Source organism: Enterobacter sp. PL_is511 (assembly GCF_055816065.1).
Window position 1 is genome coordinate 1 of sequence record NZ_JBVPGP010000023.1, and the last position, 227000, is coordinate 227000.

Below are 227000 nucleotides of genomic sequence, written 5' to 3' on the forward strand. Positions count from 1 at the left end.
CTAGTACGAGAGGACCGGAGTGGACGCATCACTGGTGTTCGGGTTGTCATGCCAATGGCACTGCCCGGTAGCTAAATGCGGAAAAGATAAGTGCTGAAAGCATCTAAGCACGAAACTTGCCCCGAGATGAGTTCTCCCTGAGACTTTAAGTCTCCTGAAGGAACGTTGAAGACGACGACGTTGATAGGTCGGGTGTGTAAGCGCAGCGATGCGTTGAGCTAACCGATACTAATGAACCGTGAGGCTTAACCTTACAACGCCGAAGATGTTTTGGCGAAGAGACAGACACGATTTTCAGCCTTGATACAGATTAACAGAATTTGCCTGGCGGCTTTAGCGCGGTGGTCCCACCTGACCCCATGCCGAACTCAGAAGTGAAACGCCGTAGCGCCGATGGTAGTGTGGGGTCTCCCCATGTGAGAGTAGGGAACTGCCAGGCTTCAAATTTAGCGTGCTGATATGGCTCAGTTGGTAGAGCGCACCCTTGGTAAGGGTGAGGTCCCCAGTTCGACTCTGGGTATCAGCACCACTTTATACTTAGGTTAAAGTTCGGCAAGAAGTAAAAGAATTTGTCTGGCGGCTTTAGCGCGGTGGTCCCACCTGACCCCATGCCGAACTCAGAAGTGAAACGCCGTAGCGCCGATGGTAGTGTGGGGTCTCCCCATGTGAGAGTAGGGAACTGCCAGACATCAAATAAGTGAGAAGGCCATCCGAAAGGATGGCCTTTTTGCGTTCATGCGCCGAAAAAAACGGTAGGCCGGGTAAGGCGAAGCCGCCACCCGGCAGAGCTAACGACTAATGAATCACCTGCGACAGGAATGCTCGCGTACGTTCTGACTTCGGATGGGCAAAGAACTCGTCCGGCGGCGCCTGCTCAACAATCTCCCCACGGTCCATAAAGATCACCCGGTCGGCCACGGTTCGCGCAAACCCCATCTCATGCGTGACGCACAGCATGGTCATGCCGGATTGCGCCAGCCCAATCATGGTATCCAGAACCTCCTTCACCATTTCCGGATCGAGGGCAGATGTCGGCTCGTCAAACAGCATAATTTTCGGTTTCATACACAGAGAACGGGCGATAGCCACACGCTGCTGTTGGCCACCCGATATCTGGCCAGGGAACTTATTCGCATGCTCTGCGATACGTACGCGCTCCAGGTAGTGCATGGCTAATGCCTCCGCTTCCTTTTTCGGCATCTTTCGTACCCAAATCGGTGCAAGCGTACAGTTCTGCAGAACGGTCAGGTGCGGAAACAGATTAAAGTGCTGAAAGACCATTCCCACTTCCTGACGAACGCGTTCAATATTGCGGATATCTTCATTCAGCTCGATACCGTCAACCACGATACGTCCTTGCTGATGCTCTTCAAGATGGTTAATGCAGCGAATGGTTGTGGATTTCCCGGATCCGGAAGGGCCGCACAGGACAATGCGCTCTCCCTGCTTGACCTTAAGATTAATGTCCTTCAGGACATGAAACTGTCCGTACCATTTATTCACGTTTTCCAGCGTAATCATCGCGTCGGCGGGTGTCATAGTTATTTGGCTCATAATTTCCTCAGTGCGGTGTACGCCCGGTGTTAAAGCGCTTTTCCAGATGCTGGCTGTAGCGCGACATGCTAAAACAAAAGATCCAGTAGATCAGAGCTGCAAAGACATATCCCTCGGTGGACATACCCAGCCAGACAGGGTCAACGGTTGCCTGCTGCACGCTGCTAAAGAGATCGAACAATCCAATGATGATCACCAGGCTGGTATCCTTGAAGAGGGCAATGATCGTGTTGACCAGCCCTGGAATGACCAGCTTGAGTGCTTGTGGAAGAATGACCAGTCCCTGCGTCTTCCAGTAACCGAGAGCCAGTGATTCCGCCGCTTCGTACTGGCCTTTAGGCAGCGCCTGCAGACCTCCGCGCACAACTTCAGCGACATAGGCGGACTGGAAGAGAATCACCCCCACCAGGGCACGGATCAGCTTGTCGATGGTGGTCCCTTCTGCCATAAACAGCGGCAGCATGACCGACGACATAAACAGAACGGTGATAAGCGGTACGCCGCGCCAGAACTCAATGAAGATAACGGAGAGCACGCGTACGATCGGCATTTTTGAACGCCGCCCCAGAGCAAGTAAAATCCCCCACGGTAGAGCACCGGCTATCCCCACTGAAGCGATAATCAACGTCAGCGTCAGACCGCCCCACTGGCGTGTTTCTACGCGTTCCAGCCCCAGAAAACCGCCATACAACAGTACCCAGACAATAATCGGATAAACCACTGCCCAGACGGCAATATAGCGTCCGCGATGAGGCAGCTTTTTCCAGAACATGGCTGCGACAGAGAGCAGGCCGATAACCAGCGCCAGATTAATCCGCCAGCGCTGTTCATGCGGATACAACCCATACATGAACTGACCGAATCGCTCGTGGATAAACACCCAGCAGGCACCGGCTTTTGTGCAGTCTGCTCGGGTTGAACCGACCCAGTTGGCCTGTAAAAACGCCCAGTTCAGCAGGGGAGGAATCAACTCCCACATGAGCCACAGGCAGAAAATCGTCAGCAGGCTGTTACTCCAGCTGGAGAACAGATTCTTACGCGCCCAGAGAATGAAGCGTCCACCTGTCGAGTTGGCAGGGCGCGAGGAGTGCGACAGTATCGCTTTTGTCATCATAGATCCTTAGCGCTCGACCAGTGCTATACGACGGTTATAAAGGTTCATCAGCAGTGAAATCACCAGGCTGATGATCAGATAGACAGACATCGTGATGGCGATGGTTTCAATGGCTTGTCCGGTCTGGTTAAGCACGGTTCCGGCGAAGAGTGACACCATATCCGGGTAACCAATGGCAGCGGCCAGCGACGAGTTTTTAACAATATTGAGATACTGACTGGTCAGGGGCGGGATGATGACCCGTAAAGCCTGCGGAATGATGACCTGGCGAAGCGTCACGGTATGGGGTAATCCCAGTGAGCGTGCCGCCTCGTGCTGTCCGTAAGGTACGGCCTGGATCCCGGCACGGATAATCTCTGCGATAAACGCGGACGTATAAATCGACAGCGCCAATGTCAGCGCTGCCAGCTCGGGAATTAATACCATCCCGCCCTGAAAGTTAAAGCCACGCAGATGGGGAATGTCCCAGTGCAGCGCGGCCCCAAACAGCCAGTGTGCGATCAGCGGCAGGCTAACGATCAGGACCACAGCCGTTGGCCAGGTTCTACGAAGCTGACCGGTTTTGATCTGGTGCTTGCGATTAAAACGAAATACGCCAACAGAAAGAGCAAGCGCCATCACAATCGCGCCAATGAAAGCGTACAGCCCTTCACCCGTCTGAGGAGAAGGAATGGACAACCCACGGTTACTCAGGAAAAACAGCTCAAACGCGTCGACGGCCTGACGAGGGCCGGGAAGGTTGCGCAGTACGGCGAAATACCAGAAGAAGATCTGCAGGAGCGGGGGGATATTGCGGAACGTCTCGATATAAACAGTCGACAGTTTCCGCAGCAGCCAGTTTTCAGAAAGACGTGCCAGACCAATAAAGAAGCCCAGTATCGACGCGAAGACGATACAAAGCGCCGATACCAACAGCGTATTCAGTAAACCGACCACGAACACGCGTCCATACGTGTCACCTTCCTGGTAATCAATAAGGTGCTGAACAATGCCAAACCCCGCGCTGCGATCTAAAAACGCGAAACCGGAGGTAATGCCACGATTATTCAGGTTGGTAATGGTGTTATGGATGAGATACACGGCGATGAGAACAACCGCAACAATAGCAATAATCTGGAATAGCCAGGCGCGGACCGCGGGATGAGAAAAGGATAGCGATCCTTTTACGGCTGAGCGGCGATGGGACATAAAGAAACCTCAGTAACCATGACTCTGGAGAGGGCACTGCCTGAGCAGTGCCCGTTACAGCTATGACTTAACGTACCGGTGGCGCGTACTGAATACCGCCGTTGTTCCAGAGATTGTTCTGGCCGCGTTTGATCTTCAGCGGGCTTTCCGATCCCACGTTGCGCTCAAAGATCTCAGAGTAGTTGCCCACCTGTTTGATGATGTTGTAGGCCCACTTGTTATCCAGCTTCAGATCCTTGCCGAAATCACCTTCTGTACCGAGCAGGTGTGCCATATCCGGGTTGGATGGCTTAGCGGCTTTCTCATCAACGTTTTTCGAGTTGATGCCCATCTCTTCTGCGTTCAGCATGGCGAACAGCGTCCAGCGAACAATGGAGAACCAGTCTTCATCGCCACGACGTACGACCGGTCCGAGAGGTTCTTTGGAGATCACTTCAGGCAGAACAATCCATTCTGCCGGGTTGCTCAGCTTAATACGTAAGGCATACAGCTGTGACTGGTCAGAGGCCAGCGTGTCGCAACGGCCGGACTCCAGCGCTTTGGCCGACTCATCCGAGCGGTCGAATGTCACTGGGGTGTATTTCATGTTGTTTGCTTTGAAATAATCCGCGACGTTCAGCTCGGTATCGGTGCCCGCCTGAATACAAACGGTGGCACCATCCAGCTCTTTGGCGCTTTTCAGGCCTGCTTTATTGTGGGTCAGGAAGCCGATGCCGTCATAATAGGTCACGCCCGTAAATGACATCCCCATGCCTGCATCACGGGAGGACGTCCAGGTGGTATTACGGGAGAGCATGTCGACCTCGCCGGACTGCAGCGCCGTAAAGCGTTCTTTCGCCGTCAGCGGGGTGTATTTTACTTTGCTGTCATCACCAAAAACGGCGGCAGCAACGCCACGGCAGACGTCCACATCGATACCGGTAAATTTGCCGTTCGCATCGGCATAAGAGAAGCCAGGCAAACCGTCACTGATACCGCATTGAACAAAACCTTTCTTTTTAACGGCATCCAGTGTCGTTCCCGCATGGGCTTGACCGGCTACGGCAAACAACATGCCTGCAGCGGCCAGGCTGGCTATCATCGTCTTTTTCATAATGCATCCTGTGTGGCGAAATTTATCGTTATAGAGGCGTTTTTAAACGCTTAACCTGTCTGTGGCTTTGGCCAACGTTTATAAAGCAAACGTAATGCCAGTTTTGCGTTCGACAAAATAAGAGACGAGTGAACGCTTAATGGTGAGTGTAGACAGGCTTAAATAAAACGAGCGCCCTGAAATGGTGCGAAATTACAACCTGTGCCACAAATCGGAGCAAAAGTTATGCGTCGGGTCAGGAAAAAAGGGAGATAGTTTCCAGAGTGAATATTGGCAGGGTATTCAATAATATTAATGTGTGAAAATCATCACGATAGAATAAGTAATTTGAATGAGTATGCGAAAAAGATGTGACTGACTTCAGGCTTAGATTAATTACGTGAATAAATACGGGGCTATTTTTTTACTTATTTGAAAATACTGCACTCATTAAAAGCAAAAGCGCGGCCAGAGCCGCGCTTTCTTAACAGATGTTACTTCGTCAGGGCAACAATACCCAGCGTCAAACCCGCTACTGCGGCAGCACCGCCAGCGATAGCACCCGCAGTTTCCCAGTTATCCTGGGTGGTGCCTTTCATACAGGTATTGGTATGAACCAGTCGGCCCTGGTCATCGTAAACCGGTACACATGGAGAGTCGTGCGCGCAACCAGCCAGCAGCGCAGCGAGAAGTGCAACGGAAATGAATCTTTTCATGATGTTACCTCAGTATTATTTCTCATCCGCTATAAAGCCAGGAGGGCTATTAACGAACTGGAGGTTATTTTACCACCGGGGTAAGTCCTCGTTACACGAGGAATAATCTCAAATTATGTAGTTTGTAAAAATCGTGGAGAAAAATCGGTTTCAGGAGGAATTAATGGAGACATTATGGAGCTGCAAGAGACTGTTTTTACTTAATGCAAATCATCATGTTTTTAACACTGCCTTTATGTAAAGCGTAATTCATTGTTTATGTTAAAAATAAAAAAAGCACCAAAGGTGCCTTTTCGGGGGAATATTACTCTTTATGGTGAGTAAACCGTCGCCGAACAACCACAAAGAAGACGGGCACGAAGAAAATCGCCAGAAGCGTTGCGGAAAGCATTCCCCCCATAACGCCCGTACCGACGGCGTTTTGTGCACCGCTCCCGGCACCGGAGCTGATCACCAGCGGCATGACGCCAAGGATAAAGGCCAGAGACGTCATCAGGATCGGTCGAAGGCGCATCCTGGAAGCTTCCAGCGTGGCTTCAATAATGCCTTTGCCTTCTTTCTCCATCAGGTCTTTAGCAAATTCGACGATCAGGATGGCATTTTTCGCCGATAAACCAATCGTCGTCAGCAGGCCGACCTGGAAATAGACGTCATTGTTTAACCCGCGCAGCGATGCTGCGAGAAGCGCCCCAATGACCCCCAGCGGTACAACCAGCATAACGGAGAACGGAATGGACCAGCTTTCATACAGCGCTGCCAGACACAGGAACACCACGATCAGCGAAATGGCGTACAGTGCAGGCGCCTGGTTACCCGAGAGCCGCTCCTGATAGGACATTCCGGTCCAGTCATAGCCGATGCCGGAAGGCAGTTTTGCCGCGAGACTTTCCATCATAACCATGGCCTCACCGGTACTTTTACCCGGGGCTGATTCACCGAGGATCTCCATAGAGGGCATCCCGTTATAGCGCTCCAGGCGAGGTGAACCATAGACCCAATGAGCATTGCTAAAGGCAGAGAACGGGACCATTTCTCCATTCGCGCTGCGCACGTAGAGGTTGTTAATATCGCCTGGCAACATACGGAATTTGGCGTCGGCCTGTACGTAGACCTTTTTCACGCGCCCATGATCGATAAAGTCGTTCACATAGGTGCCACCTAATGCTGTCGAAATCGTCTGGTTGACGTCAGAAAGGCTGACGCCCAGCGCCTGGGCTTTCTCCTGATCGACATCCAGTTTGAACTGAGGCGTATCTTCAAGACCGTTAGGGCGCACGCGAACCAGCAGATCAGGGTGCTCTTTCACCATGCTGAGCAGTTGGTTACGCGCCTGCGTCAGTTGGGTATGCCCCAGGTTAGCCTGATCGATCAATTCAAAGTCGAAGCCCGTGGCGGTACCCAGCTCAATAATTGCAGGCAGGTTAAACGGGAAAACAAGGCCATCTTTAATCTGACTGAAGGCTTTCGTCGCGCGGCCCACAATGGCTTCGACACCATTTTCCGACCCAGGGCGCTCCTCCCAGGGCTTCAGGCTGACGAATGCAATACCGGAGTTCTGACCCTGGCCGCTAAAGCTAAAGCCGTTTACGGTAAAGACGGATTCAACGTTCGCCTTCTCTTTGTTCAGGTAGTAGTCCTGAACCTGGTCGAGGACCTGCTGAGTACGCGTCTGGGTTGCACCTGCCGGGAGTTGAACCATCGTCATAAACACCCCCTGATCCTCTTCGGGCAGGAAGGAGGTGGGTAGGCGCAGGAAGAGTACCGCCATCCCACCGACAATAATGACGTACACCACCAGATAGCGCCCTGTCTTACGCAAAATACCGCTCACGCTGTTGCTGTAGTGCTCCACGCTTTTATCAAAGAGCGCGTTAAACCAGCCGAAGAAGCCCCCTTTTTTCTCATGATGGTCGCCGGATACGGGCTTAAGCAACGTTGCGCAGAGTGCGGGCGTCAGGATGAGCGCAACCAGTACGGACAACGCCATAGCGGAAACGATAGTCAGCGAGAACTGGCGATAGATCGCCCCCGTCGAGCCACCAAAAAAGGCCATCGGAATAAAGACCGCCGAGAGCACCATGGCGATCCCGACCAGTGCGCCCTGGATCTGCTCCATCGACTTCTGCGTAGCCTCTTTCGGCGGCAGCTTATCCTCGACCATGACACGTTCGACGTTCTCAACGACCACGATAGCGTCATCGACCAGCAGACCTATAGCCAGCACCATGCCGAACATCGTCAGGGTATTGATGGAGAAACCAAACGCCGCCAGAACCGCAAAGGTACCCAGCAGAACGACCGGCACCGCGATAGTCGGGATGAGCGTCGCCCGCAGGTTTTGCAGGAACAGGTACATGACCAGGAAGACGAGAACGATCGCTTCAAACAGGGTCTTCACCACTTCGTGAATGGAGATTTTCACAAAAGGCGTGGTGTCATAGGGATAAACAACTTTCAGCCCCTGTGGGAAGAACTGCTGCAGCTGTGCCAGCTTGCTTTTGATGGCTGCCGCAGTGTCCAGCGCATTTGCCCCGGTTGCCAGCTTAATCCCCAGACCGGTTGCCGCCTGCCCGTTGATTTTAGTGACCATGTTGTAGTTTTCGCCGCCCAGCTCAATACGAGCCACGTCCTTCAGATGAACCATCGAGCCGTCCTGGTTCACCTTGAGCGTCACGCGGCCAAACTCTTCCGGTGATTTCAGGCGGGTTTGCGCGATGATCGAGGCATTCAGCTGTTGCCCGGGAATGGACGGCGTTCCGCCCAGCTGGCCTGCCGCTATCTGATCGTTCTGGGTTTTCAGCTGGTTGATAATATCCAGCGGCGTCAGCTGGTATTTATTCATCGCGTTGCTGTCGAGCCAGATGCGCATCGCATACTGAGCGCCAAACAGCTGAACGTCACCGACACCAGACGTGCGGCTGATGGCATCTTTGACGTTTGAGGCGACATAGTCAGAGATGTCATTCTGCGTAAGGTTTTTGTTGTCTGAAACAAAACCGGCGACCAGCAGGAAGCTGCTGCTGGATTTCTCCACGCCAATCCCTTGCTGCTGAACCTCTTGCGGCAGCAGCGGCATGGCGAGCTGTAGCTTGTTCTGCACCTGCACCTGAGCGATGTCCGGGTCGGTGCCTGACTCGAAGGTCAGGGTGATGGTGACGTTACCCGCTGAATCGCTGGTGGAGGACATATACATCAGGTTATCGATACCATTCATGTTCTGTTCGATAACCTGGGTCACGGTATCCTGCACCGTTTGAGCGTCCGCTCCCGGGTAGGTCGCGGAAATCGCCACGGCGGGAGGGGCGATGGTCGGATACTGTGCGACCGGAAGTTTGAGAATGGCCAGCCCGCCTGCAATCATCAGGATGATGGCAAGTACCCAGGCGAAAACCGGTCTCTGAATAAAGAAGTTAGCCATGTCGTCGTCCCTTAACCGGCTGGAGTCGTGGTGGTATCCGGCGTGGCGACGACGGTTACCCCCGGTCTGACTTTCTGTAGCCCGCTGACAATCACGCGGTCACCGTTTTTCAGCCCTTCCGTCACCAGCCAGCGATCGCCAATTGCCTGCGGGGCGACGACGGTACGCGGCTCAACCTGGTTTTTATCGTTCACCACCAGGACGGTTGCATCACCTCGCGGTGTGCGGGTCACGCCTTGCTGGGGAACCAGAATCGCGTCCGGCTGGGTACCTTCATCGATGCGGGCGCGAACAAACATGCCGGGTAACAGCAGATGCTGAGGGTTCGGGAAAATGGCGCGCAGGGTAATCGAGCCGGTACTTTCATCGACCGTGACGTCAGAGAACTGCAAGGTGCCTTTCAGCGGGTAGGGCTGCCCGTTCTCCATCAGTAGCTCAACGCTGCTGGCGGTATCGCCTTTTTGCAGGCTAGTCTGTTTCAGGCGCATAAAATCATTACTGGACTGGGTGACATCGACATAAATCGGATCGAGCTGCTGGACCGTTGCCAGCGCTGCGGCCTGTCCGTTCGTCACAAGTGCCCCTTCGGTCACGCTGGATTTCCCGATACGACCATCAACAGGAGAGGTCACTTTGGTGTAGGCAAGGTTGATACGTGCGCTTTCAACGCCGGCTTTCGCGGCAACCACGCTGGCATCTGCCTGCTGAGCCGTCGCCACGGCCTGGTCATACTCCTGCTTACTGACATATTGGGTGCCTACCAGCGGGAGATAGCGTTTTACCGTCAGGTGCGCAATATTGGCCGCCGCCTGAGCCTTCGCCAGTTCGCCTTTCGCGCTGTCATAGGCTGCCTGATAGGTCGCAGGATCAATCTGGTAAAGTGACTCACCCGCTTTTACATCGCTACCTTCCGCGAAGTTGCGGCGAAGGATAATGCCGCTAACCTGAGGACGAACCTCCGCAACGCGAAATGCATCTGTTCTGCCCGGGAGTTCAGTGGTGACAGCCAGAGGTGCGCTTTTCACAATGTGCACGCTGACCTGAGGCGCCTGCAGGTGTTGTTGTTGATTTTCCTGACCATCGCATCCAGTGAGCAGTACCGCGCAGACAATGAAACCGGATAAGGGCAAGCGTCTGAAATGATTCGTCATTACTGTTCCTTTAAATACCCATTAACCGATATATGCCGCGAACCGGTAGCTGGGGCAGAGGGATAAAAAATAAAATGTAGCTGCGTATAATAATGAGGGTATTTAATGTTTTTTAATTTATAAGTGCGAATGACCATGCTTCTGGAGAAAATCAGAATCAGACCTGGTCCATTCCGGGATATACTTCAGGCATGTTAATCAGGTAAATGGGGTTTATGTTGTTTGGTTATTCATCCCGTCAATTTAATTGACTCGATGTATTTGTATTAATTATAAATTAAGAGAGGTGACTTTTTTTGTGCAAAATTAAAACGGATTTTAGTGAATACTTACATTTGCATGAACGCAATATTACCTTTAAACCTTGTGAGTAACGAGTAGTTGCCTATGGCGCGTAAAAAGAAAGAAGAGGCTCAACAAACCCGGCAGCAGCTGATTGAGGCGGCTATAGGACAGTTTGCGACGCGTGGCGTAGCCAGTACGACGCTGACGGATATCGCTGATGCTGCAAAGGTGACGCGCGGCGCGATCTACTGGCACTTCACCAGCAAATCAGAAATATTTAATGCCATCTGGGAACAGCAATTACCGCTTCGCGACATTATTCGTGACAGGCTTTCCCTTTCCGATAGCGACGACCCATTGTTAAAACTTCGTGAGCAATTTATTACTGCGCTGCAGTATATTGCCCGTGAACCCCGGCAATGTGCGCTTTTACAAATTCTGTATCATAAGTGTGAATTTAGCAGTGATATGATTTCAGAGCGTGAAATCAGAAACCGCATTGGATTCAATGATGACACGCTACGCGCCACGCTGGAGACCTGTATTTCGCAGAATATCATTTCGCCAAAGGTGAATGTTGATCTCACCTTGATTGTATTCCACGGTTTTTTTAGCGGAATAATTAAAAACTGGTTAATGAATAACGACAGTTTTAATCTTTATCAGCAGGCTCCCGCTCTGGTTGATAGCATACTGGCGACACTCCCTGTCATCCGCGTGTCGCCTGATGAGGATGCTTACAGCTCAGCGCCAGGTAACATTTCCCCTCGGGCACAAAGTGCTTCTATGGTCTGCGCGCTGGTGGGTTTACCTAACAGATAACCCTGAAGGGTGTTACAGCCCAGCTCGGTTAAAAAGGCTTGCTGTGCTTCGGTTTCCACACCTTCTGCCACGACTTTCAGGTTAAGCGTTTTGGCAAGGGCGACAATCGCTGAGACAATAGTGGCATCCTCGCTTTCGCCGCTGAGCTCTTTCACAAACGCCCTGTCGATTTTCAATTCACAGGCCGGTAACCGCTTGAGATACAGCAGGCTCGAATATCCGGTGCCAAAATCATCAATGGAGGCCTTCACGCCCGCATCCGTTAGCTCTGTCAGCACTCGAACGCTCTCATCCGGGTTGCTCATCGCGGTGGTTTCCGTCACTTCGAGGATCAACATTTCCGGTGGAACTTGGTGAAGAGTCAGGCAGTCAAGAACCGTTTTCACCAGCGAAGGTTGTTCAAACTGCAGTGTCGACAGGTTTACCGCCATTGACCAGCTTTGATGACCCTGAAGATGCCATTCCCGCAGCTGGCGACAGGCTTCATTAATCACCCAGTTGCCAATGGGGATGATCAGCCCCGTTTTTTCCGCCAGCGGCAGAAAAAGCTCCGGCGTCAGTAACCCCTGCTTAGGATGCTGCCAGCGCAATAACGCCTCGAATCCGAGGACAGGACCCGCGGGGGCGTGAAATTTTGGCTGATACAGCAGGCACAGCTCATTGCGATCGATCGCCATCCACAGATCGTTCATTAACTGGAGATGGGTCTGCGCCAGGGTGTTCATAGAGGGCTGGAAAAAGTGGTAACCGTTACGGCCCATATGCTTCGTGTGATACATCGCCGCGTCGGCGTTAAACATCAGTTCACGCTCAGTTTTGCCGTCGTGAGGGTACAGTGCGATACCAATGCTGAGAGTCACCACCAGTTCATAGGGGCCGAGATTGAACGGGCTATCGATCGCGCGGACCAGCGAATTTGCCAGCGATGCCGCGTCGTCCGGACCTTCTCCCTCTGTCAGCAGAACAAACTCATCACCGCCGATACGTGCAAGGGTGAACTGGCCTTTCAGGAGAAGCAGCAGACGCTGTGTAACGGCGACCAGCAGCCTGTCACCGACATCATGGCCGTAGGCGTCATTGATGGCTTTAAAGCCGTCGAGATCCATGAACATCAGGGCAAAGTGATTCCCTTCACGATCGGCTTTGCTGATGGCCTGATCGAGTCTGTCTTCCAGAAGGATACGATTGGGCAGACGCGTCAGGGTATCGTGCAGCGCCAGTTGAGCGAGTTCCCGGTTAGCTTCTGCCAGCGACGAGGCCAGAAGGGCGGTACGTGCCTGAAGGCGGGCATCCAGCATCGACACCAGCAGGGTGATCCCAAGAATAGAGAGGGCGACAACGCTGACCAGCACCGCCAGCCAGCTCCCGTTAATCCCCTCATGATGAACCATTGTGGACATGGGAAACTGCGCCGCTTTCATCCCGGCATAGTGCATACCGGCAATGGCAATCCCCATCGTGATGGCGGCCCCCATACGCATCAGCACGACCTGTGCGGCTTCGCGACGCAGGCGGAAGGTCAGCCATAGTGCCGCGAGAGAAGCGGCAAGCGCAATCGCGACCGAGATGGCCACCCAGACCTTGTCCCAGATAATCCCCGGCATCACTTCCAGCGCCGCCATGCCGGTGTAATGCATAGCAACAATACCGCTCCCCATCACCAGCGCGCCGGGCAGCAGTCGGCGCAGGCGTAATTGCTCGCAGCTCACGAGCCATAGCGCAAACAGTGATGAACCCACGGCGATGACCATGGATAACACCGTCAGGGTGGCGTTGTAGCTCATGCTCATGGAGAGGTCCATCGCCAGCATGCCGATAAAGTGCATGGCCCACACGCCAATACCCATTGCAATGCCGCCGCCAGCCAGCCAGACGCGGGCAGCGACGCCCTCACTCCCGGCGACGCGTGCAGCCATGTTCAGCGCGGTATACGCCGCAAGGATGGCAACAACAAAGGAGAGGACGACAAGGATATGGTTGTATTGGCTGACCAGCATGGACGGTTCTACTCGAGTGTGGGGTTACGCTAGAGCGGTTGAGAAGGGCGAGACATTATCACCGTCAGGTAATGGCTCAAAGGGATTTAAATCCCCGTTTTTAGTGGGTAATAATGGTGTGATTTGCGCAATCGGGCGGTTAGTCGAGCTCGGAGCAGTTCACGAGTTTCAGCGGATTGACGGAGTTCATATTGCGACACTTATCGGTTTCGGTACTCATCAGTTCAATCCACTGCATCAGGAGTGCATCGAAAATGAGAACGGAGATTGCAAAGACAATCAGCCACCAGTATTTACGAATCATTGTGTCATTCCGCGAGAAGAGCGCCTGTAGGATGGGGAAAAATATACACGAAAAACCGTGGTTTAAAAGCGGGAGAAGCGAAGGTTTACACTGCGTTGACGGAGAGGTACAGGTAATAAAAAAGGCGCTTCCCCATGCCGAAGAGCGCCTTTTTAAACAAGCATTTAACTGATTAGTATCAGTTCATGCCGTATTTTTTCAGTTTCTTACGCAGAGTACCACGGTTGATACCCATCATCAGCGCAGCGCGGGTTTGGTTACCGCGGGTGTATTGCATCACCATGTCCAACAGTGGCTGTTCAACTTCAGCCAGTACCAGCTCATACAGGTCATTAACATCCTGACCGTTCAGTTGAGCAAAATAGTTCTTCAGTGCCTGTTTAACCGAGTCACGCAGGGGCTTTTGAGTTACCTGGTCCTGAGAGTTAACGGTAGAAACGGTCAGTACGTCAGAATTTACGCGTTGTTCGAACATAGTTCTGTCAGCTCTTTATTTCATTACGCAAGATTTTCGAAGTATGCCTCCAACGCCTCCAGCTGTACGCTGGCATCCTCTATGGCGTTGAATGTGCGCCGAAACTGGTCATCTGGAGCGTGCTCCTGGAGATACCAGGAGACGTGTTTACGCGCAATTCGGTACCCTTTTGCCTGACCGTAGTGGTCATGCAGTTCCCGAACATGCGAACAAAGCAAGCGCTTAACCTCTGCCAGAGGCAGCGGGGCAAGCAGCTCCCCAGTGTCCAGATAATGCTGGATTTCCCGGAAGATCCAGGGTCTTCCCTGAGCGGCACGTCCTATCATCAGAGCATCAGCTCCCGTATAGTCGAGTACAGCTCTGGCTTTAAGCGGGTCAGTTATGTCGCCATTCGCGATAATCGGAATGGAAACTTTCTGCTTAACTGCCCGAATGCTGTCGTATTCAGCTTCACCGTTGAACAAACAGGCGCGAGTGCGTCCATGAATGGTCAGGGCCTGAATGCCACAGTCTTCGGCCAGTTGGGCAATCTCTACACAGTTACGGTGTTCCGGCGACCAACCCGTGCGAATCTTCAACGTAACAGGAACGTCCACTGCGCTGACAACCGCCGTCAGGATAGCTTTCACCTGGTCGGGGTATTGCAGAAGGGCTGAACCTGCAAGCTTGCGATTCACCTTTTTGGCCGGGCACCCCATATTGATATCAATAATCTGGGCACCACTTTCCACGTTAATCCGCGCGGCATCTGCCATCTCTTCAGGCACGCTTCCGGCAATTTGCACGGTGCGAATACCTGGTTCATCAACGTGCACCATCCGAAGGCGGGATTTATCGCTTTCCCAAACCTGCGGGTTAGACGACATCATCTCGGATACGGTTAAACCGGCTCCCATCTCATAGCACAGCGTCCTGAACGGCCGGTCTGTAATACCTGCCATAGGGGCTGCGATCAGGCGATTTCTAAGCTGGTGGTGTCCGATGCGCATGAGTTAAGAAATGACCATACTGTGACTGCAAGGCGGCGTATATTACGCATTTTTTGCACGAGATGAAAGGCCAAACTTTGAACAATCCACTGTTGTAGATCAAGGAATCGCCGCTCAATCTTTCCGTTCAAAATTATTCATTATTTAAATCATTATGTTATACGATAATGGTTATTTTATAGGCGCTTACAATTTCCCGTAACTTCTCATCATTTCTGAATAAATGCTTCGATGAAGCGGGATAATCTGCTGTTTTTAGCAGCAGATTTCCCCACTTCTTTGCGATCTGCGTCGCATTTTAGAACATGATCGTCATGCGAAAAATGCGTCTTATTCGACCACAACGCGCCCATGCAGCGACTGTACCGGACGGTTATTATCGTGATGCATGGTATGAGTAAATTTCTCAAGCTGTTCTGCTGAGAGGGTTAACGGCTGTTTGAGCACGATCCAGGTGACCCCTTCAGAACACGGTGGCGTGGTCAAGGAGCCGCTAAAGCGCCAGTAAGTTTTCACCTTTGGCAGCAGTTTGTTCAGGTTGAGCTCCTTCTCAATCGATACATTCTGTTCAGCCTGCTGAGGCATCACACTCCACAGCTTTTCCAGCTCGGGATTCGCAGCACCGTTATCAAACATGACGGCCACCACGGCCAGCTCACCCGCGCTGTTTTTATGTACCAGATGCATCTCCATCGCGTACTTCTTGCCATGCACGGTGTTTTCGCTCGGTGCATGGAAGTGGAACTGCTGTAGCGTCCAGGTTTGCTTGTCCAGGGTTATCGTGTTGCGGGTATCTGCTTTTTCGCTGGCCTGAATGGTATGGCCATTGTTTGTCAGCCCGACAGGGCCATCAATGTAGTGCGTTTTAAGCGGAGGGAGATGGGCGTTAGCGGTCGAATCAATATTAATCGGAGACTGGTTCATCCCGCTTTGACAGGTCTTGTATGCCTCGTCCAGCTCGCCCCAGTGTTCCGGTGAACCTTCCCCTTCGTAGCTCCAGTGTGACGCAAATGCTGAAGCCGAAACCATGCTCAGCGCCAGCAGCGCTGCCTTGCCTGTAATGTGTTTCATCATATTCTTCCGGTGAATTTTTATAATACAAATCAACATGATTTGTGTGGTTATTTTACCGAAGAATGGCAGAGGGAGAGAGAATAATCAGAGGGTGAAAGGCGTGGTCAGATGACCACGCCAAATGCTTATTTTTTACGGCCGGTGATGCGGCACCACTCTTCTTTCTCAACCACCGGGTCGAGGGTGAAAAGATCGGCGTAGGCTTCACACACGCTGTCGGCCTGGCTCGCCAGAATACCGGAAAGCCCCAGCAGACCGCCCTCAACGGGCAGCACGCTGATTAACGGGGCCAGCTCACGCAGTGGGCCTGCCAGAATGTTTGCGACCACCACATCGGCTTTCATGGCGTCTGGCTGTGCATCCGGCAGATACAGCTCCAGACGATCGGACACGCCGTTACGCTCGGCGTTGTCGCGGCTGGCCTGAATCGCCTGCGGATCGATATCGATCCCGATGGCTTTAGCTGCGCCCAGTTTCAGGGCGGCAATCGCGAGGATCCCGGATCCACAGCCAAAGTCGATCACCGTCTTCCCGTCCAGATCGAGACCATCCAGCCACTGCAGGCACAGGGATGTGGTTGGGTGAGTGCCGGTACCAAATGCAAGGCCCGGGTCGAGCATCACGTTGACCGCATTCTCGTCCGGGACGTCGCGCCAGCTTGGGCAGATCCACAGACGCTTGCCGAACTGCATCGGGTGGAAGTTATCCATCCACTCGCGTTCCCAGTCTTTATCCTCCAGCTGTTCGATTTTGTGCACAAAACCCGCGCCCAGCAGAGGATGGTTTTCCAGAATCGCGACAACCTCTTTCATATCGGTTTCGGCATCAAACAGGCCAATAACGTCGGTATCGCCCCACAGGCGGGTTTCGCCCGGCAGTGGCTCAAAGACCGGCGTGTCATGCGTGTCCTGGAAGGTGATAGAGACCGAACCGGCCTCCATCAGCGCATCGCTCAGTTCCTCGGCGTTAGCGCCGGTTGTGTTCAGTTTTAGTTGGATCCACGGCATGGCAAAACTCTTTATTTATCAGTAGAAATCATAGCGGGTTGTGGGACAGGCTGACCGAAACGGTTCCCCACCACAAACGCCAGTAAACTTAGCAGTAACGAAGGCACAATCGGATGGAAGCCCAGGTACTGAATCTTAAACGTTGCGAGGACGGCATACAGCACACCGCCGACGATCATGCCGCTCAGCGCGCCCGCCGCGTTTGCCCGCTCCCAGTAGAGCCCTAACACCAGCGGCCACAGGAATACCGCTTCCAGCCCACCAAATGCCAGCAGGTTCAGCCAGATGATCATCTCCGGCGGACGCCATGCGGCGAGCATCATCAGAATACCGAGCACCAGCGTGGTCCAGGTTGAGATGCGTTTCAGCTTCTGCTCATTATGCATTTTAGCCGGACGCGCGCTAAGCCACAGATCTTTGATAATGGTGGCGGAAGCCTGAAGCAGGTGCGCGTTAACGTTGGACATGATGGCCGCCATCGGTGCAGCAAGGAATAAACCTGCGGCCCACGGCGGCAGAACCTGCACCATCAGCGTTGGGATCACCTGATCCGGCACGGTCAGGTGAGGTAATACAGCTCGACCCAGCGCGCCCGCCAGATGCATGCCCAACATCAGAAGGGCGACAACGACGGTACCAATCACAATCCCGCGGTGAACGGCTTTGCTGTCTTTATAGGAGATACAGCGCACGGCGGTGTGCGGCAGACCGATAACCCCAAAGCAAACCAGCACCCAGAAGGAGGTCATAAACGCGGGCGTCAGGATATCGTCAGCACCATGAGGGCTGACCAGCTTAGGATCGATCTGTTCCAGCGTTTGCACTGCATTGTGTAACCCGCCGGCCGCGTAGATGACGCCGACCAGCAGCACAAGAGTACCTATCAGCATCACCATGCCCTGCATGGTGTCGTTCAGCACGCTGGCGCGGAAACCGCCAAACGCGGTGTACAGCGCAATCGTGATCCCGAAGATGAGCAGCCCGGTCTCGTACTTAATACCCGCTGCCGTTTCCAGCAGGCGCGCGCCGCCAATAAACTGAACGGCAATGGCGCCGACGAAGGCGACAATCAGGCTGATACTGGCAATCCAGACCACCGCGCGGCTCTGATAACGCGCCTGCAGCATGTCGTTCAGCGTAATGGCGTTATAGCGGCGAGCGAGTATGGCAAATTTTTTGCCCAGAATACCCAGTGACAGCCAAATCGTGGGCACCTGAATCATGGCCAGCAATACCCAGCCCAGGCCGTATTTGTATGCGGCTCCCGGCCCGCCGATAAACGAACTGGCGCTCACATAGGTGGCGGTCAGCGTCATCGCCAGCACAAACCCGCCCATGGAACGGCTGCCGAGGAAATATTCGCTCAGGAACGATCCGGTACTGCGTTTGCGCATGGCATAGAAAGATAGGCCAAATACCACGATCAAATAGACAACCAGTACGGTGATGATTTCAGTTTGCATCACTGTCCTCCAGCGGGAAATCGCGGAAGATAAAGCGCACCATCAGCCAGCTGAGCAAAATGAAAACCAACGGCACCAGCAGACACGCCATTTCAAACCAGTGCGGCAGGCCGGTTATGCCGGACGCTGAATTCGGTAAGTAAGCAGTTACTAACCATGCGGCGAGATAGAGAAGGGTCAGCCACAGCGCCCAGCGCGCTTCTTTATGGGCCTGAACAAAACGTTTGTCCATTTTTTGTCCCTTGTGGATGAAGAAAGCGGGGATTGTACATGATGAGGCTTTCCAGGCCCCAGAAATAAAAAAGGCCGGATAATCCGGCCTTTTCGTGTGCGCGCAGTCTTACTTCTCGTTAAGACCGAGTTTCTTCTCGAGATAGTGGATGTTGGTTCCACCATTCTGGAAGTGCTCGTCGCTCATAATGCGCATCTGCAGATCAACGTTGGTTTTGATACCGTCGATGATCAGCTCCTGCAGGGCGTTCTTCATGCGGGCAATCGCCACGTCACGGTTTTCGCCGTAGCAGATGAGTTTACCGATCATTGAGTCATAGTATGGCGGTACGGTGTAACCTGCGTAGATATGAGATTCCCAACGCACGCCAAAGCCGCCCGGCGCGTGGAAACGCGTGATTTTACCCGGGCTTGGCAGGAAGGTGTTCGGGTCTTCGGCGTTGATACGACACTCGATCGCATGGCCTTTCACCACAACTTCTTCCTGCTTGATGGACAGCGGCTGACCGGCTGCGATACGCAGCTGTTCTTTGATCAGGTCAACGCCGGTGATCATTTCGGTAACCGGGTGTTCAACCTGAATACGGGTGTTCATTTCGATGAAATAGAACTCGCCGTTTTCGAACAGGAACTCAAAGGTACCCGCCCCGCGATAGCCGATATCGACACACGCTTTGGCGCAACGCTCGCCGATGTAGCGACGCAGTTCCGGGGTAATACCCGGTGCTGGCGCTTCTTCGACCACTTTCTGGTGACGACGCTGCATGGAGCAGTCACGTTCTGCCAGATAGATCGCGTTACCCTGACCGTCAGCCAGCACCTGAATTTCGATGTGGCGTGGGTTTTCCAGGTATTTTTCCATGTATACCATGTCATTGCTGAAAGCGGCTTTCGCTTCAGCTTTGGTCATGGAGATGGACTGCGCCAGGTCAGCATCGCTGCGCACAACGCGCATACCGCGACCGCCGCCGCCGCCGGACGCCTTGATGATAACCGGGTAGCCAATGCGTTTAGCATGAGCACGGTTAGCATCCATGTCGTCGGTCAGAGGGCCGTCAGAGCCTGGTACGGTTGGCACACCGGCTTTTTTCATCGCGGTGATTGCAGACACTTTGTCGCCCATCAGGCGGATGGTGTCGGCTTTCGGGCCGATGAAGATGAAGCCAGAGCGTTCAACCTGCTCAGCAAAGTTGGCGTTCTCAGAGAGGAAGCCGTAACCCGGATGAATTGCCACCGCGCCGGTGATTTCAGCGGCGCTGATGATAGCCGGGATGTTCAGATAGCTTTTTACGGACGGAGCCGGGCCAATACAGACCGTCTCATCCGCCAGCAATACGTGTTTTAAATCGCGATCCGCGCTTGAGTGCACAGCGACGGTCTTGATGCCCAGTTCTTTACAGGCACGAAGAATACGCAGTGCGATCTCGCCGCGGTTGGCGATAACAATTTTATCCAGCATGTACGCCTCGTTACTCGATGACGACCAGCGGCTCGTCAAATTCAACCGGCTGACCACTTTCGACCAGAATCGCTTTCACAGTACCTGATTTGTCTGCTTCGATCTGGTTCATCATTTTCATCGCTTCAACGATGCACAGGGTATCGCCTACGTTGACTTTCTGACCCACTTCGATGAACGCCTTCGCGTCCGGGCTCGGGGTGCGGTAGAAAGTACCAACCATTGGGGAACGTACGATGTGACCACTGATTTCTGCTGCAGCGGCAGGTGCGGCTTCAGTTGCTGCTGGCGCAACGGCTGCGGAGAGCGCAGGCTGCTGCACTGGCGCAGCATAAGCCTGCTGCATTACCGGGAAGCTAGCGGCTGGGGCTGCACGGCTGATGCGTACAGACTCTTCGCCTTCAGAAATTTCCAGTTCGGAGATGCCTGATTCTTCAACCAGCTCGATCAGTTTTTTAATCTTACGAATATCCATGAGTGGGTTCCGTACTCTTGTTTAGTGTGATTGTGACAAGCGTTTTACCGCTGTCTGTAAAGCGTATGAATAGCCGTCTGCGCCCAGTCCACAGATAACGCCAGCAGCGATATCTGACAGATACGAATGGTGGCGGAACGGCTCTCGGGCGTGCACGTTACTCAGGTGGATCTCGATAAACGGGATACTCACCGCGAGCAGTGCGTCGCGGATAGCAACACTGGTGTGCGTAAACGCGGCCGGATTGATCAGGATATAGTCCACATTGTCTTTAGCCTGATGAATACGGTCGATGATTGCGTACTCCGCATTCGACTGAAAATGATCCAAATCCACATTCAGTGACGCTGCTTCCGTTCCCAGACGGTTAACAATTTCACTCAATGTCAGCGTGCCGTACTTCTCTGGCTCACGGGTTCCGAGCATGTTCAGGTTCGGTCCGTTCAAAACTAAGATATGGAACTTATCAGTCATTATGCCGCTATCTCCTGCGATTTTCGGGTAAAAAACAAAATATACCTTCGAAACGCAAATGTCACCTTTTCAGAGGCTTAAAACCGCTGTCAGGCGAACCAAGGTCGCACATTATAACGATTTCGTAGCATTTAGCAGCTAAATACTGGTCTTATCAGGGAAGATTATCAACCGCTATCCGAAAAAGATTTGCGGTTGACGGGGAATATGCGGGAAAACGCACAGTTTCGCGAACTATCGCAACCACTGGCGGAACTTCTTGTAACGCCATGCTAAAAGCGCCACGGCGGCCAGTGCGTACAGGACCGGCTGCGGGGAGAGGATCTTCACCGACCACAGGTAATGAATGGGGGCGAGGATCGCGACAAGATAGACGAAGTTGTGCAGCAGCTGCCAGCGCCTGCCCAGTTTTCGCTGCGCATATTGCGTGGAGGTCAGCGCTAACGCCAGTAAAATCACCCAGCTCACAATACCCAGCGTCAGATAAGGGCGTGTCACCAGTTCGCGGCCAAGCAGTGCCAGATTGTTAATTCCCAGTTCCAGCAGGGCATAGCTGGTGAGGTGCAGCGTCGCCCAGGCAAAACACCATAGCCCTAACAGCCGACGGGTGCGTATCAATAGTGGCTGTTTAGCGTAGCGCGCCAGCGGCGAAACGAGCAAGGTGGCCAGCAAAAATTTCAGAGCCATCCGACCGGTAAAATGCTGGATATCCTTGGCCGGGTCTGCGCTAAAGAGCCCCTGGCTGGCGGCCCAGAACAGCCATATAAAAGGAAGTAACCCGGCCAGGTGCAGCAGCACTTTCAGCCAGGTAATCTGTTTTGCCGTTAAACGCACTCAGAAGTTCTCCCGTAAATTGAGGCCACGGTACAGCGAGGCCACTTCATCCGCATAGCCGTTAAACAGCAGCGTGGGCTGACGCTTCACGTCCAGCGCACCGCCGGAACCGATAAACCGCTCGGTTGCCTGCGACCAGCGCGGGTGATCCACATGCGGGTTCACGTTGGCGAAGAAACCGTATTCGTTCGGAGCCGCCAGATTCCAGGTGGTGGGCGGACGCTCGCGGGTGAGCTTAATGCTGACGATGGACTTAATTCCTTTGAAACCGTATTTCCACGGTACGGTTAAACGGATGGGGGCACCGTTCTGCGGCGGAAGCGCCTTGCCGTACACGCCGACGGTCAGCAGGGTAAGCGGGTGCATCGCCTCATCGAGACGTAGCCCTTCCACATACGGATACTCAAGCCCGCCGCCGATAAACCGGTCTTTTTGTCCTGGCATCTCGTCCGGCGCATAGCGCGTCTGGAAAGCGACATATTTTGCGTTGCTGGTGGGCTCAACCATCGCCAGCAGTTTATGCAGCGGGAAGCCGACCCACGGCACCACCATCGACCAGGCCTCCACGCAGCGCATGCGGTAGATACGCTCTTCGAGCGGGAAACGGGTGGTCAGATCGTGATGATCCAGCGTCAGAGGTTTCGCCACTTCGCCATCAATCTTCAGCGTCCACGGATCGGTTTTGAGGCTACCGGCGTTGGCGGCAGGATCGGCCTTGTCGAGACCAAATTCGTAGAAGTTGTTGTAGCCGGTGACTTTATCTTCTGGCGTCAGCGTCAGTTTATTTTGCCATTGGGCGGGTTTCGTAAAGGTGAGCGGGGCGCCGGAAGGGGCCTTCGGCCGATCGTTGCCTTTAAACCAGTCGAGCAGGTCGGCGTGTGCCGCCGGAGAGAGCGTCAGGGCTGTGGCGCTGATGCCAAGCATTTTCAGGATCTGGCGGCGCTGTAACATAAAGACAGACTCGGACGTTACGTCGGCTTCCGTCAGTTTTCGGTTTTTCATGGCATCCTCCGTCATGCGTTTTCCTAAGCATGACGGAGGAGAGGGATTCGCGCGAATATGTCACGAAAATTTGAAGATTAGGCGATTTTCACCAGCGCACGACCTTGGAACTGGTTGTCCATGATCTTACTGGCATAGTCCGGTGCCTGGCTGAGCGTAATCTCCGTTGCGCTCCGGGTGTAGAAGGATTCCGGCAGATCGCGTACCAGACGTTCCCATGCCTGCGTACGGCGAGCCGCTGGGGTCATCACGGAATCCACACCCTGCAGGCGGACGTTACGCAAAATAAATGGCATCACGGTGGTGGGCAGGGCAAATCCGCCCGCCAGTCCGCAGGCTGCCACGCAGCCGCCGTAGTTCATCTGCGCCAGGACTTTTGCCAGCACTTTATCACCGACGGTATCCACCGCGCCTGCCCAGACCTGTTTTTCCAGTGGACGGGTTTCGGCGAATTCGTCACGGCTGAGAATGCGGCTGGCCCCGAGCTGGCGCAGGTAATCGTGGGTGCTTTCGCGGCCCGACACCGCCGCGACCTGATAGCCCAGCTTGTGCAGCAGCGTGACAGCCGTGCTGCCCACGCCGCCGCTGGCACCGGTGACGACAATTTCACCCGACTCAGGGCGGATGCCCGCCTCTTCCAGCGCCATCACACACAGCATGGCGGTAAAGCCTGCCGTACCGACGATCATCGCCTTGCGGCCATCCATGCCTTTCGGCATTGGCACCAGCCAGTCGCCCTTCACGCGCGCCTGCGTTGCCAGCCCGCCCCAGTGATTTTCACCTACGCCCCAGCCGGTGAGCAGCACCTGCTGGCCCGGGTGGAAGCGCGGATCCTCGCTGGTATGAACCCGGCCCGCGAAATCAATCCCCGGCACCATAGGGAAATTTCGGATGATTTTACCCTTACCGGTAATCGCCAGCGCATCTTTATAATTTAAACTGGACCAGTCAATGTCGACGGTTACTTCGCCTTCCGGCAGGCGACTCTCTTCAACCGCCTGCACTGAGGCAAGCGTTTTGCCGTCCTGCTGTTCTAAGATCAAAGCCTGCATACGGGGTCCTCTCGACTCAGATGATTGGAAAATAATTTCTGAAGACTATACTCGCTCAGGGAAACGCAATGCCGATTTAACGCAATAAATTGCCAGATACACCCGATTTGATAGTATGCCGCATTTGGAATGCAAGTTAGCGCTTACTCGCTACCCCATCAACCCACGGAGTAATCTCAAGGATGCGATTAACGACGAAGTTCTCGGCTTTTATCACCTTGCTGACGGGGCTTACCATTTTTGTCACGCTTATGGGCTGCTCCCTGAGCTTTTACACCGCCATTCAGGACAAGCTGGTTAACCGGGTACAGTCTGTTGCATCGGTGATTGATGCGCGTCTGCTGACGACGCCGCTACCGGCGCTCTCCCGTGAGCTCGATGAGTTGATGGTACCTGTTGATATCGTTCAGATCGACATTCTGCAGGGAAAGCATCGTGTTTTAAGCCACGAACGGCCGGGAAGCTATCGCCCCGCGGGCGTGGTGAGCCAGTATCGGGAAGTGACGGTGCATTCCCTGAAAAATCCGGGGATGACCATACACATGGTCTACCTCGATCCGATGGCGAGCTATTTTCGTTCAATGATGACCACCGCACCGCTCACCGTCGCCGTTGCGTTTATCGTCCTGCTGATCTTTCTCGCGGTCCGCTGGCTGCGCCGACAGCTCTCCGGCCAGGAGCTGCTGGAGATGCGCTCCGTGCGGATCCTTAACGGTGAACGCGGTCCGCAGGTGCGTGGCTCGGTCCATGAGTGGCCGTCACGCGCCAGCAGCGCGCTGGATACGCTGCTCTCGGAAATCCAGTTTGCCAGCGACCAGCGCAGCCGAATGGATACGCTGATTCGCTCTTATGCCGCCCAGGATAATAAAACTGGCCTTAACAACCGTCTTTTCTTTGATAATCAACTCGCGACGCTGCTCGACGATTCAGAAAAAGTGGGGACACACGGGGTGGTGATGATGATTCGCCTGCCCGATTTCGATCTCCTGCGCGATACCTGGGGACAGCGGGCTGCGGAAGAAAATCTCTTTACGCTGATCAACCTGCTCTCCACCTTTATTATGCGCTACCCGGGCGCGCTGCTGGCCCGCTATCACCGCAGCGACTTTGCCGTATTGTTGCCGCACCGCACGCTGAAGGAATCAGAAAGCATCGCCAGCCAGCTGCTGAAAGCGGTGGATGCGCTGCCGCAGAGCAAAATGCTCGACAGGGACGATATGGTCCACATGGGGATCTGCGCCTGGCGTGGCGGACAATCCACAGAACAGGTGATGGAACATGCGGAAGCGGCCACCCGCAACGCCGTGTTGCAGGGGGCGAACGGATGGGCGGTTTATGACGACTCGCTGCCGGAAAAAGGGCGTGGCAACGTGCGCTGGCGTACTTTGATTGAGCAAATGCTTAGCCGCGGTGGACCACGTATTTATCAAAAACCCGCGGTCATGAAAAACGGCAACGTTCATCACCGCGAGCTGATGTGTCGTATTTTTGACGGTACGGAAGAGGTTATCTCGGCGGAATATCTGCCGATGGTCCTGCAATTTGGCCTGTCCGAAGAGTATGACCGCCAGCAAATTACCCGATTGATTCCGTTTTTATCTTTTTGGCCTGAAGAAAGTCTGGCATTACAGGTTACCGTTGAGTCATTAATACGCCCACGTTTTCAGCGCTGGCTGCGTGATACATTAATGCAATGCGAAAAATCGCAACGCAAACACATTATTTTTGAACTTGCTGAGGCCGACGTAGGTCAACACATCAGCCGGTTACGTCCGGTGGTTCGTTTGATCAATGCGCTCGGTGCGCGTGTAGCGGTGACGCAGGCAGGCTTAACGCTGGTCAGTACCAACTGGATCAAGGAGCTGGATGTAGAATTATTAAAGCTACATCCGGGGCTGGTAAGGAATATTGAGAAGCGTACGGAAAACCAGCTGCTGGTACAGAGTCTGGTAGAAGCATGCAAGGGAACGCGAACACAAGTATTTGCCACGGGCGTGCGCTCCAGAGGTGAATGGCAGATGTTAACAGAGCGCGGTGTGATGGGTGGTCAGGGGGATTTTTTTGCTGCCTCTCAACCGCTTGACACCAACGTGAAAAAATATTTGCAAAGATACTCTGTTTGACCTGCCGTTTACGCTGTTTTCACGTAGAATATCGCGCCTGTAGCTTTGAGTATGTCGAGCAAAAAGCCAGTGAACGACCTTTAACGGGTTACAAACGTCAGTGGGGAACGCTACTGTTTATTCAGCCCTGAGGGAGTCAGGGGATGATTTTGTAACATCAGGAAACGTACTGCACAAATTTTCACCGTTGCAGATGATTTTTGCGCCTTGTCGCTGCTGCGTGTGGTTGGTAAAGTAAGCGGATTTTGTTTTCCGCCCCAGCTTTCAGGATTATCCCTTAGTATGTTGAAAAAATTTCGTGGCATGTTTTCCAATGACCTGTCCATTGACCTGGGTACCGCGAATACCCTTATTTATGTAAAAGGACAAGGCATCGTATTGAATGAGCCTTCTGTTGTGGCCATTCGTCAGGATCGTGCAGGCTCGCCGAAAAGCGTGGCCGCAGTGGGTCATGACGCGAAGCAGATGCTGGGTCGTACCCCTGGCAACATCGCCGCCATTCGCCCAATGAAAGACGGCGTTATCGCCGACTTCTTCGTGACTGAAAAAATGCTTCAGCACTTCATCAAGCAGGTTCACAGCAACAGCTTCATGCGCCCAAGCCCGCGTGTTCTGGTGTGTGTGCCGGTTGGTGCAACCCAGGTAGAGCGTCGCGCAATTCGTGAATCTGCCCAGGGCGCAGGTGCGCGTGAAGTGTTCCTGATTGAAGAGCCAATGGCGGCGGCCATCGGTGCTGGTCTGCCTGTGTCTGAAGCGACCGGTTCCATGGTGGTGGATATCGGTGGTGGTACCACTGAAGTGGCCGTTATCTCTCTGAACGGCGTGGTGTACTCCTCTTCCGTACGTATCGGTGGTGACCGCTTCGACGAAGCCATCATTAATTATGTACGCCGTAACTACGGCTCTCTGATCGGTGAAGCCACCGCAGAGCGTATCAAACACGAAATCGGCTCTGCGTATCCGGGCGATGAAGTGCGTGAGATCGAAGTGCGTGGCCGTAACCTGGCTGAAGGTGTGCCACGCGGTTTCACCCTGAACTCCAACGAAATTCTGGAAGCACTGCAGGAACCACTGACGGGTATCGTGAGCGCGGTAATGGTCGCGCTGGAACAGTGCCCACCAGAGCTGGCGTCCGATATCTCCGAGCGCGGTATGGTTCTGACCGGTGGTGGTGCGCTGCTGCGTAACCTCGACCGCCTGTTAATGGAAGAGACAGGTATTCCTGTCGTAGTTGCAGAAGATCCACTGACTTGCGTCGCCCGTGGTGGTGGCAAGGCGCTGGAAATGATCGACATGCACGGCGGCGATTTGTTCAGCGAAGAGTAGTCGAGTTTGAGAGGGTAGCAATTTGCTACCCTTTCTCTCTGACGCGAGAATACGCATAGCCTATGAAGCCAATTTTTAGCCGTGGCCCATCGCTACAGTTTCGCCTCATTCTGGCGGTTCTGGTTGCGCTTGGGGTCATTATTGCCGATAGCCGCCTCGGTACGTTCAGCCAGATCCGAACGTACATGGATACCGCCGTCAGTCCTTTCTACTTTATATCCAATGGTCCCCGTGAATTGCTCGACTCCGTTTCTCAAACGCTGTCTTCACGTGACCAACTCGAACTCGAAAACCGGGCATTACGTCAGGAACTGTTGCTGAAAAACAGTGAACTGCTGATGCTGGGGCAATACAAGCAGGAAAATGCGCGTCTGCGTGAACTGCTCGGCTCGCCGCTGCGTCAGGATGAGCAGAAAATGGTCACGCAGGTGATCTCCACCGTGAACGACCCCTACAGCGATCAGGTTGTGATCGACAAAGGGAGCGTGAACGGGGTGTATGAAGGTCAGCCTGTTATCAGTGATAAAGGCGTCGTGGGCCAGGTGGTTGCCGTGGCCAAACTGACCAGCCGCGTGCTGCTGATTTGCGATGCCACGCATGCGCTGCCGATCCAGGTCCTGCGTAACGACATCCGCGTGATTGCGGCCGGTAATGGCTGTACGGACGACCTGCAGCTGGAACACCTGCCAGCTAACACGGATATCCGCGTGGGTGACGTCCTGGTGACCTCCGGTCTGGGCGGACGCTTCCCTGAGGGCTATCCGGTTGCGGTGGTCTCTTCGGTGAAGCTGGATACGCAGCGTGCCTATACCGTGATTCAGGCGCGTCCAACCGCCGGTTTGCAGCGTCTGCGCTATCTGCTGCTGCTGTGGGGCGCCGATCGTAACGGTGCTAACCCGATGACGCCTGAAGAGGTGCATCGCGTGGCAAATGAGCGCCTGATGCAGATGATGCCGCAGGTTCTCCCGCCTGCGGATTCCATGGGGCCACCTGCGCCAGTCCCGGCGCCGGCAACCGGGTTAACGCAGCCGCTGCCGGATGCGCCGCCACCGCCTAAACTCTCTTCGGGAGGGCAGTAGTGGCAAGCTATCGTAGCCAGGGACGCTGGGTCATCTGGCTCTCGTTTCTCATTGCACTGTTGCTGCAAGTGATGCCCTGGCCGGATGACATTCTCGTTTTCCGGCCAAACTGGGTATTGCTCATTTTGCTCTACTGGATCCTTGCCCTGCCGCATCGCGTAAATGTCGGCACAGGTTTCGTGATGGGTGCCATACTGGATCTCATTAGCGGCTCTACGCTTGGCGTGCGCGCCTTGTCCATGAGCATTATTGCGTACCTCGTCGCACTCAAATTCCAGCTCTTCCGTAACCTTGCGCTCTGGCAACAGGCCCTGGTGGTGATGCTATTGTCGCTCGCTGCGGATATCGTTGTTTTCTGGGCAGAGTTTTTAGTGATCAACGTCTCTTTCCGACCGGAAGTGTTCTGGAGTAGTGTAGTAAACGGTGTGCTCTGGCCATGGTTATTCCTGCTGATGCGTAAGGTTCGCCAGCAGTTTGCTGTGCAATAAAAGGTTTCTATGACGTCTTTGTATCTCGCTTCCGGCTCCCCGCGCCGTCAGGAACTCCTGACGCAGCTAGGGGTCTCTTTTGAACGCATCGTGACCGGCATTGAAGAAAGACGTGCTGAGGGCGAAAGCGCCCAGCAGTACGTGTCTCGCCTGGCGCGTGAGAAAGCGCAGGCGGGCGTGGCCAGTGTGCCATGCGATCTCCCCGTGCTGGGAGCAGATACCATCGTTATTCTGAACGGTGAAGTGCTTGAGAAACCGCGCGACGCCGATCATGCGGCGCGCATGCTGCGCAAACTGTCCGGACATACGCATCAGGTGATGACGGCCGTCGCGTTGGCTGACAGCCAGCACGTGCTGGATTGCCTGGTGGTGACAGAAGTGACGTTCAGAGTGCTTACCGACGACGACATCGCCGCTTATATTGCCAGCGGTGAACCAATGGATAAGGCAGGTGCATACGGTATTCAGGGGCTGGGTGGCTGTTTTGTCAGGAAGATTCATGGCAGCTATCACGCCGTAGTCGGCTTACCGCTGGTGGAAACGTATGAGTTGCTGAGCAATTTTAACTCACTGCGTGAGGGAAGGGATAATTATGACGGCTGAATTGTTGGTAAACGTAACGCCATCGGAAACCCGTGTGGCCTATATTGATGGTGGCATTCTTCAGGAAATTCATATTGAGCGTGAAGCGCGGCGCGGAATAGTAGGCAATATCTACAAAGGTCGTGTCAGTCGTGTACTACCGGGTATGCAGGCGGCTTTTGTAGATATTGGACTGGATAAGGCGGCATTTTTACATGCCTCCGATATCATGCCGCACACCGAGTGCGTCGCGGGCGAAGAGCAAAAGCAGTTTGCCGTGCGCGACATTTCCGAACTGGTGCGTCAGGGACAGGATCTGATGGTGCAGGTGGTGAAAGATCCCCTCGGTACCAAAGGCGCCCGTCTGACCACCGACATCACCTTACCTTCCCGCTATCTGGTCTTTATGCCCGGCGCGTCGCACGTGGGCGTTTCGCAGCGTATTGAGAGCGAAACCGAGCGCGAGCGTCTGAAGAAAGTGGTGAGTGCCTACTGCGATGAGCAGGGCGGGTTTATCATCCGTACCGCCGCAGAGGGGATCAGCGAGGAAGACCTGGCGTCGGATGCGGCTTACCTGAAGCGCGTCTGGACCAAAGTGATGGAGCGTAAAAAACGCAACCAGACCCGCTACCAGCTCTACGGTGAACTGGCGCTTGCACAACGCGTTCTGCGTGACTTTGCTGATGCGCAGCTCGACCGCATTCGCGTGGACTCGCGCCTGACCTATGAAGCGCTGCTGGAATTTACCGCCGAATATATCCCCGAGATGCCTGGCCTGCTGGAGCATTATTCAGGGCGTCAGCCGATCTTCGATCTCTATGATGTCGAAAACGAGATCCAGCGTGCGCTGGAGCGTAAGGTTGAACTGAAGTCAGGCGGCTATCTGATCATCGATCAGACCGAAGCGATGACCACCGTCGATATTAACACCGGCGCGTTTGTCGGCCATCGCAATCTCGATGACACCATCTTCAACACCAACATCGAAGCCACGCAGGCGATTGCGCGCCAGCTTCGTCTGCGCAATCTGGGCGGCATTATCATCATCGACTTCATCGATATGAGTAATGAAGACCATCGTCGCCGCGTGCTGCACTCGCTTGAGCAGGCGTTGAGTAAAGATCGCGTGAAAACCAGCATCAACGGCTTCTCACAGCTGGGGCTGGTGGAAATGACGCGTAAGCGTACCCGCGAGAGCGTGGAGCATGTGCTGTGTAATGAATGCCCGACCTGCCATGGACGCGGAACGGTAAAGACGGTTGAGACCGTCTGCTACGAAATTATGCGTGAAATTGTGCGTGTGCATCATGCCTACGACTCCGACCGTTTTCTGGTCTATGCTTCCCCTGCGGTGGCTGAAGCGCTGAAAGGCGAAGAGTCACACGCGCTGGCGGAAGTGGAAATCTTTGTCGGCAAACAGGTAAAAGTACAAATTGAACCGCTCTATAACCAGGAGCAGTTTGACGTCGTAATGATGTAAACGCAGTACGCTGCGTGACGAATGCTGACAAGGAGAGATGCGTGAGGCGATTGCCGGGGATTTTATTGCTTACAGGGGCAACGCTGGTCGTGATTGTCGCGTTGCTCGTGAGCGGGCTACGCCTCGTATTGCCGCATCTGGACAGCTGGCGTCCGCAGCTGCTGGCGAAAATCGAATCCACCACCGGCGTGCCGGTGAACGTCAGTCAGGTCAGCGCTAACTGGCAAAATTTTGGCCCGACGCTCGATGTCCGGGATATCAACGCCCGCCTGAAAGATGGCGGCTACCTGAAAATCAAACGCGTGACCCTGGCGCTGGACGTCTGGCAAAGCCTGCTGCATCTGCGCTGGCAGTTTCGCGATCTCACCTTTTATCAGCTCCAGTTCCTGACCAATACGCCGCTGTCCGGTAGCGATAGCGGTCAGGGGCTTGAAGCCAACCGCTTCAGCGATCTTTTCCTCCGCCAGTTCGATCATTTCGATCTGCGCGACAGCGAAGTGAGCTTTATTACTCTTTCCGGCCAGCGCGCCGAGCTGGCGATCCCGCAGCTGACCTGGCTCAACGGTAAGGATCGGCACCGCGCCGAGGGGCAGGTCAATCTCTCAAGCCTGAACGGCCAGCACGGCGTGATGCAGGTGCGCATGGATCTGCGCGACGATGACGGCCTGTTAAATAACGGCAAAGTCTGGCTGCAGGCCGATGATGTGGACGTCAAGCCGTGGCTGGGCGACTGGCTCCAGCAAAATATGCAGCTGGAAACGGCCCGCTTCAGTCTTGAAGGCTGGCTGACCCTGACGAAAGGCGAATTTGCCAGCGGTGATATCTGGCTCAAGCAGGGGGGCGCGAGCTGGAAAGGCGAAAAACAACAGCATCAGCTTTCCGTCGATAACCTCACCGCACACGTGACGCAGGAGAAAGAGGGCTGGCAGTTTGCCATTCCGGATACGCGCATCACCATGGACGGCAAGCCGTGGCCGCGCGGTGCGCTGACGCTGGCCTGGATGCCGGAGCTGGACGTTGGTGGTACGGCCAGTAAACGCAGCGACGAGCTGCGCATCCGTGCCAGCAACCTGGATTTGGCCGCCATTGAAGGGCTGCGCTCGATGGCGGCAAAGCTCTCTCCCGATCTCGGCGAGATCTGGCTGGCAACGCAGCCGAGCGGGAAGATAGACGCTCTGGCGCTGGATATCCCGCTCCAGGCGACGGAAAAAACCCGCTTCCAGGCAACGTGGAAAGATCTTGCCTGGAAGCAGTGGAAGCTGCTGCCGGGTGCAGAGCACTTTAGCGGCAAGCTAGAAGGTAGCGTGGAAAACGGCAGGCTGACGGTTGATATGCACGACGCCAAAATGCCTTACGAGACGGTCTTCCGCGCGCCGCTGGAAATCAAACAGGGCAGCGCGGTGCTTAACTGGCTCCGTAACGACAAGGGTTTCCAGCTTGATGGCCGCCATATCGATGTGAAAGCCAAAGCGGTGCACGCGCGCGGCGATTTCCGCTATCTGCAGCCTGAAGGGGATGAGCCGTGGCTGGGTATTCTCGCCGGGATCAGCACCGATGATGGCTCTCAGGCCTGGCGCTACTTCCCGGAAAACCTGATGGGAAAAGCGCTGGTAGACTATCTCAGCGGGGCGATTCAGGGCGGTCAGGCGGACAATGCCACGCTGGTCTACGGCGGAAATCCGCATCTTTTCCCGTATAAACATAATGAAGGTCAGTTCCAGGTGCTGGTGCCGCTGCATAACGCCACCTTCGCGTTCCAGCCGGGCTGGCCCGCGCTGAAAAACCTGGATATAGAACTTAATTTCCTCAATGACGGCCTGTGGATGAAGTCCGACAGCGTGGCGCTGGGCGGCGTGACGGCCAGTAACCTGACGGCCAACATTCCGGACTACTCAAAAGAGAAGCTGCTGATTGATGCCGACATCAACGGTCCCGGCAAGGCGGTCGGACCGTACTTTGAGGAGACGCCGCTGAAAGAGTCGCTGGCCGCGACGCTTCAACAGCTGCAGCTTGATGGCGATGTGAATGCTCGCTTACATCTTGATATCCCGCTGGACGGCAAGATGACCACCGCCAAAGGCGACGTCCGTCTGAAGAACAACAGCCTGTTCATCAAACCCCTTGAGAGCACGCTGAAAAATCTCAGCGGGCAGTTCAGCTTTGAGAACGGTAACCTGAAGAGCGAGCCGCTTACGGCCAGCTGGTTTAATCAGCCCGTTAATATTGACTTCACGACGACCGAGGGTGAAAAGGCCTATCAGGTAGCCGTCAATCTGGACGGTAACTGGCAACCATCACGTATGGACGTCCTGCCGAAGCCCATTGAGGCATCAGTGGAGGGGGCGGTTGCCTGGCAGGGTAAAGTGGCAATCGACCTGCCTTATCACGCGGGTGCCCAGTATAAGGTCGACATCACGGGCGATCTGAAAAACCTTCAGAGCCAGCTGCCTGCGCCGCTGGATAAACAGGCCGGACAGCCGCTGCCGGTAAAGCTGAACGTCGATGGCAACCTGAACAGCTTCGCGCTGACCGGCAGCGCGGGTGGGACAAACCACTTCAACAGCCGCTGGCTGCTTAACCGCAAGCTCACTCTCGATAAAGCCATTTGGACAACGGATAGCCGCTCCACGCCGCCGCTGCCGGAGCAGACGGGCATTGAGCTGAATCTCCCGCCGATGGACGGTGCTGAGTGGCTGGCGCTGTTCCAGAAAGGCGTTGGGCAAAACGTTGATGAAACCGCCCAGTTCCCACAAACCATTACCGTACGCACGCCGTCGCTGATGCTGGGCGGACAGCAGTGGAACAACCTGAGCATTGTCTCGCAGCCTGGCGCTAACGGCACGAAGGTGGAGGCCCAGGGCAGAGAGATCAACGGTACGCTGACCATGCGCAATCACGCGCCGTGGCAGGCGGCGATCCGCTACCTCTACTACAACCCGGCAAGCGCTGCGAGCGGGAAAGATAACCCGGCAGAGACGTCGCCGCTGAGTCATACCTCCCGCGTCGATTTTAGCGGCTGGCCCGATCTCCAGCTGCGCTGTGCGGAGTGCTGGCTGTGGGGGCAGAAATATGGCCGTATCGACGGTGATTTCACTATTCAGGCAAACACGCTTACGCTCTCCGGCGGTCTGGTTGATACCGGATTTGGCCGCATGACGGCCACAGGGGAATGGGTGAATAACCCGGGCGAGCAGCGGACGTCCCTGAAGGGCGACATTAAAGGCAACAAACTGGATGCGGCAGCCAGTTTCTTTGGTATCAGCACGCCGCTGCGCGGCTCGTCATTTGACGTTGATTACGATCTTCACTGGCGCGACGCCCCGTGGAAGCCGGATGAGGCCTCGCTTAACGGCATTCTGAAAACCCACTTCGGCAAAGGTGAAATTGCCGACGTAAGCACGGGGCGTGCCGGACAGATTCTGCGCCTGCTGAGTTTTGACGCGCTGCTGCGCAAGCTGCGCTTCGATTTCAGTGATACCTTCAACGAAGGTTTCTACTACGATTCCATCCGCAGTACGGCGTGGATCAAGGACGGCGTTCTGCACACGGACGACACGCTGGTGGATGGCCTTGAAGCGGATATCGCCATGAAAGGCTCCGTTAACCTCGTGCGTCGCGAACTGGATATGGAAGCCGTCGTGGCACCGGAAATTTCCGCGAGCGTGGGTGTGGCGGCAGCTTTCGTGGTGAACCCGATTGTTGGTGCGGCGGTGTTTGCCGCCAGTAAAGTGCTGGGGCCACTCTGGAGCAAGGTCTCCATTCTGCGCTACCGCATTACCGGTCCGGTAGATAAACCGCAGATTAACGAGGTGCTGCGCCAGCCGCGCAAAGATGCACAGCAATGATTTGACGTGGGCAGGTAATTGCCTCACTCTCAATAAATACGATCTTTATACCGCCACGGGCGGCAACGAACGAGTAGCAATACGATGAGTCTGAACCTGGTAAGTGAACATTTGCTCGCAGCGAACGGCCTGAGCCATCAGGACCTGTTCTCCATTCTTGGTCAACTGACCGAACGCCGTCTCGACTACGGCGACCTTTATTTCCAGTCGAGCTATCACGAATCCTGGGTTTTAGAAGACAGCATCATCAAAGATGGCTCCTACAACATCGACCAGGGCGTCGGCGTCCGTGCCGTCAGCGGCGAGAAAACCGGTTTTGCCTATGCCGATCAGATTAGCCTCACCGCACTTGAGCAGAGCGCGCAGGCCGCGCGTACCATTGTGCGTGATACCGGCGATGGTCGCGTGAAAACCCTCGGAGAAGTGCAGCACTCTGCGCTCTATACCAGCATCGATCCGCTGCAGAGCATGAGCCGTGAAGAGAAGCTGGATATCCTGCGTCGCGTGGACAAAGTCGCCCGCGCGGCGGACAAACGCGTGCAGGAAGTTTCAGCCAGCCTGAGCGGTGTGTATGAACTGATTCTGGTGGCGGCAACGGACGGCACCCTGGCGGCAGATGTTCGCCCGCTGGTGCGTCTCTCCATCAGCGTGCAGGTCGATGAGGACGGCAAACGCGAGCGCGGCTCAAGCGGCGGCGGCGGTCGTTTCGGCTATGACTGGTTCCTGGGCGACGTTGACGGTGAAGCGCGCGCTGACGCGTGGGCAAAAGAAGCCGTCCGCATGGCGCTGGTGAATCTGAATGCCGTCGCGGCGCCGGCGGGCTCATTCCCGGTGGTGCTGGGTGCCGGCTGGCCGGGCGTATTGTTGCATGAGGCGGTAGGCCACGGCCTGGAAGGCGACTTTAACCGTCGCGGGACGTCCGTGTTCAGTGGACAGATCGGGCAACTTGTCTCCTCGGAGCTGTGCACCGTGGTGGATGACGGCACCATGCGCGATCGCCGTGGCTCGGTGGCTATTGACGATGAAGGTACGCCAGGCCAGTACAATGTGCTGATCGAAAACGGCGTGCTGAAAGGCTACATGCAGGACAAACTCAACGCGCGCCTGATGGGTGCTGCGCCGACGGGCAACGGACGCCGTGAATCTTACGCGCATCTGCCGATGCCGCGCATGACCAACACTTACATGCTGCCGGGCAAATCCACGCCGCAGGAGATTATCGAATCCGTTGATTACGGTATCTTTGCGCCAAACTTTGGCGGCGGCCAGGTGGACATCACCTCCGGTAAGTTTGTCTTCTCTACTTCAGAAGCGTACCTGATCGAGAAGGGCAAAGTAACCAAAGCGGTGAAAGGTGCAACGCTGATTGGCTCCGGTATTGAAGCCATGCAGCAGATCTCGATGGTTGGTAACGATCTGAAGCTGGATAATGGCGTGGGCGTCTGCGGTAAAGAGGGCCAGAGCCTGCCGGTTGGCGTGGGCCAGCCAACGCTGAAAGTGGACAACCTGACGGTGGGCGGTACAGCCTGACCTGACTCCTTCATAAAAAAGGCGCTACATCAGTAGCGCCTTTCTTTTAGCGTAAGTGACCCAGCGGTATCTCCGGATCCGGCTCGTGCGTGATGCGGTTACGCAAATCACGACGAATGATCTCGATCGACCAGAACCAGACCAGATGGCCCACGATCTCTGACACGTGTTCATACCACGGCAGCTCAAACAGCGGTGGCGTCAGCCCCATCAGCGGGAAGGAGATCATATGCACAAAGAGCTGAGCTAACGCACCCGCCAGCAAACCCTGCCAGAGTTTAATTTTCGGGAAGACTTCAGCAACGACACAATACCCGACAGCGAAGACGATTGAGAAAATAATATGCGTCACGCCGACCCAGTTAAATATATGTCCGGCAAATGTATAAACCGCTGCGTTAGGATCAACAACACCCAGCCAGTCACGTAAAAATACATAGGGAGGGTTTAAAAAATTACGTGAACAGTCAATCTGGCTTGCGGCTCTTATTAATTGCTCAGGCCCGCATGCGCCGGTAAATAGATCGGTGGGGCTGCGTGGCGGAAGCGGTACTTCGGCTCCCCATTTGACAAACGCGGAGACAATCCCTGCAATTAAACCGACGAATGCGGCGAGCCCATAGCGCCTGCGTGAAGGCGGTGTTTGTTCAAATAGATTCATTTCTTTTCCTTGTTTAATGTCATCCTGCGGAATACATTTTATTATTCATATAAGCAACAAATTAATAACAGTCTGAACAGCAGACTGTTTATAAAGTAAAGGGCGGGCGGCGGCAGTGTCAATTAGCTATTCCTGATAGTGGCGAAGGAATATTCCAGATTGCAGAGGGGGTTTATCCTGGAAATATTCATCGCTCATATACTTTCAGGGATAAATCGATTATTCCTTCCTTCTTCCCCGCATCCCCTGAAACAGCTCCGCCACGTCCACAAAATACTCGGTCAGATAGTTAATACACACCTGTACCTTGAGCGGGAGTTTGTCTTTTTCGGTATACAGGGCGTACACCGGGCGCGGATCGGACTGGTAGCGTGGGAAGAGGATCTCCAGCACGCCGCTGTTGATCTCGTTGATCACCCACATCAGCGGCACGTAGGCGATCCCGGCGCCGGCCACCAGCCAGCGCGAAATGGTCATCGGATCGTTGGTGACAAAACGCCCTTCCGGTAGCAGTCGGGTGGAGATCCCTTCCGGGGCAATCAGCTCAAATTCATTGTCGGGCCGCACGCTGTACTCCAGCCACGAGTGGTTGGTGAGGTCGGCGGGTTTTTCCGGCACACCGTACTGCGCCAGATAGCTCTTCGATGCACAGACCACCATCGGCATGCTGCCCAGCCGACGCGAGAACAGGCTGGAATCCTGCAGCGCGCCGACGCGGATCACCACGTCCAGCCCGTCGGCAATCAGATCCGGCGCCGGGATACCCGTCACCAGATTGACGGTAAGCCCGGGGTACTCTTTCAGCATATCCGCGGTCATGGCAGCGAGAACATTTTGTGCCATAGTTGAAGAACACCCGATGCGCAGCGTGCCGATGGGGGTGTTGTTGAAGGCATAAAGCTGTTCGTGAACATCCTGCACTTCAAGCAGCATGCGGCGACAGCCCTGATAGTAAATTTTACCCGCTTCCGTCAGCCCAATGCTGCGGGTGCTGCGGTTGAGCAGCTTGACCTGAAGCTCATCTTCCAGTTTGGACACCGTCTGGCTGATGGATGAGACGCTCATCTGAAGCTGGCGGGCAGCGGCGGTAAACGAGCCCAGTTCAACCACTTTGGCGAAGACCGACATGCGTTTTAAACGTTCCATTGTTCACTCTGGCTTAAAAGTGATTTAGATCACATATTATAGATAACAGCATAACAGTTACGTTAATATATTATTTATTACATAACGGCTGCGCCATTCTCGCCCGGCGTTTCTTGCTCTCCTGCGATGGCGTGCGCTAAAAAATTCTGAAGCCTGCACTCTCTCTAATCAAGGTCAACATGAGTCTGTTTCCCGTTATCGTGGTGTTCGGTCTGTCGTTCCCACCGATATTTTTCGAGCTTCTTTTATCACTGGCGATCTTCTGGCTGGTGCGCAAGGTGCTGGTCCCTACCGGGATCTACGATTTCGTCTGGCACCCTGCATTGTTCAATACCGCGCTGTATTGCTGCCTGTTCTATCTGATATCGCGCATGTTTGTCTGAGGTTGATGTGAAAACGCTAACAAGAAAAATCTCCCGCACTGCCATCACTACGGCGCTGGTTATCCTCGCCTTCATCGCTATTTTCCGCGCCTGGGTCTATTACACCGAATCACCGTGGACGCGTGATGCACGCTTCAGCGCCGATGTGGTGGCCATCGCCCCTGACGTGGCCGGTCTTATCACGGCGGTCAACGTCCACGACAACCAGCTGGTGAAGAAAGATCAGGTCCTGTTCACCATCGACCAGCCTCGTTACCAGAAAGCGCTGGAAGAGGCGGAAGCGGACGTGGCCTATTACCAGGCGCTGGCTGCGGAGAAACGCCGCGAGGCTGGCCGCCGTAACCAGCTTGGCGTTCAGGCAATGTCCCGTGAAGAGATTGACCAGTCCAACAACGTGCTGCAAACCGTGCTGCACCAGCTGGCGAAAGCGCAGGCAACGCGCGATCTGGCGAAGCTCGATCTGGAGCGTACCGTGATCCGCGCACCGTCTGATGGCTGGGTGACCAACCTTAACGTCTACGCCGGGGAATTCATTACCCGCGGCTCAACCGCCGTGGCGCTGGTGAAACAGAACTCCTTCTACGTACTCGCCTATATGGAAGAGACCAAGCTGGAAGGCGTACGTCCGGGCTACCGGGCAGAAATCACGCCGCTGGGCAGCAATCGCGTCTTTAAAGGCACCGTCGACAGCGTTGCCGCAGGGGTGACTAACTCCAGCAGCTCTAACGATGCCAAAGGGATGGCGACGGTAGATTCCAACCTCGAGTGGGTGCGTCTGGCCCAGCGCGTGCCTGTGCGCATCCACCTGGATGAACAGCAGGGCAACCTGTGGCCTGCGGGTACCACGGCGACGGTGGTGATTACCGGTGAAAAAGACCGGGATGCCAGCCAGGACTCGTTCTTCCGTAAAATTGCCCACCGCCTGCGCGAGTTTGGTTAATCGCCATGGGTATCTTTTCCATCGCCAGCCAGCACATTCGCTTCGCCGTGAAGCTGGCGTGCGCCATCGTGCTGGCGCTGTTTGTCGGCTTCCACTTCCAGCTTGAAACTCCTCGCTGGGCGGTGTTAACGGCCGCCATTGTCGCGGCGGGTCCTGCCTTCGCCGCGGGCGGGGAGCCCTATTCTGGCGCGATCCGCTATCGCGGGATGCTGCGTATTATCGGGACGTTTATCGGCTGCTTCGCGGCGCTGACCATTATTATTCTGATGATCCGCACCCCGTTGCTGATGCTGATGGTCTGCTGCATCTGGGCGGGTTTCTGCACCTGGATTTCGTCTCTGGTGAAAGTGGAAAACTCTTACGCCTGGGGGCTGGCGGGCTATACCGCGCTGATTATTGTCATCACCATTCAGTCTGAACCTCTGCTCGCCCCGCAGTTTGCGGTTGAGCGCTGCAGCGAGATTGTGATTGGCATTGTCAGTGCAATCGTCGCTGACCTGCTGTTCTCCCCGCGCTCCATCAAGCAGGAAGTCGACCTTGAGCTTGACGCGCTGTTGGTTGCCCAGTACCAACTGATGCAGCTCTGCATTAAGCACGGCGACAGCGAAGAGGTGGATAGAGCCTGGAGCGGACTGGTACGTCGTACGCAGGCGCTGGAAGGGATGCGCAGCAACCTTAATATGGAGTCCTCGCGCTGGGCTCGCGCGAATCGTCGCCTGAAAGCCCTCAACACCGTCTCTCTGACGCTGATTACCCAGGCATGTGAAACCTATTTGATTCAGAACACCCGGCCGGAAGCGGTCACCGATACGTTCCGCGAACTGTTTGCCGAGCCGGTGGAAACCGTGCAGGACGTGCACAAGCAGCTTAAGCGCATGCGCCGTGTCATAGCCTGGACAGGGGAGCGCGACACGCCGGTGACGATCTACACCTGGGTCGGTGCCGCGACGCGCTATCTGCTGCTGAAGCGCGGCGTGATCGGGAACACCAAAATCAGCGCGGCGGAAGAAGAGGTGCTGCAGGGCGAAGTGGTGATCAAGGCGGAATCCGCCGAGCGCCATCACGCCATGGTCAACTTCTGGCGTACCACGCTGGCCTGTATGCTCGGCACGCTGTTCTGGCTGTGGACGGGCTGGACGTCCGGCAGCGGCGCGATGGTGATGATTGCCGTCGTGACCGCACTGGCGATGCGTCTGCCTAACCCGCGAATGGTTGCCATTGATTTCCTCTACGGCACCATTGCCGCCCTGCCGATAGGCGCGCTCTATTTTCTGGTCATCATCCCGTCTACCCAGCAGAGCATGCTGCTGCTCTGTATTAGTCTGGCGGTAATGGCGTTCTTTATCGGCATTGAAGTACAAAAGCGGCGCCTGGGATCGCTGGGGGCGCTGGCGAGCACGATTAACATCATCGTGCTCGATAACCCGATGACCTTCCATTTCAGCCAGTTCCTCGACAGCGCGTTAGGTCAGCTGGTGGGCTGTTTCCTGGCCATGATGGTGATACTTCTGGTTCGGGATAACTCGCAGGCAAGAACGGGCCGCGTGCTGCTGAACCAGTTCGTGTCGGCTGCCGTGTCGTCGATGACAACCAATACCGCGCGCCGTAAAGAGAACCACCTGCCCGCGCTCTACCAGCAGCTGTTTTTACTGCTGAACAAGTTCCCGGGCGATATCGCGAAGTTCCGCCTGGCGTTAACCATGATCATCGCGCACCAGCGTCTGCGTAACGCGCCGGTGCCGATCAACGACGATCTGTCGGCCTGGCACCGCCAGCTGCGTCGTACCGCCGATCACGTGCTTTCCGCCAGCAGCGATGACAAACGGCGTCGTTACTTTACGCAGCTGCTTGAAGAGCTCGATATCTACCAGGAGAAGCTAAAGCACTGGGAAGCACCGCCTCAGGTGACCGAGCCGGTAGGACGGCTGGTGTTTATGCTGCATCGCTACCAGAATGCCCTCACGGATAACTGACTGAAGTAAAAAACCGACGCCAAAAGCGTCGGTTTTTTTGTGGCTATACTTATTCCAGCACGTTCTTACATTTCAGGAAGGGAGGACACATGACGACCCAGGCGCTTCAGGATCACATCCTTTTTCAGACCGGTTATCTGGTCAACGGAATCTGGAAAACGCTGGACACGACGTTCGATGTACTTAACCCCGCGACCGGGGAAGTCATCGCGAAAGTGGCCAAAGCGGGTAAAGCACAAACCGAAGACGCTATCGCAGCGGCCACCAAAGCCTTCCCGGCCTGGCGTGCCAAAACCGCAAAAGAGCGTTCGGCGATTCTCTACCGCTGGTACGAACTGATTATTGAGAATAAAAGCTGGCTCGGGCGGTTAATGACCACCGAACAGGGCAAACCCCTGAAAGAGGCTGAGGGAGAAGTCGAGTACGCCGCCAGCTTTATCCAGTGGTTTGCCGAAGAAGCCAAACGCGCGAACGGTGAAATTATTCCGCCGATCAAACCCGGCTCACGCATTCTGGCGACCCGTGAACCCATTGGTGTGGTCGCGGCGATTACGCCGTGGAACTTCCCGATGGCCATGCTCACCCGCAAATTAGGCCCGGTGCTGGCAGCAGGATGTACCGGGGTGATCAAACCGGCCAATAACACACCGCTTAGTGCCTTTGCGCTGCTTACCCTGGCAAAACAGGCCGGCGTACCCGACGGCGTGCTCAACGCCGTGGCCGGGAATACGCATGAAATCAGCGATGCGATTATGGCAAGCCGGGACGTGCGTAAAATCTCCTTTACGGGTTCAACCTCCGTCGGCAAAACGCTGGTGCGTAACGCCGCAGAAACCATGAAGAAAGTCTCGATGGAGCTGGGGGGAAATGCTCCTTATATCGTTTTTGAGGATGCGGATATCGACGCAGCGGTTAAGGGGGCGATCGCCAACAAGTTCCGCAATGCCGGGCAGGTCTGTGTCAGCGTGAACCGTTTTTATATTCAGGAAACCGTCTACGACAAATTTGTGAATAAACTTGCCGATGCGGTGAATGGGCTGAAGGTGGGCAATGGTCTTGACGAAGGGGTGGTCGTCGGGCCGCTGATTGAACCTTCTGCGGTCAACAAGGTGCGTGAGCATGTCGACGATGCCGTTGCCCGGGGCGCAATCGTACTGGCTGGGGGTAAGCCCCATCCGCTTGGTGGGAATTTCTGGATGCCAACCGTACTGGGCGACTGCCATGAAGGCATGAAGCTGGCAGAAGAAGAGACGTTTGGCCCGGTGGCAGCGTGCTTCCGTTTCACCTCGGAAGATGAAGTTATCCAGCGCGCCAACAACACGCCCTATGGGCTGGCGGCTTACTTCTATACCCAGAATCTCTCACGGGTCTTCCGCGTTTCACAGGCAATCGAGAGCGGGATGATTGGCATTAACGAGTGTGCCGTCTCCACGGAGCTCGGCCCCTTTGGGGGCGTAAAAGAGTCAGGTCTTGGACGAGAGGGCTCCGTGCTGGGGCTGGAAGAGTATCTGGAAGTTAAAACCCTGCATATTGGGGGATTATAATAGACAGGGCGGCATCTGCCGCTCGCCTGGACTGGGTGGCTGGCAATGAAAACCTATACGTTTGATTTTGACGAGATCGACAGTCAGGAAGACTTCTACCGTGAATTTATCCGGGTGTTTGATCTTGAACGGGAAAGCGTGACGAATCTGGATACGCTGTGGGACGTGGTGACCGGCAGTCTGCTGCCGCTACCGCTGGAAATTGAGTTCATCCATTTGCCCGATAAGCTTCGCAGACGTTTTGGCGCGCTGATATTGCTTTTCGATGAAGCGGAAGAAGAGCTTGAAGGGCAGCTGCGCTTTAACGCGCGGCATTGAATCAAAAAAAAAGCCCCTGACCATGAGGCCAGGGGCAAGTCGTATGATGAGATACGACGAGGGTTTATTTATACAGCTCTGCCGTTGCATGCCAGTGGTCACCCTGATTCAGTTCGGTGACGCGATAGCTGCTGGCGCCTGCTTTTTCAGCTTTGGCGGCAAGTTCGTGACGAATATCCATCGGGGAACCGGTGACTGACGTCACGGATACGCTGCCCATTGGCTGCAGATTTTGTGCCTGGTCGGCATTCACCTGCTGTACGGCTGCACTTGCGCCGAAAGAGAGAACGGATGCCAGACCGAGGGTTGCGATGATCAATTTGGTTTTCATAGTCTTTACTCCTGAATAGGGTTTTTTACTCAACGGCGAGAAGGGTTGAACCGCTATTTTTATGCCTGGTGCCGTTGAGGGGAGATTTACGTTTTCAGTTATTACTAAAACTTATTTGTACAGCTCAGCGGTGGCGTGCCAGTGGTCACCAGAACGCGCTTCGATGATGCGATAGGATGACGCACCCTGTTCTTCCGCTTTTTTGTTCAGCATCTCACGCATGTCCATTGGCGATGTACCGACCGCGCCGACAGAAACCGTACCGATGGCCTGGCGGGATTGCGCCTGGTCAGCATTGATAGAGTCGGCAGCGAAAGCACCGAATGACAGGACAGACAGGACGCTCAGCGCCGCTACAGTTGATTTGATTTTCATGATTCTTACCTCGTCGAATTTTTTAGTGGGGTCTTGTTTCGTGACCCTCATCACAAAATCAAGTATACACTAATAACGGTAAAAATTAATACCAGACTAATGGTTTCTATTGTTATTACGTGTTAACCAGACTATTTTTTATAACCAAATTGCATAATATTGGGTGTTTTTTGTTCGATTTTGGTGGTTATATCTAATTAAATCATATGGATAGTAGCTTTTGATTTTTTGTGCGATTTTTTGATTTAGCATTCACCAGATGAATGTTAATGGGTGGTAAAAAGCACTATTTGTCAAAGTGAAGGGCAGTAGAAAAGAGGGGGAAACGCAGCGTAAGCAGAACGATCCCCGTAGCGACGCTACGGGGAGAGGGGATTAGAGTTCCTGTTCGAACAGAACCAGAATCGCTTCGTGGAGATCTTTCACGGAGAAACCGCTGGCTGGTGTGGTAAAGATGGTGTCATCGCCGGCGATAGTCCCGAGGATCCCCTCCGTTTTACCCAGCGAGTCCAGCATGCGGGCAATCAGCTGTGCGGCGCCAGGGCTTGTGTGGATCACCACTACGGCGTCGTTATGATCGATATCCAGAACCAGATTTTTGAGCGGGCTGGAGGTGGTCGGCACGCCAAGTTCTGCCGGCAGGCAATAGACCATCTCCATCTTGGCGTTACGGGTACGCACCGCGCCAAATTTCGTTAACATGCGGGAGACTTTCGACTGATTGATGTTATCGAAGCCTTGTTCCTGCAGCGCCTGAACAATTTCTCCCTGAGAACTGAATTTCTCTTCTTTGAGTAGCGCCTTAAACGCCTTTACTAATTCTTCTTGCTTAGACGAGCTTCGCATAAGTCACCCGGAATATGACGATAGAAACAACATTATTATGCATGCTGATGAATTTTTATGCAAATTATCTACCCAGCGCCAGGCTGAAATAATGTTATGAAAGGGAGTGATTTTATCAGATTTCGTTATCAGAAAACATGCCTGGGTCACGCCGCGCAAATAAGCTTAAAAGTAAATTAAATGTTATCAAAATGATGTTGTTTTGGTGGCGGGGCAGGGTGTATTGTAACCACCTCTTAATGCGTTGCCATTTGTCGTCAGATAGCCTTCTGATGAGAGATAAAGTCGCGTGACCTCAAATTCTTTAGCTACGAAAATTGTAATTATTTACTTGCTGAATTATGGTCGCCGCAACGGATTTACAGATACTTAAGTTAACCATAATAAGGAGTTTAGGATGAAAGTCGCAGTCCTCGGCGCTGCTGGTGGTATCGGCCAGGCGCTTGCCCTACTACTGAAAACCCAACTGCCTTCAGGCTCAGAACTCTCCCTGTACGATATTGCTCCGGTAACCCCAGGTGTGGCGGTTGACCTGAGCCACATCCCGACCGCTGTAAAAATCAAAGGCTTCTCCGGTGAAGATGCACGTCCTGCACTGCAGGGTGCTGACGTGGTGCTGATTTCTGCAGGCGTGGCGCGTAAGCCAGGCATGGATCGTTCAGACCTGTTCAACGTCAACGCGGGCATCGTGAAAAACCTGGTGCAGCAGATTGCAGAAATCTGCCCGAAAGCATGCATCGGTATCATCACTAACCCGGTGAACACTACCGTGGCTATCGCGGCAGAAGTGCTGAAGAAAGCGGGTGTTTACGACAAAAACAAACTGTTCGGCGTGACCACGCTGGATATCATCCGTTCTAACACCTTTGTTGCTGAGCTGAAAGGCAAACAGCCAACAGAAGTGGAAGTGCCGGTCATTGGCGGTCACTCTGGCGTCACCATCCTGCCTCTGCTGTCGCAGATCCCAGGCGTGAGCTTCACCGAGCAGGAAGTGGCTGACCTGACTAAACGCATCCAGAACGCGGGCACCGAAGTGGTGGAAGCGAAGGCGGGTGGCGGTTCTGCAACCCTGTCTATGGGCCAGGCAGCTGCGCGTTTTGGCCTGTCACTGGTTCGCGCTCTGCAGGGCGAGAAAGGCGTTGTTGAATGCGCTTACGTTGAAGGCGATGGCGAACACGCTCGCTTCTTCTCTCAACCGCTGCTGCTGGGTAAAAACGGTATCGAAGAGCGTAAATCCATTGGTACGCTGAGCGCGTTTGAACAACACGCGATGGAAGGTATGCTGGATACGCTGAAGAAAGATATCACCCTGGGTGAAGAGTTCGTTAACAAGTAAAACGAACCGTCTTCTGGCAAAAAAAACGGAGCTTATCGCTCCGTTTTTTTATGCTTGTCAGTTAGTGGCCGGATATTCCTGAATCGTCACATGCAGCGTCAGTTTCTTATCGTTGCGCATGACTTCAACAGGGATGATAGAGCCCGGACGAATCTCTGCCACCTGGTCCATCGTCTCCAGCGCAGAGACCGCTGGCGTGCCGTTGACCGACACAATGACGTCATTTACCTGAATACCCGCATTAGCGGCCGGGCCACCAGGCGACACTTCATTCACCACAATCCCCTGAATCTGATCGATACCACCGCCCTGGGTATGCATCGGTGCAATTTCGCGCCCGCCGATACCGATATAGCCGCGGATCACGCGTCCGTCGCGGATCAGCTTATCCATGATCTTGGTCGCCAGCTGGAACGGAATGGCAAAGCCGATCCCTTCCGGCGTCTCGCCGTCGTTACTCTTATCGAACGAGAGGGTGTTGATGCCCATCAGTTCGCCCAGCGAGTTGACCAGCGCCCCGCCGGAGTTACCGTGGTTGATGGAGGCATCGGTTTGCAGGAAGTTCTGCCGCCCGGAGGGGTTGAGGCCAATACGACCGGTCGCGCTAATAATCCCCTGGGTGATGGTCTGACCCAGGTTGTAAGGGTTACCAATCGCCAGGACGACGTCACCAATATGCGGGGTTCGTTTACGGTTGATCGGGATGACCGGCAAACCGCCCGTGGCGTTAATTTTCAGCACGGCCAGGTCGGTCAGGCTGTCAGATCCAACGAGTAACGCCTCAAATACGCGGCCATCCTGCAGGGCGACGATGATCTGGTCGGCATCGTTAATCACGTGCTTGTTGGTAATAATGTAGCCGCGCTCGTCCATGATTACGCCGGAGCCGAGAGTACGGATCTCCAGCTGGTTGTGGGCTGAGGTGTTCAGACCACGGTTATAGACGTTAACCACGGCAGGTGCGGCACGGCGGACGGCCTGGTTATAGGTGGCTGGCGTTTCATCCGTGCTATCGAACTGGGGAGCCGACAGTTTATTGAACTGACGTATAGACGGCAGCGCCAGCAGCAGCAGGCCAGCGACAATCAAACCGATGACAATAGAACGTAAGAGCTTTAAAAGCATGATGCGCGTGTCGTTAAAAAAGGAACGATTTGCAGCATAACATGAGTTATCCGGACATCACACGCAGCGGTGATGTCCGGGTCACAAATGCTTAGCGCAACAGTATATAGATGGACTCATTGCCACGCATGACCTGCAGGGCAATAACCGCCGGTTTACTTTCCAGCAACTTGCGCAGTTCGGCAATGGACTGCACGCGATTGCGGTTTACGCTAATGATCACGTCATCCTGATGCAATCCGGCCTGTGCGGCAGGGCTGCTCTTCTCGACGGTGTCGATGCGAATGCCTTTCGTACCGTCTTTCAGCTGCCCATCGCTCAACGTAGCCCCTTGCAGGGCCGGGGCGATAAGCTCCGCACTGGCAGAGGAAGAGGTGCTCTTATCCAGCGTGACTTCAACGTCCAGCGGCTTACCGTCACGTATCAGGCCCAGCTTCACTTTGGCACCAGGTTCCGTTGTGGCAATCCGCGAACGCAGTTCTGCAAAGCTGCTCAGCGGCTTGTCGTTGAGGCTGACGATCACATCACCCGATTTCACGCCCGCTTTTGCCGAGCCGGAGTTAGGCAGCACTTCACTGACAAACGCCCCGCGCTGTACGTTGATGTTGAACGCTTTTGCAATATCCGCGCTCATCTCCATGCCTTTAATACCCAGCAGCCCGCGTTTGACTTCGCCAAACTGAATGAGCTGTTGAGAGAGGGTTTTGGCCATATTGCTGGGGATAGCAAAACCGATCCCGATGCTGCCGCCGCCCGGGGCCAGAATCGCCGTGTTAATCCCTATCAGCTCGCCGTTAAGGTTGAGCAATGCCCCGCCGGAGTTCCCACGGTTGATGGAGGCATCGGTCTGGATAAAGTTTTCCAGCCCTTCCAGATTGAGGCCGCTGCGTCCCAGCGCGGAGACGATCCCGGAAGTCGCGGTCTGCCCTAAACCAAAGGGGTTGCCCACGGCGACGGCAAAATCGCCGACGCGCAGTTTGTCGGAGTCCGCGATGGCAATCTGGGTCAGGTTGCTCGGGTTTTGCACCTGCAACAGCGCGATGTCGCTCTGGTCATCTCCACCGATCAGTTTGGCATCGAATTCGCGGCCATCGTTCAGCTGGACGCTGATTTTATCGGCCTGGCTGATGACATGATTGTTGGTCAGAATATAGCCTTTTGCCGCATCAATAATGACGCCAGAACCCAGGCCTTCAAAAGGCTGAGCCTGCTGGTCGGGAGATTCATCGCCAAAATATTTTTTCAGTTCTTCAGGGACGCGTTGGCTTTGTACTGCGGTACCCTCAACCTGAACGCTGACGACCGCAGGCAACACTTTTTCCAGCATGGGGGCGAGGCTTGGAATGGCCGCCTGGCCAGGCACCTGGGTGGGGATGGCGGCGAATACAGGGACGGACGCCGAGAGAGATAACCCGACACTTAACGCGATAGCGCTCAACAGCTGGTTTTTTTTCTTCATCGATGTTGACTCTCGTAACCTGGAATAAAGGAAAAACGGCCCCAAAAACACGTTGATGTTATTGAATTTTAAACCGCTGAACAATGAGGTGTTTAACTAAATGATAGCTGGGGTCATCAAGAAAGGACGGGCGCAATCGCTGCGCCCGTAAAATAAATTCAGGTTGTGCGATTAATCGCGTTTTACACCGCCGCGCAGCAGGCCGGACGCGCCATCGGAATAGTCGCGAGGCATCTGAACGGGCGCCTGATCGTTACCGGCTTCAGAGTCAGCCAGACGGTTGCGGAACGGGTTGGTTTCCGCGGTCATTTCCGGCAGCAGGCTGCTGGAGCTTTTGGCCATATGTTGATACAGCTGACGATAGTCGGTCGCCATGTTGTCCAGCAGCTCGGCGCTACGGGCAAAATGGCTGACCAGCTCTTCACGATACTCTTCCAGCTCGGCTTTGTTCTTTTCCAGTTCGTACTGCAGTGACTGCTGCTGACGCAATTTGCGATTACCGAAACGCATGGCCACAGCACCGATAACGATGCCGACGACTAAACCGATTAGCGCATATTCCCAGGTCATGAACTTCTCCCGTTGTCTTGTTGTTCCGTAGGGTGTTGGCTCGGCTCCTGCCTGTGCCTGATAATGCCACTATAACCGCTATTTCCGTAGAAGTGGAATCCTGACGTATCATCGCGTAGTGTAGAACGGCCTTTTTTTCATCAGTCGCGTCTGCTGGTGAGCGTTAATTGAAGGAATAACAATAAGATTATGCAAAACCTGTCCCCTGCATCGCGATATCAACTGGCCCTAAACGAGGGCACTCATCAGCCGGATGACGTTCAACGTGAGGCGGTAAACCGTCTGGAGACGATTTATCAGGAGCTCACGGCAAAACCCGCTGAAGTCGAACAGAACGGTGGCCTAAAGGCGGCGTTTGGGCGGTTGCTCGGTAAAAAAACGCCGCAGGCTCATGCGCCGGTGCGCGGTTTATATATGTGGGGCGGGGTCGGTCGCGGAAAAACCTGGCTGATGGACCTGTTCTATCTGAGCCTGCCGGGCGCACGCAAACAGCGCCTGCACTTCCATCGTTTTATGCTGCGGGTGCATGAAGAGCTGACTGCGCTGCAGGGTAAAAGCGATCCGCTGGAGATTGTGGCCGACAGGTTCAAGGCGGAAACCGACGTGCTCTGCTTCGATGAGTTTTTTGTGTCTGACATCACCGATGCCATGCTGTTAGGTGGCCTGATGAAAGCGCTATTTGCCCGCGGAATCACGCTGGTGGCCACGTCGAATATCCCGCCGGATGAGCTCTATCGTAACGGCCTGCAGCGGGCACGCTTCCTGCCTGCCATCGACGCCCTCAAGCAGCACTGCGACATCATGAACGTCGATGCCGGTGTCGATTATCGTCTGCGAACCCTGACACAGGCGCACCTGTGGCTTTCGCCGTTAAATGCAGAGACCACCCGCGAGATGGATAAGCTTTGGCTGGCGCTGGCGGGGGCAAAACGTGAGCACGCCCCGGAACTCGAGATTAACCATCGCCCGCTGCCCACCCTTGGCGTCGAAAACCAGACGCTGGCGGTCTCTTTTACGACGCTCTGCGTGGATCCCCGCAGCCAGCACGACTACATTGCGCTTTCGCGTCTGTTCCACACCGTGATGGTGCTGGATGTACCGGTGATGACGCGGCTGATGGAGAGCGAAGCACGGCGCTTCATTGCGCTGGTGGACGAGTTTTATGAGCGCCACGTCAAGCTGGTGGTCAGCGCCGAGGTACCTTTATATGAGATTTACCAGGGCGAGCGGCTGAAGTTTGAATTCCAGCGCTGCCTGTCGCGCCTGCAGGAGATGCAGAGCGAGGAATACCTGAAGCTGGAGCATATGCCGTAACAAACGTCACCCTCTCCCTGTGGGAGAGTGGCTGGGGGGGAGGGCACCAGACGTTAATAAATGCCACCCTCTCCCTGTGGGAGAGGGGCCGGGGGGGAGGGCACCAGACCGCACAATACTTAACCCCGAAAAACCCATTCCAAATCACATTTAAGGGTCGATCTTTGGCCTCAACTTCTCTATAATCTTGCGACCCCACGTTACGAGAAGGTTTTTTTCCCGAAACTTTCTATGTGTCGGCATTAGCTATTCGAAGGGGTAGGTTTGCCGGACTTTGTCGTGTGAACCTCAACTGACTAAACGTTTGGGTGTTCACCAACGTGTAACTTATTATTTGGGTAAGCTTTTAATGAAAACTTTTACAGCTAAACCAGAAACCGTACAGCGCGACTGGTATGTTGTTGACGCGACCGGTAAAACTCTGGGCCGTCTGGCTACTGAACTGGCTCGTCGCCTGCGCGGTAAGCATAAAGCGGAATACACTCCGCACGTTGATACCGGTGATTACATCATCGTTCTGAACGCTGATAAAGTTGCTGTAACCGGCAACAAGCGTACTGACAAAGTGTACTATCACCACACCGGCCACATCGGTGGTATCAAAGAAGCGACCTTTGAAGAGATGATTGCCCGCCGTCCTGAGCGTGTGATTGAAATCGCGGTTAAAGGCATGCTGCCAAAAGGCCCGCTGGGTCGTGCTATGTTCCGTAAACTGAAAGTTTACGCAGGCAACGAGCACAACCACGCGGCACAGCAACCGCAAGTTCTTGACATCTAATCGGGATTATAGGCAATGGCTGAAAATCAATACTACGGCACTGGTCGCCGCAAAAGTTCCGCAGCTCGCGTTTTCATCAAACCGGGCAGTGGTAAAATCGTAATCAACCAGCGTTCTCTGGAACAATACTTCGGTCGCGAAACTGCCCGCATGGTAGTTCGCCAGCCGCTGGAACTGGTTGACATGGTAGAAAAACTGGATCTGTACATCACCGTTAAAGGTGGTGGTATCTCCGGTCAGGCAGGTGCGATCCGTCACGGTATCACCCGCGCTCTGATGGAGTACGACGAATCCCTGCGTTCTGAACTGCGTAAAGCTGGCTTCGTTACTCGTGACGCGCGTCAGGTTGAACGTAAGAAAGTGGGTCTGCGTAAAGCACGTCGTCGTCCACAGTTCTCCAAACGTTAATCCATTCTGCTTACGCAGAACGATTGGCGAAAAACCCGCTTCGGCGGGTTTTTTTATGGATAATGCGCAGGTTATCCACAATCTCCATGCATATATCTTCTCTTTTTCCACATTTCCAGAATCCCCTCACCACAAAGCCATCAAAATCTGGTAAACTATCATCCAATTTTCTGCCCAAATATCGGTGAATACTCGATTTTTGTTCGTTTCTTGAACAATGTGTTTTCTCTGGGATGGGCGATACAACATCTGGCTGGCCCCTGTTGGGCTGGTAGCAGTAAAAATTCTGAATATACCTGGAGGTTTTCATGGCTGTCGCTGCCAACAAACGTTCGGTAATGACGCTGTTTTCTGGTCCTACTGACATTTATAGCCATCAGGTTCGTATCGTGCTGGCCGAGAAGGGTGTCAGTTTTGAGATCGAGCATGTGGAAAAGGATAACCCGCCTCAGGATCTGATCGATCTCAACCCGAGCCAAAGCGTACCGACGCTGGTGGATCGCGAGCTGACCCTGTGGGAATCCCGTATCATTATGGAATATCTGGATGAGCGTTTCCCGCATCCGCCACTGATGCCTGTTTACCCTGTCGCGCGTGGTGAAAGCCGCCTGTACATGCAGCGTATTGAAAAAGACTGGTACTCGCTGATGAACGTTATCGTCAGCGGTTCAGCTTCTGAAGCTGACGCTGCGCGTAAGCAGCTGCGTGAAGAGCTGCTGGCTATCGCCCCGGTGTTTGGTCAGAAGCCGTTCTTCCTGAGCGATGAGTTCAGCCTGGTGGATTGCTACCTGGCACCGCTGCTGTGGCGTCTGCCAACCCTGGGCGTAGAGTTCAGTGGTCCTGGCGCGAAAGAGCTGAAGGGCTATATGACTCGCGTATTTGAACGCGACTCTTTCCTGGCATCTTTAACTGAACCGGAACGTGAAATGCGTCTCGGCCGAGGCTAATGACTGTGGAAATGTCACAACTTACCCCACGCCGTCCGTATCTGCTGCGCGCCTTCTATGAATGGCTGCTGGATAACCAGCTCACGCCGCACCTGGTTGTGGATGTGACGTTGCCGGGCGTGCTGGTTCCAATGGAATACGCGCGTGACGGACAGATCGTACTGAACATTGCGCCGCGTGCGGTGGGTAACCTGGAGCTGGCAAACGATGAAGTGCGCTTCAACGCGCGTTTCGGCGGCGTGCCGCGTCAGGTTTCCGTACCTCTGGCAGCCGTGCTGGCTATCTACGCGCGTGAAAACGGTGCGGGTACCATGTTCGAGCCGGAAGCGGCGTATGATGAAGATGTTGCCAGCCTGAATGATGACAACGCATCCGATGAGCGCGAAAGCGACACGGTGATGTCACTGATTGATGGCGATAAACCCGATCATCACGACGACAATGACCCTGATGACGATCCGCCTCCGCGCGGTGGTCGTCCGGCTCTTCGCGTCGTGAAATAAAAAACAGGCCCAATCGGGCCTGTTTTTTTACACTTCCAGGTAGTTCAGTATACCGTCAGCCGCCTTGCGGCCTTCGGCAATCGCCGTCACCACCAGGTCAGAACCGCGAACGATATCGCCACCGGCGAAGATTTTCGGGTTGCTGGTCTGGAACGCGTTATCGCTGCCTTCTGGCGCAATCACGCGGCCCTGCGAATCCAGTTCGACGCTGTGCTTCGCCAGCCACTCCATGCTGTGAGGACGGAAACCGAACGCCATCACCACGGCATCGGCCGGGATCACGTGTTCAGAACCGGCGACGATTTCCGCACGACGACGGCCTTTCGCATCCGGTGCCCCCATCTCCGTGCGCGCCATCTTCACGCCGCTCACTTTACCGTTGGCATTCACTTCAATACCCAGAGGCTGGATGTTGAACTGGAACTCCACGCCCTCTTCACGCGCGTTTTTCACTTCGCGTTTAGAACCCGGCATGTTCTCTTCGTCACGACGGTAGGCGCAGATCACGTGTGCCGCATTCTGACGAATGGAGGTACGCACGCAGTCCATCGCGGTATCACCGCCGCCCAGCACCACCACGCGTTTGCCTTCCATGCTGACGAATGGCTCATCCGCCGTTTCACCATAGCCCATAATCTGCTTGGTGTTGGCAATCAGGAACGGCAGCGCGTCGTACACGCCCGGCGCGTCTTCGTTCTCCAGACCGCCGCGCATGGACTGATAGGTGCCCACGCCCAGGAACACGGCGTCGTAATCCTTCAGCAGGTCGTCGAGCTGCACGTCGCGGCCCACTTCCACGTTCAGTTTGAACTCAATGCCCATGCCGGTGAAGATTTCACGGCGACGGGTCATGACCTCTTTTTCCAGCTTGAAGGCCGGGATACCGAAGGTCAGCAGGCCGCCGATCTCCGGATGACGGTCAAAGACCACCGCCTTCACGCCGTTGCGGGTCAGCACGTCCGCACAGGCCAGGCCTGCCGGGCCCGCGCCGATGATCGCCACGCGCTTGTCGGTTTGCTTCACGCCGGTCATATCCGGACGCCAGCCCATCTCGAACGCTTTATCGTTGATATAGCGCTCGATGTTGCCGATGGTCACCGCGCCGAACTCGTCGTTCAGCGTACATGAACCTTCGCACAGACGGTCCTGAGGACACACGCGGCCGCACACTTCCGGCAGGGTGTTGGTCTGGTGAGACAGCTCGGCGGCTTCAAAAATACGTCCTTCGTTGGCCAGCTTCAGCCAGTTCGGGATGTAGTTATGTACCGGGCATTTCCATTCGCAGTAAGGGTTACCGCAGGACAGGCAGCGGTCTGCCTGCGCTTTGGCCTGGCCCTCTGAAAACGGCTCGTAGATTTCAACAAATTCAATTTTGCGGATCTTCAGCGGTTTCTTTGGCGGATCAACACGCTGCAGGTCGATAAACTGGTATACGTTCTGGCTCATCTGAATTCCTTACTGCGCCTGCACGCGCAGCTCTGCTGCGCTACGACTACGGTGACCCAACAGGGCTTTAACATCGCTGGACTTCGGCTTAACCAGCGCGAATTTCGCAGAGAACGCTGGCCAGTTCGCCAGGATCTCTTCGCCGCGCGAAGAACCGGTATGCTGCACGTGTTCGGTGATCAAACCGCGCAGATGTTCTTCGTGGATAGCCAGCGTATCAACGTCCAGCACTTCCACCAGCTCCGGGTTCACGCGTTTGCGGAACTCACCGTCTTCATCCAGGACGTAGGCAAAACCACCCGTCATGCCCGCGCCAAAGTTCACGCCGGTTTTACCCAGAACGCAAACAATCCCGCCCGTCATGTATTCACAACCGTTATCGCCAATGCCTTCCACCACGGTGATGGCACCGGAGTTACGCACCGCAAAACGCTCGCCCGCACGGCCTGCTGCGAACAGACGACCGCCGGTCGCGCCGTACAGGCAGGTGTTACCGATGATGCTGGCTTCATGGCTGCGGAAGGCTGAACCGACCGGAGGACGCACCGCCAGCAGACCGCCCGCCATGCCTTTGCCGACGTAGTCGTTGGCATCGCCGGTCAGGTAAAGCTCAACGCCGCCTGCGTTCCACACGCCGAAGCTCTGACCCGCGGTACCGCTGAAGTGCGCGGTAATCGGATCCGCCGCCAGCCCCTGGTCACCGTGCGTTTGCGCGATATAACCGGAAAGGGAGGCGCCCACGGAGCGGTCGGTGTTGCGGATATCAAACCAGAACGTTTTGCTCTGCTTGTCGTCCACGTACGGCTTCGCCTGCTGCAGCAGCTGTGCGTTCAGCACGCCGTTATCGAACGGCGGGTTGTTCTCGGTGCAGTAGACCGCTTTGCCCGGGTGCGGCTGCGCGGTTTCCAGCAGCTTAGACAGCTCCAGCTTCTGCTGCTTCGCCGTGAAGCCTTCCAGCTCTTTCAGCAGGTCGGTACGACCAATCAGATCCACCAGACGTTTAACGCCCAGCTGCGCCATCAGCTCGCGGGTTTCGCGGGCGATGAAGTCAAAGTAGTTGGTTACTTTGAACGGCAGACCGTGATAGTGATTCTTACGCAGCTTCTCGTCCTGGGTTGCCACGCCGGTTGCGCAGTTGTTCAGGTGGCAAATACGCAGGTATTTACAGCCAAGCGCAACCATTGGGCCGGTACCGAAGCCGAAGCTTTCCGCGCCGAGGATCGCCGCCTTGATGATGTCGAGGCCGGTTTTCAGACCACCGTCCACCTGCAGGCGGATCTTATGACGCAGACCGTTAGCCACCAGCGCCTGCTGGGTTTCCACCAGGCCAAGCTCCCACGGACAGCCCGCATATTTCACGGAGGAGAGCGGGCTTGCACCGGTACCGCCGTCGTAGCCGGCGATGGTGATGAGGTCCGCATAGGCTTTCGCCACGCCGGTGGCGATGGTGCCGACCCCCGGTTCGGAAACCAGCTTCACGGAGATCATCGCCTTCGGGTTGACCTGCTTCAGGTCGAAAATCAGCTGCGCTAAGTCCTCGATAGAGTAGATATCGTGGTGCGGCGGCGGGGAGATCAGCGTCACGCCCGGTACCGAGTAGCGCAGTTTGGCGATGTACGGGGTAACTTTATCACCCGGCAGCTGGCCGCCTTCGCCCGGTTTCGCACCCTGAGCGACTTTAATCTGAATCACGTCGGCGTTGACCAGGTACGCTGGCGTTACGCCAAAGCGACCGGATGCCACCTGCTTGATGCGGGACACCTTGTTGGTACCGTAACGGGCCGGATCTTCACCGCCTTCGCCGGAGTTAGAGTTGCCGCCGATGCTGTTCATGGCTTCCGCCAGCGCTTCGTGGGCTTCCGGGCTCAGCGCGCCGATGGACATCGCCGCGGTGTCGAAGCGTTTGAACAGCTCGGATGCCGGCTCAACCTCGTCAATGCTGACCGCTTCATCACCCGGGTTCAGGGCAATGAGGTCGCGCAGCGTTGCCGCCGGACGGTTGTTCACCAGCTCAGCATACTGCTGATAATCACGGTATTCGCCGCTCTGAACCGCCTGCTGCAGTGTGCGCACCACGTCCGGGTTGTAGGCGTGGTATTCGCCGCCGTGAACGTATTTCAGCAGACCGCCCTGATCCAGCGGCTTACGTGCCAGCCAGGCGCGTTTGGACAGGTTCACCAGATCCTGCTGGAAGTCAGCAAAACCGGCGCCGCCGATGCGGCTGACCACGCCCTGGAAGCAGAGGTTGGCGACCTCGTCATGCAGGCCGACCGCTTCAAACAGCTTCGAGCAGCGGTAGGAGGCAATGGTCGAGATGCCCATTTTGGACATGATCTTGTACAGACCTTTGTTGATGCCGTTACGGTAGTTCAGCATCACCGCGCGGTAATCTTTGTCGATCGCGCGGGTATCCACCAGACGGGCCAGCGTTTCGTAGGCCAGGTACGGGTAGATCGCCGTCGCGCCAAAGCCCAACAGCACGGCAAAGTGGTGCGGGTCGCGGGCGCTGGCGGTTTCAACAATGATGTTGGCGTCGCAGCGCAGGCTCTTATCGACCAGACGCGTCTGGATAGCGCCAACCGCCATCGGGGCAGGTACCGGCAGACGGTTTTTCGCGATGTTGCGGTCAGACAGCACCAGCAGAACGGTACCGTTACGCACCATCTGTTCGGCTTTGTCACACAGCGCATTCACCGTCTCTTCGAGGCTCGCTTCGTTCACGTCGAAGGTAATATCGAGCGTGTCGGCGCGGTAGTGCTCCTCTTTCATGGTGGTAAGCTGTTTGAAATCGGAGTACAGCAGGATCGGCGATTTAAAGGTCAGACGGTGTGCCTGGCCTTCGGCCTCGCAGAAGACGTTCATCTCGCGACCGATGCTGGTGGCCAGCGACATCACGTGTGCTTCACGCAGCGGATCGATCGGCGGGTTGGTGACCTGCGCGAACTGCTGGCGGAAGTAGTCATAAATGATGCGCGGCTGGCTGGAGAGTACGGCAAACGGGGTATCGTCACCCATCGAGCCGACCGCTTCCTGACCGTTCTCACCGAGCACGCGGATGACGGAGTCGAGCTCTTCCGCGCTGTAGTTAAACTGCTTCTGGTAGCTTGCGAGGGTATCGTCGTCCAGTTCGCGGCTGCCCACTTCTTCGTCCGACAGATCTTCGAACGGCACCAGACGACGCACGTTCTTCTCCATCCACTCTTTGTACGGATGGCGGCTTTTCAGATCGTTGTCGGTTTCGGCGGAGTGCAGGATGCGCCCACCGCGGGTGTCGATTACCATCAGCTCGCCCGGACCGACACGGCCTTTCTCGACCACTTCGTCAGGCTGGTAATCCCAGATCCCGACTTCAGAGGCGCAGGTGATAAGCTTGTCTTTGGTGATGACGTAGCGTGCCGGACGCAGACCGTTACGGTCCAGGTTACAGGCGGCAAAACGGCCGTCGGACATGACGATGCCCGCCGGGCCGTCCCACGGCTCCATGTGCATGGAGTTGAAGTCGAAGAACGCGCGCAACTCAGGATCCATATCCGGGTTGTTCTGCCAGGCCGGTGGCACGAGCAGACGCATGGCGCGCACGATATCCATCCCGCCCGCCAGCAGCAGTTCCAGCATGTTATCCATCGAGCTGGAGTCAGAGCCGGTTTCGTTCACGAACGGTGCGGCATCGTGCAGATCGGGGATCAGCGGCGTCTGGAACTTATAGGTACGGGCGCGGGCCCACTGGCGGTTACCGGTGATGGTGTTGATCTCGCCATTGTGCGCCAGGTAGCGGAACGGCTGAGCCAGCGGCCAGCGTGGAACGGTGTTGGTGGAGAAGCGCTGGTGGAACAGGCAAATGGCCGATTCCAGACGCAGGTCCGCCAGGTCCAGGTAGAAGCGCGGCAGGTCAGCCGGCATACACAGACCTTTATAGATGTTCACCAGGTTAGAGAGGCTACAGACGTAGAACTCTTTATCGTCCTGGAGACGTTTTTCAATACGGCGGCGGGCAATAAACAGACGGCGTTCCATATCACGCGGACGCCAGCCCGCAGGCGCGTTGACGAAAATCTGTTCAATACGAGGCAGCGAGGAGAGGGCGATTTCACCGAGTACCCCTTCGTTGGTTGGCACATTGCGCCAGCCGACAATCGACAGGGTTTCACGCTGAAGTTCTTCTTCGACGATGCGGCGTGAGGCGGCAGCCTTTTCAGGATCCTGATTCAGGAACAGCATGCCGACAGCGTAGTTTTTGGCTAAACGCCAGCCGCGCTCTTCCGCCACGATGCGGAAGAAACGATCCGGTTTTTGCAGCAGCAGGCCGCAACCGTCGCCGGTTTTACCATCGGCAAGGATGGCGCCACGGTGCTGCATACGGGCCAGTGCGTGAATAGCGGTACGCACTACCTTGTGGCTAGGTTCGCCTTCTATGTGGGCGATCAGGCCGAAACCACAGTTATCCTTCTCAAGGGATTTATCGTACAACATATCAGTGAACCTCCCCAGGCTCGTCGGGCTTCCCACTGAACTTTACCGTGGCGCACAGGCACAGAAAGAGCATGGCGACGGGGTTTGCGTTTCATACGCGGACCTCGCATTCGCCCTCTTTTTCATCCTTTCGCGCAGGTAAACAAGTTTGAGGACTTGCTTCAGAGGGAATCTCAATTACTGCATAAATATGATGAGCAGGCCGCTCATCCAGAAAGCTTCCAGCGGATTTCCAACTTATCGGGAATTGGTACACAGGTCAAATGGCAATCTTATTTATACAAAAATGTGCTAAAGAGAGTTTATATCATTGTAATTAAAGGCTATTTAACTATTTTTACATTGATTGTATGCCCTGACCGGACGCAGCGGAGTGTGATCTGACTCACTATATGTAAGCGGTATTATCAATGTAGCGTGCTGAATAGCAGTTTTATAGCAGAATAATAATCTGGCATTGTCTTCAAACCCGCATAAAGTCACTGTTTTTCAGTGGCGGCGCTATAAATGAAAAAAACAATCAGAACATAAGGAAAAGTAATCACGAATGGCGTGAATGAAATTGCAGTAATCTTGAGTATTTATTCATATAGATAAAGGCCGTCCAGGGCGATTGATCCAGGTCATCGCCGACAGAGGCTAAAAGTGGCAGGCTTGTCCCCTTTCTCCGGGACGGTCTATCAGATTATGCAGTTACAGAAATTAGTCAATATGTTTGGTGGGGATCTTTTGCAGCGGTACGGGCAAAAGGTTCACAAGCTGACGCTGCACGGCGGGTTTAGCTGCCCGAATCGTGATGGCACCATCGGGCGCGGCGGCTGCACCTTCTGTAACGTTGCGTCCTTTGCTGACGAAGCCCAGCAGCATAAATCTATCGCGGAACAGCTTGCCCATCAGGCCAGCCTGGTGAACCGCGCGAAGCAATATCTGGCCTATTTCCAGGCCTACACCAGCACGTGGGCGGAGGTGCAGGTGCTGCGCTCTATGTATCAGCAGGCCGTCAGCCAGGCTAACATTGTTGGGCTGTGCGTGGGCACGCGCCCGGACTGCGTGCCGGACGCGGTGCTGGACCTGCTCAGCGAGTACAAAGAACAAGGCTACGAGATCTGGCTGGAGCTGGGCCTGCAAACCGCGCACGACAAAACCCTGCACCGTATTAACCGTGGCCATGATTTCGCCTGCTACCAGCGCACCACGCGCCTGGCCCGCGAGCGCGGGCTGAAGGTCTGTTCGCACCTGATTGTTGGGTTACCCGGTGAAGGTCAACCGCATGGTCTTGAAACGCTGGAAAAGGTGGTTGAGACCGGCGTGGACGGCATTAAGCTGCACCCGCTGCATATCGTGAAGGGCAGCATTATGGCGAAAGCCTGGGAAGCGGGGCGGTTAAGCGGTATTGCGCTTGAGGACTATTCAGTGACGGCGGGGGAGATGATTCGCCACACGCCGCCGGAAATTGTCTACCACCGTATTTCGGCCAGCGCCCGCCGTCCAACGCTTCTGGCACCGCTATGGTGTGAGAACCGCTGGACGGGGATGGTGGAAATCGACCGCTATCTGCAGGAGAACGGTGTACAGGGTTCGGCGCTGGGCCGCCCGTGGATTCCCCGTCTACCGGCGACGGCCGCCTAACAGACTCCCCAGCATGCCGCGCACGATCTGATTGGTGACCTGTCGCGCCGCGCTTTTCGCCATGGTCTGTACCACGCCGTCGCGCTTGCCGCCACGCGGCCCGGTGCTGCCGAACAGGATGTCTTTGAGCCCCCCGAGAATACCGTCATCCACGGCGACAGACTGTCCTTTAGCGGCGGGCGCATCCTGCGATTCGGTGGTCGCCTGTACCCCTTTTTGCAGCATCTCAAAAGCGGACTCGCGATCCACCTCGTCTTCGTACTTCCCGTAAACCGGAGAGTGGTTAATCAGGCCGTTACGTTCATCGTCGGTAACCGGCCCCATGCGCGAGCAGGGGGCAATCACCATGGCGCGTTCCACCACGGACGGGCTGCCCTTCGCATCCAGGAAAGAGATCAGCGCTTCACCAGTGCCTAACGCCTGAATCGCCGCTTCAGTATCAAAGGCAGGATTGGCGCGCATGGTTTGCGCGGCGGCTTTCACCGCTTTCTGATCTTTCGGCGTAAAGGCGCGCAGGGCGTGCTGCACGCGGTTACCGAGCTGACCGAGCACGTTATCCGGGATATCCGACGGGTTTTGCGAGACAAACCAGACGCCGACGCCTTTGGAGCGGATCAGGCGAATGACCTGTTCAATTTTATCCAGCAATACCTGCGGCGCGTCGTTAAACAGCAGATGCGCTTCGTCAAAGAAGAACACCAGCTTCGGTTTTTCCAGATCTCCCGCTTCCGGTAACTGTTCGTACAGTTCGGAGAGCATCCACAGCAGGCTGGCGGCGTAGAGCTTTGGCATCTGGTAGAGTTTTTCCGAACTCAGAATGTTGATGATGCCTTTGCCGCTGCTGTCGGTGCGCATCCAGTCTTTGATATCCAGCATCGGCTCGCCAAAGAAGTGTTCGGCACCCTGTTGCTCCAGGGTCAGTAGCCCACGCTGAATGGCGCCCACCGAGGCGCTGCTGATGTTGCCATACTGGTTCTGGAAGGATTTAGCGTTATCGCCGATGTACTGGGTAATGGCGCGAAGATCTTTAAAATCAAGCAGCAGCAGCCCCTGATCGTCGGCAATGCGGAAGATAATATTCAGCACGCCGGACTGCACGTCGTTAAGGTTAAGCAGACGGGCCAGCAGCAGCGGGCCGAGATCGGAGACGGTGGCGCGCACCGGATGGCCTTTCTCACCAAAAATATCCCACACCACCACCGGATTGTTATGCGGCATCCAGTCCGTGATGCCAATATTCTTCAGCCGTTCGAGCAGTTTTTCAGAGGCCGTCCCTTCCTGAGCGACACCGGTTAAATCGCCTTTCACGTCAGCCATAAAGACCGGTACGCCAATCTCCGAAAGCGACTCCGCCAGCTTTTGCAGGGTGACGGTTTTCCCCGTCCCGGTCGCGCCGGTGATCAAACCGTGGCGGTTCGCCATCGCGGGCAGTAAATACAGCTCTTTTTCCAGCGTCCGGGCAATTAACAATGGTGTACTCATGATGCGCTTCCTCTCTTAGTCCTGGGTGGAGTATAGGCAACCTGATAGCAATTTGGTTGAGTAAATTCCTGACTTTGCGGCGCATTATCCAGCGCGGACTATGCTTTTGCATACGGTTCACAAAATAGTGGGAAACTATGTCCAGATTCTTCTTTAACGATCGCAAACAGCTGGTCAACGATGCCATTGAAGGCATACTGCTTTCTGCGCCACATGCCAATCTCGTCAAGCTTGATATCGATCCGGCCATCAGGATCGTCGCACGCGGCGACTGGGACAAAAGCCGCGTGGCGGTGATCTCGGGCGGCGGCTCAGGCCACGAACCCGCACACGCCGGGTTTGTCGGCAAAGGGATGCTGACGGCGGCAGTGTGCGGCGATCTGTTTGCCTCGCCGAGCGTGGATGCGGTGCTGAATGCCATTGTGGCGGTCACGGGCGATCGCGGCTGTTTGCTGATCGTCAAAAACTACACCGGCGACCGCCTGAACTTTGGTCTGGCGGCAGAAAAGGCCAAACGCTACGGTCTTAAGGTGGAGATGGTGATCGTGGCAGACGATATCGCGCTGCCGGACAACAAGCAGCCGCGCGGTATTGCCGGTACGGCGCTGGTGCATAAGATTGCGGGCTATGCGGCGGAGCAGGGGAAATCGTTGAGCGAGGTACGGGAGATTGCGCAACAGGCCTGCGACAACCTCTGGAGCCTGGGCGTGGCGATGCAAACCTGCAACCTGCCGGGCAGCGACGATGAAGAGGGGCGCATTAAGCAAGGCCACGTCGAGCTGGGTCTGGGCATTCACGGCGAGCCCGGCGCTTCCGTCGTAGATACCCAGAACAGCAAAGCGATTATCGACACGCTGGTGACGCCGCTACGCGCGCAGGCGGGAGAGGGGCGCTTTGCGGTATTGATTAACAATCTTGGCGGCGTATCGGCGCTGGAGATGGCGCTGCTGACCAAAGAGCTGGCGCATTCGGCGCTGAAAGAGGAGATCGCGTATCTGATAGGCCCCGCGCCGCTGGTGAGCGCACTGGATATGAAAGGCTTTTCTCTGACGCTGCTGAAGCTTAACGATTTCTTCGAAAAGGCGATTCACGCCGAGGTTGAAACGCTGGGCTGGCAGAAGCCCGTGGCGTTTGCGCCGCTGCGCACCGTGGCGCATAGCGCCATTCATGACCGTGTGGAGTATACCCCCTCTGACAATCCGCAGGTGCGTGCGTTTGTCTCCTCCGTGTCGACAACGCTGATCCAGCTGGAAAACCGCCTGAACGCGCTGGATGCCAAAGTGGGCGACGGTGATACCGGCTCCACCTTTGCGCAAGGGGCGCGGGATATTGCGCAGCGCCTGGAGCAGAACACGCTCCCGCTTAATGACGTGCCTAAGCTGCTGCTGCTGGTTGGCGAGCGGCTGGCAACGGTGATGGGCGGATCGAGCGGCGTATTGATGTCGATCTTCTTTACGGCGGCCGGGCAAAAGCTGCATGACGGACACGCCCTGCCGGATGCGCTGTTGAGCGGACTGGCGCAGATGAAGCAGTACGGCGGAGCGGATCTTGGCGATCGCACGCTGATCGATGCGCTGCAACCGGCGCTGGAGGCGTTACAGAAAGGCAATATTCAGGCGGCAGCGCAGGCCGCGCTGCAGGGCGCAGAAGCAACGTCGAAAATGGCGAAAGCCGGCGCGGGACGCTCGTCGTATGTCAATAAAGAGAACCTGGATGGGGTGATGGATCCGGGAGCGGTCGCGGTAGCGGAAGTATTTAACGTATTGGCGCAGCAGTGAAAGTAGGCCGGGTAAGGCGAAGCCGCCACCCGGCAAACTCACATCAGAAATCCGCTTTCAACACCACGCGGTAACGGGCTTTGCCGTCGCGCACGTGCTGGATCGCTTCGTTGATTTTCGACATCGGATAGAGTTCGGTGGTCGGCGCCACTTTGGTGCGTCCGGCGAATTTCATCAGTTTGCGCAACTCGTACGGCGTACCGGTTGCAGAACCGGATATGCTGCGATCCCCGCCGATCAGGGTAAACGCCGGAACCGGCAGCGGCTTCATCACCGCACCCACGGTGTGGAAGTTACCGCCGTAGGCCAACGCTTCAAAGTACGGCTGCCAGTTGAGATCGACGTTAACGGTGTTGATGATCAGGTCAAACTGACCCGCCAGCGCGTTCAGTGCTTCAGGATCGCGGCTGTTCACGACTTTATCCGCACCCATCGCCAGCACTTCTTTCTCTTTCGCCGGGTTCGAGCTGAACGCCGTGACTTCACAGCCCATCGCGTGCAGCAGCTTGATGGCGATATGCCCAAGGCCACCAATACCGATGACACCCACGCGGCTGGTGGCGGTGATATGGTGCATCAGCAGGGGTTTGAAGACGGTGATACCGCCGCACAGCAGCGGACCGGCGGATTCGATATCAATGCTGTCCGGCAGCGGGATGACCCATTGCCAGTCGGCGCGCAGCTTGTCGGCGAAACCGCCTTTGTTCAGAATGGTGGGAACGGCGCCTTCGAGGCAGTTGATCTGATTACCGCTGATACAGGCATCGCAGTGGCCACAGCTGCGTGCCGTCCAGCCAATGCCTACGCGCTGGCCCACTTTCAGCCCTTTGTCCTGCGCGGCGCTACCGAGCGCCACGACGCGGCCAATGACCTCGTGCCCGGCAATCAGTGGATAGCTTGAAAAGCCCCATTCGTTGTCGATCATCGAGAGATCCGAGTGGCAGATCCCGCAGTAATCAACCTGTACTTCGACGTCTTCTGCTTTTAGTTCGCCCGCGTCGTACTCGTACAGCTCAAGTTCTGCACCCGCCTGCGGTGCGGCGTAGCTTTTTATCTTCGACATCGTGTTTCCCCCGTTGTGGTGTGAACTGAGAGTGTAGAGCATTCAGTTTACAGCCGCTTAACAGAAGAGGGCAGGAACGAAAGTTACAGACTTTTCAGCATTCTGACTTCGCAATCAACGTGGCCGGTACAGCCCAGCGGCGCATCGATATGCTCAAAGCCCAGATGTTCATACAGGCCGATGGCCTCTTTGAGGAAGGCGGTCGTTTCAAGGTAGCAGCGGGTAAAACCCTGCTTGCGCGCGTGGTCCAGCGCCATCAGCGCCAGCTTTTTTGCCAGTCCTTGTCCGCGTGCCGTTGGCAGGAAATACATTTTCTGCAGTTCGCAGATATCCGGCTCGCTGCAGCTGAGGGGCGCCACGCCGCCGCCGCCCACGACCTGACCGTTCTGCTCGATGACCCAGTAGGCATGACCAGGCTGGCTGTAGAGCTGGAAAAGCGCGTCCAGATTCGGGTCGGCAACCGTGTAGCCTTTGTCAGCCGTCAGGCCATATTCGGCAGAAACGGTGCGAATAACGGCGGCGATAGCCGGATTATCCTGCTCAGTGATCCGACGCATCGTCGTCGCGACGGGGGTAATCACGCTCATAGCATTACTCATTACAAAAATTGACACATAACTGCTGTTAATAGCACCGCAGAAAGGGGAGTGCAAGCGAGGAGTTTTCAGGAAGGTTACCCCTTACGCCCTGAAGCGTAAGGGGTAAAAGCATTACAGGGCAGCGATAACCGCCTGCTGCTCAATCAGCTTGGTCTTCGCATCGGCGAAGGCAACCAGGCGCTCACGCTCTTTCGCGATGACCGCTTCCGGCGCGCGGGCGACAAAGCCTTCGTTCGCCAGCTTGCTTTCGATTTTGCCAATTTCCACGTCGACTTTCGCCACTTCTTTCGCCAGACGAGCCAGCTCAGCGTCTTTGTCGATCAGACCTGCCATTGGGATCAGCAGCTCGGCACCGTCGATGATTTTGGTCACGGAAACCGGACCTTTATCATCCGCAGGCAGCACGGTGATGCTTTCCAGGCGCGCCATGGTCTTGAGGAAGGTGTTGTTCTCGGTGACGCGACGAACAGCCGCTTCGCTGCAGCCGCGCAGCAGCAGTTCCAGCGGTTTGCCCGGGGCGATGTTCATTTCAGCACGAATGTTACGCACCGCAACGATCGCCTGTTTCAGCCACTCGGTATCCGCGGACGCCGCTTCATCAACCTTAGCCGCATCGAATTCCGGGAACGGCTGCAGCATGATGGTGTCAGCGTTGATGCCTGCAATCACCTTCACGCGCTGCCAGATGGTTTCGGTGATAAATGGAATGACCGGATGCGCCAGGCGCAGCAGACCTTCCAGAACGGTAATCAGCGTGTTGCGCGTGCCGCGCAGCTCCGCCTCAGTACCGCCGTTCATCACCGGCTTCGCCAGCTCCAGATACCAGTCGCAGAACTGGTTCCAGGTGAATTCATACAGGATGCCCGCCGCGATATCGAAGCGGTAGCTGTCCAGCGCCTCGCGGAACGCTTTCACCGTCTGGTTGAATTCCGCCAGGATCCAGCGGTCCGCCAGAGACAGGGTCATTTCGCCGCCGTTGAAGCCGCAATCCTGATCTTCGGTGTTCATCAGCACGAAGCGGCTGGCGTTCCACAGTTTGTTACAGAAGTTACGGTAACCTTCCAGACGCTTCATGTCCCAGTTGATGTCACGGCCGGTAGAGGCCAGTGCCGCCAGGGTGAAGCGCAGGGCGTCGGTACCGTGAGACTCGATCCCGTGCGGGAACTGCTTCTCGGTGCGCTTGCGGATTTTCTCCGCCAGCTGCGGCTGCATCATGTTACCGGTACGTTTTTCCAGCAGCTCTTCCAGAGAGATACCGTCAACCATGTCCAGCGGGTCAATCACGTTACCCTTGGACTTGGACATCTTCTGGCCTTCGTCGTCGCGGATCAGACCGGTCATGTAGACGGTATGGAACGGAACCTGCGGCTTGCCGTCTTCGTCTTTGATGAAGTGCATGGTCATCATGATCATGCGGGCAATCCAGAAGAAGATAATGTCGAAGCCGGACACCATCACGCTGGTCGGGTGGAACTGACGCAGCGCGTCGGTGTTTTCTGGCCAGCCGAGGGTGGAGAAGGTCCACAGCGCGGAGGAGAACCAGGTATCCAGCACGTCTTCGTCCTGACGCAGCGCAACGTCCGCGCTCAGGTTGTTTTCCTGACGCACTTCGTCTTCGGTGCGGCCAACGTAGACGTTGCCGTCGTTGTCGTACCACGCCGGGATACGGTGACCCCACCACAGCTGACGGGAGATACACCAGTCCTGAATGTCACGCATCCAGGAGAAGTACATGTTTTCGTACTGTTTCGGCACGAACTGAATGCTGCCGTTCTCAACCGCTTCCACAGCAGGTTTCGCCAGCACGTCGGCACGCACGTACCACTGGTCGGTCAGCATTGGCTCGATAACCACGCCGCCACGGTCGCCGTAAGGCACGGTCAGATCGTGAGGTTTAATTTCTTCCAGCAGGCCGAGTGCGTCGACGGCAGCCACGATCGCTTTACGCGCGGCAAAACGTTCCAGCTTCTGGAACTCCGCCGGGATGTCGCTGGAGTAAACGTCAGACTCTTCGCCTTTGGTGTCATACACTTCTGCGCTTTCGCGGATATCGCCGTCGAAGGTCAGGATGTTGATCATCGGCAGGGCGTGACGACGACCGACTTCATAGTCGTTAAAGTCGTGCGCAGGGGTGATTTTTACGCAGCCGGTGCCTTTTTCCATGTCGGCGTGTTCGTCGCCCACAATCGGAATACGGCGGTTTACCAGCGGCAGCACCACGAATTTGCCGATCAGATCTTTATAACGTGGATCTTCCGGGTTAACGGCCACGCCGGTATCGCCCAGCAGGGTTTCCGGACGGGTGGTCGCGACCACCAGGTAATCTTTACCGTCGGCGGTTTTTGCGCCGTCGGCCAGCGGATAGCGGATATGCCACATGGAGCCCTTGGACTCGCGGTTTTCCACTTCCAGGTCAGAAATTGCGGTGCGCAGTTTCGGATCCCAGTTGACCAGGCGTTTGCCACGGTAAATCAGGTCTTCTTTGTACAGACGGACGAAGACTTCTTTCACGGCGTTGGAGAGGCCTTCATCCATGGTGAAGCGCTCGCGCTCCCAGTCCACGGAGTTGCCGAGGCGGCGCATCTGACGGGTAATCGTGCCGCCGGATTCCGCTTTCCACTGCCAGATTTTGTCAATGAACGCGTCGCGACCGTAGTCGTGGCGGGTTTTCCCTTCTTCAGCGGCAATTTTACGCTCAACCACCATCTGGGTCGCGATACCCGCGTGGTCAGTCCCCGCCTGCCACAGGGTGTTTTTCCCCTGCATGCGCTGGTAGCGGATCATGGTGTCCATGATGGTCTGCTGGAAAGCATGACCCATATGCAAACTGCCGGTGACGTTCGGCGGCGGGATCATGATGCAGAAGGACTCTTTGCTTTCGTCGCCGTTAGGCTTGAAATAGCCCTGCTGTTCCCAGTGCTCGTAAAGCGGCTGTTCGATATCGCGTGGGTTATATGTCTTTTCCATTATTTCCAGGTTGCCGTATTCAGGTTAAAACCAGCCAGGCGGTACGCTTTATAGCGTTCGCGCGCCAGTTGTTTCAAAGATTCTTCGTAGGGGACAAAGTCTACCACTTCTGTGAAAGCGGTGGCAAAATCTGCAAAATCTATTCGCAGGCTAATCAGAATATCGCGCGCGCTGCTGTTGCGCTTTTGCGGCCAGGCAATTTCAACCGGTGCTCCACCGCGCGGGCCTTCGCCCGACAGGTTATGCGGGACAAAGCTCTCCGGCGGACGCGCCCACAGCGCCTCATCAAGGCGAATGGCCTGCTGTTCATCTTCACAGGCAATCAGAACGCGTTTACCTGCGCGCCAACGTTCTGCGGCAATTTCACACACCAGCTGTTCGACGGCGCTGAGGCCATCCTGATGGGTGTCGTTGTCCAGAAGGTAGAACGTTGCATTCTTCATATATGGGGCTTCTTGTCGTGGATTTAAAGGCAAAGCCGGGTGGCGCTACGCTTACCCGGCCTACGGTTGAGTGACGCTTTAGGCCGGGTAAGGCGAAGACGCCACCCGGCGTTTTACATCATTCGTCGCCGTTAAAACCCGCGCGATTGAGCAGGAACTGCGACAGCAGCGCCACTGGACGACCGGTTGCGCCTTTGGCTTTGCCGGAGCGCCATGCGGTGCCCGCGATATCCAGGTGCGCCCAGTTGTACTTGCGGGTGAAGCGTGCCAGGAAGCAGCCCGCGGTGATCGCTCCGCCAGGACGTCCACCGATGTTTGCCATATCCGCGAAGTTAGACTCCAGCTGCTCCTGATATTCGTCACCCAACGGCAGACGCCATGCGCGGTCACCGGCCTGTTCCGAGGCGCCGATAAGCTCGTGCGCCAGCGGATTGTGGTTCGACATCAGGCCGGTGATGTGGTGGCCCAGCGCAATCACGCAGGCACCGGTGAGGGTGGCGACGTCAATCACCGCTTCAGGCTCGAAGCGTTCCACATAGGTCAGCACGTCACACAGCACCAGACGGCCTTCGGCGTCGGTGTTCAGCACTTCAACGGTCTGGCCGGACATGGTGGTCAGCACGTCACCCGGACGATAAGCACGCCCGCCAGGCATGTTTTCGCAGCCCGCCAGTACGCCGATAACGTTAATCGGCAACTGAAGTTCAGCGACCATGCGCATCACGCCGTAAACCGCCGCCGCGCCGCACATGTCGTATTTCATCTCGTCCATGCCTTCGGCAGGCTTGATGGAGATACCGCCGGAATCGAAGGTCAGGCCTTTACCGACCAGCACGACAGGGCGCGCGTCTTCGGCCGGGTTGCCCTTGTACTCGATGACGGACATCAGGGATTCATTCTGCGATCCGTTACCGACCGCCAGGTAAGAGTGCATCCCGAGCTCTTTCATCTGCTGTTCGCCGATGACGCGGGTAATGACGTTTTTGCTGTAGGCGTCGGCCAGCTGACGCGCCTGAGAGGCCAGGTACGCCGCGTTACAGATGTTAGGCGGCATGTTGCCGAGATCTTTGGCCGCTTTAATGCCGGCTGCGATCGCCAGACCGTGCTGGATCGCGCGTTCGCCGCTGGTCAGTTCGCGACGGGTTGGCACGTTAAAGACCATTTTACGCAGCGGACGACGCGGCTCGCTTTTATTGGTCTTCAGCTGATCGAAGCTGTAGAGGCTCTCTTTTGCCGTTTCGACCGCCTGACGCACTTTCCAGTAGGTGTTACGCCCTTTGACGTGCAATTCAGTCAGGAAGCAGACGGCTTCCATTGAGCCGGTATCATTCAGCGTATTGATTGTTTTCTGAATCACCTGCTTATACTGACGTTCATCCAGCTCGCGTTCTTTGCCGCAGCCAATCAGCAGAATACGCTCTGACAGTACGTTCGGAACATGGTGCAGTAACAGCGTCTGCCCAGGTTTGCCTTCCAGTTCGCCACGGCGCAGCAGGGCGCTAATATAGCCGTCACTGATTTTATCGAGTTGCTCGGCGATCGGGGAGAGTCGGCGTGGTTCAAAGACGCCCACAACGATGCAGGCACTCCGCTGTTTCTCCGGGCTACCGCTTTTTACACTGAACTCCATGCACTACGCTCCTGAATCTTAAAGACAACGGCGGCTGCTACGGATAGAATTGAAACCTTTCGTAACTCATGTCCGCTGTTGTGGTGACTTCGTGTTAATCTTACGTTACTACGGTTTCGACACGTCAGAAAAAGTCCTGAAGCGTGAATCCGCTGGATGTTTTAATCTTAGCGATGATTTCGACGACTCAAGAGAATAAATGACGTTTAAGCCATGAAACAAGCGAAATTCCTGCAAAGAGACGGGTTTTTACGGGCGTATTTAAAGTGATAATCATAAGATATCTGGTGCGGGAGACGCTCAAAAGCCAACTGGCGATCCTCTTCATCCTGCTGCTGATTTTTTTCTGTCAGAAGCTGGTTAAGATCCTCGGTGCGGCCGTTGACGGCGAAATTCCAACAAATCTGGTGCTTTCCCTGCTTGGTTTAGGGATCCCGGAAATGGCGCAGCTCATCCTGCCGCTAAGTCTTTTCCTTGGCCTGCTCATGACGCTTGGGAAACTCTACACCGAGAGTGAAATCACGGTGATGCATGCCTGTGGCCTGAGCAAAGCGGTACTGGTGAAAGCGGCCATGATACTGGCGCTGTTCACGGGTATTGTTGCCGCGGTGAATGTGATGTGGGCGGGCCCCATGTCTTCCCGTCATCAGGACGAAGTGCTGGCCGAAGCGAAAGCCAACCCCGGCATGGCGGCGTTAGCCCAGGGGCAGTTCCAGCAGGCGACCGACGGCAACTCCGTGCTGTTTATTGAGAGCGTTGACGGCAGTAAATTCAACGACGTCTTCCTGGCGCAGTTACGTCCCAAAGGTAACGCGCGTCCTTCCGTGGTGGTTGCAGATTCCGGTCAGCTTGCTCAGCGCAAAGATGGTTCTCAGATCGTGACGCTGAATAAAGGCACCCGTTTCGAAGGCACCGCGATGCTGCGCGACTTCCGTATCACGGATTTCCAGAACTATCAGGCCATTATCGGCCATCAGGCGGTGGCGCTCGATCCAACGGATACCGAGCAAATGGACATGCGGACCCTCTGGAATACCGATACCGACAGAGCGCGCGCTGAGTTCCACTGGCGTATTACGCTCGTCTTCACCGTGTTTATGATGGCGCTGATTGTCGTTCCGCTGAGCGTGGTGAACCCTCGCCAGGGACGCGTGCTCTCTATGCTGCCAGCGATGCTGCTTTACCTGATCTATTTCCTGCTGCAAACCTCGATTCGTTCTAACGGCGCGAAGGGTAAGCTGGACCCTATGGTCTGGACATGGTTCGTCAACAGCCTGTACATCTTACTGGCGCTAGGGTTAAACCTGTGGGATACGGTGCCTGTGCGCCGCATACGTGCCCGATTCTCGCGTAAAGGAGCCATCTAATGCAGGCGTTTGGCGTTCTTGATCGCTATATCGGTAAAACCATTTTTACCACCATCATGATGACCTTGTTCATGCTGGTGTCGCTCTCCGGCATTATCAAATTTGTCGATCAGCTGAAAAAAGCCGGGCAGGGGAGCTATGACGCGATGGGCGCGGGGATGTATACCCTGCTCAGTGTGCCGAAAGATGTGCAGATCTTCTTCCCGATGGCGGCCCTGCTGGGCGCGCTGCTGGGGCTGGGAATGCTGGCGCAGCGTAGTGAGCTGGTCGTTATGCAGGCCTCAGGCTTTACCCGCATGCAGGTTGCGCTGTCGGTAATGAAAACCGCGATCCCACTGGTGCTGTTGACCATGGCGATCGGCGAGTGGGTCGCGCCGCAGGGCGAACAGATGGCGCGTAACTACCGTGCGCAGGCAATGTACGGTGGCTCTCTGCTCTCGACTCAGCAAGGTTTATGGGCGAAAGACGGTAAAAACTTCGTCTACATCGAGCGGGTAAAGGGGAATGACGAACTGGGTGGGGTGAGCATCTACGCTTTCGATGACCAGCGCCGTCTGGAGTCCGTTCGCCACGCCTCTTCGGCAAAATTTGACGCCGAACATAAGCAGTGGCGGTTGTCCCAGGTTGATGAATCTAACCTGACCGATCCGAAACAGATTACGGGTTCTCAGACGGTAACCGGGACGTGGAAGACCAACCTGACGCCCGATAAGCTCGGGGTCGTGGCGCTGGATCCAGACGCGCTCTCCATCAGCGGTTTACACAACTATGTGAAATACCTGAAGTCGAGCGGGCAGGATGCGGGACGTTATCAGCTCAACATGTGGAGCAAAATCTTCCAGCCGATGTCCGTGGCGGTGATGATGCTGATGGCGCTGTCGTTTATCTTCGGCCCGTTACGCAGCGTGCCGATGGGCGTGCGCGTCGTGACCGGTATCAGTTTCGGCTTTGTGTTCTACGTGCTCGACCAGATCTTCGGTCCGCTGACGCTGGTTTATGGCATTCCGCCGATAATTGGTGCGCTGCTGCCAAGCGCCAGTTTCCTCCTGATCAGCCTCTGGCTGTTGTTGAAACGCTCCTGATTGACCTCTCCTCGCTTCCGGTTCACCGGGAGCGAGGCTAATCTCCTGTTTCACCCCGCACTTTTTCTCACAACCTTCAACGCCTCGCCCTGAATTTGAGTATTATTGAGCGATAAAGTCGTGAAGGGATCCTCTATGAAGCAAATTCGAATGCTTGCCCAGTATTACGTCGACCTGATGATGAAGCTTGGGCTGGTGCGTTTCTCTATGCTGCTTGCGCTGGCACTGGTCGTTCTGGCCATTGTCGTGCAAATGGCCGTCACCATGGTTCTGCATGGTCAGGTCGAGAGTATCGACGTCATCCGCTCCATCTTCTTTGGCTTGCTTATTACCCCCTGGGCGGTCTATTTCCTTTCCGTGGTGGTTGAACAGCTGGAAGAGTCCCGACAGCGATTGTCTAAGCTGGTCGATAAACTGGAAGAGATGCGCGAGCGCGACCTGAAGCTCAACGTCCAGCTTAAAGACAACATTGCGCAGCTGAACCAGGAGATTTCAGATCGTGAGAAGGCGGAGGCCGAGCGCCAGGCCACGCTGGAGCAGCTGAAAATCGAAATGAAAGAGCGCGAGGTCACGCAGATCCAGCTTGAGCAGCAATCCTCTTTTCTGCGGTCATTCCTCGATGCTTCGCCGGACCTGGTGTTTTACCGTAATGAAGATAAAGAGTTTTCCGGCTGTAACCGGGCGATGGAGTTGCTCACCGGGAAAAGCGAGAAGCAGCTGATTAATCTGAAGCCACAGGACGTTTACTCCGAAGAGGCGGCGGCCAAGGTCATGGAGACGGATGAAAAGGTATTCCGCCATAACGTCTCGCTGACCTATGAACAGTGGCTGGATTACCCGGACGGACGCAAAGCCTGCTTTGAGATCCGTAAGGTGCCCTACTATGACCGCGTGGGGAAACGCCATGGCCTGATGGGCTTTGGCCGCGACATTACCGAGCGTAAGCGCTATCAGGATGCCCTTGAGCGCGCCAGCCGCGACAAGACCACCTTTATCTCCACCATCAGCCACGAGCTGCGTACGCCGCTTAACGGCATCGTCGGGCTGAGCCGTATTCTGCTGGATACCGACCTGACCGCAGAGCAGGAAAAATACCTCAAGACTATCCATGTTTCGGCGGTCACGCTGGGTAATATTTTCAACGATATTATTGACATGGATAAGATGGAGCGCCGTAAAGTTCAGCTTGATAATCAGCCTGTTGATTTCACCAGCTTCCTTGCCGATCTGGAAAACCTGTCCGGCCTGCAGGCGCAGCAGAAGGGGCTAAGTTTTGTCATGGAGCCAACCCTGCCGCTGCCGCATAAAGTGGTGACAGACGGCACGCGTTTGCGCCAGATCCTGTGGAACCTGATCAGCAACGCGGTGAAATTTACCCAGAAGGGGCAGGTTGCGGTGCGCATCCGCTTTGACGAAGGCGACATGCTGCACTTCGAGGTAGAGGACTCCGGGATGGGTATTCCGCAGGAGGAGCAGGACAAAATCTTCGCCATGTACTACCAGGTGAAGGACAGCAACGGCGGAAAACCAGCTACCGGAACGGGCATTGGCCTGGCGGTCTCTAAACGACTGGCGAAGAGCATGGGGGGCGATATCACCGTTGCCAGCCAGCCGGGTAAAGGGTCAACCTTCACGCTGACGGTCCATGCGCCGGCGGTGGCGGAAGAGGTGGAAGATACCTTTGAAAATGACGATATGCCGCTCCCTGCGCTGCACGTCCTGCTGGTGGAAGACATTGAGCTGAACGTGATCGTGGCGCGCTCCGTGCTGGAAAAACTGGGCAACAGCGTGGATGTCGCGATGACCGGCAAAGCCGCGCTGGAGATGTTTAAACCGGGTGAATACGATCTTGTTCTGCTGGATATTCAGTTACCGGATATGACCGGGCTGGATATCTCGCGCGAGCTGACGCGTCAGTACGCGGCCGACGAACTGCCGCCGCTGGTTGCCCTGACGGCGAACGTACTGAAAGATAAAAAAGAGTATCTCGATGCCGGTATGGACGATGTACTCAGCAAGCCGCTGGCGGTGCCTGCTCTGACCGCCATGATTAAGAAGTTCTGGGATACCCGTGATGAAGAGGAGAGCACCATGACGTCTGTTGATAGCGCAAAAGCCCAAACGATACTCGATACCGCGATGCTGGAGCAGTACATCGATCTGGTCGGCCCGAAACTGATTACTGATGGTCTGGCGGTGTTCGAAAAAATGATGCCGGGCTATCTGAGCGTGCTGGAATCCAACCTGACGGCGCGTGACCAGAAGGGCATCGTGGAAGAAGGACATAAAATTAAAGGTGCCGCCGGTTCGGTTGGCCTACGCCACCTGCAGCAGTTGGGTCAACAGATTCAGTCGCCTGATTTACCTGCATGGGAAGATAACGTGGGTGATTGGGTTGAAGAGATGAAGCAAGAGTGGCAAAACGATGTGGCGGTGCTTAAAGCCTGGGTTGACGCCAGAAAAAAATGACCCCGGATTAACCGGGGTGCGCGAATACTGCGCCAACACCAGGGAAATCGTGGCTGCGCCTGTTTTTAAACGTTATTTTCGAAAGGGCGCTGCCTGAAAAATTTAGGCCGCACGCAGATAAGATAGCAAATCTTAAATGGTTTGTTACATGAATCAGTGAAATGTGTGAAGCATAGCGTTTTAATCAAAATTATTAATGTGCTTCAGCAAGTTGCAGAAAAGGATTGTCATGATGAAAAAGATTGGTGTCGTGCTGAGCGGATGCGGTGTTTACGATGGTTCTGAAATACACGAAGCCGTCATTACGCTGCTAGCCCTGGCTAAGCAGGGAGCAGAGGTTATTTGTTTTGCGCCAGACAAAAATCAGGCGGATGTGATTAACCATCTGACCGGTGAGCCGATGGCGGAAACCCGTAATGTACTGATTGAAGCCGCGCGTATTGCGCGAGGTGATATCCATCCTCTTATCCAGGCAGCCCCTACAGAGCTTGATGCGCTCATTGTGCCGGGTGGGTTTGGCGCGGCCAAAAATCTCAGTACCTTTGCTGCGCAGGGCGCGGAGTGTCAGATCGATCCTCATCTGAAAGCGCTGTCGCAGGCTATGCATGCGGCAGGAAAACCGCTGGGCTTTATCTGTATCGCACCGGCGATGTTGCCTAAGATTTTTGATTTCCCGCTGCGCCTGACCATCGGGACGGATATCGATACCGCAGAGATCGTCGAGGAAATGGGGGGCGAACACGTTCCGTGCCCGGTAGATGACATTGTGGTTGATGAAGATAACAAAATTGTCACCACGCCTGCGTATATGCTGGCGAAGAATATTGCAGAAGCGGCTATGGGGATCGAAAAGCTGGTCGCCCGCGTGCTGGTGTTGGCTGAATGAGTCGTCAATCCGGTGCCGGCGCGTGGGTAAAACGTACCCTGTTGCGCATCGTTCTGGTGCTGGCGGTGTTTTGGGGCGGTGGACTCGCCCTGTTCAGCATTATGCCAGTCCCGTTCTCTGCCGTGATGGTTGAGCGCCAGCTCGGCGCGTGGCTCAGCGGCGATTTCAGCTATGTTGCCCACTCTGACTGGGTAAGCATGGACGAGATCTCGCCGTTCATGGGTCTGGCGGTCATCGCGGCGGAGGACCAGAAATTCCCGGAGCACTGGGGGTTCGACGTGGCGGCCATCGAGAAGGCGCTGGCCCATAACGAACGCCATGAAAACCGCGTGCGCGGTGCCTCAACCTTGTCGCAGCAGACGGCCAAAAATCTGTTTCTGTGGGACGGCCGCAGCTGGGTGCGAAAGGGGCTGGAAGCGGGGTTGACCCTGGGGATGGAAACGGTCTGGAGCAAAAAGCGCATTCTGACCGTCTATCTCAACGTCGCTGAATTTGGCGACGGTATTTTTGGCGTGGAAGCTGCCGCGCAGCGTTATTTCAATAAGCCAGCCAGCCGTCTGAGCATGTCAGAAGCAGCACTATTGGCCGCTGTCTTACCGAATCCCATCCGCTTTAAAGCCAGCGCCCCATCAGGGTACGTGCGAAGCCGTCAGGCGTGGATCCTACGCCAGATGAATCAGCTGGGTGGAGAGGGTTTTATGCAGCGTAACAATCTTAAGTAGGGCGGGTAAGCGCAGCGCCACCCGCCGAAGGGGCGAACGTTAGTCTTCGTCAAATCCGGCGTTAAACAGGGCAATCACCGCCGCCAGCGCTTCCTCTTCCTGAGGTCCTGTGGCTTCGACTTCAATCTGACGCCCTTTGGCGGAATCCAGCATTAGCAGGGCTATCACGCTGTTCGCTTCCGCTTCGGTACCTTCGTCATTCCGCAGCAGAACCTCTGCATCGAAACCCTGCATCAGCTCAAACAGTTTCATCGCCGGGCGTGCATGCATACCCAGCTTATTGGTGATCTCAACGGTTTGTTTTACGGTCATGTTTTACGTTTTTCCAGCGTGCGATGACGGGACTGAACGTTCTTCCCGCGCGAGCGGAAATAGTCGGCCAGCTGTTCGGCGATATAAACCGAACGATGTTTACCGCCGGTACAGCCAATCGCCACCGTCAGGTAGCTACGATTGTTTGTCTCCAGCATAGGTAACCATAGCTCAAGGTAGCTTCGCGTCTGGTAGATAAAATTGTGAACTTCTGTGTGCCGGTCGAGGAAGGCCGCGACGGGTTTGTCCAGACCGGTCATGGGACGCAGCTTCGGATCCCAGTGCGGGTTCGGCAGGAAGCGCACGTCGAAAACGTAATCCGCATCAATTGGAATACCGTGCTTAAAGCCGAAGGATTCGAACACCATCGTCAGTTCGCGCTCGCGCTTGCCCAACAGTCGGGTACGCAGCATTTCCGCCAGCTCGTGAACGGACATCTCAGAGGTGTCGACAATCAGGTCGGCACGAGAGCGCAGCGGCTCCAGCAGATCGCTCTCTTCATCGATCGCGCTCTCCAGTGAGAGGTTCTTACTGGAAAGCGGGTGCAAGCGACGGGTATCGCTGTAGCGACGGATCAGCGTATTGCGGTCTGCATCGAGGAACAGCAGCTGAGGCGAGAACGCATCAGGCAGGTTGCTCATGGCCTGCTCGAAGATCTCTGGCGATTCAGGCATGTTACGGACGTCGATGCTGACGGCGGCAGAGGTTTGCCTCTCCGCAAGCGTACGGGCCAGGTCAGGCAATAACACGACCGGCAGGTTATCGACGCAGTAAAAACCCATGTCTTCCAGCGCGCGCAGAGCAACGGATTTCCCCGACCCTGAACGGCCACTGACAATCATCAGCACCATGTTCCGTTTCTCCTCAGGACAACAGATGTGAAGGCCATCTCCTGGTTATGCATCATCCTGATTGCCTTCTGCTTCAGTGATAATTTGATAGAGCTCTTCATCACTTTGGGCCGAGCGCAGCCGACGGCAAATGGTTTTATCGGCCAGACGTTTTGCGACCAGCGACAGCGTATGCAGATGGGTTTTCGTCTGATCGGCAGGCACCAGCAGCGCGAAGAGGAGATCGACGGGCTGGTTATCGATGGCATCGAAGGCGATGGGTGTTTCAAGCTGCACAAACACACCAACGGCACGCAGGGTATCCTCTTCCAGTTTGCCGTGCGGGATCGCGATGCCGTTGCCGATACCGGTACTGCCCATTTTTTCACGGGTCAGAATCGCCTCGAATACCACCTGCGGCGGCAGGCCCAGCTGTTTTGCGGCCAGTTCACTGATGATCTCCAGCGCACGTTTTTTGCTCTGGCAGTGAACCGCACTGCGGGTACATTCCTGGTTAAGGACATTGCTCAGTTGAAGAGCGGAATCGTTGTTCATCATAATTTCACCTAAGCGCTAACTGTACAAATGGCCTGTTGTGTTTCACAACAGGCCGTCCTGCACCCGTTAACTGCCCGGACAATTAGTGTTGTTTCAGTTTATCTTTATGTTTATTGAGCTGTCGTGCAAGCTTATCAATCAAGCCGTCGATAGCAGCGTACATGTCTTGCCCTTCCGCACTGGCATGCAGTTCACCCCCGTTAACATGCAGGGTGGCATCCGAGATATGAGTCACTTTCTCCACTTTCAACACAATATAGACCTGATTGATCCTTTCGAAATACTGCTCGAGTTTTGCAAACTTCGCGTTCACAAAGTCGCGTAAAGCCTCAGTAATTTCGACGTTTTGTCCAGTGATGTTGAGCTGCATAGTGTCTTCCTTATCGGTTGTGTCAGACCAGCTGTTTACGCTGGTTGGACGGCGGAATGGATAAAGACTCTCGATACTTCGCAACAGTACGACGTGCCACCATAATACCCTGATCGGACAGCATGGTGGTTAACTTACTGTCGCTTAGTGGCTTCGCGGGATTCTCCGCGGCGATCAACTTCTTCACCAGGGCACGAATGGCCGTTGACGACGCTTCGCCGCCGCCCTCGGTATTCACATGGCTGGAGAAGAAATACTTAAGCTCAAAAATACCGCGTGGACTGTGCAGATACTTCTGCGTGGTGACACGGGAAATGGTTGATTCATGCATTTCGACGGCCTGGGCGATATCCGCCAGTACCATCGGTTTCATATACTCTTCGCCCTGCTCAAAGAACGCCTGCTGCTGTTCGACAATACAGCGGCTGACGCGTAGCAGCGTATCATTTCGGCTCTCCAGACTTTTGATCAGCCATCGCGCTTCCTGCAAATTGCTACGAATATATTGATTGTCGGAGTCGTTACGCACGCTGGTGCACATGGAGGCATACTGCTGGTTGATTTGCAGGCGAGGGATGCTGTCTGAATTCAGTTCAACGACCCAGCGGCCATTGTGTTTTCTGACCAGCACATCCGGGATGACGTACTCGGGCTCGCTGGTCTGGATCGACTGTCCCGGGCGCGGATCGAGCGACTGGATCAGATTCACCGCTTCTTTCAGCACCTCTTCCTTCAGGCGCGTGACGCGCATCAGGGAGCGGAAATCGTGGTTCGCCAGCAGATCCAGATGATCGCTGATGATTAAGCGCGCCTCGTCGAGCCACGGCGTCTCTTTGCTGAACTGAGAAAGCTGGATCAGTAGGCAGTCGCGCAGATCTTTTGCGGCCACGCCTACTGGATCGAAACGCTGGATGCGCTTCAGAACGGCTTCAACTTCCTCAAGCTCTATCTCGTCGTCGCCCATGCTTTCCAGAATATCGTCCAGCGTGACGGTCAAATAGCCAGTGTCGTCAACGGCATCGACAATTGAGGTGGCAATCGCGCGGTCGGTATCGGAGAAGGGGGTGAGTTCCACCTGCCACATCAGGTAATCCTGCAGTGACTGGGTGGTTTCGCCCTGGTAGACCGGTAGCTCATCATCCTGGTAGTCTGCACGCGTACCGGAAGGGGTTCCGGCGGTATAGATTTCATCCCAGCTGGCATCCAGCGGAAGCTCGTCCGGCATCTCTTTTTGTTCGAGTGCATCCGCGGTATCGAGCGCTTCTGTATCCTGCGATTGCTGGGTATCTACCTCGTCATGAAGATCGGTTTGTTCCAGCAGGGGGTTGCTGTCCAGCGCCTGCTGGAGCTCCTGCTGAAGTTCTAACGTGGACAGTTGCAACAGGCGAATTGCCTGCTGTAGCTGCGGCGTCATCGCCAGTTGTTGGCTGAGCCTTAATTGCAAACCTTGCTTCATGTTCAGAGCATTTTTCTCCGGTTCGGCGTTACGTTACCTCTACCCTATCAGAGTCTGAAGTCTTCCCCAAGATAGACGCGCTTAACATGATCGTCTTCGAGGATCTGCTGCGGCGTACCGTGGGCGATCAGATTGCCCTGGCTCACAATATACGCGCGTTCACACACGGCCAGCGTTTCACGGACGTTGTGGTCGGTGATCAGTACGCCAAGCCCGCTGTCACGCAGGTGTTCAATGATACGTTTAATGTCGATAACCGAGATCGGGTCAACGCCCGCAAACGGTTCATCCAGAAGGATAAACTTCGGATTTGCGGCCAGCGCACGGGCAATCTCAACACGACGGCGTTCGCCCCCGGAGAGAGCCTGACCGAGGCTGTCGCGCAGATGCTCAATGTGGAACTCTTCCATCAGCTCGTTGGCACGATCCTGACGCTGTTCGCTGGTCAGATCGTTACGAATTTGCAGGACCGCCATCAGGTTATCGTAAACGCTAAGACGACGGAAAATGGAGGCTTCCTGCGGCAGGTAGCCGATCCCGCGACGTGCGCGTGCGTGCAGCGGCAGAAGACTGATGTCTTCATCGTCAATGACAATGTTGCCAGCATCGCGCGGCACAATGCCAACGACCATGTAGAAAGTGGTGGTTTTACCCGCACCGTTAGGGCCAAGTAGCCCTACAATTTCGCCGGAGTTGACGGTCAGACTGACATCTTCTACGACACGGCGGCCTTTATAGGCCTTCGCGAGATTTTTTGCAGTTAATGTTGCCATAACGAATTAGTTACTCTTCTTCTGTGCCGGGGCCTGGCCTTTGCCTTTATCCTGCAGCTGCGACGGAACCAGTACGGTGGTGACGCGTTTGCCTTTCTCGCTGGAGGCCTGCATTTTTTGCTCTTTTACCAGATAGGTAATCTGGTCGCCGGTAATGTTGCTGTCCAGCTGTTCCAGGTACGCATTACCGGTCAGGATGACCAGGTCCTTCGCCAGCTCATAGTGCATGTGCGTAGCGTGACCTTTCACCGGCTTGCCGTTGTCCTGCATCTGGTAGAAGGTGGCCGGGTTACCGTAACCATCAATGATCTCTTTGCCCTGCTCGCCACCCGGACGGGTCACGACCACTTTGTCGGCATTAATTTTGATGGTGCCCTGAGTCATGACGACGTTACCCGTGAAGGTGACGACGTTGCCCTGCATATCGAGAGACTGGGTGTCGGACTCGATATGGATCGGTTGGTCGGTATCGCCCGTTACAGCAAGCGCGGGGAGACTGGTCGCCAGCATCGCGCTGGCGATAATTACTTTAAGGCTGAGTTTGTTTGTTTTGAATTTCATAGGAGGTTCTAACCTTTTCAATCAGCTCGGCGTTTTTGCTGCGTAAGTTCCCGCGCATTCTCAAACCGCTGGAATTAAATGTTGTGCCATACAGTGTGACCAGATCCTGCGACGTCACGTCCTGGGTTACCAGGTTGATCTGGGCATTATCCGTCGTAATTTTTCGTAGTTGCGAGTCAGCGGTCAGGGCGTTGACTTCAACGTGGCCATACAGATAAAGCATACGGTCATTTGTCAGTTTTGCCCGATCTGACTTAATTGACCACGTCGGCACTTTGTCCTTATCAAATGTGGTCATGACAGGTTGGGTAAACCACGAAATACCGTCATCTGAAAAATATTCAACATGCTGGGCAATCAGGCGATAGTTCAGCGCGCCTTCAGGGCTGTAGACCACGGTGTCGCTGTGATCGCTTTTATAGGTTGGATCGTTATTGTTGATCACTTCTGTTTGCGTATCGTCGCGATCGGCAAGGTTCACGCCAATCAATACCAGTGCGACAAGCGAAAGCAAAATGATAATCCAACGTCTGGTTTTACTCATATCGATTGCCCTTTGGCCTCATCAAGCTTGCCCTGCGCCAGCAGGAGCAGATCGCAGACTTCACGTACGGCACCGCGGCCCCCGTTGATGTGGGTAACATAGTCAGCGCGCGGGATCAGCAGCGGATGCGCATCGGCAACGGCGATGCTCAGCCCAACTTCAGCCATCACGGGCCAGTCAATCAGATCGTCCCCGACGTAGGCCACGTTTTCCGGTGCGATAGCCAGTTTACCCAGTAAATCCTTAAACGCCGCCATCTTATCGGATTGCCCCTGATACAGATGGGTAATGCCTAAGGTTTCACAGCGGTCTTCTACCAGTTTAGCTTTTCGCCCGGTGATGATAGCCACCTCAATACCTGAGGTGAGCGCACAGCGGATACCGTAGCCGTCGCGAACGTTAAACGCTTTCAGCTCTTCACCATTATTGCCCATGTAAATCAGGCCGTCGGAGAGTACCCCATCCACATCCAGGATGAGCAGACGAATGTTTTCCGCCTTTGCCATCATCTGGGTACTGACCGGACCATAACAGGTTGCAAGGGATGCACCCGCATTACTCATTGTCTTATCCTTCATTACACTACGCCTGCGCGCAGCAGATCATGCATATGTACCACACCCAGCAACTGGTCGCCATCGGCAACCATAACGGAGGTGATATGGCGGGACTGCATCAGGTTCAGCACATCCACGGCCAGCGTACCCGGACGCACGCGGATACCGCCTGGCGTCATCACGTCGGCAATGCCGAGCGTGCGGACATCGACACCCATGTCGAACACGCGACGCAGGTCGCCATCGGTGAAGATCCCCTGAATTTTCATCAGATCGTCGCACACGACCGTCATCCCCAGATTCTTGCGGGTGATTTCCAGCAGCGCATCACGCAGGGAGGCTTCTTTACTGACGTGAGGGATCTCATCCCCGGTGTGCATAATATCGTTTACCCGAAGCAGTAGCTTGCGCCCCAGCGCACCGCCCGGGTGGGAAAGCGCGAAATCTTCCGGCGTAAAACCACGGGCTTCGAGCAGCGCGACGGCAAGCGCATCACCCATGACCAGCGCGGCGGTGGTGCTGGACGTCGGCGCGAGGCCGAGCGGACAGGCCTCCTTGGGCACTTTCACGCACAGGTGAATGTCGGCCGCACGCGCCATGCTGCTTTCCGGACGGCTGGTCATGCAAATAAGCGGCACCTGCAGGCGCTTCAGTACCGGGATCAACGCCAGGATCTCATTGGACTCACCGGAGTTGGACAGCGCGATGACGATATCCTGCGGCGTGACCATACCCAGATCGCCGTGCGCGGCTTCCCCCGGGTGCACAAAGAAGGACGAGGTGCCGGTACTGGCAAACGTTGCCGCCATTTTGCGTCCAATGTGGCCGGACTTACCCATCCCCATCACCACGACTTTGCCGGCACAGTAGAATATCTTCTCACATGCCAGACTAAAATCCTGATTAATGTACTGATCTAACTGCGCCAGACCTTCACGTTCAATCTCCAGAACGTCTTTGCCTGCTTTCTGAAAGTCAAAACCCGGCTGCAATTCTATTTGCGACATAATGCGTTTCCGTTACCCAGAGAGAAGAGGCGAGAGCCAGTACAGCATCGCCATCCATACGATAAATCCACCCGTCAGCAGCGCGCCTGCGCCTTTGCCGATCTGTCGTTGCCGCCGCCAGCAGAGCAGGGCAAATATCACGCTGACCAATAACATCACGCCGTAGTCGCGTGAGAACGCCAGGGGATTAAAGGGCCCTGGCGTAATCAGGGCCGGCAGCCCCATCACAATGGCGATATTAAATATGTTGGAACCGATGATATTACCAATGGCAATGTCATCCTCACCTTTGCGTGCCCCCGCAATGGCCGTAGCCAGCTCCGGCAGGCTGGTACCGATGGCAATCACCGTCAGGCCAATGGTCAGTTCACTGATGGCGAAATAGTTCGCCAGCACCGTCGCGTTATCCACGACCATACGCGTTGCCATCGGCATGATGATCAGCGCAACGCCAAGCCACAGCAGGGCAACAGGCAGCGTGCCTTCTCGCGGAAGTTCGGCGACCTGCTCACGCGTGAGGCTATCCTGGCCCTGCTTTTCAGCCAGACGGGCGATTTTAACACTATAGAGCAGCCAAATAACGGCCAGCGCCAGCAAGAAAATGCCGTCGCTGTAGCTCAGTACACCATCGTAAAATACGCACCCTGCCAGCAGACTTACGATTAACATTAGCGGCAATTCACGGCGCAGAACATCAGAATGCACGCGAAATGGATGGAGCAGTGCCGCCAGGCCTAAAATCAAGAGTATATTGACGATGTTAGAGCCAATCGCAGTGCCGACTGCCAGGTCTAACTGACCATGCAGCGATGCCGAGACAGAGACGATGATTTCAGGAAGTGACGTTCCAACACTGACCACGGTCATCCCGATGACGACAGGCGGTACGCCCGTCAGGCGACACAGGATAGATGCAGCAAACACTAAACGGTCAGCACTGTAGACCACCAAAAGTAAACCAATTATTAACAGTGCTGTTGCTAAAAGCATCAAAAGTCCTTTCTTCAGGTATACTCGTCGGTCCATCGCGCGGAAATGGCTGGACTGCATACAGTCTGAGGCGTAACGAATTCCTAATTTTGACTTTATGCGCCGGAAAAGTAAAACAAATGCCAGCTTTCGCTAACCTCAACGGCTATTATTCTGTAAAAATGCGGAGTTGAGGGCTGATTCAGGCAGCATGCCTTAATGTGAGCAGGGTAATAAAGGAACCATAAATGAGCCAAACGATGGCGAATTTAGTCGATGTTCGCGGTGTGAGTTTTTCTCGCGCCAACAGATTGATATTTGATGATATTTCGTTGACCGTACCGCGTGGCAAGATCACTGCCATAATGGGGCCGTCCGGGATCGGTAAAACGACCCTGTTGCGCCTTATTGGTGGGCAGATCCCACCGGATAGCGGTGAAATTCTCTTTGATGGCGAAAACATCCCGGAGATGTCACGCTCGCGCCTGTATACTGTCCGCAAACGCATGAGCATGCTCTTTCAGTCTGGAGCCTTGTTCACCGACATGAATGTCTTTGATAACGTGGCCTATCCGCTGCGCGAGCATACCAGCCTGCCGCCTGAACTGCTGAAAAGCACGGTGATGATGAAGCTTGAAGCCGTCGGTTTGCGGGGCGCCGCGAAACTGATGCCTTCAGAGCTATCCGGGGGGATGGCGCGCCGCGCCGCGCTGGCGCGAGCCATTGCACTCGAACCTGATTTAATCATGTTTGACGAACCGTTCGTTGGACAGGATCCCATCACGATGGGCGTGCTGGTGAAGCTCATCTCTGAACTGAACAGTGCGCTTGGCGTTACCTGCATTGTGGTATCTCACGATGTACCGGAAGTATTGAGCATTGCCGATTACGCCTATATCGTGGCGGACAAAAAGATCGTCGCGCACGGTAGCGCCCAGGCGCTGCAGGAGAATTGCGATCCGCGCGTGCGGCAGTTCCTCGACGGTATTGCCGATGGCCCTGTGCCGTTCCGCTACCCGGCGGGCGACTATCGTGACGATTTACTGGGAATAGGGAGTTAAGCCACTCATGCTGTTAAATGCGTTGGCCGCTCTCGGACACCGTGGCATAAAAACCATCAGGACGTTCGGGCGTGCCGGATTGATGTTATTCAACGCGCTGGTCGGCAAGCCGGAATTCCGTAAGCACGCACCGCTGCTGGTGCGGCAGCTTTATAATGTCGGCGTGCTGTCGATGCTCATCATCATTGTCTCCGGTCTTTTTATCGGTATGGTGCTTGGGCTACAGGGCTATCTTGTTCTGACAACCTACAGTGCGGAAACCAGCCTCGGGATGCTGGTGGCACTCTCGCTGCTGCGAGAACTGGGGCCGGTTGTGGCGGCGTTGTTGTTCGCCGGGCGTGCGGGGTCAGCATTAACGGCAGAAATTGGCCTGATGCGTGCGACCGAGCAGCTCTCCAGCATGGAGATGATGGCGGTCGATCCGCTACGTCGCGTGATCTCGCCGCGTTTCTGGGCTGGGGTGATCTCTTTACCGTTACTGACTATTCTGTTTGTCGCCGTGGGTATCTGGGGCGGTTCGCTGGTTGGCGTGCACTGGAAAGGCATTGATGCCGGTTTCTTCTGGTCCGCGATGCAGGACGCCATTGACCTGCGAATGGATCTGGTTAACTGCCTGATTAAAAGCGTGGTATTTGCCATTACGGTCACGTGGATTGCATTGTTCAATGGTTACGATGCCATCCCGACGTCGGCGGGCATTAGCCGTGCAACTACACGTACCGTCGTACATTCGTCGCTGGCCGTACTGGGTCTGGATTTTGTGCTCACCGCACTGATGTTTGGGAATTGAGTTCATGCAAACGAGAAAAAATGAAATTTGGGTCGGTGTATTCCTGCTTCTGGCGCTGCTGGCCGCGCTGTTCATCTGCCTGAGAGCGGCGGATATTACGTCTGTGCGCACCGAGCCGACGTATCGCATCTATGCCACCTTCGATAACATCGGCGGGCTGAAGGCGCGTTCACCGGTCCGTATTGGCGGCGTGGTGATCGGACGCGTAACGGACATTACGCTCGATGAGAAAACCTATCTGCCACGCGTCGCGATGGATATCGAAGAGCGTTATAACCATATCCCGGACACCAGTTCCCTTTCTATCCGTACTTCCGGCCTGCTGGGTGAACAATATCTGGCGCTTAACGTCGGTTTTGAAGACCCTGAGCTGGGAACGACTATCCTTAAAGACGGTAGCGTCATTCAGGATACGAAATCCGCGATGGTTCTGGAGGATATGATTGGTCAGTTCCTTTACAACAGCAAAGGGGATGAGAAAAAATCCGATGCAGCCCCTGCGCAGAGCGAAGAGCATACCGACGCCGCACCGGCACCTGGTGCTGCGAATTAATTTCAGGAGAAGTCATTCATGTTTAAACGACTGTTAATGGTTGCCATGCTGGTCATCGCCCCTCTTACCGCTGCCCACGCTGCGGATCAGAGTAACCCGTACAAACTGATGGACGAAGCGGCGAAGAAGACCTTCGACCGCCTTACAAACGAACAGCCTAAAATTCGTGCTAATCCTGATTATCTGCGTGATGTCGTTGACCAGGAACTGCTGCCGTATGTGCAGATCAAATATGCGGGTGCGCTGGTGCTGGGACGTTATTACAAAGACGCGACCCCTGCGCAGCGTGAGGCCTACTTTGCCGCGTTCCGTGAATACCTGAAACAGGCTTATGGCCAGGCGCTGGCGATGTACCACGGTCAGACCTATCAGATTGCGCCTGAGCAGCCGCTGGGAGATGCGACCATCGTGCCTATCCGCGTAACGATCAACGATCCTAACGGTCGTCCGCCGGTTCGTCTGGATTTCCAGTGGCGTAAAAACAGCCAGACCGGCCACTGGCAGGCGTATGACATGATCGCCGAAGGCGTAAGCATGATCACCACCAAACAGAACGAGTGGAGTGACCTGCTGCGCACCAAGGGGATTGATGGCCTGACCGCGCAACTGCAGTCCATTGCTCGTCAGAAAATCACGCTGGACGAGAAGAAGTAATGTCACAGCAACTCAGCTGGTCGCGTGAAGGCGAGACATTAAAGCTGTCCGGTGAGCTGGATCAGGATCTGCTGAACCCCTTATGGGATAAACGCCATGAGGCTATGCAGGGCGTGACGCTTATCGACTTAACCGACATCACACGGGTCGATACGGCAGGCGTTGCGCTGCTTGCCCATCTGGTTGCGGTAGGGAAAAAGCAGGGGGCGAGCGTCACGCTTCGCGGCGCGAGCGATAATGTCGTTACCCTGGCGCAGCTCTACAATCTGCCTCAGGACGTATTGCCTCGTTAATATTTTCAGTGCGTTACTTCCGAAAGCCCTGACAGTTTCATCGTCGGGGCTTTTTGCTTGTTTAAGACGACGCCACTTTGCTCTAAGATGTTGGGCTTGTTTTCACTATCAGATGATTAAGAACCCATGGAAAATCATGAAATCCAGACAGTGCTGATGAATGCACTCTCCCTTCAGGAAGCCCACGTCACTGGCGATGGCAGTCACTTCCAGGTTATTGCTGTGGGTGAGATGTTCGACGGTATGAGCCGTGTGAAGAAACAGCAGGCTGTGTACGCGCCGCTGATGGAATATATTGCGGATAACCGCATCCACGCCCTGTCGATTAAAGCGTTCACCCCGCAAGAGTGGGCACGCGATCGCAAACTAAACGGTTTTTGAGCTGAGGGCGACAGGCCCGCAGCACGGTTGAATTTATAAGAGAGCACACAATGGATAAATTTCGTGTACAGGGGCCAACGCGTCTCCAGGGCGAAGTCACAATTTCTGGCGCGAAAAACGCCGCGCTGCCAATCCTCTTTGCTGCGCTGCTCGCGGAAGAGCCGGTAGAAATTCAGAACGTACCGAAGCTGAAAGATATCGATACCACCATGAAGCTGCTCACCCAGTTGGGCACGAAAGTCGAGCGTAACGGTTCCGTCTGGATCGACGCCAGCAAGGTGAACAACTTCTCTGCCCCTTACGATCTGGTGAAAACCATGCGTGCATCCATCTGGGCGCTTGGCCCACTGGTGGCGCGTTTTGGTCAGGGTCAGGTCTCTCTGCCGGGCGGCTGCGCTATCGGTGCGCGTCCGGTTGACCTGCACATCTTTGGTCTGGAAAAACTGGGCGCAGAGATCAAGCTGGAAGAAGGCTACGTTAAAGCGTCCGTCAATGGTCGTCTGAAAGGCGCGCACATTGTCATGGACAAAGTGAGCGTGGGCGCAACGGTGACCATTATGTCTGCGGCGACGCTGGCAGAAGGGACCACTATCATCGAAAACGCCGCGCGCGAACCGGAAATTGTGGATACCGCCAACTTCCTCGTGGCGCTGGGTGCGAAGATCACCGGTCAGGGTACCGACCGTATCACCATCGAAGGCGTTGAGCGTCTGGGCGGTGGTGTTTATCGCGTTCTGCCGGACCGTATCGAAACCGGTACCTTCCTGGTCGCTGCCGCGATCTCTGGCGGTAAGATTGTTTGTCGCAACGCGCAGCCCGATACCCTGGATGCGGTGCTGGCGAAACTGCGCGATGCGGGTGCGGATATCGAAATCGGTGAAGACTGGATCAGCCTTGATATGCACGGCCAGCGTCCAAAAGCGGTCAATGTGCGGACGGCACCGCATCCGGCGTTCCCAACGGACATGCAGGCGCAGTTCACCCTGTTGAACCTGGTCGCCGAAGGTACTGGCTTCATCACAGAAACCATTTTCGAAAACCGCTTTATGCATGTACCGGAGCTGATCCGTATGGGTGCGCATGCTGAGATCGAAAGTAATACCGTGATTTGCCATGGCGTTGAGAAACTGTCAGGTGCTCAGGTGATGGCAACCGATCTGCGTGCGTCTGCAAGCCTGGTGCTGGCGGGTTGTATCGCGGAAGGCACAACGATCGTGGATCGTATTTATCACATCGATCGTGGTTATGAGCGTATCGAAGATAAACTGCGCGCGCTGGGTGCCAATATCGAGCGTGTGAAGGGCGAGTAATCGTTCCGGCAGCCCCCTGCCAGCAATGACCGGGGGGTTGCTGTTCCTGTCAAAAACGCATTACTTCTGCGGTTCTCTTTTTGCCTTTCTTTGGCGAATCATGCGCGTTCTGTCGATAAATTCATGGGTGATGGGATCGTGGTAGCGCGAAGGCCAAATCACCCACGGATGCGTATCCAGCGCCGTCGCGATGATTAATTCTCCCTTGGGCCAGGGGCGGGTGAGGGCGTTTGCCAGAGTTGAAGAACTCAGTCCATGGCGGCGGGACTCTGCTGCCAGTGAAGTGCCTCTTTTGCGCAGTGCGGCAATAATATCAGCCGTGTGCCAGTCGATAAATTTCGTATCCATAACACCGTCCTTAAGTTCGGATTCACCTACGCCGTTTCTTCTGAAACGACGGGGTTAATATACCCATTTCAAGCTTTTGTTCTAAAAAGTTCGCGTTACTTGAAGGGATATTCAGAATAAGACATGGCTTTATTCATGCGGTCTCTAAACCGATGGATTTACAGGAATACGTAATTTACAGGATTTTTCTGGAATCCCCCCGCCATGGTCGCGGGGAGAAACAAGGAGGGTTAACGGTCGCGCTGAACGGCGATGTGGGCAAGACCTATCAATGCCTCGCGCCAAAGGCTGTCGGGAATGACCTGGAGAGCTTCGATGGCTTTGTCGGCTTCTTCTTCCGCACGCTGCCGCGTCCATTCCAGCGATCCGCAGATAGCCATGGTTTCCAGCACAGGTTCCAGAAGATGGCGGCCATTTCCCTGCTCAATCGCTTCACGGATCATTTTCGCCTGTTCGGCTGTTCCGTTACGCATGGCATGAAGCAGCGGCAGGGTCGGTTTGCCTTCGTTCAGGTCATCTCCCACGTTTTTGCCGAGCGTCTCGCCGTCCGCACTGTAGTCCAGCAAATCATCAATCAGCTGGAATGCCGTACCCAGATAGCGACCATAGTCCTGCAGGCCTTTTTCCTGTGCTTCGGTACAGCCAGCCAGAATGCCGGAACACTGGGCCGCCGCTTCAAACAGGCGCGCGGTTTTGCTGTAGATCACGCGCATGTAGTTTTCTTCGGTGATGTCCGGGTCGTTGACGTTCATCAGCTGCAGCACTTCGCCTTCAGCAATGACGTTTACGGCTTCGGACATCACTTCCAGCACTTTCAGGGAGCCCAGACTGGTCATCATCTGGAAGGCGCGGGTGTAGATAAAGTCCCCCACCAGTACGCTGGCTGCGTTCCCGAACGCGGCGTTAGCCGTGGCTTTGCCACGACGCATATCCGATTCATCCACCACATCGTCGTGCAGAAGCGTCGCCGTGTGGATAAATTCGATGAGCGCTGCGATAGTGATGTGGGCATTTCCCTGATAACCAACGGCTCTGGCAGCCAGAATGGCGATCATCGGACGAATGCGTTTACCACCGCCGCTGACAATGTAATAGCCCAACTGATTGATCAGCTGGACGTCAGAGTTGAGTTGCTCCAGGATTGCTGCATTCACACCCGCCATATCTTGCGCGGTTAACTCGTTGATTTTTTCTAAATTCATCGCAAAAGCCGGGCTTTTTATCCTGTTGATCCCATCTTCAATGGGGTAACGAAGGGTTTCGGTTTATCAATAGTAGTGCTGATTGTACTGAAAAAACGGCTCAGATAAACGTTACCGTACGTGTTGTGTTTTTTTTCTTCATGTATTGACGGTAGCACTTGTCAAAGGCTCGCGTTTTGCGTAATATTCGCGCCCTATTGTGAATATTTATAGCGCACTCTGAATCATACGAGGATGTGCGCGGAAGCGGAGTTTATATGTACGCGGTTTTCCAAAGTGGTGGTAAACAACACCGAGTAAGCGAAGGTCAGACCGTTCGCCTGGAAAAGCTGGACATCGCAACTGGCGAATCTGTTGAGTTCGCAGAAGTTCTGATGATCGCAAACGGTGAAGAAGTCAAAATCGGCGTTCCTTTCGTTGATGGCGGCGTTATCAAAGCTGAAGTTGTTGCACACGGTCGTGGCGAGAAAGTTAAAATCGTTAAGTTTCGTCGTCGTAAGCACTACCGTAAGCAGCAGGGCCACCGTCAGTGGTTCACTGATGTGAAAATTACTGGCATCAGCGCCTAAGACCTGAGGAGAGATTTAAATGGCACATAAAAAGGCTGGCGGCTCCACACGTAACGGTCGCGATTCAGAAGCTAAACGCCTGGGCGTTAAGCGTTTCGGTGGCGAATCCGTTCTGGCGGGTAGCATCATCGTTCGTCAACGTGGTACCAAATTCCACGCTGGCAACAACGTAGGTTGCGGTCGTGACCACACTCTGTTTGCTAAAGCAGACGGTAAAGTGAAATTTGAAGTTAAAGGCCCGAACAACCGTAAATACATCAGCATCGTTGCTGAGTAAGGTTTTCTCGGTCCGGTAACGGATTAAAGCCCCGCACCCTGTTGCGGGGCTTTTTACATTGGAAACCCGGTAATTTTTTCTGTAGGGAAAACGGGCATGAAGCAGCAGGCCGGCATAGGAATTCTTTTGGCGCTCACCACCGCAATGTGCTGGGGTGCGTTGCCAATTGCAATGAAGCAGGTGCTGGAAGTGATGGAGCCGCCTACGGTGGTCTTTTATCGCTTTCTGATGGCCAGCATCGGCCTCGGGGCGATTCTGGCCGTCAAAGGTAAGCTTCCACCCTTGCGGCTCTTCCGTAAACCGCGCTGGCTGGTGCTGCTGGCTATCGCGACGGGCGGTCTGTTCGGTAACTTCATCCTGTTCAGCTCTTCCCTGCAATATCTCAGCCCCACGGCGTCGCAGGTGATTGGTCAGCTTTCACCGGTGGGCATGATGGTCGCCAGCGTCTTTATCCTCAAGGAGAAGATGCGCGGTACGCAGATTATCGGGGCGAGCATGCTGCTGTGCGGTCTGGTGATGTTCTTCAACACCAGTCTGATCGAGATTTTTACCCGCCTGACGGATTACACATGGGGTGTCATTTTCGGTGTGGGGGCAGCAACGGTCTGGGTGAGCTATGGCGTCGCGCAAAAGGTGTTATTGCGTCGACTTGCCTCACAGCAGATCCTCTTTTTGCTGTACACTTTGTGTACAATAGCATTGCTGCCATTAGCGAAGCCGGGTGTGATTACTCAGCTTAGCGACTGGCAACTGGCGTGCCTCATTTTTTGTGGGCTGAACACGCTGGTCGGTTATGGCGCGCTGGCCGAAGCGATGGCGCGCTGGCAGGCAGCACAGGTGAGCGCGTTGATCACGCTTACCCCGCTGTTTACGCTGTTATTTTCAGATTTGTTATCAATGGCCTGGCCCGATGTCTTCGTCAGACCGATGCTCAACCTGTTGGGTTATCTCGGTGCGTTTGTCGTGGTTGCGGGCGCGATGTATTCCGCCATTGGTCATCGTCTTTGGGGACGTTGGCGCAAAAATGAAGCGGTTGTAGTAGTCCCCCGCTCAGGCGAATGAGTTACGGAGAGTAAAATGAAGTTTGTTGATGAAGCGACGATCCTGGTCGTGGCTGGTGATGGAGGCAACGGTTGCGTGAGCTTCCGCCGTGAAAAGTATATCCCTCGTGGCGGTCCTGATGGCGGCGACGGTGGGGATGGTGGTGACGTGTGGCTGGAGGCGGATGAGAACCTCAACACGCTGATCGACTACCGTTTCGAAAAATCCTTCCGCGCTGAACGTGGCCAGAACGGCCAGAGCCGTGACTGTACCGGGAAACGCGGTAAAGACGTCACCATTAAGGTTCCGGTCGGTACGCGTGTGATTGACCAGGGAACCGGTGAAACCATGGGTGACATGACCAAACACGGTCAGCGCCTGATGGTAGCGAAAGGCGGCTGGCACGGTCTGGGTAACAGCCGTTTCAAATCTTCCGTTAACCGTACGCCGCGTCAGAAAACGATGGGTACCCCGGGCGATAAGCGCGACCTGCAGCTGGAGCTGATGCTTCTGGCTGACGTGGGCATGCTGGGTATGCCAAACGCCGGTAAATCAACGTTCATTCGTGCCGTCTCTGCGGCGAAACCGAAAGTGGCGGACTATCCGTTTACCACGCTGGTACCAAGCCTGGGCGTTGTCCGCATGGATAACGAGAAGAGCTTTGTGGTTGCCGATATTCCGGGTCTGATTGAAGGCGCTGCGGAAGGCGCGGGTCTGGGTATTCGCTTCCTGAAACACCTTGAGCGTTGCCGCGTACTGCTGCACCTCATTGATATCGATCCTATCGATGGTTCCGATCCGGTTGAAAACGCCCGCATCATCATCGGTGAGCTGGAAAAATACAGCGAAAAACTGGCGAATAAACCACGCTGGCTGGTCTTCAACAAGATCGACCTGATGGACAAAGCCGAAGCGGAAGCAAAAGCAAAAGCCATTGCTGAAGCGATGGGTTGGGAAGATAAATACTACCTGATCTCTGCGGCAAGCCAGGTTGGCGTGAAAGATCTGTGCTGGGATGTGATGACCTTCATCATTGAGAACCCAATCGTTCAGGCGGAAGAAGCCAAACAGCCTGAAAAAGTCGAATTCATGTGGGATGACTACCACCGCCAGCAGCTCGAAGAGCTGGAAGCGGAAGAAGACGATGAAGACTGGGACGATGACTGGGATGAAGACGACGAAGAAGGCGTCGAGTTCATCTACAAGCACTAATATCTGTCCAAAGCCCCCATTATGGGGGCTTTTTTTATTCCAGCGTCGCAGGCAGCCAGCAGCTGGCGATTAAACCGCCTTCAGCGCCATTCTCAAGCGTGAGCCTGCCGTGGTGAAGCTGGACGATGCGCTGCACGATGCTCAGCCCCAGACCGCTGCCGCCGTAGCGCTGGTCAAGACGGCGGAATGGCTCGGTAATGGACTGCCGGTGCGCTTCATCAATCCCTGGGCCCTGATCGATAACGCTGATCTGCGTCCCCCCGTCGACCTCGGTTAACGTCACTGTAATCGTTGTCCCTGCCGGGCTGTAGCGTCCTGCATTTTCCAGCAGGTTGCGCAGCATCAGGCGCAGGAGCACGGCGTCTCCCTGAACCGTGAGCGCGCTTTTAGCGGGCCAAATTACCGTATGCTCTTTGGCTTCATGACCCAGGCCGAGAGGTTCAATGATATTTTCCGTCCAGCTTACGGTTTCGTAGTGGCCGCTCGCCATTGCCTGTCCGGCCCGGGCCAGCATCAGCAGCTGTTCGACGGTATGCATGAGCTGATCGATACGGCTAATCAGCGTTGCCGCCTGTGGCGCACCAGACTGCGACATCAGCTCCAGATGGAGCCGGATACCGGCAAGAGGCGTTCGAAGCTCGTGCGCGGCGTCTGCAGTGAAGAGACGCTCCTGTTGAATGGTATTGTCCAGCCGGGCGAGGAGCTGGTTCAGGGAGGTCGTCACCGCGCCGATCTCTTCCATATCGGAATACATAGGAAGCGGGGTTAAGTTATCCGCCGAACGGTTAGCCAGGCTGACACGCAGTTTATTCAGGGGCCGGGTGATCCAGGTGACCGCCCAGAAGGAGAAGAGCAGGGTAAAACCGACCATCACCAGAGAAGGGACCAGCAGCGAGGCAATCGCCTCGCGGATCTCTTTCTCGACATGGTTATTACGCGCTTTTGCTGACAGCGTTTCACTGACCAGGAAACTAATCTGCTCACGGCTTTCATGCCACAGCCAGATGACGCTTATCAGCTGGAAAAATAACAGAATGACCGCCAGCAGCACCATCAAACGCCGACGCATGCTGTTCATTTCTGGCTCTCCAGGCGATAGCCAACGCCACGGACGGTTTTGATTCTGTCCTTGCCGAGCTTACGACGCAGGTTGTGAATGTGGACTTCAAGGGTATTTGACCCCGGATCGTCCTGCCAGGAGTAGATATCCTGCTGGAGCGTTTCTCTGTGCACCGTTTGCCCGCTGCGCATGATCAGACGCGTAAGCAAGGCGAACTCTTTTGGTGTTACCTCGACCGCCTGATCCTGGCGCAGTACCTGCTGGGTTTGCAGATTCAGCGTAATATCGCCGTCGGTCAGTAAGTTATCACTATGTCCCTGATAGCGGCGAATCAACGCTCGCACCCGAGCCTGCAGCTCCGCAAGCGCAAAAGGCTTCACCAGGTAATCATCTGCGCCTGCATCAAGGCCGGTGATACGGTCTTCAATGGCATCGCGTGCCGTCAGGATCAACACCGGGTTGGCGATACCGCGGCGTCGCCACTGGCTGAGCAGCGTGGCGCCGTCTTTATCAGGCAAGCCCAAATCGAGGATCACCAGACTGTATTCGCCGCTCTGAATCAGGGCGTCCGCCTCCGCTGCGGTGCCGGCACAGTCGAGGGCATACCCTTCATTGGCCAGCCCCAGCGCCAGCCCTTCCTGCAATAACAGATCGTCTTCAACTATAAGTAGTTTCATCGCTAGTTATTCTGGTAGATGTCCTTATAAAGCCTGCTTTCGAAGCGAACAAGCGGAATACGACGATTGCGCTGGTCGGTCGGTTCGACGGCATAGCCGGAAAGATACTGCACGAATGCCATGCGTTGTCCGCTGGCGGTAGTGATGAAGCCTGCAAGGTTGTAAACCCCCTGCAGTGAGCCTGTTTTAGCGGATACTTTGCCATCCACACCGGCAGCGTGAAGCCCGGCGCGGTACTGCAGTGAACCGTCATGCCCGGCCAGCGGCAGCATTGAAATAAAGTTTAGCTCAGTGTCATGCTGTGCAATGTACTGAAGCACCTGCATCATCGTGGCCGGAGAGATCAAATTATGGCGTGATAGTCCGGAGCCATCGACGGCGATGGTATTACCCAGATCGATCCCCGCCTGCTGGCGCAGGATCTGCCGAACCGCGTCTGAACCCGCGCGCCAGGTTCCCGGCACGCCGAAACGGGCGTGACCAATCATGCGGAACACCGTGTCGGCAATCATGTTGTCCGACTTTTTCAGCATGATTCGCAATAAATCGTGCAGCGGTGGAGACTGTTTGCTGGCGATGACCGTACCGGGCTGGTTGACCTGCGTCTGACGAAGCAGCGTGCCCGAGTAGGTTATTCCCGCTTGTTTCAGTTCATCTTTCAGAATGGCGCCTGCATAGCTTGCGCCATCCTGTATCGCAAAGGCCAGCGGCAGCGGATCGGCGCGCTGGGTCAGGCAACCGGTCAGCGTGAAGCGGTTAAGATCGCCTGGCACGACGTCCAGCTCACAATATTGCGCATCCGGGGAGCCTTTCGCCAGCGTGCGGACCTGGCTAAACATCGTGACCGGGTAGTAGGACGCTATGCGGATAAACGCTAAATCATCTGGCTTTGGCGCGCTGTAAAGCGAAACCGAGAAGCAGTTACGGTCGACAATCGCGGCGGCGGGCGGGGCGCTAAAGCACTGGGTCATGTCGTTCCACGGCCAGCCTGGGGCTTTATCGTGACTGGCAAAGATGGACGTGTCGATCAGCACATTACCATCAATTTTCTGTACGCCAGATTTTTTCAGCACCGCAACCATATTGCGGATATCCTGGCGCTTAAAGGTCGGATCGCCGCCAAAACGGGCGATAAGATCGCCTTTCAGTTCGTTACCCTCGACGTTACCTTTGGTTTCAAGAGTGGTCGTAAAACGGAAGTCAGGCCCGAGCTGGAGCAGGGCGGCGAGGGCAGTGATCACCTTTTGGGTACTGGCAGGCAGCGCCATCTGTTGACTGTGAAAGTCAATCTCGGGAGCCTGTGCGCCAACCTTCTGCACCATCAGGGCAAGGTTCGCGCCTGCGGGGAGCTGATTAATGTACTCATCAACATTCGCGGCCTGGGCGGTGAACGTTATACTGGTAGTCAATCCGATGATAAATCTGGAAAATCGCATAATCTCGCGCTAACAACCCGAAAACAAACCGTCATACTACGGTGCATGGCACTGCAAAGTAAACGATGACCCATAGTGAACTTCGCGGTAAAATGCATATCAAATTGAAAAATTGCTGCTGACCTGGGGCATTGCACCCGGGTCGGTTTTCTTTTTGCTTCTTGCCCGCTTAGGGGGGCAGGAGCAGGGAACACTGCTCCCAACAGGAATGTTTAAGAGGTATAACAAATGCAAGCTATTCCGATGACCTTACGTGGTGCCGAAAAACTGCGCGAAGAGCTGGATTTCCTGAAATCCGTGCGTCGTCCTGAAATCATCGCCGCTATCGCGGATGCGCGCGAGCATGGCGACCTGAAAGAGAATGCTGAATACCACGCCGCGCGTGAGCAGCAGGGCTTCTGTGAAGGGCGTATTAAAGATATCGAAGCAAAACTGTCCAATGCACAGGTTATCGACATCACCAAAATGCCTAACAACGGGCGTGTGATCTTTGGTTCTACGGTGACCGTGCTGAACCTGGACAACGACGAAGAGCAGACCTATCGCATCGTGGGTGATGATGAAGCCGACTTCAAACAGAACCTGATTTCAGTGAACTCTCCGATTGCTCGCGGCCTGATTGGCAAAGAGCAGGACGATGTTGTCACCATCCGCACCCCTGGCGGTGAAGTAGAATACGAAATTATTAAGGTTGAATACCTGTAATTCGCTTCTCTACTAAGATGTTGATACATTGTAAAGAAAAGAAAAAGGCCGCGTAGCGGCCTTTTATCAACTCAAGGAGCATGGCATTTTGCTCGCCTGCTGACAGAAATCCCTCGTTTCACACAGAAAATGTGTTTGATTCAGGATATCCTTAACGTGGCAGCGAGATTTTACGCTCTTTAGACGGGCGGTAGAGCACCAGCGTTTTACCGATGACCTGTACATTACAGGCGCCGGTTTCGCGCACGATGGCTTCCACGATCAGGTTTTTAGTGTCTCTGTCTTCAGAGGCGATTTTCACCTTGATCAGCTCGTGGTGTTCCAGCGCTTGTTCAATCTCGGCAAGCACCCCTTCGGTCAAACCATTGTTGCCAAGCATCACTACAGGCTTGAGCGGATGTGCCAGACCTTTAAGGTGCTGTTTTTGTTTAGTACTCAGATTCATCGTATATTTTTGCTTACGTTGGGATTGAAAACGGTTCATTCTACCGCCATCTCCCTTATATCGCCAAATAGCTGCGTAGAAATTTACGTCACAGGCAAGCAACGATGAACCAGGACGGAAATGTTAAATGACAGGTAAAAAGCGTTCTGCCAGCTCCAGCCGCTGGCTCCAGGAACACTTTAGCGATAAATATGTTCAACAGGCACAGAAAAAGGGGTTGCGTTCCCGTGCCTGGTTTAAACTTGATGAAATACAGCAAAGTGACAAACTTTTTAAGCCGGGGATGACGGTTGTTGACCTCGGCGCGGCACCTGGCGGATGGTCCCAGTATGCGGTCACGCAGATCGGCGGAACGGGCCGAATCATCGCGTGCGATCTTTTACCAATGGATCCCATCGTCGGTGTCGACTTCCTTCAGGGCGACTTTCGTGATGAATTAGTGCTGAAAGCGTTACTTGATCGTGTAGGTGACAGTAAGGTCCAGGTTGTCATGTCAGATATGGCACCAAATATGTGCGGAACACCGGCGGTGGATATCCCCCGCGCCATGTATCTGGTGGAGCTAGCGTTAGAAATGTGTCGTGATGTACTAGCGCCTGGTGGTAGTTTTGTTGTGAAGGTGTTTCAGGGCGAAGGTTTCGAGGAGTATCTTAAGGAAATTCGCTCCCTGTTTGCGAAGGTCAAAGTTCGTAAGCCGGACTCTTCCCGGGCCCGTTCCCGTGAAGTGTATATTGTAGCGACCGGGCGAAAATGATAACCGGGAGATTTCAGACGAAAGTTTGAATGAAACTGGATATAGAGTATCCTGACGCTGTTTTTAACACAGTTGTAATATGAGGTTAATCCCTTGAGTGACATGGCGAAAAACCTAATACTCTGGCTGGTCATTGCCGTTGTGCTGATGTCAGTATTCCAGAGCTTTGGGCCCAGCGAGTCGAATGGCCGCAAGGTGGATTATTCTACCTTCCTGCAGGAGGTCAATCAGGACCAGGTTCGCGAAGCGCGTATCAACGGACGTGAGATCAACGTTACCAAGAAAGATAGTAACCGTTACACGACTTACATCCCGGTGAACGATCCTAAGCTGCTTGATAACCTTCTGACCAAAAACGTCAAGGTAGTTGGCGAGCCGCCAGAAGAACCAAGCCTGCTGGCTTCTATCTTCATTTCCTGGTTCCCGATGCTGCTTCTTATCGGCGTCTGGATCTTCTTTATGCGCCAGATGCAGGGCGGCGGTGGCAAAGGTGCCATGTCGTTCGGTAAGAGCAAGGCGCGTATGTTAACGGAAGATCAGATCAAGACCACTTTTGCAGACGTTGCCGGGTGTGACGAAGCGAAAGAAGAGGTCGGCGAACTGGTTGAATACCTGCGTGAACCGAGCCGTTTCCAGAAGCTGGGCGGTAAGATCCCGAAAGGCGTGCTGATGGTTGGCCCTCCGGGTACCGGTAAAACCCTGCTGGCGAAAGCCATTGCGGGCGAAGCGAAGGTGCCGTTCTTTACTATTTCAGGTTCTGACTTCGTTGAAATGTTCGTGGGTGTCGGTGCATCTCGTGTGCGTGACATGTTCGAGCAGGCCAAGAAGGCAGCACCGTGCATTATCTTCATCGATGAAATCGACGCCGTAGGCCGCCAGCGTGGCGCAGGTCTGGGCGGTGGTCATGATGAACGTGAACAGACGCTGAACCAGATGCTGGTTGAGATGGACGGCTTCGAAGGTAACGAAGGCATTATCGTTATCGCGGCGACTAACCGTCCGGACGTACTTGACCCTGCGCTGCTGCGTCCAGGCCGTTTCGACCGTCAGGTTGTTGTGGGTCTGCCGGACGTTCGCGGTCGTGAACAGATTCTGAAAGTTCACATGCGTCGCGTACCGCTGGCACCAGATATCGACGCGGCAATCATTGCGCGCGGTACCCCTGGCTTCTCCGGTGCGGACCTGGCTAACCTGGTCAACGAAGCAGCTCTGTTTGCCGCTCGCGGTAACAAGCGCGTGGTGTCCATGGTGGAGTTCGAGAAAGCGAAAGACAAAATCATGATGGGTGCGGAACGTCGCTCCATGGTGATGACGGAGGCGCAGAAAGAGTCCACGGCATACCACGAAGCGGGTCACGCGATTATCGGTCGCCTCGTGCCGGAACACGATCCGGTGCATAAAGTGACGATTATTCCGCGCGGTCGTGCGCTGGGTGTGACCTTCTTCCTGCCTGAAGGCGACGCGATCAGCGCCAGCCGTCAGAAACTGGAAAGTCAGATTTCTACCCTCTACGGTGGTCGCCTGGCAGAAGAGATTATCTACGGTGTGGAACATGTTTCTACTGGTGCGTCCAACGACATCAAAGTCGCGACCAACCTGGCGCGTAACATGGTGACGCAGTGGGGCTTCTCCGACAAACTCGGTCCGCTGCTGTATGCAGAGGAAGAGGGTGAAGTCTTCCTGGGCCGTTCTGTGGCGAAAGCGAAACATATGTCCGATGAGACGGCACGTATCATCGACCAGGAAGTAAAATCTCTGGTAGAGCGTAACTATGCACGTGCTCGCCAGATCCTGAACGACAATATGGACATCCTGCATTCGATGAAAGATGCGCTCATGAAGTATGAGACCATCGATGCACCGCAGATTGACGACCTGATGGCGCGCCGTGAAGTACGTCCGCCAGCAGGCTGGGAAGACCCAGGCGCTTCCAATAATTCTGACAACAATGGCACCCCGCGTGCGCCGCGTCCGGTTGATGAACCGCGTACGCCAAACCCGGGCAACACCATGTCAGAACAGTTGGGCGATAAGTAAGTTACTGCTGTTGACGCGTTTGTCTGTACCTCAAACCCTGGAGCTTGCTCCGGGGTTTTTCATTTCTGTTTAACCATATAGATATCAGGGATTTCGCCATGAAATTATTCGCTCAGGACTCGCATCTCGATCTTTCACATCCCCATGTGATGGGGATCCTGAATGTTACCCCTGACTCCTTCTCTGACGGCGGCACGCATAACACGCTTATCGAGGCGGTTAAGCACGCGAATTTAATGATTAATGCGGGTGCTACCATCATTGACGTTGGCGGCGAATCGACGCGTCCTGGTGCGGCGGACGTGTCTGTGGAAGAAGAGCTGGCGCGCGTCGTGCCGGTGGTTGAAGCGATTGCACAGCGGTTTGAAGTGTGGATCTCCGTTGATACCTCTAAACCCGAAGTGATTCGTGAAGTGGCGAGAGTGGGCGCTCACATTATTAATGATATTCGCTCACTCACCGAGCCTGGCGCACTTGAAGCCGCGGCAGAGACGGGGTTACCGGTATGCCTGATGCACATGCAGGGCCAACCGAAAACCATGCAGGAAGCACCGAAGTATGACGATGTCTTTGCCGACGTGAATCGCTTCTTTATTGAGCATATTGCACGCTGTGAACGTGCAGGTATCCCAAAAGAGAAATTGCTGCTCGACCCGGGGTTCGGTTTCGGTAAAAATCTCTCACACAATTATGCGTTGCTTGCGCGCCTGTCGGAATTCCATCATTTTGGCCTGCCGTTACTGGTGGGGATGTCGAGAAAGTCGATGATTGGGCAGTTGTTGAACGTGGGGCCGAGCGAACGCCTGAGCGGCAGCCTGGCCTGCGCAGTGATTGCGGCGATGCAGGGTGCGCACATTATTCGTGTCCATGACGTCAAAGAAACAGTAGAAGCCATGCGTGTGGTGGAAGCCACACTGGCAGCGAAGGAAAACAAACGCTATGAGTAATCGTAAATATTTTGGTACCGACGGTATCCGTGGGCGTGTAGGCGATGCTCCCATCACCCCTGATTTTGTCCTGAAGCTCGGCTGGGCTGCTGGCAAGGTACTGGCGCGTCATGGCTCACGTAAAATTATCATCGGTAAAGACACCCGTATTTCGGGCTATATGCTGGAGTCCGCGCTTGAAGCGGGTCTGGCGGCTGCCGGACTGTCCGCCTCCTTTACGGGCCCAATGCCAACGCCTGCAGTTGCGTATCTGACGCGCACCTTCCGTGCGGAAGCGGGGATTGTCATTTCGGCTTCTCACAACCCGTTCTATGACAACGGCATTAAATTCTTCTCCATTGACGGCACCAAGCTGCCGGATGACGTGGAAGAGGCGATTGAAGCCGAAATGGAAAAAGAGATCACCTGTGTTGATTCCGCAGAGCTGGGTAAAGCGAACCGTATCGTCGATGCGGCGGGGCGTTACATCGAATTCTGTAAAGGTACCTTCCCGAATGAGCTGAGCCTGGCTCATCTGAAAATTGTGGTGGACTGTGCGAACGGGGCGACCTACCACATCGCCCCAAATGTTTTCCGCGAACTGGGTGCGAAAGTGATCGCCATTGGTTGCGAGCCGGATGGTCTGAACATTAACGAGCAGGTGGGTGCAACTGACGTTCGTGCTCTGCAGGCGCGTGTTCTGGCGGAGAAAGCCGATCTGGGTATTGCGCTGGACGGCGACGGCGACCGCGTGATCATGGTCGACCACGAAGGTAACAAGGTCGACGGCGATCAGATCCTCTACATCATTGCACGTGAAGGTCTGCGTCAGGGCCAGCTGCGCGGCGGTGCGGTAGGTACGCTGATGAGTAACATGGGCCTGGAACTGGCGCTGAAACAGCTCGGTATTCCGTTCGTGCGCGCGAAAGTGGGTGACCGCTACGTGCTGGAAAAACTGCAGGAGAAGGGCTGGCGCATCGGTGCAGAAAACTCGGGTCACGTCATCCTGCTCGACAAAACTACCACCGGTGACGGTATCGTGGCCGCGCTGCAGGTGGTTGCCGCGATGGCGCGCAACCATATGAGCCTGCACGATCTGTGCAGCGGGATGAAAATGTTCCCACAGATCCTGGTGAACGTGCGCTTTACTGCTGGCAAAGGCGATCCGCTGGAAAATGAGAACGTCAAAGCGGTGATGGCTGATGTTGAAGCGGCTCTGGGCAGCCGTGGACGCGTGCTGCTGCGTAAGTCCGGTACCGAACCGCTGATCCGCGTGATGGTGGAAGGTGAAGACGAAGCGCAGGTCACCGAATTTGCGCACCGTATTGCGGATGCCGTAAAAGCTGCATAATCTTGCACGCTAAATGTTTAAAAAGGCGGCGTTTGCCGCCTTTGTTTTAAGCAATTCATGGCTTTTTGCTGTTTTTTTCCGCAGTTGATACAATGCGTCGAAAATGCCCTTGCGAAGGTGATTCGCTTTGGTTAGTATTCACACCCGCTTCAGTGGGAAACAAAAATCCTGCTAATTGGTCGAAGCATTGGTATGCGGCAAATCCGCAAGGAACAGGTTGATTATGTACGAAGCTCTTTTAGTTGTTTTCCTTATTGTAGCCATCGCTCTCGTAGCGCTGATTATGCTGCAGCAAGGTAAAGGCGCTGATATGGGAGCCTCCTTCGGAGCAGGCGCTTCCGGTACGCTGTTCGGTTCAAGTGGTTCTGCGAACTTCATGACCCGCACAACGGCGATTCTGGCTACGCTGTTCTTCATCATCAGTCTGGTGCTTGGCAATATCAACAGCAATAAGACCAGCAAAGGAAGCGAGTGGGAAAACCTGAGCGCGCCAGCGAAAACTGAGCAGACTCAGCCAGCTGCACCGGCTAAGCCAACCAGCGATATCCCGCACTAAGTATTCTGTACCGAGGTGGTGGAATTGGTAGACACGCTACCTTGAGGTGGTAGTGCCCTAACGGGCTTGTGGGTTCGAGTCCCATCCTCGGTACCAATATTCCAGAAGAAAGACGTCGAAAGACGTCTTTTTTTTCGTCTGTATATTGTGGTAGCGGGCAAAATGGCGGGTGGCGCTGCGCTTACCCGCCCTACAAATACCAAATAAAAAGGCGCCTGTTGGGCGCCTTTTGCATGTCTTGCTGTCGATTACTTCTTATCGCTGTGTTCCAGGTTTTCAACCTGCGGTAGGCCGTTACCGGAGCTGGCGGAGAGCAGGCCATTCTCAACATAGTTGAACAGCTTCTCACGTGTATCGGTGATGTCCAGATTACGCATGGTCAGCTGACCAATACGATCGTCTGGTGAGAACACAGATTCACCTTTCTCCATAGTCAGACGCTCTGCTTTATAGGTCAGGTTGTCAGACACGGTGTTCAGGATGGAGTAGTCGTTACCGCGACGCAGTTCCAGCGTCACTTCACCGGTGATCGCGCTTGCCACCCAACGCTGCAGCGCATCACGCAGCATCAGCGCCTGTGGATCGAACCAGCGGCCCTGATACAGCAGTTTGCCCAGCTGACGGCCATGAGAGTGATACTGCTCAATGGTGTCTTCGTTGTGAATGCCGGTCAGCAGACGCTCGTAAGCGATGTGCAGCAGCGCCATTCCCGGGGCTTCATAAATGCCACGGCTTTTCGCTTCGATGATACGGTTTTCAATCTGATCGCTCATGCCCAGACCGTGACGACCGCCAATACGGTTAGCTTCCAGCATCAACTCAACATCGTCAGAGAAGGTTTTACCGTTCAGCGCAACCGGATGGCCGCGCTCGAAACGTACGGTCACCTCTTCCGCCTGGATTTTGACGTTCTCGTCCCAGAACTTCACGCCCATGATCGGGTTAACGATCTTCACGCTGGAGTTCAGGAATTCCAGGTCTTTCGCTTCGTGCGTTGCACCCAGCATGTTGGAGTCGGTGGAATAGGCTTTCTCGACTGACATCTTATAGTCGAAACCGCAGGCGATCATAAACTCGGACATCTCATGACGACCACCCAGCTCGTCGATGAAGTCGGTGTCCAGCCATGGTTTGTAAATCTGCAGCTCGGCGTTGGTCAGCAGGCCATAACGATAGAAACGTTCGATATCGTTACCTTTATAGGTGCTACCGTCACCCCAGATGTTGACGCCGTCTTCTTTCATCGCCGCAACCAGCATGGTGCCGGTGACCGCACGGCCCAGCGGGGTGGTGTTGAAATAGGTCAGACCGCCGGTGGTGTTATGGAATGCACCACACTGAATAGCCGCGATACCTTCCGCGACAAGTTGCTTACGGCAGTCAATCAGGCGCGCGTTCTCTGCACCATACTCTTTAGCGCGACGAGGAATGGCATCATAGTCGTCCTCATCCGGCTGACCCAGGTTCGCAGTATAGGCATACGGAACCGCTCCCTTCTGGCGCATCCACAGCAGTGCAGCGCTGGTATCCAGGCCACCTGAGAAAGCGATGCCAATACGTTGTCCTACCGGAAGATGCTTGAGAATCGTCGTCATAGAATAAAACCCTGCTTGATTGACTGATTAGAGACCGCTTTCGCTCTCTTGTGCATTTTTATGCAAAATAAGTGAGTATTCATTTAATCATCTTTTGGCGAAGACCGGAAGAGAGTCATGCGTTTTTTGTAAAAATTTTGGTCTGATCGATCTGGCGGAAGTCGCCTTGACAGGTGGGGTCAACTATCAATATACTAAACGCCGATTTTACGTCCCGTCTTCGGTACCAAATCCCAGCATTATTTGCAAATTCTGTCCAAAACGCGTAGAATTTGCCACGTTTCAGGCGCGGGGTGGAGCAGCCTGGTAGCTCGTCGGGCTCATAACCCGAAGGTCGTCGGTTCAAATCCGGCCCCCGCAACCACTTTCCCATAAAGTTCTTTTTCAAATATACTGTGAAGACTTAGAGCCTTCGTAGCTGGATTTGAAAAAATTCTTTCGGAAAGTGCTCCAGGCCACAGTTGTGGCTATAGGGTTCAGTTATCTAAAGCCCCGATTTATCGGGGTTTTTTGTTATCTGACTACAGAATAACTGGGCTTTACGCCCTTTTTTTATGTCTTGGGGGTGGGCTTGTCCACATTAGAGCAAAAATTAACAGAGATGATTACTGCACCGGTCGAAGCACTGGGCTACGAACTGGTCGGCATCGAATTCGTTCGCGGCCGTACATCGACGCTGCGCATCTATATTGATAGTGAAGATGGCATCAATGTTGATGATTGTGCTGATGTCAGCCACCAGGTGAGTGCGGTTCTTGATGTTGAAGACCCGATTACCGTTGCGTACAACCTGGAAGTTTCCTCACCTGGCCTCGATCGCCCGATGTTCACGGCCGAGCACTATGTGCGCTTTACCGGTGAAGAAGTGGCTCTCGTTCTGCGTATGGCCGTACAGAACCGCCGTAAATGGCAGGGAATTATCAAAGCTGTTGATGGTGAAATGATCACGGTGACAGTCGAAGGCAAAGATGAAGTGTTCGCGCTGAGTAATATCCAGAAGGCGAACCTGGTTCCCCACTTTTAACAGTCTGGATTGAGGTGAAAAGCCCGCGATGAACAAAGAAATTTTGGCTGTTGTTGAAGCCGTCTCCAACGAGAAATCACTGCCGCGTGAGAAGATTTTTGAAGCGCTGGAAAGTGCACTGGCTACAGCAACCAAGAAAAAATACGAACAAGAGATCGATGTTCGCGTAGAAATCGATCGTAAAAGCGGTGACTTCGATACATTCCGTCGTTGGGTAATCGTTGAAGAAGTAACCCAGCCGACCAAAGAGATCACCCTGGAAGCCGCCCGTTTTGAAGACGAAAGTCTGAACGTGGGTGACTACGTTGAAGATCAGATTGAATCTGTGACCTTCGACCGTATCACCACCCAGACCGCTAAACAGGTTATCGTGCAGAAAGTGCGCGAAGCCGAGCGCGCGCTGGTTGTCGATCAGTTCCGCGATCAGGAAGGCGAAATCATCACCGGCGTGGTGAAGAAAGTGAACCGCGACAATATCTCCCTGGAGATCAAATCCGAAGGGTTGCCGGGTAACGCTGAAGCCGTGATCCTGCGTGAAGATATGCTGCCGCGTGAAAACTTCCGTCCAGGCGACCGTATTCGCGGCGTTCTGTACGCCGTTCGCCCTGAAGCGCGTGGCGCACAGCTGTTCGTGACCCGTTCTAAACCAGAAATGCTGGTAGAACTGTTCCGTATCGAAGTACCGGAAATCGGTGAAGAAGTTATCGAGATTAAAGCGGCGGCTCGCGATCCGGGCTCCCGTGCGAAAATTGCGGTGAAAACCAACGACAAGCGTATCGACCCGGTCGGTGCTTGCGTTGGTATGCGCGGTGCGCGTGTCCAGGCAGTGTCTACTGAGCTGGGCGGCGAACGTATTGATATCGTTCTGTGGGATGACAACCCGGCGCAGTTCGTGATCAACGCAATGGCTCCAGCTGATGTGGCGTCTATCGTTGTTGACGAAGACAAACACACCATGGATATCGCTGTTGAAGCGGGCAACCTGGCGCAGGCAATCGGCCGTAACGGCCAGAACGTACGCCTGGCGTCACAGCTGAGCGGCTGGGAACTCAACGTGATGACCGTTGATGACCTGCAGGCTAAGCATCAGGCTGAAGCCCATGCGGCGATCGATACCTTCACGAAATACCTGGATATTGACGAAGACTTCGCCACTGTTCTGGTTGAAGAAGGTTTCTCTACGCTGGAAGAACTGGCCTATGTGCCAATGAAAGAGCTGCTGGAAATTGACGGTCTGGATGAACCAACCGTTGAAGCCCTGCGTGAACGCGCTAAAAACGCACTGACCACCCTGGCACTGGCTCAGGAAGAAAGCCTTGGCGATAAGAAGCCGGCTGATGACCTGCTGAATCTGGAAGGTCTTGATCGTGCGATTGCGTTCAAGCTGGCTGCCCGTGGTGTTTGTACGCTGGAAGATCTCGCTGAGCAAGGCGTTGATGACCTGGCTGATATCGAAGGTTTAACCGACGAGAAAGCCGGCGAGCTCATCATGGCCGCACGTAATATTTGCTGGTTCGGCGACGAAGCGTAATAAACTGTAGCAGGAAGGAACAGCATGACTGATGTAACTGTAAAATCGCTGGCTGCTGAGATTCAGACCTCCGTGGACCGCCTGGTACAGCAATTTGCTGATGCAGGGATCCCGAAGTCCGCTGATGACTCGGTGACCGCGCAAGAAAAACAAACCTTGTTAACGCACCTGAACCGTGAACACGGCTCTACGCCTGACAAGTTAACGCTGCAGCGCAAAACGCGTAGCACGTTAAACATCCCTGGTACCGGTGGCAAAAGCAAATCGGTACAAATTGAAGTCCGCAAGACGCGCACCTTTGTAAAACGTGATCCGCAAGAGGCAGAACGCCTTGCCGCGGAAGAGCAGGCACAGCGTGAAGCGGAAGAACAAGCTCAGCGTGAGGCGGAAGCAGCCGCCAAACGTGAAGCAGAATTAAAAGCTGAACGTGAGGCCGCAGAAAAAGCGAAACGCGACGCAAGTGATAAAGTGAAGCGTGACGCTGCGGAAAAAGACAAAGTGAGCAATCAACAGACAGACGAAATGACCAAAACCGCCCAGGCTGAAAAAGCCCGCCGTGAAAATGAAGCTGCCGAGCTGAAGCGTAAAGCGGAAGAAGAAGCCCGCCGTAAGCTGGAAGAAGAAGCTCGCCGCGTCGCCGAAGAAGCGCGCCGTATGGCAGAAGAAAACGAGAAGAATGGTGTGAATACCGTTGAGCCGACTGAAGACACCAGCGACTATCACGTGACCACTTCTCAGCATGCGCGTCAGGCTGAAGATGATAACGACCGTGAAGTGGAAGGCGGTCGTGGCCGTGGCCGTAATGCAAAAGCTGCGCGTCCGGCGAAAAAAGGCAACAAGCACGCTGAATCCAAAGCTGATCGTGAAGAAGCACGCGCGGCTGTTCGCGGTGGTAAAGGCGGCAAGCGTAAAGGTTCCGCTCTGCAGCAGGGCTTCCAGAAGCCTGCTCAGGCCGTTAACCGTGACGTTGTGATCGGCGAAACCATTACCGTTGGCGAACTGGCGAACAAGATGGCGGTTAAAGGCTCTCAGGTCATCAAAGCGATGATGAAACTGGGCGCCATGGCGACCATCAACCAGGTGATCGATCAGGAAACCGCACAGCTGGTTGCTGAAGAGATGGGCCACAAAGTAATCCTGCGTCGTGAAAACGAGCTGGAAGAAGCAGTAATGAGCGACCGTGATACTGGCGCTGCGGCTGAACCGCGTGCACCGGTTGTGACCATCATGGGTCACGTTGACCACGGTAAAACCTCTCTGCTTGACTACATTCGTTCTACTAAGGTTGCCTCGGGTGAAGCGGGTGGCATTACCCAGCACATCGGTGCATACCACGTAGAAACTGACAACGGTATGATCACCTTCCTGGATACCCCAGGCCACGCCGCGTTTACCTCAATGCGTGCTCGTGGTGCTCAGGCGACGGATATCGTTGTTCTGGTTGTTGCCGCAGACGACGGCGTGATGCCACAGACCATCGAAGCTATCCAGCACGCGAAGGCTGCAGGTGTGCCAGTTGTGGTTGCAGTGAACAAGATCGATAAGCCAGAAGCGGATCCCGATCGTGTTAAAAACGAACTTTCCCAGTACGGTATCCTGCCGGAAGAGTGGGGCGGTGAAAGCCAGTTCGTACACGTGTCTGCGAAAGCGGGTACCGGTATCGACGAACTGCTGGACGCGATCCTGCTGCAGGCCGAAGTTCTGGAGCTGAAGGCCATCCGTAACGGTATGGCGAGCGGCGCGGTGATCGAATCCTTCCTGGATAAAGGTCGTGGCCCGGTTGCTACCGTTCTGGTTCGTGAAGGTACGCTGCATAAAGGCGATATCGTTCTGTGCGGTTTCGAATACGGCCGCGTTCGTGCGATGCGTAACGAACTGGGTCAGGAAGTGCTGGAAGCGGGTCCGTCCATTCCAGTGGAAATCCTGGGTCTGTCCGGTGTTCCGGCTGCCGGTGACGAAGTGACCGTTGTGCGTGACGAGAAGAAAGCGCGTGAAGTGGCACTGTATCGTCAGGGCAAATTCCGTGAAGTTAAACTGGCTCGTCAGCAGAAATCTAAACTCGAGAACATGTTTGCCAACATGACCGAGGGCGAAGTTCACGAAGTGAACATCGTTCTGAAAGCCGACGTTCAGGGTTCTGTGGAAGCGATCTCCGACTCCTTGCTGAAACTGTCTACCGACGAAGTGAAAGTGAAGATCATCGGTTCGGGCGTAGGTGGTATCACCGAAACCGACGCTACCCTGGCTGCTGCCTCTAACGCTATCCTGGTTGGCTTCAACGTTCGTGCGGATGCGTCTGCGCGTAAAGTGATTGAATCCGAAAGCCTGGATCTGCGTTACTACTCCGTCATCTATAACCTGATCGACGAAGTGAAGGCCGCGATGAGCGGTATGCTGTCTCCTGAGCTGAAACAGCAGATCATCGGTCTGGCTGAAGTACGTGACGTGTTCAAATCACCGAAATTCGGTGCGATCGCGGGCTGTATGGTGACCGAAGGTAACATCAAGCGTCACAACCCAATCCGCGTACTGCGTGACAACGTGGTTATCTACGAAGGCGAGCTGGAATCCCTGCGCCGCTTCAAAGATGACGTTAACGAAGTCCGTAACGGCATGGAATGTGGTATCGGCGTGAAGAACTACAACGACGTTCGCGTTGGCGATATGATCGAAGTGTTCGAGATCATCGAAATTCAGCGTACCATCGCGTAATCTTCGTCGGCTGAAGATTGGTTGACGTAGGCCGGGTAAGCGAAGCGCCACCCGGCAATAATTTCAAAAAGGGGCTTTAGCCCCTTTTTTGTCTGGAGAATTTATTATGGCGAAAGAATTTGGTCGCCCTCAGCGCGTAGCGCAGGAAATGCAGAAAGAGATCGCACTCATTCTGCAACGTGAAATTAAAGACCCACGTGTCGGCATGATGACCACCGTTTCCGGTGTCGAAATGTCCCGTGATTTGGCCTATGCCAAAGTGTTCGTCACCTTCCTGAACGATCAGGACGAAGCGGCAGTGAAAAACGGCATTAAAGCGCTGCAGGAAGCCTCTGGTTTCATCCGCTCCCTGCTTGGCAAAGCGATGCGCCTGCGTATCGTGCCTGAACTGACCTTCTTCTACGACAACTCGCTGGTCGAAGGTATGCGTATGTCCAACCTGGTGACCAGCGTGGTTAAACATGACGACGAGCGTCGTGTTAACCCGGCGGACGACAGCAAGGAGGACTAATGAGTCGTCCTCGTCGTCGTGGTCGCGACGTGCATGGTGTGCTGCTGCTGGATAAACCCCAGGGCGCTTCCAGCAACGACGTGCTGCAAAAAGTTAAGCGTATTTATAACGCCAACCGTGCGGGCCACACCGGCGCGCTCGATCCGCTGGCAACCGGCATGCTGCCGGTCTGCCTGGGAGAGGCGACAAAGTTTTCCCAGTATCTGCTCGACTCCGATAAGCGTTACCGCGTTATCGCTAAACTGGGCCAGCGCACGGATACCTCCGACGCGGACGGTCAGGTAGTAGAAGAGCGCCCGGTGACCTTCAGCGCGGAGCAGCTTGATGCGGCGCTGGAAAGCTTCCGTGGTGACACGATGCAGGTGCCGTCGATGTATTCGGCGCTGAAATATCAGGGCAAGAAGCTCTACGAATATGCGCGCCAGGGCATTGACGTCCCGCGTGAAGCCCGTCCGATAACCGTGTATGAGCTGCTGTTTATTCGCCACGAAGGTGATGAGCTTGAGCTGGAAGTGCACTGTTCGAAAGGGACCTATATTCGCACCATCATCGACGATCTCGGTGAAAAGCTGGGCTGCGGCGCACATGTGATTTACCTGCGTCGTCTGGCGGTGAGCAAGTACCCGGTAGAGCGGATGGTGACCCTGGAGCAACTGCGCGAGCTGGTAGAACAGGCGGAAGTGCAGGGGATCGCGCCGGCAGATTTGCTGGATCCATTGCTGATGCCGATGGACAGTCCGGCAGCGGACTTCCCGGTTGTTAATCTTCCTTTAACATCCTCCGTTTACTTTAAGAACGGCAACCCGGTTCGTACGGCGGAAGCGCCGCTGGAAGGACTGGTACGCGTGACCGAAGGCGAAGAAAGGAAATTCATCGGTATGGGCGAAATGGATGGTGAAGGGCGCGTTGCGCCGCGTCGTCTGGTCGTCGAGTATCCGATCGAAGCATGACGGTGATGACGGCTCACCTTGCGATAAGCAGGGGAGACGAGTAGAATATCGCCGCTTAACGCCTGGTAAATTGTTTAACAATCTGCGGGGCGTACATGGGGTCGCTGAATTAGAGATCGGCACCCTTACATTCTTTATACTTTGGAGTTTGAAAATGTCTCTAAGCGTTGAAGCTAAAGCTAAAATCGTTTCTGAGTTTGGTCGTGGTACTAACGACAGCGGTTCTACCGAAGTTCAGGTTGCACTGCTGACTGCACAGATTAACCACCTGCAGGGTCACTTTGCAGAGCACAAAAAAGATCACCACAGCCGTCGTGGTCTGCTGCGTATGGTTTCTCAGCGTCGTAAACTGCTCGACTACCTGAAACGTAAAGATGTTGCACGCTACACCGCGCTGATCGAGCGTCTGGGTCTGCGTCGCTAAGTCTTGCGAGTTTCAGAAAAGGGGGCCTGATGGCCCCTTTTTTCAACCAGACGGCAGCAATTCACTGGAAACTATTGTATTGTTGCTATAAATGATCTTCATTGCAGAGGTTCGCGCGGCTAATGAGAGGCTTCACCCATGGGGGTGTTGGTTGTCATTAGTCGCGAGGATGCGAAGAAGGTCGGGTTAAATCGACAGCACACCGGTGGTGTGCTGTCAAACATTTAAGAAAGGACAGAACTTTGCTGAATCCGATCGTTCGTAAATTCCAGTATGGTCAGCATACCGTCACGCTGGAAACCGGCATGATGGCTCGTCAGGCTACTGCTGCCGTTATGGTAAGCATGGATGACACTGCGGTATTCGTTACCGTTGTTGGCCAGAAAAAAGCTAAACCAGGTCAGGACTTCTTCCCGCTGACCGTTAACTACCAGGAGCGTACCTACGCTGCCGGTAAAATCCCGGGTGGTTTCTTCCGTCGTGAAGGCCGTCCAAGCGAAGGCGAAACCCTGATCGCGCGTCTGATTGACCGCCCGGTTCGTCCACTGTTCCCGGAAGGCTTCGTTAACGAAGTACAGGTTATCGCGACCGTTGTTTCCGTTAACCCGCAGGTTAACCCGGACATCGTAGCGATGATCGGTGCGTCCGCTGCCCTGTCACTGTCTGGTATTCCATTCAATGGTCCAATCGGTGCCGCGCGCGTTGGCTACATCAACGACCAGTACGTGCTGAACCCAACCCAGGAAGAGCTGAAAGAAAGTAAGCTGGACCTGGTGGTTGCGGGTACTGAAGCGGCTGTACTGATGGTTGAATCCGAAGCTGAACTGCTGAGCGAAGACCAGATGCTGGGCGCTGTGGTATTTGGCCACGACCAGCAGCAGATCGTTATCCAGAACATCAACGACCTGGTGAAAGAAGCCGGTAAGCCACGTTGGGACTGGCAGCCAGAAGCGGCAAACGACGCGCTGAACGCACGCGTTGCTGCACTGGCAGAATCTCGTCTGAGCGATGCATACCGCATCACTGACAAACAGGAGCGTTACGCTCAGGTTGACGTGATCAAGTCTGAAACTATCGCGACCCTGGTTGCGGAAGATGAAACGCTGGACGCTAATGAGCTGAGCGACATCCTGCACGCTATCGAGAAAAACGTTGTTCGTAGCCGCGTACTGGCAGGCGAGCCGCGTATCGATGGCCGCGAAAAAGACATGATCCGTGGTCTGGATGTGCGTACTGGCGTTCTGCCACGTACTCACGGTTCCGCGCTGTTCACCCGTGGCGAAACGCAGGCGCTGGTTACCGCGACCCTGGGTACTGCACGTGATGCGCAGATCATCGACGAACTGATGGGCGAGCGCACTGACAGCTTCCTGTTCCACTACAACTTCCCTCCGTACTCCGTAGGCGAAACCGGTATGGTTGGCTCGCCGAAGCGTCGTGAAATTGGTCACGGTCGTCTGGCGAAGCGCGGCGTACTGGCAGTCATGCCAGAAGCAGACAAATTCCCGTACACCGTACGTGTAGTGTCTGAAATCACCGAATCCAACGGTTCCTCTTCCATGGCTTCCGTGTGTGGTGCCTCTCTGGCGCTGATGGATGCAGGCGTGCCAATCAAAGCCGCCGTTGCGGGTATCGCAATGGGCCTGGTGAAAGAAGGCGACAACTTCGTTGTTCTGTCTGACATTCTGGGTGACGAAGACCACCTGGGCGATATGGACTTCAAAGTAGCGGGTTCCCGCGAAGGTATCTCTGCACTGCAGATGGATATCAAAATTGAAGGTATCACCAAAGAGATCATGCAGGTTGCTCTGAACCAGGCTAAAGGTGCGCGTCTGCACATCCTGGGCGTGATGGAACAGGCGATTAACGCGCCGCGTGGCGACATTTCTCAGTTCGCTCCACGTATCCACACCATCAAGATCAATCCAGACAAGATCAAAGATGTTATCGGTAAGGGCGGTTCCGTAATCCGTGCGCTGACCGAAGAGACCGGCACCACCATCGAAATCGAAGATGACGGTACTGTGAAGATCGCAGCAACCGACGGCGAGAAAGCGAAATTCGCGATCCGTCGCATCGAAGAAATTACTGCAGAAATCGAAGTGGGCCGTGTCTACGCAGGTAAAGTGACCCGTATCGTTGACTTTGGCGCGTTCGTTGCCATCGGTGGCGGTAAAGAAGGTCTGGTTCACATCTCTCAGATCGCTGACAAGCGCGTTGAGAAAGTGACTGATTACCTGCAGATGGGTCAGGAAGTACCGGTGAAAGTTCTGGAAGTTGATCGCCAGGGCCGTATCCGTCTGAGCATTAAAGAAGCAACCGAGCAGTCTCAGCCAGCTGCTGCGCCAGAAGCACAGGCAGCAGAACAGCAAGGCGAGTAAGTTGCCATTTGCCCTCCGCTTTGCGGAGGGCCTATTATCAGGCAGGACGCCTTGTTAAGCCGCCGGGGGACAGGACGTTCATCCAATAGTTGTCTTCGGGAGTGGGAAATGAAGCCTTTTTTGCGCTGGTGTTTCGTTGCGACAGCTTTAACGCTGGCAGGATGCAGCAACTCTGCCTGGCGTAAGAGCGAAGTCCTCGCAGTGCCATTGCAACCGACTTTGCAGCAGGAAGTGATCCTGGCACGCATGGAACAAATACTTGCCAGTCGGGCTTTAACCGATGAAGAACGCGCACAGCTTTTATATGAGCGCGGAGTGTTGTATGATAGTCTCGGTCTGAGGGCATTAGCGCGGAATGATTTTTCACAAGCGCTGGCTATCCGACCTGATATGCCTGAAGTATTCAATTACTTAGGCATTTATTTAACGCAGGCAGGCAATTTTGATGCTGCCTATGAAGCGTTTGATTCTGTACTTGAGCTTGATCCAACTTACAACTACGCGCACTTGAATCGCGGTATCGCATTGTATTACGGCGGTCGTGATAAGTTAGCGCAAGATGATCTGCTGGCGTTTTATCAAGACGATCCTAATGATCCTTTCCGTAGCCTGTGGCTTTACATCGTTGAGCGGAAGCTCGATGAGAAGCAGGCAAAAGAAGCACTGAAACAGCGCTTCGATAAATCGGACAAGGAACAGTGGGGATGGAACATTGTCGAGTTCTACCTGGGCAACATTAGCGAAGCAACGCTGATGGAACGCCTCAAGGCGGACGCAACGGATAACACCTCGCTCGCTGAGCATCTCAGTGAAACCAACTTCTATTTAGGTAAGTACTACCTAAGTCTGGGGGATATGGACAGCGCTACGGCACTGTTCAAATTAGCGGTTGCTAACAACGTACACAACTTCGTTGAGCACCGTTATGCATTGTTGGAATTATCGCTCTTGGGCCAGGAGCATGACGACCTGGCAGAATCGGACCAGCAATAGCTGACGACATAAACATCAGCCCGTAATCTTTTGATTGCCATCACCTTAACTGGTGAGGGCGTTGTTGTTCGTCAATACACCTACTTTGAGCCGGTTCACACTTTTCAATGAAAATTGCTAATCATTTTCACGATGAGCTAAGTAGACTGGCCGCCATTGACATTGAGGCACTCGTACTACATGGCTGAATTCGAAACCACTTTTGCAGATCTGGGCCTGAAGGCTCCTATCCTTGAAGCCCTTAACGATCTGGGTTACGAAAAACCATCTCCGATCCAGGCTGAGTGTATCCCACACCTGCTTTCTGGTCGTGACGTGCTGGGCATGGCCCAGACTGGTAGCGGTAAAACTGCAGCGTTCTCGCTGCCGCTGCTGAACAACATTGATCCGGACCTGCGTGCTCCGCAGATCCTCGTCCTGGCTCCAACCCGTGAACTGGCTGTTCAGGTTGCAGAAGCCATGACGGAATTCTCTAAACATATGCGCGGCGTAAACGTGGTTGCCCTGTACGGCGGCCAGCGTTATGACGTGCAGTTACGCGCCCTGCGCCAGGGCCCACAGATTGTTGTCGGTACGCCGGGCCGTCTGCTGGATCACCTGAAGCGCGGTACCCTGGACCTCTCTAAACTGAGCGGTCTGGTACTGGATGAAGCAGATGAAATGCTGCGTATGGGCTTCATCGAAGACGTTGAAACCATCATGGCGCAGATCCCGGACGGTCATCAGACCGCGCTGTTCTCTGCAACCATGCCGGAAGCTATCCGTCGCATTACCCGCCGCTTCATGAAAGAGCCGCAGGAAGTGCGTATTCAGTCCAGCGTAACCACTCGCCCGGACATCAGCCAGAGCTACTGGTCTGTGTACGGCATGCGTAAAAACGAAGCGCTGGTACGTTTCCTGGAAGCGGAAGATTTTGATGCGGCGATTATCTTCGTTCGTACCAAAAACGCGACCCTGGAAGTGGCTGAAGCCCTGGAGCGTAGCGGCTACAACAGCGCAGCGCTGAACGGCGATATGAACCAGGCCCTGCGTGAGCAGACTCTGGAGCGTCTGAAAGACGGTCGTCTGGATATTCTGATTGCCACCGACGTGGCAGCACGTGGTCTGGACGTTGAGCGTATCAGCCTGGTTGTTAACTACGACATCCCGATGGATTCCGAGTCTTACGTTCACCGTATCGGCCGTACCGGTCGTGCGGGTCGTGCTGGCCGTGCACTGCTGTTCGTTGAGAACCGCGAGCGTCGTCTGCTGCGTAACATCGAACGTACCATGAAGCTGACCATTCCAGAAGCGGACCTGCCAAACGCAGAGCTGCTGGGCAAACGCCGTCTGGAAAAATTCGCCGCCAAAGTACAGCAGCAGCTGGAAAGCAGCGATCTGGATCAGTACCGCGCGCTGCTGTCGCAGATTCAGCCTGTTGCTGAAGGCGAAGAGCTGGACATGGAAACCCTGGCTGCAGCACTGCTGAAAATGGCTCAGGGCGAACGTAGCCTGATCGTGCCACCAGATGCGCCGATGCGTCCTAAGCGTGAATTCCGTGACCGTGACGATCGCTTCGAACGTCGTGGCGACCGTAACGATCGTGGCCCACGCGGTGACCGTCCAGAGCGTGGTGGTGAAGACCGTCCACGTCGTGAACGCCGTGACGCGGGTGACATGGAGCTGTATCGCATTGAAGTGGGTCGTGATGATGGCGTTGAAGTTCGTCACATCGTTGGCGCGATCGCTAACGAAGGCGACATCAGCAGCCGTTACATCGGTAACATCAAGCTGTTCGCATCCCACTCTACCATCGAGCTGCCAAAAGGCATGCCGGGCGAAGTGCTGCAGCACTTTACGCGTACCCGCATCCTGAACAAGCCGATGAACATGCAGTTGCTGGGCGATGCACAGCCACGTCCTGACCGTGGCGGCGAACGTCGTGGCGGTGGTCGCAGCTTCGGCGGCGAGCGTCGTGAAGGCGGTCGCAGCGAAGGTCGCGGTGGTGAAGGTCGTCGTTTCTCCGGCGAGCGCCGCGAAAGCCGTGGCCCGCGTCGTGAAGAAGGCACCAGCCGTCGTCGTTTCGGTGACGCGTAAGCCTTACGCTTCTGACGTAAAGTAAAATATACAGCCCCGATACATGCTATCGGGGCTTTTTTTATTCCCTTTGTACTCTTGTACTGGTACAGTGCGTCACATTAAAATGCAGAACCGCATGATTGACTGGAGAAAAGGCTGTATGGCGACACTAACCACCACCCAAACGTCACCTTCGCTGCTTGGCGGCGTGGTGATCATCGGCGGAACCATTATAGGTGCCGGGATGTTCTCCCTGCCCGTGGTCATGTCCGGTGCGTGGTTCTTCTGGTCGCTGGCTGCGCTGGTCTTTACCTGGTTCTGTATGCTCCATTCCGGGCTGATGATCCTCGAAGCAAACCTGAACTACCGCATTGGCTCCAGCTTCGACACCATCACCAAAGATCTGCTGGGCAAAGGCTGGAACCTGATTAACGGGCTGTCCATCGCCTTTGTGCTCTATATCCTGACCTACGCATATATCTCGGCGAGCGGTTCGATTCTGCATCACACCTTCTCTGAGATGTCGCTGAACGTTCCGGCGCGTCTGGCCGGACTATGCTTTGCGCTGGGCGTGGCGTTTATCGTCTGGATGAGTACCAAAGCGGTAAGCCGGATGACGGCAATCGTACTGGGCGCGAAGGTCATCACCTTCTTCCTGACCTTCGGCAGCCTGCTGGGGCACGTGACGCCCACCACGCTGTTTAACGTTGCCGAAGTGAATACCTCCTACACGCCGTACCTGCTGATGACGCTACCGTTCTGTCTGGCGTCGTTCGGCTACCACGGCAACGTGCCGAGCCTGATGAAGTACTACGGCAAAGATCCGCGCACGATTGTGAAGTGTCTGGTCTACGGCACGCTGCTGGCGCTGGGGCTGTATGTGATCTGGCTGCTCGGGACGATGGGCAACATCCCGCGCCCGGAGTTTATCGGCATTGCCCAGAAGGGCGGTAACATCGACGTGCTGGTGCAGGCGCTGAGCGGCGTGCTGAACAGCCGCAGCCTGGATCTGCTGCTGGTTATCTTCTCTAACTTTGCGGTGGCGAGCTCTTTCCTCGGCGTGACGCTGGGCCTGTTTGACTACCTGGCGGATCTGTTCGGCTTTGATGATTCTGCGATGGGGCGTTTCAAAACCGCGCTGCTGACCTTCCTGCCGCCGATTGTGGGCGGCCTGCTGTGGCCGAACGGCTTCCTGTACGCCATCGGCTATGCCGGACTGGCGGCAACCATCTGGGCGGCGATTGTGCCAGCGCTGCTGGCACGTAAATCACGTAAACGCTTCGGCAGCCCGAAATTCCGCGTCTGGGGCGGCAAGCCGATGATTGCGCTGATTCTGGTGTTCGGTGCTGGCAATGCGCTGGTCCACGTGCTGTCGAGTTTTAACCTGCTGCCTGTGTATCAATAAACAGAAAGCCCGGTGGCGCTGCGCTTACCGGGCCTACAGGGATCGCGTAGGCCGGATAAGGCGAAGCCGCCATCCGGCAAAAAACTATCCCACCAGCTCCTCTTTCACCTGCATCGCCAGCTCAAACGAATGCAAACGCGCCTGGTGATCGAAAATCTGGCCGTTAACCATAATTTCATCCGCCTGCGTTTCGCGCAGCACCGCCTCCAGCCCGTGACGCACTTTCGCCTTATCGCCTACCAGCGACATGCTCAGCGCCTGCTGAACGCCATACTGCTCTGACGCTGACCACAGCTGATGCATATTCTCCACCGGCGGCGGAAGCTGGCCCGTCTCACCGCGGCGCAGCTTCACAAACGCCTGCTGCATAGAGGTGAACAGGAATTCCGCGTCGCGATTGCTGTCGGCGGCAATGATGTTGATGCACACCATCGCGTACGGCTTCTCCAGACGCTCGGACGGTTTGAAGTGCGTGCGGTAAAGATGCAGCGCCTGATGCAGCATATCCGGCGCGAAGTGCGAGGCAAACGCAAACGGCAGCCCCAGCTGTGCGGCCAGCTGTGCGCTGTAGAGGCTTGATCCCAACAGCCATACCGGGATCTTCTCACCGTAGCCCGGTACCGGGCGCACGTGCGGGTTCGGGTCACGCGCGTCGAACCAGTCCACCAGCTCTGCCACGTCGCGCGGGAAGTTATCGATATCGCCGCTCATATGGCGACGCAGGGCGCGCATCGTTGGCTGGTCGCTGCCGGGCGCACGGCCAAGCCCCAAATCGATACGGCCCGGATAGAGGGTATTCAGCGTGCCGAACTGCTCGGCGATCACCAGCGGGGCATGGTTCGGCAGCATCACGCCGCCGGAGCCCAGGTGCAGAGTGGTGGTATTTGCCGCCAGATAACCAATCAGTACCGAGGTGGCGGCGCTGGCAATGCCCACCATGTTGTGGTGCTCGGCCAGCCAGTAGCGGTGATAGCCACGCTTTTCGGCCAGCTGAGCGAGATCGAGGGAGTGCGAAAAGGCTTCTCTTGCCGAGGAGCCTTGTGGGATCGGCGCCAGATCCAGCACCGAAAACGGAATAGTTTTGTCAGTCATAACAGCTCACTTTGTCGACGGTCAATCTTTAATACTGCATTAAAAAATGATAACCGTTGTTAACAAAGTGAGCCTTTTTTAGGCCTGCAGTTCCAGCCCAGCCAGACGCTTCCAGTAGCCGTTGCAGTCGCTGTTTGCCGTCAGCAGCAGCGGAGCGGCGCCGTTTTCGTTGGCGCGGAAGGCATCCAGCATCGCAAACACGCCGGTATCCAGCGGCGACAGGCGCACCATATCCACCAGCCCGTCCATCGACGCCAGCTCGTTGCCGAGGTTATAGACATAGCCGCTCATGGTCTGAATGCCGTTGAGGACAAACACCTGCTGATTCTCCTGCGACAGCATGCTGCGCCCGTTCGGATACTTAATGCAGCAGGTTTCGCACTCGTCTTTCGGACGGTCTTCCGAGCGCGCGGTAAAGCAGCGGGCAGAATAGGCCAGCGGCAGATGCCCATAGCTCAGCACTTCCACTTCAAACTGCTTGCGAATGCCCAGCTCGTCGCACTGGTTAAGCAGGTTAGCCAGCCAGTCGCGGGAGAGCTCCACCGGCATGCACCAGCGCGTCATCCCCTGTTTGAGCAGCAGGCGCAGGGTCACGGCGTTATAGCAGTTCAGAGCATGGCCCGCGACAAACGGCAGCTTACGTTCAGCGCACATGTTCACCACGCCGAGATCGCTTGCTTCCAGCAGGAACTCGCCGTTTTCGACATAGCGCTTCAGCTCGCCCAGTTCAGAAGAGGCCTGCACCAGCGCAAGCGTGGAGAGCACCACCTGCTTGCCGCTGCCGGCCAGGCTTTTCGCCATGTCCAGCCAGTCGCCCACTTTCGTCGCCCGGCGCTTGCTGCACACCGCTTCGCCGAGGTAAATCACATCGGCGCTGCTGGTGGCGGCCTGTTGGTAAAAATCTTCCAGCGTCTCTTTTGACCAGTAGTAGAGCACCGGTCCTAATGAATATTTCATGGTTATCTCACTGCCATTTACGGTGATACGCGCCAAGCGTGGTTTGCGTGCCTTCGGACATCGATCCGAGCGTCTCCATCCAGGCCTGCTGCGGAGCATAGTTCTGCGGGTCCGCCATGCAGCGGTCGATAGCCTGACGCCACACTTTCGCCACCTGGCTCACATAGGCCGGGCTGCGCTGACGACCTTCGATTTTCACCGAGGCAATATTGGCCGCCAGCAGTTCCGGCAGCAGCTCCAGCGTGTTGAGGCTGGTCGGCTCCTCCAGCGCGTGGTAGCGCTCGCCGTCGACCAGATAGCGGCCTTTACACAGGGTGGGATAACCGGCGTTTTCACCGTCCTGATAGCGGTCGATCAGCACCTCATTAAGGCGGGATTCCAGCCCCTGAGGGGTCTGCTGCCAGCGAACAAAGCGGGCAGGGGAGCAGGCCCCGACGGTATTCGGCGATTCACCGGTTAAATAAGAGGAAAGATAGCAACGGCCTTCGGCCATGATGCACAGGCTGCCAAAGGCAAAAACTTCCAGCGGCACTGGCGTGACGCGCGCGAGTTGCTTAACCTGATGAATAGAGAGCACGCGCGGCAGCACCACGCGAGCCACGTCAAAGTGTTGATGGTAAAAACGCACAGCTTCTTCGTTGGTGGCAGATGCCTGAACAGAGACGTGGCGCTCAATATGGGGATAGCGTTCTGCCGCATACTCAAGCATGGCGAGGTCGGCCAGGATCAGCGCATCGGCACCCAGCTGTGCAGCCATATCCACCGCGCGCTGCCAGCGGGCGTAGCCGTCAGGATGAGCAAAGGTATTGATGGCGATATGCAGTTTGCGGCGGTGCTGGTGAACGAAGTTAACGGCTTCCTGAAGCTTTTTCTCCGTAAAGTTGAGGCCAGCAAAATGGCGGGCGTTGGTGTCATCTTTTAGCCCGATATAGACCGCATCGGCCCCATTTTCGATGGCCGCCTTAAGCGCCGGAAGATTTCCGGCAGGGCAGAGCAGCTCCATAATTTATCCTGATGTAGTCGATCGCAAAATTGTTAACGAGCTGGGATTTTAATTAACCCATAGGCGACAATTTTTGATTTAAGGCAGCTAATGGCGTATTGATGACACCAATAATGAGGTACGGCGGACGACGGTTTGTTGATTTACGCCGCTATGTTGCGCTTCGGATATGGCAAAATAGCAGGACTATAGATATCAGGGAGTAAAGCTCGTGCTGGATAAACTGCGTTCACGTCTCGTACAATTTGGTCCATCAATGCTGAGCGTGCCGGTAAAGCTGGCGCCGTTCGCGCTTAAACGTCAGGTGCTGGAGCAGGTCCTGAGCTGGCAGTTCCGCCAGGCGCTGCAGGATGGCGAGCTGGAATTCCTGGAAGGGCGCTGGTTGAGCATTGAGGTGCGTGATATCGGGCTGCGCTGGTTTACCTCCGTTGAGAATGACCAGCTGATCGTTCGCGAAACCGCCGAGGCGGATGTGAGCTTTAGCGCCAACGCAAGCGATCTGCTGATGATCGCCGCGCGTAAGCAGGATCCGGATACGCTCTTCTTCCAGCGCCGTCTGGTGATTGAAGGCGACACGGAGCTCGGTCTGTACGTGAAGAATTTAATGGATGCCATTGAGCTGGAGCAGATGCCGAAAGCGCTGCGCGTGATGTTAATGCAAATGGCAGATTTCGTTGAGGCCGGGCTGAAAACCCCGCCGGACGGTAAACACACTTCAGTAGGTGAGCCATGCTGATTCGAGTCGAAATTGGGATTGATGCGCCGGGGATCGATGCGTTGTTACGCCGCGCCTTTGCGAGCGATGCCGAAGCCCAACTGGTCCACGACCTTCGCGAAGACGGCCTGATTACGCTGGGGCTGGTTGCCACCGATGACGAAGGTCAGGTGGTGGGCTATGTTGCCTTCAGTCCGGTCATCGTTCAGGGCGAAGAGCTGCAGTGGGTAGGCATGGCACCGCTGGCGGTAGATGAAAGCTATCGCGGGCAGGGGCTGGCACGCCAGCTGGTCTATGAAGGGCTGGATTCGCTCAATGAGTTCGGTTATGCGGCCGTTGTCACGCTGGGCGATCCGGCGTTCTATGGCCGTTTAGGCTTTGAGCAGGCCGCGCATTACGATCTGCGCTGCCGCTGGCCGGGTACGGAATCCGCTTTCCAGGTGCACCGTCTGGCGGATGACGCGCTCAACGGCGTCAATGGCCTGGTCGAGTACCACGACCATTTCAATCGCTTTTAATCAGGCTCTCGCGTAGCGCCTCAAAGGAGCCGTCTCCGGTCACGAGGCGCTCTTTCTGGCGCTTCGTCAGCTGCTTGATGCGGTATTCCAGCCTGAGCGCCAGCGATCGGTCACCGACGGGCGCCGAAAAGGCGAGCTGTAATTCTCCTTTTCCCCGCAGCGCTTTTGCTCCTTTCCCCGTTTGATGTTGTAAAAAACGCCGCGCCACATCGGTGGTGATCCCGGTGTAGAGTGCGTTATCGGCGGTTCGGACAAGATAGAGAAACCAGCACACGGTAAACAGATTCAGTATGTTAAGGTGAACGCACCATAGCATGAGAGAGAACGAAAATGGAAACACTGGCCACCATTAACCGCTGGCTGGCGAAGCAGCATGTTGTCACCTGGTGCGTCTATGACGAGGGGGAGATGTGGTGCGCTAACGCGTTTTACTACTACGATCCGGAGCGCGTCGCGTTTTATGTCATGAGCGAAGACAAAACGCGTCATGCGCAGATGACCGGCCTGCAGGCAAAGGTCGCGGGGACGGTAAATGGCCAGCCGAAAACGGTCGCGCTGATCCGCGGCGTGCAGTTCAAAGGGGAGATCCGTCGTCTGGATGGCGAAGAGAGCGACGCGCGCCGTAAGCTCTACACGCGCCGCTTTCCCGTTGCCGCTGCGCTAAAAGCCCCGGTGTGGGAAATCCGCCTCGATGAGCTGAAATTTACCGACAACACCCTGGGCTTTGGCAAGAAGCTGCACTGGTTACGCGCCGAGCAGGCGTAGCGCTTCGCGGTTAAACGCCGGGAGATCGTCCGGGGTACGGCTGGTGATCAGCTGATCTTTGTCGTTGACCACTTCCTGATCGTAAAACTCGGCGCCCGCATTTTTCAGATCGATAACGATCGGTTTCACCGCCGTGAGCTTACGCCCGCGTACAACCTCCGCGCTGATGAGCAGCTGCGGACCGTGACAGATGGCAAAGACCGGTTTGCCGGTAGAGACAAAGTCCCGGGTAAAGGTCACGAAGCGTTCGTCCCCGCGCAGGGAATCCGGGGAATGGCCACCGGGTAACAGCAGGGCGTCGAAATCTGAGGGGCTAACGTTATCGATAGTCTCATCAATGGTTACGGTCGCCTCGCCCTTATGGCCTGTCACCGTTTTGCCCGCCTCTTTCTCAATGGTGATGACCTCATGTCCCGCCTTGCGGAACGCCTCTGCAGGCGAGGTGAATTCTGAATCTTCAAACTCGTCGGTAATCAAGACTGCGATTTTCTTGCCCATGCTTCCTCCGTTGTTTTGGCTTCAGACTGATTTTTCTCCGCTTGTGGTAAATACTTACCTGTAACAGACTTCTAAGTGTGGTCGACGACGCTGAGTTCGCAAACGGACAATTCTGTAAAGGGGATACGATGAGTCAGGTATTGATTACCGGGGCTACCGGGTTAGTGGGCGATCATCTGCTGCGGCTGCTGATTCAGGATCGCCGCGTGAACTATATCGCCGCCCCGACGCGTCGACCGCTGGCAGATTTATCTGGCGTCTTTAATCCGCACGATCCTCAGCTGACGGACGCGCTGGCGCAGGTCCAGGATCCTATTGATATCGCCTTTTGCTGTCTGGGCACCACGCGACGGGAGGCGGGCAGCAAAGAGGCATTTATCCACGCCGACTATACGCTGGTGGTGGACACCGCGCTTACAGCGAAAAAGCTGGGGGCCAAACATTTTCTGGTGGTCAGCGCGCTGGGCGCTAATGCCGGATCGCCTTTCTTCTACAACAAGGTGAAGGGCAAGATGGAGGATGCGCTGATTGCGCAGAAATGGGAGCAACTGACGATTGTGCGCCCTTCGATGCTGATCGGCCACCGGGACGAACGCCGCTTTAACGAGTCAATACTGGCCCCGCTGTTTCGCATCCTTCCCGGCAACTGGAAGGCCATCGAGGCGCGGGACGTCGCGCGGGCGATGTTAAAAGAGGGACTGGCTCCGTCGAAAGCGGGCGTAAACATTATCCCTTCGGCAAAACTGCGTGAAATCGCGCAGGGCGAGGCGTAAACTCCCCCGGCTAATAACCTAATACTCTCCGGGGAATGCTATGACTGGTCAGTCTTCATCTCAGGCGGCAACACCTGTTCAATGGTGGAAGCCCGCACTCTTCTTTCTCGTGGTCATTGTTGGCCTCTGGTACGTGAAATGGCAGCCGTACTACGGCAAAGCCTTCACCGCCGCCGAAACGCACAGCATCGGTAAATCTATTCTCGCTCAGGCTGAGTCCAGCCCGCTGCAGGCGGCGTGGGACTATGCCATGGTCTACTTCCTTGCCGTCTGGAAAGCCGCCGTTTTAGGCGTCATTCTGGGGTCGCTGATTCAGGTGCTTATCCCGCGTAACTGGCTGGTGAAAACCCTGGGCCAGCCGCGCTTTCAGGGCACGCTGCTGGGGACGATTTTCTCCCTGCCGGGCATGATGTGCTCCTGCTGTGCCGCGCCCGTGGCTGCAGGGATGCGCCGCCAGCGCGTGTCGATGGGCGGCGCGCTGGCGTTCTGGATGGGCAACCCGCTGCTCAACCCGGCGACGCTGGTGTTTATGGGCTTTGTGCTGGGCTGGCATTTCGCGTTCATCCGTCTGGTCGCCGGACTGCTGACCGTGCTGGTGGTGGCGACGCTGGTGCAAAAACTGGTGAAGGATACTGCCGAAGAACCCGCAGCCGTTGAGCTGGACGTCAGCGAGCCGCAGGGGGGCTTCTTTGCGCGCTGGGGCAGGGCGCTATGGCAACTTTTCTGGAGCACCATCCCGGTCTATATCCTGGCGGTACTGGTTCTGGGGGCGGCGCGCGTCTGGCTCTTCCCGCATGCGGATGGTGCTATCGACAACACGCTGATGTGGGTCATTGCGATGGCCGTTGCAGGCTGCCTGTTTGTGATCCCAACGGCGGCGGAGATCCCGATTGTTCAAACCATGATGCTGGCCGGCATGGGCACCGCGCCGGCGCTGGCGCTGCTGATTACGCTGCCGGCGATCAGCCTGCCGTCGCTGATTATGCTGCGTAAGTCATTCCCGGCGAAAGCGCTCTGGCTGACCGCAGGGCTGGTGGCGTTGAGCGGGATTATGGTGGGAAGTATTGCGCTTCTGTGAAAAACGCCCGGTGGCGCTACGCTTACCGGGCCTACAAAAAAATCCCCTCAAGTGAGGGGATTTTTTTTATTTAATGTAAGTAAACGCGGTGGTGACGTGCTTCACGCCGCTCACCCGGCTGGCGATATCGGCCGCCGCTTTCCCTTCACGGTCGGTCACCAGACCCAGCAGGAACACTTCACCGTTTTCCGTCGTCACTTTCACGTTGGAGGATTTCACCTGGTCCGAGCCCAGCAGCTGGGAACGCACTTTGGTGGTGATCCAGGTATCGGAAGAGGCATCACCCAGGCCAATTGGCTTGCCCTGACGCACTTCGTTAAACACCTCTGTGGTTCCTTCAACACCCATTGCGATTTGTTTCGCACGAGAGGCGAGTTCCATATTCGGCGCCTGGCCTGCCAGCAGCACTTTGCCCTGGTAAGCCGTCACGTTGATACGCGCCTCTTTCTTGATCTGTTCGTCTTTCGAGAGCGCACTGTTGACGCGCAGCTCCAGCGTACCGTCATCCACCTGTGTTCCCACAGAGCGCGGATCGGTTGCCGCTTTGGTGCCTACTGCGGCGGTACCCACAACGGCCGCAGCGATACATCCCTGAAGCAGTAATGCAGACATAAGGACTGCGAGGGTCGATAAAGCCTTCATAAGAACTCCTTAATCATCCTGGTGAGGGAAAAGCGTGTTATCGATCAAGTCACATAAGCAGTTCACCGTGAGCATATGCATTTCCTGAATACGCGCGCTCCGGTGAGACGGAATGCGGATTTCCACATCCTGCGGCCCAAGCAGACCCGCCAGCTCACCCCCGTCATAGCCGGTTAAGGCCACGATGGTCATGTCGCGGGTGACGGCGGCTTCAACGGCTTTGACAATATCCCGGCTATTGCCGCGCGTGGAGATGGCCAGCAGCACATCTCCGGCATGACCCAGAGCTCGCACCTGCTTTGCGTAAATTTCGTCATGCAGACGATCGTTAGCAATCGCCGTTAAGACCACGTTATCGGTATTAAGTGCAATGGCGGGTAAACTCGGACGTTCTGTTTCAAAACGATTGATCATGCTGGCAGCAAAATGCTGTGCGTTGGCGGCTGACGTGCCGTTGCCACAACAGAGGATTTTGTTGCCGTTTAGCAGGGATTGCACCAGCGTCATTGCGGCACGCGAGATAGCATCCGGAAGGGCTTCCGCCGCGGCAATCTGAGTCTGGATGCTTTCTGTGAAGCACACTTTAATTCTTTCGAGCACGTTATCCCTTTTAAATCCTAATTATGCGTCTTCGCCAAAAGCGTTTTTAAGCCATTCGATCTCATTTCCGGTGAAGGCTATCACATCGAACCGGCAATCCACAGTATCAAAGCTCCCATTATGGCGGGCAAGCCACAAGTGGGCAGTCTGTAATAATTTATGTTGTTTGGCGAGCGTCACGCTGGCGGCAGCACCGCCAAAACGGGAGGACTGTCGAAAGCGCACTTCTACAAACACGATGACCTGACCGTCTTTCATGATCAGATCAATTTCGCCGCCACGCCCGCGGACGTTGGCGGCAATAAAGCGCAGTCCTTTGCCTTCAAGCCAGCGACGCGCCTTTAACTCCCACGCATCGCCGGTCTCTTTGCGGCTTAACTGGCCGGGACGATCTGCCCCTGCTGGTATTTGAGCCATGATAACTTCCTGTTAATCACGCAGTCCTGAGTCGCGGTCAGATCGCCGGTGTTGCCGTTAAGCTCAAAGCCCGGCACCTGACGCATCTGGGTAAAGTGGTTCGCCAGCGCCCATGCATCGACACCCATCGCATACAGACGGGCCAGCGAATAATCGTTACGTACGGTACTCAGCGCCTGCTGCATCAGCGCCGGGTTGCTGCCTGCCAGCATCGGGATTTCGCTGTACTGCAGACCGTCCATTTCCAGACGGAAATCCGGGCCTGCGGTGCCCTGCGCGCTGCGGGAGCTGGCGTAGAGCGTTGCGCCGCTCTGGCTGCCGTTACGCATCGCAATCATCGGTTTGATAAAGGCGATCTCCTGCGGCGTGGCAACGATATAGGCCGCATCCACTTTACCGCCACCGCTGATCTGCGCGTCGGTAGGTGGGGCAGGGATCGTCAGGCCGCCAATCGTCACGCCCTGCTGCTGCGGCAGGCTCGCGGTGACAGGACTGCCGTTAAGCGCGATGCCCGCCCCGCCGTTTACGCCAGCGCGCAGTTCAGAGACGGAACCGAATTTCTGCTGCAGCACCACGCCGCCGCCCAGCTTCTGCCACTCATCGGCAAAGGCATTGGCCACGCGATCGCCCAGCGCGCTGCGCGGGATGAGCAGCAGCGGAGCCTGCTTACCCTGCTCGTGAATATGACGCGCCGCATCGCGGGCTTCATCTTCAGGAGAGAGCGCGAAGTAGCAAATATTGGCCCGGTTCTGAACCTGCTCCGGCTGGTTGAGCGCCAGCACGTTCAGCGTGGTATTGCTCTTCATCAGCTCTTCCACGTTGTTTTTCAGCAGCGGGCCGACAACAATGCTCGCCCCGTCCTGTTGAACCTGCGCCAGCACCTGATCAAGCGGCTGCGAACTGGTGTCGTAGATTTTCAACTCAGCGCCCGGATTGGCGCTGGTGGTTGCCACGACCTGCGGCTGCGCGGCAGGTTGGGCCGCGGGTTGCGCAGGCTGCTGTTGAGGTTGCTCTGCTGTTGTGACAGGTGCAGGTGCCGCTTGCGTCTCGGCCGGAGCCTGGGTCGCAGGTGCTGTAGTAGCCGGTGCCGCTGTAGCTGGCGGCGTCGTCGGAGCCGTCACCGGGTTTTGCATCGTGCCCTGCGCCGGCGCTTGCGCCGAGGTCAGGTCGCTGGTCTCTGCGGCAGATGGGCTGACAACATCATTCACGTTAGCCGCCTGGGCCGCCTGCGCGGGAACCGCGCTGCCGGTTACCGACGTCGTGCCGTTTTTCGCCGCTTCAAAGCCCTGCTGAATGGTGCGGCCAAACACCGCCGCCTGGCCGTTGAGCGGCAGCAGCAGAGCGATTTTGCTGGTAGACGCAGGCTTAAAGTTCTGCACGTTCACCAGCTGGGTTGGCAGCATTTTCGCGCCCGGGTTTTGCGGGTAGCGCGTCTGCCAATCCGTAATACCGGCTTTCAGCATCTTTGGATCGCTGCGGTTGTTAAACCACATCTGCTGCAGATCCAGCCAGCCCTGCAGGACGTTTTCATCGGCGTTGATGACCAGCGCCTGCGCCTGTTCCTGCGTCATCGACGCCAGCGCTTGCCAGGTGGCATCGATATTTTTCTGCTTATCGGCACCGCCAAGCAGTGGCTCTTGCGCGACGAGCGCGCGGAGCAAGGTCAGCGAAGGGCGTCCCTGCTCAGCGGTAATGCCCGCCTGCCAGAAGCGCGCCTGCTGATTTTTATCCAGCGCGCTCACGTCAATATCCCCGAGGATCTTCTTCGCGGCGGCGTAATCTTTCAGCGCGACTTTCAGCTCGGCAGAGAGCAGGCTCTGCTCACGACGCTGGGCGTCGTTAAGATCTTTTGGCAACTGGTTAAACAGCTCGGCTGCCCGCTGGGTTTTACCCTCTTTCAGCAGTGCACGAATGGCGAGTAATTGCCAGTTGGTCTTGGTATCATTTGAACTCTGCGACATTTGTTGCAGATAAAAGCCAGAATCAGCCTGAGCAGAACCCTGGAGATGGGCGGTGCTCTGGTCAGGTGCCTGGGTGCCACAGCCTGCAAAGATCAGGGCTGCCAGCAGAAGCGGCACGCTGCGCGTGGCTTTTTTTCGAAGAAACGTTAACGGTACCATACTGTATCCAGTGATTTTTTTTACGCAATGCTCAATATTAAATCGGCAATACGGACGAAACAATGAAACAACACGAAACGGCAGATAATTCTCAAGGCCAGCTTTATATTGTACCTACTCCTATCGGGAATTTGTCTGATATTACCCAACGTGCGCTCACCGTACTGCAAGCTGTTGATTTAATTGCTGCTGAAGATACCCGCCACACTGGCCTGCTGCTGCAACATTTCGCGATTAACGCCCGTTTGTTCGCTCTGCACGATCACAATGAGCAACAAAAAGCCGAAACGCTGGTGGCGAAGCTGAAAGAGGGGCAGAACATCGCCCTGGTCTCCGACGCCGGTACGCCGCTGATCAACGATCCGGGCTATCACCTGGTGCGTACCTGTCGCGAAGCCGGTATTCGCGTTGTGCCACTGCCGGGTCCATGCGCTGCCATTGCTGCGCTGAGCGCCGCAGGTCTGCCGTCTGACCGTTTCTGCTATGAAGGTTTCCTGCCTGCCAAATCCAAAGGCCGCCGCGACGTCTTAAAAGACCTGGAAGCGGAACCGCGCACCCTGATTTTCTACGAATCCACGCACCGCCTGCTGGAGAGCCTGGAAGATATGGTGACCGTCTGGGGAGAAGCCCGCTACGTGGTGCTGGCGCGCGAGCTGACCAAAACCTGGGAAACGATCCACGGCGCGCCGGTGGGGGAACTGCTGGCGTGGGTGAAGGAAGACGAAAACCGCCGCAAGGGCGAAATGGTGCTGATTGTCGAAGGGCACAAGGCGGAAGAAGACGCGCTTCCAGCCGATGCGCTGCGTACGCTGGCGCTGCTGCAGGCGGAACTGCCGCTGAAGAAAGCCGCTGCGCTGGCGGCAGAAATTCACGGCGTGAAGAAAAATGCGCTGTATAAGTATGCGCTGGAGCAGCAGGGGGAGTAAGTCATCTCCTGCCCGTTTTTGCCGGGTGGCGGCTACGCCTTACCCGGCCTACAACTTTATAAAATGTCGGTATAAATGTCGGTATAAATGTCGGTATAAATGTCGGAAGAGCAAATTGCTCATGTCATACGCTGACCTGCGTCGTTCGCTAAACTGTAATGACCTCGGTGTCCGTTTTACCCAACTGTTCTTTTTCGTGCTTTCCGATCCCATCATCCGTAATCACACAGTCTATTTTTTCCATCGGCAGTACCTGGTTGAACCCGCGGCGATTGAATTTGCTTGCGTCCAGCACGGCGATCACCTTATGTGCGGCAGCCGCCATCACGCTGCTGATCGAATAGCCTTCATTGAACGTTGTAATGCCGTTGGTGGCATCGATGCCGTCAGCCCCGACAAACATCAAATCCGCGCTTATCCCGGTTAGAGAGCGCTCGGCGATGGTGCCATGCATAGAGTGCGTTTTATGGCGCACGGTACCGCCACAGACCACGAGCGTAATGTCTTTGTTTTCCGAGAGGGCAAATGCGGCAGGCAGGCTGTTGGTAATGACGGTGATATTGGCCCGTTTGGTCAGCGCTTCGGCGATGAGCATGGTGGTGCTTCCGCTGTCCAGAATGATCGTCATTCCCTCTTCAATCATGGCCGCGGCAGCCTGTGCGATGCGCTTCTTCGGGTCGCTCGCCAGCTGATAACGGTCTTCCAGCACTACTTCCTGATTTTCGCTTTCCGCCAGGCTGCTGCCGGGTCTTGCTGCGCCACCGTGAAAACGCGTGACCAATCCTTTTTCTTCCAGCAGGCGCAGATCTGTTCGAATCGTCACTTCTGAAATGCCAAACATATTCGACAGATCCAGCACCATGACACTGCCCTGAGCGTTGACAAGGTCAACGATTTTATTGCGTCGCTCAAATGAGTTCATATTGAAATGCCTGATAATTAACTGCCTCTATTCTAATCGAAGGTATGCGAAAGGGGTACGGTAATATTCGAAAGGAAATGTGAGCCAGCTCAGGTTGCTGGCTCGAAGCACTACGCGAAGCGCAGCATGATTTTGCCCTGCATTGGCGCACCGTTTAGTCCCTGCACGGCCTGAGCAAAGCTATCGCTATCGCCGGTATGAGCAATAAGGGGCTTTAGCTGCAGTTTTTTCTCTGTGAGCAGGCGTGCCGCGGTTTCCCATTCTTCACCTGGCCACGGGGCCGAATAATTCATCCAGCTTCCCAGAAGCGTCAACTCCTTACGCAGTATCTTGCCAAATGTCGCCGCAGGTAAGTTTAGGTCGTTATGCAGCGTACCCACCAGAGCGACCTGGGCGCGCGGCCCGGCGATATCAATGGCGAGCGCGACGGTTTGCGGTGTGCCAGCAGTCTCCAGAACCAACTGATCAAACGGGTTGTCGCTCAAGACGTTGAGGATATCGTTTGCACCCAGATCGCGGCTATTAAACACCTGAGTTGCCCCCAGCGCTGTTGCCAGCGCGAGCTTATCGTCGTTGATATCAATCGCGCTTACGCTGTTGGCCCCCAATGCCAGCGCACACTGCATCGCCAGCAGGCCAATCGTTCCTGCGCCTACAATGATGACGTTCTTGCCCTCGCAGCCGGAAGCGAGATGAAACGCGTGTAGCCCTACGGTTATGGGTTCAATAAATGCGCCATCCTCAATTGCCATCTCTGCTGGAAGGCGGAACAGGTTTGCACGCTTCACCACAATATATTCCGCGTTGCCGCCTTCGCTACGAGATCCGACAAACTGATACTGCTTGCAGAGCGAGAAGTAGCCTTTTTCACACGCCGGACAGGAAAAGCAGGGCAGTAATGGCACGCAGGCAACTGGATCGCCTGCCTTGAGATCGTGCACTTCGGTACTACAGGCTTCGACATAACCGCTAAATTCATGTCCCAGGGTGATGGGATAATAATGTGCCCCTCCGGCAAAAATTCGCGGGATATCGGAGCCACATAGTCCTGAGCAGGCAATGCGCACCCGCACATCATCCGCAGCCTGAATGTGAGGGATTGGACGTTCTTCAACGCGCACGTTGCCCTCAGCGTGAATTACCACTGATTTCATATTCACTCCAGAAAAAGAGGGGAGCATGGCTCCCCAGATATCAAGACACCGTCTGGCTTTGAGGGGTAGCGGCGTTCTTTTCTGCCGCGTTAAATACGCGGGCACGTCGCCAGGTGAGCAGGATGCCGGTAACGTAAATTGCACCAATCACGATGAACCCCACCACGTTTTGCCAGGTGAACAGCTGGATGAGCAGCCATGTGACGGGTGAACCGCCCTGGTCCATGGAGGCCACCAGCCCGCCAGCTTTCAACGCGCCAGCATTTTGCGCAAGCTGGGTGTGCAGGCCGATGGTCTGGGTCGCAATCCACAGCGTAATGCCCATGATGATGACGCCAGAGATAAGCGTGCGGAACAGGTTGCCCTGATGCACCGCGACCGCCATTGCCACAAAGAAGCCAATGGTGGCAAGGTCACCGAACGGCAGCACCTGGTTGCCCGGCACCAGAACAGCAATCAGGATGGTAAGCGGGATGAAAATCAGGCTGGCGGAGACGACGGACGTATGGCCCAGCAGGAGTGCTGGATCGAGACCGATTAAGAACTCCTGTCCGCCAAACTTTGCCTGCAGACGTTTACGTGCATGTTTAGCAATCGGCGTCAGGCCATCCATGATTGGTTTGATGACGCGCGGCATCAGCAGCATCACTGCGGCGGTTTTCACGGCCAGTTGGAGAACAGATTTAGCGTCATAGCCAGCCAGCATGCCAATAGCCAGACCCATCACAAACCCAACCGTGACCGGTTCGCCAAACGGGCCAAAGCGTTTTTGCACATCGTCAGCGCTAAAATGAATACGCTTCAGGCCTGGGATTTTATCGATAATCGTATCGACCAGAACGGCGATCGGGCCGAGATAAGCTGACGAGCCGTGAGGGATGGCAATCCCGTCCAGACCGAAAAAGTCCCGGGTGTCTTTGGCAAACCAGTCTCCAAGCTTGTAAACAAAGGCTGCGTGCACCACAACGCCCAGGATCCCCAGCCAGTAAGAGCCGGTTGCCAGGTGCAGCATCGCACCGGTGAAGGTCATGTGCCAGATGTTCCAGATATCGACGTTAACTACCCGGGTCATCCGCGTCACCAGCATGACAACGTTAACGCCAATGGCAACAGGGATAGCAATAAGTGCAATCTGTGATGCCCAGGTCATTGGGGATGAACCCGGCCAGCCAACGTCCACCACGTGCAGGTTAATCTGGAACTGTTCAGCCATCGCTTTGGCCGCCGGGCCGATGGAGTCAAGCATAAGGCCGATAACCAGTCCGATCCCGACGAAGCCTATGCCTATGTGCAGGCCGGATTTAAAGCAATCGCCGAGCTTCATCCCTAATAGCTTAGAGAAGATGATGATGACGATTGGCAGCATTACGGTTGGCCCCAAATCGAGGATGTAACGCATGATTTCGGTAAACATGATCTTACCCCTCGAGGATGGTCAAGATTTTTTGCTGTAGGGCTTCGATGCCGACACCGGATACAAACGGCATACCGTGCACCACCGGAATGTCGCCAAAGGCTCTGTCGACTTTCGCTGTGGTGCAGATCAGGTCAGCGCCGTCCATATAGGTTTCAATTTCGGTCACCCGGCACTGGACCAGATCCAGCTCAATGTGGTGTGCTTCACACAGTTCTTTTATCTCTTCTGCTGCCATGGTTGAGGTGGCGACAGCGCCGCCGCAGGCAACAATAACTTTGCGTTTCATAGGGCACTCCTTTTTTATTATCAGTTTGTTATGAAGCCTGGGCACAGGCGACAGGTTCAAGTATCATCTCCCGGAAACGATCGGCCAGGCGCTCTGCGGGCGCAGCCAGCAGCATGTCAAGCGTGTCCGGGTTTTGTAGCTCACTGAAAAGGCGGCGAAGCAATTTCATTTGTGCCGCAGGGTTTTCCACGATTAACGCGATGATGAGTGAGACGGCGACCTCGCCATCATCATCGGCCTGCTGGAAATGCACCGGTTTGTCCGGGCGAATCAGGTAAATCGCGGGGCGTTTCGCATGTACGGCTTCGCAGTGCGGAATAGCGACCGCATGGCGTTCAAGAGCAATGCCGGTGGGGTAATCCACCTCCCTTTCAAGAAGGGCGGCAGGGTAGGTGGCGTGTACAACACCTTTAGCCAGCATCTCCTCGCCAATATGCGCCAGCGCCTGCTGGCAGGTTTCAAACTCAATTCCGGTACGGACAAAAACGTGACTCATACACTCTCCGGCATTAGACGGGTTCAGGGGTGCAGCCAAATCGATAAGCACGTAATACATCCTGTATTTTGTCGATGATGAGATTTTGCGGTGTTGCGGCGATCTCATTCATCGACAATCGCTCGAACTGGACGGGCATAAACTGGCTGACCAGCCCCAGAGGCAAGGAGATAGCGCTCAGATTAGCGATTAATTTCTCAACGCACTGACGAATGCGCGGATGCGGCCAGTAGTAGCGAATGCGATCGGACAGGCTAAAGTGAATATCCACCATTGCCTGACTCCAGGTGGGACGGTAGTACTTCTTCCAGTAATCCGGCTCGTTCAGCATGACTTCGTCGATCACGTCAAGCACATGGCTGCGTTGTTCAGGGGCGATGAGGGCCTTCTCCATTTGTGCGAGTGCAAAGATGGCTTCTCGCAGGGCAAAGGTAAGCGCCGGGCCGACTTTCAAGATCGCGAAGTGATCGCGAACCAAAGCACGATAGGCTTGGCGAGTCTGGTAGTCGGTTGAGTGCGCCTCATAGACCATGGGTGTCTGGCGGATCCAGCCGGAAAGGGCCTCTGCCGCGTGCGGCTGGTAGTGAATAATTTGCGTATGGTCGAACTCCACGCCGGGTTGCACGACTATCGCAATCACACGCGTCATAGCCTCGTCCAGACCGAGCGCAGCAAAGGCCTCACGATGCGTTTCCAGCGTCTGCGCGGCATCTTCCACACGGGTGACATGAACGTTGTTAATGCTGCTGGCTTCTCCGCCGGGAACGGGAACCTCAGTACCAATCACATAGGTCAGTGCCGCTTTTTGTTCTTCAGTGGCCGTCTCTTCTGCCGCTTTGCACAGTCGGGCCGCACGTTGTGCCACCATCCATGGCGAGAGTGGGGTAGGATCGTCGGCACAAGACATTGAGGCGTCCAGGTGTATCTTGCTAAATCCAGCCGCGACATAGGCTTTGATCAATGCAATGGATTTCTCCATCGCCGCGTCTGCGGGTTCGTTTTGCCAGCAGTTTGGCCCCAGATGATCGCCACCCAGGATCAAACGTTCATGCGGAAAGCCCACCTCTTTAGCGATCTTCAGAACAAAATCACGGAAATCAGCGGGTTTCATACCGGTGTAACCGCCGAACTGGTTCACCTGATTTGAGGTGGCTTCAATCAGAACCTTGTTGTCGGTATGCAGATCGAACCGCAAAGCGGCTTCGATAACCAGCGGGTGCGCTGAGCAAACTGAGCAAATACCGAGAGCTTCTCCCGCTTTATGGCGGGTAATAATATCTTTCACGTTTCCTCCAGGTCAGGACTTCAGGCTTTCGTATTTAGAGCTTTCCTTCACAACCACAATCGTTAATAACTTTACACACCACCTCTTTCATGGCGCGTTTGGCGGGCACCATGTAATGACGCGGGTCACTGGTTTCGGGATGTGAAGCGAGATAGGTTTTCAGGGCATTCGAGAAGGCGATTTTGAGTTCTGTGGCAACGTTGACCTTGCAGATACCGAGGCGAATTGCCTGATGGATATCGGCCGTAGATAAACCGGAAGCGCCGTGCAGCACCAGCGGGATATCGACCTGATTGCGAATCTCTGCCAGACGTTCAAAATCAAGTTTCGGCGTGGCAGTGTAGAGGCCGTGCGCGGTACCGATGGCGACGGCCAATGAGTCGATACCCGTTAATTCAACAAACTCACGTGCCTGTAGTGGGTTGGTGTAAAGCGCATCTTTGCTGTCGACCACAAGGTCATCTTCCTGCCCGGCAAGACGGCCAAGTTCAGCCTCCACGCTCACATCGTAACGGTGGCAGTAGTCTGTCACTTTCTTCACCAGCGCGACATTTTCAGCGAATGGATGATGAGATCCGTCGATCATCGCCGAGCGGATCCCGCTTTGGACTTTCTGCGCGATATCGTCGAAATCTTCGTGATGATCGAGGTGGATCGCCAGTGGCTGGTTGTACGTTTTGGCCAGATCGCTGGCGATGGCGACCACGTTACCGGTTCCTGCATAGCTGAATGTGCCGGGCGTACCCGCCACGATCAGCGGAGATCGCATCTCATAGGCCGTTTCAACGACCACCTGCAGCGTTTCGAGATTATGAATATTGAATGCCGGTACGGCGTAACCTTCGCGCTGTGCTTTTAGCAGCATCGCCTTCGACGAGATGATGAACATCTTTCCTCCGAAACCTTTCGTTTTATTTATGCGAAAGACAATATAGGGTTTCGGAATGTTATTTTGTGATTGATATCTTAAAAATGAAAGAATCGAAATGAAAGGTAAGGATGCGAAAGAAATGAAAGCAAAAAAAAAGCATGGCCGAAGCCATGCTAAGCGAGGTTCACAGCAAACTCACGTCACCGGTGCCGGGTTAAACACCGCCAGCTGATTATGCAATCCCCACTGATCCGAAAAGGTTTTCTTCCGTCCGCTGGCGACATCCAGAATGAAGTGGAACAGTTTCCAGCCCACGTCCTCAATACTCTCTTCCCCGGTGGCGATAGTGCCCGCGTTGATATCCATTAAGTCATACCAGCGGTTTGCCAGCTCGGTGCGGGTCGCCATCTTAATCACCGGCACCGCCATCAGGCCGTACGGCGTGCCGCGCCCGGTGGTAAAGACCTGTACCGTAATGCCGGATGCCACCTGCTGCGTGCCGCAGACAAAATCGCTGGCCGGCGTTGCCGCGTAAATCAGGCCGCGTTTCGTCGGGCGCTGGCCCGGAGAGAGCACTTCTGCAATGGCGCTCTGACCGGATTTGGCAATGGAGCCAAGGGCTTTTTCCACCACGTTCGCCAGGCCGCCTTTTTTGTTCCCCGGAGACGGGTTGGCGCTGCGGTCGGTTTTGCCCATATCGAGATAGCTATCGTACCAGGCCATCTCCTCAAGCAGGCGCTTGCCGACCTCTTCATTAACGGCGCGTGGCGTAAGCAGATGGATGGCGTCACGCACTTCGGTCACCTCGGAGAACATCACCGTGGCGCCGCAGCGAACAAGCAGATCGGACGCATAGCCTACCGCCGGGTTGGCCGTCACGCCGGAGAAGGCATCGCTGCCGCCGCATTGGGTGCCCACGACCAGTTCCGAGGCCGGACACGTTTCGCGCTGGCGGCGGTTGAGTTTGTCCAGATGTCGCTCTGCCACCTGCAGAATGTCATCGACCATTGAGCGGAAACCAACGTGGCGTTCGTCCTGCAGGCGCACGATACTGTCCTCGTCTACCGGGATGGCTTTGACATCCTCAGTACCCTGCAGCAGGCGTTCTGGCTGCAATTTTTCACAGCCGAGGCCGATGACCATCACCTCGCCGCCAAAGTTCGGGTTGAGGGCGATATTGTGGATGGTCCGGATAGGCACCACGGCAGCGGGCGCGTTAATCGCCACGCCGCAGCCGTAGAGGTGGTTCAGGCCCACCACGCCGTCGACGTTCGGGTATTTTGGCAGCAGATCGCGTTCGATGATTTTCACCACGTAATCCACTACGCCCGCCACGCAGTGCACGCTGGTGGTAATACCGAGCAGATTTTTGGTGCCGACGCTGCCGTCCGCATTGCGGTAGCCTTCGAAGGTATAGCCCTCCAGCGGAGGAAGCGGTTCCGGCACGCGGGTTGCCAGCGGAAGCGTGTTCAGCGGCGGCGCTTCTGGAAGTGCCACCAGCGACTCCTCAACCCAGCTACCCTGTGGTATAGCGCGAACGGCATAGCCGATGACTTCACCGTAACGTACGATTTCGCTATTAGCAGGGATATCCACCAGGGCGACTTTATGTCCCTGTGGAATATGCTCAATCAGTTCCAGCCCGTCCGGGAATCGAGTGCCCGCTTTTAAGCCATTGTCGTTGACAATAATCGCCACATTATCGATGTCGTGTACTTTGATATAAAACGCCGTCGGCGATGCCTGTCGAATTTCAATGTCGGCCATTGTTCACTATTCTCCAGCAAAGTGTCTGATAATAAATTCAGCCAATTTTCTAATGGTAGAAATAAATACGCGGCTTTCAGAAATAAAGCATGTCAGCATAGGGGATATTAAAATGTGATCTCGATCGCTCCCGAACCCGTAATCCTTGATTCTGTGCATTAGCGCCCAGTGCTTTGTGCATATGCAAAAATTTTTATCAAAATATGCCGTAATACCTGAGCATTAAAACAATGTGCGGTCGCGGATGGCGTCTTATACTGAATGACGATTTTATCACGCCAGAATACGTCAGAATAATAAATATCATGCTGGCACGGTGTCTGAATGAATAAATAAAATGACACTGGAAAAGGCTGCGGAATAAAAAGGTAAATACGATGAGTAACGATATCTTCCCGAATAAATTTAAAGCGGCCCTCGCGGCGCACCAGATTCAGATTGGCTGCTGGTCCGCGCTGGCAAACCCAATCAGCACCGAAGTGCTGGGCCTGGCCGGTTTCGACTGGCTGGTGCTGGACGGCGAACATGCGCCGAACGATATCAGCACGTTTATTCCGCAGCTGATGGCGCTGAAAGGCAGCCACAGCGCCCCGGTGGTGCGTGTACCCACCAACGAGCCGGTGATTATCAAGCGTCTGCTGGATATCGGCTTCTACAACTTTCTGATCCCGTTTGTGGAGACGGAAGAACAAGCGGCGCTGGCCGTTGCGTCAACGCGCTACCCCCCGGAAGGGATCCGCGGCGTCTCCGTTTCGCACCGCGCCAATATGTTTGGCACCGTGCCGGACTATTTCGCGCAGTCCAACAGCAACATCACCATTCTGGTTCAGATCGAGAGCCAGCAGGGCGTTGATAACGTCGACGCGATTGCCGCCACAAACGGCGTGGACGGTATCTTCGTCGGCCCAAGCGATCTGGCTGCCGCCTTTGGCCATCTGGGCAATGCCAGCCACCCTGACGTACAGCGCGCGATCCAGCACATCTTTGCCCGCGCCAAAGCACACGGCAAACCGTGCGGCATTCTGGCGCCGGTTGAGGCGGACGCCCGTCGCTATCTGGAGTGGGGAGCCACGTTTGTTGCCGTCGGCAGCGACCTCGGCGTATTCCGCTCGGCCACGCAGAAATTAGCGGACGCTTTTAAAAAATAACCATCATTGAGGATACAGATTATGACGCTGAAAGTGGGTTTTATTGGCCTGGGGATCATGGGTAAACCAATGAGTAAGAACCTCATCAAAGCGGGTTACTCGCTGGTGGTATCCGATCATAATCCACAGGCCGTGGCGGAAGTGATGGCGGCGGGCGCAGAAACGGCCACCACAGCCAAAGCGATTGCCGAGCAGTGCGACGTCATCATCACCATGCTGCCAAACTCACCGCATGTTAAAGAGGTCGCGCTGGGTGAAAACGGCATTATCGATGGCGCGAAGCCGGGCCTGGTGCTGATTGATATGAGCTCTATTGCGCCGCTCGCAAGTCGTGAAATCAGCGAGGCGTTAAAAGCGAAGGACGTCGATATGCTGGACGCGCCGGTCAGCGGCGGTGAGCCGAAAGCGATAGACGGTACGCTGTCGGTGATGGTCGGCGGTGATAAAGCCGTTTTCGATAGATATTACGACCTGATGAAAGCGATGGCGGGCTCCGTGGTGCATACCGGGGATATCGGGGCGGGTAACGTGACCAAGCTGGCAAACCAGGTGATTGTGGCGCTGAACATTGCCGCCATGTCCGAAGCGCTGACGCTGGCAACCAAAGCGGGCGTCAACCCGGACCTGGTCTATCAGGCCATTCGCGGTGGCCTGGCGGGCAGTACCGTGCTGGAGGCCAAAGCGCCGATGGTCATGGATCGTAATTTCAAACCCGGTTTCCGCATCGACCTGCATATCAAAGATCTGGCCAACGCGCTGGATACGTCTCACGGCGTGGGGGCGCAGCTGCCGCTGACCGCGGCGGTCATGGAGATGATGCAGGCGCTGCGTGCCGATGGCCTGGGCACGGCCGATCACAGCGCAATTGCATGCTACTACGAAAAACTGGCGAAGGTGGAAGTGGCGCGTTAATCACGCCTTGCCCATACCTGAGGGTGACAGCGGCGCGCAAACCCTCTATACTGCGCGCCGAAGCTGACCAGACAGTCGCCGCTTCGTCGTCGTCCCTTTCGGGGGAGACGGGCGGAGGGGAGGAAAGTCCGGGCTCCATAGGGCAGGGTGCCAGGTAACGCCTGGGGGGGAAACCCACGACCAGTGCAACAGAGAGCAAACCGCCGATGGCCCGCGCAAGCGGGATCAGGTAAGGGTGAAAGGGTGCGGTAAGAGCGCACCGCGCGGCTGGTAACAGTCCGTGGCACGGTAAACTCCACCCGGAGCAAGGCCAAATAGGGGTTCACATGGTACGGCCCGTACTGAACCCGGGTAGGCTGCTTGAGCCAGTGAGCGATTGCTGGCCTAGATGAATGACTGTCCAACGACAGAACCCGGCTTATCGGTCAGCTTCAACTTCTTAGAGAACCCCGCTTCGGCGGGGTTTTTGCTTTCAGGGGGGGGAGACTGGGTAAGCGCAGCGCCACCCGGCACCAGACAAACGACATCAATTCTCATATTTGCGACATTAAGCACATTTCACTGTTTTTATCCCTTCAGTATCGTTCCTGTGCCTGCGGACGATCGTCATCACAAAATTTCACGCTAAAAAACTCGCGATTTTCAGTATTGATAATTTGTTATGATTGTTATCTTAATGATCGCGAAACTTTTCTCGTTTGATATGCATACATTGAAATCAAATACATTTCTCCCGTGAATATGTGACGTATTCCACTCTTTTCCGCCAGCCTGAAAATTCGCGTCGGAAAAATTTGATAAATTGAAAGAATGTTTCAAACAAATAGCGGTTATTTATTGGTCTTTAATTGCCTGAAACATCGCCTTTATTGATTTTTTCCGGATGGTAAAATTTATCCGGGTTATCGCCATAAAATAAATTTATTACCGCTATTTTTGTTGATCAATATCAGCGTAGTAGCATATTTGTCTCTATTTATTTCTTTGATAAATAAGCGTTTTTATGGTTTTTCGCTGTGCGTGATAAAGGGCCTGGAAAGCAAATTGTGAGTAACAGCACATACCCCTTCAAACATTATTGAGTAGAATTCACCCCGTCATAGGGAAATAAGTGCAGAATATTATGAACACTATTATTCTACCGAAAACACAGCACCTCGTGGTATTTCAGGAAGTCATTAAAAGTGGCTCCATAGGTTCTGCAGCAAGACAGCTGGGCCTGACGCAACCCGCCGTCAGCAAAATCATCAGCGATATTGAGTCCTACTTCGGCGTGGAAGTGATGGTGCGTAAAAACACCGGCGTAAAACTCACTGCTGCGGGCCAGGTTCTGCTCTCGTACTCAGAGTCCATCACCCGCGAAATGAAAAACATGGTGAGTGAGATTAACAGCCTGAGTTTCAGCACCGTTATGGACGTCTCCTTTGGTTACCCGTCGCTGATCGGCTTCACCTTCCTGTCCGAAATGATCAAAAAATTTAAGGAAGTGTTCCCGAAAGCACGCGTCTCGATGTATGAAGCCCAGCTCTCCTCTTTCCTGCCGGCCATTCGCGACGGTCGTCTGGATTTCGCTATCGGCACGCTGAGTGATGAAATGCTGCTGCAGGATCTGCACGTCGAACCGCTGTTTGAGTCCGAGTTTGTGCTGGTCGCCAGCAAAACGCGAACGTGCACCGGCCCGACGACACTGGCATCGCTCACGCACGAGCAGTGGGTGATGCCGCAAACCGATATGGGCTACTACAAAGAACTTCTGACCACCCTGCAAGACAATCACATCAGCATCGAAAACATCGTCCAGACCGATTCCGTCGTCACCATTTATAACCTTGTGCTGAATGCCGATTATCTGACGGTTATTCCCCGCGACATGATTGCACCGTTCGGTTCTGACCAGTTTATTGTACTGCCAGTGGAAGATGAATTACCCGTGGCGCGTTATGCCGCCGTGTGGTCAAAAAATTACAGGATTAAAAAATCGGCGTCAGTATTAGTTGAGTTGGCAAAACAATATTCGTCGATGAATATCGAAAGACGACGATGAATAATTAGTACCCATTTTAAAAACACCCAGAGCGTTAACGTGTTAACGCGCTGATACCCTGACTTTGCCTGAAAAGAATGAATTATTATAACGAGGATATTATGCATATTACCTACGATCTCCCGGTAACGATTGAAGATATTCAGGACGCCAGAAAACGACTGGCAGGAAAAATATATAAAACCGGTATGCCACGTTCGAATTATCTCAGCGAACGTTGTAAGGGCGAAATATTCCTGAAATTTGAGAATATGCAGCGTACCGGCTCGTTTAAGATCCGCGGCGCGTTTAACAAGTTAAGCTCGCTGACCGACGCTGAAAAACGCAAAGGCGTTGTCGCCTGCTCCGCGGGAAACCACGCGCAGGGTGTGTCCCTCTCCTGCGCCATGCTCGGCATCGACGGCAAAGTGGTGATGCCGAAGGGGGCACCGAAATCCAAGGTTGCCGCCACCCGCGACTACTCCGCCGAAGTGGTGCTGCACGGCGAGAACTTCAACGATACCATCGCCAAAGTGAGCGAAATCGTTGAGACGGAAGGGCGTATTTTTATTCCGCCTTACGATGATCCAAAAGTGATTGCCGGGCAGGGCACCATCGGCCTGGAAATTCTCGAAGATTTATACGACGTGGATAACGTCATTGTACCTATCGGCGGCGGCGGATTAATTGCCGGGATTGCGACGGCGATTAAATCCATCAATCCGACCATTAATATTATCGGCGTACAGTCTGAAAACGTGCACGGAATGGCAGCCTCCTGGCAGGCAGGAGAAATAACCAACCATCGCGTTACCGGCACGTTAGCCGACGGCTGCGACGTCTCTCGTCCGGGGAAATTAACCTTCGAAATCGTTCGTGAACTGGTCGATGACATTGTGCTGGTGAGCGAAAACGATATTCGCAACAGCATGATTGCCCTTATTCAGCGAAATAAAGTGGTGACGGAAGGCGCTGGCGCACTGGCTTGTGCTGCGTTATTAAGCGGCAAACTTGACCACTATATTCAGGGCCGCAAAACCGTCTGCATTATTTCCGGCGGCAATATCGACCTCTCCCGTGTTTCCCAAATTACCGGCTTCGTTGACGCATAAAGGTGACCTATGAGCAACACAGAAAGCATTATCGTTGGCCAGACAAAAACGTCCTCCTGGCGTAAGTCTGATACCACCTGGACGCTTGGCCTGTTTGGTACCGCCATTGGCGCAGGCGTGCTGTTCTTCCCCATTCGCGCAGGCTTTGGCGGATTGATCCCGATCCTGCTGATGCTGGTTCTCGCATTCCCGATTGCGTTTTACTGCCACCGCGCGCTGGCGCGTTTGTGTCTGTCCGGCAGCAACGTCTCCGGCAACATCACCGAAACGGTGGAAGAGCATTTCGGTAAAACCGGCGGGGTGGTGATCACGTTCCTCTACTTCTTCGCCATTTGCCCGCTGCTGTGGATTTACGGCGTCACCATTACCAACACCTTCATGACCTTCTGGGAAAACCAGCTCCAGCTGCCAGCGCTGAACCGCGGCGTGGTGGCGCTGTTCCTGCTGCTGCTGATGGCCTTTGTTATCTGGTTTGGTAAAGACCTGATGGTGAAGGTCATGAGCTTCCTGGTGTTCCCGTTTATCGCCAGCCTGGTGCTGATTTCCCTGTCGCTGATCCCTTACTGGAACTCGGCGGTGATCGACCAGGTCAACCTGAGCGATATCGCCTTCACCGGTCATGACGGCATTCTGGTCACCGTGTGGCTGGGTATCTCCATCATGGTCTTCTCCTTCAACTTCTCGCCTATCGTCTCCTCGTTCGTGGTCTCCAAGCGCGAAGAGTACGAGCCAACGTTCGGTAAAGAGTTCACCGAGCAGAAATGTTCCAAAATCATCGGTCGCGCCAGCCTGCTGATGGTGGCTGTGGTGATGTTCTTCGCCTTTAGCTGTCTGTTTACGCTCTCTCCGCAGAACATGGCGGACGCCAAGGCGCAGAATATTCCGGTGCTCTCTTACCTGGCGAACCACTTTGCGTCAATGTCCGGAACTAAATCGACGTTCGCGACGGTACTGGAATACGGTGCCTCCATCATCGCGCTGGTTGCTATCTTCAAATCCTTCTTCGGGCACTACCTGGGCACGCTGGAAGGTCTGAATGGCCTGATCCTCAAGTTCGGCTACAAGGGCGATAAAAAGAAAGTTTCTGTTGGCAAACTGAACACCATCAGCATGGTGTTCATCATGGGCTCCACCTGGGTTGTGGCCTACGCCAACCCGAACATTCTCGACCTTATTGAAGCCATGGGCGCACCAATCATCGCCTCTCTGCTGTGCCTGCTGCCGATGTACGCCATCCGCAAAGCCCCGGCTCTGGCGAAATACAAAGGGCGTACCGAGAACATCTTCGTTACCGCGGTCGGCCTGCTGACCATTCTGAATATCGTTTACAAACTGTTCTAACCCATTGCTCAGGAAGAGCGGAGTCACATGATGATTGAGTTTCCGGTTGTACTGGTAATTAACTGCGGTTCGTCCTCTGTTAAGTTTTCGGTGCTCGACGCCAGCAGCTGCGACGCCCTGATGACGGGCATTGCAGACGGCATCAACACCGAGAAGGCCTTTATTTCCGTGAACGGGGGTGAGCCAGCCAGACTGACTCACCAGGACTACGAAGGGGCGCTGGCTGCCATCGCCCTGGAGCTGGAGAAGCGTGACCTGATGAGCAGCGTGGCCTTAATTGGCCACCGCATTGCGCACGGCGGCGACCTCTTCAGCGAGTCGACTCTGATTACGGAAGCGGTGATTGAGCAGATCCGCCAGGTCTCTCCGCTGGCGCCGCTGCATAACTACGCTAACCTGAGCGGCGTGGAAGCCGCAGAGCGCTTGTTCCCGGGCGTGCAGCAGGTCGCGGTATTTGATACCAGCTTCCACCAGACGCTGCCGCCGCAGGCGTATCTGTACGGATTGCCGTACCGCTATTTTGAAGAGCTGGGCGTGCGCCGCTACGGCTTCCACGGCACCTCTCACCGCTACGTGGCCGCGCAGGCGCATACGCTTCTCGGGCTGTCCCCCGATGACAGCGGCCTGGTGATTGCCCATCTCGGCAACGGAGCGTCCATCTGCGCGGTGCGCAACGGCGAAAGCGTGGATACTTCCATGGGGATGACCCCCCTGGAAGGGCTGGTAATGGGCACGCGCTGCGGCGACGTGGACTTCGGCGCAGTGGCGTGGATTGCCCAGCAGACCGGGCAGTCGTTCGAGGATCTGGAGCGCGTGGTCAACAAAGAGTCCGGGTTGCTTGGGATTTCCGGCATCTCCTCCGATTTACGCGCGCTGGAGAAAGCCTGGCACGCTGGCAACGAGCGGGCGCAGCTGGCTATCCAGACCTTCGTTCACCGTATAGCGCGACACATTGCCGGGCACGCTGCGTCGCTGCACCGCCTCGATGGGGTGGTCTTTACCGGCGGTATTGGCGAAAACTCGACGCTTGTCCGCGCGCTGGTGGCGGAACATCTGAACGTGTTCGGCATCATCCTCGACGACGCCAAAAATGCCCTGCCGGGCAGCGCGGGTGAGCGCGTGATCTCCACCGAGTCGTCCCGCGTGGCCTGCGCGGTGATCCCTACCAACGAAGAAAAAATGATCGCGCTGGACGCCCTCCGTCTTGGGAAGGTTACCCCGGCTGCGGCTTACGCCTGATAAAGCGAGAAACACATGAAAGTAACAATCGATACGGGCGTCGCGCCCTACAGCGACGCATGGGCCGGGTTTCGCGGTGAAGAATGGAAAAACGCCGTCAACGTCCGCGATTTTATTCAGCATAACTACACCCCTTATGAAGGCGATGAAGCTTTCCTCGCGCAGGCGACGCCAGCAACGACGGCGCTGTGGCAGAAGGTGATGGTCGGCATTCGCCAGGAGAATGCCACCCACGCCCCGGTGGATTTTGACACCAACATTGCCACCACCATTACGGCCCACGGGCCGGGCTATATCGACCAGGATCTGGAGACGATCGTCGGCCTGCAAACCGATAAGCCGCTCAAGCGCGCCCTGCATCCGTACGGCGGGATCAACATGATCCGCAGCTCGTTCGAAGCCTATGGCCGGGAGATGGATCCGCAGTTTGAATATCTCTTTACCGACCTGCGCAAAACCCACAACCAGGGCGTGTTTGACGTCTATTCGCCAGAGATGATGCGCTGCCGTAAGTCCGGCGTGCTTACCGGCTTGCCGGACGGCTACGGGCGCGGACGCATCATCGGCGACTATCGCCGCGTGGCGCTGTACGGGATCGCTTATCTGGTGCGCGAGCGTGAACTCCAGTTTACGGATCTGCAGGGCAGGCTGGAGCGCGGTGAGGATCTGGAGGCGACGATCCGCCTGCGTGAAGAGCTGGCGGAGCATAAGCGCGCGCTGCTGCAGATCCAGCAGATGGCGGCGAACTATGGCTTTGATATCGCACGCCCGGCGATGAACGCCCAGGAAGCGGTGCAGTGGCTCTATTTTGCCTACCTTGCCGCGGTGAAATCCCAGAACGGCGGGGCGATGTCGCTGGGGCGCACGGCCTCGTTCCTCGATATCTACATTGAACGTGACATGCAGGCAGGAAGGCTGAATGAAGTCCAGGCGCAGGAGCTGATCGACCACTTCATCATGAAGATCCGCATGGTGCGCTTCCTGCGCACGCCGGAGTTCGACACGCTCTTCTCCGGCGATCCGATCTGGGCGACGGAAGTGATCGGCGGCATGGGGCTGGACGGGCGCACGCTGGTGACCAAAAACAGCTTCCGCTATCTGCACACCCTGCACACCATGGGGCCAGCACCTGAGCCGAACCTGACGATCCTCTGGTCAGAACAGCTGCCGATCGCGTTCAAGAAATACGCCGCGCAGGTGTCGATCGTCACCTCTTCGCTGCAGTATGAGAACGACGATCTGATGCGTGCGGACTTCAACAGTGACGACTACGCAATTGCCTGCTGCGTCAGCCCGATGGTGATCGGCAAGCAGATGCAGTTCTTTGGCGCGCGCGCCAACCTCGCCAAAACGCTGCTGTACGCGATCAACGGCGGGGTGGACGAGAAGCTGAAGATCCAGGTCGGTCCTAAAACCGAGCCGCTGCTGGACGACGTGCTGGATTACGACACCGTGATGGCGAGCCTCGATCACTTTATGGACTGGCTGGCGGTGCAGTACATTAGCGCCCTGAATCTCATTCACTACATGCATGATAAGTACAGCTACGAAGCCTCGCTGATGGCGCTGCACGACCGGGACGTCTATCGCACCATGGCCTGCGGCATTGCCGGGCTGTCGGTAGCCGCGGATTCCCTGTCGGCCATTAAATATGCCACGGTGAAGCCGGTGCGCGACCATACCGGACTGGCAGTCGATTTCGTGATTGAAGGGGATTATCCGCAGTACGGCAACAACGACGACCGCGTGGACAGCATTGCCTGCGACCTGGTGGAGCGCTTTATGAAGAAAATTCAGGCGCTGCGGACCTACCGCAACGCGGTGCCAACTCAGTCGATCCTGACCATCACCTCCAACGTGGTTTATGGTCAGAAGACCGGGAACACGCCGGACGGACGACGCGGCGGCACGCCGTTTGCCCCAGGCGCGAACCCAATGCACGGGCGCGACAGAAAAGGGGCGGTGGCCTCGCTAACGTCGGTTGCCAAACTGCCGTTCACCTATGCGAAAGACGGGATTTCCTACACCTTCTCCATCGTGCCGCAGGCGCTTGGCAAGGACGAGCTGGTGCGCAAAACCAACCTGGTGGGGCTGCTGGACGGGTATTTCCATCACGAAGCCTCTATTGAGGGAGGGCAGCATCTGAACGTCAACGTCATGAACCGGGAAATGCTCCTCGATGCCATCGCGCACCCGGAGAATTACCCGAACCTGACAATCCGCGTTTCAGGTTATGCGGTGCGGTTTAATGCGCTGACGCGCGAGCAGCAGCAGGATGTGATTTCGCGAACCTTTACCCACTCTATCTAAACGTGAGCTCTCATGCCCCCTCAATGCAGGGGGCCTTTTTTTGTCCGCTAAACATACAAAATTGTTTATATAATTACTCACACATATTCATCCGCTCTTGAAAAACAATACCCCTGCTTTTCCCTATAACAGCATGTAAGGACAGTAAGATGATGAAAATGACCCGTATTGCGCTGGTCGCCGCCTCGCTGGCAGTGTGTAGTTTTACGGCACAGGCCGCGAACGTTGAGGCTGCTCCGTCTCCATCGCAGGATCCGCTGGTGCAGCACCTGAAGCTCAGCAATGAGCAGGTTAAGAAGATTGAAGGTCTGCATAAGCAGCTGGAACAAAATGTCAGCAAGATCCCGATGACGGGCGTGAAGGACGGCGCGCTGATCGACATGTTCCAGGCGGGCAAGTGGGACGAAAGCACGGTGAAAAGCCAGCTTGCTGCCTTTAGCAAAATTGAAGAGCAGACCCGTTATTACCGCGTGAAATATTACTTCGACGTCAGCCAGGTTTTGACGCCGGAACAGCGTAAACAAATTAGAACGGATATGGCTAACGCGCTGGCTAACTGATTTCCTACCCGCGCATGGCGCGGGTTTTTATTTCTTGATCGGCGTCACTTTTAGAAAATTAGCTTTTAATATCCCACTTCAGAAGCAAAACTTCCTCCAGAAGCAGAATATCCTTATTAATGTTGTGACATTTTTCTCCCGCTCTCCGGATATGATCTTCCCACACCAATAACACTCACCTGCAACCATCTGAATCGTAATCGCTGGCGATCGGAAACTAATAAAAACAACTGTTTACCCTACAAAATAAGCGAGTACCCAATGGATACGGCAACAAACAGCAGTGTGATTGTGAGTGATTCCCCCGCGGCAAGGCGGGCGGGAATGTGTGAAAGCGAGTGGCGAGAGGCGATTAAATTCGACAGCACCGACACGGGCTGGGTCATCATGAGTATTGGGATGGCTATCGGCGCGGGGATAGTTTTTCTCCCCGTGCAGGTCGGATTAATGGGGCTGTGGGTATTTTTGCTCTCATCAATAATCGGCTATCCGGCCATGTATTTATTCCAGCGTCTGTTTATTAATACGCTGGCGGAATCACCGAAGTGCAAAGATTACCCGAGCGTAATTAGCGGTTATTTGGGTAAGAACTGGGGCATTTTATTAGGCGCGCTCTATTTCGTGATGCTTGTGATCTGGATGTTTGTCTATTCTACGGCCATCACCAACGACAGCGCCTCGTATTTGCATACCTTCGGCGTGACCGACGGTTTGTTATCAGATAATCCGTTTTACGGTTTATGCCTGATCTGCATTCTGGTGGCCATTTCGTCGCGCGGTGAAAAGCTGCTGTTTAAAGTCTCCAGCCTGATGGTGCTTACCAAGCTGTTTGTCGTTGCGGCACTGGGGCTGTCAATGATTGGCCTCTGGCATCTGGCCAACGTGGGCATGCTGCCGCCGCTGGGGCTGTTGATTAAAAACGCCATCATTACGCTGCCCTTTACCTTAACCTCCATTCTGTTTATTCAGACCCTGAGTCCGATGGTGATCTCATACCGTTCACGGGAAAAATCGGTGAAGGTGGCGCGTCATAAGGCGCTGCGGGCGATGAATATTGCCTTTGGCATCCTGTTTGTGACGGTCTTCTTCTACGCCGTCTCCTTCACCCTGGCGATGGGGCACGATGAGGCGGTCAAAGCCTACGAGCAGAATATCTCTGCCCTGGCGATTGCGGCGCAGTTTATCAGCGGTGACGGCGCGGGCTGGGTCAAAATCGTCAGCGTGATCCTCAATATCTTCGCCGTGATGACCGCGTTCTTCGGCGTCTATCTCGGCTTTCGCGAGGCGACGCAGGGTATCGTCATGAATATCCTGCGCCGCAGAATGCCGGCTGAGAAAATCAATGAAAACGCCGTCCAGCGCGGGATTATGCTGTTCGCCATCCTGCTGGCCTGGAGCGCGATAGTCCTGAACGCGCCGGTGCTGAGCTTCACCTCCATTTGCAGCCCCATCTTCGGCATGGTGGGCTGCCTGATACCTGCATGGCTGGTCTACAAGGTGCCAGCCCTGCATAAATATAAAGGCGTATCGCTGGTGATTATCGTCATCACCGGACTGCTGCTTTGTGTTTCTCCTTTCCTCGCATTCTCCTGAGGGTAATTAAGGTCGTAACGATGTCTGAGCAAACTCATCCTTTATGGAATCAATTTATTCGCGCGGTGCAGGAAGAAGTGAAGCCTGCCCTTGGGTGTACCGAACCCGTCTCTCTGGCACTGGCCTGTGCGATGGCCGCAGACCTTCTGCCGGGGGAGGTCACACGGATTGAGGCGTGGGTCTCGCCGAACCTGATGAAAAACGGGCTGGGCGTGACGGTACCGGGTACCGGTATGGTCGGGTTACCGATTGCGGCGGCGCTGGGCGCGATTGGCGGTAACGCGCACGCCGGACTGGAGGTGTTGAAAGATGCCACCGCCGATGCACTGGTCCGCGGCAAAGCCCTGCTTGAGGCAGGGCAAGTGCAGGTAAAACTGCAGGAGCCCTGTGATGAGATCCTCTATTCCCGCGCCTGCGTTCATGCCGGGGATCACTCGGCGATGGTGACCATCGCGGGCGGGCATACCCGGGTGGTGGAAGTGGTTTGCCAGGGGGAAACGCGCTTTACGCTTGACGATCAACGGTGCCAGACGAATGACGATCCGCTGGCGGTGCTTTCAACTACTACACTGTCGCAGATCCTGGAATTTGTCGAGCAGGTGCCGTTTGAGGCGATCCGCTTTATCCTGCAGGCAGGGCGGCTGAACGATGCGCTCTCCCGCGAAGGGCTCAGCGGGAAGTGGGGGCTGCATATTGGCGCAACGCTTGATAAGCAGCGCGCGCGCGGATGGATGGCGCAGGATCTGGGGTCAGATATTGTAATTCGTACCAGCGCAGCCTCGGATGCCCGCATGGGCGGCGCGACGCTGCCGGCGATGAGCAATTCGGGCTCTGGCAATCAGGGGATCACCGCCACTATGCCGGTGGTGGTCGTGGCTGAACACCTTCAGGCTGACGACGAAAGGCTAGCGCGGGCGCTGATGCTGTCGCATCTTTCGGCGATCTATATTCATTATCAGCTTCCGCGCCTGTCCGCACTGTGTGCGGCGACAACGGCGGCGATGGGCGCTGCGGCGGGCATGGCGTGGCTGATGGGGGGCTGTTACCAGACCATCGCGATGGCGATTGGAAGCATGATCGGTGACGTCAGCGGGATGATCTGCGACGGGGCGTCAAACAGCTGCGCCATGAAGGTCTCAACCAGCGTCAGTAGCGCCTGGAAAGCGGTGATGATGGCGCTGGATGAGTCGGGCGTAACGGGCAACGAGGGGATTGTGGCGCACGATGTGGAGCAGTCAATCGCAAACCTGTGCGCGCTGGCGTGCCGCTCGATGCAGGCCACGGACCGGCAGATTATTGAGATTATGGCGAGTAAGGTGTCGTGATTTAATCCAACCCGTTACCCCTCATCCTGGCCCTCTCCCCAAAGGGGAGAGGGGGATTTTTAAACCGGCAAATCAATCAGCAGCGCGCGCAGCGGCGTATCCGCCACCAGGGTGATATTCGCTTCATCACGAATAAACGCCCCGTCGCCGCAGGTTAGCGCTTCTTTCTCTTCCGTATGCGTCACCGCATGCACCGTACCGTGAATAGACTGCAAATAGGCGCGCGGGCCATGAAGCTGGAAGCTCGCCTGTTCACCTTTCTTCAGCTCGATATGGTGCAGCCACACCTGCTGACGCAGCTGCAGGCTCCCTTTGCTGCCATCCGGCGATGCAATCAACTGCTGCTTATCGCCCGTTAAATCTAACTTCTGTACCAGCGGATTTTCCCGCTCAGGGCAGGCGTCGAGCCACAACTGCATGCGGGTCAGCGTTTTGTCTTTGCTGAGGTTATGCTCGCTGTAGCTGATGCCCGGCTGCGTGGAAATTAACAACGCTTCGCCAGCCTTTGCCTGGACATGATTGCCCTCGCTATCGCGGTATTCTGCCTCGCCTTCCAGGATCAGGTTCAGGATATCGACTTTCGGATACGTACGCGGCTGGAAGGAGGCGCCCGGGGCGAGCACTTCCTGGTTCAACACGCGCAGTGAAGCGTAACCGAGGAGTTTAGGGTCAAAGTAGTGTCCAAAGGAAAAGGTGTAGCGGGCCTGCAGCCAACCGAAATCGGCTTGTCCGCACTGTTTAGCTGTTCTTGTCGTAATCATAAACTTGACCTCTCTTTACACTAAAACAATGGTAAAGGTATGGACGCTGCATTGTTAGCCAGATATTCTGCCTGGTATGTTCAAATTTCCTGAATGAGAACGAGATGGCTAAAGAGAGAGCATTGACGCTTGAGGCGCTTCGCGTCATGGACGCGATTGATCGGCGCGGCAGTTTTGCGGCGGCGGCAGATGAACTGGGGCGCGTTCCGTCTGCGCTGAGCTACACCATGCAGAAGCTGGAAGAAGAGCTGGACGTGGTGCTGTTTGACCGCTCCGGTCATCGAACAAAATTCACCAACGTCGGGCGGATGCTGCTGGAGCGTGGCCGCGTGCTGCTGGAGGCGGCGGACAAGCTCACCACGGACGCCGAAGCGCTGGCGCGCGGCTGGGAAACCCATCTGACGTTAGTTACCGAAGCGCTGGTGCCGTCAGAAGCGCTGTTCCCGCTGGTGGACCGCCTGGCAGCGAAGGCCAATACGCAGCTGTCGATCATCACCGAGGTGCTGGCAGGGGCGTGGGAGCGTCTGGAGACGGGCAGGGCGGATATCGTCATTGCGCCGGACATGCACTTCCGCTCATCGTCAGAAATCAACTCGCGCAAGCTCTACAGCGTGATGAACGTCTACGTTGCCGCCCCCAACCACCCGATTCACCAGGAGCCGGAGCCGCTCTCTGAAGTCACGCGCGTGAAGTATCGCGGCGTGGCGGTCGCGGATACCGCGCGCGAGCGTCCGGTGCTGACGGTGCAGTTACTGGATAAGCAGCCTCGTCTGACGGTGACCTCGCTGGAAGACAAACGGCAGGCGCTGCTGGCAGGTCTGGGCGTGGCGACCATGCCGTACCCGTTTGTGGAAAAAGATATTGCAGAAGGGCGACTGCGGGTCGTGAGCCCGGAGTATACCAGCGAAGTGGATATCATTATGGCGTGGCGTCGCGACAGCATGGGCGAAGCCAAATCATGGTGCCTGCGCGAAATACCCAAACTTTTCGCCCACCACAATAAATGAACGAGTAGGCCCGGTAAGCGTCAGCGCCACCGGGCGTTATTTTACGCGCCGACCTTAGGATCGGGGCCAAAGCGGTTTTCGCCCGGCGTCCCGCTCTGGCAGTTGAAAATCAAAATCACGATCCAGCCCACAATCGGGATCAACAGCAGCAATAGCCACCACGCTGAACGATCGGTGTCGTGCAGTCGACGGAACAGCACCGCCCATGATGGCAGAAGGACCAACAGGCCATAAATGGTAGTCAGCACGCCTTCACCGCCAGCCCGCTCCCAGCCAAGAATTTTATCCACAATGCCCAGCACCATGACGAGGACGAAGTTCACCAGAACGAACATCCAGTACTCTTTGCGGCGGGCGCGGCCACCAAATCCAATGTAGTTGCGCAGTACTTTTAAATACCAGTCCATTTTCCTTGCCTCATTAGTCAGTCAATCACTTGTTTTCTAAGCGATCGAGGTAAGGATAGATGGAGATTGTGAATTAAAAAAGGGCATCTATTGATGCCCTTAATATTTATCCAAAACGGACGTCGCGCCCGTGAGGTTCATCCAGATCCTGCCACGGCCCAATGGAGATAATGCCCGTCGGGTTGATGGTCTTGTGGCTGCGGAAATAGTGGGTGCGAATATGATCGAAGTCGACCGTCTCCGCGATGCCCGGCATCTGGTAGATGTCGCGCAGGAAACCATACAGGTTCAGGTAATCGCTGATGCGGTGCTTGTCGCACTTAAAGTGGGTGACATAGACCGGATCAAAGCGAACCAGCGTGGTCCACAGGCGAATGTCCGCTTCCGTCAGGTGATCGCCCGTCAGGTAGCGATGCTTGCCCAGGAGCTGTTCCAGGCGTTCAAGCGATTCAAACACTTTTCCAACCGCTTCGTCATACGCTTCCTGGCTGGTGGCGAAACCGGCCTTATAGACACCGTTGTTGACGTTGTCGTAAATCCAGCTGTTCAGCTCATCAATTTTCTCACGCAGCTCAACCGGATAGTAATCTCCGGCGCGGGCGCCGTGGGCATCAAATGCGGTATTGAACATGCGGATGATTTCCGCAGACTCATTGCTGACAATCGTCTGGTTTTTCTTGTCCCACAGCACCGGCACGGTCACGCGACCGGTGTAATGAGGGTCGGCGCGCAGATAGAGCTGGTACAGGAAATCGTGGTGATACAGTTCGTCGCCGGTCGCCGCAGGGAAATCACTGTCAAACGTCCAGCCGTTTTCCAGCATCAACGGGTTGACGACGGAAACCGGAATGAAGGATTCAAGACCTTTAAGCTTGCGCACGATCAGCGTGCGGTGGGCCCACGGACAGGCAAGGGAAACATAAAGATGATAACGGTCTTTCTCAGCCGCGAAGCCGCCTTCACCGCTAGGGCCTGGTGCACCATCGGCGGTCAGCCAGTTACGGAAGGCCGAAACAGAGCGCTTAAAGCGACCTCCGGTGGATTTGGTGTCATACCAGACATCCTGCCAGACGCCGTCTACGAGTTGTCCCATTTTTTCTCCTCCGTCAGATAGCAAAAGCGAGGAGATGTCTCCTCGCTTTGTGTTCATTCAGTATAGCGTGCTTACCATTTCTTATTCAGAACGCGGTCGATGCTGTATGCGCCCGGGCCAGTGACGGCCAGCAGCAGGAAGCCACCCGCGATGGTCAGGTTTTTCATGAACATCAGAGAGTTCACGCCTTCCGCAAAGTTGCTGTGGAAGATGAACGCCGTCAGCACGGTGAAGCCTGCGGTAAACAGCGCGGTGGTGCGGGTCAGGAAGCCGAACAGTACCGCCAGGCCGCCGCCGAACTCAAGAAGAATGGTCAGTGGCAACAGGAACCCCGGAACGCCCATGGCTTCCATATACTGCTGGGTACCCGCATAACCGGTGATTTTTCCCCAACCTGCCACGATGAACAGAATTGGCATCAGAATACGCGCTACCAGTACACCAACATCTTCTAATTTTTTCATTTTACTCTCCAGGAAACCACATCAGCGGCTGAACGTTATTTGTCTGCAATTCCGGGTAGATACCGCGTCGTTGCTGTCGATGGAGAGGATAATAAACGGGGCGGGTGGCAATTGTTAGCAAGGAAAACTGTCAATCTTCTTCAAAGATATTGAGTAAGGGAGGGGGAGAGAATTTTGCCGGGTAAGGCGTAGCGCCACCCGGCGAGAAGGCTAGCGTAATTGCTGCTGCCGCAACGTTGCTTTCACCAGACGCCAGGCGCTCCAGGCACCAAATCCACGACGCGCCCAGCGGATCAGCATGTTCGGATGACGAACGGACCAGATAGCCATCACGCTGCTGCCGACCAGCGCCCATGAACGCAGGCTCAGGACGGTATTCCAGCCCCGGTCAAACCGTCGCGTCGCGTCAATCCAGTCGCGACGGCTGGCAGACAGGTCCAGCCGTTGCTGCTGGATCTGGCTTAACAGGTACGCTTTTCGCTTTTGACGTTCGGCTTTACCGCTCACGGCTAGTCATCCTCCAGCAGGGCGCGATCGTTCGCCAGCTCCTGACGCGTATGGCGCAGGAATGTGGACTTGCGCGCTTTACGCAGCGTCCAGATACCGCCGATCAACGCAGCGACCAGCAGCACGACGGTGGTGGCAATCATCGCGTTAAGACGATACTGCGGGTCAATGGCCCAGATGATTAACACCATCAGGCTCATCAGGCCAAACGCGGCGAAGAGCATGGTCAGCCCGAGCATCAGCAGCATCTGGAAGAGGTTCGCTTTCTCCTCTTCCAGCTCGACCACTGCCAGCCGGACGCGCGTTTCGGCAATCCCGACCAGCGTCGTTAAAATACGCTGGCCGATGCCGAGGACGTTGTTAGCAGGCCCTTGTGCGTGACGAGGATCTTCCATATCAACGACGCGTCAGCAGGACACCCAGTACCACACCCACTGCGGCACCAATCCCTACACCCGTCCATGGATTATCACGCACATATTCGTCCGCGCGGGCAGCCGCTTCACGGGTCTGTTTCGCCAGTGCATCACCGGTTTCACCCAGGCGATAACGGCTCTCCTTCAGCGCTTGCTCCGCCTTGCTGCGCAGCTTGCTGACCTCTTCTTTTGACTTGTCAGCAGAGGAGTTCAGTACCTCTTCAAGGGTATCGGCCAGGGATTTCAGTTCAGCGCGCAGATGTTCAGACGTCGTATCTTTTGACATGATTCTCTCTCCTGTTGAGATTTCCGTTAACTCAATAATCGCGAGCTTCCAGCGCTTTCAGGTCGTCCTGCGCTTCTTTCAACTTCTTCTCGCGCTTAGCAATTTTTTCCGCATCCCCTTTCTCTTTCGCTTCCTGCAGGTCGCGACGGCGCTCGGCTATCTCGTCCTTCTGTTCAGCGATTTTCTTCTGGTGGTCGGCACGAAGCTTGCTGTCTGAACAGTTCGCTTTCACTTCGCTCAGCGCTTTTTTTAGACCATCAACACGGTGCTGATTGTTATGCTTTTCGGCATAACCGATCTCACGCTGAATATCCTGTTCTTTCTCCTGACAGAGAGAGTTTGCGAAGGATGCTGTGCTTAAAGAAAAAAGGGCCAAAGCCAGAGTCATGCGGAATTTCATTATCGAAACCTTCCATTGTGTGGCGGCATAAGCCGCTATCCAAAGTTATGCGGAGTACATCGAGGGGTGCTCCGCGTACTTAAGCATAGTAAGTAAACGGGGGATTCACCAAAGTGAGTGAAAAGATTCGGAATCCTGGAAGTTATCCAAACCGATGCGACGTATCGCGAATCAATGAGAGCCAGGCAGCTGGCTGGCTGTCATCTTCCTGCTGAGCAATGATATACCCGCGCGGCAGCGTACGGTCGAGAACCACTTTCGCGGCGGCACTTTGCGCACGGGAATCAAATTTGATCAGTAAAACATCGTCCTGCGGGGTGATGCTCTTAAAGCGGATCCCGTTCGCATCCAGATGATGCCAGACAGAAAAACCGTCAGGCACGCTGGCACCCTGGTTTACCGGGCGGATGGCCAGCGTCGATTCCTGATGCGAAAGCGCGCTCCAGGCCAGCAGCAGGGCGCTGAGCACCACCAGCGTAATCATGGCAAAGGCAAAACGGCGCAGAGCGAGCGGTGAGATAGCCATCGTCAGCCTCTGGCTCCGTATTTCTTTTTCCACAGGACGACCAGGGAGCCGATCAGGCCGAAGACCAGCAGAACCACAGGCAGCAGCATCAGGCAGGACATCAGCTGGTCTTCATATTTCATAAAGACCGGCGTTTTACCCAATGCATAACCCAGCGTCGTCAGAATAAGCACCCATAGCAGACCGCTCATCCAGTTGAAGAACTGGAAGCGCGTGCTGCTCAACCCCGACAGACCGGCAATGGTGGGCAACAGAGTGCGAACAAAGGCAATAAAGCGGCCAATCAGCAGCGCGGACAGCCCGTGCTTATGGAAAAGGTGGTGTGCCCGCTGATGATAATGTGCAGGCAGGTGCGAGAGCCAGTTCTGGACGATTCGGGTATTGCCCAGCCATCTTCCCTGGATATAGCTTACCCAGCAGCCGAGACTGGCCGCGACGGTCAGTAATAAAATGGTGTGTGGAAACGCCATCGCCCCTTTGGCACACAGCACGCCGACAAGCACCAGCAAACTATCACCGGGCAGGAAGGCAGCAGGCAGCAAACCGTTCTCAAGGAACAGGATCATAAACAAGACGAAATAGAGCATGCCAATCATGGAAGGGTTGGCCAGCGTTTCAAAATCCTGCGCCCAGAGGGCATGCAGTAGTTGGGTCAAAAGTTCCATTCAGTGTTCCTGGAAATCGGTTAACGTCACGCCTGTTATCCGGGACAAACAGCACGGCGACATTGTTGTGATTTCATTATGGTCGCTCGCGGACACATTGCGGTGTGGCCAACACTGTTCCCTGTTAATTGGCTGGTTAGCAAGCACTAACTTACAAAATAAGGAATTGAATCCAATTGTAACAAAGCCCAACGTTCTGCGTCACAGAATTTGCAGGGGTGAGTTGATTTTGGCGTAAGCCCAGGAAGTGAGCGAGGGGATTTACAAAGGCTGACACTATATATGTTTTGCTTACCCACTGAAGCCAGAAGGCGCAGCGAGGCGCCTGCCAGCGGGAAGGTCATCTATTTTGCGGCACTGGGGGCCGTATCGAGATGAACAACGGGATTATCGGCGAAAAGATAGCGGTCAGCGTTAAATTCGAAGTCATCGCTGGTTTCGTTGAACAACATCTGCTTGGTGTTTTCCAGGTGCTGCCACATCGCCAGCTTAGCGGCATGCGGGTCTTTACGAATCAGCGCCTTAAGGATTTGATCGTGATCGTCACACCAGTTGTCGACGGTACGGGAATCGATATGGTCGTGCAGTTTTTTCCAGTACGGGTTGTGAACGCGCTGAGTCCACATTTTCTCAACGATTGCCGCCAGCGCCGTATTCTGGGTTGCCAGGGCGACCTGAACGTGGAACTGCAGATCCCACTCTGAATCGCGGAAACATTTTTCCTTACGGGCATTCTCCTGGATCTCCATCAACTTCATGATGTCCTGCTTGGTCACCTGCGTCGCCGCAAACTCGGCAATATTGCTTTCGATCAGCTGGCGAGCCTGGAGCAGCTCAAACGGGCCATAGCTGGCGAATTCCAGACTTTCGTCCGCGACGGGAGAGTGTTTCGGCAGATTAGAAATCACGTGAATGCCGGAGCCTTTGCGTACCTCAACGTAGCCTTCCACTTCCAGCATGATAATCGCTTCCCGCACCACGGTGCGGCTCACGCTTTTTTCATCCGCGATAAAGCGCTCGGCGGGAAGTTTATCACCGACAAGATAGACCCCTTGCTCGATGCGATCTTTCAGCTCGGCAGCAAGTTGTTGATATAAACGACGTGGTTCGGTGATTTCCATATGCGCTCCAGGCAGGGTACGGCAGATGATTTGTTATACCACTTTTGCGTGCCACTCTCCAGATTTTGCCATTAAAAAAGCCGCCCGGAGGCGGCTTCGGTGAAACGCATTTCCGCTAACTCTGCGTCGCCGGTTTCCCGAGGGACTCTTTCGCCAGCTCTTCTGCCGATTTGCTTTTCAGCACCGTCCAGATCACTACCGCACCCAGCAGGTCGAAAATAGCCAGCACGGCGAACAGCGGACTGAAGCCGATGGTATCCGCCAGCGCGCCGACCACCAGCGCAAACATCGTACTCGCGGTCCAGGCGGCCATCCCGGTCAGGCCGTTGGCGGTGGCCACTTCGTTGCGGCCGAAGACGTCAGACGAGAGCGTAATCAGCGCGCCGGACAGGGACTGGTGCGCAAAGCCACCGATGCACAGCAGGGCAATGGCGACGTACGGGCTGGTGAACAGGCCGATCATACCCGGGCCAATCATCAGCAGCGCGCCCATGGTGACGACCATCTTACGGGAAACAATCAGGTTCACCCCAAACCAGCGCTGGAACAGCGGTGGCAGGTAGCCGCCCACGATACAGCCCAGGTCAGCGAACAGCATTGGCATCCAGGCGAACATCGCGATCTCTTTCAGGTTAAAGCCGTAGACTTTAAACATGAACAGGGGGATCCACGCGTTAAAGGTGCCCCAGGCCGGTTCAGCCAGGAAACGCGGCAGGGCGATACCCCAGAACTGACGGGTGCCCAGGATCTGCCAGACGGTCATTTTTTTGCCGTTGTTGGTCTGATGCTGTGCTTCCTGACCACCAATGATGTATTCGCGTTCTTCTTCGGAGAGCTTTTTCTGATCGCGCGGGTGCTTATAGAAAACCAGCCACGCGATTGCCCAGGCGAAGCTCAGCACGCCAGAGATGATGAACGCCATCTGCCAGCTGTGCATCACGATAGCCCACACCACCAGCGGTGGCGCAATCATTGCCCCGATGGACGAGCCCACGTTGAAGTAGCCAACAGCGATAGAGCGCTCTTTTGCCGGGAACCACTCGGAGCTGGCTTTCAGGCCCGCCGGGATCATCGCAGCTTCTGCCGCACCGACCGCACCGCGCGCCAGCGCCAGTCCACCCCAGCTGCCTGCCAGCGCGGTGGCACCGCAGAACACCGCCCAGGCGATGGCGAAGAAGGCATAACCGATTTTGGTACCGAGAATGTCCAGCACATAGCCAGCAACAGGCTGCATGATGGTATACGCCGCGGAATAGGCGGCAATGATGTAGGAGTATTGCTGTGTGGAGATATGCAGCTCTTCCATCAACGTTGGCGCTGCAGCTGCCACGGTGTTACGCGTCAGGTAGCCCAGCACGGTGCCTAACGTCACCAGTGCGATCATATACCAACGTAACCCTTTAATTTTACGCATCTAAAACCTCATCGTTATGTTATGTCCGCGCCAGAGCACGGCAACCTCTCAACCGTTTCCGGGAGCAGTTGTGTAACGGGAGGGGCGTAGCGGGAGCATGTCCCGGAACGGCCCGAACCTTGCCATAAGTAAGCGTGCATAAGTCGGTATCCGTACCGTTAAATCCGATGCCTCTCACACCGGTAATGCATTCCGTCGGCTTAGCGTTTGCGACGGCGAAAAGATAACTTGTCATACAACTTTAAAAGGTGAGTGACATCACAAATGTATGATTCTTTGTAGGGACATTAATCGCTGCGCGCAAAGCCAGTAATGGCGCGGCCTGTAGAAGGGTTTACGCCATTGAGGGTAATTTATTTGTTGGTGTTTATTGATCTCACTCACGAAAAAAGCTTCGGTGGGTGGAAATTGGTGTGATAACTTTGCAGCATATGAACATACGCTTTCTGACGCTCCCGTAATGAGGAAGACGATAATGACGCCGTTTATGACCGAAGATTTTCTGTTGGATACCGAATTTGCTCGCCGCCTGTATCATGACTACGCAAAAGACCAGCCGATTTTCGACTACCACTGCCATTTACCGCCGCAGCAGGTTGCCGAAAATTACCGTTTCAAAAACCTGTATGACATCTGGCTGAAGGGTGACCACTACAAATGGCGTGCCATGCGTACCAACGGCGTCGCTGAGCGCCTGTGCACCGGCGATGCGACCGACCGCGAGAAGTTTGACGCCTGGGCGGCGACCGTTCCGCACACCATCGGCAACCCGCTTTATCACTGGACGCACCTCGAGCTGCGTCGTCCGTTTGGCATCACCGGCAAACTGCTCTCCCCAACGACCGCCGATGAAATCTGGGATCGCTGCAATGCGCTGCTGGCGCAGGATAACTTCTCCGCGCGCGGCATCATGAAGCAGATGAACGTGAAGATGGTGGGCACCACCGACGATCCAATTGACTCCCTGGAGCATCATGCCGTCGTCGCCAAGGACACTTCTTTTGATATCAAAGTGCTGCCAAGCTGGCGCCCGGACAAAGCCTTCAACATTGAGCAGGCCACGTTTAACGACTATATGGCGAAGCTGGCGGAAGTGTCCGATACCGACATCCGTCGTTTCGCCGATCTGCAAGCCGCGCTGACCAAACGTCTGGATCACTTCGCGGCGCACGGCTGTAAAGTCTCTGACCACGCGCTGGACGTCGTGCTGTTCGCGGAATCAAACGAGGCCGAGCTGGACAGCATTCTGGCGCGTCGCCTGTCCGGTGAATCGCTTAGCGAGCACGAAGTGGCGCAGTTCAAAACGGCGGTGCTGGTGTTCCTCGGCGCGGAATACGCGCGTCGCGGCTGGGTACAGCAGTACCACATCGGCGCGCTGCGCAATAATAACCAGCGCCAGTTCAAACTGATCGGCGCGGACGTGGGCTTTGACTCCATCAACGACCGTCCGCTGGCGGAAGAGCTGTCCAAACTGCTGAGCAAACAGAACGAACAAAACCTGCTGCCAAAAACCATCCTGTACTGCCTGAACCCGCGCGATAACGAAGTGCTGGGCACCATGGTCGGCAACTTCCAGGGCGAAGGGATGCCGGGCAAGATGCAGTTTGGTTCCGGCTGGTGGTTCAACGACCAGAAAGACGGCATGGAGCGTCAGATGACGCAGCTGGCGCAGCTTGGCCTGCTGAGCCGCTTTGTCGGCATGCTAACCGATAGCCGCAGCTTCCTCTCTTACACTCGCCACGAATACTTCCGCCGCATTCTGTGCCAGATGATTGGCCGCTGGGTGCACGCGGGCGAAGCGCCGGCGGATATCCAGCTGCTGGGCGACATGGTGAGAAACATCTGCTTTAACAATGCGCGTGACTACTTCGGCATTGAACTGAACTAAGGCCGTTTGAGGTTGATATGCAATACATCAAAATCCATTCGCTGGATAACGTGGCCGTCGCGCTGACGGATCTCGCTGAAGGCGACGTGGTGACCGTTGATAACCAGAGCGTCACCCTGCGTCAGGCGATTGCTCGCGGACACAAGTTTGCCGTGAAGCCTCTCGCTAAAGGGGACAACGTCATTAAGTATGGTCTTCCTATTGGGCATGCGCTGGCGGATATCGTGCCGGGTGAACATATTCACTCCCACAATACCCGCACCAATCTGAGCGATCTGGACGAGTACAGCTATCAACCTGATTTACCTGCGGCACAAGAGCAGGCGGCGGATCGTGACGTGCAGATCTACCGCCGCGCCAGCGGCGACGTGGGGATCCGCAACGAGCTGTGGATCCTCCCGACCGTCGGCTGCGTGAACGGGATTGCGCGTCAGATCCAGACGCGCTTCCTGAAAGAGACCCACGATGCCGAAGGCACCGACGGCGTGCATCTGTTCAGCCACACCTACGGCTGCTCCCAGCTGGGGGATGACCACATTAACACCCGCACCATGCTGCAAAACATGGTGCGTCACCCGAACGCGGGCGCGGTGCTGGTGATTGGCCTGGGCTGCGAGAACAACCAGGTTGATGCCTTCCGCGACACGCTGGGCGAGTTTGACCCTGAGCGCGTGCATTTTATGGTGTGTCAGCACCAGGATGACGAAGTGGAGGTGGGCGTTGAGCAGCTTCACCAGTTGTATAACGTGATGCGCCATGACAAGCGCGAGCCGGGCAAACTGAGCGAGCTGAAGTTTGGGCTGGAGTGCGGCGGGTCTGACGGCCTGTCCGGTATCACCGCCAACCCGATGCTGGGTCGCTTCTCGGACTATGTGATCGCTAACGGCGGCACGACGGTGTTGACCGAGGTGCCGGAGATGTTCGGCGCGGAACGTATTCTGATGAGCCACTGCCGCGACGAGGAGACGTTTGAAAAAACCGTCACCATGGTGAACGACTTCAAACAGTACTTCATTGCCCACAATCAGCCCATTTATGAGAACCCGTCTCCGGGTAACAAAGCGGGTGGGATCACCACGCTGGAAGAGAAATCCCTTGGCTGCACCCAGAAAGCGGGCACGAGCCAGGTGGTTGACGTTCTGCGTTACGGCGAGCGCCTGAAAACGCACGGTCTGAACCTGCTGAGCGCGCCGGGTAACGATGCGGTCGCCACCAGCGCGCTGGCGGGAGCCGGCTGCCATATGGTGCTGTTCAGCACCGGTCGCGGCACGCCGTACGGCGGTTTTGTGCCGACGGTGAAAATCGCCACCAACAGCGAGCTGGCGGCGAAGAAAAAACACTGGATTGACTTTGATGCCGGGCAGCTTATCCACGGCAAGGCGATGCCGCAGCTGCTGACGGAATTCGTGGACGCGATTGTGGAATTTGCCAACGGCAGGCAGACCTGCAACGAGAAGAATGACTTCCGCGAGCTGGCGATCTTTAAGAGCGGTGTGACGCTTTAATCGGTGCGGCGTGATGCCCTCACCCTGGCCCTCTCCCACGGGGAGAGGGTACAAACACTAAAAACGGCAACCTCAGGGTTGCCGTTTTGCTGTTAACCTCGCAGGGCGTTCTTCGCTAAACGCGCGTCTTCCGCCTGGCACACGGCGGCGGTGAACATCACGTCGGTGGAGGAGTTAATCGCCGTCTCGCAGGAGTCCTGCAATACGCCGATGATAAAGCCCACCGCAACCACCTGCATGGCGATCTCGTTCGGGATGCCGAACATATTACATGCCAGCGGGATCAGCAGCAGGGAACCGCCCGCTACGCCGGATGCGCCGCAGGCACACAGCGAAGCCACCACGCTTAGCAGCAGCGAGGTTGGCAGATCCACCGGAATACCCAGCGTATGCACCGCGGCCAGCGTAAGCACCGTAATGGTGATGGCCGCTCCCGCCATATTGACGGTCGCACCCAGCGGAATGGATACGGAGTAGGTATCGCGGTCCAGATTCAGCTTCTCACACAGGGACATGTTGACCGGAATGTTTGCCGCCGAGCTGCGGGTGAAGAAGGCGGTCACGCCGCTTTCGCGCAGGCACATCAGCACTAGCGGGTACGGGTTACGGCGGGTCTGCAGAAACACCAGCAGTGGGTTAATCACCAGTGCCACGACGGCCATACAGCCAATCAGCACCAACAGCAGCTGCGCATAGCCCCACAGCGCGCCGAAACCGGTGGTTGCCAGCGTGGATGCCACGAGGCCAAAAATACCAATCGGTGCGAAGCGGATGACCACCGTCACGATAAAGGTTACGGCGTGAGAAAGGTCGTTAACCAGATTTTTGGTCGTGTCGTTGCTGTGGCGCAGAGCGAAGCCCAGACCGACGGCCCATACCAGGATCCCGATGTAGTTCGCGTTAATCAGCGCGTGGATCGGGTTGGCGACAATGCTCATCAGCAGGCCGTGCATCACCTCAACAATACCCGCGGGCGGCGTAATGTCGGTCGCGCCGGTGGTCAGCTGCAGCGTGGACGGGAAGATAAAGCTCACCACCACGGCCGTCAGGGCCGCAGAGAAAGTCCCCAGCAGGTACATCCACAGAATCGGGCGAATATTGGTTTTTTGTCCCTGCTGGTGATTGGCGATTGAGGCCATCACCAGGGTCAAAACCAGAATCGGCGCGACCGCTTTCAGCGCGCCGACGAACAGCGTGCCGAGCAGGCCGGTGGCCTCGGCGGCAGGTTTCGAGATCAGTGCCAGTGCGATGCCGAGCACAAGGCCAACCAGTATTTGCTTAACGAGGCTGCCGCGCGAGAGGCGCGCAAACAGACCAGACGAGGATGTAGTCATAGGTGTTCCTTAAGTGAAATTGCGTTCCATCCCGGATGTGCTCTTAGTCACATTTATGTCCGGATGTAAGTAAATGTTTGCCTGGTCGAGTATAGGGAAAGTGTCTTGGGAGGGAAGCGTAAAATGCTGGATTTTACGTGGTGCGTCATGTTTTTTAACTATTGCGTTACAAATGTGTGTTCACCCTCTCCCTGTGGGAGAGGGCCGGGGTGAGGGCATCACCCCGCACCGAACGTTTTACTCCACCTGCTGCTTCTTATCGTGCTGGTGGTTAACCCAGGTATTGATAATCAGCGTCACGATCAGAATGCCAAACACCACGCCGAGCGAAATGGCGATCGGGATATGGTAGAAATCGACGATCAGCATTTTGATACCGATAAACACCAGGATCACCGACAGACCGTACTTCAGCATCGAGAAGCGCTCCGCCGCGCCTGCCAGCAGGAAGTACATCGCACGCAGGCCGAGGATGGCGAACAGGTTTGAGGTCAGGACGATGAACGGGTCGGTGGTGACCGCAAAAATGGCCGGAATGCTGTCCACGGCGAAAATCACGTCGCTTAGCTCAACCAGAATCAGCACCAGCAGCAGCGGGGTGGCAAACAGCAGGCCGTTCTTGCGCACGAAGAAGTGCTCGCTCTCAATCTTGTCGGTCATGCGCAGGTGTCCACGGATCCACTTCACCAGCGGGCGATCGCCAATCGCAGAGCCGTCCTCTTTCGCCAGCGCCATTTTGACCCCGGTGAACAGCAGGAACGCGCCGAAGACGTACAGCAGCCATTCGAACTGGGTAATCAGCCAGCTGCCAGCGAAGATCATAATGGTACGCAGAACAATGGCACCCAGTACGCCATAAACCAGCACGCGGCGCTGCAGGGCCGCAGGCACGGCGAAGTAGCTAAACAGCATCAGCCAGACGAAGACGTTATCGACCGCCAGGGCTTTTTCAATCAGATAGCCGGTGAGGAAGGCGAGAGCCTGAGGATCGGCCACCGCACGGCCTTCGGTCGAGGCCAGATACCACCAGAAGGCGGCACAGAAGAGCAGGGAGAGGGTGACCCACACCAGCGACCAGGCCGCAGCCTGTTTCATGGTCATGCCGTGCGCGCCGCGACGCCCCTGTAAAAAGAGGTCGATCGCCAGCATGATGAGCACGACAACCGCGAATCCGCCCCACAACATGGGAGTGCCGACAGAATGCATACTATTTTCCTTACACATAAAAAACAAAAACGGCCATGGTCAGAAGACGATAGCCGTTAGCTTTTTATGCATAGACCTCGCCTTCCGGCAAGGTCTCACTTACAACCACGAGGGTTGCCCGGCGACCGGATGCGGTATTGCACGCATCGTAATGACGATCCACCGACGAAGAAGTTACTCCCCTTTGCAGGTAACAAAATATGTCAGACCATCGGTTTCGTCAATGGTCTGCACCGTTTCATTACACAGCTTTACGCGATAGCTTCCGCGCTCACGCCGTCTGCCGGGAACACCACGCCGGTCTGACGGCGGATCTCCGTTTGCAGCTTCGCTGTGGTGCGGCTCACCGCAAGGCCTGGGTGATTCACTTCGTTGTCTTCCACCAGACGGGCGAAGACCTCTGCCTCATAGAGCATAGTGTTTATATGCTGAGGCTGCGTCAGCTCCTGAGCTTTGCCGCCGCGCGGCACAAAGCTCACCTTCTGGCACTCGGAGATCTTCTCGATAACCAGCGAGCCCGCTTCGCCCTGAATTTCGCTCGGCAGGACAGAGTCGCTCACCTTGGAGTGCTGCAGCGTGACGCTGAAATCACCGTAGTCCAGCACCGCTAAACCGTGCGCATCCACGCCGCTCTCCAGCAGGCTGGCGGTGGCCGTTACGCCGTGCGGCTCGCCCCACAGGGCCACGGCAGAGGCCAGACAGTAGAAGCCGATATCCATAATCGAACCGTTAGAGAAGGCCGGGTTAAAGGTATTCGGGTTCTCGCCGTCCAGATAGCGCTGGTAGCGCGACGAGTACTGGCAGTAGTTGATAAAGGCTTTACGCACTTTGCCAATTTTCGGCAGGGACTGCTGCAGCAGCAGGAAATTCGGCAGGCTGGCGGTTTTGAACGCTTCGAACAGCACCACTTGATTTTCGCGGGCAAGCGCAATGGCGGCTTCGACTTCATCGATGTTCGACGCCAGCGGCTTCTCGCAAATCACATGCTTTTTGTGGCTGAGAAACAGCTTTGTCTGCGGGAAGTGCAGGGAGTTCGGGCTGGCGATATAGACCGCGTCAATGGCGTCGCTTTGCGCCATCTCATCAAGCGAGGTGAAGAGATGCTCAACGAGGTAGTCGTTAGCAAAACTCTGCGCCTGCTCAAGGCTGCGGGAATAGACTGCGGTAAGTTTAAGTTTGCCGGTTTCGTGGGCGGCGTCGACGAACTGGCGCGTGATCCAGTTCGTACCAATGACTGCGAAACGTATCATAAACGTTTACGTACTCCGTAGCGGGGAACCTTTAGCCACTGTAGCACGTCATCATGACAATTCGCGTGCGCTATTCCGCATTACCATTTAACGATAAATGCGTAAGCCACAGGCGGGTATCAAACTCCAGCTGATGGTACTGCGGTTCCATGTGGCAGCACAGGGAATAGAACGCTTTGTCGTGCTCTTTCTCTTTCAGGTGCGCCAGTTCGTGCACCACGATCATCCGCAGAAACGCTTCCGGCGCGTTACGGAACACCGTCGCGACGCGGATTTCGGCCTTCGCCTTCAGCTTGCCGCCCTGCACGCGGGAGATGGCGGTGTGCAGGCCGAGCGCGTTTTTCAGCACGTGGATCTTATTGTCGTACATCACCTTGTTGATCGGTGGCGCGCTCTTCAGATACCGGCTTTTCAGATCCTGCGTATACTGCCAGAGGGCCTTATCGGTCGCGAAATCGTGCGTGCCGGGATAGCGTTTTTCCAGCACCGCACCGAGCTTCTGCTCGGCAATCAGGCTGCGAACCTGAGTCAGTAAATGCTCCGGATAGCCCTGGAGATAAGTAAGTTGGTTCATCAAAAGCCCAAATTAATGCGAAAACGGGTATACTCACGCACCCTTTTCAGGGATACGCCAAATTTTACCATTCAGGAGGGCCGATGAGCCACTTAGACAACGGTTTCCGTTCACTCAACCTTAAACGTTTCCCGGAAACGGACGACGTTAACCCGCTTCAGGCGTGGGAAGCGGCGGATGAATATCTGCTGCAGCAGTTGGATGAGACTGAAATCCGCGGCCCGGTTTTGATCCTGAATGACGCGTTTGGCGCGCTGGGATGCGCCCTGGCGGAGCACACACCATACAGCATCGGCGATTCCTACCTGAGCGAGCTGGCGACGCGTGAAAACCTGCGCCATAACGACATCGAAGAGTCCAGCGTGAAGTTTCTCGACAGCACCGCGGACTACCCGCAGGCGCCCGGCGTGGTGCTGATCAAAGTGCCAAAAACCATGGCGCTGCTGGAGCAGCAGCTGCGCGCGCTGCGTAAGGTCGTGACGCCGGATACGCGCATCATCGCGGGTGCCAAAGCGCGCGATATCCACACTTCGACGCTCGAGCTGTTCGAGAAAGTCCTCGGCCCGACCACCACGACGCTGGCCTGGAAAAAAGCGCGCCTGATCAACTGTACGTTCGCCGCCCCTGAGCTGGCCGACGCGCCAGAAACGCTGAGCTGGAAGCTGGAAGGGACAGACTGGACCATCCATAACCACGCGAACGTCTTCTCCCGCACCGGTCTGGATATCGGCGCGCGCTTCTTTATGGAACATCTGCCGGAAAATCTGGAAGGTGAGATTGTCGACCTGGGCTGCGGCAACGGTGTGATCGGCCTGACGCTGCTGGCGAAGAACCCGGAAGCCAGCGTGGTGTTCAGCGACGAGTCGCCGATGGCGGTGGCCTCCAGCCGTCTGAACGTGGAAACCAACATGCCGGACGCGCTGGACCGCTGCGAGTTTATGATCAACAACGCGCTGTCTGGCGTAGAGCCGTTCCGCTTCAACGCCGTGTTCTGTAACCCGCCGTTCCACCAGAAGCACGCCCTGACGGATAACGTTGCGTGGGAAATGTTTCACCACGCGCGCCGTTGCCTGAAAATCAACGGCGAGCTGTACATCGTGGCGAACCGCCACCTGGACTACTTCCACAAGCTGAAGAAGATTTTCGGCAACTGCGTCACCATTGCGATGAACAATAAGTTTGTGGTGCTGAAGTCGGTGAAGCTGGGACGTCGTCGTTAAGATTGGGTATGTGCGGCCTGATGCCCTCACCCCGACCCTCTCCCACAGGGAGAGGGAGCAAACATTAAAAACGGCAACTGGGTTGCCGTTTTGCTTTTACCCCGCTGCCCGGCAATGTTCTAGATCATCAGAGCTAATTTCGTCCCCTGCGCAATCGCGCGCCGCGCGTCCAGCTCCATCGCCACGTCGCACCCGCCAATCAGATGCACCGTTTTACCGGTTTCGCGCAGGGGATCCGCCAGATCGCGCTTTGGCTCCTGCCCGGCACATAAAATGACATGATCCACGCGCAGCAGCTGCGGTTCGCCGCCGATCGTGACGTGCAGACCCTCGTCGTCGATCTTCTCATAGCTCACCGCCGGGATCATCTTCACCCCGCGCGAGAGCAGGGTGGCGCGGTGGATCCAGCCCGTGGTTTTACCCAGCCCTTCGCCCGGCTTGCTGGCTTTACGCTGCAGCATCACGATCTGACGCGGGCTTTTTGGCAGCTGCGGCCCTTCGGGACGAAGCCCGCCGGACTGCTTCAGGCTGGTGTCGATACCCCATTCCACGCAAAACTCGGCGATATTCTGGCTGGTGGCTTCGCCCGGCTGGCTTAAATACATGGCGGTATCAAAGCCGATCCCGCCGCAGCCGATAATCGCCACCTTCTCGCCAACCGGCGTTTTGTCTCGCAATACATCCAGATAGCTCAACACCTTCGGATGATCGATACCCTCGATCGCAGGCGTGCGCGGTACGATCCCGCTCGCCAGGATCACCTCATCGAAATCAGTCAGATCCGCTGCGTGGACAAACTGGTTAAGCCGCAGCTCGACGCCCGTCAGCTCGATCATCCGGCGGTAGTAGCGCAGCGTTTCGTAGAACTCCTCTTTGCCGGGGATCTGTTTGGCGATATTAAACTGCCCGCCAATCTCCCCCAGCGCATCAAACAGCGTTACGCTGTGCCCGCGCGAGGCGGCATTCACCGCAAACGCCAGCCCCGCCGGGCCTGCGCCCACCACGGCCAGGCGTTTTTTATTGACCGCCGGAACGACCGGCATTTTGGTTTCATGGCAGGCGCGTGGGTTAACCAGGCATGAGGTGACCTTGCCGACGAAGATCTGATCCAGGCAGGCCTGGTTACAGCCGATGCAGGTGTTGATTTCATCCGCACGGCCGCTTTGCGCTTTGGACAGCAGCTCGGCATCGGCAAGGAACGGCCGCGCCATTGAGACCATGTCGGCGTCGCCGCGTGAAATCACATCGTCCGCCACCTGCGGATCGTTAATGCGGTTGGTGGTGACCAGCGGAACAGACACTTTCCCTTTCAGCCTGCGCGTCACCCAGCTGAACGCCGCGCGCGGCACCGGCGTGGCGATGGTCGGGATGCGCGCCTCGTGCCAGCCGATGCCGGTGTTGATAATGGTGGCACCTGCGGCTTCAATCGCCTGCGCCAGCTGCACGGTTTCATCGAACGTCCCGCCGCCCTCCACCAGGTCGAGCATCGACAGGCGGAAGACGATAATAAAATCAGCCCCTGCACGTTCGCGCACCGCGCGCACCACCTCCACGGCAAAGCGCATCCGGCGGGCATAGTCGCCGCCCCATTCGTCTTCACGGTGGTTGGTGCGGGCGGCGAGAAACTCGTTGATCAGGTAGCCTTCTGAGCCCATCACCTCAACGCCGTCGTAGCCCGCCTCGCGCGCAAGCGCCGCGCAGCGGGCGAAGTCGTCAATCAGCGCCAGGATCTCGTCGTGGGAGAGGGCGTGAGGTTTAAAACGGTTAATCGGCGCCTGAAGAGCCGACGGCGCGACCAGATTCGGCTGATAGCTGTAGCGTCCGGTGTGCAGAATTTGCAGGGCGATTTTGCCGCCCTCGCGGTGTACCGCGTCGGTCACAATGCGGTGGTGCGGCAGCTGTGACGCATCGTTCAGAACCGCGCCGCCCTCCATGCCCACGCCGGAAGGGGCAGGGGCCACGCCGCCGGTGACAATCAGCGCCACCCCGTGGCGGGCGCGCTCGGCATAGAAAGCCGCCAGACGCTCGGCCCCGTCCGGGTGCTCCTCCAGCCCGGTGTGCATCGACCCCATCAACACGCGGTTTTTGAGTGTGGTGAACCCCAGATCGAGAGGGGCGAATAACGACGGGTAGCGGCTCATAGTCTCTTCCAGTGTAAAATTATTGTTATGTGGTCGGATGAGTTACTAATTTAGCCAGCAGCAGCGGAAAGGTAAAAGCGGGATCGAATGATTGTGATAGATCTCAAAGAACTTCCCCTCACCCTAACCCTCTCCCCGGAGGGGAGAGGGGACTGGCCGGTGCGGCCTTAAAGAATCAGCTCGATCTGGTTTTTTCCCTCTCCCCTATGGGGAGAGGGGCAGGGTGAGGGGTATGGGTTTTTACTAACCCCGGTGCCTGCCACATCGACGTCGTCAGCCCGCTGTCCACCAGCCCAAGCTGGTCGGCGTACACCGCCTGCCATTTCTGCATCATGCCGTCGTACAGTTCGCGATGTACCGGGCTTGGCGTGAATTCGCGGCTCCATTTCACCAGTCGCTCGCCCGTCGAGGCCATATCGGCAAACAGCCCTGCGCCAACGCCTGCCGCAATGGCGCAGCCCAGCGCCGTCGCCTCCTTCACTTCCGGCACGCGCACCGGCAGGCCGGTGACGTCGCTTAAAATCTGGCTCCACAGCGCGCCTTTCGAACCGCCACCGGCAAACACCAGGCTCTCAAACGTCACGCCGGAGAAGCGCGAAATCTGCGCCAGGTTGCAGGCCGAGACGATCGCCGCGTTCTCCTCCAGTGCGCGGAACAGCGTCGCTTTATTGCATTTTTCCGGGTCGATGGAGAGGTTAATAAACGACGGCGCGGCGTGGTACCACTGCTTAAAATGCATGGCGTCGGAGAAGATCGGCATCACCCCGTGTGAACCCGCCGGCACGCGGCTGGCCATCTCTTCCAGCAGGGAGTAGGTGTCCATCCCCATCCGCTCGGCAATCAGCTTTTCCTCCGCGCAGAAGGCGTCGCGGAACCAGCGCATGGTCAGCCCGGTAAAGAAGCTGATCGACTCCGCCTGCGCCATGCCGGGGATAACGTGCGGGTTGACGCGGATGTTCATCTCGGGGTCGGTGCGCACCTGCGGCAGGTTCACCACCTGCTGCCAGAAGGTGCCGCCCAGCACCGCCGTCTGCCTGGCGCGAACCACGCCCAGCCCCAGACAGCCCAGCTGTACGTCGCCGCCGCCCATGACGACCGGCGTGCCTTCGCGCAGGCCGCTTTGCTGCGCGGCCTCTTTGGTGATAGCGCCCAGCACGGTGCCGGTCTCTTTCACCGGGGAGAGAATATCGGCGCGCAGCCCGGCCATGTCGAGCAGCGCCGGACGCCAGTCGCGGGAAAACAGATCCAGCATGCCGGTGGTGCCCGCGTTAGACGGGTCGACCGCCAGCTCGCCGGAGAGCTTCGCCGCCAGCCAGTCGCTGATCATGGTGATGGTGGCGGCTTTACGATAAATATCCGGACGATGGTGCGCCAGCCACAGCAGGCGCGGCATGGCGCTCAGCGCCAGCGTCTGCCCGGAAACGTCATACACTTCGGATTCAAAACGATAGTCGTGGATCTCTTTGAGTTCGGCCACCTCGCGGCTGGCGCGGGCGTCAACGTTGGCGCAGGCCCAGATGGCCTCGCCGTTGCGGTCGTAAAGCACTATCCCTTCGCGCATGGAGCAGCATGCGACGGACTGAATATCCGCCGCGCCCAGATTCGCGCGCGACAGCGCCTGATGAATGCACTGGCAGGCCAGCCGCCAGTTGGTCTCGAGGTCGAACTCCATCGACCCCGGCACGTTCTCCACGTTCAGGTGCTTCCACTCGGCCTGGCCGACGGCAATCTGGTTGCCCTGTAAATCGAAAATAACGGCGCGAACGCTACCGGTCCCTGCATCTAACGCTAAAAGGTAACTCATGAGCTTGCCTCGCTGTTAGCGCAGGGCGGGCTCTCATTTGGCCAGAGCCAGCACCGCGCGGGCTGTCGTCTCCTCCGTCACCAGGCCATTGATACGGCGACCCTTCAGTGCGGCATAAATCGCATCGGCTTTCTCTTCCCCTCCGGCCACGCCAACGATGGTGGGCAGCTGCGCCAGCTCATCAAGCGAGACGCCGAGTAATTCTTTATGGATCTCCAGTTCCTCGACGCACTCCCCTTCGGCATTGAGGAAATAGCCGAGAATGTCGCCGACCGCGCCTTTGCGGGCGTACATCAGCTGTTCACCTTCGCTGATGTAGCCGGAGCGCAGGATCGTGGCGTCACGGCGCTGGTTCACCGACCCAATGCCGACCACCGCCACGTCGGCGGCGGTGGCGGCGAGGATTACGTCCCGCACGCTGGTTTCACGTTTTAAGATCCCGGCGACTTCAGCGGATGACACGCGAAGCGGGGCGGGGATCATGCTGACGCTGCATGCCGCGTCCAGCTGGCCGATACCGGTCATATACGGCCCGACGCCGCCGGAGAGCGTCACCAGGCGGATCTGCTGCGAGCTGATAAAGCCGCTCAGGTGCTGCAGGCTGCTCATGGTGGTTTCACCAAACCCCACCGCCAGCAGCTGGCCGGGCTCCAGTACGCCCATCAGCGACTGCGCCGCGCCAATGCCCAGCCGCACGTTCATCGGCGGCGTATTCAGGGCGGGCATCACGCGCACCAGCTTCAGGTCAAAGCGCTGCTGTAGCTCGGTCTCCAGCGCCAGGCAGCCCTCGTAGCGGGAGTTGATCTGCACGCGGATCACCCCGGACTGACGGCCCTTCTCCAGCAGGCGGGAGATTTTTAATCGCGGCAGCCCGAGCCGCTCGCCGATATCGTTCTGGGTCAGCCCGTCGTGGTAGTAGCACCAGGCCACGCGCGCCACCAGCTCCTCTTCCGCCAGTGCCAGCCCGGCAAACCGTCCTTCTTCCGCAGTGCGTTTATCGCTCATAGTTGAACTCTTATAAAAATTTAGATCATATGTTCGTGATGGCGCGAAGGGAAAGTGTGAGCCACGCGACAAAACGGATCATTTCGATCGTTTCTGGTTTATCTGAATCTCAATCGATAAAACTGTGATCCCTGCACGGTTGTAAATATAGTTCACCGTCTACGCTTTTGAACATTATTAAATCTAAAAATCATTTGTTCAATAGCGGAGCGATGATGACCTCACTTCTCGACGCGCGGAATATCAGCAAGCAGTTTTCAGGCGTGCCGGTTCTTAAAGGCATTGATTTCACGCTGCTTGCGGGCCAGGTGCACGCCCTGATGGGCGGAAACGGCGCGGGAAAATCGACGCTGATGAAGATCATCGCCGGGGTCGAAACGCCGGACAGCGGTGAACTTTCTGTCGAGGGGCAGTCATATGCGCGGCTGACGCCCGTTCAGGCGCACAGGCTTGGCATTTATCTCGTGCCGCAGGAGCCGCTGCTGTTCCCCAACCTGACGGTGCGGGAAAACATCCTGTTCCGCCTGCCGCGCGAGCGCGATCTTGAAAAGTGCCTGGCGGAGAAACTCCAGCAGCTGCAGTGCCAGCTTAACCTCGACGCTACCGCCAGCACTCTGGAAGTGGCGGATCAGCAGATGGTGGAGATCCTGCGCGGATTAATGCGCAACGCCCGGATCCTAATCCTCGACGAACCTACGGCCTCCCTCACGCCGGGCGAAACCGAACGGCTGTTCCGCCAGATCCGCGCCCTGCAGACACTCGGCGTCGGGATTGTTTTTATCTCCCATAAGCTGCCGGAAATTCGCATGCTTTCAAGCCACGTCTCGGTGATGCGCGACGGCGCGGTGGTGCTGAGCGGCGAAACCGCGCAGTTTGACGATAGCGCCCTGATCGCCGCCATGACGCCGGTAAGCCGGGAGAAATCCCTCAGCGATACGCAAAAGCTGTGGCTGGCGCTGCCGGGCAACCGTCGCACCCAGCCGCAGGACTTTCCGGTGCTGCGGGTGGAGGATCTCACCGGGGAAGGGTTTATCGATCTGAGCCTTGAGATCTACGCCGGGGAGATCGTCGGCCTGGCAGGGCTGGTGGGATCCGGACGTACCGAGTTTGCCGAAACCCTCTACGGCCTGCGGCCGGTACGCGGGGGACGCATCTGGCTGGAGAACCAGGAGATCGCCAACGAGCCGGTGCGCTCGAGACTAAACAGAGGCCTGGTCTACCTGCCGGAAGACAGGCAGGTGTCCGGCCTGTTCCTCGACGCGCCGATCCGCTGGAACACCGTGGCGCTGAACGAGCCGTCTCTCTGGCAGCAGCGCAAGCGGGAGTCTGCGGTCGTGGAGCGCTATCACCGGGCGCTGGGGATCAAGCTCAACCATGCGGATCAAACCGTGCGCACGCTCTCCGGCGGTAACCAGCAGAAGGTGCTGCTGGCGCGCTGCCTTGAGGCCAACCCTTTGCTGCTGATCGTCGATGAACCGACGCGCGGCGTGGACGTCTCGGCGCGCGCCGACATCTACCAGCTGATCAAAAGCGTGGCGGCGCAGAACGTGGCGGTGCTGATGATCTCAAGCGATCTCGATGAGTTTCCGGGCCTCGCGGACCGCGTGCTGGTGATGCATCAGGGCGTACTCAGCGGCGAGCTGCCGCGCCATGCCGTCAGCCTCGACAGAATGATGGCGCTGGCGTTCGGAGGGCAAGCATGAAGACTTTACTGAAAAACCGCGAGCTGAGCGCGTTTCTCGCCATTCTGGGGCTGTTCGCCGTGCTGGTGGCGCTCAATCCGTCCTACCTGAGTTTGCAGACGCTGGGGATGATCTTCTCCAGCTCGCAGATCCTGATCCTGCTGGCGATCGGCGCGGCGCTGGTGATGCTGACCCGCAATATCGACGTTTCCGTCGGCTCCATCGTCGGGCTGTCCGCCATTGCCGTCGGCGTGGCGCTTAATAGCGGCTACAGCCTGCCCGTTTCCATCCTCTTCGCGCTCACGGTTGGCGCGCTGGCCGGGGCGTTCAACGGGTTTCTGGTGGTGGGGCTGCGCATCCCGGCGATTGTCGCCACCCTCGGCACGCTGGGGCTGTATCGCGGGGCAATGCTGCTCTGGACGGGCGGAAAGTGGATTGAAGGGCTGCCGCCGGGGTTGAAATCTCTCTCTGAGCCTGCGGTCATCGGCGTGTCGCCCCTTGGTATGGTGGTGTTGATTATCGTGGTCACCGGCGCGTGGACGCTGTCGCGCACCGCGTTCGGGCGTGATTTTTACGCGGTGGGGGATAACCTCGCCGCCGCGCGGCAGCTGGGCGTGGCGGTGAACCGCACCCGCATGATCGCCTTTACCCTGAACGGCATGTTGGCGGCCTGCGCCGGGATCGTCTTTGCCGCGCAGATTGGTTTTGTGCCCAACCAGACCGGCAGCGGGCTGGAGATGAAGGCCATCGCCGCCTGCGTGCTCGGGGGGATTTCGCTGCTGGGCGGCACGGGCACGCTGGTTGGCGCGCTGCTCGGCGCCTTCTTCCTGACGCAAATCGACACCGTGCTGGTGCTGTTCAGGCTCCCGGCCTGGTGGAACGACTTTATCGCCGGGCTGGTGCTGCTGGGCGTGCTGGTGCTCGACGGGCGTCTGCGCCAGGCGCTGGCGCGCCATCAGCGGGCGCTGAAGTACGGTCGCTTCCAGCCGGGTAACAGAGGGGGAAAGCACGTCACCCCGTTTCCCAAAAGCAAAAAAGAGGTGGCGTAAATGAGGCTTAACTGGGAAAGCGCGCTGCTCATTTTGCTGGTGCTGGAGATCCTGCTCTTCGGCGCCATCAACCCGCGCATGCTCGACATCAACATGCTGCTGTTCAGCACCAGCGACTTCATCTGCATCGGCATTGTGGCGCTGCCGCTGACGCTGGTGATCATCAGCGGCGGGATCGACATTTCGCTGGGCTCAACCATTGGCCTTTGCGCCATTGCGCTGGGGGTGATGATGCAGGCCGGGTGGCCGATGGCGGTCGCGATTCCGCTGACGCTGCTGCTGGGACTGCTGTGCGGGCTGGTAAACGCGGCGCTGATCCACTACACCGGCATCAGCCCGCTGGTGATTACCCTCGGCACGCTCTACCTCTACGGCGGCGGCGCGCTGCTGCTCTCCGGCATGGCGGGGGCGACGGGCTATGAGGGCATCGGCGGCTTCCCGGACAGCTTCACGGCATTGGCTAACCTCACGGTGTTTGGCCTGCCGATCCCGCTGGTGCTGTTCGCGGTGATTACCGTCTTCTTCTGGCTGATTACCCACCGCGGGCGCTTTGGGCGCCATCTGTTCCTGATTGGGCAAAATCCGCGTGCGGCACGCTATGCGGCGCTGTCGGTGAACGGCATGCCCTACGCGCTGTACGGCCTGGTGGGCGTAGCCTCCGCGATTGCCGCGCTGGTAATGGTCTCCTATTTCGGCTCCGCGCGTTCGGATCTGGGGCGCGATTTGCTGATGCCCGCGCTCACCGCTGCCGTGCTCGGCGGGGCCAATATCTACGGTGGTTCAGGTTCGGTTGTCGGTACAGCGCTGGCGGCGCTGTTGGTGGGGTACCTGCAGCAGGGTTTACAGATGGTCGGCATCCCCAACCAGGTGTCGAGCGCGCTGTCAGGGGCGCTGCTGGTTGTGGTGGTGATGGGACGTTCGCTGAGTCTGCACCGCGAATGGGTGCGTTCTCTCTTTAGAAAACTATCCGGAGCGTAAGATGAAAACAAAACTGTTCGTCCTGGCAATGGCCCTCGGCTTCGCTTCGGCGCAGGCGGCGGATCGCATTGCCTTTATCCCGAAGCTGGTGGGCGTGGGCTTCTTCACCAGCGGCGGCAACGGCGCGAAAGAGGCGGGGAAAGATCTTGGGGTGGACGTCACCTACGACGGCCCGACCGAGCCGAGCGTCTCCGGCCAGGTGCAGCTGATCAATAACTTCGTCAACCAGGGCTATAACGCCATCATCGTCTCCGCCGTGTCGCCGGACGGCCTCTGCCCGGCGCTCAAGCGCGCGATGCAGCGCGGCGTCAAGGTCCTGACCTGGGACTCCGACACCAAACCGGAGTGCCGCAGCATCTATATCAACCAGGGAACGCCGGAACAGCTGGGCGGCCTGCTGGTGGAGATGGCGGGCAAGCAGGTCACCAAACCGAATGCCAAAGTGGCGTTCTTCTACTCCAGCCCCACCGTCACCGACCAAAACCAGTGGGTGAAAGAGGCGAAGGCTAAAATCGAGAAAGATCATCCCCAGTGGCAGGTCGTCACCACCCAGTTTGGCTATAACGACGCTACCAAATCGTTGCAAACCGCCGAAGGGATCTTAAAAGCGTATCCGGATCTGGATGCGATCATCGCCCCGGATGCCAACGCGCTGCCGGCCGCGGCGCAGGCGGCGGAAAACCTGAAGCGCGAAGGGGTGGCGATTGTCGGGTTCAGTACGCCGAACGTGATGCGCCCGTACGTTGAGCGCGGCACGGTAAAAGCCTTCGGCCTGTGGGATGTCGTACAACAGGGCAAAATTGCGGTCAATGTCGCCGATCGTTTGCTGAAAAAAGGCGATCTTAACGTCGGCGACAGCGTGGACGTAAAAAATATCGGGGCGCTGAAGGTCGAGCCGAACAGCGTGCAGGGTTACCAGTATGAGGCGAAGGGCAACGGCATCGTGCTGCTGCCGGAGCGGGTGGTGTTCACCAAAGAGAACATCAGCAAATACGATTTCTGACGGGGGAGCAAATGGCTGATTTAGACGATATCAAAGACGGTAAGGATTTTGGCATCGGCACGCCGCAGGTCAACGTGCCGTTCACGCTGAAGGGCTGCGGCTCGCTGGACTGGGGCATGCAGTCCCGCCTGGCACGCATCTTCAACCCTAAGAGCAACCGTACGGTGATGCTGGCCTTTGACCACGGCTACTTTCAGGGGCCGACCACCGGCCTTGAGCGTATCGATCTCTCCATCGCGCCGCTGTTTGGTGAAACCGACGTGCTGATGTGCACCCGCGGCATCCTCAGGAGCCAGGTGCCAGCCGCCACGAACAAACCGGTGGTGCTGCGCGCCTCCGGCGGTAATTCGATTCTGGGCGAGCTGTCGAACGAGTGCGTGGCGGTGGCGATGGAGGACGCGCTGCGCCTGAACGTCTGCGCCGTGGCGGCACAGGTCTATATCGGCAGCGAGTTTGAGCACCAGTCGATCAACAACATCATCAAGCTTGTCGATGCGGGCGCGCGCTACGGCATGCCGACGCTGGCGGTGACGGGGGTCGGTAAAGAGATGGCGCGTGACGCGCGCTATTTCTCGCTCGCCAGCCGCATCGCCGCCGAAATGGGGGCGCAGTTCGTCAAAACCTACTACGTGGATGAAGGCTTTGAAAAAGTGACCGCCAGCTGCCCGGTGCCGATTGTGATCGCCGGGGGCAAAAAGCTGCCGGAGCACGAGGCGCTGGAGATGTGCTGGCGCGCGATAGATCAGGGGGCATCCGGCGTGGACATGGGGCGCAACATCTTCCAGTCCAGCGCGCCGCTCGCCATGCTGAAGGCGGTGAAAAAAGTGGTTCACGAGAACTGGAATGCCCGCGATGCGTTCCAGTTCTGGCAGGAAGAGAAACAGGGAGGAGCAAAATGAACGTGACGCTGGTTGAAATCAACATTAAGCCCGAGCGGGTGGACGAGTTTCTGGAGGTGTTTCGCGCCAACCACGAGGGCGCAATCCAGGAGCCGGGGAACCTGCGTTTTGACGTATTGCAGGACCCGAGGGTGAAAACCCGGTTCTTTATCTACGAAGCCTATAAAGACGAAGAGGCGGTGCTGGCGCATAAGCAAACCCCGCACTATCTCGCGTGCGTGGATAAGCTGGAGGAGCTGATGTCGGAGCCGCGCAAAAAACGCAGCTTTGTCGGATTATTGCCGGAGTAATGGTCTTGCCCGGTGGCGCTGCGCTTACCGGGCTTTTGGGGAAAAGGTGGAATCGTTTTGTAGGCCGGATGAGCGTAGTCCGCCCGGCTTTAGATTTTGCTTTACTGCGCTTTTTTGGCTGCGTCCTGCATCTCTTTCATTTTTTGTGCGGCCGCTTGCTGGCTTTGGCGTAGGTTTTCGCTCGCGGCAACCAGAAACTCAGGATGATTAGCCAGGTAGATAGATATCGCTTCACCCATTTTTTCCGGATGGGCGGTAAAGTAATCCTCGGCGATTTTGCCGATTTCCGTCTTCTGCTCAGCGGTAAACTCAGCGGCCTGGCTCAGCGCCGGTGCGGTCAGTGTGACGAAAACGGTCAGAACGAGGAAGGGGTGCTTTATGAAAAACATGATGGGTACTCATTTCAGATTAAGGATGTTAACCACGGGCGGCATAACCCGGCCATAGTCGTTTATGGTTTGCCAGCGTATTTCGCAGCGAGGCGCCTTCTGGCACTCGTCCATTGTTCGCTGGCTGAAAGGGGCAATGATGCCCGCGTTATCAATGGATTGGTTGTTAATACGCGTCTGGAAGAGCGTCACGTAGTAGGGGGTCGGGTTCTTCACTACGAGCTGGTTTGCTGAATATGACCAGAGGATTTCCCGATACGCGTTTTCTGGATTGCCGTTTAATCCCTCAGGGCGATAGAACACTTTGAAGCTTGAACGTACGGCCATTTGCACGTTGTCGCTGCTGGTTTTACTGGCTGGAATGGTTGAGATGCTGAGGGTGAAAAGCGTTTCACGGTCAGCAGGCAAACCCTCATCGGCACGAAAAATCCTGATGCTATTTTCGCGTCCGCCCTGTAGTGCAAAAAGCGCGGGCGTTGCAACAAGCGCCGAGGTCGCCTGTGGGGCAAAGGTTGCCCCTGGCCAGTTTCCGCCAGCATAAATTTTTGCGCTGACCAGCCAGGGAAGCGTGGATTTATTGCGCACTGAAACGGTAATGGAGTGCTGTTTTTCAGGATAGACGAAGCGTGTCCCCCCTATCACGACGCCTGCATGCGCAAAAGAGATGAACGTTAAGAGTGCTAAAACAGGGATCAGGATGCGCAGTTTCATCACGGTGTTATCAGGCATAAGTCAAAATAAAGGTTGCTGCAGCATTGGCTGTTCCAGGCGATACAGCGCCTCCGTCAGCAAGATAACGGGCATAAAAATCAAGGGTGGCAGTAAGCTGGTTATTTGACAGCGTAAACAGCTGGCTTTCATCGCCCAGCGGTATAAGCGTTTTGTCCGGATTATAAATACCGATAGCCACGCCGCTGGCATAACCCGGACCGCCTGTCAGCGAAAGCAAATCTGCGTTGCCCTGATTGGGTGTGCCTTCAAAATGGGTACTGATGTTATTCAACCCTGCGCCGCAGTTTTCAAGATTGATAGCAAAATGTTCCCATGGCGTATTATTTTTCTGGTTCGTAAATTGCCCTGTGGCGGCGTCGCTCATACGAACGATAAGATTTTCCGAATCAGGCGATATGATGCAGGTTTTGCTTTTTACGGTGCCTACAATATAAACGGTCCCGTCGTGCGCCATTGTACTCGCACTGCCCAGGTGCATCAGAATAATGCAGAAGAAAAATAACCGGAGAAACGGTTTCATTCATATTCCTTACTGATAAAGCAGGTCAAAATACATAACGGCAGTCGCATTTCCTGACGTCACGACGGGCAGCGTGGATTTATAGTGCAAATAAAACGTGAGCGTGTTATCCCCCGGCAGCAGCGGATAAAGCGAAGACTCCGTATTATTGATCGGTATTGGGGTGCGATTGGAATCCAGTAGCTCAACGCCGAGGCCCGTTGCCATCCTGCCAGGCGTTCCCTTTCCGTTATCTGAAAGTGCCAGCAATGTCGGGTTGTTCGCATCCACATTCCCGGTAAACCAAACTTTGGTGCCGGTAATGGCGCGGGTGCAACCTTTCAACGTGATATCAAACTTTGTATCCGGCGTTGTGGTGCCAACCGACGGGAAATCATCCGCGGTAAAGTCACCGAGTTCGACCGTCTGCTCAACGCTGCCAGTGTCGACGTTGCAGGACTCCCCCACGATGGTGCCGATAAACTGAACATTGAAACTGTCATTATCTGCTCTGGCTGTCTGTAAGGACAACGCCAGATTTGCCAGCAGAAACAGGAGAAAATTGCGCTTTTTCATCACCCAATCCTTATGCGAAATCAACGCGTAACAAGGCCAGAGCGGTGAACACGCCCAGTTCCGGGGAATTGCCCGTTGTGCTGATAGGATATGCTTTCAGCGTCACGTTGGCCTTGCCCGCCTCATTAGTCGTAAAAGGTGCGCTACTTGAAAAGACATTCGGTTTCAGTATGTTGTCTTGCTCACTGGTAACCACGACGGCAACATCAGGATTATCCGATGCCAGCGCTTCCGGGTAGCGAGGGTCCGATGTGCCCATAACGCGCAAGGTTAATTGTGCTGGCGAGTTCACGTCAGCATTACATTCAATGGGCACATTGAAGGTTTTGGGCTGAGCGTTGTCCGGCATCTGCCCGGCGCGCGTAAAATCACCGTGATAAAGAGAACCCAGATCCACCGTTACGGTTTGCCCGGCATTAATGACGCAGTTTTGCGGCACGGTAATAACGCCACTGTAGGTAATCTGGTAGACAATATTGGTCAGGCGATCGTTATTCGTCGTGGTGACGTACACATTGAACATCAATTTTGGCGGGATAACCACGGTGCCGATAAAAGGCCTGACAATTTGTAATTTAAAGATCAGGTCATTATCGTTGACCGGGAAAACGCCGCCGGTATCCACTTCATCGTGGCCGCCCATGTGAACGTACTCAATGGGGGGATAAAACTCACCAATGGTTGCGTCATTTATTTTCATGGCGCCAATAATATAATCCGGGTCAAGCTGGAGATATTTCCATTCACCATCCGTTTTGACGACCGGAAAAGGGCTCAAATAGGAGCGATAGGTGCGTTTTTCCCACTCACCCGGTGGACAGGTGGCGTTAACCTGCACATCCTGATTTTTTTCCAGCTCTGTGGAGCCACCTTTAATGTTCTGATTGGTGTTCAGCGTGGTGGTCAAATCATAGTTAACAATCGAGATACCACCGTTAGCATTTTTACAAATATCGGCTATTCCATAAGGTGAGAATGCCAGCCCGACCACATAAAATAAAATCATCCATAATTTCATTTATATACACTCCATTTTCAACCGCAGCAGCGGCTGTTTACTTTCAGGTAATTGATACTTCACGCTACATTGCTTGTCTGACCCTTCACCCCACTGAATTTTCAGCGTTCCCGCCGGGCTCAGGCCAGAGAGATAGACCTCTCCGTCTTCACCCACAATCGTATCGCTGCCATTGTCATCACGTGACACCATGGCACCGAAAGGAACGGGTTTGCCCCGATGGGTTAAGGTCATTAACGCACGCGTACCAGGCCGGGCTTTGAAGGTTGCACGCACAACCGCGCCACGGGTTGGGACCACATTGGTTACGGCATCATCGATATCCATATCGTCAGCCAGTGAGTTGATGTCCAGTGCCATGCGGTTGAGATGATACGAGGATGCGTAGGGAACCACGGCATAGCCTCTCCAGTCGGTATGAATACCCGGCTCGTTCTCGACCTTGACGTTACTCGCGCCCGGAGCGGCAATCAGCACGTTGGTATCACCCAGTGGCTGGCTAAGGGTGATGCCATTCCGGTGAGCTATGACGCCGCCGCTCAAACCGTAGTTCACCTGCTGGTAGTCGCCGTTTCCGCTGTAGTTATAGCCCACGTTCGCATTGCCATAGGCGCTATCGTATTCAAGGCTGCTGGAGCCTTGTGATTTTGTCCCCTGGCTTGAATACCCTTCCTGAACGCTGTAGCTCAGGTTGTTATCCTCAAGCAATGTGCCGTTGATCCCGGCATTTTGCGAGGTTTCACCCTTTTTGTCGGTGCTGATGTTGTAGGTGGCATAAGCATAGTTATGCTTCTGGCTGACATCGTTTTGTGGACGCAGCCACAGGCTCAATGGCAGCGACAAATTCAGCGCGTAAATCTCGTCGCTTTTCGACATGCCCGGTGATTTGTTGTAGTTGTAGGACAGGCTGTAGGACACATCTTTAATGGTCCCGCTAAAGCCTACCTGGAGTAGCGTATTTTTTTCATCGGTATGCCAGTAGGTCTGTTGGCTGCCCGTGACAAAGAGCGAACCTGCATGACCAAGCTGCTGAGAGATGTTGAACTGAACCTTTCCTCGCTTGGTGTAGTACAGATTGTAATAATCCATCCAGGGATTTTGCTGTTCGGTATCGTTGTCCTCGTGGTCACCTGTGTAGCCGCGCATTTGCTTATAGGCTGTTTCATCCAGTGAATAGAATCCCGATGTCGAGTACCGGTAGCCCAGCAGCTGAAAGTTAGTGCCGAGGCCGTTAAGGGATTTTGCATACAGAAAACGGATCGATTGCCCTGAATGCGTGCTGTCATCCGCCAGCGTGCTCTTCGCGTGAGTCACATCCGCAGAGATAGCGCCCAGTTCACCCATATTCAGGCCGGTGCCGAATGCCAGCGAGTGGTAATTGTTGGTTATCTGCGATCCGCTATACAGCGTGAAGCCATGTGAAAGCCCCCAGATTAGAGACCCCTGAACGAAATTAACCTCGTCCTGTTGATCGCTGCTGCTGCGGTATTCGGCCGCTGTTAATGCGTACTTTACGCGGCCTTCACGCTGGAGTACGGGAACGGTGGAATAAGGCACGGAATAGCTGTTGATGCTACCGTCAGATTCTTTTACCTCAACACTGAGGTCACCGCTTGAGGACGTGGGAAACAGGTCGCTAATCGCAAATGCACCCGGTGGAACATAGCTTTGATAAATGGTGTAGCCATTTTGCTTAATGGTTACCTGAGCATTGCTTTTTGCGATACCACGGATCGTGGGCGCGAAACCCTTCAGGCTATCGGGCAGCATATTGTCATCAGAGGCGATTTGCGCACCACGAAAAGGGAGGCTGTCAAACACGTCTGATGGGGTGTAGCTGTCACCCAGCGTCAGTCTTCCTTTCAGCGGAATGACCGCGCGTTCAACATAGGTATTAATGTGCTGCCAGTTGTCGCTGCGTGAGTCATCGCTGTTGTGATAATTCCAGCTTGAGTAATCCCTTAACCGCCACGGGCCAAGGTTTAATCCGCTGTTAAGCCCGAGGAAATAGCTTTTACTGGTTGAGTTGCTCTCCCCCCGATCGCGGCTACGAGAGCCGGTGAAGTTATAATTCAGCAGGAGGGCATTAATGCCTTCATCCCATTGTTCAGGCGGAATATATCCGCGTGCGCTATTCCTCAGGGCGGCTTGCGGGATACTGATATCCAGCCGCTGATGCTCAAAATCAAAGGTGGTTGATGAGGCGGGAATGATTGACGCAATATCAATACAGCTGTCCGTCTTTTCCGCCGTCAGGGCAGGAAACGCCTGAAGGTTAACGCCCAGGTTTTCCAGCGCTTTTGCTGATAAACAGGCGGTCAGACCGGTATCATCCGCCTGCGGTTGTGCCGTCGACGCGGTATTTCTTGCCGTAAAGGTGATATCGCGAGTCGCCACAAACGCCCCGTTAAGCCAGAGATCAACACGATAAACGCCTGGTGCCTGGCCATTGGTGGAAAACCGCGACAGGTCAGCAACGGCAGAGGGATCGCTAGACAAAAATGCCGGGTTGAAAAAATATTCTGCACTTGCATCTGATGGCGATAGCAATCCTGCTATCGCCATCGCCACTGGCGTAAGGGATGTTAAAGAAAATGTGCTAAAAATCAGTGAAGTATTACGTTTCATCTCTTTTCCCTGCAGTAAATGCTAAGTACTTCCTTCCTTGAAGACAAAATGCAGGTCTGCTATTTCATTTCAGGTTGTTAATGGGAACAAATCTGCGTAGGGGTATTTGCGCCGAAATCATTCACTGTCTGGAATTTCACACTGCCGGAACCGCCGCCGGGGATATCCACCGTCAACGTGTTTTTAGGTGCGACCATTGAATTGGGAAGACGGGTTCCCCCAACAAAGAACTGCACCAACGATACGTAATACGGTGATGGATTCGTTATGATGACTTTTCCATTTTCTGTCCGACACGTCAGCGTTTTGGGCGCATCCACGGAAAGGGATGTTAATTTCTTAGGGCGAATGAATAACTTAATCACACTCTGTGTTGCTATTTGCAGCGTATTGCCCTGAAGCTTATTTTTATCGACAGACGGAATAGCCTTGCTGTTCAGATAGAAAACAGTTTCGCGATCGGCAGGAAGGTCGGGGCCGATATACATAATACGCAGCGTGTTCTCTTTCTTGGGGTGGATAACAAACAACGGTGGCGTAAGGATAAAGTCTGGTGACTTGATACCCTCAACGTTGGCTACCCATGATTGTATTAAGAACGTATTGTCTGCCGACGAATTGATCACCGGTAATGAAACCTGTTTATCCCCCTGCGGATAAATGACGCGGGTAGCCCCTAAAGCAATTCCACCTGCAGAGGCATTCGTTGCCAGACCCATTGTCAGCAGCAACGTACCAGCCATCATCAGGCGAGACAAAGACGTAGGTGATGTGTTCATTTGCATTGTTCCCTCAATTCTCATGACGAGGCACTCGGGCCTCTGAGTGTTTTACTGGTAGACGACGTTAAACCATACCTGGGCGTCGGCCGTACCAGCCTGAACGTGCGGTTGTGTGGAGCGGTATTTCGCCATAAAACGCAGAACATTGGCGCCGTTCTGCAAGGGGGCGTACCAGGGCGGGGCTGTATCCGGAATAAGTAGATGACCGGTTGCGTCAAATATTCCCACACCAATCCCCTGCGCTGCGCCTGCGCCATAACCTGCGCGAAAAATTTGCGGGTCTTTTGCATCGGACTCGCCGCTGAACAGTACGCCCGCACGTTGACTGACGCTGGTATCGCAGTCTTCTAGCGTTATCTGAAAGGCTGTTGGTGCTGCCCAATCGCCCGTTGCGGCAAATTCGTTATTGCGTATTTGGCCCATACGCACAATCTGGTCCTGACTTTCTGCACTGACGGAACAGCCGGTGTTGACGACTTGCCCCTGAAAATGCACGCTTCCGTCGTCAATTGCCGAGGCGGGCAGTGCAACGCACAGCAGTACGCTGAAAAACAGCACTGATTGCCTGGTGACCTGTCGCATAGTGACTCCGTTTCGATGGATCGGCAAAACACCCCCGAATCAGATTCCGGGGGTGTTACTGCAGCTAACGAATCAGGAGTAAACCATCTGGAATGTTGCAGTCGAGGATACGTTACCCGGCGTGGCCGCACCGGTAGCGATGTAGTCAACGCTCAGCGGGATGGTGTTCTCGCCATTGATCAGCTTCACATTGGAGGAGGTATCACCGATATTGAGTACGTTACCATCCGGTCCGAACAGTTGCAGTGCGACGTTAGTTGCTGAGCCAGCTCCCGCTGTGTTAGCCAGTGAACCTGCCAGTGCTGCGTCTTGCTGACCGTTGAAAATCACAGCGGCGTTCTGGCTTACCGTGGTGTCACAATCTTCCAGAACGATTTTGAAATCTTCTTTCTGGTTCGCCTGCATTCCTTTTGTCGTCAATTTCACAGTACGAACCTGGCTCAGCGTTACAGTCTGATCAACGGAGTCAGCTGCGACCGAACATGCAGCATTAACAACCTGGCCAACGAAGTTAACCGTACCGCCAGAAACCGTGACGGTGTCTGCCTGTGCGTTCATCGCTACGCCACTTACCATTGCCGTTGCAATGACCATTGCTAAAACGTGCTTTTTCATACAAATCCTTTTAAATAAACATCTTTCTGTCAAATTGAAATTGAGTAAAAGCTATATGCTTTCACAGCGTGAACTTGAATAACGTTTAACAAGTTCCGTTATTTAGAATATGCATTTCGCATAATGGACGGGCTTATTGAAAAGCTCTTTTCATCATGTTTATGATGTTCCGCGGCAGGTATTCTAGGAGTCGTGAAATATTATTTCAATGTATGGTGGTATAATATGTCGTTAGTTTTTTTTAGGTATAATATTAGAATTAATTAATATTTTTAAATGATGTAAGTAGTGGTGTTTTTACCGGATTTTAACAATGGGTGGCCTGTTTGCGGTCAAATAGATAAAGGTGGCGTATGGATATCGGTTTGGTTGCAAAAAAATCATGTAAGAGAAAAGGAACTTTATAATTTTAAAAGTATAAATGTATGTCTGAAATATAATACTATTATTTCAATTTGTAATATTTATACCAGGAAAATGAAATCCCCCTCGGTTAAGAGGGGGGATTGATCAGATCTCTTCTACGCGCACTCTGAGTGCTGCCAGCGCTTTACGCGCCGCTTTCAGCACCTGCTCACACTGCTCAATCGTCAGCGTCAGCGGCGGTTCAATGCGGATGGTTTTCGAGTTGTTGAGCGTTCCGGCCACCAGCACCCGCTGGCGGAACATCTCGCTCGCGAAGCTATAGCCGGTTTCGTTATCAATAAACTCAATCGCCATCAGCATCCCTTTCCCACGCGCGTCCTGCACCAGGTCCGGATACTCCCGGCCTAGCTGACGGAAGCCGTCCAGCAGCATGTCGCCTTTCTGCTCCGCCTGCGCGGGCAGGTTTTGCTCCAGCAGCACGTTGATGGTCGCCAGCGCGGCCGCACAGGCCAGCGGGTTACCGCCAAAGGTGGTGGTATGCAGGAACGGATTGTCGAACAGCACCGAGAAGACCTCCTCGGTGGCCACCGTCGCGCCAATCGGCATCACGCCGCCGCCGAGCGCCTTCGCCAGGCACAGGATGTCCGGCTGCACGTTTTCGTGCTCGCAGGCAAACATCTTGCCGGTGCGCCCCATCCCGGTCTGGACTTCGTCTAGGATCAGCAGGGCGCCAAACTCATCGCACAGCTGACGCACGGCGGGCAGATAGCCCTGCGGAGGGAGGATCACGCCGCCTTCGCCCTGAATCGGCTCCAGGATCACCGCCGCCACGTCATCGCCGGTCTTGCGGCATTCGCTCAGCGCGGTGCGCATGGCGTTGATGTCGCCAAACGGCACGTGGCGGAAGCCCGGCAGCAGCGGCATAAACGGTTTGCGGAAGGTGGATTTGGCGGTAGCAGACAGTGCGCCCAGGGATTTCCCGTGGAACGCGCCGCTGGTGGCGATAAAGGTGAATTTCCCGCGCGGCGACTGGTACGCTTTGGCGAGTTTAATCGCCGCTTCGACCGATTCCGTGCCGCTGTTGCTAAAGAAGCTGTACTTCAGTTTGCCGGGCGTTAAGGCCGCCAGCGTTTTCGCGAGCATGGCGCGAAGCGGGTCGAGCAGTTCCTGGCTATGGAGAGGTTGTTTCGCAAGTTGATTCTGTACGGCGGAAACCACAACTGGATTACGGTGCCCCACGTTGAAAATTCCAAAACCTCCCAGGCAATCGATAAACTCCTGTCCCTGGGTGTCGACAAGCGTGTTCAGACTTCCCGCTTGCCACTCTACGGCTCCGTAATCCCCGCCGGCGGTAACAGATTTGCGATACTCCAGAAACCCTGGATTGACGTGCTCTTTAAAGTAATCGATGACCTCTCGGTTAAGTTGTTTCATCTCCTCATGATCGAGCGTTCGCTTCTCAATGAGATTCAGTGCGTGCGCGGTACAGGCAAGAGCCGAGGCGCTGGAAGGTAACCTGTTCAAAATGTGCTCCCGGGGATCGCGTATCACATGATACTGAGTTAAGTATTGCAGGGATTACGCCACTTCAGATGACTTAACGAAAATCGGGATAAACGCCAGGTTAAAATAATGTTGCACAATATTTAATCATGCCGGAGCAACCGAAACGGGATTTAGCGGTACAGGAAAGAGAGAATAAATGAGGACGGAAACGCGCAGCTGCACTAAAGAAGTGCATTCGCTGCAACTTAAGTGGGCGTTAACGGGTCATGCTTTACAGGTAATTTCTTTACGAAAGTATTTGAAATCAATGAATTAAAAAATCGCACAAAAAGTATGGTTTAAGTCAAATCTGCGATCTCCATCAAGTTTAACAACTAAAGATAAATTGTTTACCGCCGAAAAAACATTGACCCACAAAATTAACATTCAAATAACCTGCAAGGGATGCCCACGATGTCCTCTCCAACCTATGTCACCCAGAATGAATATCCTCTGGACGATGACACCACCTTAATGTCTACCACAGACGTCCACAGCTACATCACCCACGCCAACGACACCTTTGTGCAGGTGAGCGGCTACCAGCTCGATGAGCTGACGGGCCAGCCGCACAATATGGTACGCCATCCCGATATGCCAAAAGCCGCGTTTGCCGATATGTGGTACACGCTGCAGCAGGGCGAGCCGTGGAGCGGGATTGTCAAAAACCGGCGCAAAAACGGCGACCACTACTGGGTGCGTGCGAATGCGGTACCGATGGTTCGCCGCGGGCAGGTGACGGGCTATATGTCCATTCGTACCAAAGCCACAGCGGAAGAGATTGCCGCCGTGGAGCCGCTCTACCGGGCGCTGAACGACGGGCGCTGTAAAAAACGTATTCATAAAGGGCTGGTGGTCGGAAAGGGCTGGTTGGGCAAACTGCCGGCAATGCCGCTGCGCTGGCGCGTGCGCAGCGTGATGGCGGCGCTCTTTGCCGTACTCGCCGCCACGCTGGCCGCGACCTCCGCCGGGTGGATGCCGCTTGCCGCAGCCGCGCTGGTAATGCTGCTGGGGACACTGCTGTTTGAGCAACAGATTGTCCGCCCGATAGAGAATGTGGCGCGACAGGCGCTGAAGGTCGCCACCGGCGAGCGCAACAGCGTGCAGCACCTGAACCGCAGCGACGAGCTGGGGCTGACGCTGCGTGCGGTCGGGCAACTGGGCCTGATGTGCCGCTGGTTGATCAATGACGTGTCGAGCCAGGTGGTGAGCGTCCGTGACGGCAGCGACAGGCTGGCGCAGGGGAATGAAGATCTGAACGATCGTACGCGTCAGACCGTCGCGAACGTGCAGCAGACCGTCGCGACAATGAACCAGATGGCCGCGTCCGTTCAGAGTAACTCCGAAACCGCCGCCGAGGTGGACAAACTCTCCGTGGCCGCGAGCAGCGCGGCAACGAAAGGGGGCAACGCGATGCAGACCGTCGTTAAAACGATGGATGACATTGCCGACAGCACGCAGCGAATTGGCTCGATTACCTCTCTGATTAACGATATCGCTTTCCAGACCAATATTCTGGCGCTGAACGCGGCGGTTGAAGCGGCAAGGGCAGGCGAGCAGGGCAAAGGTTTTGCCGTGGTCGCGGGCGAAGTCCGCCATCTTGCCAGCCGCAGCGCCAGTGCCGCGAATGATATTCGTAAACTGATTGATGCCAGCGCCAGCAAGGTGCAGTCCGGCTCTGAGCAGGTACACGCCGCAGGCCGTACGATGGATGATATCGTTGTGCAGGTGAAAAACGTGACGCAGCTTATCGCCCAGATCAGCCACGCGACCTCCGAGCAGGCAACCGGACTTTCAGAGTTGACCCGCGCGGTGGCTGAACTCGACAGCATCACGCAGAAAAACGCCGACCTGGTCGAGGAGAGCGCCCACATTTCTGCGATGGTGAAGCATCGCGCCGGACGCCTTAAGGATGCGGTGACCGTGCTCCATTGAGTCAATAATGTTCCGGAAAAGCCGTTTATTCCGTAAGGAATAAGTGGCTTTTTATTTTCTGGTTGTGACTATTAATGTATTTTATTGTTAAGTGCATATTAAATAACTAAAGAAAGTGCCTCAGTTATTTATTCCTGCCTAAGTCAGTTCTTCAGAATCCTGTTTCAAAAATACCTCGTTTGACGGTCTGGTAACGATCGATGAAGCAATATTAATAGCCTACACCTATGCATTGTGAGGGTTATGAAATAAAAAAACGATCAAAGTCATAAAGTTAGCAAATTCGTTACCGATAACAGCGATCGTCTGAGAAATAATCACATCGATGGAGAAAATATGTTCTTACATGACGTAAAGATCGGCACGAAATTATTTCTGGCGTTTGGATTCTTTATTGTCCTGATGGCGATCAGCGCGAGCCTGTCTCTGCTGAGTCTGAACCGGGCTAATAACGGGATGCAATCCATTATTACCAGTGATTATCCGACCACGGTAAAAGCGAACCAGTTAATCGATAACTTCCAGGAATTTATTAGCACGCAACAGCTGATGTTGCTGGATGAGCAGGGTACCTACACGGGGCAATCTCAGCAGCGCCTGAAAGAGATCAGCGAGCACATCACGGTGATCCTGGGCGAGCTGAACAACGCGCTGCAGGATCAAAAGTCTCAGCAGGTGCTGGCGGATATCCGCAGCGTGCGCCAGCAGTATCTGGACTCGCGCTACCGCATTTTGCAGGCGGTGCAGAACAACAATCGTGCGGGCGCTATTCAGGAGATGATGACCACCACCCTCGCCGTGCAGCAGGCTTATAAAGCGAAGGTGAAGGAGCTGATTACTATTCAAAACAGCGAGATGCAGAGTGCAGGGGCGCAGGTAGAAGGAGATTTCAGGTCTAACCGCCTGCTGCTGATCCTGATCACGCTCTTTAGCGTCGTGGCAGGCAGCCTGATTGGCTGGTTTATCGTGCGCGCTATCACACGTCCGCTCGGCGAGGCGGTGCATTTTGCAAAAGCCATTTCAGAGGGCGATCTGACGGGAAGCATCACGCCGCACGGCAAAGACGAAACGGGTCTGCTGCTGCATGCGCTGATGGAGATGAAGACGCGACTGTTGGACATTGTGCAGCAGGTGCAAACCGGCTCGGAGAATATCTCCAGCGCAGCCGCGCAGATTGTCGCCGGGAACCAGGATTTGGCCGCGCGCACGGAAGAGCAGGCAAGTTCTGTCGAACAGACCGCTGCCTCGATGGAGCAGATCACCGCGACGGTGAAAAATACTGCCTCGCATACCGGGGAAGCGACCAACCTTTCGGCCGATGCCGCCACGGTGGTCAAAAACAACGGTGAGATGATGAAGCAGGTGACCAGCAAAATGCGCCTGATTAACGAAACATCGAACCGGATGTCCGACATTATCGACCTGATCGACGCCATTGCGTTCCAGACCAACATTCTGGCGCTGAACGCGGCGGTGGAAGCGGCGCGCGCCGGCGAGCACGGACGCGGCTTTGCGGTGGTGGCCGGTGAGGTTCGCCAGCTTGCCCAGAAGAGCGCGTCGTCTGCCAGCGAAATCCGGGAGCTGATTGAGAGCTCCACCAGCCAGACCCAGGACGGGATGAACCTTGTCGAAAAAGCGAGTGGGCTGATCAACGGGATGGTGGGTAACGTGGAGGAGATGGACGTGATTCTGCGGGAAATTCGCCAGGCCAGCCACGAGCAGACGGAAGGTATCTCGCAGATTAACAGCGCGATTGGCCTGATTGATGCCACCACCCAGCAGAACTCCGCGCTGGTGGAGGAGTCTGTAGCTGCAGCGGCATCGCTTAACGAACAGGCGATGCACCTGAAAGAGCTGGTACGCGTCTTCCGCGTGAGCGAGCACGCGCCGGCTTAATCCAGCTGGGAGATCTCCAGCGCCGCGCGGTCAATCACGCCGATAATCTGCTTAAGCTGCGCGTCGCTGAGCTCTCCCTGATTCACCTTCAGGTCTAACACCGCTTTGAAGTTATCCAGCGCCCGCTTCATCTGCGGGTTTTTGCGCAGCTGAAAACCGACGCTGCGCGCTTTGATACGCACCTGGATCTGTTCCAGCTGTTCCCGGTTTTCATCCAGCCAGCGCTGTCCTTCAGCGGTAATCGCAATGCGCTTACGCCCGCTCTCTTCTTCCGTAATGGTGATAAAGGTCTGATCCTGAAGATAATCCAGGGTTGGATAGATGACGCCCGGGCTCGGGGTATAATTCCCCTGGGTCAGGTTTTCAATCTCTTTGATCAGCTCGTAGCCGTGGCTCGCGCTGCGAGTCAGGATATCCAGAATCACCAGCCGCAGATCGCCGTGGCCGAAAAAGCGCGGTCGGCGCCCGCCGCTGTCGTGTTCGTGTCGCATAACAGGTCCTTTAATTGATATATCTAAACTATATCTAAGATATATTCAGATGCAATCTAAAAGATCTTGCATTTTTCATTATTAGTAATCATTATCATTTGAAAATTGATTTAGATATATCGTATTCACCAGAAAAGGGTCTAAAAATGGCATCTACTCGTTATCCACAGCGTGTTCGTAATGACCTGCGTTTTCGCGAGCTGACGGTGCTCCGCGTTGAGCGCGTCAGCGCGGGTTTCCAGCGCATTGTTTTAGGCGGCGAGGCGCTGGAGGGCTTTAGCTCCCGCGGTTTCGACGACCATACCAAAGTCTTTTTTCCGGCACCCGGGACGACGTTTACGCCGCCGGTGGTCACCGATGAAGGCATCGACTGGGGTGACGGCGTGCGTCCGCAGGCGCGCGACTATACGCCGCTCTACGATGAGGCAAATCATGAGCTGGTTCTCGATTTCTTCATTCATGACGGCGGCATTGCCAGCAGCTGGGCGGTCGAGGCGAAAGCGGGCGACGCTCTGACCATCGGCGGCCCGCGCGGTTCGCTGGTGGTGCCGGAGGATTACGCCTGGCAGCTGTACGTGTGCGATGAATCCGGCATGCCCGCGCTGCGTCGACGTTTAGAAAGCATTGCTAAACTGCCGGTTCGCCCGGAGGTTCATGCGGTCGTGACGGTAGGGGACGAATCTTATAAAGACTATCTGGCGCACCTGAGCGGGTTCAATATCACCTGGGTAGTGGGCCACAACGCGCAGGCGGTCGCAGACCATCTGGCGGCGCTGACCGTTCCGGGGGAAGACTACTTCATCTGGCTGACCGGGGAAGGGAAGGTGGTGAAAACGCTGAGCCGTCAGTTTGAAACCGACGCGATTGACACGCAGCTGGTGCGTGCCAGCGCATACTGGCACGCCAAATAATCAGGCGGCGGAATCCAGCTGCGCTTCGTTCACCTGATGTTCGAGCGAGGCGCGGACCTCGTGCAGCGCTTTCTCCTGCTGAGCGAAGTACGCTTCCATATTATTGAGCGACGAGACCAGCAGCCAGGACTCCTCTTTCTCCAGTTCCGCCAGCTCGTTCACTAAAATGTCGATCTGCTCGCGGACCTGCGCCATTTTTTTGCGGATACGTTCCAGATCGTTCAGCCTGTCGCTGGCCATCAATGGCTCGAAGCCCTGTTGCAGACGGGCCACCAGCGAGCGAATGGCTTTCACATCGCCGCGCTGCTTCGCCTGGTTAAGCTGCACCATCATGCTGTTGGCTTCTTCTTTCAGATCGTCCGCCACGAGGTCCGGGTGGCAGAGCTTGCTCGCCTGCCGCCAGAGACGCTTGAGTTCGTTCTGATCTTCTTCCGAAAGATGCTTACCTTTGCGCAGCCGCACTTCGGCATCATGATGCTGCTCGCGATACTTCTCGTACTCTTCGTTCGCCTCGTCGCGCGCCTGACGCGCAGGCTCCTCTTCGCGCGTTAAGCCGCTCTCCAGCTCCAGCGCTTCGGCCAGCAGGTTGGCAATCAGATTGCTTTGCTGTTCCAGATGCTTACGCGCCTCAGCGGCCTGTACGGAATCGGCCGGGAGATCGCGCCAGCGCTGGGTGAGCGTCGCCAGCACCTCTACCGCCTGCGCCATATAGTGCTGGCAGCGACGGTAATCTTCCTCGCGACGACGCGCTTCCGCCTGCTGACGACGCAGGTTTAGCTCCGCCAGGGTTTTACGCAGGGCGAGGATCTGCTGCATCAGCGGCCCAAGGCGGGAAAAATAGAGATCGTTAAACTCATCAAGCTGCTGCACGCGGGCGTTGCGGCGGTCAATCAGATCGCGCAGACGCTCTTCCAGCGCCTTCAGTTCCAGCTTGCTGGCGGCCACCTGCGGGTCGCGCCACGGGGTGACGGCGCGCTGGCCCTGCAGCCAGGCGGTAATGGCCGCCATGGCCGCGGTGTAGTTCTTCTCCTCAAGCGCCACGACGATTGCCTGTAGCTCATCGTCAAACGCTTCATTTTTCAGGCGTGTCAGCTGGCTCTGGATGATGTCGTCATCTTCCAGTTCAATGGCATTTTTAATGATTTCTAGCCGTTTGATCGGTGTGCTCATGATGCCTTTCGCTTTGGCGCTTAAGTATTTGAGTTAAGGTTAGTTGTTGTAAAAGCTACAGGAAATAATACACACGGATGATGATCGGCGCGATGGGGGATTTCTTTAGTTTTGCAGTTTGTGACGTGGGGAAGTGAGCAGGAGCCTGTAAGGTGGAGGGTGAGGATAGCTCCGTTTCCTGCTCTACCTGTGAAACCATTCTTGGCTATGGGCTTTGCAGTTCCTTCAACGCGCCTTGTGCGGCATTCTCAATCTGATTGCAGAACGCTTTACCGCCTTCGGGACAGCTATCCGTGGCGTTTCTCACGACTTTATCGAGCTCGCGATCGTTCGTGGTCGTATCGATGTGATTAATCATCCATGACTCAAAAGCGCGATCGTTTACAGATAGCTGCATGAGTTGATGGGAGGTCTTCCAGTTGTTGGCTAACAGCCCGACAATAGTCGCTGATATCCCTTCTGCGATATATCCCTCATCACACTGTCTGTAATTTTTGTAAAAAGAATGGATGCCTTGCCAGTCCTGAATGGCAGAGGCTGCGTTATCTGCCTTGTCCATTTCTTCAACAGAAGTACAGTTATTTGCATAAGCCCCGTGCGATATCACTAACATAATCAAAAACAGCTGCATCGTTTTCATATCAAGTTCATTCCCGGTGGGATATAGATATTTTCAAATTTCTGCGTCGCACTCATAGCCGAGCAGCCGCTGTTATTTGATACGGTGATGGTTGAAAGGGAGGATTTAGCCATGTGCTCTTTTATTTTTGGATAAACTGGAGTGATATGTAGTTTATTATTTAATGGTTCAAAGATTAAGCGCTCAGAAGAGCGCTTGTTATAATATGATGCTAACGTTTTGAGTCCTTATCCTTTTCTTGCTTAACCTCATTGATTACATCGAGCATATTGCTTAAGCATTCTCTTGCTGGGGAGCCCGCTTTCTCCAATGCTGGTTTAGCCTTTGCTAAATAGGTTTCAACCTCCGCATTAGTGCTGTGTATCATCATCGGTATGCTACATATCAAAGTGGTTCCAAACCGTTGCTGTAAAGGGTCTGGGTTCAACTTAAATTGATTGGTGACATTCAGCACTAATTCTGGGGCGCGGATAAGCGCCATGCTGATGGCGGTCGCCAACTGTTCAGCATGCTCGTCATCCAGATTATCACCAGTGCTTTTAATCTTCGCTGGTAATGCCTGAATAGCTGCCATGTCAGCGCTGGACACCAGCTTAATATAGGTTATCCAGTCACTCTCTGACGCTATACAGGAAGCCGTAAGAATGCAGGTAATTAGAGAAAACACGTACTTTTTCAACGAACTACCTCAAGCGTACGATCTGACGAAAGAATTATTTTAGAGCGAATGTGAGGTCCCATGATAATGCAGCCCTCTGATGCAAAACCAGGAATGGCTGGTGCCTTTTTCTCACCATGGATGCGAAACAGCGATCGCCCATAGCTCTCACCAGAGGTTTGTTTGAGGTTAATTGTCATTGGCCCCCTTGAGGATGTATGGCCTCCTATGCGATACGTTCCGCGTGGTAATGGTCCCATCCCCTTAACGTGCTGACGGTCTGGATTATTTTTGTTTGTCAGGTTTCCGGAATACCCTGTGCCAATAAGTTTACCTTTATGCCACAGTTCACCGGTACTTTGGTAGTAGGTCCATGCCATGAGCTATTCCCCTTATGCCGCGCTGCGTTCTTTCCAGCTATCGGAATGGACAATGTTACCGTCCAGATATTTCCATGTTATTTTTTCATATGTCATTTCTATGGCTTCCATATGATCATAATGTGTGAAGTCGGGATCCTTCACATCTTCCATATAAGGCACAATGCAGGTAATACGTGCATTTTCCATAAAAATATTAAAATATTCTTCTTCCTGCCCTGCGTGGTTGATTCGATAAAATTTTAGCTCAGCAGATTTAAGAACGCTCCCCGTACTAACGATCTGATAAAGGTAAGGACTTGAGACGTCTTGCGCTTTTGTAAAAACAAAGGGAGAATGTTGGCGTGTGGCTGTTATTTTTCCGGAGTAATCATCTGTAGGTATCTCTACGCCGTGTGACAGTCCGGTTATTTCAATGCTACCTTCGCGTCTATGTACATCAACGCTACCTTTTAACTGTTTCCCTTCTTCGCTGTAAAGCCAGAGATAAACTGGTATAGCCATTCTGGTTAACTCCATTTATTTAATTAATTTCTCTGACCTTACTCCTTCATGATTTTTCTGTTTGTAATATTTCGTGTCACTACAGTTACATGCATTCATTGGTTGAATGAAGTAATAAAAAATATAATTTAAAAACATATATTTTTTTATGAGTGTTATAAGCCTGATTAAACAAGAACAGAGAAGCGAATTATACGGACATATAATTCGCTTCTCTGTATCGGTTTATCTTGCGGCAGATCCACAGCCACGAGGGGGGGATGAAACATCCTCAGCTTACTTCGCTATAGATCCCCACCACACGCCCTACCGTTTTAATCTCGTCGATACCGCACTCAAACGGAACCTTGCCGCCCGCCACGTGAAGTTTTTTACCCGGCAGCAGCGTCAGGTCGCGGATGCTGGCGGTGCCTTCAATCTCAACCAGCCACAGGCCGTCGGTTAACGATGCGTCTTTTTCGATAAAGTGCAGCTTCCCCTCCGCCCGGACGGCGATGCCGCGCGTCAGCGGTTTGCTAAAGAAAGCAGCGTCGATACTCAAAATGGAATTATCTTCCAGTCTCCCATCACTGAGTGTGAATGTCGCAACCGAAACGGGATCGCCCGGGGCGGGGTTTCCTGCAAACTGCGCCCCTTGGCCGGTCATCAGCCAGCGAAGGCTCGCGCCGGTGTCCAGCGCGCACTGAACCGCAAAGTCGTAAGAGACGGTACCGCGCGCGTAGCGGTTCTGAAGCGAGCTGGCGGCGATATTAAAGTGACGGGCCAGCTGGATTTTCTGCGTGAAACCATATACCTGACAGATTCTATCGAGTAACTCTTCATTATTCACTTGAGAATCTAAGATCAAAATATATTCCTTTGGGTGTTTACTAATACTCATTTGAGTATTAATATCATTGCAAATTCGGGCAATCAGCGGCAGACGTTGGCAAACAGAGGCTAATGATTGCAGACAGTATCAAAATGGGAATCATGCAGCATGGCTTCTGAAATCGCAATCATCAAACGGTGGAAAAAACCGTGCTGTACCCGTTTTCAGCGCATTAGCGTGCGTGAATTTATGCGAGGGGAGATATGGCGATAGAAGCTGCCCGTGCAAGGGTTCCACTTAGCGTGGGAGCGCGTCTTAACGGGCTTAACCACGTCGCTGAACTGCGCGCCCGATACGGGAGCGATAGCGGAAAAGAGCTGGCGCGGTTTATGGCCGAGCTGCGCGATAAGCGCGACCCCTGTTTTGAGGAAAACAGCAGGGCGCTGGCCGCCCTCTTTTTCCTGGCGAGATTACCCGTCGCCCGTCATGAGTGCGACATCAGCGAGCTGACGACCGAAGAGAAACGGGCGCTGATTAACGCCATGAACCATTTTCGTGCTGTTGTGAGTTTATTTCCTGAACGGCTGACCATGCCGATATAACCCAACCCAAAAACTAATGGCGTAAACCCGCCGGGCATCCTTTTGCCTGAATTTAAGGAGAACGCGTGATGCGAAACAGTGAAAACCGCCCTTATCCGATCGGAAGTGAAGAACTGAAACGCCTGCTGGCAGAGGCAAAAACGGAGGAACGATGCGCGCGAGCCCTCGCGGTCTCCCTGCGCCTGGAGGCGCTGGCGAGCCATATCTACAAAACCGGTATGAGCGGAGAGGACGTTGCCGAACTGCTGTGCCACGAGGCGGCCCGCTACGAGCGTGAATCACAGGAGCTGCACTGATGGCCGATTTTATCGATCTTGCCCAGGCGCGCGAGCAGGAAGACAGAGAGCGCCACATTAATCGTGCCCGCAGACGACCCGCATCGCCTTCGCGTTTCCTCTGTGAGGACTGCGAGGCGCCGATACCGGAGGCGCGCCGAATAGCTGTGCCTGGCGTAGCCCTGTGCGTCACCTGTCAGGAGATCGCAGAGATGAAAAATAAACACGTCCGGGGAGGATGAGTTGGCGACGTCATTTGCTTATCCGTGGAATGCCCCACGGTCGGCCATTGCCAGCCCTTATCTCACCCATGCCCAACAGCAGCGCCGCGATCGCTTCTTCGCGGCGCTGAAGCAGGCAAGAATGGCTCTTTCACAGCAGCCTGACTGCGTGCGTTTTGAGGTCTGGCGCGCGTTTGACGCCCTCGAACAGCATCGTGGCAGCCCGCAGGCTAACGCCTTTTTGATCCGCTTCTGCAAAAGAATGTTACCTCGCCTGCGGCGGGTCTCTGAACGCTATGCCTGCGCAGGTTTGCATGAAGCAGTCTCCCGAACCGTGTTTGACGGCCATTTCGATACCCTGCTTCTGCAGTACCTTGCCTCGCGAATGGTCGAACTGGTTGCCCGCTATAACCGTCTGCCGGATATGTCCCGCGCGGACATCGACCTGCTGGCCGCCGATATCGCCAGCTTTATTCGCGGCGAGCTGGCGAATATTAACGATGCTGAGATGGGCGAATACCAGACGCTCTACGTCTGGTATCAGCGCGCCGGACTGATCGCCCGCCAGTTCAACGTGTCGCCTCCGCACTGGGAACGGGTGTCGAAGACATGTTTCGACAAAGATGACGTTGCCGCGGCGGTGATACGCATGTTTTCCGAGGCGTGGTGGCGCGGGCGTCTGCGTCGGGTCGCGGCGGCCTGGAGCGAGCATTTGCAGATTGCCCTCGGCAACGTCAGCAAACGGAGAACGGCGTATGCGAGCAAACGCTGCGTGACCGAGTGGCGCGAGCAGAAGCGCCGCACCCGCGAATTTCTCAAGGGCATGGAGCTGGAAGATGAAGAGGGCAACCGCATCAGCCTGATTGAAAAATTCGATAGCTCGGTGGCCAACCCGGCAATACGACGCTGTGAACTGATGACCCGTATCCGCGGATTTGAAAATATCTGTGAGGCGCTGGGCTATGTGGGCGAGTTCTATACCTTAACCGCACCCGCGCAGTATCACGCGACGCTGAAATCAGGCTACCCCAACGCGAAGTGGAGCGGGGCCAGTCCGGCGGATACGCAAAGCTACCTCACCCGGCTGTGGGCGCGCATCCGCGCAAAGCTCCACCGTGATGGGATCCGTATTTTCGGTATCCGCGTTGCGGAACCCCATCACGACGGTACGCCCCACTGGCACATGCTGATGTTTATGCTGCCGGAAGATGTCGAATGCGTTCGCCGGATTATCGGAGACTACGCGCGGCAGGAGGATGCCGCTGAGCTGCAGAGCGAAAGCGTCAGACAGGCGCGCTTTCACGCGGACGCGATCGATCCGCAGAGAGGCAGCGCCACCGGCTATGTTGCCAAATACATCTCAAAAAATATCGACGGCTATGCGCTCGATGGCGAGACCGATAGCGAAAGCGGCGGACTGCTGAAGGAGACGGCGTCCGCCGTGTCGGCCTGGGCGGGGCGCTGGCACATTCGCCAGTTTCAGTTTATTGGCGGCGCGCCGGTAACGGTCTACCGCGAGCTGCGACGTCTGGCGGATCCCGAGGCCGCGAGCGGTCTGAGCGTTGAGTTTGCTGCCGTCCATGAGGCTGCCGACGCCGGCGACTGGGCGGGATACGTTACTGCACAGGGCGGCCCGTTTGTGCGTCGCGATGATTTACAGGTGCGCACCCTGTATGAGCCGGGCGCCGGGTTTAACCAGTACGGCGAGGAAACGGTCCGCATCCGCGGCGTGTACGATTCTGCCGTTGGCGCGGGCAGCCCAATTATAACCCGACTCACGCAGTGGAAAATTGTGCCGAAGCGGGCCGCGGAACTTAAGGACGCACCTGTATCCTCTCGGAGTTCTGTCAATAACTGTACGCAGACCGATCTTTCTCAACCCCTCAGCAGGCGTGCGAGGCGGGCGTTAACCGAACGCATCAAATTCATCCGCCCTGGCGCGTCGTCGCCCATCGTCTTCGCGAGCGACCCGCAGAACGGGGTTCCGGAGAAAGTGATCGATGAGATACGGCTCGCCACCGGAATCGCCATCAGCCGCGGAGAGGCCCTGCATCTTATGGCTGGCGGCGTTAGCCGCTTTAACGACAAATGGTGCAAAGGCGCAGCTGACGGATCGCTCTTTCCGGCAGCGCGTTCTTATCAGCACAAGGCGCGGAAAATCCTTGAACGTATTGGGTATTTAACGGATCTCTTCGCTCAGAGAGCCCGCTAATCTCCATCCATATCATGTACATACCGTGAAGGGTTCTGATTTTTCGCTTCACTCTTTTTATGAATACGTGATACTGTATGTTTATACAGTATCTCGTGGTGGAGGTTGTGTGGACAGAGAGTTGAACGAGCAGGTCATGATTGAACGCGTCGAGATGATTGCGCGACTGACGACAGAAGGAACATGTCAGGAAAGAGATCGTGAGATTGCCCTGAATTTGATTGCTGAGATTGCGCGGGGAAATTTAATCAAGAACAACGCATTTACCGTTGTTTTCTCAGCATCGCCTGTTCCGGAACGAATCAAAAAAGAGGGTAACGTTCGGGTGAACATTACGCTCGATAAAGATCAGCAGATTGACCATGCCGTCGTTGAAGCCTTTCAGTGCGAATTGACCCGCAGAATACGATCCCTTTTTCCGTCATCGCGGGTGAGCGTGAAAATAGGGTCGGTGACGGGAGTCGAGCTCCAGGGGCTTGAAGGAGAGGCCGATCGCGAAATGCTGGATAATATTCTCCGGGAAGTCTGGGAAGACGAGAGCTGGCGTTAGCCCAGCGTCATAGCCCGAACGTACCCCCTCATTCAGATTTTGCGCTTTCGTCGACCCACGCTTCGCTGCTTGTGGACGGTCTGTTGTGTCCGAGATTGCCCATCCGTCAGCGATAGCGAAAAGACCGCCGGCCCGGGAAACTCTACAGTACCTCGTAACCGGATGTTGGGAGCGTCTGATGAAGATCTATGCAATGCAGGGGGACACGCTTGATGCCGTTTGCGCCCGCTATTATGGGCGCACGGCTGGCGTCGTAGAAGCCGTTCTGAAGGCCAATCCTGGCCTCGCGGAGTCAGGCGTTATTTTGCCTCACGGCACGTCGGTAGAGATGCCGGAGGTGAATAGCGCCCCCACCAAAGAATCCGTAAACCTATGGGACTGAGCCTGGAGAAAATCACCACGGTTATCGCCTACTGGCTGGCCGTGGCGCTGGCCTGGTTCGGGGCGATGTCTCCTGAAAAGGTTGCGCTGTACGTGGGGAGCCTTTGCGCCATTTTTACCGCGCTGACGAATTACTGGTTTAAGCGCAAAACCTGGCGCTACCTCCAGTCTCTGGGCCTCGATAAGAAGAGCATTCGTGAACTCAATCATTAAGCGTTGCAGCGTCGCCGGCGTGCTGGCCCTGGCGGTGCTGATGCCTGACTTTCGATTACTGAAAACCTCCCCGGAGGGGCTGGCGCTGATTGCCGATCTCGAAGGATGTCGCCTCTCGCCCTACCGGTGCAGCGCTGGCGTATGGACGTCAGGCATTGGGCACACGGCAAACGTCGTGCCGACGCGGGACATTACCGAGCGTGAGGCCGCGGTAAATCTGGTCGCTGATGTGCTCAACGTTGAGCGTCGTCTGGCGGCGTGCGCGCCGGTGGAGATGCCGCCGCGGGTCTACGACGCGCTGGTGAGTTTTTCCTTTAACGTCGGCGCAGGCGCCGCCTGTCGTTCGACTCTGGTCTCCTTTATCAAACGTAAACAGTGGTCACAGGCGTGCGGGCAGCTTACCCGCTGGGTGTACGTCAACGGCGTCAAAAATACCGGGCTGGAAAATCGCCGCGTCCGCGAGAAGGCCTGGTGCATGAAGGGGCTGCCATGAGAGTCCTCATGCTGATGCTGGCCGGACTGCTGGCCATCACGCTGTGGCTTCGTCATGACAACCAGACCCTGTCCCGTTCTCTAGCCACGGCCAACCGGGTCGCCAGCGAGCAAAAAACGGCCCTCGCCACGCTTAACCAGCAGCTGTCCCTGTCTCAGCGGATGGCCAGAGCAAATGAAAACGCCCAGGTCAGGCTCCGTGAGGAGCTTGTTACTGCGGGCGAGGAGAGGGCAAGACGGGAAGCGACTATCGGGAGATTACTCAATGAAAATGAAGCGTTACGCCGCTGGTATACCGCTCAGTTGCCTGATGCTGTCCGCAGGTTGCACACCCGCACCGCCTGTGCCTCCGCAGCCCATTGTTTACAACGCCTGCCCGAAGGTGAGCCGCTGCCCGATGCCGGGAAGCGAACCCGCCACTAACGGCGATCTCAGCGCGGATATTCGCAGGCTGGAATACGCCCTTATCGCCTGCGCGCTGCAGGTTGAAACCATAAAAGACTGTCAGGATAAACTCGATGCACAAACTCAAGAGCCTGCGTCAGGCATTAATTGACGCGATCCCCCAGCTGAATGCCAACCCGGAGCGCCTGCAGATGTCGGTCGGAAGCGGCAATATTGACGCCCGACTGGCCTCCTCTCTCTCCTTTGAAAAGCGGTATGCGCTGAACGGGAAGGTTAGCGGTTTCACGGGCGACAGCGAGGGATTTTTTGTCCCGGTGCTGGCCTGGCTGCGGGAAAACCAGCCGGACATTTTTACCCTCGATGAAGGACGCAAAAACGGATACACCTTCACGCTCGTCTTAAACGATGACGATACGATGGATATCACCATCAGCGTGCAATTGACCGAGCGCATTCTTGTCACTCAGGAGCAGGGCGCTCTGCACGCGACCTATTCCCCGGAGCCGCCGCTGCCGGAGCCCGTCACGCGTCCGAAGGCGTTGTACATCAACGGTGAGCTGGTCAGCCAGTGGGAGGACTAAGCTCCCCGCGCTGAAGGCCGCCAGCCGCCTGCTGTCTGGACCGCTTGTTGTATCATCCCGCAGAAAACCCCGTCTCGTTGCTGCCGTTCCTCCTGAACGGCATTCTCTTCTCATGAATACATTAACTTCCATGAACGGTATCGCTCGCGCGATCCGCAACCTGATTCGTATCGGTGTTGTGACCGACGTTGACCTCAACAGAGGGCTTTGTCGTGTCCAGACCGGCGGGATGAAAACCACCTGGCTGAACTGGCTAACCTGTCGTGCGGGACGTTCGCGCGTGTGGTGGGCCCCTTCCGAGGGAGAGCAGGTGCTGCTGCTGGCCATCGGCGGTGAGCTGGATACCGCCTTTGTTCTGCCCGGCATTTTCTCGGACGACCATCCGGCACCGTCCGGGTCACCTGACGCGTTCCACGTCTCGTTTCCGGACGGCGCGGTGATCGAGTACGAACCCGGGCGCGGGGCGCTGACGGTTGCAGGCATTAAAACGGCCGACATTACCGCCTCTGAATCGCTGACCGCCACAGTGCCAGAGGTGAGGGTGACATCAACGTCCCGCATCACGTTGGATACGCCTGAAGTGGTGTGTACCAACAGGTTAATTACCGCCTCGCTGGAAGTGCAGAAAGGCGGTGTGATGGCCGGAAATATTGAGCATTCCGGCGGTAAATTCACCTCCAACGGGGTGCAGGTGGACAACCACGCGCACGGCAGTGTGCAAAGCGGCGGAAGCTGGACTAAGGGGACACAATGACGGTGCGTTACAGGGGGATGAACAGGCAGACCGGGCTGAGCATTTCAGAGGCTGAACACATTCGGCAAAGCGTGCGCGACATCCTGGTCACGCCGATTGGTTCGCGGGTCATGCGGCGGGATTACGGCTCGCTGCTGGCGGCGATGATTGACAGGCCGCAGAGCCCGGCGCTGCGCCTGCAGATCATGGCCGCATGCTATTCCGCCATCCAGAAATGGGAGCCGCGGATAAGCCTGACGGCCATCACTTTCGAACGTTCGGAGAACGACGGGACGTTGTATGTCGATATCACCGGCACGCGAACGACCTCCGGACAATCCTTTTCTATCACCATTTCACTGAGTTAAACGCTATGGCTATTGTTGATCTGAGCCAGCTCGCCGCGCCTGATGTCGTGGAGGAGGTGGATTATGAAACGCTGTTGGCAGAACGAAAGGCCACCTTTGTCTCCCTCTATCCGGAAGAGGAGCGAGAGGCGATTGCACGGACGCTGACGCTGGAATCCGAGCCGATTGTGAAGCTGCTGCAGGAGAACGCCTACCGGGAAGTCATCTGGCGCCAGCGGGTTAACGAGGCTGCACGGGCGGTCATGTTGGCCTACGCGGCGGGCAGCGATCTGGACCAGATTGGGGCAAACGCTAACCTTGCGCGTCTGACTATTACCCCTGCCGACGACACCACGTTACCGCCCACTCCGGCTGTGATGGAGTCCGATACCGACTTTCGTCTGCGCATCCAGCAGGCTCCGGAAGGGCTGAGCGTGGCCGGTTCGACGGGCGCGTATCAGTTCCATGGCCGCAGTGCAGATGGACGGGTGGCGGACATTTCCGTCATTAGCCCACAGCCGGCAAACGTCACGGTCTCCGTGCTCTCCCGGGAGAATAACGGCATAGCGTCTGAGGAACTGCTCGCCATTGTTCGCAATGCGCTGAACGATGAGGATGTCAGGCCCGTCGCCGACCGGGTGACCGTCCAGTCGGCCAACATTGTCGACTACAGCATTGAAGCATCGCTTTTCCTTTTTCCCGGCCCCGAAAGTGAACCGGTACTTAATGCGGCAAGAGCCCGGTTACAGGCCTACATCACGGCTCAGCATCGGCTGGGACGCGATATCCGCAAGTCCGCCATTTACGCGGCCCTTCATGTGGAAGGGGTGCAGCGGGTGGAACTGACCGCACCCGCGGCTGACATCGTGCTTGATGAAACGCAGGCCTCATGGTGCAGCCACTACAGCGTAATCGTGGGGGGAAACGATGAGTAATACACGCCTGTTACCGGTTGGCTCATCGGCGCTTGAGGTCGCTGCGGCGCGCGCCTGCGCGGACATCGAAAATACGCCGGTTCCGCTGCGCCATCTCTGGAATGCGGATACCTGTCCGGCGAATTTGCTGCCCTGGCTGGCGTGGGCGTTTTCCGTTGACCGCTGGGATGAGAACTGGCCGGAGGCCACCAAGCGGGAGGTGATCCGCGCCGCGTGGTTTATTCATGCCCACAAGGGAACGATAGGCGCTGTACGTCGCGTGGTGGAGCCGCTTGGCTATCTGATTAACGTTACCGAGTGGTGGCAAACCAACGATCCGCCCGGCACCTTCCGCCTTGATATCGGCGTACTGGACACGGGCATCACTGAGGAAATGTATTACGAAATGGAGAGGCTCATCGCCGATGCGAAGCCTGCCAGCCGCCACCTTATTGGCCTGAATATCATCCAGGACATACCGGGTTATCTCTATACCGGCGCCCTGAGTTATGACGGCGACATCATCACGGTTTATCCCGGATAAGTGAGAGCACTATGACAGTGAAATATAAAACGGTTATCACCAAAGCCGGTGCCGAAAAACTGGCTGCCGCGACCGTCCCGAACGGTAAGAAAGTGAACTTTACGGTTATGGCGGTGGGTGACGGTGGCGGCACGTTGCCGGTGCCTGATGCCGGGCAGACGAAGCTGGTTAATGAAGTCTGGCGCCATGGGCTGAATAAAATCAGCCAGGACAACAAAAAGCTGAACTATGTGATCGCGGAGCTTCTCATTCCTCCTGAAGCGGGTGGTTTCTGGATGCGTGAGATGGGGCTTTACGATGACACCGGTACGCTGATTGCCGTCGGCAACATGGCGGAAAGCTATAAGCCGAAACTTGAGGAAGGGTCAGGCCGCGCGCAGACCGTCCGTATGGTCATCATGGTGAGCGACATAGAGTCTGTCGAGCTCTCGATAGATACGTCTACGGTAATGGCGACCCAGGAGTACGTTGATGAGAAGCTTGAGGAGCATGAGCAGTCTCGTCGCCATCCCGATGCCACGCTAACGGCTAAAGGGTTTACGCAGCTCAGTAGTGCGACTGATAGTGTGTCTGAAGCGCTGGCCGCAACGCCGAAAGCGGTCAAGGCTGCCTACGACCTCGCCAGTGGGAAGTATACGGCTCAGGATGCGACTACCGGACAAAAGGGGATTGTTCAGCTCAGTAGCGTAACTGATAGTCCATCCGAGTCTCTTGCGGCGACACCCAGGGCTGTCAAAACGGTCGGCGATGATCTCATTAAACTCAGGAATAGCCTGGGTACCGCCGCGACGAAAAACACACAGGAAGCGCCTGACGATATTACTCCTGGTCGGTTGCTGGTTAACGGCAGTGCAGTGGCTATCAGATCTGTATCTGCAAGAGCCGGTACGGGACTTTCAAATGCCGATGCTCTGCCGCCCAACTCGGTGAGTTTTTGTTATTCGAATGCAACCAATTCGCCAGGTTATGAGGCGACGATTCTTGATGTCGGCGGGCTGGGTGGTTACCGGGTCCAATACGCTGCTTCTTATAGCGATGGTGGGAAACAGCTTAAATTCCGTGCGCTTAATGGTGATAACAGTGTGTGGGGGGGATGGACAAAGGTCATCACGAATCATGGCGGAAGTGTTGCGTATTTGTCTGATGCTACTTACTACCAGACGAACCCCACTGGTTGGTACGGAGCGGGTGCTTTTGCCGATCAGTATCAAAACAACGCAGCACCTTTTTTGATGCCAAAAGGATATCAGTCACCTAACGGTAATTCTATTTATCTACCGATTATCAAAGGTTTTTCGGAAACGGCAGGCCATGGTTATGGAACAGCGATTAGTTTTGGGATTTACCGCACGGGTACTAACGCGTTTGGATCTGCAATCATAAATTTAACTGGCGATGCCAGAAACAGTGTTAATTACCAATTTGATATTAGCGGTAATTTTAATGCCCCTGGACAGGTCAGCAGTGGCGGTAATATTGTTGCAGGGCAGGGCCTATATGAATCTGGCGGCCTGGTACGAGTTTACTCATCAAACAACCCGCCCCCACAACAAGATTTAAGTCCTTATGCAAGGCAGGACTGGACGCTGCAATACTTTGTCCGTGATGTCGCAATGGGGGCGGAGGGGGGATTCACGATTGTAAGAAATGCCTGGCAGCGTGTACCTCCAGGATGTGCCATGACAGGCTATAACTTTGAAGGCGATAACCCCGGTGGCGATACGATTTTCTACCGCCCAATTCAGAAGTACATGTCTAATATCGGATGGATTACTGTAGGTCATACAGCATGATAACACTTAAAAATTTCGTTCAGTATGAACCAGAATATAAAGACTTTATGTTTAACGCTATTTTTCTTCAGTCAGAGGACGGACTAGACTGGTATTACCATATGTCCCGTTTCCAAACTGATACTCTGAAAGTCTGCTATGATAAAAATAATATTATTCGTTCTTACAGTAATCAGGTAGACCGACTCTTTCCTCTGGGCATGTCAGTTTCAGAAGTCGATCAAGCAGACGTGCCAGAAGGTTTGAATATACATGGTGAGTGGGCCTGGAATGGCATTAAAATTATTCCACGCGAGTTGACTCAGGATGAGGAAATACAGCAAGCAAAAACCAGGAAAAGTGAATTACTTGTCGAAGCTTCAGATATTATTGCCCCACTCCAGGATGCCTCCGATCTTGGCATTGTAACAGATGAGGAAGCTGCCTCGCTGTTACTCTGGAAGCGCTATCGGGTGATGCTAAACCGGTTGGATCTCAGTACTGCCCCAGCTATCGACTGGCCCGAACGCCCAGCCTGACCCCAAGCCCTCCATCCGGAGGGTTTTTCGTTTGTTGTGTAATCCTTTCCCCAACCCCAATACGTCGCATCAATCACGCACTCCACAGACAATAGCCTCACCACTAAACGAAGGAGTTAACCGGATGGGCGACTATCACCACGGCGTGGAAGTTATCGAAATCAACGATGGCACCCGCACCATTTCCACCGTCTCGACGGCAATCATCGGTATGGTCTGTACGGCCAGCGATGCTGACGACAAGACATTTCCTTTAAACGAGCCCGTGCTCATTACCAACGTGCAAAATGCGATTGCGAAAGCCGGCAAGGCGGGGACGCTGTCCGCTTCTCTGCAGGCGATCGCCGACCAGTGTAAACCGGTTGTCGTTGTTGTTCGTGTGGCTGAAGGCACTGCAGAAACCCCGGAAGAGGCGCGCAAGCAGACCGTTTCCAACATCATCGGTACCACTGATGAAAACGGTAAATATACCGGTCTGAAGGCGCTTCTGACTGCGAAAACGGTAACCGGCGTTAAGCCACGTATTCTCGGCGTTCCGGGGCTGGATTCTCAGGAAGTGGCGACCGCACTGGCCGCGATGTGCCAGAGCCTGCGCGCGTTCGGCTACGTCAGCGCATGGGGCTGTAAAACCATCTCTGACGCGATCAACTACCGCAAAAACTTCAGCCAGCGCGAGCTGATGGTTATCCATCCTGATTTTCTGGCATGGGATACCACCACGAACGCAACGACGACGGCCTGGGCAACCGCCCGCGCGCTTGGCCTGCGCGCCAAAATCGACCAGACAATCGGCTGGCATAAAACCCTGTCAAACGTTGGCGTCAACGGCGTTACGGGTGTAAGCGCCTCTGTCTCCTGGGATCTGCAGGAACAGGCTACCGATGCGAACCTGCTTAACCAGGCGGGCGTCACCACGCTGATTCGCAACGACGGCTTCAAATTCTGGGGTAACCGTACCTGCTCTGACGATCCGTTATTCGTCTTTGAAAACTACACCCGTACCGCGCAGGTGCTGGCCGATACCATGGCGGAAGCGCACGCGTGGGCGATGGATAAACCCATCACGCCAACGCTTATCCGCGACATCGTTTCCGGTATTAATGCCAAGTTCCGCGAGCTGAAAACCAACGGCTATATCGTCGACGGCTCCTGCTGGTATGACCCTGAGTCTAACGATGCATCAACCCTGAAAGCGGGGAAACTGTATATCGATTACGACTACACCCCTGTCCCGCCGCTGGAAAATCTGACCCTGCGCCAGCGCATCACCGATACCTATCTGGCAGACCTGTCAGATTCGGTTAATAGCTAAGGAGCTGCAGCATGGCGTTACCACGCAAACTTAAATACCTGAATATGTTCAACGATGGCCTGAGCTATATGGGCGTTGTTGAGTCTGTGACCCTACCGAAGCTTACCCGCAAGCTGGAGAAGTATCGCGGCGGCGGTATGCCGGGCTCGGTCTCTGTCGACCTCGGTCTGGACGATGATGCCCTGGCGCTGGAGTGGACCGTTGGCGGTCTGCCGGACGCCGCGCTGTGGGCGCAGTATGCCTCTCCGGGCGCGGACAGCGTGCCGCTGCGCTTTACCGGCTCTTATCAGCGCGATGATACCGGCGAAATCTCCGCCGTCGAAATCGTCATGCGCGGCCGTCATAAAGAGTTCGATGGCGGTGAAAACAAGCAGGGCGAGAGCGGCACCACCAAGATGTCCACCGAGTGCGCGTACTACCAGCTGACCATTGATGGCAAAGAGATCATCGAGATCGACATCATCAACATGGTGCTGAAAGTCGACGGCGTTGATCGTCTGGCAGAACACCGTAAGGCCATCGGCCTGTAACCCTTTAACCGGCCGGGATTACCGGCCGGTGAGTTAACTTTCTGAAGAGTAACGAAATGGAAAATATCAACGAGACCGCCATGCACGAAAGTGAAAACCCACATATCGTCACGCTTGATAGCCCCGTTCAGCGCGGTGAGCAAAAAATTGAACAGGTGACGGTTTCTAAGCCCAATGCGGGAACCCTGCGCGGGGTGTCGCTGGCGTCGCTGGCGCAATCCGACGTTGATGCGCTGATTAAGGTGCTGCCGCGAATGACCTCTCCGGCGCTGACCGAGCATGAGGTTGCGCGCCTGGATGCCTGCGATCTGCTCTCTTTTGCAGGTAAGGTGATCGGTTTTTTGTCACCGGCTTCGGCTCGCTGAAATTTCCCGAAAATCTGTCGGTCGACGATCTGATGGCGGATATCGCGGTGATTTTCCACTGGCCGCCGTCAGAACTGTACTCCCTGAGCGTGACCGAACTCCTCTTATGGCGCGAAAAAGCGCTGCAGCGAAGCGGAAACCACCATGAGTAATAATGTCAGTCTTCAGGAGCTGCTTAAGGCAGTCGACCGGGCAACCCGACCGCTTAACGCTCTCCAGAACGCCAGCGTCACTCTCGCAAGCGATATCCACGATTCGCAGACGGCGTTGGGGGCGCTTGATGAGCAGGCGGGGCGTATTAACGGCTTCAGGAAAGCAAATGCCCAGCTCTCCGTGACGGAGCAGTCGCTTGCACAGGCGAAACAACAGGCAGCGGCGCTGGCGGTGCAGCTTAAAAACACGCAAAACCCTACCCAGGCACAGGCTGATGCGCTGTCCGCAGCCCGAAAATCGGCGGCCGACCTTAAGCTTGAGTACAACAGCTTACGCTATTCGGTACAGCGCCAGCGCACTGAACTCGCCCAGGCGGGAGTCAACACGCGTACGCTCTCGTCGGATGAGCGTCGTTTACGAACTCACATCAGCGAAAAAACGCAGCAGCTTAACCGACAGCGTGATGCGCTGGCCCGCGTCAACCAGCAGCAGGAGCGGCTGAGTACCGTTCAGAATCGCTATGAGTCAGGCAAACGCGTTACCGCGCGGGTGCGCCAGCTTGCGAATGCGGGTGTGGGCATGGCCAAAGCGGGCTTTGACCAGACGTCCCGGTTTATGGCGCCAGGCATCAGCGTTGAAAAGCAGATGTCGGCCATTCAGGCAAACCTTGGCCTGGCGAAGGGGGATTCCCGGCTTGAGGCGATTCGCCAGCAGGCGCGGGAGGTCAGTGCCAGGACCGGAGTACCTGCAGATACGGTCCTTCGGGCACAAACCGAACTGACTCGTTCAGGCTATGACGCCGATGGGCTGCTTGCGGCCACCGCGCCAACGGTCAACCTCAGCCTGGCGGGGAATGTCGACGCGGCTAAAGCGGCCGATATGATCGCCAGCACGCAGGCCGCGTATAGCCTGGCCGATGCGGATGCGGGACGCATCGCAGATGTGCTTACCCGCGGTTTTACCTCTTCGAATACCAGCCTCGCTGAGATGGTGGCGGCCGTCACCTCTGCAGCGCCCGCTGCGGATGCCGCCGGTATGGGGCTTGAAGAGACCACCGCGCTGCTGGGCGTTCTGGCGGAAAAAGGGATGAAAGGCGCCGCCGCCGGGGACGCGCTCAGCGCGATGTTGCGCCATGTTCAGACTCCGGATGCCATAAAAGCCTCGGGGGCGCTGGCTTCCGCCGCGGGTGATGGATCGCTTGATGAAAAACGCCAGCAGTTGCGGGGGGCGAAGGGGAGTACCGCGCTCGCGGCTTCCGTGCAGACCGATAATCTTGACGGCGATATCAACCGATTCCAGGCCGCGTGGAACGGGTTGAAGATTGATGTATTTGATAAAGCGGATGGCGCTCTGCGTAACCTGATAACAACCGCAACCGGCTGGCTTGGCACGGCCTCCCTTTGGGTGAATGCCAACCCTGAGCTGACGCAGACCCTCGCCAGCGTTGTTGTCGGCGCGCAGGCGTTTGCTGGCGTACTGTGTGGCGTAGGCACGGTTCTCGGCCCGGTTCTGACGGGCGTCAATATGGTTATCACCGCGGCCGGGATGTTAGGAACGGTATTCAGCGTGGTGGGCGGCGCCATCATGACGGTGCTGGGCGCACTTAGCTGGCCGGTGATTGCCCTTGGCGCGGCGATTGCCGCCGGCGCCTTACTGATTTTCAAATACTGGGAGCCCATCAGCGCCTTCTTTGGCGGAGTGATGGAAGGGCTTTCAACGGCTTTCGCACCGCTGGGTGCGCTGTTCTCACCGGTGATGGCGGTATTTGACGCTATCTCGGAGAAGCTGGGCGGTATCTGGCAATGGTTCACCGACTTAATCACGCCGATCAAGGCGACGCAGGAAACGCTGGATGGCTGTAAAAACGCTGGCGTGATTTTTGGACAGGCGCTGGGTGATGCGTTAATGGCACCGCTTAATCTCTTTAACAGCCTGAGCGGCAAGGCCAGCTGGCTGCTGGAGAAACTCGGTCTTATCAAAAACGAGTCGGGTAATCTCGATGCCGCGGCGGAAAAAGCAGGCGCGACATCCTCTTCTGCGGGCAGTTCGTCCATTCCGGTGGCGGGGATCTCTGGCGTCGGCCAGGGGTATCAGCCAGCCCTCGTGCCGGGAGGACGCTCTTACGTCGATCAGAGTAAAAGCGAATACAACATCACGCTGCAGGGGGGCACGGCTTCAGGAACGGATCTGACGCGTCAAATCCGGGAGACAATAGATAGCATTGAACAGGATAAAGCGAGACGGCAGCAAGCCAGCTTTATGTAAGGTTGAGGAGAGAGAAAATGTTAATGGTGCTGGGTCTGTTTGTCTTTGAACGACGAACCTTACCCTATCAGACAATGCAGTTTACAAAGGATTATCGCTGGGCGTCCAACAATCGGATCGGGAAACCTAAAGCCTGGCAGTACCTTGGCGAAGGCGAGACATCTTTTACCCTCTCCGGACTGCTTTACCCTGAGCTCACGGGAGGGCGGCTTTCCCTCAAGGCGGTTGAGCTGATGGCGAATGAGGGGCGGGCATGGCCGTTGATAGACGGAACCGGCATCATTCACGGCATGTTTATCATTGAAAAAGTCACGCACACGCATTCGGATTTTTACAGTGACGGTACCGCCCGAAAAATTAATTTTACGCTGGAACTGAAACGCGTGGACGAATCGCTGATGACGATGTTTGGCGATCTGAGAACCCAGGCCGAAGAGCTGGTGACGAGCGCACGTAATAGCATTGGAGGGCTGGTGGGATGATCACCGAAATGAATATCCGGGCGGGTGGGAAAATCGCCCCTGATTTTATGCTTAAGCTTGACGATCGCGATATCACACAAAATTTCAGCCATCGTCTTATCAGTCTGAGCATGATCGACAAACGTGGACTGGAAGCCGATCAGCTGGATATTCAACTGGATGATTCCGACGGGCTGTTAGACTTGCCGGCCCGGGGGGCAAAGCTCTCCTTATGGCTGGGATGGGAGGGAACCCCGCTCCAGCCGAAAGGGAACTTTACGATCGATACAATTGAATTTCGGGGCGCGCCGGACACGCTGACCATTCGGGGATGCAGCGCTGATTTTCGTGGAAAGCTAAACGTGCGGCGCGAACAGTCGTGGCATGACACGACGATCGGCGCGATAGTCAATACTATCGCTCAGCGTAACCAGTTAACTGCCAGCGTTGCGGCGGGACTTTCATCGATTGCTATTTCTCATATCGATCAGTCTCAGGAGACCGACGCTGCGTTTCTCACCCGCCTGGCCGAACGTAATGGTGCCTTTGTTTCAATCAAAGCCGGCAAGGTTATTTTTATGAAAGCGGGGCACGCCGTGACGGCCAGCGGCACGCCGATCCCCTTAATGATGATTGAGCGTGGGGACGGCGATAAGCACCTTTTTTACGTTGCCGATCGTGAAAACTATTCCGGCGTGACGGCCAAATGGCTGCAAACGCGCGACCCAAAACAGCAAAATACTCAATTGAGTATTAATCGTCTGCCTGAGGGGCAAGCGACAGAGGGGCTGCAGCACCCGGATGCCGCCACACCGGTAGCGGGAGCTGAAGGCAAGGAGCAGAAACCGCAAGAGAGGCTGGTGGGATCGGCGGAAAACGTATTTGAGCTCACCACGGTGTATGCCTCTGAAGAGCAGGCTCTCAGGGCCGCAGAGGCGAAGTGGCGCGCGCTGCAGCGGGGTACCGTGAATTTTTCTATCCAGCTGGCGCTGGGGCGAGCCGATCTGTACCCCGAAACGCCGGTATTAGTAAACGGTTTTAAACGCGTCATTGACGAGCAGGCGTGGATCATCAGCGAGGTGGTGCATACCCTTAACGATAGCGGATTTACCACGCAGCTTAAGCTTGAACTGAATGCCACTGACGAAAAATTTACTGTTGATAGTGAGTAATACAGTTGCTATTGGTTTTATTTTGGGTATTATTGATTCACAAAATGTGAATCAAGTGGAGGGGTACATGTTTCATTGTCCTAAGTGCAAGCATTCAGCGCATGCGCGTACCAGTCGCTATTTAAGTGAAAATACCAAAGAGCGCTATCACCAGTGCACCAACGTGGACTGCAGCTGTACGTTCGTGACGATGGAGTCCGTGGAGCGCCTGATTGCGACCCCCGGTGCCTCTGAACGTGTCCGAACGGCTTCGCTGAACCACGGTTAGCGGCTGCGTCATCGGCTCAAAAAAGCCAATAAAAAAGCCACTCAATTGAGTGGCTTAATCATATGATTCTAAAACTAAAATTTGGTGGCCCCTGCTGGACTTGAACCAGCGACCTGGCGATTTTGAGTCCCAATTTAAAGACTTATAAAACAAGAAATTACTTTTTAATGGGTTTTTGCATCGAATAATTTCAAATATGAAAGCATAGTGAATAGGTCTGCTGCCATTTTGCTGCCAATGATGCCTATAAAAAATGATAATCGCCATTCAAGAGGTAGAGGGCTAAACCAATCATAAAGGAGCCGAACAGCGAAAACACAGTGTTATACCAGTAGAAGTAGATAGGTGTTTCGGATCGGTAGATGTAGTAATTTTCATATGTGCCTTTATACCAGCCGACGAAGACCCCACTTCTAAGAGCTTTTGCTGAATGAAAAATCATCCACAATCCGCAAAGAAGTACACAGGTCAATACTAATAATGTATCCCATTCCATAGCTTGTCTTATAAAAATAACGCCTTAAAAAAGTGTTAGTGGGTTGAGCAATGTCGCTTCATTCAGGTGGTCATGTGCAAAGTGAGCGTAGCCGAGAAACTCGAAAATTTGGAGCTATGGAGACGCGCAGCAACGCGCTGGCTTGAGGTGATGTATTTGCCAGACCAGACCGATAAAACGCGCGCAGCGGCAGCGGTACGCCGCAATAACTGCCAGAGAATGCTTAACAGCATAAAGCATGATTAAAATACCCCAAACGTATAAGAAGTGCGGAGAGCCGGCACCGGGTGATCGAGCGGGGTATTGCTATCGAGGGAGGCTACGTGCTGGCAGACCCAGGGGGCGAGAGAATTGGCACTAAAAACAATATAGGGCGGATTAACCGCCCCCTTTTTTTTACGCTGTTACACGCTCGTTCCATGCGTCTGAATATTGGACGTTCCCATCGCAATACTTCCAGGTGATCCGCTCATAGCGCAGCTGTACGCCCTCATTATGATTATGCATCTGTAAACCTGGCTCTTTGCAGTTATGCATAACTGGGTTAATGCTGACTACCCGCACATTCTCAAGCAGCATGTTGAAATACTCGACCTCTTGCCCCGCGTCGTTGATTCTGTACCACTTAATTTCAACGCTTTTAAGCGTCTGGCCGGTTGCTACCGCTTTATAGAGATACGGGCTGGAGCTATCAAATTCTTTCTCGATCATAAGCGGCGCATGTAAGCGTGTACCCGTGATTTTGCCCGTGTTGCTATCGGTTGGAACAAGCAAGCCGTGACTAAAAGAGAGAATTTCTACGCTACTTTCACGATCCTGAACATCTACAGACCCCCTGATCAGGTTGCCGCCATCGTCTTTAAGCCACATGTAAGCTGGAATAGCCATTTTAAAACTCCATTTTATGAGGGTAAACCCTCATTAAACGGCTAAAACCGGATCGCAGGTGATACAAATTGTGTTATCGGTATGAGTGATTAAAACGCGTTAAGTATTGATATTAATAATAAAAATGATTGATTGATCTCAAGCAGTACCGTGCAGCGCCGTTGCTCTTATGTTGCTGGTTTTGCCAGGCAAAAGGGAATAACGATGGCATGTATACCGATTTACCCGCCCCGCGGGCTGGAAATTTTGCGCGAACACATTAGGCTCGCGCGGGCGCGTCACGGAGTCCAGGATATGGCTACCCCGCTTACGTATACGTGGTTTTATGAGCGAGTAAGAAACGGCGGGGTGTGGGATTACAAACAACAAAAACGGGCTTACGCTGACTTCGGGAATTTTCATTACGACGCAGTGGGTTATGCAGCGTGCATACCTGCAAAGATTTTGCTTATTGCCGCCGGCGCGGCGCAGTGGAAAGCCGGCACATCAAGACCAGAGTGGGGGAATTTCACGGGGGCCCCGCCGTTTGGTGATGATCCGATGGACCAATTTTGGATAAAGCAAGGCATAGACTATGTTAAGCAGCACCACTATTAGGGCGTTTAAGGCGTTGCATTGGGTGGCTACAATTACGATGGCCATCGTGATCGCTGGGTACTGTTATTTCCAGCATATACAGCGTTTAACTGTTAGTGATCGGCTTTATGAAGTTCGCCAGCTCACGTCCCGGACCTGGTTATACATTACTGAGTATGACGGCTCGAACATGACCACAGGGGAAGTATATCGTTATTTTTTAGCAAGCAAGATTGACGGCGATCCGCTGGTGGCTCTCGAAAAACAACATATCGCCCCAACGCTTACAGCGAACACCGCCCGTGTGAAAGTTGACGGTATAGGCAACAATATCTCATTTACTGTTTATGGCACCGTGTACAGCTTTACAACGTCCGCATTTTTTTATGATGCTGAGGGAATAGCGGCCGCGCCGTTAATCGACTTAACGGCCCGCGGCGAGGGCAGGGACAAGGGGAAATTTAGTCGATAGTAAAAATCCCTTGCAGTCGGGTCAATGACCCGATTAGCCGCGTGTAAGTTTTCACGGCGTACCCGTAGAGGTTCATGGATCAAAAGTACATTGTGATTGCCCGCCGGGCACAAATTGGGTTATTGCCCCTGCAGGTCAATGGCTGGGGCGTGAGTGAGATCCGGTTGATGTTGCCAGGGAAGAACTTCCCTGCAAAAATTACAGCCAGAATCCCCCACATACGATCTGCGAATTCGCAACTTTTGGTTTAATGATTTCGGGAATCATCATGATGCTTCGATCGTCTCAAAACACATGTCGGCGGTATGTCTAGCGGGTTTTTTGGCAGGGGAAGGCCTGATAATTCGCGGATATGCCTTACCCTGTTAGCTGTTAAAAAATGATAAGGTTTTTGGGGCATACCTTCAAAAGGGTTTTTGCGTTGATTGCTGCGAGCAAAAAGAAAAGGCAGCATTAACTGATAAGCTTTTCCGGTTGAGTCAACTTTCATGGGCGGATATCCGCCAGCAGCACTGGCATAAATTCGGATACGAAAAAATCTCCCGTAACTCAATCAAGGCGGCCATCCCCGCTCATGTTACCGAAGACGTGGAGCTTATTGCATTCCGCTTCTGTAGCAAGGTACCCATGGTAGGTTACAAGCGCGATGCTACGTTTTACGTTCTGTGGCTAGACAGGGCATTTACGCTTTATAACCATTCCTGACACGTTCCCATACTGACTATCTGAAACCTCGCTACTGGGCTACCACCAGCATCAGACTCGTAACAGATAACCAAAATATACAGGTGTATATTTAGCTTTTCTGTATCGGTTTATCTTGCTGCATACCCATGGATAGGAGGGGGAGGATCAATCCCAGAGCCTTTCATTTTGCGGAACGGCCCGCTTCATCGAATTTTTACACCCGCGAAAATAAAAAATTAGGGTAACGAACAATGCAGGCATCTGACGTGCTGGTGGGATGGTGTTTTAAACACCTTTCGGACTGAGGAACATCAGTAAGCCTGTGCCGACGACCGCGCCAAGAAAACCATAACCGCCGATGAAGTACATGGAGATCAGTCCAGAAAAATTCACTACGGCCAGCAAAACACAGAAAAGTAAGGAGGGCAGTTTATTTTTTGAGGCTATCAATGCTGCCCCAAACTCCCAGCCCAGCGAAAAGCAAAAGTAGAAGGCCGAAAATCAGCAGCGCTTTTTCATTCGTTAGGTTTCTACAGGCATAGTAACAGCCAGCATGAGCATTATTGAGAGTGGCAAACAGAACCGAAGCAGTGATGAAGAACCGTTTCATTCATACCCCTTGCAGTAGTGGTTACTGCATGAAGCTGGTTAATTCCAGGAGTGTATGAACTGTCATAAATTAACCATGAATCACTATGGTTAATTTTTTGGAAATCCCCGGTATAGCCCCGGAAAAATCAGGCTGGTGGGTGACTCCCCGCCAGCCATTGCGGTGTCTGGTGGCCCCTGCTGGACTTGAACCAGCGACCAAGCGATTATGAGTCGCCTGCTCTAACCACTGAGCTAAGGGGCCGTGGCGGTGAATTATAAAGTAACTCCCCGCAGCAATCCAGCCATTCACACCTGCCTGCTGTTTTTATAAACAACGCATAATCAATCCTTTATACTTCCCTGACGATGTATTGAGCGGGAGTAAAGATGATCAACGATATTCTGGCCCCTGGCCTGCGGGTGGTGTTCTGCGGAATTAACCCGGGCAAGTCCTCGGCGCACACCGGTTTTCACTTCGCCCATCCGGGGAATCGCTTCTGGAAGGTGATCTACCAGGCCGGGTTTACCGACAGGTTACTCAAGCCTGAAGAGGAGCAGCATCTGCTGGATACGCGCTGCGGCATTACCATGCTGGTCGAGCGGCCGACGGTACAGGCGAGTGAGGTCAACCTGCATGAGCTGCGCAGCGGCGGGCGGGAGCTGATCAAGAAGATAGAGGATTATCAGCCGGCCGCGCTGGCGATCCTCGGCAAGCAGGCCTACGAGCAGGCGTTTAGCCAGCGCGGAACGCAGTGGGGCAAACAGAGCATCATGATTGGCGTGACGCAGGTATGGGTGCTGCCAAATCCAAGCGGGCTCAACAGAGCGACGCTGGATAAGCTGGTAGAGGCGTATCGGGAGCTGGATGAGGCGCTGATGGTGCGGGGGCTGTAATCCTCTGCGGCCTGATGCCCTCACCCTGGCCCTCTCCCACAGGGAGAGGGAATAAACAAAAAAAAGCTCCCGATTGGGAGCTTTTTGCTGTTTACCTGGATTAATCGTCCAGGAAGCTACGCAGCACTTCAGAGCGGCTTGGGTGACGCAGCTTACGCAGCGCCTTCGCTTCGATCTGACGGATACGTTCGCGGGTAACGTCGAACTGTTTACCCACTTCTTCCAGCGTGTGGTCGGTGTTCATATCAATACCGAAACGCATACGCAGGACTTTCGCTTCACGGGCGGTCAGGCCAGCCAGCACGTCGTGCGTTGCGGCACGCAGGCTCTCGGTGGTTGCAGAGTCCAGCGGCAGCTCGAGGGTGGTATCCTCGATGAAATCACCCAGATGCGAATCTTCATCATCACCGATTGGTGTTTCCATGGAGATTGGCTCTTTGGCGATCTTCAGCACTTTACGGATCTTGTCTTCCGGCATCAGCATGCGCTCGGCCAGCTCTTCCGGCGTCGGCTCGCGGCCCATCTCCTGCAGCATCTGGCGGGAAATACGGTTGAGCTTGTTGATGGTCTCAATCATATGCACCGGAATACGGATGGTGCGCGCCTGATCCGCGATAGAGCGGGTGATCGCCTGACGGATCCACCAGGTTGCGTAGGTGGAGAACTTGTAACCACGACGGTATTCAAACTTATCTACCGCTTTCATCAGACCGATGTTGCCTTCCTGAATCAGATCCAGGAACTGCAGACCACGGTTGGTGTATTTCTTGGCGATAGAGATAACCAGACGCAAGTTCGCTTCAACCATCTCTTTCTTCGCACGGCGGGCTTTCGCTTCACCGATGGACATACGACGGTTGATATCTTTAACCTGCTCGATGGTCAGGCCGGTCTCTTCTTCAATCTGATGCAGTTTCTGCAGGCCGCGATGCACATCGTCCTTCACGTCGTGCAGTTTTTCAGACCATGGCTTGTTCATCGCGATAGCCGCGTTGAACCAGGTTTCGCTGGTTTCGTTGCCGGTGAAGAGGGTGATGAAGTTCTTCTTCGGCATTTTGCACTGCTCAACGCACAGCTTCATGATGATGCGTTCCTGGGTACGTACGCGATCCATCATCACGCGCATGCTGTTTACCAGGTAGTCGAACTGTTTTGGCACCAGGCGGAACTGTTTGAATACTTCAGACAGCTTCAGGATCTCTTCCTGAGCGGCAGCGTGGCTGCGGCCTTTCGCTTTGATGGTGTCACGCGTCACTTCGTACTGGGTACGCAGCTCGGCAAACTTCTCACGCGCCAGCTCCGGGTCGATGCTGTTGTCATCGTCCGCGGTATCGTCGTCGCTCTCTTCCTCATCTTCGTCTTCGTCATCATCCATCTCTTCCTGAGACAGTTCAGAACCGACGTGAGTGGCGGTAGGCGCCATATCTTCTTCAGCGTTCGGGTCGACAAAACCGGTGATCAGGTCAGACAGGCGCGCTTCTTCCGCTTCAACGCGATCGTACTGCTCCAGCAGATAGGTAATCGCTTCAGGGTACTCGGCAACAGAGCACTGAACCTGGTTGATCCCGTCTTCGATGCGTTTTGCGATGTCAATTTCGCCTTCGCGGGTCAACAGTTCAACGGTACCCATTTCGCGCATGTACATGCGGACCGGGTCAGTGGTACGCCCGATTTCAGATTCCACGCTGGACAGTACCTGTGCAGCAGCTTCTTCCGCATCTTCGTCAGTGTTGTTGGAGGTTTCAGCCAGCAACAGATCATCGGCATCCGGTGCTTCTTCCATCACCTGAATGCCCATGTCATTGATCATTTGGATGATGTCTTCGATTTGATCTGAATCGACGATATCTTCCGGCAGATGGTCATTGACCTCGGCATAGGTCAGATAGCCTTGCTCCTTACCACGTTGGACAAGAAGTTTCAGCTGTGACTGCGGGTTTTGCTCCATAAGACGGTATCCACACTTAATTCGTTTGATTGGTGTCGGCGATGGGGCTGCCAACCTTTAAAGCGAGGGCGTACTTATATTTTTGCCGCTGCCTCTCAGTGCGGCTGCCGGGGGCTTCCCGATCGATATTCGGCACTTAAGCCGTTAAATTTCTTTATTTCTTCGCCAGTTCCTGGTTAATCATCCAGAGCTCCCGGCGTTCTTCGCTGCTTAAACCGTGTGTGCGCTCGCGAGCTATCAACTCTTCCTGGCGCAGCTCAAGCATCGAATCAAACATATGGTTGAGTGAGTCGGTGAACGTTTTTTCTGCAATGTCCTTATCTGCTATATCGTCCCACATCGACAATTTTTCAAGGGTAGCGGCCTCTTTTGTGCCGCGATAATGTTCTAAAAGTTGTCCGGTGGTCAGACCTGGCTGTGATAAACACGTGTTGACCAGTTCTGAAAATAAGCCAAGTCCGGGCAATTTTTCGTGGTTCAAACCCGCCAGCGACG

General features: G+C 55.3%; 226 protein-coding genes, 5 tRNA genes, 3 rRNA genes and 1 other RNA gene (1 of these 235 running past the window's edge). 120 read left to right on the forward strand and 115 right to left on the reverse strand.

Going from position 1 to position 227000, the window contains the following annotated elements:
* From AC0TN7_RS12185 to rrf (AC0TN7_RS12200), 4 genes are all read left to right on the forward strand, one after another.
* Positions 1-253 (forward strand): 23S ribosomal RNA (locus AC0TN7_RS12185); the annotation flags it as partial.
* 70 nt (positions 254-323) lie between these two features.
* Positions 324-439 (forward strand): 5S ribosomal RNA (gene rrf, locus AC0TN7_RS12190).
* A gap of 14 nt (positions 440-453) precedes the next feature.
* Positions 454-529, forward strand: a tRNA-Thr gene (locus AC0TN7_RS12195).
* 43 nt (positions 530-572) lie between these two features.
* Positions 573-688: ribosomal RNA gene (rrf, locus tag AC0TN7_RS12200) — 5S ribosomal RNA — on the forward strand.
* 107 nt (positions 689-795) lie between these two features.
* Here the strand turns inward: rrf (AC0TN7_RS12200) and AC0TN7_RS12205 are convergent.
* From AC0TN7_RS12205 to AC0TN7_RS12235, 7 genes are all read right to left on the reverse strand, one after another.
* The gene (locus AC0TN7_RS12205; protein WP_014171880.1) at positions 796-1554 is read right to left on the reverse strand and encodes an amino acid ABC transporter ATP-binding protein; all 759 of its coding nucleotides are present in this window, start codon (positions 1552-1554) and stop codon (positions 796-798) included.
* A 7-nt stretch (positions 1555-1561) separates the two neighbouring features.
* Positions 1562-2665, reverse strand: coding sequence for an amino acid ABC transporter permease (locus AC0TN7_RS12210; protein ID WP_024906307.1), 1104 nt, complete (start codon positions 2663-2665; stop codon positions 1562-1564).
* Between the two features lie 9 nt (positions 2666-2674).
* The gene (locus AC0TN7_RS12215; RefSeq protein ID WP_024906308.1) at positions 2675-3856 is read right to left on the reverse strand and encodes an amino acid ABC transporter permease; all 1182 of its coding nucleotides are present in this window, start codon (positions 3854-3856) and stop codon (positions 2675-2677) included.
* A 67-nt stretch (positions 3857-3923) separates the two neighbouring features.
* Positions 3924-4949: an amino acid ABC transporter substrate-binding protein gene (locus tag AC0TN7_RS12220; RefSeq protein WP_024906309.1), complete on the reverse strand. Its 1026-nt coding sequence runs from the start codon at positions 4947-4949 to the stop codon at positions 3924-3926.
* Positions 4950-5422: 473 nt separating this feature from the next.
* The gene (locus AC0TN7_RS12225; RefSeq protein ID WP_008502867.1) at positions 5423-5644 is read right to left on the reverse strand and encodes a lipoprotein; all 222 of its coding nucleotides are present in this window, start codon (positions 5642-5644) and stop codon (positions 5423-5425) included.
* A 304-nt stretch (positions 5645-5948) separates the two neighbouring features.
* On the reverse strand, positions 5949-9062 hold the full coding sequence (locus AC0TN7_RS12230; protein ID WP_024906310.1) for an efflux RND transporter permease subunit: 3114 nt from the start codon (positions 9060-9062) through the stop codon (positions 5949-5951).
* An 11-nt stretch (positions 9063-9073) separates the two neighbouring features.
* Complete coding sequence (locus AC0TN7_RS12235; RefSeq protein ID WP_024906311.1) at positions 9074-10213, reverse strand: efflux RND transporter periplasmic adaptor subunit; 1140 nt, start codon at positions 10211-10213, stop codon at positions 9074-9076.
* Positions 10214-10600: 387 nt separating this feature from the next.
* On the opposite strand from AC0TN7_RS12235, the gene envR reads away from it, so the two are divergent.
* Positions 10601-11320, forward strand: a complete 720-nt coding sequence (gene envR / locus AC0TN7_RS12240) for an acrEF/envCD operon transcriptional regulator (protein ID WP_024906312.1) — start codon at positions 10601-10603, stop codon at positions 11318-11320.
* Here the strand turns inward: envR and AC0TN7_RS12245 are convergent.
* The 14 genes from AC0TN7_RS12245 to acuI all read right to left on the reverse strand — a co-directional run bounded on the left by AC0TN7_RS12245 (position 11236) and on the right by acuI (position 24156).
* The gene (locus AC0TN7_RS12245; protein ID WP_463727349.1) at positions 11236-13317 is read right to left on the reverse strand and encodes a putative bifunctional diguanylate cyclase/phosphodiesterase; all 2082 of its coding nucleotides are present in this window, start codon (positions 13315-13317) and stop codon (positions 11236-11238) included. The two genes, envR and AC0TN7_RS12245, sit on opposite strands and share 85 nt — an antisense overlap.
* A gap of 139 nt (positions 13318-13456) precedes the next feature.
* Complete coding sequence (locus tag AC0TN7_RS12250) at positions 13457-13621, reverse strand: DUF2556 family protein (RefSeq protein WP_024906314.1); 165 nt, start codon at positions 13619-13621, stop codon at positions 13457-13459.
* A 178-nt stretch (positions 13622-13799) separates the two neighbouring features.
* Entirely contained in the window at positions 13800-14096 is a 297-nt protein-coding gene (gene fis, locus AC0TN7_RS12255) for a DNA-binding transcriptional regulator Fis (RefSeq protein ID WP_000462905.1), read from the reverse strand.
* Between the two features lie 23 nt (positions 14097-14119).
* The gene (gene dusB, locus AC0TN7_RS12260; protein ID WP_023309409.1) at positions 14120-15085 is read right to left on the reverse strand and encodes a tRNA dihydrouridine synthase DusB; all 966 of its coding nucleotides are present in this window, start codon (positions 15083-15085) and stop codon (positions 14120-14122) included.
* Between the two features lie 330 nt (positions 15086-15415).
* A complete protein-coding gene (locus AC0TN7_RS12265) occupies positions 15416-16156 on the reverse strand; it encodes a carbonic anhydrase family protein (RefSeq protein WP_048991384.1) in 741 nt (246 codons plus the stop codon).
* Positions 16157-16284: 128 nt separating this feature from the next.
* Complete coding sequence (gene prmA, locus AC0TN7_RS12270; protein WP_024906316.1) at positions 16285-17166, reverse strand: 50S ribosomal protein L11 methyltransferase; 882 nt, start codon at positions 17164-17166, stop codon at positions 16285-16287.
* An 11-nt stretch (positions 17167-17177) separates the two neighbouring features.
* Positions 17178-18629, reverse strand: coding sequence for a sodium/pantothenate symporter (panF, locus tag AC0TN7_RS12275; protein ID WP_032650448.1), 1452 nt, complete (start codon positions 18627-18629; stop codon positions 17178-17180).
* Positions 18619-18861, reverse strand: a complete 243-nt coding sequence (locus AC0TN7_RS12280; protein ID WP_267215680.1) for a YhdT family protein — start codon at positions 18859-18861, stop codon at positions 18619-18621. The genes panF and AC0TN7_RS12280 overlap by 11 nt, the downstream gene beginning before the upstream one ends.
* A gap of 108 nt (positions 18862-18969) precedes the next feature.
* The gene (accC, locus tag AC0TN7_RS12285; RefSeq protein ID WP_024906319.1) at positions 18970-20319 is read right to left on the reverse strand and encodes an acetyl-CoA carboxylase biotin carboxylase subunit; all 1350 of its coding nucleotides are present in this window, start codon (positions 20317-20319) and stop codon (positions 18970-18972) included.
* Between the two features lie 10 nt (positions 20320-20329).
* Positions 20330-20794 (reverse strand): acetyl-CoA carboxylase biotin carboxyl carrier protein, encoded by a 465-nt coding sequence (accB, locus tag AC0TN7_RS12290; protein WP_013098992.1) that lies wholly within the window; start codon positions 20792-20794, stop codon positions 20330-20332.
* A gap of 21 nt (positions 20795-20815) precedes the next feature.
* Positions 20816-21268, reverse strand: a complete 453-nt coding sequence (gene aroQ, locus AC0TN7_RS12295) for a type II 3-dehydroquinate dehydratase (RefSeq protein WP_024906320.1) — start codon at positions 21266-21268, stop codon at positions 20816-20818.
* 234 nt (positions 21269-21502) lie between these two features.
* The gene (gene msrQ, locus AC0TN7_RS12300) at positions 21503-22102 is read right to left on the reverse strand and encodes a protein-methionine-sulfoxide reductase heme-binding subunit MsrQ (RefSeq protein WP_024906321.1); all 600 of its coding nucleotides are present in this window, start codon (positions 22100-22102) and stop codon (positions 21503-21505) included.
* The gene (msrP, locus tag AC0TN7_RS12305) at positions 22103-23104 is read right to left on the reverse strand and encodes a protein-methionine-sulfoxide reductase catalytic subunit MsrP (protein WP_023333641.1); all 1002 of its coding nucleotides are present in this window, start codon (positions 23102-23104) and stop codon (positions 22103-22105) included. It abuts the gene before it with no gap.
* Positions 23105-23181: 77 nt separating this feature from the next.
* Positions 23182-24156, reverse strand: a complete 975-nt coding sequence (gene acuI, locus AC0TN7_RS12310) for an acrylyl-CoA reductase (NADPH) (protein ID WP_049123414.1) — start codon at positions 24154-24156, stop codon at positions 23182-23184.
* Between the two features lie 182 nt (positions 24157-24338).
* On the opposite strand from acuI, the gene csrD reads away from it, so the two are divergent.
* The 8 genes from csrD to tldD all read left to right on the forward strand — a co-directional run bounded on the left by csrD (position 24339) and on the right by tldD (position 36609).
* Positions 24339-26279 carry an RNase E specificity factor CsrD gene (gene csrD / locus AC0TN7_RS12315; RefSeq protein WP_090418905.1) on the forward strand — a complete coding sequence of 647 codons (1941 nt, stop codon included), beginning with the start codon at positions 24339-24341 and terminating at the stop codon, positions 26277-26279.
* Between the two features lie 282 nt (positions 26280-26561).
* On the forward strand, positions 26562-27605 hold the full coding sequence (gene mreB, locus AC0TN7_RS12320) for a rod shape-determining protein MreB (RefSeq protein WP_000913396.1): 1044 nt from the start codon (positions 26562-26564) through the stop codon (positions 27603-27605).
* Between the two features lie 62 nt (positions 27606-27667).
* Positions 27668-28684, forward strand: a complete 1017-nt coding sequence (gene mreC, locus AC0TN7_RS12325; RefSeq protein WP_032650442.1) for a rod shape-determining protein MreC — start codon at positions 27668-27670, stop codon at positions 28682-28684.
* Positions 28684-29172 carry a rod shape-determining protein MreD gene (gene mreD, locus AC0TN7_RS12330; protein WP_023309399.1) on the forward strand — a complete coding sequence of 163 codons (489 nt, stop codon included), beginning with the start codon at positions 28684-28686 and terminating at the stop codon, positions 29170-29172. Before mreC ends, mreD begins: the two co-directional genes overlap by 1 nt.
* Positions 29173-29181: 9 nt before the next feature.
* Positions 29182-29775 (forward strand): Maf family protein, encoded by a 594-nt coding sequence (locus tag AC0TN7_RS12335; protein WP_024906325.1) that lies wholly within the window; start codon positions 29182-29184, stop codon positions 29773-29775.
* Positions 29765-31234, forward strand: a complete 1470-nt coding sequence (gene rng, locus AC0TN7_RS12340; RefSeq protein ID WP_010436156.1) for a ribonuclease G — start codon at positions 29765-29767, stop codon at positions 31232-31234. Before AC0TN7_RS12335 ends, rng begins: the two co-directional genes overlap by 11 nt.
* Before the next feature lie 41 nt (positions 31235-31275).
* Positions 31276-35079 (forward strand): AsmA2 domain-containing protein YhdP, encoded by a 3804-nt coding sequence (gene yhdP, locus AC0TN7_RS12345; RefSeq protein ID WP_473702181.1) that lies wholly within the window; start codon positions 31276-31278, stop codon positions 35077-35079.
* An 84-nt stretch (positions 35080-35163) separates the two neighbouring features.
* Positions 35164-36609: a metalloprotease TldD gene (tldD, locus tag AC0TN7_RS12350; protein WP_417927718.1), complete on the forward strand. Its 1446-nt coding sequence runs from the start codon at positions 35164-35166 to the stop codon at positions 36607-36609.
* A gap of 46 nt (positions 36610-36655) precedes the next feature.
* Here the strand turns inward: tldD and AC0TN7_RS12355 are convergent, their stop codons facing one another.
* Complete coding sequence (locus tag AC0TN7_RS12355; protein WP_024906328.1) at positions 36656-37270, reverse strand: YagU family protein; 615 nt, start codon at positions 37268-37270, stop codon at positions 36656-36658.
* 219 nt (positions 37271-37489) lie between these two features.
* The gene (gene aaeR, locus AC0TN7_RS12360) at positions 37490-38416 is read right to left on the reverse strand and encodes an HTH-type transcriptional activator AaeR (RefSeq protein WP_023309395.1); all 927 of its coding nucleotides are present in this window, start codon (positions 38414-38416) and stop codon (positions 37490-37492) included.
* A 179-nt stretch (positions 38417-38595) separates the two neighbouring features.
* Between aaeR and aaeX the strand changes: the two genes are divergently transcribed.
* The 5 genes from aaeX to AC0TN7_RS12385 all read left to right on the forward strand — a co-directional run bounded on the left by aaeX (position 38596) and on the right by AC0TN7_RS12385 (position 43574).
* Entirely contained in the window at positions 38596-38799 is a 204-nt protein-coding gene (gene aaeX, locus AC0TN7_RS12365) for a p-hydroxybenzoic acid efflux pump operon protein AaeX (RefSeq protein WP_003860416.1), read from the forward strand.
* Between the two features lie 7 nt (positions 38800-38806).
* The gene (gene aaeA, locus AC0TN7_RS12370) at positions 38807-39739 is read left to right on the forward strand and encodes a p-hydroxybenzoic acid efflux pump subunit AaeA (RefSeq protein ID WP_032650427.1); all 933 of its coding nucleotides are present in this window, start codon (positions 38807-38809) and stop codon (positions 39737-39739) included.
* Positions 39740-39744: 5 nt separating this feature from the next.
* On the forward strand, positions 39745-41712 hold the full coding sequence (gene aaeB, locus AC0TN7_RS12375) for a p-hydroxybenzoic acid efflux pump subunit AaeB (RefSeq protein WP_473702182.1): 1968 nt from the start codon (positions 39745-39747) through the stop codon (positions 41710-41712).
* A gap of 89 nt (positions 41713-41801) precedes the next feature.
* Entirely contained in the window at positions 41802-43256 is a 1455-nt protein-coding gene (locus AC0TN7_RS12380; RefSeq protein ID WP_473702183.1) for an NAD-dependent succinate-semialdehyde dehydrogenase, read from the forward strand.
* A gap of 45 nt (positions 43257-43301) precedes the next feature.
* On the forward strand, positions 43302-43574 hold the full coding sequence (locus tag AC0TN7_RS12385; protein WP_008502839.1) for a barstar family protein: 273 nt from the start codon (positions 43302-43304) through the stop codon (positions 43572-43574).
* Between the two features lie 64 nt (positions 43575-43638).
* Here AC0TN7_RS12385 and yhcN (AC0TN7_RS12390) read toward each other — a convergent pair whose 3' ends face one another.
* From yhcN (AC0TN7_RS12390) to argR, 3 genes are all read right to left on the reverse strand, one after another.
* Positions 43639-43905: a peroxide/acid stress response protein YhcN gene (gene yhcN / locus AC0TN7_RS12390; protein WP_024906332.1), complete on the reverse strand. Its 267-nt coding sequence runs from the start codon at positions 43903-43905 to the stop codon at positions 43639-43641.
* Between the two features lie 111 nt (positions 43906-44016).
* On the reverse strand, positions 44017-44280 hold the full coding sequence (yhcN, locus tag AC0TN7_RS12395) for a peroxide/acid stress response protein YhcN (RefSeq protein ID WP_024906333.1): 264 nt from the start codon (positions 44278-44280) through the stop codon (positions 44017-44019).
* A gap of 375 nt (positions 44281-44655) precedes the next feature.
* On the reverse strand, positions 44656-45126 hold the full coding sequence (argR, locus tag AC0TN7_RS12400) for a transcriptional regulator ArgR (protein WP_023309388.1): 471 nt from the start codon (positions 45124-45126) through the stop codon (positions 44656-44658).
* A 397-nt stretch (positions 45127-45523) separates the two neighbouring features.
* Between argR and mdh the strand changes: the two genes are divergently transcribed.
* Positions 45524-46462, forward strand: a complete 939-nt coding sequence (mdh, locus tag AC0TN7_RS12405) for a malate dehydrogenase (protein ID WP_023309387.1) — start codon at positions 45524-45526, stop codon at positions 46460-46462.
* Between the two features lie 57 nt (positions 46463-46519).
* On the opposite strand, the gene degS is transcribed toward mdh, so the two are convergent.
* From degS to zapG, 3 genes are all read right to left on the reverse strand, one after another.
* Complete coding sequence (gene degS / locus AC0TN7_RS12410) at positions 46520-47587, reverse strand: outer membrane-stress sensor serine endopeptidase DegS (protein ID WP_024906334.1); 1068 nt, start codon at positions 47585-47587, stop codon at positions 46520-46522.
* Positions 47588-47678: 91 nt separating this feature from the next.
* The gene (gene degQ / locus AC0TN7_RS12415; protein ID WP_024906335.1) at positions 47679-49046 is read right to left on the reverse strand and encodes a serine endoprotease DegQ; all 1368 of its coding nucleotides are present in this window, start codon (positions 49044-49046) and stop codon (positions 47679-47681) included.
* Positions 49047-49217: 171 nt separating this feature from the next.
* Entirely contained in the window at positions 49218-49616 is a 399-nt protein-coding gene (zapG, locus tag AC0TN7_RS12420) for a Z-ring associated protein ZapG (protein ID WP_008502832.1), read from the reverse strand.
* 189 nt (positions 49617-49805) lie between these two features.
* Between zapG and zapE the strand changes: the two genes are divergently transcribed.
* The 5 genes from zapE (at position 49806) to sspB (ending at position 53566) form a co-directional block, all read left to right on the forward strand.
* Entirely contained in the window at positions 49806-50930 is a 1125-nt protein-coding gene (gene zapE, locus AC0TN7_RS12425; RefSeq protein WP_473702184.1) for a cell division protein ZapE, read from the forward strand.
* Positions 50931-51279: 349 nt separating this feature from the next.
* Positions 51280-51708: a 50S ribosomal protein L13 gene (gene rplM, locus AC0TN7_RS12430; RefSeq protein WP_006178824.1), complete on the forward strand. Its 429-nt coding sequence runs from the start codon at positions 51280-51282 to the stop codon at positions 51706-51708.
* A 15-nt stretch (positions 51709-51723) separates the two neighbouring features.
* Positions 51724-52116, forward strand: a complete 393-nt coding sequence (rpsI, locus tag AC0TN7_RS12435; protein WP_003860436.1) for a 30S ribosomal protein S9 — start codon at positions 51724-51726, stop codon at positions 52114-52116.
* Positions 52117-52424: 308 nt separating this feature from the next.
* Complete coding sequence (gene sspA / locus AC0TN7_RS12440) at positions 52425-53063, forward strand: stringent starvation protein SspA (RefSeq protein WP_023333624.1); 639 nt, start codon at positions 52425-52427, stop codon at positions 53061-53063.
* A gap of 5 nt (positions 53064-53068) precedes the next feature.
* Positions 53069-53566 carry a ClpXP protease specificity-enhancing factor gene (gene sspB / locus AC0TN7_RS12445; protein WP_024906337.1) on the forward strand — a complete coding sequence of 166 codons (498 nt, stop codon included), beginning with the start codon at positions 53069-53071 and terminating at the stop codon, positions 53564-53566.
* A 27-nt stretch (positions 53567-53593) separates the two neighbouring features.
* Here sspB and gltD read toward each other — a convergent pair whose 3' ends face one another.
* Both gltD and gltB read right to left on the reverse strand, forming a co-directional pair.
* Positions 53594-55012, reverse strand: coding sequence for a glutamate synthase subunit GltD (gene gltD, locus AC0TN7_RS12450; RefSeq protein ID WP_023309377.1), 1419 nt, complete (start codon positions 55010-55012; stop codon positions 53594-53596).
* Positions 55013-55021: 9 nt separating this feature from the next.
* Positions 55022-59482: a glutamate synthase large subunit gene (gltB, locus tag AC0TN7_RS12455; protein WP_032645059.1), complete on the reverse strand. Its 4461-nt coding sequence runs from the start codon at positions 59480-59482 to the stop codon at positions 55022-55024.
* A gap of 687 nt (positions 59483-60169) precedes the next feature.
* Here gltB and mnmL point away from each other — a divergent pair.
* A complete protein-coding gene (gene mnmL, locus AC0TN7_RS12460) occupies positions 60170-61111 on the forward strand; it encodes a tRNA modification radical SAM protein MnmL/YtqA (RefSeq protein WP_152680661.1) in 942 nt (313 codons plus the stop codon).
* Here mnmL and AC0TN7_RS12465 read toward each other — a convergent pair.
* On the reverse strand, positions 61091-62593 hold the full coding sequence (locus tag AC0TN7_RS12465) for a helicase HerA-like C-terminal domain-containing protein (RefSeq protein WP_463727345.1): 1503 nt from the start codon (positions 62591-62593) through the stop codon (positions 61091-61093). The two genes, mnmL and AC0TN7_RS12465, sit on opposite strands and share 21 nt — an antisense overlap.
* Before the next feature lie 137 nt (positions 62594-62730).
* Between AC0TN7_RS12465 and AC0TN7_RS12470 the strand changes: the two genes are divergently transcribed.
* On the forward strand, positions 62731-64371 hold the full coding sequence (locus AC0TN7_RS12470) for a dihydroxyacetone kinase subunit DhaK (RefSeq protein ID WP_248165491.1): 1641 nt from the start codon (positions 62731-62733) through the stop codon (positions 64369-64371).
* A gap of 43 nt (positions 64372-64414) precedes the next feature.
* Here the strand turns inward: AC0TN7_RS12470 and ahr are convergent, their stop codons facing one another.
* From ahr to pepA, 5 genes are all read right to left on the reverse strand, one after another.
* Positions 64415-65434: an NADPH-dependent aldehyde reductase Ahr gene (gene ahr / locus AC0TN7_RS12475; RefSeq protein WP_248165492.1), complete on the reverse strand. Its 1020-nt coding sequence runs from the start codon at positions 65432-65434 to the stop codon at positions 64415-64417.
* A gap of 83 nt (positions 65435-65517) precedes the next feature.
* Positions 65518-66021 carry a GNAT family N-acetyltransferase gene (locus AC0TN7_RS12480; protein ID WP_111967955.1) on the reverse strand — a complete coding sequence of 168 codons (504 nt, stop codon included), beginning with the start codon at positions 66019-66021 and terminating at the stop codon, positions 65518-65520.
* Between the two features lie 123 nt (positions 66022-66144).
* The gene (locus AC0TN7_RS12485) at positions 66145-69000 is read right to left on the reverse strand and encodes a valine--tRNA ligase (RefSeq protein ID WP_248165493.1); all 2856 of its coding nucleotides are present in this window, start codon (positions 68998-69000) and stop codon (positions 66145-66147) included.
* On the reverse strand, positions 69000-69443 hold the full coding sequence (holC, locus tag AC0TN7_RS12490; RefSeq protein WP_008502815.1) for a DNA polymerase III subunit chi: 444 nt from the start codon (positions 69441-69443) through the stop codon (positions 69000-69002). Before holC ends, AC0TN7_RS12485 begins: the two co-directional genes overlap by 1 nt.
* A 118-nt stretch (positions 69444-69561) precedes the next feature.
* On the reverse strand, positions 69562-71073 hold the full coding sequence (pepA, locus tag AC0TN7_RS12495) for a leucyl aminopeptidase (RefSeq protein ID WP_024906344.1): 1512 nt from the start codon (positions 71071-71073) through the stop codon (positions 69562-69564).
* A gap of 266 nt (positions 71074-71339) precedes the next feature.
* Between pepA and lptF the strand changes: the two genes are divergently transcribed.
* The 5 genes from lptF to mtgA all read left to right on the forward strand — a co-directional run bounded on the left by lptF (position 71340) and on the right by mtgA (position 77599).
* Complete coding sequence (gene lptF / locus AC0TN7_RS12500) at positions 71340-72440, forward strand: LPS export ABC transporter permease LptF (RefSeq protein WP_024906345.1); 1101 nt, start codon at positions 71340-71342, stop codon at positions 72438-72440.
* Positions 72440-73522, forward strand: a complete 1083-nt coding sequence (gene lptG / locus AC0TN7_RS12505; protein ID WP_024906346.1) for an LPS export ABC transporter permease LptG — start codon at positions 72440-72442, stop codon at positions 73520-73522. Before lptF ends, lptG begins: the two co-directional genes overlap by 1 nt.
* Positions 73523-73657: 135 nt before the next feature.
* Entirely contained in the window at positions 73658-75991 is a 2334-nt protein-coding gene (arcB, locus tag AC0TN7_RS12510; protein ID WP_024906347.1) for an aerobic respiration two-component sensor histidine kinase ArcB, read from the forward strand.
* A 232-nt stretch (positions 75992-76223) separates the two neighbouring features.
* On the forward strand, positions 76224-76877 hold the full coding sequence (gene elbB, locus AC0TN7_RS12515; protein ID WP_090418875.1) for an isoprenoid biosynthesis glyoxalase ElbB: 654 nt from the start codon (positions 76224-76226) through the stop codon (positions 76875-76877).
* Positions 76874-77599: a monofunctional biosynthetic peptidoglycan transglycosylase gene (mtgA, locus tag AC0TN7_RS12520; RefSeq protein ID WP_024906349.1), complete on the forward strand. Its 726-nt coding sequence runs from the start codon at positions 76874-76876 to the stop codon at positions 77597-77599. Before elbB ends, mtgA begins: the two co-directional genes overlap by 4 nt.
* A gap of 39 nt (positions 77600-77638) precedes the next feature.
* On the opposite strand, the gene npr is transcribed toward mtgA, so the two are convergent.
* The 11 genes from npr to AC0TN7_RS12575 form a co-directional block, all read right to left on the reverse strand.
* Entirely contained in the window at positions 77639-77911 is a 273-nt protein-coding gene (gene npr, locus AC0TN7_RS12525) for a PTS phosphocarrier protein NPr (protein ID WP_003861872.1), read from the reverse strand.
* The gene (rapZ, locus tag AC0TN7_RS12530; protein WP_014885397.1) at positions 77908-78762 is read right to left on the reverse strand and encodes an RNase adapter RapZ; all 855 of its coding nucleotides are present in this window, start codon (positions 78760-78762) and stop codon (positions 77908-77910) included. The genes npr and rapZ overlap by 4 nt, the downstream gene beginning before the upstream one ends.
* Positions 78763-78807: 45 nt before the next feature.
* Positions 78808-79299 carry a PTS IIA-like nitrogen regulatory protein PtsN gene (gene ptsN, locus AC0TN7_RS12535; RefSeq protein WP_008501443.1) on the reverse strand — a complete coding sequence of 164 codons (492 nt, stop codon included), beginning with the start codon at positions 79297-79299 and terminating at the stop codon, positions 78808-78810.
* An 82-nt stretch (positions 79300-79381) separates the two neighbouring features.
* The gene (gene hpf, locus AC0TN7_RS12540) at positions 79382-79669 is read right to left on the reverse strand and encodes a ribosome hibernation promoting factor (protein ID WP_008501444.1); all 288 of its coding nucleotides are present in this window, start codon (positions 79667-79669) and stop codon (positions 79382-79384) included.
* Positions 79670-79691: 22 nt separating this feature from the next.
* On the reverse strand, positions 79692-81125 hold the full coding sequence (rpoN, locus tag AC0TN7_RS12545; protein WP_032650397.1) for an RNA polymerase factor sigma-54: 1434 nt from the start codon (positions 81123-81125) through the stop codon (positions 79692-79694).
* A 47-nt stretch (positions 81126-81172) separates the two neighbouring features.
* Positions 81173-81898 carry an LPS export ABC transporter ATP-binding protein gene (gene lptB, locus AC0TN7_RS12550; protein WP_025756692.1) on the reverse strand — a complete coding sequence of 242 codons (726 nt, stop codon included), beginning with the start codon at positions 81896-81898 and terminating at the stop codon, positions 81173-81175.
* Positions 81899-81904: 6 nt separating this feature from the next.
* A complete protein-coding gene (gene lptA / locus AC0TN7_RS12555; protein ID WP_024906352.1) occupies positions 81905-82459 on the reverse strand; it encodes a lipopolysaccharide ABC transporter substrate-binding protein LptA in 555 nt (184 codons plus the stop codon).
* Positions 82428-83003 (reverse strand): LPS export ABC transporter periplasmic protein LptC, encoded by a 576-nt coding sequence (gene lptC / locus AC0TN7_RS12560; protein WP_024906353.1) that lies wholly within the window; start codon positions 83001-83003, stop codon positions 82428-82430. The genes lptA and lptC overlap by 32 nt, the downstream gene beginning before the upstream one ends.
* Positions 83000-83566, reverse strand: coding sequence for a 3-deoxy-manno-octulosonate-8-phosphatase KdsC (kdsC, locus tag AC0TN7_RS12565; RefSeq protein WP_023309356.1), 567 nt, complete (start codon positions 83564-83566; stop codon positions 83000-83002). The genes lptC and kdsC overlap by 4 nt, the downstream gene beginning before the upstream one ends.
* Before the next feature lie 14 nt (positions 83567-83580).
* A complete protein-coding gene (gene kdsD / locus AC0TN7_RS12570) occupies positions 83581-84567 on the reverse strand; it encodes an arabinose-5-phosphate isomerase KdsD (protein WP_008501450.1) in 987 nt (328 codons plus the stop codon).
* A gap of 12 nt (positions 84568-84579) precedes the next feature.
* Entirely contained in the window at positions 84580-85557 is a 978-nt protein-coding gene (locus AC0TN7_RS12575; protein ID WP_023309354.1) for a calcium/sodium antiporter, read from the reverse strand.
* A gap of 227 nt (positions 85558-85784) precedes the next feature.
* On the opposite strand from AC0TN7_RS12575, the gene mlaF reads away from it, so the two are divergent.
* From mlaF to murA, 7 genes are all read left to right on the forward strand, one after another.
* Positions 85785-86597: a phospholipid ABC transporter ATP-binding protein MlaF gene (mlaF, locus tag AC0TN7_RS12580; RefSeq protein WP_024906354.1), complete on the forward strand. Its 813-nt coding sequence runs from the start codon at positions 85785-85787 to the stop codon at positions 86595-86597.
* 7 nt (positions 86598-86604) lie between these two features.
* Positions 86605-87387: a lipid asymmetry maintenance ABC transporter permease subunit MlaE gene (mlaE, locus tag AC0TN7_RS12585; RefSeq protein ID WP_010436044.1), complete on the forward strand. Its 783-nt coding sequence runs from the start codon at positions 86605-86607 to the stop codon at positions 87385-87387.
* Between the two features lie 4 nt (positions 87388-87391).
* Positions 87392-87940 carry an outer membrane lipid asymmetry maintenance protein MlaD gene (mlaD, locus tag AC0TN7_RS12590; RefSeq protein WP_061716413.1) on the forward strand — a complete coding sequence of 183 codons (549 nt, stop codon included), beginning with the start codon at positions 87392-87394 and terminating at the stop codon, positions 87938-87940.
* Positions 87941-87958: 18 nt separating this feature from the next.
* A complete protein-coding gene (gene mlaC / locus AC0TN7_RS12595; RefSeq protein ID WP_024906356.1) occupies positions 87959-88594 on the forward strand; it encodes a phospholipid-binding protein MlaC in 636 nt (211 codons plus the stop codon).
* Positions 88594-88887 (forward strand): lipid asymmetry maintenance protein MlaB, encoded by a 294-nt coding sequence (mlaB, locus tag AC0TN7_RS12600; RefSeq protein ID WP_024906357.1) that lies wholly within the window; start codon positions 88594-88596, stop codon positions 88885-88887. Before mlaC ends, mlaB begins: the two co-directional genes overlap by 1 nt.
* Before the next feature lie 126 nt (positions 88888-89013).
* Complete coding sequence (gene ibaG, locus AC0TN7_RS12605; protein WP_008501458.1) at positions 89014-89268, forward strand: BolA family iron metabolism protein IbaG; 255 nt, start codon at positions 89014-89016, stop codon at positions 89266-89268.
* Positions 89269-89318: 50 nt separating this feature from the next.
* On the forward strand, positions 89319-90578 hold the full coding sequence (murA, locus tag AC0TN7_RS12610; RefSeq protein ID WP_024906358.1) for a UDP-N-acetylglucosamine 1-carboxyvinyltransferase: 1260 nt from the start codon (positions 89319-89321) through the stop codon (positions 90576-90578).
* Between the two features lie 60 nt (positions 90579-90638).
* Here murA and sfsB read toward each other — a convergent pair whose 3' ends face one another.
* The gene (sfsB, locus tag AC0TN7_RS12615; RefSeq protein WP_024906359.1) at positions 90639-90926 is read right to left on the reverse strand and encodes a DNA-binding transcriptional regulator SfsB; all 288 of its coding nucleotides are present in this window, start codon (positions 90924-90926) and stop codon (positions 90639-90641) included.
* 230 nt (positions 90927-91156) lie between these two features.
* Positions 91157-92128 (reverse strand): octaprenyl diphosphate synthase, encoded by a 972-nt coding sequence (ispB, locus tag AC0TN7_RS12620; RefSeq protein ID WP_208763296.1) that lies wholly within the window; start codon positions 92126-92128, stop codon positions 91157-91159.
* A 257-nt stretch (positions 92129-92385) separates the two neighbouring features.
* On the opposite strand from ispB, the gene rplU reads away from it, so the two are divergent.
* The 4 genes from rplU to cgtA all read left to right on the forward strand — a co-directional run bounded on the left by rplU (position 92386) and on the right by cgtA (position 95227).
* Entirely contained in the window at positions 92386-92697 is a 312-nt protein-coding gene (gene rplU, locus AC0TN7_RS12625; RefSeq protein WP_003025032.1) for a 50S ribosomal protein L21, read from the forward strand.
* 19 nt (positions 92698-92716) lie between these two features.
* Positions 92717-92974: a 50S ribosomal protein L27 gene (gene rpmA, locus AC0TN7_RS12630; protein ID WP_004385076.1), complete on the forward strand. Its 258-nt coding sequence runs from the start codon at positions 92717-92719 to the stop codon at positions 92972-92974.
* 96 nt (positions 92975-93070) lie between these two features.
* Positions 93071-94036, forward strand: a complete 966-nt coding sequence (locus AC0TN7_RS12635; protein WP_014833443.1) for a DMT family transporter — start codon at positions 93071-93073, stop codon at positions 94034-94036.
* 15 nt (positions 94037-94051) lie between these two features.
* Positions 94052-95227, forward strand: coding sequence for an Obg family GTPase CgtA (gene cgtA, locus AC0TN7_RS12640; protein WP_023333597.1), 1176 nt, complete (start codon positions 94052-94054; stop codon positions 95225-95227).
* A 34-nt stretch (positions 95228-95261) separates the two neighbouring features.
* Here cgtA and pmrB read toward each other — a convergent pair whose 3' ends face one another.
* Genes pmrB through dacB form a run of 3 tightly spaced genes read right to left on the reverse strand, consistent with a single transcriptional unit; the run spans position 95262 to position 98400 of the window.
* Positions 95262-96305 (reverse strand): two-component system sensor histidine kinase PmrB, encoded by a 1044-nt coding sequence (gene pmrB, locus AC0TN7_RS12645; RefSeq protein ID WP_024906361.1) that lies wholly within the window; start codon positions 96303-96305, stop codon positions 95262-95264.
* Entirely contained in the window at positions 96302-96964 is a 663-nt protein-coding gene (gene pmrA, locus AC0TN7_RS12650; RefSeq protein ID WP_024906362.1) for a two-component system response regulator PmrA, read from the reverse strand. Before pmrA ends, pmrB begins: the two co-directional genes overlap by 4 nt.
* 2 nt (positions 96965-96966) lie before the next feature.
* Entirely contained in the window at positions 96967-98400 is a 1434-nt protein-coding gene (gene dacB, locus AC0TN7_RS12655; RefSeq protein WP_024906363.1) for a serine-type D-Ala-D-Ala carboxypeptidase, read from the reverse strand.
* Positions 98401-98628: 228 nt separating this feature from the next.
* Between dacB and greA the strand changes: the two genes are divergently transcribed.
* The gene (greA, locus tag AC0TN7_RS12660; RefSeq protein ID WP_014171793.1) at positions 98629-99105 is read left to right on the forward strand and encodes a transcription elongation factor GreA; all 477 of its coding nucleotides are present in this window, start codon (positions 98629-98631) and stop codon (positions 99103-99105) included.
* Between the two features lie 151 nt (positions 99106-99256).
* Here the strand turns inward: greA and yhbY are convergent, their stop codons facing one another.
* Complete coding sequence (gene yhbY / locus AC0TN7_RS12665) at positions 99257-99550, reverse strand: ribosome assembly RNA-binding protein YhbY (RefSeq protein WP_003861814.1); 294 nt, start codon at positions 99548-99550, stop codon at positions 99257-99259.
* A gap of 127 nt (positions 99551-99677) precedes the next feature.
* Here yhbY and rlmE point away from each other — a divergent pair, with 127 nt between their 5' ends.
* From rlmE to AC0TN7_RS12695, 6 genes are all read left to right on the forward strand, one after another.
* Positions 99678-100304, forward strand: coding sequence for a 23S rRNA (uridine(2552)-2'-O)-methyltransferase RlmE (rlmE, locus tag AC0TN7_RS12670; RefSeq protein ID WP_003861812.1), 627 nt, complete (start codon positions 99678-99680; stop codon positions 100302-100304).
* A 102-nt stretch (positions 100305-100406) separates the two neighbouring features.
* A complete protein-coding gene (ftsH, locus tag AC0TN7_RS12675; protein WP_010436002.1) occupies positions 100407-102341 on the forward strand; it encodes an ATP-dependent zinc metalloprotease FtsH in 1935 nt (644 codons plus the stop codon).
* Between the two features lie 98 nt (positions 102342-102439).
* Entirely contained in the window at positions 102440-103288 is an 849-nt protein-coding gene (gene folP / locus AC0TN7_RS12680; RefSeq protein ID WP_024906364.1) for a dihydropteroate synthase, read from the forward strand.
* Positions 103281-104618: a phosphoglucosamine mutase gene (gene glmM, locus AC0TN7_RS12685; protein ID WP_024906365.1), complete on the forward strand. Its 1338-nt coding sequence runs from the start codon at positions 103281-103283 to the stop codon at positions 104616-104618. Before folP ends, glmM begins: the two co-directional genes overlap by 8 nt.
* Before the next feature lie 223 nt (positions 104619-104841).
* Positions 104842-105174, forward strand: coding sequence for a preprotein translocase subunit SecG (secG, locus tag AC0TN7_RS12690; protein ID WP_023309338.1), 333 nt, complete (start codon positions 104842-104844; stop codon positions 105172-105174).
* A gap of 9 nt (positions 105175-105183) precedes the next feature.
* A tRNA-Leu gene (locus AC0TN7_RS12695) sits at positions 105184-105270 on the forward strand.
* Between the two features lie 152 nt (positions 105271-105422).
* Here AC0TN7_RS12695 and argG read toward each other — a convergent pair.
* A complete protein-coding gene (gene argG, locus AC0TN7_RS12700; protein ID WP_024906366.1) occupies positions 105423-106769 on the reverse strand; it encodes an argininosuccinate synthase in 1347 nt (448 codons plus the stop codon).
* 287 nt (positions 106770-107056) lie between these two features.
* Between argG and AC0TN7_RS12705 the strand changes: the two genes are divergently transcribed.
* The 12 genes from AC0TN7_RS12705 (at position 107057) to mtr (ending at position 120758) form a co-directional block, all read left to right on the forward strand.
* Positions 107057-107133, forward strand: a tRNA-Met gene (locus AC0TN7_RS12705).
* Between the two features lie 207 nt (positions 107134-107340).
* Positions 107341-107793: a ribosome maturation factor RimP gene (gene rimP, locus AC0TN7_RS12710; protein ID WP_014833432.1), complete on the forward strand. Its 453-nt coding sequence runs from the start codon at positions 107341-107343 to the stop codon at positions 107791-107793.
* A gap of 28 nt (positions 107794-107821) precedes the next feature.
* Entirely contained in the window at positions 107822-109324 is a 1503-nt protein-coding gene (nusA, locus tag AC0TN7_RS12715; protein WP_003861798.1) for a transcription termination factor NusA, read from the forward strand.
* 24 nt (positions 109325-109348) lie between these two features.
* The gene (infB, locus tag AC0TN7_RS12720; protein WP_048992084.1) at positions 109349-112036 is read left to right on the forward strand and encodes a translation initiation factor IF-2; all 2688 of its coding nucleotides are present in this window, start codon (positions 109349-109351) and stop codon (positions 112034-112036) included.
* Between the two features lie 106 nt (positions 112037-112142).
* Entirely contained in the window at positions 112143-112547 is a 405-nt protein-coding gene (rbfA, locus tag AC0TN7_RS12725) for a 30S ribosome-binding factor RbfA (protein WP_003024988.1), read from the forward strand.
* Positions 112547-113497 carry a tRNA pseudouridine(55) synthase TruB gene (truB, locus tag AC0TN7_RS12730; protein ID WP_473702185.1) on the forward strand — a complete coding sequence of 317 codons (951 nt, stop codon included), beginning with the start codon at positions 112547-112549 and terminating at the stop codon, positions 113495-113497. The genes rbfA and truB overlap by 1 nt, the downstream gene beginning before the upstream one ends.
* A gap of 154 nt (positions 113498-113651) precedes the next feature.
* Entirely contained in the window at positions 113652-113921 is a 270-nt protein-coding gene (rpsO, locus tag AC0TN7_RS12735; RefSeq protein ID WP_003861789.1) for a 30S ribosomal protein S15, read from the forward strand.
* Positions 113922-114163: 242 nt separating this feature from the next.
* The gene (gene pnp / locus AC0TN7_RS12740; protein WP_024906369.1) at positions 114164-116302 is read left to right on the forward strand and encodes a polyribonucleotide nucleotidyltransferase; all 2139 of its coding nucleotides are present in this window, start codon (positions 114164-114166) and stop codon (positions 116300-116302) included.
* Positions 116303-116410: 108 nt separating this feature from the next.
* Positions 116411-117295: a lipoprotein NlpI gene (gene nlpI, locus AC0TN7_RS12745; protein WP_023309331.1), complete on the forward strand. Its 885-nt coding sequence runs from the start codon at positions 116411-116413 to the stop codon at positions 117293-117295.
* A gap of 107 nt (positions 117296-117402) precedes the next feature.
* Positions 117403-117483 carry a protein YrbN gene (gene yrbN / locus AC0TN7_RS12750; RefSeq protein ID WP_100122156.1) on the forward strand — a complete coding sequence of 27 codons (81 nt, stop codon included), beginning with the start codon at positions 117403-117405 and terminating at the stop codon, positions 117481-117483.
* Positions 117476-119371, forward strand: coding sequence for a DEAD/DEAH family ATP-dependent RNA helicase (locus tag AC0TN7_RS12755; RefSeq protein ID WP_024906370.1), 1896 nt, complete (start codon positions 117476-117478; stop codon positions 119369-119371). Before yrbN ends, AC0TN7_RS12755 begins: the two co-directional genes overlap by 8 nt.
* Positions 119372-119513: 142 nt before the next feature.
* Entirely contained in the window at positions 119514-120758 is a 1245-nt protein-coding gene (gene mtr, locus AC0TN7_RS12760; RefSeq protein WP_463727342.1) for a tryptophan permease, read from the forward strand.
* Between the two features lie 84 nt (positions 120759-120842).
* Here mtr and AC0TN7_RS12765 read toward each other — a convergent pair whose 3' ends face one another.
* The 3 genes from AC0TN7_RS12765 to ubiU all read right to left on the reverse strand — a co-directional run bounded on the left by AC0TN7_RS12765 (position 120843) and on the right by ubiU (position 123810).
* Positions 120843-121850 (reverse strand): luciferase-like monooxygenase, encoded by a 1008-nt coding sequence (locus AC0TN7_RS12765; RefSeq protein WP_032650369.1) that lies wholly within the window; start codon positions 121848-121850, stop codon positions 120843-120845.
* Positions 121851-121928: 78 nt separating this feature from the next.
* On the reverse strand, positions 121929-122807 hold the full coding sequence (locus AC0TN7_RS12770) for a U32 family peptidase (protein WP_473702186.1): 879 nt from the start codon (positions 122805-122807) through the stop codon (positions 121929-121931).
* A gap of 7 nt (positions 122808-122814) precedes the next feature.
* A complete protein-coding gene (ubiU, locus tag AC0TN7_RS12775; RefSeq protein ID WP_023309326.1) occupies positions 122815-123810 on the reverse strand; it encodes a ubiquinone anaerobic biosynthesis protein UbiU in 996 nt (331 codons plus the stop codon).
* A gap of 211 nt (positions 123811-124021) precedes the next feature.
* On the opposite strand from ubiU, the gene ubiT reads away from it, so the two are divergent.
* Positions 124022-124546 carry a ubiquinone anaerobic biosynthesis accessory factor UbiT gene (gene ubiT, locus AC0TN7_RS12780; RefSeq protein ID WP_024906374.1) on the forward strand — a complete coding sequence of 175 codons (525 nt, stop codon included), beginning with the start codon at positions 124022-124024 and terminating at the stop codon, positions 124544-124546.
* A complete protein-coding gene (locus AC0TN7_RS12785; RefSeq protein WP_023309324.1) occupies positions 124540-125043 on the forward strand; it encodes a GNAT family N-acetyltransferase in 504 nt (167 codons plus the stop codon). The genes ubiT and AC0TN7_RS12785 overlap by 7 nt, the downstream gene beginning before the upstream one ends.
* On the opposite strand, the gene AC0TN7_RS12790 is transcribed toward AC0TN7_RS12785, so the two are convergent.
* On the reverse strand, positions 125030-125359 hold the full coding sequence (locus AC0TN7_RS12790) for a GIY-YIG nuclease family protein (protein ID WP_008501484.1): 330 nt from the start codon (positions 125357-125359) through the stop codon (positions 125030-125032). The two genes, AC0TN7_RS12785 and AC0TN7_RS12790, sit on opposite strands and share 14 nt — an antisense overlap.
* A gap of 14 nt (positions 125360-125373) precedes the next feature.
* Here AC0TN7_RS12790 and AC0TN7_RS12795 point away from each other — a divergent pair, with 14 nt between their 5' ends.
* Positions 125374-125808 (forward strand): YhbP family protein, encoded by a 435-nt coding sequence (locus AC0TN7_RS12795; RefSeq protein WP_148770250.1) that lies wholly within the window; start codon positions 125374-125376, stop codon positions 125806-125808.
* On the opposite strand, the gene AC0TN7_RS12800 is transcribed toward AC0TN7_RS12795, so the two are convergent.
* Positions 125788-126306 (reverse strand): type 1 glutamine amidotransferase domain-containing protein, encoded by a 519-nt coding sequence (locus AC0TN7_RS12800; protein ID WP_023333577.1) that lies wholly within the window; start codon positions 126304-126306, stop codon positions 125788-125790. The genes AC0TN7_RS12795 and AC0TN7_RS12800 overlap by 21 nt on opposite strands.
* A 128-nt stretch (positions 126307-126434) precedes the next feature.
* Between AC0TN7_RS12800 and AC0TN7_RS12805 the strand changes: the two genes are divergently transcribed.
* Both AC0TN7_RS12805 and AC0TN7_RS12810 read left to right on the forward strand, forming a co-directional pair.
* Positions 126435-127079, forward strand: coding sequence for an NAD(P)H-binding protein (locus AC0TN7_RS12805; protein ID WP_032650365.1), 645 nt, complete (start codon positions 126435-126437; stop codon positions 127077-127079).
* Between the two features lie 40 nt (positions 127080-127119).
* Positions 127120-128157 carry a permease gene (locus tag AC0TN7_RS12810; protein ID WP_267217572.1) on the forward strand — a complete coding sequence of 346 codons (1038 nt, stop codon included), beginning with the start codon at positions 127120-127122 and terminating at the stop codon, positions 128155-128157.
* Positions 128158-128223: 66 nt separating this feature from the next.
* Here the strand turns inward: AC0TN7_RS12810 and dolP are convergent, their stop codons facing one another.
* From dolP to AC0TN7_RS12830, 4 genes are read right to left on the reverse strand one after another with little or no spacing between them, the layout of a single operon-like run.
* Positions 128224-128799, reverse strand: a complete 576-nt coding sequence (dolP, locus tag AC0TN7_RS12815) for a division/outer membrane stress-associated lipid-binding lipoprotein (protein ID WP_024906379.1) — start codon at positions 128797-128799, stop codon at positions 128224-128226.
* A 9-nt stretch (positions 128800-128808) separates the two neighbouring features.
* Positions 128809-129399: a DnaA initiator-associating protein DiaA gene (diaA, locus tag AC0TN7_RS12820; RefSeq protein WP_003861754.1), complete on the reverse strand. Its 591-nt coding sequence runs from the start codon at positions 129397-129399 to the stop codon at positions 128809-128811.
* A gap of 21 nt (positions 129400-129420) precedes the next feature.
* Positions 129421-129816, reverse strand: a complete 396-nt coding sequence (locus AC0TN7_RS12825; protein ID WP_063409206.1) for a YraN family protein — start codon at positions 129814-129816, stop codon at positions 129421-129423.
* Positions 129774-131936 (reverse strand): penicillin-binding protein activator, encoded by a 2163-nt coding sequence (locus AC0TN7_RS12830; RefSeq protein WP_473702187.1) that lies wholly within the window; start codon positions 131934-131936, stop codon positions 129774-129776. The genes AC0TN7_RS12825 and AC0TN7_RS12830 overlap by 43 nt, the downstream gene beginning before the upstream one ends.
* A 62-nt stretch (positions 131937-131998) precedes the next feature.
* Between AC0TN7_RS12830 and rsmI the strand changes: the two genes are divergently transcribed.
* Positions 131999-132862: a 16S rRNA (cytidine(1402)-2'-O)-methyltransferase gene (gene rsmI, locus AC0TN7_RS12835; protein ID WP_045331026.1), complete on the forward strand. Its 864-nt coding sequence runs from the start codon at positions 131999-132001 to the stop codon at positions 132860-132862.
* A gap of 148 nt (positions 132863-133010) precedes the next feature.
* On the opposite strand, the gene AC0TN7_RS12840 is transcribed toward rsmI, so the two are convergent.
* From AC0TN7_RS12840 to garD, 8 genes are all read right to left on the reverse strand, one after another.
* On the reverse strand, positions 133011-133784 hold the full coding sequence (locus AC0TN7_RS12840; RefSeq protein WP_473702188.1) for a DeoR/GlpR family DNA-binding transcription regulator: 774 nt from the start codon (positions 133782-133784) through the stop codon (positions 133011-133013).
* Between the two features lie 110 nt (positions 133785-133894).
* A complete protein-coding gene (gene gatD, locus AC0TN7_RS12845; protein WP_473702189.1) occupies positions 133895-134938 on the reverse strand; it encodes a galactitol-1-phosphate 5-dehydrogenase in 1044 nt (347 codons plus the stop codon).
* Positions 134939-134978: 40 nt separating this feature from the next.
* Complete coding sequence (locus tag AC0TN7_RS12850; protein WP_473702190.1) at positions 134979-136352, reverse strand: galactitol-specific PTS transporter subunit IIC; 1374 nt, start codon at positions 136350-136352, stop codon at positions 134979-134981.
* 4 nt (positions 136353-136356) lie between these two features.
* Positions 136357-136641 carry a PTS galactitol transporter subunit IIB gene (gatB, locus tag AC0TN7_RS12855; protein ID WP_021242240.1) on the reverse strand — a complete coding sequence of 95 codons (285 nt, stop codon included), beginning with the start codon at positions 136639-136641 and terminating at the stop codon, positions 136357-136359.
* A gap of 28 nt (positions 136642-136669) precedes the next feature.
* Positions 136670-137137 carry a PTS galactitol transporter subunit IIA gene (gene gatA, locus AC0TN7_RS12860; protein ID WP_473702191.1) on the reverse strand — a complete coding sequence of 156 codons (468 nt, stop codon included), beginning with the start codon at positions 137135-137137 and terminating at the stop codon, positions 136670-136672.
* 13 nt (positions 137138-137150) lie between these two features.
* A complete protein-coding gene (gene gatZ, locus AC0TN7_RS12865; protein WP_473702192.1) occupies positions 137151-138422 on the reverse strand; it encodes a tagatose-bisphosphate aldolase subunit GatZ in 1272 nt (423 codons plus the stop codon).
* Positions 138423-138456: 34 nt separating this feature from the next.
* Positions 138457-139311 carry a tagatose bisphosphate family class II aldolase gene (locus AC0TN7_RS12870; protein ID WP_473702193.1) on the reverse strand — a complete coding sequence of 285 codons (855 nt, stop codon included), beginning with the start codon at positions 139309-139311 and terminating at the stop codon, positions 138457-138459.
* Positions 139312-139488: 177 nt separating this feature from the next.
* Positions 139489-141060 (reverse strand): galactarate dehydratase, encoded by a 1572-nt coding sequence (gene garD, locus AC0TN7_RS12875; protein ID WP_248272466.1) that lies wholly within the window; start codon positions 141058-141060, stop codon positions 139489-139491.
* 377 nt (positions 141061-141437) lie between these two features.
* On the opposite strand from garD, the gene garL reads away from it, so the two are divergent.
* The 11 genes from garL (at position 141438) to AC0TN7_RS12930 (ending at position 154623) form a co-directional block, all read left to right on the forward strand.
* Positions 141438-142208, forward strand: coding sequence for a 2-dehydro-3-deoxyglucarate aldolase (gene garL, locus AC0TN7_RS12880; protein ID WP_032650347.1), 771 nt, complete (start codon positions 141438-141440; stop codon positions 142206-142208).
* A 21-nt stretch (positions 142209-142229) separates the two neighbouring features.
* On the forward strand, positions 142230-143120 hold the full coding sequence (gene garR / locus AC0TN7_RS12885; protein WP_473702194.1) for a 2-hydroxy-3-oxopropionate reductase: 891 nt from the start codon (positions 142230-142232) through the stop codon (positions 143118-143120).
* Positions 143121-143179: 59 nt separating this feature from the next.
* An RNA gene (gene rnpB, locus AC0TN7_RS12890) (RNase P RNA component class A) lies at positions 143180-143557 on the forward strand.
* Between the two features lie 686 nt (positions 143558-144243).
* Positions 144244-145164 (forward strand): transcriptional regulator TdcA, encoded by a 921-nt coding sequence (gene tdcA / locus AC0TN7_RS12895; RefSeq protein WP_008501504.1) that lies wholly within the window; start codon positions 144244-144246, stop codon positions 145162-145164.
* Positions 145165-145265: 101 nt separating this feature from the next.
* Positions 145266-146255, forward strand: coding sequence for a bifunctional threonine ammonia-lyase/L-serine ammonia-lyase TdcB (gene tdcB, locus AC0TN7_RS12900; RefSeq protein WP_473702195.1), 990 nt, complete (start codon positions 145266-145268; stop codon positions 146253-146255).
* 9 nt (positions 146256-146264) lie between these two features.
* Positions 146265-147596, forward strand: coding sequence for a threonine/serine transporter TdcC (gene tdcC / locus AC0TN7_RS12905; protein WP_024906394.1), 1332 nt, complete (start codon positions 146265-146267; stop codon positions 147594-147596).
* A 30-nt stretch (positions 147597-147626) separates the two neighbouring features.
* Positions 147627-148835 carry a propionate kinase gene (gene tdcD / locus AC0TN7_RS12910; RefSeq protein WP_473702256.1) on the forward strand — a complete coding sequence of 403 codons (1209 nt, stop codon included), beginning with the start codon at positions 147627-147629 and terminating at the stop codon, positions 148833-148835.
* A gap of 15 nt (positions 148836-148850) precedes the next feature.
* Positions 148851-151145, forward strand: coding sequence for a formate C-acetyltransferase (gene pflB / locus AC0TN7_RS12915; RefSeq protein ID WP_024906396.1), 2295 nt, complete (start codon positions 148851-148853; stop codon positions 151143-151145).
* Between the two features lie 149 nt (positions 151146-151294).
* A complete protein-coding gene (locus tag AC0TN7_RS12920; RefSeq protein ID WP_061716433.1) occupies positions 151295-151705 on the forward strand; it encodes a Spy/CpxP family protein refolding chaperone in 411 nt (136 codons plus the stop codon).
* Positions 151706-151966: 261 nt separating this feature from the next.
* A complete protein-coding gene (locus AC0TN7_RS12925) occupies positions 151967-153298 on the forward strand; it encodes an SLC5/6 family protein (RefSeq protein ID WP_473702196.1) in 1332 nt (443 codons plus the stop codon).
* A gap of 20 nt (positions 153299-153318) precedes the next feature.
* Positions 153319-154623: an L-cysteine desulfidase family protein gene (locus AC0TN7_RS12930; protein ID WP_024906399.1), complete on the forward strand. Its 1305-nt coding sequence runs from the start codon at positions 153319-153321 to the stop codon at positions 154621-154623.
* Between the two features lie 59 nt (positions 154624-154682).
* On the opposite strand, the gene AC0TN7_RS12935 is transcribed toward AC0TN7_RS12930, so the two are convergent.
* Positions 154683-155384: a pirin family protein gene (locus AC0TN7_RS12935; protein ID WP_023309295.1), complete on the reverse strand. Its 702-nt coding sequence runs from the start codon at positions 155382-155384 to the stop codon at positions 154683-154685.
* Between the two features lie 104 nt (positions 155385-155488).
* Here AC0TN7_RS12935 and AC0TN7_RS12940 point away from each other — a divergent pair, with 104 nt between their 5' ends.
* Positions 155489-156391: a LysR family transcriptional regulator gene (locus tag AC0TN7_RS12940; RefSeq protein WP_032650335.1), complete on the forward strand. Its 903-nt coding sequence runs from the start codon at positions 155489-155491 to the stop codon at positions 156389-156391.
* Between the two features lie 41 nt (positions 156392-156432).
* On the opposite strand, the gene AC0TN7_RS12945 is transcribed toward AC0TN7_RS12940, so the two are convergent.
* From AC0TN7_RS12945 to AC0TN7_RS12995, 11 genes are all read right to left on the reverse strand, one after another.
* Complete coding sequence (locus AC0TN7_RS12945; protein WP_420277507.1) at positions 156433-156798, reverse strand: DUF805 domain-containing protein; 366 nt, start codon at positions 156796-156798, stop codon at positions 156433-156435.
* A gap of 106 nt (positions 156799-156904) precedes the next feature.
* Positions 156905-157891 (reverse strand): glutathione S-transferase family protein, encoded by a 987-nt coding sequence (locus AC0TN7_RS12950; protein WP_420277505.1) that lies wholly within the window; start codon positions 157889-157891, stop codon positions 156905-156907.
* A gap of 71 nt (positions 157892-157962) precedes the next feature.
* Positions 157963-158355, reverse strand: coding sequence for a DoxX family protein (locus AC0TN7_RS12955; protein ID WP_023309292.1), 393 nt, complete (start codon positions 158353-158355; stop codon positions 157963-157965).
* Positions 158356-158565: 210 nt separating this feature from the next.
* Positions 158566-158862, reverse strand: coding sequence for a YqjK-like family protein (locus AC0TN7_RS12960; RefSeq protein WP_024906403.1), 297 nt, complete (start codon positions 158860-158862; stop codon positions 158566-158568).
* A gap of 2 nt (positions 158863-158864) precedes the next feature.
* Positions 158865-159257, reverse strand: a complete 393-nt coding sequence (locus AC0TN7_RS12965; protein WP_023333540.1) for a phage holin family protein — start codon at positions 159255-159257, stop codon at positions 158865-158867.
* Position 159258: 1 nt separating this feature from the next.
* Positions 159259-159564 (reverse strand): ElaB/YgaM/YqjD family protein, encoded by a 306-nt coding sequence (locus AC0TN7_RS12970; protein ID WP_008503141.1) that lies wholly within the window; start codon positions 159562-159564, stop codon positions 159259-159261.
* A 31-nt stretch (positions 159565-159595) separates the two neighbouring features.
* On the reverse strand, positions 159596-159964 hold the full coding sequence (locus AC0TN7_RS12975; RefSeq protein ID WP_008503142.1) for a DUF1090 domain-containing protein: 369 nt from the start codon (positions 159962-159964) through the stop codon (positions 159596-159598).
* Positions 159965-160106: 142 nt separating this feature from the next.
* The gene (gene mzrA, locus AC0TN7_RS12980) at positions 160107-160490 is read right to left on the reverse strand and encodes an EnvZ/OmpR regulon moderator MzrA (RefSeq protein WP_463727337.1); all 384 of its coding nucleotides are present in this window, start codon (positions 160488-160490) and stop codon (positions 160107-160109) included.
* 2 nt (positions 160491-160492) lie between these two features.
* Positions 160493-161155 (reverse strand): DedA family general envelope maintenance protein YqjA, encoded by a 663-nt coding sequence (gene yqjA, locus AC0TN7_RS12985; RefSeq protein WP_024906405.1) that lies wholly within the window; start codon positions 161153-161155, stop codon positions 160493-160495.
* A 344-nt stretch (positions 161156-161499) separates the two neighbouring features.
* Positions 161500-162276 (reverse strand): transcriptional regulator ExuR, encoded by a 777-nt coding sequence (gene exuR, locus AC0TN7_RS12990; RefSeq protein ID WP_023615584.1) that lies wholly within the window; start codon positions 162274-162276, stop codon positions 161500-161502.
* Positions 162277-162391: 115 nt separating this feature from the next.
* Positions 162392-163690, reverse strand: a complete 1299-nt coding sequence (locus tag AC0TN7_RS12995) for an MFS transporter (protein WP_045910065.1) — start codon at positions 163688-163690, stop codon at positions 162392-162394.
* 475 nt (positions 163691-164165) lie between these two features.
* Between AC0TN7_RS12995 and uxaC the strand changes: the two genes are divergently transcribed.
* Together uxaC and AC0TN7_RS13005 are read left to right on the forward strand one after the other, a co-directional pair.
* Complete coding sequence (uxaC, locus tag AC0TN7_RS13000) at positions 164166-165578, forward strand: glucuronate isomerase (RefSeq protein WP_463727336.1); 1413 nt, start codon at positions 164166-164168, stop codon at positions 165576-165578.
* Positions 165579-165595: 17 nt separating this feature from the next.
* Positions 165596-167083 carry a UxaA family hydrolase gene (locus AC0TN7_RS13005; protein WP_463727335.1) on the forward strand — a complete coding sequence of 496 codons (1488 nt, stop codon included), beginning with the start codon at positions 165596-165598 and terminating at the stop codon, positions 167081-167083.
* A gap of 92 nt (positions 167084-167175) precedes the next feature.
* On the opposite strand, the gene sstT is transcribed toward AC0TN7_RS13005, so the two are convergent.
* From sstT to AC0TN7_RS13025, 4 genes are all read right to left on the reverse strand, one after another.
* Positions 167176-168417 (reverse strand): serine/threonine transporter SstT, encoded by a 1242-nt coding sequence (gene sstT / locus AC0TN7_RS13010; RefSeq protein WP_463727334.1) that lies wholly within the window; start codon positions 168415-168417, stop codon positions 167176-167178.
* 237 nt (positions 168418-168654) lie between these two features.
* The gene (locus AC0TN7_RS13015) at positions 168655-169623 is read right to left on the reverse strand and encodes a TerC family protein (protein ID WP_267217560.1); all 969 of its coding nucleotides are present in this window, start codon (positions 169621-169623) and stop codon (positions 168655-168657) included.
* Positions 169624-169874: 251 nt separating this feature from the next.
* The gene (locus AC0TN7_RS13020; protein WP_267217559.1) at positions 169875-170873 is read right to left on the reverse strand and encodes a Gfo/Idh/MocA family protein; all 999 of its coding nucleotides are present in this window, start codon (positions 170871-170873) and stop codon (positions 169875-169877) included.
* Between the two features lie 70 nt (positions 170874-170943).
* On the reverse strand, positions 170944-171447 hold the full coding sequence (locus AC0TN7_RS13025) for a YgjP-like metallopeptidase domain-containing protein (protein ID WP_023333531.1): 504 nt from the start codon (positions 171445-171447) through the stop codon (positions 170944-170946).
* A gap of 83 nt (positions 171448-171530) precedes the next feature.
* Here AC0TN7_RS13025 and rlmG point away from each other — a divergent pair, with 83 nt between their 5' ends.
* Complete coding sequence (gene rlmG, locus AC0TN7_RS13030; protein ID WP_463727333.1) at positions 171531-172667, forward strand: 23S rRNA (guanine(1835)-N(2))-methyltransferase RlmG; 1137 nt, start codon at positions 171531-171533, stop codon at positions 172665-172667.
* A 119-nt stretch (positions 172668-172786) separates the two neighbouring features.
* Here the strand turns inward: rlmG and AC0TN7_RS13035 are convergent, their stop codons facing one another.
* From AC0TN7_RS13035 to lsrR, 3 genes are all read right to left on the reverse strand, one after another.
* Complete coding sequence (locus tag AC0TN7_RS13035; protein ID WP_463727332.1) at positions 172787-174808, reverse strand: oxidoreductase; 2022 nt, start codon at positions 174806-174808, stop codon at positions 172787-172789.
* Positions 174809-174983: 175 nt separating this feature from the next.
* Positions 174984-176612, reverse strand: a complete 1629-nt coding sequence (gene lsrK / locus AC0TN7_RS13040; protein WP_463727331.1) for an autoinducer-2 kinase — start codon at positions 176610-176612, stop codon at positions 174984-174986.
* Between the two features lie 33 nt (positions 176613-176645).
* On the reverse strand, positions 176646-177617 hold the full coding sequence (lsrR, locus tag AC0TN7_RS13045) for a transcriptional regulator LsrR (protein ID WP_024906415.1): 972 nt from the start codon (positions 177615-177617) through the stop codon (positions 176646-176648).
* A gap of 215 nt (positions 177618-177832) precedes the next feature.
* On the opposite strand from lsrR, the gene lsrA reads away from it, so the two are divergent.
* From lsrA to lsrG, 6 genes are read left to right on the forward strand one after another with little or no spacing between them, the layout of a single operon-like run.
* A complete protein-coding gene (gene lsrA, locus AC0TN7_RS13050; protein ID WP_463727351.1) occupies positions 177833-179320 on the forward strand; it encodes an autoinducer 2 ABC transporter ATP-binding protein LsrA in 1488 nt (495 codons plus the stop codon).
* Positions 179317-180348: an autoinducer 2 ABC transporter permease LsrC gene (gene lsrC, locus AC0TN7_RS13055; RefSeq protein ID WP_463727330.1), complete on the forward strand. Its 1032-nt coding sequence runs from the start codon at positions 179317-179319 to the stop codon at positions 180346-180348. The genes lsrA and lsrC overlap by 4 nt, the downstream gene beginning before the upstream one ends.
* Positions 180349-181326, forward strand: coding sequence for an autoinducer 2 ABC transporter permease LsrD (lsrD, locus tag AC0TN7_RS13060; protein WP_463727329.1), 978 nt, complete (start codon positions 180349-180351; stop codon positions 181324-181326).
* Between the two features lies 1 nt (position 181327).
* Positions 181328-182329, forward strand: a complete 1002-nt coding sequence (gene lsrB, locus AC0TN7_RS13065) for an autoinducer 2 ABC transporter substrate-binding protein LsrB (RefSeq protein WP_370884294.1) — start codon at positions 181328-181330, stop codon at positions 182327-182329.
* 11 nt (positions 182330-182340) lie between these two features.
* The gene (gene lsrF, locus AC0TN7_RS13070; protein WP_061716445.1) at positions 182341-183228 is read left to right on the forward strand and encodes a 3-hydroxy-5-phosphonooxypentane-2,4-dione thiolase; all 888 of its coding nucleotides are present in this window, start codon (positions 182341-182343) and stop codon (positions 183226-183228) included.
* A complete protein-coding gene (lsrG, locus tag AC0TN7_RS13075; protein WP_008503162.1) occupies positions 183225-183518 on the forward strand; it encodes a (4S)-4-hydroxy-5-phosphonooxypentane-2,3-dione isomerase in 294 nt (97 codons plus the stop codon). Before lsrF ends, lsrG begins: the two co-directional genes overlap by 4 nt.
* A 101-nt stretch (positions 183519-183619) precedes the next feature.
* Here lsrG and AC0TN7_RS13080 read toward each other — a convergent pair whose 3' ends face one another.
* The 10 genes from AC0TN7_RS13080 to ygjG all read right to left on the reverse strand — a co-directional run bounded on the left by AC0TN7_RS13080 (position 183620) and on the right by ygjG (position 193229).
* On the reverse strand, positions 183620-183907 hold the full coding sequence (locus tag AC0TN7_RS13080) for a hypothetical protein (RefSeq protein WP_021242358.1): 288 nt from the start codon (positions 183905-183907) through the stop codon (positions 183620-183622).
* A 9-nt stretch (positions 183908-183916) separates the two neighbouring features.
* Positions 183917-184618 carry a fimbria/pilus periplasmic chaperone gene (locus AC0TN7_RS13085; RefSeq protein WP_463727328.1) on the reverse strand — a complete coding sequence of 234 codons (702 nt, stop codon included), beginning with the start codon at positions 184616-184618 and terminating at the stop codon, positions 183917-183919.
* 10 nt (positions 184619-184628) lie between these two features.
* Complete coding sequence (locus tag AC0TN7_RS13090; RefSeq protein ID WP_463727327.1) at positions 184629-185159, reverse strand: fimbrial protein; 531 nt, start codon at positions 185157-185159, stop codon at positions 184629-184631.
* Between the two features lie 9 nt (positions 185160-185168).
* Complete coding sequence (locus AC0TN7_RS13095; RefSeq protein WP_008503166.1) at positions 185169-185714, reverse strand: fimbrial protein; 546 nt, start codon at positions 185712-185714, stop codon at positions 185169-185171.
* A 10-nt stretch (positions 185715-185724) separates the two neighbouring features.
* Positions 185725-186732 (reverse strand): fimbrial protein, encoded by a 1008-nt coding sequence (locus AC0TN7_RS13100; protein WP_463727326.1) that lies wholly within the window; start codon positions 186730-186732, stop codon positions 185725-185727.
* Positions 186733-189360 (reverse strand): fimbrial biogenesis usher protein, encoded by a 2628-nt coding sequence (locus AC0TN7_RS13105; RefSeq protein ID WP_045334542.1) that lies wholly within the window; start codon positions 189358-189360, stop codon positions 186733-186735.
* 77 nt (positions 189361-189437) lie between these two features.
* Positions 189438-190145 carry a fimbria/pilus periplasmic chaperone gene (locus AC0TN7_RS13110; protein WP_008503169.1) on the reverse strand — a complete coding sequence of 236 codons (708 nt, stop codon included), beginning with the start codon at positions 190143-190145 and terminating at the stop codon, positions 189438-189440.
* 45 nt (positions 190146-190190) lie between these two features.
* Entirely contained in the window at positions 190191-190724 is a 534-nt protein-coding gene (locus tag AC0TN7_RS13115; RefSeq protein WP_021242352.1) for a fimbrial protein, read from the reverse strand.
* A gap of 72 nt (positions 190725-190796) precedes the next feature.
* Positions 190797-191339, reverse strand: a complete 543-nt coding sequence (locus AC0TN7_RS13120) for a fimbrial protein BcfA (RefSeq protein WP_008503171.1) — start codon at positions 191337-191339, stop codon at positions 190797-190799.
* Between the two features lie 510 nt (positions 191340-191849).
* Entirely contained in the window at positions 191850-193229 is a 1380-nt protein-coding gene (gene ygjG, locus AC0TN7_RS13125) for a putrescine aminotransferase (protein ID WP_463727325.1), read from the reverse strand.
* A gap of 435 nt (positions 193230-193664) precedes the next feature.
* On the opposite strand from ygjG, the gene AC0TN7_RS13130 reads away from it, so the two are divergent.
* Both AC0TN7_RS13130 and AC0TN7_RS13135 read left to right on the forward strand, forming a co-directional pair.
* The gene (locus AC0TN7_RS13130) at positions 193665-195185 is read left to right on the forward strand and encodes a PAS domain-containing methyl-accepting chemotaxis protein (protein ID WP_024906425.1); all 1521 of its coding nucleotides are present in this window, start codon (positions 193665-193667) and stop codon (positions 195183-195185) included.
* A gap of 336 nt (positions 195186-195521) precedes the next feature.
* A complete protein-coding gene (locus AC0TN7_RS13135; protein ID WP_024906426.1) occupies positions 195522-197081 on the forward strand; it encodes a methyl-accepting chemotaxis protein in 1560 nt (519 codons plus the stop codon).
* Here the strand turns inward: AC0TN7_RS13135 and AC0TN7_RS13140 are convergent.
* The gene (locus AC0TN7_RS13140) at positions 197078-197572 is read right to left on the reverse strand and encodes a PadR family transcriptional regulator (protein WP_090418780.1); all 495 of its coding nucleotides are present in this window, start codon (positions 197570-197572) and stop codon (positions 197078-197080) included. The genes AC0TN7_RS13135 and AC0TN7_RS13140 overlap by 4 nt on opposite strands.
* A 146-nt stretch (positions 197573-197718) precedes the next feature.
* Here AC0TN7_RS13140 and AC0TN7_RS13145 point away from each other — a divergent pair, with 146 nt between their 5' ends.
* Entirely contained in the window at positions 197719-198483 is a 765-nt protein-coding gene (locus AC0TN7_RS13145) for a siderophore-interacting protein (RefSeq protein ID WP_157189755.1), read from the forward strand.
* Here AC0TN7_RS13145 and AC0TN7_RS13150 read toward each other — a convergent pair whose 3' ends face one another.
* The 6 genes from AC0TN7_RS13150 to AC0TN7_RS13175 all read right to left on the reverse strand — a co-directional run bounded on the left by AC0TN7_RS13150 (position 198484) and on the right by AC0TN7_RS13175 (position 202682).
* Complete coding sequence (locus AC0TN7_RS13150; RefSeq protein ID WP_024906429.1) at positions 198484-199653, reverse strand: coiled-coil domain-containing protein; 1170 nt, start codon at positions 199651-199653, stop codon at positions 198484-198486.
* A gap of 205 nt (positions 199654-199858) precedes the next feature.
* The gene (locus AC0TN7_RS13155; RefSeq protein WP_024906430.1) at positions 199859-200293 is read right to left on the reverse strand and encodes a hypothetical protein; all 435 of its coding nucleotides are present in this window, start codon (positions 200291-200293) and stop codon (positions 199859-199861) included.
* A 211-nt stretch (positions 200294-200504) separates the two neighbouring features.
* On the reverse strand, positions 200505-200867 hold the full coding sequence (locus AC0TN7_RS13160; RefSeq protein WP_230581840.1) for a hypothetical protein: 363 nt from the start codon (positions 200865-200867) through the stop codon (positions 200505-200507).
* 101 nt (positions 200868-200968) lie between these two features.
* Positions 200969-201331 carry a tlde1 domain-containing protein gene (locus AC0TN7_RS13165; protein WP_071994439.1) on the reverse strand — a complete coding sequence of 121 codons (363 nt, stop codon included), beginning with the start codon at positions 201329-201331 and terminating at the stop codon, positions 200969-200971.
* A 12-nt stretch (positions 201332-201343) separates the two neighbouring features.
* Entirely contained in the window at positions 201344-201835 is a 492-nt protein-coding gene (gene tssD, locus AC0TN7_RS13170; RefSeq protein WP_048991077.1) for a type VI secretion system tube protein TssD, read from the reverse strand.
* A gap of 271 nt (positions 201836-202106) precedes the next feature.
* Positions 202107-202682, reverse strand: coding sequence for a phage repressor protein CI (locus tag AC0TN7_RS13175; RefSeq protein ID WP_248165526.1), 576 nt, complete (start codon positions 202680-202682; stop codon positions 202107-202109).
* Positions 202683-202909: 227 nt separating this feature from the next.
* Between AC0TN7_RS13175 and AC0TN7_RS13180 the strand changes: the two genes are divergently transcribed.
* The 25 genes from AC0TN7_RS13180 to AC0TN7_RS13300 all read left to right on the forward strand — a co-directional run bounded on the left by AC0TN7_RS13180 (position 202910) and on the right by AC0TN7_RS13300 (position 219953).
* On the forward strand, positions 202910-203248 hold the full coding sequence (locus AC0TN7_RS13180; RefSeq protein WP_290093967.1) for a DUF5347 domain-containing protein: 339 nt from the start codon (positions 202910-202912) through the stop codon (positions 203246-203248).
* Between the two features lie 68 nt (positions 203249-203316).
* Positions 203317-203544 (forward strand): DUF2732 family protein, encoded by a 228-nt coding sequence (locus tag AC0TN7_RS13185; RefSeq protein WP_023309252.1) that lies wholly within the window; start codon positions 203317-203319, stop codon positions 203542-203544.
* Complete coding sequence (locus AC0TN7_RS13190; RefSeq protein ID WP_032650300.1) at positions 203544-203765, forward strand: TraR/DksA family transcriptional regulator; 222 nt, start codon at positions 203544-203546, stop codon at positions 203763-203765. Before AC0TN7_RS13185 ends, AC0TN7_RS13190 begins: the two co-directional genes overlap by 1 nt.
* 1 nt (position 203766) lies before the next feature.
* Entirely contained in the window at positions 203767-205956 is a 2190-nt protein-coding gene (locus AC0TN7_RS13195; protein ID WP_473702197.1) for a replication endonuclease, read from the forward strand.
* Positions 205957-206065: 109 nt separating this feature from the next.
* Entirely contained in the window at positions 206066-206506 is a 441-nt protein-coding gene (locus AC0TN7_RS13200; protein WP_463727323.1) for a DinI-like family protein, read from the forward strand.
* A gap of 178 nt (positions 206507-206684) precedes the next feature.
* Complete coding sequence (locus AC0TN7_RS13205; RefSeq protein ID WP_104950066.1) at positions 206685-206888, forward strand: tail protein X; 204 nt, start codon at positions 206685-206687, stop codon at positions 206886-206888.
* On the forward strand, positions 206879-207100 hold the full coding sequence (locus AC0TN7_RS13210; protein WP_023309247.1) for a phage holin family protein: 222 nt from the start codon (positions 206879-206881) through the stop codon (positions 207098-207100). Before AC0TN7_RS13205 ends, AC0TN7_RS13210 begins: the two co-directional genes overlap by 10 nt.
* Positions 207084-207593, forward strand: coding sequence for a lysozyme (locus AC0TN7_RS13215; protein WP_024906439.1), 510 nt, complete (start codon positions 207084-207086; stop codon positions 207591-207593). The genes AC0TN7_RS13210 and AC0TN7_RS13215 overlap by 17 nt, the downstream gene beginning before the upstream one ends.
* The gene (gene lysB, locus AC0TN7_RS13220) at positions 207590-208015 is read left to right on the forward strand and encodes an Rz-like lysis system protein LysB (protein WP_024906440.1); all 426 of its coding nucleotides are present in this window, start codon (positions 207590-207592) and stop codon (positions 208013-208015) included. The genes AC0TN7_RS13215 and lysB overlap by 4 nt, the downstream gene beginning before the upstream one ends.
* Positions 207903-208148, forward strand: a complete 246-nt coding sequence (gene lysC, locus AC0TN7_RS13225) for an Rz1-like lysis system protein LysC (protein ID WP_230581841.1) — start codon at positions 207903-207905, stop codon at positions 208146-208148. Before lysB ends, lysC begins: the two co-directional genes overlap by 113 nt.
* The gene (locus AC0TN7_RS13230) at positions 208111-208578 is read left to right on the forward strand and encodes a phage tail protein (protein WP_032645068.1); all 468 of its coding nucleotides are present in this window, start codon (positions 208111-208113) and stop codon (positions 208576-208578) included. Before lysC ends, AC0TN7_RS13230 begins: the two co-directional genes overlap by 38 nt.
* Before the next feature lie 112 nt (positions 208579-208690).
* On the forward strand, positions 208691-209332 hold the full coding sequence (locus AC0TN7_RS13235) for a phage baseplate assembly protein V (protein WP_032645069.1): 642 nt from the start codon (positions 208691-208693) through the stop codon (positions 209330-209332).
* Positions 209329-209679, forward strand: a complete 351-nt coding sequence (locus AC0TN7_RS13240; RefSeq protein WP_267217545.1) for a GPW/gp25 family protein — start codon at positions 209329-209331, stop codon at positions 209677-209679. Before AC0TN7_RS13235 ends, AC0TN7_RS13240 begins: the two co-directional genes overlap by 4 nt.
* A gap of 5 nt (positions 209680-209684) precedes the next feature.
* A complete protein-coding gene (locus AC0TN7_RS13245; RefSeq protein ID WP_024906443.1) occupies positions 209685-210593 on the forward strand; it encodes a baseplate assembly protein in 909 nt (302 codons plus the stop codon).
* Positions 210586-211116, forward strand: a complete 531-nt coding sequence (locus AC0TN7_RS13250; RefSeq protein WP_024906444.1) for a phage tail protein I — start codon at positions 210586-210588, stop codon at positions 211114-211116. Before AC0TN7_RS13245 ends, AC0TN7_RS13250 begins: the two co-directional genes overlap by 8 nt.
* An 11-nt stretch (positions 211117-211127) precedes the next feature.
* Positions 211128-212909: a phage tail protein gene (locus tag AC0TN7_RS13255; RefSeq protein ID WP_024906445.1), complete on the forward strand. Its 1782-nt coding sequence runs from the start codon at positions 211128-211130 to the stop codon at positions 212907-212909.
* Positions 212906-213427, forward strand: a complete 522-nt coding sequence (locus AC0TN7_RS13260; RefSeq protein ID WP_024906446.1) for a tail fiber assembly protein — start codon at positions 212906-212908, stop codon at positions 213425-213427. The genes AC0TN7_RS13255 and AC0TN7_RS13260 overlap by 4 nt, the downstream gene beginning before the upstream one ends.
* Before the next feature lie 124 nt (positions 213428-213551).
* Positions 213552-214739 carry a phage tail sheath protein gene (locus tag AC0TN7_RS13265; RefSeq protein ID WP_090418752.1) on the forward strand — a complete coding sequence of 396 codons (1188 nt, stop codon included), beginning with the start codon at positions 213552-213554 and terminating at the stop codon, positions 214737-214739.
* A gap of 11 nt (positions 214740-214750) precedes the next feature.
* Positions 214751-215269, forward strand: coding sequence for a phage major tail tube protein (locus AC0TN7_RS13270; RefSeq protein ID WP_023309235.1), 519 nt, complete (start codon positions 214751-214753; stop codon positions 215267-215269).
* A 56-nt stretch (positions 215270-215325) separates the two neighbouring features.
* Entirely contained in the window at positions 215326-215634 is a 309-nt protein-coding gene (locus tag AC0TN7_RS13275; RefSeq protein WP_024906448.1) for a phage tail assembly protein, read from the forward strand.
* 32 nt (positions 215635-215666) lie between these two features.
* A complete protein-coding gene (locus tag AC0TN7_RS13280) occupies positions 215667-215786 on the forward strand; it encodes a GpE family phage tail protein (protein ID WP_023616176.1) in 120 nt (39 codons plus the stop codon).
* A complete protein-coding gene (locus AC0TN7_RS13285) occupies positions 215779-218052 on the forward strand; it encodes a phage tail tape measure protein (RefSeq protein WP_463727322.1) in 2274 nt (757 codons plus the stop codon). Before AC0TN7_RS13280 ends, AC0TN7_RS13285 begins: the two co-directional genes overlap by 8 nt.
* Before the next feature lie 17 nt (positions 218053-218069).
* A complete protein-coding gene (locus AC0TN7_RS13290; RefSeq protein ID WP_024906449.1) occupies positions 218070-218534 on the forward strand; it encodes a phage tail protein in 465 nt (154 codons plus the stop codon).
* The gene (locus AC0TN7_RS13295) at positions 218531-219685 is read left to right on the forward strand and encodes a phage late control D family protein (RefSeq protein WP_463727321.1); all 1155 of its coding nucleotides are present in this window, start codon (positions 218531-218533) and stop codon (positions 219683-219685) included. The genes AC0TN7_RS13290 and AC0TN7_RS13295 overlap by 4 nt, the downstream gene beginning before the upstream one ends.
* 67 nt (positions 219686-219752) lie before the next feature.
* Positions 219753-219953, forward strand: coding sequence for an ogr/Delta-like zinc finger family protein (locus AC0TN7_RS13300; RefSeq protein ID WP_029741756.1), 201 nt, complete (start codon positions 219753-219755; stop codon positions 219951-219953).
* Positions 219954-220035: 82 nt separating this feature from the next.
* On the opposite strand, the gene AC0TN7_RS13305 is transcribed toward AC0TN7_RS13300, so the two are convergent.
* Together AC0TN7_RS13305 and AC0TN7_RS13310 are read right to left on the reverse strand one after the other, a co-directional pair.
* A tRNA-Ile gene (locus tag AC0TN7_RS13305) sits at positions 220036-220189 on the reverse strand.
* 8 nt (positions 220190-220197) lie between these two features.
* A complete protein-coding gene (locus tag AC0TN7_RS13310; RefSeq protein WP_148768800.1) occupies positions 220198-220449 on the reverse strand; it encodes a DUF2542 family protein in 252 nt (83 codons plus the stop codon).
* Between the two features lie 72 nt (positions 220450-220521).
* On the opposite strand from AC0TN7_RS13310, the gene AC0TN7_RS13315 reads away from it, so the two are divergent.
* Positions 220522-220695, forward strand: coding sequence for a PerC family transcriptional regulator (locus AC0TN7_RS13315; protein ID WP_081112021.1), 174 nt, complete (start codon positions 220522-220524; stop codon positions 220693-220695).
* A 150-nt stretch (positions 220696-220845) separates the two neighbouring features.
* Here the strand turns inward: AC0TN7_RS13315 and AC0TN7_RS13320 are convergent, their stop codons facing one another.
* Entirely contained in the window at positions 220846-221337 is a 492-nt protein-coding gene (locus tag AC0TN7_RS13320) for an Hcp family type VI secretion system effector (protein WP_024906453.1), read from the reverse strand.
* 294 nt (positions 221338-221631) lie between these two features.
* On the opposite strand from AC0TN7_RS13320, the gene AC0TN7_RS13325 reads away from it, so the two are divergent.
* A complete protein-coding gene (locus tag AC0TN7_RS13325) occupies positions 221632-221934 on the forward strand; it encodes a polymorphic toxin type 44 domain-containing protein (protein WP_463727320.1) in 303 nt (100 codons plus the stop codon).
* Positions 221912-222385, forward strand: coding sequence for a hypothetical protein (locus AC0TN7_RS13330; protein ID WP_420277469.1), 474 nt, complete (start codon positions 221912-221914; stop codon positions 222383-222385). The genes AC0TN7_RS13325 and AC0TN7_RS13330 overlap by 23 nt, the downstream gene beginning before the upstream one ends.
* Before the next feature lie 1117 nt (positions 222386-223502).
* On the opposite strand, the gene AC0TN7_RS13335 is transcribed toward AC0TN7_RS13330, so the two are convergent.
* Together AC0TN7_RS13335 and AC0TN7_RS13340 are read right to left on the reverse strand one after the other, a co-directional pair.
* A complete protein-coding gene (locus AC0TN7_RS13335; protein WP_417927745.1) occupies positions 223503-223682 on the reverse strand; it encodes a hypothetical protein in 180 nt (59 codons plus the stop codon).
* Positions 223683-223849: 167 nt separating this feature from the next.
* Positions 223850-223925: transfer RNA gene (locus tag AC0TN7_RS13340), tRNA-Ile, on the reverse strand.
* 125 nt (positions 223926-224050) lie between these two features.
* On the opposite strand from AC0TN7_RS13340, the gene mug reads away from it, so the two are divergent.
* Positions 224051-224557, forward strand: a complete 507-nt coding sequence (gene mug, locus AC0TN7_RS13345) for a G/U mismatch-specific DNA glycosylase (protein WP_029741755.1) — start codon at positions 224051-224053, stop codon at positions 224555-224557.
* A 100-nt stretch (positions 224558-224657) separates the two neighbouring features.
* On the opposite strand, the gene rpoD is transcribed toward mug, so the two are convergent.
* The gene (rpoD, locus tag AC0TN7_RS13350) at positions 224658-226505 is read right to left on the reverse strand and encodes an RNA polymerase sigma factor RpoD (RefSeq protein WP_023309228.1); all 1848 of its coding nucleotides are present in this window, start codon (positions 226503-226505) and stop codon (positions 224658-224660) included.
* Positions 226506-226659: 154 nt separating this feature from the next.
* A protein-coding gene (gene dnaG / locus AC0TN7_RS13355; protein WP_023294585.1) for a DNA primase crosses the window boundary here: on the reverse strand, positions 226660-227000 show its final stretch. 1405 nt of this gene lie beyond the right edge of the window; only the last 341 of its 1746 coding nucleotides appear in the window; its start codon lies beyond the right edge, outside the window; the stop codon is at positions 226660-226662.

Bases quoted from the DNA above. Each gene is read 5' to 3' on its own strand.
- AC0TN7_RS12205 (WP_014171880.1), bottom strand. From the start codon at position 1,554: ATGAGCCAAATAACTATGACACCCGCCGACGCGATGATTACGCTGGAA.
- AC0TN7_RS12210 (WP_024906307.1), bottom strand. From the start codon at position 2,665: ATGACAAAAGCGATACTGTCGCACTCCTCGCGCCCTGCCAACTCGACA.
- AC0TN7_RS12215 (WP_024906308.1), bottom strand. From the start codon at position 3,856: ATGTCCCATCGCCGCTCAGCCGTAAAAGGATCGCTATCCTTTTCTCAT.
- AC0TN7_RS12220 (WP_024906309.1), bottom strand. From the start codon at position 4,949: ATGAAAAAGACGATGATAGCCAGCCTGGCCGCTGCAGGCATGTTGTTT.
- AC0TN7_RS12225 (WP_008502867.1), bottom strand. From the start codon at position 5,644: ATGAAAAGATTCATTTCCGTTGCACTTCTCGCTGCGCTGCTGGCTGGT.
- AC0TN7_RS12230 (WP_024906310.1), bottom strand. From the start codon at position 9,062: ATGGCTAACTTCTTTATTCAGAGACCGGTTTTCGCCTGGGTACTTGCC.
- AC0TN7_RS12235 (WP_024906311.1), bottom strand. From the start codon at position 10,213: ATGACGAATCATTTCAGACGCTTGCCCTTATCCGGTTTCATTGTCTGC.
- envR (WP_024906312.1), top strand. From the start codon at position 10,601: ATGGCGCGTAAAAAGAAAGAAGAGGCTCAACAAACCCGGCAGCAGCTG.
- AC0TN7_RS12245 (WP_463727349.1), bottom strand. From the start codon at position 13,317: ATGCTGGTCAGCCAATACAACCATATCCTTGTCGTCCTCTCCTTTGTT.
- AC0TN7_RS12250 (WP_024906314.1), bottom strand. From the start codon at position 13,621: ATGATTCGTAAATACTGGTGGCTGATTGTCTTTGCAATCTCCGTTCTC.
- fis (WP_000462905.1), bottom strand. From the start codon at position 14,096: ATGTTCGAACAACGCGTAAATTCTGACGTACTGACCGTTTCTACCGTT.
- dusB (WP_023309409.1), bottom strand. From the start codon at position 15,085: ATGCGCATCGGACACCACCAGCTTAGAAATCGCCTGATCGCAGCCCCT.
- AC0TN7_RS12265 (WP_048991384.1), bottom strand. From the start codon at position 16,156: ATGAAACACATTACAGGCAAGGCAGCGCTGCTGGCGCTGAGCATGGTT.
- prmA (WP_024906316.1), bottom strand. From the start codon at position 17,166: ATGCCGTGGATCCAACTAAAACTGAACACAACCGGCGCTAACGCCGAG.
- panF (WP_032650448.1), bottom strand. From the start codon at position 18,629: ATGCAAACTGAAATCATCACCGTACTGGTTGTCTATTTGATCGTGGTA.
- AC0TN7_RS12280 (WP_267215680.1), bottom strand. From the start codon at position 18,861: ATGGACAAACGTTTTGTTCAGGCCCATAAAGAAGCGCGCTGGGCGCTG.
- accC (WP_024906319.1), bottom strand. From the start codon at position 20,319: ATGCTGGATAAAATTGTTATCGCCAACCGCGGCGAGATCGCACTGCGT.
- accB (WP_013098992.1), bottom strand. From the start codon at position 20,794: ATGGATATTCGTAAGATTAAAAAACTGATCGAGCTGGTTGAAGAATCA.
- aroQ (WP_024906320.1), bottom strand. From the start codon at position 21,268: ATGACTGATAAGTTCCATATCTTAGTTTTGAACGGACCGAACCTGAAC.
- msrP (WP_023333641.1), bottom strand. From the start codon at position 23,104: ATGAAAAACCGAAAACTGACGGAAGCCGACGTAACGTCCGAGTCTGTC.
- acuI (WP_049123414.1), bottom strand. From the start codon at position 24,156: ATGCAGGCTTTGATCTTAGAACAGCAGGACGGCAAAACGCTTGCCTCA.
- csrD (WP_090418905.1), top strand. From the start codon at position 24,339: ATGCGATTAACGACGAAGTTCTCGGCTTTTATCACCTTGCTGACGGGG.
- mreB (WP_000913396.1), top strand. From the start codon at position 26,562: ATGTTGAAAAAATTTCGTGGCATGTTTTCCAATGACCTGTCCATTGAC.
- mreC (WP_032650442.1), top strand. From the start codon at position 27,668: ATGAAGCCAATTTTTAGCCGTGGCCCATCGCTACAGTTTCGCCTCATT.
- AC0TN7_RS12335 (WP_024906325.1), top strand. From the start codon at position 29,182: ATGACGTCTTTGTATCTCGCTTCCGGCTCCCCGCGCCGTCAGGAACTC.
- rng (WP_010436156.1), top strand. From the start codon at position 29,765: ATGACGGCTGAATTGTTGGTAAACGTAACGCCATCGGAAACCCGTGTG.
- tldD (WP_417927718.1), top strand. From the start codon at position 35,164: ATGAGTCTGAACCTGGTAAGTGAACATTTGCTCGCAGCGAACGGCCTG.
- AC0TN7_RS12355 (WP_024906328.1), bottom strand. From the start codon at position 37,270: ATGAATCTATTTGAACAAACACCGCCTTCACGCAGGCGCTATGGGCTC.
- aaeR (WP_023309395.1), bottom strand. From the start codon at position 38,416: ATGGAACGTTTAAAACGCATGTCGGTCTTCGCCAAAGTGGTTGAACTG.
- aaeX (WP_003860416.1), top strand. From the start codon at position 38,596: ATGAGTCTGTTTCCCGTTATCGTGGTGTTCGGTCTGTCGTTCCCACCG.
- aaeB (WP_473702182.1), top strand. From the start codon at position 39,745: ATGGGTATCTTTTCCATCGCCAGCCAGCACATTCGCTTCGCCGTGAAG.
- AC0TN7_RS12380 (WP_473702183.1), top strand. From the start codon at position 41,802: ATGACGACCCAGGCGCTTCAGGATCACATCCTTTTTCAGACCGGTTAT.
- AC0TN7_RS12385 (WP_008502839.1), top strand. From the start codon at position 43,302: ATGAAAACCTATACGTTTGATTTTGACGAGATCGACAGTCAGGAAGAC.
- yhcN (WP_024906332.1), bottom strand. From the start codon at position 43,905: ATGAAAACCAAATTGATCATCGCAACCCTCGGTCTGGCATCCGTTCTC.
- yhcN (WP_024906333.1), bottom strand. From the start codon at position 44,280: ATGAAAATCAAATCAACTGTAGCGGCGCTGAGCGTCCTGTCTGTCCTG.
- argR (WP_023309388.1), bottom strand. From the start codon at position 45,126: ATGCGAAGCTCGTCTAAGCAAGAAGAATTAGTAAAGGCGTTTAAGGCG.
- mdh (WP_023309387.1), top strand. From the start codon at position 45,524: ATGAAAGTCGCAGTCCTCGGCGCTGCTGGTGGTATCGGCCAGGCGCTT.
- degS (WP_024906334.1), bottom strand. From the start codon at position 47,587: ATGCTTTTAAAGCTCTTACGTTCTATTGTCATCGGTTTGATTGTCGCT.
- degQ (WP_024906335.1), bottom strand. From the start codon at position 49,046: ATGAAGAAAAAAAACCAGCTGTTGAGCGCTATCGCGTTAAGTGTCGGG.
- zapG (WP_008502832.1), bottom strand. From the start codon at position 49,616: ATGACCTGGGAATATGCGCTAATCGGTTTAGTCGTCGGCATCGTTATC.
- zapE (WP_473702184.1), top strand. From the start codon at position 49,806: ATGCAAAACCTGTCCCCTGCATCGCGATATCAACTGGCCCTAAACGAG.
- rplM (WP_006178824.1), top strand. From the start codon at position 51,280: ATGAAAACTTTTACAGCTAAACCAGAAACCGTACAGCGCGACTGGTAT.
- rpsI (WP_003860436.1), top strand. From the start codon at position 51,724: ATGGCTGAAAATCAATACTACGGCACTGGTCGCCGCAAAAGTTCCGCA.
- sspA (WP_023333624.1), top strand. From the start codon at position 52,425: ATGGCTGTCGCTGCCAACAAACGTTCGGTAATGACGCTGTTTTCTGGT.
- gltD (WP_023309377.1), bottom strand. From the start codon at position 55,012: ATGAGCCAGAACGTATACCAGTTTATCGACCTGCAGCGTGTTGATCCG.
- gltB (WP_032645059.1), bottom strand. From the start codon at position 59,482: ATGTTGTACGATAAATCCCTTGAGAAGGATAACTGTGGTTTCGGCCTG.
- mnmL (WP_152680661.1), top strand. From the start codon at position 60,170: ATGCAGTTACAGAAATTAGTCAATATGTTTGGTGGGGATCTTTTGCAG.
- AC0TN7_RS12465 (WP_463727345.1), bottom strand. From the start codon at position 62,593: ATGAGTACACCATTGTTAATTGCCCGGACGCTGGAAAAAGAGCTGTAT.
- AC0TN7_RS12470 (WP_248165491.1), top strand. From the start codon at position 62,731: ATGTCCAGATTCTTCTTTAACGATCGCAAACAGCTGGTCAACGATGCC.
- ahr (WP_248165492.1), bottom strand. From the start codon at position 65,434: ATGTCGAAGATAAAAAGCTACGCCGCACCGCAGGCGGGTGCAGAACTT.
- AC0TN7_RS12480 (WP_111967955.1), bottom strand. From the start codon at position 66,021: ATGAGCGTGATTACCCCCGTCGCGACGACGATGCGTCGGATCACTGAG.
- AC0TN7_RS12485 (WP_248165493.1), bottom strand. From the start codon at position 69,000: ATGGAAAAGACATATAACCCACGCGATATCGAACAGCCGCTTTACGAG.
- holC (WP_008502815.1), bottom strand. From the start codon at position 69,443: ATGAAGAATGCAACGTTCTACCTTCTGGACAACGACACCCATCAGGAT.
- pepA (WP_024906344.1), bottom strand. From the start codon at position 71,073: ATGGAGTTCAGTGTAAAAAGCGGTAGCCCGGAGAAACAGCGGAGTGCC.
- lptG (WP_024906346.1), top strand. From the start codon at position 72,440: ATGCAGGCGTTTGGCGTTCTTGATCGCTATATCGGTAAAACCATTTTT.
- arcB (WP_024906347.1), top strand. From the start codon at position 73,658: ATGAAGCAAATTCGAATGCTTGCCCAGTATTACGTCGACCTGATGATG.
- elbB (WP_090418875.1), top strand. From the start codon at position 76,224: ATGAAAAAGATTGGTGTCGTGCTGAGCGGATGCGGTGTTTACGATGGT.
- mtgA (WP_024906349.1), top strand. From the start codon at position 76,874: ATGAGTCGTCAATCCGGTGCCGGCGCGTGGGTAAAACGTACCCTGTTG.
- npr (WP_003861872.1), bottom strand. From the start codon at position 77,911: ATGACCGTAAAACAAACCGTTGAGATCACCAATAAGCTGGGTATGCAT.
- rapZ (WP_014885397.1), bottom strand. From the start codon at position 78,762: ATGGTGCTGATGATTGTCAGTGGCCGTTCAGGGTCGGGGAAATCCGTT.
- ptsN (WP_008501443.1), bottom strand. From the start codon at position 79,299: ATGATGAACAACGATTCCGCTCTTCAACTGAGCAATGTCCTTAACCAG.
- hpf (WP_008501444.1), bottom strand. From the start codon at position 79,669: ATGCAGCTCAACATCACTGGACAAAACGTCGAAATTACTGAGGCTTTA.
- rpoN (WP_032650397.1), bottom strand. From the start codon at position 81,125: ATGAAGCAAGGTTTGCAATTAAGGCTCAGCCAACAACTGGCGATGACG.
- lptB (WP_025756692.1), bottom strand. From the start codon at position 81,898: ATGGCAACATTAACTGCAAAAAATCTCGCGAAGGCCTATAAAGGCCGC.
- lptA (WP_024906352.1), bottom strand. From the start codon at position 82,459: ATGAAATTCAAAACAAACAAACTCAGCCTTAAAGTAATTATCGCCAGC.
- lptC (WP_024906353.1), bottom strand. From the start codon at position 83,003: ATGAGTAAAACCAGACGTTGGATTATCATTTTGCTTTCGCTTGTCGCA.
- kdsC (WP_023309356.1), bottom strand. From the start codon at position 83,566: ATGAGTAATGCGGGTGCATCCCTTGCAACCTGTTATGGTCCGGTCAGT.
- kdsD (WP_008501450.1), bottom strand. From the start codon at position 84,567: ATGTCGCAAATAGAATTGCAGCCGGGTTTTGACTTTCAGAAAGCAGGC.
- AC0TN7_RS12575 (WP_023309354.1), bottom strand. From the start codon at position 85,557: ATGCTTTTAGCAACAGCACTGTTAATAATTGGTTTACTTTTGGTGGTC.
- mlaF (WP_024906354.1), top strand. From the start codon at position 85,785: ATGAGCCAAACGATGGCGAATTTAGTCGATGTTCGCGGTGTGAGTTTT.
- mlaE (WP_010436044.1), top strand. From the start codon at position 86,605: ATGCTGTTAAATGCGTTGGCCGCTCTCGGACACCGTGGCATAAAAACC.
- mlaD (WP_061716413.1), top strand. From the start codon at position 87,392: ATGCAAACGAGAAAAAATGAAATTTGGGTCGGTGTATTCCTGCTTCTG.
- mlaC (WP_024906356.1), top strand. From the start codon at position 87,959: ATGTTTAAACGACTGTTAATGGTTGCCATGCTGGTCATCGCCCCTCTT.
- mlaB (WP_024906357.1), top strand. From the start codon at position 88,594: ATGTCACAGCAACTCAGCTGGTCGCGTGAAGGCGAGACATTAAAGCTG.
- ibaG (WP_008501458.1), top strand. From the start codon at position 89,014: ATGGAAAATCATGAAATCCAGACAGTGCTGATGAATGCACTCTCCCTT.
- murA (WP_024906358.1), top strand. From the start codon at position 89,319: ATGGATAAATTTCGTGTACAGGGGCCAACGCGTCTCCAGGGCGAAGTC.
- sfsB (WP_024906359.1), bottom strand. From the start codon at position 90,926: ATGGATACGAAATTTATCGACTGGCACACGGCTGATATTATTGCCGCA.
- ispB (WP_208763296.1), bottom strand. From the start codon at position 92,128: ATGAATTTAGAAAAAATCAACGAGTTAACCGCGCAAGATATGGCGGGT.
- rplU (WP_003025032.1), top strand. From the start codon at position 92,386: ATGTACGCGGTTTTCCAAAGTGGTGGTAAACAACACCGAGTAAGCGAA.
- rpmA (WP_004385076.1), top strand. From the start codon at position 92,717: ATGGCACATAAAAAGGCTGGCGGCTCCACACGTAACGGTCGCGATTCA.
- AC0TN7_RS12635 (WP_014833443.1), top strand. From the start codon at position 93,071: ATGAAGCAGCAGGCCGGCATAGGAATTCTTTTGGCGCTCACCACCGCA.
- cgtA (WP_023333597.1), top strand. From the start codon at position 94,052: ATGAAGTTTGTTGATGAAGCGACGATCCTGGTCGTGGCTGGTGATGGA.
- pmrB (WP_024906361.1), bottom strand. From the start codon at position 96,305: ATGAACAGCATGCGTCGGCGTTTGATGGTGCTGCTGGCGGTCATTCTG.
- pmrA (WP_024906362.1), bottom strand. From the start codon at position 96,964: ATGAAACTACTTATAGTTGAAGACGATCTGTTATTGCAGGAAGGGCTG.
- dacB (WP_024906363.1), bottom strand. From the start codon at position 98,400: ATGCGATTTTCCAGATTTATCATCGGATTGACTACCAGTATAACGTTC.
- greA (WP_014171793.1), top strand. From the start codon at position 98,629: ATGCAAGCTATTCCGATGACCTTACGTGGTGCCGAAAAACTGCGCGAA.
- yhbY (WP_003861814.1), bottom strand. From the start codon at position 99,550: ATGAATCTGAGTACTAAACAAAAACAGCACCTTAAAGGTCTGGCACAT.
- rlmE (WP_003861812.1), top strand. From the start codon at position 99,678: ATGACAGGTAAAAAGCGTTCTGCCAGCTCCAGCCGCTGGCTCCAGGAA.
- ftsH (WP_010436002.1), top strand. From the start codon at position 100,407: ATGGCGAAAAACCTAATACTCTGGCTGGTCATTGCCGTTGTGCTGATG.
- folP (WP_024906364.1), top strand. From the start codon at position 102,440: ATGAAATTATTCGCTCAGGACTCGCATCTCGATCTTTCACATCCCCAT.
- glmM (WP_024906365.1), top strand. From the start codon at position 103,281: ATGAGTAATCGTAAATATTTTGGTACCGACGGTATCCGTGGGCGTGTA.
- secG (WP_023309338.1), top strand. From the start codon at position 104,842: ATGTACGAAGCTCTTTTAGTTGTTTTCCTTATTGTAGCCATCGCTCTC.
- argG (WP_024906366.1), bottom strand. From the start codon at position 106,769: ATGACGACGATTCTCAAGCATCTTCCGGTAGGACAACGTATTGGCATC.
- nusA (WP_003861798.1), top strand. From the start codon at position 107,822: ATGAACAAAGAAATTTTGGCTGTTGTTGAAGCCGTCTCCAACGAGAAA.
- infB (WP_048992084.1), top strand. From the start codon at position 109,349: ATGACTGATGTAACTGTAAAATCGCTGGCTGCTGAGATTCAGACCTCC.
- rbfA (WP_003024988.1), top strand. From the start codon at position 112,143: ATGGCGAAAGAATTTGGTCGCCCTCAGCGCGTAGCGCAGGAAATGCAG.
- truB (WP_473702185.1), top strand. From the start codon at position 112,547: ATGAGTCGTCCTCGTCGTCGTGGTCGCGACGTGCATGGTGTGCTGCTG.
- rpsO (WP_003861789.1), top strand. From the start codon at position 113,652: ATGTCTCTAAGCGTTGAAGCTAAAGCTAAAATCGTTTCTGAGTTTGGT.
- nlpI (WP_023309331.1), top strand. From the start codon at position 116,411: ATGAAGCCTTTTTTGCGCTGGTGTTTCGTTGCGACAGCTTTAACGCTG.
- yrbN (WP_100122156.1), top strand. From the start codon at position 117,403: ATGAAAATTGCTAATCATTTTCACGATGAGCTAAGTAGACTGGCCGCC.
- AC0TN7_RS12755 (WP_024906370.1), top strand. From the start codon at position 117,476: ATGGCTGAATTCGAAACCACTTTTGCAGATCTGGGCCTGAAGGCTCCT.
- mtr (WP_463727342.1), top strand. From the start codon at position 119,514: ATGGCGACACTAACCACCACCCAAACGTCACCTTCGCTGCTTGGCGGC.
- AC0TN7_RS12765 (WP_032650369.1), bottom strand. From the start codon at position 121,850: ATGACTGACAAAACTATTCCGTTTTCGGTGCTGGATCTGGCGCCGATC.
- AC0TN7_RS12770 (WP_473702186.1), bottom strand. From the start codon at position 122,807: ATGAAATATTCATTAGGACCGGTGCTCTACTACTGGTCAAAAGAGACG.
- ubiU (WP_023309326.1), bottom strand. From the start codon at position 123,810: ATGGAGCTGCTCTGCCCTGCCGGAAATCTTCCGGCGCTTAAGGCGGCC.
- AC0TN7_RS12785 (WP_023309324.1), top strand. From the start codon at position 124,540: ATGCTGATTCGAGTCGAAATTGGGATTGATGCGCCGGGGATCGATGCG.
- AC0TN7_RS12790 (WP_008501484.1), bottom strand. From the start codon at position 125,359: ATGCTATGGTGCGTTCACCTTAACATACTGAATCTGTTTACCGTGTGC.
- AC0TN7_RS12795 (WP_148770250.1), top strand. From the start codon at position 125,374: ATGGAAACACTGGCCACCATTAACCGCTGGCTGGCGAAGCAGCATGTT.
- AC0TN7_RS12800 (WP_023333577.1), bottom strand. From the start codon at position 126,306: ATGGGCAAGAAAATCGCAGTCTTGATTACCGACGAGTTTGAAGATTCA.
- AC0TN7_RS12805 (WP_032650365.1), top strand. From the start codon at position 126,435: ATGAGTCAGGTATTGATTACCGGGGCTACCGGGTTAGTGGGCGATCAT.
- AC0TN7_RS12810 (WP_267217572.1), top strand. From the start codon at position 127,120: ATGACTGGTCAGTCTTCATCTCAGGCGGCAACACCTGTTCAATGGTGG.
- dolP (WP_024906379.1), bottom strand. From the start codon at position 128,799: ATGAAGGCTTTATCGACCCTCGCAGTCCTTATGTCTGCATTACTGCTT.
- AC0TN7_RS12825 (WP_063409206.1), bottom strand. From the start codon at position 129,816: ATGGCTCAAATACCAGCAGGGGCAGATCGTCCCGGCCAGTTAAGCCGC.
- AC0TN7_RS12830 (WP_473702187.1), bottom strand. From the start codon at position 131,936: ATGGTACCGTTAACGTTTCTTCGAAAAAAAGCCACGCGCAGCGTGCCG.
- rsmI (WP_045331026.1), top strand. From the start codon at position 131,999: ATGAAACAACACGAAACGGCAGATAATTCTCAAGGCCAGCTTTATATT.
- AC0TN7_RS12840 (WP_473702188.1), bottom strand. From the start codon at position 133,784: ATGAACTCATTTGAGCGACGCAATAAAATCGTTGACCTTGTCAACGCT.
- gatD (WP_473702189.1), bottom strand. From the start codon at position 134,938: ATGAAATCAGTGGTAATTCACGCTGAGGGCAACGTGCGCGTTGAAGAA.
- AC0TN7_RS12850 (WP_473702190.1), bottom strand. From the start codon at position 136,352: ATGTTTACCGAAATCATGCGTTACATCCTCGATTTGGGGCCAACCGTA.
- gatB (WP_021242240.1), bottom strand. From the start codon at position 136,641: ATGAAACGCAAAGTTATTGTTGCCTGCGGCGGCGCTGTCGCCACCTCA.
- gatA (WP_473702191.1), bottom strand. From the start codon at position 137,137: ATGAGTCACGTTTTTGTCCGTACCGGAATTGAGTTTGAAACCTGCCAG.
- AC0TN7_RS12870 (WP_473702193.1), bottom strand. From the start codon at position 139,311: ATGTTCATCATCTCGTCGAAGGCGATGCTGCTAAAAGCACAGCGCGAA.
- garD (WP_248272466.1), bottom strand. From the start codon at position 141,060: ATGGCCGACATTGAAATTCGACAGGCATCGCCGACGGCGTTTTATATC.
- garL (WP_032650347.1), top strand. From the start codon at position 141,438: ATGAGTAACGATATCTTCCCGAATAAATTTAAAGCGGCCCTCGCGGCG.
- garR (WP_473702194.1), top strand. From the start codon at position 142,230: ATGACGCTGAAAGTGGGTTTTATTGGCCTGGGGATCATGGGTAAACCA.
- tdcA (WP_008501504.1), top strand. From the start codon at position 144,244: ATGAACACTATTATTCTACCGAAAACACAGCACCTCGTGGTATTTCAG.
- tdcB (WP_473702195.1), top strand. From the start codon at position 145,266: ATGCATATTACCTACGATCTCCCGGTAACGATTGAAGATATTCAGGAC.
- tdcC (WP_024906394.1), top strand. From the start codon at position 146,265: ATGAGCAACACAGAAAGCATTATCGTTGGCCAGACAAAAACGTCCTCC.
- tdcD (WP_473702256.1), top strand. From the start codon at position 147,627: ATGATTGAGTTTCCGGTTGTACTGGTAATTAACTGCGGTTCGTCCTCT.
- pflB (WP_024906396.1), top strand. From the start codon at position 148,851: ATGAAAGTAACAATCGATACGGGCGTCGCGCCCTACAGCGACGCATGG.
- AC0TN7_RS12920 (WP_061716433.1), top strand. From the start codon at position 151,295: ATGATGAAAATGACCCGTATTGCGCTGGTCGCCGCCTCGCTGGCAGTG.
- AC0TN7_RS12925 (WP_473702196.1), top strand. From the start codon at position 151,967: ATGGATACGGCAACAAACAGCAGTGTGATTGTGAGTGATTCCCCCGCG.
- AC0TN7_RS12930 (WP_024906399.1), top strand. From the start codon at position 153,319: ATGTCTGAGCAAACTCATCCTTTATGGAATCAATTTATTCGCGCGGTG.
- AC0TN7_RS12935 (WP_023309295.1), bottom strand. From the start codon at position 155,384: ATGATTACGACAAGAACAGCTAAACAGTGCGGACAAGCCGATTTCGGT.
- AC0TN7_RS12940 (WP_032650335.1), top strand. From the start codon at position 155,489: ATGGCTAAAGAGAGAGCATTGACGCTTGAGGCGCTTCGCGTCATGGAC.
- AC0TN7_RS12945 (WP_420277507.1), bottom strand. From the start codon at position 156,798: ATGGACTGGTATTTAAAAGTACTGCGCAACTACATTGGATTTGGTGGC.
- AC0TN7_RS12950 (WP_420277505.1), bottom strand. From the start codon at position 157,891: ATGGGACAACTCGTAGACGGCGTCTGGCAGGATGTCTGGTATGACACC.
- AC0TN7_RS12955 (WP_023309292.1), bottom strand. From the start codon at position 158,355: ATGAAAAAATTAGAAGATGTTGGTGTACTGGTAGCGCGTATTCTGATG.
- AC0TN7_RS12965 (WP_023333540.1), bottom strand. From the start codon at position 159,257: ATGGAAGATCCTCGTCACGCACAAGGGCCTGCTAACAACGTCCTCGGC.
- AC0TN7_RS12970 (WP_008503141.1), bottom strand. From the start codon at position 159,564: ATGTCAAAAGATACGACGTCTGAACATCTGCGCGCTGAACTGAAATCC.
- AC0TN7_RS12975 (WP_008503142.1), bottom strand. From the start codon at position 159,964: ATGAAATTCCGCATGACTCTGGCTTTGGCCCTTTTTTCTTTAAGCACA.
- mzrA (WP_463727337.1), bottom strand. From the start codon at position 160,490: ATGGCTATCTCACCGCTCGCTCTGCGCCGTTTTGCCTTTGCCATGATT.
- yqjA (WP_024906405.1), bottom strand. From the start codon at position 161,155: ATGGAACTTTTGACCCAACTACTGCATGCCCTCTGGGCGCAGGATTTT.
- exuR (WP_023615584.1), bottom strand. From the start codon at position 162,276: ATGGAAATCACCGAACCACGTCGTTTATATCAACAACTTGCTGCCGAG.
- AC0TN7_RS12995 (WP_045910065.1), bottom strand. From the start codon at position 163,690: ATGCGTAAAATTAAAGGGTTACGTTGGTATATGATCGCACTGGTGACG.
- uxaC (WP_463727336.1), top strand. From the start codon at position 164,166: ATGACGCCGTTTATGACCGAAGATTTTCTGTTGGATACCGAATTTGCT.
- AC0TN7_RS13005 (WP_463727335.1), top strand. From the start codon at position 165,596: ATGCAATACATCAAAATCCATTCGCTGGATAACGTGGCCGTCGCGCTG.
- sstT (WP_463727334.1), bottom strand. From the start codon at position 168,417: ATGACTACATCCTCGTCTGGTCTGTTTGCGCGCCTCTCGCGCGGCAGC.
- AC0TN7_RS13015 (WP_267217560.1), bottom strand. From the start codon at position 169,623: ATGCATTCTGTCGGCACTCCCATGTTGTGGGGCGGATTCGCGGTTGTC.
- AC0TN7_RS13020 (WP_267217559.1), bottom strand. From the start codon at position 170,873: ATGATACGTTTCGCAGTCATTGGTACGAACTGGATCACGCGCCAGTTC.
- AC0TN7_RS13025 (WP_023333531.1), bottom strand. From the start codon at position 171,447: ATGAACCAACTTACTTATCTCCAGGGCTATCCGGAGCATTTACTGACT.
- rlmG (WP_463727333.1), top strand. From the start codon at position 171,531: ATGAGCCACTTAGACAACGGTTTCCGTTCACTCAACCTTAAACGTTTC.
- AC0TN7_RS13035 (WP_463727332.1), bottom strand. From the start codon at position 174,808: ATGAGCCGCTACCCGTCGTTATTCGCCCCTCTCGATCTGGGGTTCACC.
- lsrK (WP_463727331.1), bottom strand. From the start codon at position 176,612: ATGAGTTACCTTTTAGCGTTAGATGCAGGGACCGGTAGCGTTCGCGCC.
- lsrR (WP_024906415.1), bottom strand. From the start codon at position 177,617: ATGAGCGATAAACGCACTGCGGAAGAAGGACGGTTTGCCGGGCTGGCA.
- lsrA (WP_463727351.1), top strand. From the start codon at position 177,833: ATGACCTCACTTCTCGACGCGCGGAATATCAGCAAGCAGTTTTCAGGC.
- lsrC (WP_463727330.1), top strand. From the start codon at position 179,317: ATGAAGACTTTACTGAAAAACCGCGAGCTGAGCGCGTTTCTCGCCATT.
- lsrD (WP_463727329.1), top strand. From the start codon at position 180,349: ATGAGGCTTAACTGGGAAAGCGCGCTGCTCATTTTGCTGGTGCTGGAG.
- lsrB (WP_370884294.1), top strand. From the start codon at position 181,328: ATGAAAACAAAACTGTTCGTCCTGGCAATGGCCCTCGGCTTCGCTTCG.
- lsrF (WP_061716445.1), top strand. From the start codon at position 182,341: ATGGCTGATTTAGACGATATCAAAGACGGTAAGGATTTTGGCATCGGC.
- lsrG (WP_008503162.1), top strand. From the start codon at position 183,225: ATGAACGTGACGCTGGTTGAAATCAACATTAAGCCCGAGCGGGTGGAC.
- AC0TN7_RS13080 (WP_021242358.1), bottom strand. From the start codon at position 183,907: ATGTTTTTCATAAAGCACCCCTTCCTCGTTCTGACCGTTTTCGTCACA.
- AC0TN7_RS13085 (WP_463727328.1), bottom strand. From the start codon at position 184,618: ATGAAACTGCGCATCCTGATCCCTGTTTTAGCACTCTTAACGTTCATC.
- AC0TN7_RS13090 (WP_463727327.1), bottom strand. From the start codon at position 185,159: ATGAAACCGTTTCTCCGGTTATTTTTCTTCTGCATTATTCTGATGCAC.
- AC0TN7_RS13095 (WP_008503166.1), bottom strand. From the start codon at position 185,714: ATGAAAAAGCGCAATTTTCTCCTGTTTCTGCTGGCAAATCTGGCGTTG.
- AC0TN7_RS13100 (WP_463727326.1), bottom strand. From the start codon at position 186,732: ATGAAATTATGGATGATTTTATTTTATGTGGTCGGGCTGGCATTCTCA.
- AC0TN7_RS13105 (WP_045334542.1), bottom strand. From the start codon at position 189,360: ATGAAACGTAATACTTCACTGATTTTTAGCACATTTTCTTTAACATCC.
- AC0TN7_RS13110 (WP_008503169.1), bottom strand. From the start codon at position 190,145: ATGCAAATGAACACATCACCTACGTCTTTGTCTCGCCTGATGATGGCT.
- AC0TN7_RS13115 (WP_021242352.1), bottom strand. From the start codon at position 190,724: ATGCGACAGGTCACCAGGCAATCAGTGCTGTTTTTCAGCGTACTGCTG.
- AC0TN7_RS13120 (WP_008503171.1), bottom strand. From the start codon at position 191,339: ATGAAAAAGCACGTTTTAGCAATGGTCATTGCAACGGCAATGGTAAGT.
- AC0TN7_RS13130 (WP_024906425.1), top strand. From the start codon at position 193,665: ATGTCCTCTCCAACCTATGTCACCCAGAATGAATATCCTCTGGACGAT.
- AC0TN7_RS13135 (WP_024906426.1), top strand. From the start codon at position 195,522: ATGTTCTTACATGACGTAAAGATCGGCACGAAATTATTTCTGGCGTTT.
- AC0TN7_RS13140 (WP_090418780.1), bottom strand. From the start codon at position 197,572: ATGCGACACGAACACGACAGCGGCGGGCGCCGACCGCGCTTTTTCGGC.
- AC0TN7_RS13145 (WP_157189755.1), top strand. From the start codon at position 197,719: ATGGCATCTACTCGTTATCCACAGCGTGTTCGTAATGACCTGCGTTTT.
- AC0TN7_RS13150 (WP_024906429.1), bottom strand. From the start codon at position 199,653: ATGAGCACACCGATCAAACGGCTAGAAATCATTAAAAATGCCATTGAA.
- AC0TN7_RS13155 (WP_024906430.1), bottom strand. From the start codon at position 200,293: ATGAAAACGATGCAGCTGTTTTTGATTATGTTAGTGATATCGCACGGG.
- AC0TN7_RS13160 (WP_230581840.1), bottom strand. From the start codon at position 200,867: ATGGCAGCTATTCAGGCATTACCAGCGAAGATTAAAAGCACTGGTGAT.
- AC0TN7_RS13165 (WP_071994439.1), bottom strand. From the start codon at position 201,331: ATGGCATGGACCTACTACCAAAGTACCGGTGAACTGTGGCATAAAGGT.
- tssD (WP_048991077.1), bottom strand. From the start codon at position 201,835: ATGGCTATACCAGTTTATCTCTGGCTTTACAGCGAAGAAGGGAAACAG.
- AC0TN7_RS13180 (WP_290093967.1), top strand. From the start codon at position 202,910: ATGGCGATAGAAGCTGCCCGTGCAAGGGTTCCACTTAGCGTGGGAGCG.
- AC0TN7_RS13185 (WP_023309252.1), top strand. From the start codon at position 203,317: ATGCGAAACAGTGAAAACCGCCCTTATCCGATCGGAAGTGAAGAACTG.
- AC0TN7_RS13190 (WP_032650300.1), top strand. From the start codon at position 203,544: ATGGCCGATTTTATCGATCTTGCCCAGGCGCGCGAGCAGGAAGACAGA.
- AC0TN7_RS13205 (WP_104950066.1), top strand. From the start codon at position 206,685: ATGAAGATCTATGCAATGCAGGGGGACACGCTTGATGCCGTTTGCGCC.
- AC0TN7_RS13210 (WP_023309247.1), top strand. From the start codon at position 206,879: ATGGGACTGAGCCTGGAGAAAATCACCACGGTTATCGCCTACTGGCTG.
- lysB (WP_024906440.1), top strand. From the start codon at position 207,590: ATGAGAGTCCTCATGCTGATGCTGGCCGGACTGCTGGCCATCACGCTG.
- lysC (WP_230581841.1), top strand. From the start codon at position 207,903: ATGCTGTCCGCAGGTTGCACACCCGCACCGCCTGTGCCTCCGCAGCCC.
- AC0TN7_RS13230 (WP_032645068.1), top strand. From the start codon at position 208,111: ATGCACAAACTCAAGAGCCTGCGTCAGGCATTAATTGACGCGATCCCC.
- AC0TN7_RS13235 (WP_032645069.1), top strand. From the start codon at position 208,691: ATGAATACATTAACTTCCATGAACGGTATCGCTCGCGCGATCCGCAAC.
- AC0TN7_RS13240 (WP_267217545.1), top strand. From the start codon at position 209,329: ATGACGGTGCGTTACAGGGGGATGAACAGGCAGACCGGGCTGAGCATT.
- AC0TN7_RS13245 (WP_024906443.1), top strand. From the start codon at position 209,685: ATGGCTATTGTTGATCTGAGCCAGCTCGCCGCGCCTGATGTCGTGGAG.
- AC0TN7_RS13250 (WP_024906444.1), top strand. From the start codon at position 210,586: ATGAGTAATACACGCCTGTTACCGGTTGGCTCATCGGCGCTTGAGGTC.
- AC0TN7_RS13255 (WP_024906445.1), top strand. From the start codon at position 211,128: ATGACAGTGAAATATAAAACGGTTATCACCAAAGCCGGTGCCGAAAAA.
- AC0TN7_RS13260 (WP_024906446.1), top strand. From the start codon at position 212,906: ATGATAACACTTAAAAATTTCGTTCAGTATGAACCAGAATATAAAGAC.
- AC0TN7_RS13265 (WP_090418752.1), top strand. From the start codon at position 213,552: ATGGGCGACTATCACCACGGCGTGGAAGTTATCGAAATCAACGATGGC.
- AC0TN7_RS13270 (WP_023309235.1), top strand. From the start codon at position 214,751: ATGGCGTTACCACGCAAACTTAAATACCTGAATATGTTCAACGATGGC.
- AC0TN7_RS13275 (WP_024906448.1), top strand. From the start codon at position 215,326: ATGGAAAATATCAACGAGACCGCCATGCACGAAAGTGAAAACCCACAT.
- AC0TN7_RS13280 (WP_023616176.1), top strand. From the start codon at position 215,667: ATGGCGGATATCGCGGTGATTTTCCACTGGCCGCCGTCAGAACTGTAC.
- AC0TN7_RS13285 (WP_463727322.1), top strand. From the start codon at position 215,779: ATGAGTAATAATGTCAGTCTTCAGGAGCTGCTTAAGGCAGTCGACCGG.
- AC0TN7_RS13290 (WP_024906449.1), top strand. From the start codon at position 218,070: ATGTTAATGGTGCTGGGTCTGTTTGTCTTTGAACGACGAACCTTACCC.
- AC0TN7_RS13295 (WP_463727321.1), top strand. From the start codon at position 218,531: ATGATCACCGAAATGAATATCCGGGCGGGTGGGAAAATCGCCCCTGAT.
- AC0TN7_RS13300 (WP_029741756.1), top strand. From the start codon at position 219,753: ATGTTTCATTGTCCTAAGTGCAAGCATTCAGCGCATGCGCGTACCAGT.
- AC0TN7_RS13310 (WP_148768800.1), bottom strand. From the start codon at position 220,449: ATGGAATGGGATACATTATTAGTATTGACCTGTGTACTTCTTTGCGGA.
- AC0TN7_RS13315 (WP_081112021.1), top strand. From the start codon at position 220,522: ATGTGCAAAGTGAGCGTAGCCGAGAAACTCGAAAATTTGGAGCTATGG.
- AC0TN7_RS13320 (WP_024906453.1), bottom strand. From the start codon at position 221,337: ATGGCTATTCCAGCTTACATGTGGCTTAAAGACGATGGCGGCAACCTG.
- AC0TN7_RS13325 (WP_463727320.1), top strand. From the start codon at position 221,632: ATGGCTACCCCGCTTACGTATACGTGGTTTTATGAGCGAGTAAGAAAC.
- AC0TN7_RS13330 (WP_420277469.1), top strand. From the start codon at position 221,912: ATGTTAAGCAGCACCACTATTAGGGCGTTTAAGGCGTTGCATTGGGTG.
- AC0TN7_RS13335 (WP_417927745.1), bottom strand. From the start codon at position 223,682: ATGAAACGGTTCTTCATCACTGCTTCGGTTCTGTTTGCCACTCTCAAT.
- mug (WP_029741755.1), top strand. From the start codon at position 224,051: ATGATCAACGATATTCTGGCCCCTGGCCTGCGGGTGGTGTTCTGCGGA.
- rpoD (WP_023309228.1), bottom strand. From the start codon at position 226,505: ATGGAGCAAAACCCGCAGTCACAGCTGAAACTTCTTGTCCAACGTGGT.